This is a genomic window from Novipirellula aureliae, assembly GCF_007860185.1.
GTDB lineage: Bacteria > Planctomycetota > Planctomycetia > Pirellulales > Pirellulaceae > Novipirellula_A > Novipirellula_A aureliae.
Window position 1 is genome coordinate 1 of the sequence record NZ_SJPY01000003.1, and the last position, 230,686, is coordinate 230,686.

Here is a 230,686-nt window from a genome sequence, read left to right on the forward strand (position 1 = left end):
CATGACGCCACCCACTCGGTCGAATCCCAATGGAAGGCGTTGGTTTCCATCGGATCGACGATCGAATCATCCGCTTCATAGTCGAAGATGCGGCGTGGCGAGAATGGATCGTGAACAACAACGTTAGGGGCTGCTGCGTTAGTCGATCACGCCAAGTTCAAATACGGGGTAACGATTACGCAGAGCGAGGCCGAGACATTTATCGACCTGCTAACGAAAAAAGTGTATCCCGAACTGAAACTGTATTTGTCCGAAGATACCGCAGCGATCCTAGCCGCAGCATTAAACGCCGATGCCGTGCAACTGCGAGCAACGTGGCCCGAGCCGTATCACATTGGGATGCTTCGCAAGATCCTTTCCGGCAATCCAGCCAGAGCCGACGGCACCCCCTACCAGCAGCGTACAACCGATCGGGCATGGATGCAGCTTCAGGGGCTGTGCCGCAATCAGCACCTGCTGTCGCACATCCAACAGCGGAACACAGCCGAGGATTCACCGCTACGGAAACTGTTGCACAGTGCGGTCAGTACCACAACTGGTCGGATGCGAGGCAAGGTGTCGTTTACCGCAGCCAAAAATGCACCGTTTCAAGGTTTGGCAGCCGATGGTTGTAAGCAGGCATTGTGGAGCCTGACCAAAGCAGGCTACCGAGTGGTGGCGTTTATTCACGATGAATTTATTATCGAACTAAACCGGCTCGATGACATGGACCGAGCAGCCGAAGACATCAGCCGCATCTGCAGCGAATCAATGCAACCCTTTGTACCTGGCATCCCTGTGCCCTGCGAATACGCACTGACGGAACGTTGGTACAAGGGTGCCGAGGCGGTCTATGATGAGGCTGGCAGGCTGCAAGTATGGAAACCAAATTGACTAAGAAACCCAACCCTTATACCATGGTGCTATATGCCTAAGCGTCAAAAGAAACCGCCGACAATTCAACAGCAGCTAATTGAAGCCGTGCAGGCATCCCCATACAGCCAGAACCAGCTAGCCAAGCTGTCAGCCATTCCCCAGCCGACCATCAACGCTTTTGTACACGGCAAACGGGGGCTGAGTTTGGAAAGCATCAACCGGCTGTGCAGTGTGATGCAGCTGGAACTGAAACCAAGCAAATAGGAAACCCACCGATGGCAAGCATTCGCAAACGACCGAACGGTAGCACCGAGCTACGGTACATCGACGCTAATAGTATTCGACGCAGTATCTATCTAGGCAAGATTGCAAAACGAGATGCCGAAACCATTGGCGCCAAAGTAGACCACATCGTTACCAGGCAGATTGCCGGAAGTACCCCAGATCCTAACGTAGCTCAGTGGCTCGCAGACCTGCCCCAAAGGCTGCACCAAAAACTGGTAAAAGCAGGTTTAACAACTGCACGTATCAAACCAGAGCCGGAACCAGAGCCGGAGCTGCTGCCGACAATTAAAGAATGGACTGACAAGTACATTGCCGAACATCCTGGCAAGGACAGCACTATTCTGCTGCTGACCGTTACAGCTCGCAGCCTGTGCAAAAAGTTTGGACCTGACCGGAGAATAGACACATTCACCGCAGGGGATGCAGAGGACTTTCGCAAGTGGCTACAGACCAAAGGCAACGAACGCAAGGATTACAAAACTGGGCTGGCACCTAACACGGTACGCCGCAGGCTGGGCAGAACCAAGCAGTTCTTTAACAAAGCGGTAAAACACAAACTGATAGTCGATAACCCCTTTGCAGATGAAAAAGCAACCGTCACCGGCAACGATGAACGCATGATGATGGTACCTGCTGAGTGGATAGATGCCTGCATTCGCAAAGCACCCTGTGAGGATTGGCGAATCATCCTAGCCTTTGCTCGATACGCTGGAATGCGAAAACACGAATGCCTGATACAGCGATGGGATGACATCGACCTGCCTAATAACAGGATGATAGTACGCAGTCACAAGACACCACCCGTCAGAGTGTGTCCGATCTTTCCCGAGCTGCGGCAGCACCTGCTGCGAGCAAAGGAAATGGCACCTGAGGGTGCTGAGTACGTGCAGACCCGTTACCGACACGATGCCAACATCGGCACCACACTGGAAAAGATAATCACACGAGCAGGATTAGTGCCCTGGCCGAAACTGCTGCAGAACCTGCGAGCTACCAGGGAAACTGAGCTGATGGCAAAGTACCCTGCCAAGGATGTGACCAGCTGGCTAGGAAATTCCCCCCAAGTGGCGAACAAGCACTACGCCATGACGATGCAGGCATCATTCGACCGAGCAATAGCAGAGGGTGCCAGGATTGCAGGTGTAACTGCAGCCGTCGGGGGTAACTTGGAAAAAGTACCCCTGAAAGTACCCCAGACCTTGCAGGACAAGGGCAGAAATCCCGAGACACGAAAAAAGCCGAAGAGAGAAAACCCTGTAAATAACTGGGTATGTCTCGCATCGGCTTTGGGTGGCATAGCCACTAAGCTCCCCCGACAGGACTCTCACAATCGCCTGAAACACTGGGAAATACGCAAGCCTGTAGTTTGGCGGTCTTACAGGCGGTCTTATCAGGACACATCCAGGCCGATCACGAGACGACCGAACTGCTACGACTATGGGCGGCAATGGATGAACGAACGCGGCGGCAATTGCTCGCGACAATCAAGCAGGGGGCAAGCAACAGTCGATAAAGAAGCATCTCGGTGCCCAGAATGCGTGTTCGGTACAAATGTGGCAAGCGAGGCAGCCAAACCCGATGATGCGTTAAATCGCGAATCTGGGCGTTTGTGGAAGTGTCCAACGTGGAACATTTTTTTTCTAAAAGAAATCGGGCGGGCCAACGAGTCATTCGCCAAGGGCCGTTTCACCCGCCCATGATGGCCCGCGCTCAGCAGCATGAAGCGGATGGTGGCGGTAGGATTCTGTAAAAGGGAAAACGCTATCGCCACCATCCAAGACCGCTCGATACTGCACTCGCGATAGCGTACCGGCTTTGCTTGCGTCGTCATCGCGCGAAGGTCTACCGAAACCGAACCGAGTGTAGAAGCGAATGACGACGCACGCGAGCATGGAGGCGAGCCAATGACCGGGAAACCGGCATGGATGTCGCCGCCGCCGTGGTGGCATGGACGCCAGCACGGTGGCGGTCGAGCGAAGCGAGAGTTTCCCGCCGTCGTCGTCCCCGCCGTAGCGAGCGAGGATGAGCGAGCGTCGGCAGCCGTAGGTTCTTGCGAGCGGGCCGTAGCCGTGCGAGCGAAGCGAACCGGCGGAGGGTCGCGAAGCGGGACCGAAGGCGGGACGACGACGTAGGCAGGGATGCCGTAAGAGCGGATGAGCGATGGATCGCGAATTCCGCTCCTTAAGACCGTAGCGGAGTCGACGTGCGACGTAGGAGCCGTCGTCGTAGCGGTGTATCACGTTTGATGTCTACCCGCGAATGACGGCCAATCGACGGAAACCAAGACGCCTATCGCTATTCGGTGGATCTCGTAACGCTAACGACGTCATCCGAAGCGTCGCCCTCCTCGTCGATTAGAGGGCCGTCATTTGTCGGGCGATCGATGTCTGAAACTCGCTTGCGATCCGAGGCGACCACGAGGGATTTGCGTAGTGGATGGTGATTATCGCGCAGTCTTTACGTAGCGATAATGTCCATCCACGGAGCAAGTGCGGTATGCCTACGTAGCGGAGTCGATACCGTCGTAGCCGCCTGTGAGCGAAGCGAGCGAGGGGCGGAGACGGTGTCGGCGTAGCGGTGGGGAAGCACTCGAGTAGTCTCGGCAGCCAACGGAACCACACAACTGACCAGCAGGAATGCACTCGACGGAACATACAACTGACCAGAGGGTGTCGTTAAGGGGTGGCCCGACCCCAAGACCGCTGCATGTCCCTATGTATGTCCGGGAGAAAGTATTTCGGTCCGATGGGGGCCAGATGGCAGGAGCTTACCTCCATGCGACGAAGCACCGCATGTGTGAACGGAAGGTATCAAAAATGTTGACCTGAGTTAATGCGATCGATCGCCGTCATCATTTGCCAATAGTCTTTCGCGAATGTCCGCCAACGTTGAGCCGTTATCGAGTCTCCACGCCGTCCACCCATTGACGGTTGAGCGAGGACTGCCAGCGTCTTGAATACAAAATAACGCTGCATAGCTTGGTGCAGAGAACGTTCTGCCTAACACCTCTAATGACCCATCCTCAAGCACGATAGCTTCGTAACTCTTTTGATCTCCGTTTCGAGGCTTGTATTTCATTACGAGTCGTTGTCCAACCGAGATTAGATTCGATTCAATCAAGTCTGAAACCGAAACGTCGTATCTCGCAACCCTCGCCGTTCTTTCTGGTTCATCAGGAGACGCGTAAAAAACGGGGCGAAATTCCTCAGGGATTTCGTAAACGACGTTATTTGGATTATTGAATTCGACGTATTTTTGGACGATCCATAACCGAACATCGACCTTGAGAGTGGCTGCCCACTCGCGAAGATCGTTCTTAACTGCATCGATGGGCATGCCGATGATCGGATCGCTCGCCACTATCTCTGCAAGGGCTTGGCGATAGTCGATCGGTTCAATACCTTGTTCTGCAAATTTGTCCTGTAACGTTTCGTCGTCCCGAACGCGGTCGATAACAGTTTCTATGATTTTCTGTTTTGTGACGGGGTTGTTGGCAGCAATGATTTGCTTTGCGACTTGCGGGGCAATGTGACTCCAGACGCTGTGTTGACTGACCTCCGCCTCAACGATGTACCACTGCTTGCCATCAAGATCAACTACGTATCCGTCGGGGATTGTCCCAGTTCCGTCACTGGTGCGAATGAGAGATTTCGGCAGGTAAATCGATGATGGCCCAAAGATGTACTCAGCATTGGCAACGACCACGCTCTCGAGTTCGTCTTCGGTTTCAAATTTCGTCAGTACAAATTTGCGATTGTCGATAATCAGCATGATTTCTTACAGATAATAGAATGCATCACGGGGTGGCAACAACGACGTGCAGTTTAGATTTTGCCCGGTTGGCAACTTGGGTGCAGTCGTACGCCCGACATAAGCATGAACTTGTGGGGTGTCGCTTTCTTTGGGAAGCCAGTTTTCTACACGAAAACAAAACTTGAACGAAGGGCAGTATACCAAGTTCTGTCATTCGGGATTACGTACTAGGCAAAGGCAACTGCGGAAAGCACAAACAGTGGAGGTGGAAGCCTGCAAGGGGGCTTAAGCGAAGGTGCTCAATGTAAGGGAAGTAGAACGGTTTTTCCTCGCGTCGTCGGGGCTCGCTCGAAAAAACCGCGGCAGCCAATTTATACGGGTTCGTGACGCTTCAGCTATCGTGCCATTAGACGAAGGGGTGTCAACGGTTGACAGTTTTTCCCTGCCGTTGGCCATCTGGCCTACATTAGCCAGCGAGAAATTAGTAGAATTTCGTAAGGCTTATGCAATCGTGAATCGCTCGGTCGCCCTATTTGTGGAGGATGCAGTGGATCAACGTACTTTTGAATTACTCAGTTCGGTACTGTCGGGACGTGAAAGGTGGATCGCGCTGATACACTGTAAGGTATCAAGGTCGGGGTACAAGTGGACTCTGTGTGCCGGATGCAAATGCCTCGTTGCGTATCCGCTTCGCGGAATTGATACCGGATCGGACTTCAACCGCCAGTACTTTCTTTGCAAAGGATGTGAAGCATGGATTCATGGCGACGATCCTCCAGACTGGTGGAGGGAAGCAAAGCGATTGGGGCACGTTGGTGGTTTTTCGATGCGGAAGTTCAAAAGTGCGGTGGTTGAGACTTACGCGCGGCCACACGTGCCTTCCTACGATGAGAGCTATGTAGCGAGCATGGGACGAGAGACAGTTGACCGAAATAACCGCGAGAGCAAGGCGAGCGTATCCATTAGCAGAGCGATTGAAATGGTGGCACAAAAAATTGGTCCCAAATACAGCGATGATGTTGTTGAGTGTCGCATTTGCAAAGTTGACTTGACCAGCGAACAAAAACTGGCGTCTTACAAGCGATCGCAAAAACTGAAGCACCATGATGCTGAAAGCTATGAAGTCTTCTTGGAGAGCGGTTTGTACGCTCCGCCTGGATACAACGGCAGGGTTGATTGGCTTTGCGACAGATGCTTTCGCATAGATTCTGATAAAAAGGCTGCGAGGACAATTGGGCAGAAGATCGCCGATTGGCTTGGAATTTGACGTTGATGATGATAGCTATCGTGGTAACGTTTGTGACGTGGGCTTGATCACCCGCGTTTCGCCATCGTGGTGCGACCCATCCCCGTGGGTTGCACGCGATGGCTTTCTTGAAACGGGGAAATCTCAATGAACCGCGAAACGGTAACTTATTGGTGTAATGCTCTGGAAGAATCCACATGGGGCGAAAAGCCACTGCGAAGCGATGACGAACGAATTGTCAGGCTTTACGAATCTTTGGAGGCGTGGCTATCTCCCGAGAAAATTGCTGAGTGGTATCAGCGTCGTCTGACCGGAAAGGGCGACCGAAGCACGGAGGCGGAAGGAATTGCTTTTTTGGTCGATGCGTATCAGGACCGTGAATACGACCCGAAACTACGGCAAATTCTGAGAGCACGCAGGAGAGGCGAAACTGTCTCTGCAGATGCAAAAGAGTACGAACTAGAACGGCAAATGGGATTTCCGGTTTGGCGAAAATGCGAAGTGCGCAAAAAGATCGTCGATGCGGTGAAGCTGCTGCTAACTGCGGATGCGGATGCGAAGCAAACACGAATGACCGCTGAGGAAATCGCGATTCAAGCAAACGGAATTTTGGCAACCGAAACGAAAGCCAAGCGAAGCGTACCGAGCAAGAACGAACTAGCCCGCCGTGTAGGATGTTCGCCAAACGCACCTGCCCTAATCAAGGCGTGGAAGGACTACCGGAAAGCAGGCGGCGGTTCGTTTGCGAAACCCAAATCGCAAGCGATCGATGAGGGGATCGGCTGCGAAGACAAAGAATTAGAAAGGCTGATACGCGAGCAAGAAGCGGAAGCGAAAGCAGACCTGCGAATGCACAGAGGAAAGCAGAGAGCGCGCACGCCAGTGGACGATTGACGGAATTTTGGTGCGGCGATTTACGATGTTTCGCGTTTTTTGCGCGCACGCTCTGACGACTACTGAGACCCCACATCAGTACTCGTATCGGAGCAATCGCAGTGTTAGACCCGCCTACCCTACTCACATCGGGCCGCATGGCCCATCTACTGGGCGTCACGCCCGATAGGGTGCGTCACGTACTAGCGTCACGTCACGACATCCATCCATCGGCATACGCTGGGCACGTCCGTCTATACGACCGTCAGGCATTGGCCCGTGTACGTCACGAGCTAGCCGCCATAGCCGCCCGACGTGGGCGTCAGGAGGTGGATCGTGGCTAATGTAGACATCACTGCGACCGTTTCCGATGACGACCGAGCATTGATTGTAGCCGACGTGGTAGCGGCTATCCGCCCGATGATCGAGAGCCGTCATACGCTCCTGGTCGATGGCGATCGGCTTGCAGAGCTGCTGGGCGTGTCACGTCCTACTATCGATCGGCTACGGGCCGATAGCGTCATTCCTTCCGTGCTCATCGGTCGGCGACGGCTGTACAATCCTGATGCCGTGCTTGCAGCGTTGGAGGAGCGAAAATGATTGACTCCCATGATGAAAACGGCAAACGTAAGCCGCGAAGACAACGCAAGGCACCGGAGACGATGCCGTTGTTCGATCACGTTGAAACACCCAAGCAGACAAAAAAGAAGGCGTTCATAGCGAGTCGAAAGACGTTGCCAAAGAATAGCGAGATTGTCTTGGCGTTCATTCGCAAACAGGGCGACTACGGTGCGATGATGTACGAGGCGTCTGTAGGAACCAGCGTTCTGTATCAAAGCATGAGTTCCGTTTATGCAAATTTGAAAGAGAAAGGTCTGATCCGTCACAACGGTGTGGAACGTCCAACGCCTTCCGGCATAATGGCGGCGGTTGCTGTCGCTGTAGAGGTGTCGGCATGAATGGATGGTTTCCAATTCAACACGACATCGTTGATTCCCCAGTGTTCCACGATGCCGAGTCATTAAGGCTGTTTGTCTGGTTGTCCAAACGAGCTGCAATTTCTACGCAGCGTGTTTCGATGCAAACCGGGCGAGGTGCAAGCGTTGTCACTTTACAGCGTGGGCAATGCATTGTTGGTCGAAAAAAGGGCGGCGAATTACTTGGATGGTCCGAAGATCGCTTTCGGTATCGTCTCGAAAAACTGGAAGAGTGGGAGTTGATTCGTCGGATCCCCGCCACCCATTGGACCGTAATTGAAGTAGTAAATTACGGTGTTTCTGGTAAGACGAACGAAAATAGTCCCCAACCAAACGCCAACCAAACCCCCAACCAAACGCCACATAGTAAGAGGACCAAGAAGACTAAGAACCAAAATAAAAATACTTCTTTGTCCAAACTTCGTTTCGACGAAAAAGATTTGAATTTTGCAGAAAAGATGCTTAGCAAAATCCGCGACGTTCTTCCTAAAACGAAAGATCCAAATCTAAAAAATTGGGCAAGCACAATTAGGTTGATGCGTGAACAAGATTCTTTGACGTATGAGGAAATCCGACAGGTTTTTCTTTGGGCAAACGCAGACGACTTTTGGTCAACGAACATTGCATCACCAAAGTCGTTACGAAATCATTTCGCGACCCTTCACGCCAAGAGTCTCGCGGCAAGTCAACATCAGACGTCCAGAGTGGCGACGGCTGAACAACTTGCGAATTGGACTCCCAACAATCCAGCGTACGGAAGACCGGCCAATGTTCGTCGGATGAAACGGTATGGACCGAAAGCAACGGATGAATCAGGGCAACCAGATAATGGGAACGAAAAGCAATGACGCTATCAAAAGGGATCGGAAACCTTTTGATTAACAAGTGCTAAGCAAGAGGAAAGCAATTGCTTTTGAAAATGGAAAAACAATGGGTAAACGAAGAGTCAGACCGATTTGCCTGATGGCACCGATGACCAATGGTGTTGGCGATGCGATTTTAATTGGTCGATCCGATGTTGCTTTTGAGGTTGGTTCGTTACTTGCGATTGGACGCGCTAGCGATGGTCGGCAATGGTTGGTTCGCGTTGGTGGTGATGATGTGACGAACGCATTGCGTGATTTGGTGATTGACGTTGATCCTCCTGGGGTACCAAAGCCTGTGCATGTCTATGACGGGCCAGTGGGGTCGATGCTGTGTATTGATAGTGTGGAGGGTTATCGAGTTGATTAGGTTTTTGAGACGTTGGGCTTGGGTGCTTTTGTTGGGTCTGCGATTGTAGTTTGCCTGGTGGTTGGCGGACTATCGTTTTAAGGTACTGGTTGATGCACGCGGTTGGTGTTTGGCGGTCAGGAGGCGTTAGGAACTGTCCCCTTGGAGTGCAATGTAACCAAAGGGGGGGAAAAAGGTTGCGGCTGATTGCTTGTGATTGGCCGTGACGATTGAAGATGGGTATAGTTTTACTGCTGCGGCTAGGTTCGCTACCGAAAACCGGATTACACCACCGGCCCGCCGCAGCGTTTTCCTTTTGGTGTTTTGTGAGGTGTGACAATGGCGAGTTTAAGAAAAGAATCTGACCGTGGGCGTACGGGTTGGCGGTTACGGTTCTATGTTGATAAGAAACAACGGTCACTCTATTTGAGCGATAGGAGTAAACGACGTGCTGAAAACGTCATGCGACACGTTGAAGAGCTTGTTAGGGCGAAGGCATCGGGCGGGGGTGTCGATCCTGTGACAACCAAGTGGGCAGGTGGTATTGATGAACGGTTGTTTGAATCGTTGCTGCGGTATGGCTTGGTTGATCCGAAGCCGAAGCAAGCCAATAGCGACGAAGCGAAGTTACTTGGCCCGTTTTGCGATGCGTACATCAAGGGGCGAACGGATGTAAAGGAAGCTACCCGCGAAAAATACGGGCATACCAAGCGGTTTCTAGTCGGCATGTTCGGGGCGGATCGTCTATTGAAGTCGATCACCAAGGCGGACGCTAAGAAGTGGCAACGATGGCTTTTACAGCAACCCGCCCACGTCGATAAGAGCGGTAAAGTCACTCGTTTAATGGCAGAGTCAACGGCGTCCAAGCATGTCAAAAGAGCCAAGACGATGTTTGATGAAGCGGTTGACGCCCGATTGATCGACGATAGCCCGATGGATGCAATCAAGGGGGGCGACGAAGTGAACCGCAACCGAGACTTCTTTGTTGATCGGCAAACGGCAACCAAGGTGCTCGAACATTGCCCCGACCACGATTACCGGTTGGCGTTTGCTCTTGCCAGGTACGGCGGGTTCAGGGTTTGCGAGATTCTTTCGCTCACCTGGGCGGACGTACTCTGGGACGAAAACAAGATCCGCAACAATTCACCCAAGACGGGTTTGCGGCTAGTGCCCGCCTTTCCCGAGCTGATGCCGTACCTAGAAGCCTCGTTCGATGCCGCCCCCGCTGGGCAGGTTCGATGCTTAGCGCGTTTCGTGCTTGATGCGAACTTGGGCACCCACATGAACCGCATTATCGAGCGAGCCGGTTTAGTGCCCTGGGAAAAGACTTTCCAGAACTTGCGTGCATCCCGACGAACCGAGTTGGAAGAGCGTTTCCAAAATCACGTCGTCAACGCATGGATGGGGCATTCCGCCAAAGTGGCCGAGAAAAGCTATCTGCAAGTGACACCCGATCACTGGGCGTTGGGTGCTTCAATGAACACCGGAAAAGGGACCGAAACAAACGGTGGTCTTGCTGGCGGTCTTGTAGGCGGTCTTATCAGTGCCGATCTGGACGCCTCTAAGGAAATCACCGCCAACGAAAAAACCCGTAAAACACTGGGTTTTACGGGTTCAGAATGCTTGGGGATTACCCCATTAGCTCCCCCGACAGGACTCGAACCTGTGACAGGCGGATTAACAGTCCGCTGCTCTACCGACTGAGCTACAGGGGATCTCGGTAGAACGATCGCCAACTTGGCTGGCTGATCGCTTCAGTGAGCGTAAATTTACTAGAGCGATCCGTTCCTCGCAAGGGGAACTTGCCAATACTTGATTCGCCTCTCGTTTTTTTATCGTCTTGTCGCCGGATAAAACAAATCCAACGGTTTTTTGGGATAATCTAGCCTCCATTTTGGCTATTTGTTTAGTTCATATTTCGCTCGGTAAGGGTAACGGTCGAAGGCGGATGCCTGTTTCTGATTGCCGACCACCAACGGATCGTTGGTTTCGCGAAGCTTTTCGTAGAGCTGATTTCTCAAAATCTTAGCCACTTCGGCTAAACTTGGGTCGTCGATTCGATTGTCGACCTGCGCGGGGTCGTCGGCGAGGACATACAATTCTTCCGCTGGCCTCCGAGCGAAGCATCGATCGTAGTATTGTTGGTTTTCGGCGTCCTGATTGCACTCCATGATTCGGCTTTTCGTTGGTCCATTGTCACAATCAGCGAATGAGTTGATCGGATGGGTACTCCCGCTCGGCACTCCCGCTGGCCAACGGTCAGGCTCGAAATTGACGATCAATAGATACTCATCCGTTCGGATGCCACGCGATGGGTAGCCATTGATCGAGGGCGACTCTTGCGCCGGCGTATGTCGCTGGCGTCCCACGATCACTGCGTTCCGTGATGAGTCGATGCGACCTTCCGCTTTTGACGACAAGATGGGCAGTAGCGAACGACCGGTCATCTGAGCGGGAACTCGCACTCCAGCGGCCTCCAGAAACGTTGGTGCCAGATCGGTCAGACTGACAAGATCGCTGACTCGTCGGCCTATCGGCACTTTACTCGGCCAACGGATCGCTAGCGGCACCCGCGTTCCCCCGTCATACAAGTTTCCTTTGCAACGCGGGAAGGGCATCCCATGATCGCCGCTGATGACGACGATCGTATTGTCCGAAAGTCCCATCTGTTCGAGCTTATCTAAGACCAAGTCAACTTCGTTGTTAAACCTTTCCACTTCGAAATAGTAGTCCGCGATGTCGCTTCGTATGATTTCTTCATCGGGGTAGAAGGGAGGCACATCGATCTTGTCGATTGCCAAACCGCTTTCCCGTCCGCTACCGAGTTTGTAGGGTCGGTGAGGGTCGGACGTTCCAAACCAAAAACAGAATGGCTTCGACGTATCAAGTTTTGCGATGAAGGCATCGAAGGTTGAATTGGGGCCGCACGGATGCGTTTGGTATCCGCCAGCCGTAAAATCGCCTGGTCCCCAGGCCTTCCGGTAATGGCCTACTTGGTAACCTGCATCCTCTAGCAACGAAACAAAATTAGGATGTGCTCTATCAAGTGTCGAATGCAAGTTCGCTCCTTCCCCAAGACGGTAAAACGCTTGTCCCGTAATGACTGCATTGCGACTAGGCGTACACGACGGAGAAGAAACGAAAGCGTGTTCGAATAACACGCCATTGCGAGCGATCCGGTCAAGTGCAGGTGAGCGAACGACCTCGTCGCCATAGACATGGCCATGCGGCCAACCCCAGTCGTCGGCAAAACAAAACAAGATGTTCGGACGTTTGTCGTTTGGCGAAGCATCCGCTGCTAGGCCATCGATCGGTGCTGCGAAGGACAGCAATGTGAATAGCAATGTAGCGATACGAGGCGAAGTTAGCGTGTCGAGATTCAGGCTATTCATCTTGGCTTTCGCTGTTTTCTTTGTGCTTGATCATGGTGATTTGGTTTCCAGCTTTATTGTAGGAAATTTCGCTCATGATTTCACTCATCAGAAGCACCCCTCTTCCGCCTGGAACCTCCAACAGTTCTTCACTGCGTGGGTCAGGGATACTGTCGGGGTCAAATCCGCACCCCTGATCGGTGATCTGTATTTCCACCCGTTCGTCGTCACACGACATTTTGACTTCGACCGTTTTTTTACAGTCATGGCGATTGCCATGGCGAATCGCGTTGACGATCGCTTCTTCGTAGGCCAATTGAACGCGAAACAGATCCTGTGGCGACCAATTCCGCTTTGTCATCGCATCCATTATCTCATGCACCAGGGCGCTGCCGGTCGCAGTGTCGCTGGGGATACGACGATGAAGCGTCCACTTGGAATCCTTGTCGGTAGCCATGAAAAACGGTCCTTGGGCGGAAGAAAAGACTCGCGATCTTGCAAGATGAACGGACGAATTGTAAGCAGAATTCGTTTTCGATTGCAGCCAAGTAGCAGGCTTCCCCGTTTTTTTACCGAGAATATTCTTTCGAGCCGAATGGCTACGCTTTACAGATCAACGCGTCTTCCCAGTCGATGTTGAACATTCGCTCAAGTCGAGTCAACACAAGAACTTCCCGGACGGCCGTCTGAACATTCGTAAGCACCAGTCGCACTCCATTTTTTCGTGCTGAACGGTTCATTTCAATCAGTTCATTCAAGCCAACGCTACTGACCCAAGCGACCTCGGCTAAATCAACCGCTACCAGGTCCGTTGCATCCGCGGAAGGCCGTGATTCAATCCACTGGGTCACGTGATCGGACAACTCACTCGCTGTCTCTGCATCATTGAGATGATCCGCTGATAGTGAAATCCAAGGCTGATCTCCCTTTATATTCACCAAAGTTGAGGCAAGCTGCGCTGATGTTGCATTCGTGGCTGATTTACTTAGATCGCTCATGTTTCTCCAACGTGCTGTGTACTGCTTGGTTGGCCATCATGTCCAACTCGCTCGCAAGGATCCAAGGCTGATCCCCAAGCGTCTAGTACGAAGAAGGAACGTCGAACACACCCTAGGGCACCCCAGATCATGCAAGGATAAGGAAGCATAACAGATCAGAGCTTTGCTATCAAGTAAAAGGTGTGGTCCTTGATGATCGCCCAAATGTCGCACTTCTGGTTCGCGAGGTCGTCTGGTTCGCGAGTTGGGAGCCTCCTTGTTGGCAGCGTGTATCGAGTCGGGAACTTGGGGGCTTGCAAGGGGGGACCCAATCCACTCGGAGAGCCGAGCGACGTTTACTCGCGTTTCTCTTTCTGATCGGGCTTCAGGGTATCGGGCTTCGGGGTATCGGGCTTCGGCTTATCGGGCTTCGGCTTATCGAGCTTTGGCTCGATGATGTCTTGCCCGATTGTATACGCCAAACGGCCGATCATTGCAAAATAGAGGAATGCACATCCGATGGTGACAAAGACGGTCATGACGGCTGCGGCTTGCGGCGCAATCGTCGTACACATTCCATAGAAAACAAGCAATAGAAAGAACATAATCCCTGCGGTGAAGTACAGACCACCCCAAGCTTCGTGGCTGTTGGTTATGCTGCGGGACACCTCGGCTGAAAATGGAGTAAACGGGTTTCCCATATCCAGCATCGATAGCAAGACAAAGGGGAACAAGATGTAGAGCGATAACATCGTGATCGCAACCGCCATCAATCCGGGGCCGAACAACCATTGGCACAGAAACCAAACTGGAACGGCTGAAAAGCCAAACGCTGAAAACGCGACGAAGAGCGGTTCCATCCAGGCGTAAAAGTCAAAGATGGGCCAATCGGTGACACGTTCTTCTCCGTTTGCGACCGATTGTAAAATGGCAAACCCACAACTAATCACGATCGCACATAAGAAGAACCCACCGATATAGGAAGCCGGGATAATGATCTTCGATTCTTGGAAGTTCACGTACAAGACAGCCAAGGCCGAGGCGAAGACCGATAGAATGATCCAATGGGCGATCACGCCGATGTCGAAGAAGATACCAAAAATCCCTTTCAGCCAGACACCGATACTTGGAACATCGTATGTCGGCGGAGGCGTCTCGATTTCGGCTCGCGATGCTTCGTCGAGATACTGTTCGGCCGACTTGCGAAAGGCCTCGATCGGTTTGGGTGTCGTCGGTGACTCTCCCAATCCAAACGTTTCGACCTTCTGGAGATCGAGTGATTGTTTCTTTTTTATCTTTGGTGGTGGTGGGACCGTGAGTTGCGTGTAGCAGTCACTGCACTTAACCGTTTTGCCCGCTTGCGTTGCTTGGACGTACAATAGCGAACCGCACACCTTGCACTTCAGCCGATACTCGTTCGCGTATTCGTCCTGATCCGCCGTCGATGCTGTTTTGGGCGAATTGGGTGTGGAAGCCGGCGTTTGGCTTGTGGTGGCTAGAGGTTTTGGGGCTGGATTTTGATGTGGCGATGGAGTCGAAGGCGTTTCAAAATCAGGCAAACTCCCAAAATCGAATGCGTCAAAGTCGTCGGAAGAGGAAGATCCGTCGGTACCAAAGTTGGAGCTTGGCTTCCTCTCTTTGGCCGGCAGTAAAGCTGGAATCTCATCACCCCAATCATCGAAATCCGCAACCGATGAACTACCAGCCGTCGGCGGGTCGGGGATGGGGGCTTGATCGGGTGCTGATTTGGGAAAGGGATCCGATGCTGGGGCTTGATTTGGAGATGGGACCGTGTCGCTGTCGAGAGACAACCAATCGTCGTCATCGTTGGGAGCTGAACCGATCACACCGGGAGTCAGAAAAGTCTTGCCGCAATGCGGGCATTTCACTCGTTCGCTGGCGGACGACGATGGTTCAATGGAAACCGAGCGATCGCATTGAGGACACTTTAGCATAGGAGAATTTTAAAGGGATTTTGAGCGAGCTTAGGAGCGAGAACCGTGTAATATTTCATCGAAATTCAATTCCATCTGCTCGTCACGATTGTCGCCACCAAGTTCACGAAAGATCAAGCTTGGCTGAATATCGCGACTGTTTTGGTACTTTTTGCTGCAATACGTCGCACCTGGATTGAGGAGATCCAAATAGTAGATCTGGCAAACCTTCATGTTGGGATAAATTCGAATCGGTTGAACACAGTGCAGATCCAACGTCCAAGTACCACAGTAGCCGATATCGCCTAAACTACCGCCTGGGTTGACCATCAATCCGAGTCGCGCAAAAGAGCTACGGCCTTGAATCATCGGGACCAACGAATGGGTCTCGGTGAATTCGACCGTCCGGCCTAGGTACAGCAGGCCTGGCTGCAGAGTCAATCCTTCTGGGGGGATCTCAATTCGCCGATAACGGTTTGGCGAAGCGGCATCGAGTACAATTTCCTCGTACACCAACAATTCGTGATGCAGCGACAGATCGTAGCTGTTAGGGTTCACTCGCAGAGGATCGAACGGATCGATATTAAGATCGAGTCCCATTCGGCGTTGAATTTCTTCACCCGAAATCAGCATTGTCTTGAGTCTGTATAATTTGGTTGGGGACAGCAGCAACAGCGTCTATTGTTGGTGAAGATGGCGTCGGAGTCAATGATTTCATTGAGCACAAGCGTGACTCGGTACGATATATTATCGATAAGGCCCGATTTGTTGGATAAACTCGCCAGGTAACTTTTGCGGGTGGGGGAACTTGGTCGAATGGCAATCTTTCGCTCGAAATAGATAGGTGAACGCGGTGATGGACGATTTGGATGATGCATTGCGACTGCCAGACGATTTTGATGGTCGTGTGCGGTTGTTTCCGTTGCCTCAACTCGTTCTATTCCCGCATGCGATGCAGCCTCTGCATATTTTCGAGCCACGGTACTGCGAAATGTTGAACGAATCCTTAGCGTCGGATCGCTTGATTGCCATGGCGACGCTGACGGGCGGTTTTCCAACGCCAGGATTAAAAATTCCGCCCGTCGCCTCGACGATTTGCATCGGTCGTATTCTGTCGCACGCCGAACTCGATAATGATCGGCATAATGTCTTGCTCGTCGGTGCAAAACGGGCGACAATCGTTCGCGAACTCGATACCAATCGGCCTTTTCGGATTGCTGAAGTTGAGGTTCATCCCGACATCTACCCACCCTTGGGTGCGGAATCGCGGGGAGATTTGAAACGAGAGTTGCTTGAAGCTTTCGCATCGGTGATCCCGACAGGCCAGACCGCAGCGCAAAACTTGACCGAGTTGATGGCAGGGCAAATGGGGCTTGGTCCCATCACCGATATTATCGCCTACACGCTGCCGTTCGAAGTACGTACAAAATTGAAACTGTTGAAATTGGCGGATGTCGACACTCGCGCTGCGGAGCTAATCGTCAAGCTTCAAAGTGGAACCATCGAACTCCATTCGACCTCGAGCGAAGAACAATTCGGCGAGTTGGGTGAAGCAGACGATGGCGAACTTGATCTGCCGGAAGCAAACGGAAACACGCCCTTTCCACCTCCGTTCAGTCAGAATTAGAACGATTCAACGGAGAACGGAATTGCTTCCGTTCTCAATCCGATTTCGCCTCGACGAGTGCTTTGTCACCGCTCGATTTTGGGCTTGGCAACCGAACTGCGGGTGGAAGCCACAGCCACGAAAGATGCTTTCCCTGATGCTTCCTTGTGACAAAGAGGTCGCGCCGCTCCCCCGGCTGCGCCGGGGCAGGTACACCTAAAACAAGCACTGAAAAGCGGCACGACCTCCCAAACGCAGGGACCGATCCTCGGCGATTGTCGCTCGGCTCTGCGAACGCAAAAACGCCTTCGAAGTGCAGATCGAAAGTTGGACCGAGCGAATGGGTGGATGCAATCTGCGCGGAGAGCAGTGAGTTGTTGGCCTGCGGTCTATTGTCGCACGCCGTTCCTTGAGCGGGAAATCCGTCGGAAGCGAGGCTTGCTTTTGCGAATCCGATTGAAAGAATGACGCTGGGTCTGCGAATCGTTTTATGCGTCCAATCTCATGGAGGACACGCTCAATGCTTTCGAACCAAACACGCTCAAGCCCGCTGGGTGCCGACTCGGCTTCTTGTGCTCAGGCTACAAGTTCCCTACACGTCGACGGTCAAACGGGATGCTGCCAAACGTCAAGAATTGGCTCTGCTACAGGGTCTAGGCAGCGGAGTACCTCGTATCAGCCTGAATGGTTGAGTCAGCTTTATGCCTCGCTTTGTTTCGAAACCAACGGGCGATTGCTGGGCCTCATGATTTATGTCGAGGACGGGGTGACGGTTGTGCGATGTGGTGTCCGCACCTTTCATCTGGTTCAGCTCGTTATTCATGCCATGAAGGTTTGCTCAAGAGCCGTCCCAGGCGAGCATCCGATTCGCTTATCGATTCTGGTCAACGGCAAGCCCTTCGAACTCAACTTCGGTTGCGATCAAGCAGCATCGGTCGCGAAATCCGAAATCAAACGGCTCAAGCTGCCACTTCAACAAAGTGGAGTTTTGCCAAAAGGTGAGCCTAAACGCACACCTAGTCAAATTATGTTTAGCGAACCGATCTTCCAAACGGATGCCTTTGTTTCGTCACCCTAACCCGGCTAATTCGCAGAGTGTTTTTCAAAGAGTTCACGCAAACTCTTTGTCTTTAATGAGTTGCCCAAATGACGACCAATCACAGGAATCATTTGGGCTAACCCGGATGATTCATGGGCTTGCAAATTGTTTTGCTAACGTCTACGCCTTCAAGCGTTTACGTTCATTGCTCGAAAAACAGTCTGCGTATTAGCCGTTTTGGCGTTAGCGGGCTGTCGATTTAATCGTTTAACGCTTAGCCGAAGGCGTCAGCTTTTCCGTAAGCGGTCGCCTATGGCTTGGCGTTAAACAATAAGTCGAGTCAAACCGATTAAATCAGCAGGCCGCTATCGCCAAAACGGCTAATGAATAATCCGGGCTAAGGCTATTTCTAAGTGTCGAGTTCAGATTAGAAATATTTGTGCGATAAAGCAAAAAACGGCGGAGAGCGATTCGAGAAAACAGAGGCGGCTGTCGCAGATTGACTCCCCATTTGGGTCGTCCTTATCGGCTGCTTGCCTTGCTGGCATTTTCGGCCATTGGATCCGCGCTGGGGAGCTGGCCGATTTGCTTTGTTCCAAGCTTGGGGACGAGTGGCGATAAAATGTATTGTCGCAGCAAAAACCACAATAAGTTCTTTTCGTTCAACTTAGGTTCGATCGAGTCGGCAATCAGGGCGTGGGCAGCTGGCAGTTCACTCCAATGCATCGCTGGGTGATCGTGGTGGATGGTGTGATAGCCATTGTTGAAAAACAGAAAATTAAACCACGACCCCACGAAATTTCTGGAGTGGTCATGGTCGCTCCAAGCGTCCGTGTGAACATGCTGAATAAAGTTGAAAAACATGATCACGGTACTCGACAAAATCGCTGGCAAGATGACCGAGAAAAACCAAACGTAGAACCCTAAGCCGGTTTGTTGGTTGTGGTACAACACGGCTGCCAAGATGCCGAGCAAGATATACGAACCGATCCAGATCGCATATTGGAAGCGAATCCGAGCGTACAGTTTTGGTTTCTTTTTCTTCACACGGTCGATGTAGTTTCGGATGGGAATACTTTGAAAGTATCCTGACACGAAGGGATAAGTCACCGCGACCCACAAATTGTGTTTGTTGGTGTATCGCCAAGTCGCGGTGGCGTCGCCAGGGCGATTGACAAATTTGTGATGGTTTAGATTGTGCGTTGGCACCCACATCAACGTCGGATAGCCATAAAAGATGGTTAGCGCGTGTCCGAACAAATTGTTTAACCGTTTGCTTTTGAACGTCGCTTTGTGATTGTGGTTATGCGAAACGGTACCGAGAGAAATCGCCAAGTAGCAGCTGATTGGGGACAAGTACTTGACCCATGTGGGATCGCTGTATTGGATCGCAACCAAGCTGATTGCAAGCAGCAACCAAAAGACGGATCGATAATCGGCAGCATTTTGAACCAGAAAGGTCGCTGGTGTGGTTGGCTCGCTACTGCCTGCGCCAACCGGTTCGACGCTTGATGAAGGAGGCGTCATAGAATCGAGCTCAGATTTTCGAATGATCGTCGCTTCATGCTCGTTGTCGGTTGTTTGGTCTGGCACGGCATGCGTTTAAGCCTCCAAGTCAATTGCATGGAGGGTGACGACGAAGTGGGCAAAAGCTAATCTTTTGAACGGCAATTTGCAAGACAACAAAGCGATTTTGTTGGAAGAAACCATCCGTTAGGCATGTCATGGAGAAGGAATGAGCAGCGAAACTTGCTAAGCGTTTCGGTCCTGGAGCGGCGGTCGTCGAACGTCTTGGCGACGTTCGCTACGGTGAGACGTGGGTCCTTGGCTCAGGAGATCGTCTTCACGGAGCCCCCCCATCCCAGTTTTTCTCGGAGCGTTCGATAATCATCTTGCCCGGGCACTGACAACATTTTGAACGTTGGCACCGCGCGTTCGACGCGAACTCGATCACCGGGCAGCAGCGGACTCAAGATTCGCCCATCGACGACGACGCTGGTGGTATCGTACGGTTCGGTTACCGACAGTTCAAACACGGTATCGGCGGAATCGACGACGGGGCGATAGGTCAGCGTGTGGGGGCTGATGGGCGAAATCACAATCGCTTGCATGTTGCGTCGGATGATCGGTCCGCCCGCCGACAAGTTGTGTGCAGTGGAACCAACGGGCGTCGCCAATATCAATCCGTCGCAGCGATACCGGGTCGCCAGATGGCCATCCGCGTAAAGGTCGATATCCAAAATCGAGTAGGGAGCACCGCGCATGATCGCGATTTCGTTGAGCGCCAATTGATCTGCGATTTTTTCTCCAGCTCGCAGAACGGAAATGTGAATCATCAGATGTTCAACAATATCGAACTCGCCGCGAATCACATCGGGCCACGCGTGCAGGAAATCATCGGGTGAAATAGCCGCTAAAAATCCGAGTCGTCCGCAATTGACGCCAAGCACGGGGAATTGATGCGTTCCCATTTCCCGAGCCGCTTGCAAGATCGAACCATCGCCTCCGAGGACGATAACGAGATCCAAAGCAGCGTTGCCATCACTTTGGTCGTGACTTGCGAAGTCATAATGGTAGGCTAAATCCTCGCCAGCAATGTCGGCTTTCTCGGCAATCAATGGCCGTAATCGCCTGTATTGAGCCTGCACGCGTTGACGTCCGGGGGCGCCAAGAATAACAACGCTTGGGCGATCGCCGTTATGGCACCATTTAACCGTATTGCGTGAGGGCATGAGCAAGACTTATTTTGAATTTCGTTCGATATCAGTTAACGCCGCGGTTGATACTGTTTCGTGCTAATTTGGGGTAGTGGATCTCGTAAAAAATCCATGCCGTCTCGTGCGTTGTCACAACCAAGAAGGAGGGTAAGCAACTTACGTGGCAGTGGCTTCGAGCCGCAGTTTACGTGGCTGTGGCTTCGAGCCACAGTTTACGTGGCTGTGGCTTCGAGCCGCAGTTTTCGTGGCTGTGGCTTCGAGCCGCAGTTTACAGGGGTATGATCTACTAGAGCATGATTTCCGGGAGGCAAGATGTCCCAGCCACTTTTTTTGCAAGCCTAAAATCAAGCGGTGACAAAGCACGAGGATCTTTAACAAGATCCGCTACATGTTGCGGCGAAGCGGAGTTACGTTGAGTAGCTTGCAACCAAACCGGCGGCTTCTCGGCATCTTGCCACGATCTGTTTTGCACCTAAGCCCTGTTCGGCTAAAAGCTCATCACGATCTCCATGGTCAATATAACGGTCATCGATTGCCAAGCAGTGTACTTGTCGAGTATCGAGTCGTCGTTCGACCGCGGATTCGACGAATGCCGAACCGAAACCTCCCATCTTTGTATGCTCTTCGACCGTGATGACAAATTTACCCGCTTCGATACTCGAGTGGACCATGTCGAGATCGATTGGTTTGGCGAACCTCGCGTTTACGACTCCCACATCCAAATCACCATCGAGTATTTCCGCAGCCGCCAACGCTTGGTCCAACATCGACCCAAAGGCGATGATGGTACCATCAATGCCCTCACGAATCCGCTCGCTCTTTCCAATCTCCACCGGCTCGATGTTTCGGTCGAGCTCTAACGCGGATGCCTTGGGATAGCGAATCGCTACGGGATGATCATAAGCGAGTGCCGCATCGAGCATTCGCTCTACTTCGGAAGCGTATCCCGGAGCCATGATGACGATGTTGGGAAACACTCGCAGATAGCCGATGTCAAAGAGTCCATGGTGGGTTGGCCCGTCGGGGCCCGTCAACCCGGCCCGATCGAGCATGAAGACGACCGGTAAATCTTGCAGCGTTACCTCTTGAAAAATCTGATCATAACTGCGTTGCAAAAACGTGCTATAGATATCGACAATTGGCCGCAGTCCCATCTTGCATTGACCGGCAGCGAAGGCGACGGCGTGTGATTCACAAATGCCGACGTCAAAAAAGCGATCAGGAAATTGCTCACGAATTGGCTCAAGCTTGTTCCCTTGGCACATCGCAGCGGTGATGATTGTCACGCGATCGTCTTCTGCCATCTTCTTGGCGATTGCATTGCGAGCGTGCAGTGTAAATGGAGGGCAACCGGAACTAGGCGTGGCCGCGTCCTCGGCTTGCTCGACTCGAAAGGCGGGCGGGGTATGAAAGAAAACGGGATCTTCGGCGGCCGGTTTGTAGCCGTGTCCCTTTTCGGTCACAACATGTAGTAGCACGGGGCCCTTCATCTCGCGAACCATTGCCATGTATTTTCGCAACAGCGGAATATCATGACCGTCGATCGGACCGACGTATCGGATATTTAACTCCTCAAACAACATACCGCCTAACAATCCCGCTTTGACCCCTTCTTTCATCTGTGCCAATAATCGTTCCGTTGGATCGCCGAACATTGGCACATGTTCGAGCAACCGCACGACCTCGGTCTTCAAGCCAGTGTAATAAGGATTGGAACGCAAACGGTCCAAATAAGTCGCGACCGCCCCGACGCGGGGACAAATGGACATTTTGTTATCGTTGAGGATGATGGTCAAATCGTCCTCGAGTTCGCCTGCGTTGTTGAGTGCCTCGAAAACCATCCCGCTAGGGAAGGCTCCATCACCGATCACGGCAACGGTACGTCGATCGGAGTGCCCGGTTAGCAGATCGCCACTGCGAAGCCCCACCGCCGTTGAAATACTCGCGCCGGCATGTCCGGTCATGAACAGATCGTAGACGCTCTCTGACGGATTGGGATATCCCATCAACCCGCCGCGGGTTCGGATCGATGGAAACTCATGGTAGCGGCCTGTCACCAATTTGTGTGGATAAACCTGATGGCCGGTATCCCAAATCAAATGATCCTTCTGAAAGTCGAATTCACAGTGCAACGCGATGCAAAGTTCGATGACCCCTAAATTCGAAGCAAAGTGGGCGGTCCGGGTTGCCAACAGGTTGCACAGAACATCTCGTATTTCGGCAGCCAGGGCGGTTAGATCCGACCGAGACATCGTCCTCAGGGCTTGAGCGTCCACGAGACCTTCGAGGAGGGGATGCTTTTTTTCCTTGGAATCCTCCTTGGAATTCCCGGAAACCGCGTCTTCATCGTTGTTCATCTTCTATCCGATTCTATGCTTGTGTTCTTGCAACGCACGTTAGACAGACCGTTTGAGAACGTAGTCCGCTAACATCGTTAACCGCCATCCCGAGCTTCCGAAAACACCGACGTGCTGGCGAGCGGATTGGATCAGCCGACTCGCTTTATCGCGTGCTGCGGGCAAACCGAGCAGGCCAGGGTACGTTAGTTTACCTCGTTGGACGTCTTTACCAACCCGTTTTCCCATCGTTTTTTCGTCGGCGGTAAAGTCTAGCAAGTCATCAACAATCTGAAATGCCAAACCGAGATCACGAGCATAACGGCCGAGGGCGCTGCGTTGTTCGGCTTTGGCACCGGCAAAAATCGCTCCTAGGTCGAGAGCAGCGGAAAACAACGCCCCGGTTTTTCGCCGATGGATGCTTTTCAATTTTTCCAACTTTGACGATTCGGACGGGCTGCTTTCTAAGGGGCTGCTTTCTAAAGGGGCAGCGCTCGCGACGGAGTCGATCGATCCATCGGCGACCAAGTCGTCGTATTGGCCTCCCACCAGGTGACCTGGCCCAGCAGCCACCGAGAGAACGCGGATCGCTTCAAAGACGCGGGGGATGCGATCGACGCTGGTATTGCACCGCACCAAATGCGAAAACGCTTCGGCTTGAAGTGCATCGCCAACCAAGATGGCTGTTGGTTCATCAAAGGCAACATGGACGGTCGGTCGCCCACGGCGAAGATCATCATCATCCATTGCCGGTAAATCGTCATGGACTAGCGAATACGCATGGATCATTTCGATCGCTACAGCTGCGGGCATCGCATCGTCTCGACGACCACCGCAGGCTTCCGTGGCCATAAGAACCAAGCCGGGGCGAAGTCGTTTGCCGGGCGCCAGCAGCGCGTAGCGGATTGCCTCTGCCAATCGAGAGGGGCATCCTTGCTCGAAACAACAAGCTTCCTTTAGTGCCTCTTCAATCGAGGGTAGGAAGTCTTCGATTCCAATCTGTTCGGTCATGCGATGATCAGCAAGGTTGATGGGTGTGTTCAGAACGTGGACAAGGCGTCAAGCCTGGGGCTGGATAGCCAATAATGTTATCGAGGCAGGCATGAGGCCGACCGTTCAAGATTGCAACGTGCAAATGATTCTGCCTTGAAATCTCTGATCCCTTTGCAATTTGCAACACGTTCAATATGCCAACGCTGAGCGAAAAACGCTCCGATTTCCCCCGCGATCCCCCCGCTTCCTTCATGTAACTGTTTTATCTAATCCAATCGAATTCAATCCAGGCCCATTTCGGACCCAGGCTAGAAGGCAGGGCTATGGCAAATTGGGCTGTGCAAATTGGGCTATGGCAAATTGGGCTGTGCAAATTGGGCTGTGCAAATTGGGCTGTGCAAATTGGGCTGTGCAAATTGGGCTGTGCAAATTGGGCTGTGCAAATTGGGCTATGCAAATTGGGCTATGCAAATTGGGCTATGGGCAAACTCGCTATCTACGGAAGCCGGTAGCTTGGCAAGCCACATTTTAGCATATTGGCAACCTGAATTCGCTCAAAACAATCCCAATGAATCATCGTCGTCAGACTCATCCTCTTTTTCGGTGCTAATTTGTCGCCGTTTCGCTTTGCTTGTCTTGGCTGCATCGCGGCTTTGGCGGCCAGCCTTTTGGGGTTCTTCCGCAGATGATGAGTCATCAAAATCGTTGGCGATGGGGTTGCCGTCTGCATCCACACCTGACAAGACCATCACCTTCTGCTGAGCCGCCGTCAGTAAGGATTGGCATTGATTCAGTCGTTTAATCCCCACTTCGTATTGGGTCAACGAATCGCTCAGGCCAAGTTCACCTCGTTCGAGATCGCGGACGATTTGCTCGACCTCTCCGAGAGCGGTTTCAAAATCGATCGGTACTTCTGAATCGGTGGGTTCTTTGCTCTCTGGATGCAGGCCGCTGTCGCGATTACCAGAACCATCATTACTCGTCGTAGACTTCTTCTTTTTTGCCATGAGCTTTTTTTGACAGGGTTTTAGTTTCAACCTAGATATTAGAGCAGGGATGCTACAAAAGCGACGCAGAACCTAGTTTAACGCTTCAGGCGGTCAAGCGGTATGAGGTTCGAGTGGTTACCCAATCAATAAATTGATCGAAATGTCCCGGAAGTCACAAAAAAACCGAATTCGCAACATCGATGCAACTGCCGATGCGACGGAATTGCTCTTTGAAGCGGTGACGGGAAATTCGGAATTATTGTTGCAATTGGTCGCCGAGTTTTCGGATCTTCGACAAGTCCTCGATTCGGCTGTCCAAGCCGACACGCCCCCAAACCTCGCCGATTCTGTCCTCGCCGATTCAAACCCCGCCGATTCAGAGCCCGCCGATTCAGAGCCCGCCGATTCCGATCCCGCCGATTTGGCAACAACGCTTGACCTTGAAACAAGTGGCCAGGTAGAAACAAGTGGCCAGCTAGAGTTGATCGAGTGCGAATTTGAATCCCTTCGGCAAAGAATCGAAGAGCTCGAATCTCAGAACGAAGAGCTTGAATGTGACAATTCCGAGCTTCGTCGCCAAAATGAGGAATTGGCGAGCAAGGTTGCGGACGCAAATGTTCAGCGGTCGATCAAGAGTGCAAACTCGCTCCGTAGTGAATCGCTTTCCTGGGAAGAGCGAAAACAATTGATATTTCGCCAAATGGAAGAGGATTCGTTCGATGCCGAGGCCTTCATTACCAATACAATTCAAAAACATTTAACGGAAGAGGAATCAGCGGAGCCATTGGACGAATCGGCCGCTACGCTCGATCCAATCTCTTATGTTGACGAGCTGAACCAAGAACTCGATCGTCTCAACCGAGACCTTGCTCGCCGCGAAAGAGAGATTCGCGAGCTCAACCATTTACTTGAACAACGACCCGAGCAGAGCCAAGAGGGGATGGCGATTGGCGCTGCGGCAATCGCCAGTATGGTCGATAGCGATGAGCTGATTCAAGAAGAACGCTATCGTTTGCAGGAACTCCAAGTCGAGTGGGAAGAAAAATTCCGTCAAACGGAGATTGAAGCATCCCTGGAAAGAGCCAAACTGTCACGCGAGCGTCAAGAGTTGATCAAGCGGACTGCCGAACTTGAAGAACAACTCGAACACATGCGTCATGACATTCGGCAAGCCGAGCAAGCGGACGGCCATTCACGAAAATGGTTGGCAAAGCTAGGGCTGGCTGGGAACGACAATTAGAGGCGAGTTTACGCGAATTAGAGGCGAGCTTACGCGGAGTGGAATCCAGCGTTGGTAATAGGCGGCTAGTGAGAAACGTGGGACGCTTAGCTTAGACAGATACGGGTGTTCACTGTCTAGGTTTGTTTTTCTTGCGGTTTTGTCGCAAATCGGACGCCAAATTCGTGGTGGTGATGGAACTTTTTATGTTATCAAGGCATCCGACCGTAAACGGAACGCATTGCTTGCGTTCCCAATGGATACTAAAACTTAAAAAGCTTCCCTGGCGGGGATAACGTCAAAACGGCCAGTCAATCATGTCAGTGCCCAAAGAACTTCTCGAATCGATGCTGAGTGCGTACATGGATGACGTGCTTAGCCCCGACGAACGCACTCGCGTCGAACAGATGCTTGCGGGCGATTCTTCAATGCGTGCCCAGCTCGAAGAGATGCGAACCAATCGAGCAGCGCTGCGGCAAATTCACGGCATGGATTCTGAATACAAATTGCCAGATCATTTTGCTTCGTCGGTGATCGAAGCGACGGTAGAACGGGCTCGACGTGAAGGGCTTGCCGATGAGCATCCGGTCATGCGGTTGGCCGAACAGCCGATCACTCACCCCTCTCGCTCGCGGTCCTATGCGAAAGTCGCTACCGCGGTTGCGGCCCTTGCGGCATCGATTGCGATCGCTGTCGTTGCGGTCCGTGGTACTGCAGACCCGGAGACGGTTGCCCAGCGACCACCATCGATACCGTCGCAGCCAAATGGTGACTTATCCAATACGCTATTGGACCCCGCCAGCCTAGCGACATCGGTTGACGTTGCCGCCGATCGAGATATGGAAGCGTCCAGCGAGTCGGCTGATCCAACGGCGCTCGCTTCTTCGAGCGACTCTACCCAACCGCTGCAAACCGATCGGTCGATGGAATCAGGCCCGGCAATTCCTGATGGAAACGCAATTGCGTCAGCCTCGGTAGCGGCTTCGCAATCAGAGGCGACGCGGCAATCAGAGGCGATTCGGCAATCCACCCCGTTGGCAGCGAGGGCGAAGTCGGTCGTTCCGGTGTCGGCAATTTTAGTGCTTGAAGTTCGTCTAACGATGTCTGGAGTCGATAGCGACGCTGTTTCGCAGGCTATGGAGTTAGGAGGAATCGAGGCGGTAAGCCGTAAGGCGATTGACGAGGACGTTGTTCGCTTTGCGAAACAAAGCACTCAATTGCCAGCAGACGAATTGCCGTCAGCGTCCGTCTTGTATCTACAAGCTCCGATGAAGAAGCTTGATCGCTTCATCAATCACTTGGTTGCTGACGACAAAGGGGTTGATTCGGTACGGATGAGTCTAGCGACCGAGACGCCGTTGGTCCGGTTGGTGAACTCGATACGAGCGGTCGATCCAACGACGATTCAATCGGAAAGTAGCTCGTGGCAATTGGATGCAGGGCAGCGAGGCAATCGGACATTGGCGAGTCACTTGAGCAATCGAGCGTTCGCGGGACTTGATCGTAACACCGCGCGAATGGGCGTGGTCAGTAGCGTCGGTTCCGCGTCAACCTCTCCATCCGACGATGTACCCGCTTCGATTTTGATCGTCGTCCGCTAGACGATTCGAAGGCCTTCGAAAGTCTTCTTCGACATTCTTTAGGCGTTTTCGGCGAAACATTGCTCAGCTTTCCGAGCGGGTAGCGTCCATTGATTGGCCCGGCCCGACTTTCGATCAGCAGGCCGACGGCGCATTCCGCGCGGAGCGCAGAGCGACAAACGCCGGGAAACCATACGTTTCGAGATAACGACGGATAAAGCAACGGAGAGTCGAAACGCGGGCTATGAGCACGCGATTGCTGGTGTGTCGTTCGTACTGGATTTTCAGGCGGACTCCCTCTACCGATTGGATTCTTCTTCCCATCGTCCTCCCTCGTTCGTTTAAGTGTTCCTTCGCACCTACTCGCAAGCGCGTTTTGAGCGTATAACGTGTTTTCACTGGATCCGATTTCACTTAGACATCCTCGCGTCGTTTACGTAGGGGATGCGCGATGGAGTAAAACGTAGATGAGCAAGACACAAATATTGGCGGCCCGGGCGGGCGAAATCACTCCTGAAATGGAGTTTTGTGCCAAACGAGAAAATCTTTCCGCCGAATTGATTCGTGATGAAGTTGCTGCAGGACGGATGGTGATTCCGGCAAACAAAGTCCATGCGGCAGGGGCTCTTGAGCCCATGTGTATCGGCATCGCTTCGAAGTGCAAAATCAATGCCAATATCGGCAACAGTGCGGTTACCAGTAATCCAGGGGAAGAGCTTCAGAAACTGCACGCTGCGGTGCACTTTGGTGCCGATACCGTCATGGATTTGTCGACAGGCAAAAACATTGACGAAATCCGTCGTCAGATAATTGAGAAGAGCCCCGTGCCGATCGGGACGGTACCGATCTACCAGATGCTCGAAGAGCTCGGCGGGAATATCGAAGATATGACCGCCCAGCACTTCTTGGACATGTGCGAACATCAAGCCAAGCAGGGAGTGGATTATATGACGGTCCACTGTGGCGTTTTGCTCGAGCATTTGCATTTGACGGTCAATCGTGTCACCGGGATCGTCAGCCGTGGTGGATCGTTGATCGCAAAATGGATGATGGCACACAATAAGCAAAATCCCCTATACGATGCCTTCGATGATCTTTGCGATATTATGAAGGCGTACGACGTGACATGGTCACTCGGCGATGGGCTACGTCCAGGTTCGATCGCCGATGCCTCCGACGCGGCACAGTTTGCTGAGCTTGACGTACTCGGTGAATTGACGCGGCGTGGTCAAGAAAACGGAACTCAGGTCATGGTGGAAGGTCCCGGTCACATCCCGATGGACCAGATTCAAATGAACGTTGAAAAGCAGATCGAAATTTGCAACGGTGCTCCGTTTTATGTGCTTGGACCTTTGGTAACCGACATTGCGCCAGGTTACGACCATATCACCAGTGCAATTGGTGCGGCGATGGCGGGCATGTACGGTGCAGCCATGTTGTGTTACGTGACCCCGAAAGAGCATCTTGGATTACCCAATGAAGAAGATGTGAAGCAGGGTGTGATCGCTTACAAGATTTCGGCGCATTCCGCCGATGTTGCGCGTGGACGATCCGGGTCTCAAGACCGCGACAATGCGTTATCCAAAGCCCGTTTCGAATTTGATTGGAACGAGCAGTTCCGACTATCGCTCGACCCGGAAACGGCAAAGCGATACCATGATGAAACGCTGCCACAGGACACGTTCAAGAGTGCTCATTTTTGCAGTATGTGTGGACCGAAGTATTGCTCGATGAAGATTACCGAGGACATTCGTGAATTGGCAAATGCGAAGCAATTGGTCGGCATGCCGATCGCCGAGTAAGGCAGATGACTCGAGACGCATTTCAAACCTCCCGTCGCCTACGTGAAAACATCGAAACGGTCCTCTTTGGTAAAAACGAAGTGGTCGAGATGTTGGTCGTTGCGATGTTAGCGGGGGAGCATATTTTGCTCGAAGACGTGCCTGGCGTTGGTAAAACGTTGGCGGCCAAGGCGCTTGCCCATTCGCTCGATGGGAAATTTTCGCGGCTGCAATTCACTCCCGATTTGTTGCCGTCGGACATTACCGGCAGCATGATTTATCGGAGTGATCGGCAGGAGTTCGAGTTCTGCCCTGGCCCGATTTTTGCCAACGTGGTTTTGGCGGATGAAATCAATCGAGCACCGCCGCGTACGCAGTCTGCGCTGCTTGAGGCGATGAGCGAAGGCAGCGTTTCGGTGGATGGAACGACTCATCCGTTGCCCAAACCCTTTATCGTTGTCGCGACGCAAAACCCATTTGAATTCGAGGGCACCTACGCGTTGCCGGAAAGTCAACTGGATCGATTTTTGCTGCGAACTTCGTTGGGCTATCCCGATCGCAGATGGGAACAGCAAGTATTGTCAACTCACCGCAGTGGTGAACCGGTCGATCGACTCGAGGCGGTCGCCACCATCGACTCGATTATCCACGCACAATCGGTCGTCCGCGATACCCGATTCGATGCGAGCTTAGTTGATTACCTACTCGATGTTGTCGATGCCACGCGAAACCATCCTGGATTTGAATTTGGCGTCAGCACTCGTGGAGCGCTGAGTTTCTATCGAGGTTGCCAGGCGCGGGCGGTTTCGCAATCGCGTGATTTTGTCACCCCCGATGATATCAAAGCGTTGGCGGTCGCAACGTTGTCACACCGAGTGGTCCACGACGGGGTGTTTCAAGGTGCGAGTCGGCAAGCTGTTGAAAAACAGATTGCCGAGATATTGGAAAAGGTCATTGTTCCAACGTGAAAAGGTCCGCAAGTGAAATCGTCAACCTCGCGTGTTTGCGAGCGGAAGATCCGGCTGACTCGCCTTGGAGCACACTTTCTATTTGTCGCCTGTTTTGCAATGTTTGGTGGTGCGCTGCGAGGATTTAATCTGCTGTTGGTGATCGCCGGGATTTTGGTTGGTGCGGTACTGATGCAATGGCGATGGTCACGAGCGGCATCGATCCGTTTGTCAATCACTCGAAAATTGCCAAGTGAATTGTTTGCAGGCGAACCCTTCCGGGTCGAGTACACGGTTGGCAACCATGATCGATGGTTGACGTTTTCGATGCTGCGTCTTGAGGACCGCGCCGTCGCGGTCGGCAAAGGGCAAACCAATGCGACGGTGACCGAGCATTCGGACCAGCGATTGACGTTATTGCATTCCCATCTCAGTATCGGAAAACTGCGACGAATGGAAACGCAGACGCATTCTTATCCATTTAGCCCGCTAGGTCGTGGTGAATGGGCCTTTGGGCCGATGGCGGTCACAACGACATTCCCGCTTGATTTGATGGTGTGTCATGTCGGCAACCGAGAACGGGAAACGATTCTCGTCTATCCGAGATTGGTACCGCTACGGCGTGGGTGGCAGCACGTATTGGCCCGTCAGCGCGGCGGTTCCCATTCAGCGACGCACCGAGGTGGTCGTGGTGAGGGCGTCTTTTTTGGGCTCCGAGAATGGCGAAACGGCGACAAATTACGCTGGATTCATTGGCGTACGACCGCTCGCATGAATGAACCGGTGGTTTGTCAGTATGATCGACCAAGGCGGTATGACCTATGCTTGCTTTTGGATGCCTATTGGGAGTCCGAGGCAGAGGATGATTCAAACGTGGAGACGGCGATTAGCGTCGTTGCAACCATGATCATGCAACTCACCTCGGAAAACTCGAATCGGGTCGTTCTAGCAGCCAGCGGAAAAACATTCGTTTCGGCTCTTTCGAATGGAGCGATAAAAAATCAGAAACACTTGCTCCAAATATTGGCTAAGATACAACCATCGGATTCGCCTCGTTTAATCGACGCGATGGAGGATGCAGCAAAAAGGGGAAAGATTAGAAACATTGTTGTCGTCAGTCCCCGCGCACAAGAGGCGGCATTTGAGTCCATCGGTCCAGCGTCCCGCGAACAGCTCCATCGCTGGATAAGCCATGGAATGCTACGTTGGATTAATGTATCGGATCAAGAAACACGAATTGTGGAAGCCGAACGCCATGTCTAACCGCTTTCCAACCGACCGATCGAAGCCAAAAGTCCAGTCGTCGATGGGTCAGCAAATCGAATCGTTTCGGCACGGATTGCAGACACGTCTCGCGAAGCTTGTCGATCGAAAACCACAGATGGCGCGAGAGCCGAAATCGATCGAGGCGAAGCCGAAGCTTGATGAGTCCAAACGCTCCGAAGAGTTACTGGTTGATAAGCGAGTGCGGCTGATTTTTGCGCTTCTGTCGTTGTTGGGCGGACTGGTTTTAGCGGGTGATGGTGAAACGCACTCGTTCGCCCTGATTGCGATCTTCTTTGCGGTCTTCGGCTACCTTTTCGTCGATTGGTTGGAGTTTTTTTCGCTGCCACCCATGTTGGCCTATCTCGCCATGATCGGATCGGCCTTCTACTGCGTCAGCGATTTTCTCTACTTCAATCCAGATAGTCGATTTGGTATCTCGCTGAGTCTTCAGCATACCGCAAGCAGTCACTTGGTCGCTGTATCGCAGTTGCTTGTGCTTGTTCAAGCGATCTTGATGTTGCAATCCAAGACGCGGCGGGTCTGCGAGCAACTGTGCGTGTTTTGTTTGTTGGAGCTCGTCGTCGCAGCCGTTTTTAACAATACAATAAGCTTTGGTATTCTTTTGATCCCGATCGGAATCTTTTCCGCCTGGGGGCTAACGATCTTGTCGGCTGCGAAGGCGATCGAAACCGAAGAGGCGCCGATCACGATCCAAATGGCTCGAATGTCGGTACTGCTAATGCTGATCCCGGCAACACTTTTGATTGGTGGAACCTTTTTTTATGCTATTCCAAGGACAACCGATGCGGCGCAGATGGATAGTCGCGGAAATGCGATCGTCGGTTTTAGCGACGTCGTTCGGCTCGAGCAGTTTGGACAGATGTTGCAATCCAACGATGCCGCATTGCATATTTGGTTGACGAATCGAATCACGGGAGAACCTTATACGGCCAATGGTGGCATCTATCTTCGCGGGCGTGTGCTCGAAACGTATCGGTCGCGGGTCGATATTGAGCGTCCCAAATCGGAATGGTCTTCGATCTTGGCTGGTCCTGTGAATGGGTCGCATCGGTTTCCTGCCGAGTTCAATTCGGCTCGGCAGAGCGACTATCTTTTTTACGATGTCGTGGACGCGAAAGTGGATTGCGAAGCGAGTCAGAGTGCGGCTTTGTTCGCAATCGCGCCCTATTTCGAAGTGGAACAGGGTCAGCCTATTTTTCACCAACTCGATCGCTGGACCCTGCTACGTTGGCATGATGACCAAAATGGTTTTCCCCCCTTAAAGTATGTGTTTGGCACCAATGCATTTCATCAGGGGTATCAAACTCGGTTCGTTGCTCGCTTTGCTGAGGACGAAAGGTTGAAATTGGTCTACCACCCGCTCGATTTGGAGGCCTACGCGGAGGATTTCCCTCTGAGTGAAGAGGAATATTTCCAACTCGAGCAGCTGCACAAGCGAAAACAAGATGAAATCATTGAAAATTACGTTCAAGATCTTTTGGTGTTCGATGCCAAATCAATGCCAACGATCAAGCGGATAGCGGACTCGATCGTGGCAAACATTCCCGAAGCGGATCGAAATCCTTACTCGATTGCACAACAGCTTGAAAGTTTTTTTTCGAGTGCGAACCGATTTCAATACTCTTTGAACCTGAATTCGACACCTCAATCGGGTGTCGATCCGATTGAGCAGTTTGTGGCAACGGATCGTACAGGTCATTGTCAATACTACGCTTCGGCACTTGCGATGATGTTGCGAAGCCAAGGCATCCCTGCACGATTGGTGGTCGGCTACTACACCAATGACTATAACGAAATGGGGTCCTACTATCTGGCTCGTCAATCGCACGCCCACGCATGGGTCGAGGCACTCATTGACAAGCAAGACATCGAGTCGGTTGTTTATGGGCAACCGATATCCGATCAATACTGGTACCGGTTGGACCCGACACCGGGTTCAAGTGATATCAGCGTGGCCAAGACCTCGGCTGGGGATGTTTTCGAATTCGCGAAAACGTTATGGAAGGGCTACGTTGTCGACGTTAGCCCGGAAAAGAAAGCTAGCCAAGGGATGGAGTCGGGCGAGGCGTCGATTAGTCAAATCGCCGAATCGAGAAATAATTTGGCTTGGTGGTTCGAAACAACGATGGCCAATATTCGAGCTGGCGATCTTGGTGGTGGGGCGTTTGCGAACAAGCAACGCTTTTCATGGCCTGCGGCGATCCTTGGCGTTGGGATGACGTTAGCCGTGGCTGTCATCGGCCGATTCGCAATCACACCAAGAGCGAGAAGAAAAAAACAGAACGCTGCTCTGGCAAGTCGATCAAGGGTCAAGTTCTATGCCGACGCAACCGATTGTCTTGCCAAAGTCGGGATTGAACGCGGACCGGCACAAACGCCAGGCGAGTTTGCCGAAATGGCCGCAGCTCGCCTCAGGTCCTTTCATCCATCGGCTCATCGAAGAGACGGTTCCGATGATATGCAGCCGATCGAAGGGTCGCTGGAGTTGCTGACCGATGCATTCCAACAAATACGTTACGGAGGTGGGGCGAGAGATGGGTTGTGCGACGATTCCAACCAGATTTCGCTGGCACTAAAAACGTTGAGGAACCATGTCAGAAAGATCGGTCGTCGGCGGACGATGGAGTAGCTTGCTCGTCATCTTGCTAAATTTTCTAACATTGAAAGAACCCTACTTCCTTCATGGCTCACAATCACTTGGGTGCGCTGTTGAATCTTGGTGTGATCGCCGCGAATCAGCAACAATCGCGCAAAGCGATCGACCATTTCGAGCAAGTTTTGGAGCTCGAGCCAAAGCATTTGGCAGCGACATTCAACTTGTCCGCGATGCATGAATCAATCGGCGAGTCCGAGCAGGCCCAACGCTACTTTCAACGCGCTGAGCAGAGCCGAAAGGACGCTGGGTTCGAGCTAGTGCATTTTGATTTTTGACGTGGCTGGGGCTTCCAGCCCCAGTTGAGAAGAACGCTGTGGCTAGAAGCCACAGCCACGAAACACGCAGCCTACGGCTTTTTGCAAAATGGTCTAGAGAATGAGTCAGGCGAAAGAGCCATTTACCCCATTTTTTGACTCATTCAACGGTAGTGAATCAAGCATGCGGTAGGAGTAGGCCGTGAAAGGCGGCCGGAGTCTCACTCTCGAGTCTTCTTTCGCATGCGCGCGAAGACTCATGCCAAAGCGTGTAGAATGCTGTTAGCTGGTCGATTTTGTTTTCTTTGTTTGGAAAGGATATTCTGGGATGGTGAATTTGAAACATTTAGGAGTTTTTGCAATGGGAGCAATCGTTTGCTGCACCTGCTCGGTCAGTGCTCGTGCGGCTTCGTTGGGCTACCAATGGAAGAACGGACAGAGGTTCTCCTACCAATTTGAAGTCACCGTAGAGATGGATGACGAAACCATCACCTACAAAGGGATCACGCACTATACGGTCAATACCGTGAACGCCGAGCAGGCGATTGTTACCTATCGTGGTGGGCTGAATGAATCAAAAAAGATGAAACAAAGCAATCGCGGCGGACCGTTCGGTCGGCGCGGCTTCCCTGGGCCACCCTCAATCCCCAGTCCCTTTTCACGTCCAACCTTCGCGGGGAAGACACAAACCACTAACAAGATTACGATCACGCCCTCTGGCGAAACTTTGGCCATGCAAGGTGATTCTCAGCTTCCCTACCTGTTGGGAAATGTGTCGCTAATGCCCTTTGAACGCTTGCCGAGGGATGAGCGGCGAGAGTGGACGATCGATAACGGCGTGTCAATTTCAGAAACGAACGAGGATCGCCGCAACCGGTTCGGACCATTTGGCCCCGGCGGACCGTTCGGCGGAAACCAGGATCGTAACGTCCAAGCGGCGGGCGAGGTCGCCAACTATACGATCCAAAGCGAAAACGGGGATCTGGTCGTGATCAAGAAGTCCTATCGACTGACAACCCCACAAACAGGCGACAATCCCGCATTCGATATGACCGGCAACGGTACTTGGACGTTCGACCGGAAGGAAAATGTGCCTCATGCCTTTGACATGAATATCGAACTGACGATCAAATCAGGCAATTCTTCCGTCGTCTTACCGATCTCGATCAAATACGACCGTATCTCTGCCGAGAAGATTGCCGAGATGGAAGCCGCTGCGAAAGCGAAGGCGGATGCAATGGCAAAAGCGGCTGCCGAAAAGCTGGCGTTGGCCAAAGCACCACTGACACCACAGGAAAAACGCGATGCGCTAGCCTCACTTTCTGGTCGCGATGCCAAGAACATTCAGACAACGCTTGGCCAACTGGCCGCCAAGTCACCCGAAGATCCCGATCCCGAAATGGCAGCAGCGATCGAGCAACATATCGATAACCCAGACAAAGCGGTGTCCGCGGCGGCACAAAAAGCCTTGGTCAAATGGTCACCAAGCTATGCCCTAAAAAAGAAACTCGCCAAAGCCTATCAAGGTCCCGGAGTGCTGAGTTCCACCGGTCTGGTCGTCGAATCGATCACGCCCCTCTTTGTGGGCCAACTGGTGCAAGCGCAAAAACCACGCTACGGCTCGTTCTGGCGTGCCGCAAAGGTGAAAAAGCTGCTTCCCGATGGCCAAGTCGAACTCGCCTTTCTGACCTGGGGCAAAGAAGACGGTGCCGTCGCAGTTGCCCGGCGGAATATTCAACTGGCGCCACCCGAGTTGGATCAGCCCGACAAGCCAGCGAACATCGATACACTCAAATCGGAGTCGCGTACCTGGTCCGATGCGACTGGTCGGTTTAAGACCGATGCGGTGTTCCTTAGCGCCGCGGATGGAACCGTCAACTTGCGCCGCTCCGATGGACGGACTTTGTCGGTACCACTCGAAAAACTTAGCGAGGCCGACCAAGCATTCGTCAAGCAACTCGAGGATTCAGAGAATCCGTTCAAACTTGATTAGTGTCGGATATCAAAGGCATCCACCAAAGTCGCCGTCGACGTAGCAATCGCTGCTGAAACGAGAGAAGCCTGGGGGGGCTCAAAATCAGGGCTCGTCAGCAATCGGTATAGAGCAAGTTTTAGTCCCGATAGGGACGTCAGGCACCAGCCTTGGACGCAAGCCCCAGGTTCCAAAATTCGGTTAGGTCGGGAGTCGCAAAGTGACGGCAGATGTCCATGACTCCGTATTTCGTCTGACTTTCAAAACCTGTCGTCGCTTCGCGACTTCAAGACTTGTGGCTTCATCCAGTCCCCGGACTCGCGTCCGGAGCTACTATCTGTCGTCGCTATCGCGACTAAGCAAGAATGAAATATGCATTGCTGATTTGCACCGAAAAAAACAAATTTTGAGTACCCCACTCCCAGCCTTACGATTGCGGCCTGCTGATTTAATCGTTTAACGCTTAGCCGAAGGCGTCAGCTTTTCCATAAGCGGTCGCCTATGGCTTGGCGTTAAACAATAAGTCGAGTCAAACCGATTAAATCAGCAGGCCGATTGTGACGATATCGACGCAAACGGGAAATAAACCATGGCCACGTTTACAATCACGTTAAGCTGCAATCGTAACTCCTAACGGCAATATTGCCTTAGAAGCCGGTTTGCACGTCAACCTAACGATTACGAAACCCGCCCCCCACTTGACACCTTTAATGGCCGGTGTACTATGTTACTAGGTAACTAAGTTTCTGTGCCGAGTAGTGCATCAGGAGGTAGTGGGTATGTTCTTATCGATCGACGTTCACTCGGATGTAGCGATCTATTCCCAGATCGTTCGTCAAGTGAAATTCGCCGTGGCTGCGGGGACGCTCAGCCCTGGCCAGCTCTTGCCCAGTGCTCGAACATTGGCACGCAAGTTGGCGATCAACCCCAACACCGTCGCTCGCGCCTTTACCGATCTACAGAACGACGGCGTGGTCGAAACGCTCCGCGGCCGCGGGATGGTGATTCGCGATGATGCCGTCGCGATTTGTCGCCGCGAACGTGAAGAGGTTCTTGGCGAACGGCTTGGCGAAGCGCTCGCGGAATCTTGGCACGCTGGCTTGAATGCGAAAAAGATCCAATCGATCGTAGACAAGCACTTGAAACAATTGACCAAAACCAATCCTACGGTGATGGTTCGGATCGATGATGACACAGACGACAAGACAAGGGCGAAGGAGAAAGCATGAACCCCGTAATCACTGCCCAATCGTTGACGATGCACTTCCGCCGCTGTGACGCCCTTCGCGGTGTCGATCTGTCGATCGAACCGGGAACCGTTTTCGCCCTTCTGGGCGAAAACGGTGCGGGAAAAACGACACTGATCCGCATTCTGACCGGCTACCAGAAACCCACCCGTGGTTCCTGCCGGGTTTGTGACCTCGATCCGACTCGGGATCCTCGCGGAGTGCGTCGGCAAATTGGCTACGTGTCTGACTCGCCCGCCCTCTATGACTGGATGACCGTTGCTCAAATCGGCGGTTTTACGGCATCGTTCTATGATGATGCGTATCGAAGAAACTTCATCGATTCGATTGCAAAGTACGACATCCGGCCTGACCAGAAGATCCGCAGCCTGAGTAAGGGGCAACGAGCGAAGGTGGCGTTGTCATTGGCAGTCGCACACGATCCAACGCTGTTGATCATGGACGAGCCAACATCGGGCTTGGATCCGAAGGTACGGCGTAGTTTCTTGGAAAGCATGATCGACCGTGCGGCTACCGGACGGACTGTCTTTCTAGCTTCGCACCAAATCAGCGAAGTCGAACGTGTGGCCGATACAGTGGGGATCATGCACCAAGGGCGGGTCTGCTTGGTGGCACCGCTGAGCGAACTACGCGAATCGTTTAGCGAAGTGGTGATCGATGTGGAAGACCCTCTGCGGACGATGCCGCCATTGCCATCGCCAGCGGTCGTGTTGAGCGAAGAAACCGAAGGTCGCCAACGCGAATGGATCGTGCGAAACCTGACGCCTGAAATGATTCAAGCGATTCGTGAATTACCAGGCGTCATCGATGTTCGTCACCGCGTGGCAACACTCGAAGAAGTCTTTATTGCCTGCACGTCCGGGAGCTTGTCGGCGGAGACAGCGGAGGTGGCAACATGAGTACAACCACCGCTGCTTCAAGACCGAGTCGATTCAACACATGGCTAATCTGGAAAGACGTTTGCCAAGTCATTCCATTGGTCGTCGCACTACTGCTTGTCGTCGGAATCATCGTTGCATTTCAGTACTGGAACAGTGAACTGCGAACGTCCCAATTCTACGTATCGATCGAGTTGACGTTGCTCGTTCTTCCCGGCATTTTTGCCACGGGCGTGGGTGCGGTGATGGTCGGTCAAGAACGCGAGAACCGGACGATCGATTGGTTATCGTCGCTGCCGATCACGCCGCGACAATTGTTTCTGTCCAAAGTCGCGGTCGGTGTGGTGGGATTAGCAATCATGTGGTTGATTGCGGTCCTATCGGTCACGTTGTTGGTCGGTAGCGACGCGAACGTCTCACGGTGGCGTTTGACCAACACGACTCAAATCACGCAAAACCTAACGCCAATCAGTTTTCCATTGTGGATCATTCATTCGTTGTTCGTCATGTTGGCTGGCTTCTATACGTCTTGGCGAGTCAAGAATCAATTCTTTTCGCTCGTTGCCCTGATGGCTTTGGCGACCGTTCCCTTTTTGGCATCGATAGCCATCTCTGAATTCGGCACGCTCCGCGGTCGGGTCTATCCCGGAACCGAGTTCTTTGTGTGGTTGGGCGTTTCGCTACTGCTGATACCGGTATCTTTTCTCGCTGGCTATCGTCGAGCCGAAAAGGTGTTATCGCCTGCGGAGGCGACGACGCTTAGCCCGCTAAAGCGATTCCAAGCCCACTGGGTTGCTGCCGAGCCACCGACGTTTCACAGCGGTACCGCAGCGATCGTGTGGCAATCGATTCACTCGTCTTGGTTTCTGTTCCCGATTATCTTGGCATTAATGATTGGCGTCTTTTTTGACGGCAATAACGCCTGGAATCGAGGCCTCTGGTTTTCATTTGCAGGACACATCGGCATGCCCTTAGCGGTTTGTTGGTTAGCCGTTTCCGTTTTTAAGTTCGCAGGCACTCCCGAGCAACTGCGTTTTTTGGCCGACCGCGGCATTTCACCGACCAAGGTTTACATCGCTCGTCATGCTGTCCCGATCGCCGTGGTGGCAACGGGAATCGTTATCTATACCTTTTATGCAACCTATGTCCTCAGCAGCAGCGATGAACAACCGAGGCCCTCTGATTGGCCTAGCCTGTTGCAAGTCACACTGTCGTGTGCAGGAATCTATGCCGTGTCGCAGTGGATATCGCAACTGATCCGCACAACGACGATCGCGTTCATGATTGCTCCGCTCGTTGCGATCTCAGCCACCTACAGTCGCCTCTATCATTTCGTGCCGGATGTTAGGTGGCAAGTCTTTTTTAGCTTGCTGTTTGCATTGGTTCCGATGTTGGGCACATGGGCGATGATGCAGCGATACATGGATCGCCGCGATTCGCCTGGGAAGTATTTGATTGTCCCATTGTTTTTAATGCTCTTCGGGGTGATCTCAATCGCCACGATCTATATTGACCAATGGCACCTGATCGGCAGGGGCAATGAGGATGTCGGTGCGTTCACCATCTCGCAACGCGAGGCTCGGGACGGGGAAGGCAAGTCGGTCGCAGAATCAACGCCGACGTATGTATTGATCGAGTCCGAACAATTTAATGATGTTCCGCTAGAGTACACGAGTGAGTTTAAAAAGAAGACGGTGACTCAGCTCATGCAAGCCGATTTGATCGAGCCAGAAGATTTACTGACAAACCTTGAGCAACTTCGCGATGACCGGTCGTTGGCTGCGAAGATTGACTCCAATGCGTGGCAGGGATTTTTGATTTGGGCGACGCTTGAGCAAGTTAAATTTGAAAACGCGTCTGGTACTGAAGCCTTCGACGAGTTCGCTCCATGGATCGATACCGCATCGCTGCTTGTGGCGTCACTGCGCAGGAGTCACCGTTGGTTTGACCAAGAAGTAGCCGATCGCACCGAGATTTGGCTGGCGAGTTTGCTGTCGAGTGAAGCGATGAAGCCGTATCGCAGCGAGGCCGTCATCCAAACAACACTTGACCGCTTGCCCAGTCGTAGCGAGCGGAACCGGGTTCGCCGAACTGCGATCTTGGCCAGTTGGGCGACTTGGCCCTATACCGCGGAAGATAACTTCAAACGGGTGTATCGAGATGGCAATGAGTTGCTGAGCATCAATGGGTTGAATTTGGGTGGGATGGAGTTGATCGATGCGAAGTTAACCGAGAAATATGTTTGGATGTCCGATGCAGAGGCTTACCGCGTGGAACAAATTGCGACGGCGGCGTTGGCGGCGACGAGGCAAAGCGAGTTGGGGCCAATACCCCGCGACCCAAATCGACTTATGACTTGGTGGGAAGAAGTCCTTCATGACGCGACAGTCGCCAGTCTTGTTCCGGCCGAGATTGGGCCCTATTCCGCTCGCATGCGTCGTTTGCCAGCGATGATGACGATGGTGCTGATTCAAGGCTATCCAGGCGAGAAAATCTATCCAGCCCAGTACATCGCGATGCCTTGGGAAACGACGGTGGAATCCTTGAAGGAGAGCAAAGAATGAAAAGGACCAGCCGGTTTGACAAACGCTATTTGCTGTTGGTCAGCGTTCCAATTGCGATCCTAGCAAGCCTATTCGCAATCTCGCTCTTGACGGCTTGGAGCAGCCAACGGAAATTGGATCGCGGTCTACGTTTGGTGACCGGACTCGATGATGCGACCGCAGCGGATGCGCTCGCGGTTTGGTATGATTCCCACTCGTCAAAAGCGGAGACGTTGGAGTGGCGGAAAATGGAAACCGCTTCGATGGCTGTTAGCTATCTGTCGAACCACGTCTTTGGGGAGTACCGCTATCAATTAAATACGTTGGTGCCGCCCGGTCAACCATGGCCCGACGAAGCGAGGAACGAGCGACTGGTCGCCTTGGCTAAGCCGGTTGTCGATCGGCTGAAGGCCACACCGATGCCCGACGAACCGGTCTGGCATCCACTCTTCTATGAATCGTTTGCCAATCCGTTTCCCATTGCTGAAATGCCTGCCCCGTTGATGGCGGTACTTTGGCCCGAGATCCGCGACGCTTACTACAAAGGAGACACGTCGCGTGCGATTTCCGCGATTCGCTTGTATCTCGATCTGTTGGGCCCAAAATCGAATCGCTCCATTGAGCAACCCCTTTTCACGAGTTACGAACTCCACATGGCCATTCGCAATTCGCTCTCCGATGGCATTTGGTCCGAGGCAGAGTTGGTGGAGCTGCAACAATTGTTGACACCCGAGCATGATTGGCAGCGGATATGGGAAAGGCGCGTCGCACTTGACGCTTTGATCGTTTCTCCTTGGTTGCAAAATCCTTGGCGTCACGAACGGTTCGCACAAATTTCTCGGGTCGGCAACGGGACCAACGGCGGTTTGCAAGATGTCAATCGCTCGACTTGGGTACCCTCCGATTCGCTTGATGTGGTCATGAAGTACGTAGACGTGAAAGAGCTTGATGCGGAACCAGGAACCGCAGCGTTTCGTGATGCTGCCAACGCGCTATTCGTTTCTCGGTTAACGAACCCTTACAACATCCCCCCAGGCGGCCCAGCTTTCTGGCTAGATCAATGGCTAAAGTTGCCGTGTATGCCCAGCAGTCATTTAGACTCGAATATCGGTAGCAACCTATCGACCGAAGCACAGATGCTATTCTCTACTGCAGTCGATTGCCGATTTACACGCACCGCGATCGCCGTGAAACAGTACCAGATGAAGTCTGACAAATGGCCTGAATCGCTCGTGCAGTTAAAAAAAGTCGGTCTGCCGCTGCCGCAAACGATCGGCAGTTATGAGACACCGTTCTACTATGAAGTCGGCAAAGATTCGCAAAAAGTGAAACTCGGAAAAGTCCCAGTAACGTCGCACGATCAAGGCAAATCGCTGCAATATGATTTAAACTCGACCGTGATCGAGATTTCACTCCCGTGAGGCCGCAGAGTCAATCATGGCTTCGCTTCTGGTAGCGTCCATCGATTGGCTCGGTCCGACGTTAGATCCCGTTTTCCTGAGTCTCGTCAGTCCCTACAGTCCGAGCGCTGAAGTCAACAGGCCGTCCATCAACACAATTGGCTTTTTCGCGACAAAGATGCGGTCGCCGGGGTGCAGGGCGTAATCGGATTCAGGGAGGACCGTCTTTCCACCTTCGGACATCTTCACATCCAATTTCACCCCGCCGATTGTTTGCGGTGAACTGCGGTATAGTACCACTTTCACGCCGCCGATTTCTTCGACCACACCTGATTGCGTCAAAAGGCTGCTAACAAACACGCTGCGACCGTCCGCTGGTAGCGGCAGGACGCGTGATTCTTCGCGATTTCCGTCTACTTGCAAAACGATGGCATTATTCGCTGCTGCTTCGCGAACGCGTTGATAGACCGTTTCGGTCATCGTTTCATCGAAACCCTTGTAATCCGCGCCCGTGCTATTGGAGACATATTTTGTTCCGTCAGGCGACGTTCCGGCCCCTGGCAAATGGATGCCAGGCAGATTGAAGGAGGTGCATCCAGTGGCGAAGATCGTCAAAATGGCCATTGACATGACCGTCGTCAGGCCGCTGAGACGTTCCAAATTCGTGGGTCGTTGCATCACAAAAGTCACCGCTTCGAGTGGATGTGTAATTGTGCCGATTAGGCAGGATGTAAGGGGCATCGGCTTTTTCGACGCAAAAACATCAGCAAATCCTAAAAAAGTCGACAATTTCGTTGAAGAACCTGTGCTCAGACCCCCTTTTCGTCCTTCACGCCGAGCCATTCGATCGCTATATTGCCGCTTCGAATGAAAGCAACCCCAGAGATTGACTCGGAGATTACCTCTGGATTGAATGCCCGGGAATCGAACGTGAATCGATCTGGGCGTACCGATTAAGCAGCTATACCCACATCAGTGGCGGAGAATCAAAATGGCACGGCAATGCGAAACCTGCGGTAAAGGTGTCCAAATGGGCAACCGAATCGAAACACGTGGTAAGGCCAAATACCTCGGTGGTGTCGGTACGAAAATTACTGGCTGCACCCGCCGGAAATTCGTTCCCAACCTTCAAAAAGTGCATGTAACGATGCCAAACGGAACCAACAAGACAATGCGAGTATGCGTGCAATGCATCCGCAGTGGTGCGGTTCGCAAAACGGTCAAGGTCAAGCCATTTGATGTCAGTGGTTCGAAGAAATAACGTCATTCGGATCCGCTCATGGCACTTTCACCTGATGAAGTCCGCCGACTCGGCCTCCTCGCCCGCTTAGAACTGAGCGAGGAGGAAGTCACTGCGCTCGGACCACAAGTCGCGTCGATTCTTGATTTCGTCGAACAGTTAGCTGATCTCGATACCGAGAACGTCGAACCGATGACGACAGCTCTCGACGTCGACAACCGTTGGCGTGCCGATGAGCGTGTGGCTGGTTTGACGAACGAGCAAGCCCTGCAAAACGCTCCGCAACGGGACGATGACTGCTTTTTAGTGCCACCTGTTTTAGGGACGGCGTCCGTCAAGGGCGATAGCTGAGGCCGGATCGGCGTCATAAGGACTCCTTTGATCTCGTCTACCTTCCTTCCGAGTCCTTTCTCTATGCAGTACGGTTTCGAGAGCATCCTGCCGCCATTGATCGCGATTGTCTTAGCGATTCTAACACGTAGGGTTTTGCTGCCGTTGGCGACTGGCATCTTTGTCGGCGCGATTCTGCTATCACTCGGCAAGCCTGATTCACGTTGGTTTGACAGTTTCATTCTGTTTCTCACGTCGCTTGTCGATTCGGTTCGTGATGCGGACCATCTAAAGACGCTTGCTTTTACGTTGCTGCTCGGAGCGATGGTTGGCGTCATGGAAATCGGTGGCGGCATTCGTTCGTTAATTTATCATTTGTCCAAACGCATCCGCTCGCGCAGTGGTGCAAAGGTGATGATCTCGCTCAGCGGTTTGATTATCTTCTTCGACGATTATGCCAACACACTACTGATTGGCGGGACGATGCGATCGACCGCCGATCGCTACAAGATTTCGCGTGCCAAGCTAGCCTATCTCGTCGACTCAACCGCGGCACCGGTTGCCGGTTTGTCGGTGATCAGTACGTGGACGGCGATCGAAATCAGCTACATCGCCGAAGGGCTCAAGGCGGCGGGTATCGACGATTCCTCTGCCGCATTTTCATTGTTCTTGGAGTCGATCCCCTATCGCTTTTATCCGGTGCTAGCGATTGTGATGGTGTTTTACGTGTCAATCAGTGGCCGTGATTTTTCGGCGATGCGAAAAGCTGAAAACGATGCGATCGATTCGAAAGAGGACGTCTTGCCTGAAACTTCCCTTAGCGATCCCGGTAGCGATTTACCGAGCCGACTTTGGTTGGCTGCCATCGTGCCGATTGCTTGCTGCGTCGCCGCAATTGTGTCGGTGCTGGTTTTCACCGGTAAACGCGAAGCTGAAGTCGCGCCCGAGATGAGTTCTTTTCGAGCAGCGATTGAAATTATCGGCAGCGGCGATTCCTACTTGGCGTTGATCCTCGGTGGCGTTGTGGGTTTGGTGATGGCGGTGTGGATGCACCGCCTACTCTCCAACTCTAGCAACTTTAGAATGTTGGAGGGAACGGTGCGGGGCGCGTTGCAGATGATGCCCGCGATGTTAATCCTCTGGCTGGCGTGGGCGTTGGGGGCGATGACTCAAAGTGATGCTCTCGATACGGGAGGTTATCTGTCACGCATTTTGTCCGATCGACTCGCGCCGGAGTGGTTACCGGCAACCGTTTTCCTACTGTCTGGCTTTGTCGCGTTTTCAACCGGGACGAGCTGGGGAACGATGGCCATTCTGACCCCTTTGGCCGTTACCCTGTCGATTGAAATGGACTCGGTCGCTGGACCTGCCGGCGTGATCTGCTTGGCGACCTCGGGTGCGGTTTTAGCCGGAGCGATTTTGGGAGATCATTGTTCGCCGATCTCCGATACCACTGTGCTCTCGAGTCGTGCCAGCGGGTGCAATCATGTCGAGCATGTTCGCACTCAAATGCCATACGCACTGATCGTCGGCAGTGTCGCAATCGTAGCGGGCTGCATCCCCGCGGCTTATGGAGTATCACCCTGGATTTGTCTGATCGTAGGCGCGGTGCTGCTGTGGTTCATTCTACGGCTAGTCGGTCGCCCCCCCTGTGCCCCAGGCTTCTAGCCTGGGGGTATCCTGATCCCAGGCTAGAAGCCTGGGCCACGTGTGTTGGTCCCGTGTGGCCCAGGCTTCTAGCCTGGGGGCATCCTGCTCCCAGGCTGGAAGCCTGGGCCACGTGTGTTGCTCCCGTGTAGCCCAGGCTTCTAGCCTGGGGGGGATCCTGATCCCAGGCTGGAAGCCTGGGCCACGAGTGTTGGTCCCGTGTGGCCCAGGCTTCTAGCCTGGGGGTATCCTGATCCCAGGCTGGAAGCCTGGGCCACGAGTGTTGCTCCCGTGTGGCCCAGGCTTCTAGCCTGGGGGCATCCTGATCCCAGGCTGGAAGCCTGGGCCACGTGTGTTGCTCCCGTGTGGCCCAGGCTTCTAGCCTGGGGGCATCCTGATCCCAGGCTGGAAGCCTGGGCCACGTGTGTTGCTCCCGTGTGGCCCAGGCTTCTAGCCTGGGGGCATCCTGATCCCAGGCTGGAAGCCTGGGCCACGTGTGTTGCTCCCGTGTGGCCCAGGCTTCTAGCCTGGGGGTATCCTGATCCCAGGCTGGAAGCCTGGGCCACGTGTGTTGCTCCCGTGTGGCCCAGGCTTCTAGCCTGGGGGCATCCTGATCCCAGGCTGGAAGCCTGGGCCACGTGTGTTGCTCCCGTGTGGCCCAGGCTTCTAGCCTGGGGGCATCCTGATCCCAGGCTGGAAGCCTGGGCCACGTGTGTTGCTCCCAGGCTAGAAGCCTGGGCCACGTGTGTTGATCTCAGGCTAGAAGCCTGGGCTACGTGTGTTGATCCCAGGCTGGAAGCCTGGGCTACGTTTTATGGCAAGGTCCGAACGAGAGTCATTAAAGCGAACCCGGTTCCGTAGGGTTGATGGTAGTCATACAAGGGATAGTCCCACCAGGAACCGTTTTTTTCTTGTTTCTCCAGGATCAATTTCGCCAGGTTAGCCTGATACAAATCTCGTTCGGCTGCAGGCAACAGGTCAATGCATAACGCAGCATAGAAGTGACCAAAATAATAGAAGTACCCTGCGACCTGCATCCACGATTCATGAGGAACCGGCCGTTTTCGCCCGATATCGAGCCAACCATTGCGGGCATAAAGATGAGCCAGCCAATGTTTGATGACCTGGTTGCTAACTCGTTCGTCGCCCCACATCCGCAGGGCGGCGTTGCAACATTGCGAGCGTCCCAAACTGCCACCCGGGCGGTTGATTTCTCGCATTGGTTGGTATTGAAGGTACTCGCCGTACAAGTAGGTGAAGTCGGGTTTCTGTTGCCGCTTGGTCGCAGCAATCGCTCGTCTTACCAATCGGCTTGGCGGCTCGATCGATGCTGCCTTCGCTTCGGCAAGTGCCACCAGGCAAGCTCCATTGACAAAACTGATCGAACTGGCAGTCGGCTGATTGGCCTTGTAACGGAAATCGTAATATCCCCAGCCACCATCGACCGACTCATATCGCTCGAGCATGTCGAATTGAGACTTTATCAACTCAACGATTTTCTCGGTTTTCTCGTTGTCGTCTTTATACCGAGGAAGCATGCGTACGAGGGCCGAAATCGAGTAAGCGTGTCCCCAAACGTTGTAGATTGCGTCGCCCGTTGCACGGCGAAGATCGGGCAAATAATCGATCAACCACTGCTCACCGCGGCGGAGCGCCGCAATTGCCGCAGGATCGTCGGTCTTCGTTTCGATCAATGCAGAGATGCAAAGAGAAGTCGTAGCGGTACGAAACGCATCATGAGCACCAGGAACCGGTGCAAAGATATTCAAACCTTTTGTTCGGGTTGGTGATCCCCACGAACCGTTCTTATTTTGGTCTTCCACCAAGAACTGAATTCCACGCTCGATCGCCGCCCTGATTGCGACCTCGCTCGGCAGGTCTTGTGTCGGCAAGATAGGTTCCAAAGAGAAATCAAAGTCTCCGATACGCTCGGCGACTTTGCTAGATTGACCTGAGCCAATGTTGTCATCTGCTACTAAGTCGACCCATGGACCTGCCAGGAGGAAACCCGTCAGGAATAGAATGGCCGATGGAGGCAATCGTTTCACAGTCAATCAACCTTATTGTTCAGTTTCGAATGCCAACACACAATTCATCGTCGGCATGATTTTGGGCATCTCCGAATCCGTTTCGTCTTCGGATTGTTTGAACGTGATCACGCAATCAAACTTGCCGCTGGCGTATGGAATGTTGGCGACGGATTTGACTTTTCCCACGGCTTTAAAATTGGGAAAGCCAGTTGCGGTGATCTGACAAGCCTTCCCTTTTTGGACCAAGTGCAAATGCTTTTGTTCCAAATCGACTCGAACGCGAAGTTTGTCAGGATCAACGATGGTCGCGACCACTTGATCTTGGGATACCTTAGCACCTGCTTCCAAATTACTTGGTTTGCTGCCCAACTGACCTCGCGTTAATTCACCGTACAGTACGATACCATCGATGGGTGCTTTTAGAACCGAGGCACGACGTTCCGCTTGCAGTTTCTCGAGATTCTCTTTTTCTTTTTCGAATTGATCTCGCTGTTTTTGTCGTTCGATCGTACGTTTCTTTTTGTCTGAATCGTAAGCTTGCATTGCCTTTTTATAATTGATTTGAGCCAAGCTCAAGCTCGTTTTTTGGTTGGCTTCCGATCTTGGAATCGATTGTTTGATTGCCCGTTGGGTTTGGATTTTTGCTCCGTCGTACCGAAACTGGGCCGATTCGACAGCTTGCTTCGCTCGTTTGAGAACGATCTCTTCGGACTCTTCGGTCAGATCGTCTTCCTCGTACATTTGAGTCAACTGTTCAAGTTCTTCTTCTGCATTTTCAAGATAGGCTTGGGCCGATTTTAAGCTAAACTCGGCTGACAAGACCTGGCGATCCCGGTCAACTCGCACAAAGTTGTCATAGTCCTGCTCAGCCTGGGCCAAGGTTCGCTTCGTTCGAGCTCGCTCAATCTTTTGAGTCTCGAGAAATTGCTCGTAGTCGAATTCAGCCTTCTCGAATGCGATTCTCGACAACGACAAAGCAACCTTGGCATCACTCAATCTCTTGTCGATATCCTCGGTTTCAAACCAAACGATGTTTTGCCCTTCACGAACGCGAGTCCCATGTGGCACGATTCGCTCAATGGTCCATGAGGTGATCTGCTCCGATGCCGGAGAAACGGTTTGCGAACGAACCGCTTCAAAGACTCCATTGAGTTCCGTTTTCTCCGCTTCCTTCTCTTTTTTATCAACCGGGGTTTCTGATTTCGAATCCTTCTTCGTCGACTCGTTTATGTTCGTCTCAGCGGCGTAAAGGGTTGTTGAAGGGGCTGCAAACAGGGCTGCAAGCAGGGAGAGCGTAGGGAGGCAATACAGATGGTTTCGCATGGTCAATGGTTCTCAAAAGAAATTCACGTGAGACACGGGATAGGACTATCCATGAATCTAAGTATACTCGGATTGAAACGAAAATTTCGTCGTCTACCGAATCAAACAGAAAGACAGGACAATTTGTCGCGAGCGGTTTTGTCCACTACGTAAGAAAACGCCGTCGCCCGTCCCACTTTGCGGTAACGTCCCCTTCCTTCCTTGATGAATAAGTGCGATCACTCATGAATCACTTTATCTACCAACATCGTACCAGCTCACGGACGTGCCTTTTCGCGACGATTTTATTCGCGACGATTTTTCTCGCGACGTCGGTCTCCTCGACGGCCAAGGCGGAGCCAAACGATTGGGAAAATGAGCAAGTCGTTGGGATGAATAAGCTCGACCCTCGAGCGACGTCGCTACCCTACCCGGACCGCGCGAGTGCCTTGGAAAGTACGTTTGGATCGAGTCCTTATGCTAAAAGTTTGAATGGTGATTGGAAATTCCATTGGGTAAAGCAGCCTAGCGATCGGCCGACCGATTTTTTCCGGGACGATTTCGATGTTTCGAATTGGGACAACCTGTCCGTGCCAAGCAATTGGCAGCTCAAGGGCTACGGGGTTCCTGTATACACCAATATGGAGTACCCGTTCAAAAAAGATCCACCTCGCGTGATGGGCGAACCGCCCAAGCATTACACGACCTATGACCATCGAAATCCCGTCGGATCGTACCGCCGTGATTTCACCGTCCCCGATGATTGGGACGGCCGCCAAATCTTTCTGCAATTCGATGGCGTCGACTCCGCTTTCTACGTTTGGGTTAACGGCGAAAAAGTAGGCTATAGTCAAGATAGTCGCACGGTAGCCCTCTTCGATATCACCAATCACCTGCGGTCTGGGAACAACACCGTCGCGGTCGAAGTTTATCGGTACAGTGACGGCAGCTATCTGGAGGACCAGGACTTTTGGCGGCTTAGCGGTATCTACCGCGACGTGACCCTTTGGTCCGCCGGCTCGCTTCACGTACGCGACTTCTTCGTGCACACCGACTTGGATGAAGCGTACGAAGATGCACTGCTAAGCATTGATGTTGAAATTGCGAATGACTCGGACGATGAGAACCGCTTTACAATTGAAGCCGAGCTTATTGATGATACTGGAAAAACGGTTTTCAATGACCTTAACGCTGTCGACAAGGTGTCTGCAAAACAATCGTCCATCGTTCAGCTCCGTCGAAAAGTCGAATCGCCCGAACAATGGTCAGCGGAACAACCGAATCTCTATCGACTGCTACTGACGGTGAAAGACGACTCCGGCGACATCGTCGAGGTGGCAACCACAAAGGTTGGGTTTCGTGAAGTGGAAATCAAGGACGGGCTCTTACACGTCAATGGAAAAACGGTCTACCTAAAAGGTGTCAATCGCCATGAACATGATCCGGATACCGGGCATACGATCTCTGTTGAATCGATGATTCGCGATATTGAATTGATGAAACGGTTTAACATCAATGCGGTTCGGACGTGTCACTATCCCAACATTCCTTTGTGGTATGCGCTGTGCGATGAATACGGTTTGTATGTCGTCGACGAAACGAACATCGAATCGCATGGCATGGGATACGGCCCCGAATCATTGGCGAAATTCCCAAGTTGGGGAAAAGCTCATCTTGATCGAGCCAAGCGAATGCTAGAACGTGACAAAAACCATCCGTCCGTGATCATTTGGTCGCTCGGCAACGAGGCGGGCAATGGAGTCAACTTCTTTGCAAACTACGATTGGTTTAAGGCACGCGATCCTTCACGTCCTGTCCAGTACGAGCAGGCCGGTTTTGGGCAGCGGAATACGGACATTCGTTGTCCGATGTATGCTCCCATCAGCCGGATTGTTAAATATGCGAAAAACGATGCGGACCGACCGCTGATTCTATGCGAGTATTCCCATGCGATGGGCAACAGCGTTGGGAATTTCAAAGACTACTGGGATGCGATTGAGTCGAACCCAGCCTTGCAGGGCGGTTTTATCTGGGACTGGGTCGACCAAGGCCTTCGGAAAGCGAAACCCAAAATGACTCGGATGATCGATCTCGCCGAACCAACCGTTACCGCTCAACTCGCTGGTGAACTCGATCCGCAAAAGGGGGTGTCGGTTCCCGTCGCCCTCGATCAAAGTGACAAACAACAAATCACGAACGCAATTACGCTTGAAGCGGTCATTCGTGGTCAGAAAGCAAGTGATTTCTCACCTCTGATCTCCAAGGGAGATCATCAATACCTGCTTCGACTCGGTAATGGCGGCGTCAATTTCACGCTGCACATTGGGTCTTGGAAAAGCTTGAATGTACCCTATGCCGATGCAAAACTCACTGAAGGAGAGAACCGAATCACGGCAACCTATGACGGATCGAAAATGGTGCTGTATGTCAACGGCTCGCCAATCGCCGACGTGAAAGCATCGGGAAAGATTGATCCGAGCGGCTACCCAGTCAACATCGGTCGTAACTCGGAGATTCTCAAACGGGAAACCTTGGTGCCGATTCTTGAGACGAGAATTTATGACCGTGCCCTAAGTGCCGATGAAATCGCAAATGTCGAACGTCGTAGTAGCGAAGGTTTGGTTTCCCACCTCGATTTCTCAAAACCAGTCGACGGGACGGGTGAGTCCGCGGTCGAAACTTGGGCGGACGCCGACGAGCCAACTTTCTTTGCCTTTGGTGGCGATTTTGGTGACCAACCCAATACCAACAACTTTTGCATGAATGGCCTGGTGCAACCTGACCGAGTACCCAATCCCCATTTGTGGGAAGTCAAGAAGGTTCATCAAAACGTCAAAATGGAAGCGGTTGATTTGGAAAACGGAAAGGTCAAGATTACCAACAAATTCGTTTTCACAAATCTCAACGAATACGCTGGGAAATGGGTTGTGCGATTCAATGGCAAACCGATCCAATCGGGTGAGCTAGAACCAATCGATATCGAACCCGGACAAAGTCAAGTCGTCTCGATTCCGTATAGAAACCTGCGTTTGTCTGGTGAGTATTTGTTGACCGTTTCGTTTGAGCTCAAAGAAGACACGAAATGGGCCGATGCGGGGCATCGAATTGCTTGGGAACAATTCGAAGTCAAACCGTGGGACGCATCCCCCTTCCTCGGTCAAACCGGGGTACAAAAGATAGGCACGAGTAAGACGGACGACGAATTACGTGTTACCGCCGGAAACGCTGTTTTCACCTTTGATGTGACGAACGGTTCGTTGACTTCGATACAAAACGGCGGCACCGAGTTGTTAGCCGCTCCGCTAGAAGCAAATTTCTGGAAGGCTCCCAATGATAACCAAATGAAAAATGGTTACGGCAATCGTTTAGGTGCGTGGCGTACTGCGGCAGCAAATCGCGAATTGATTGACTTTGACGTTGAAAAGGCGGACGATCACTTGGATGTCGTCTTCGCATCGAGGTTGCCTGTTGGCAATGGGGATAGCATTTATTCGCTGAAGTACACCATTTTGTCGAATGGCGCGATCACGGTGACAGCGTCCTACAAGCCTGGAAGCGGAGAGATTCCGCTGTTGCCTCGGTTCGGTGTCGAGTTCGCGGTTCCTAAGAAGTTGGACGATGTGTCTTGGTATGGCCGCGGGCCCCATGAAACGTACTGGGATCGCAAAACGGGTGGCGAAATCGCTGTATATCAGTCGACTGCCACGGGGATGCCTTTCCCCTATTGTCGGACTCAAGACACCGGCAATCGGACCGACGTGCGATGGATGAGAATAGGCAACCACTCGGGGCGCGGGTTGACGCTTGTCGGAGACCAACCATTGAGTATGAGTGTATTGCCGTTTACGATCCATGATATCGAAGCGGCAACCCATCCGTTCGACCTGCCGCGTCGACCGTTCAATCGTGTCTTTGTCGATTATAAACTCCATGGCGTTGGAGGCGACAATAGCTGGGGAGCTAAAACGCATCCCCCGTACACGCTCCCTGGGAACGAGCCCTATGAGTTTTCGTTTACGATCGTCGGCTTCGCCGCAAACCCATAGGCGAACAGGCCAAATGACAAGTTGCAAACAGGATCAGCTCGCGAATTTGTGACGGGTTGGTGACTTGCCAGCAAATTTGTGGCAAAATGGTAATCTTCGCAAGAGGCTTGGGGGGTATTTCGGCACCCCAGGCATTTTGATGATCGATTCCTATCTTATCACCGACCAAAATACATATGGCAAAAAAGCAACCAGCTAAGCTTCCGGCAACGGTAACCAGACGATTGGGAAAAGTTTCCGACGTCGATTTAGCGAAGGAGTCCGGTATCGATTTAGAAACGATTCGTACCGCCCGGCAAATCCGAGGGATTCAACCTCGATTATGGACTGCATGGAAAGCGAAAGACATCAAATTGCTCGGCACGATGTCGGATGTTGAGGTTGCAAAACGGGTCGGTGTCACGAAAACGGCTGTTTGTCGAAAACGCCAAAGTCTTGGTATCGAACCGTATGGCGAATCGCGGAAACAGGCTCGGCACCGTTGGACAAAGAAGCAGCTTGCTTGGCTGGGGAAAATCAGCGATGCGGAGGTTGGCCGACGGGTCGGACTCGATGCAACCACGGTGGCAACGAAGCGAGAATCGCTCGGCATCGAAGCGACGCGAAAAGGACGGGCGGCGCGAAAATGGTCCAAGAAGGAACTCTCTTGGCTCGGCAAATTGCCGGACGCCGAGATTGCTCGTCGGATGAAGATCGGACGCCGAAAAGTGATCGTGAAACGACGACTACTCGGTATCGAAAATCCGACGGTTGCCGCGGCCAAGGCGCGATGGACGCCAGAGGTCATCAAGATGCTCGGGAAAATGCCTGACGCGGTCGTCAGCGAAAAAACGGGGATTCCCAAATCGGCGATTAGCGCTTACCGAAGTCGTCATAATATCCGGATCAAACGCAAGCAACATGTTTGGACTCGCGAAGATATCGAGATACTCGGTAAAAAGTCGGATGCCGCGATTGCTAAAAAATTGGGACTGAAACCATCAACGGTCGCTGCCAAACGACGACGATTTAAGTTGCCAACGGCGAAAGGCAAGTAGGCGGTTTGATCTCAGTGCACGGTCACAGCCCCTGTTTTAGTGTAGTGGATCTTGTTAAAGATCCTGCGTGGGGGATCTTTGACAAGATCCACTACCGGGCTGTGGGGGATCTTTGACAAGATCCACTACCGGGCTGATTCTCTTAATGGGCGGCTAGCTCCAAGCCATCGAGAAGTTTTTCAGCGGCTTCGCTTTTGTTAAGCACGTAGTAGTGGATGCCAGGGACCTGGTTCGAAATCAGGTCAATCGTTTGTAAGCGAGCATGTTCGACGCCGACGTTGAACTGATAATCAGCGTCGTCATTTTGGTTCATCGATTCTGCTAAACTTTTGGGGATTGCAGCCTTGCACATCGCAGCAATCCGTTCGGCTTGCTTGAAATTTGTCACCGGCAAGACGCCTGGTATGATTGGGACGGTAATCCCCGCAGCGACACAATCGTCACGGAATCGGTAAAAGTCAGCATTGTCATAAAACAGTTGAGTGATGATGACATCGGCGCCCGCGTCGACTTTGCGTTTCAAATTATCCAAATCGGTTTTCGCATCGACAGCTTCTTGGTGGACCTCGGGATAGCCAGCGACCGCGATTCCAAAATGATTGAAGTTTTCTCGAATCATCGCCACCAGTTCATTCGCATACCGAAGCCCTCCTTCAACCGCTTCGAATTGTGCCGATCCTTTGGGTGGGTCACCGCGAAGAGCCACCAAATAGTCGACTCCACGTCGGTGAGCTTCCTGTAGGAACGCAGCCAATTGGTCAACCGTGCTACCGACGCAAGTCAAATGGGATGCAACTGGCAACCCGGTTAATTTTTTGACTTTCTCGACGACATCGAGTGTCGAGTCTTGGGTCGAGCCACCCGCACCGTAAGTGCAAGTAAAAAATGCGGGATCGAACGATCGCAATCGCTCAACATTATTAAGCATCGCCTCGATTCCCGATTCGGTCTTGGGCGGAAACAATTCGAAGGAAATCGCACATCGAGACGATTGGTAATGAGAAGCTAAAGTCATAAGTATCTAAGTTTGAGGATTATTCAGGTTGGGGGATTGTTCAGTGCGGGCAGTGTCTTTTGTTCATCGGGCGTCCTAACATAGCGTACTGATAAATTTGGTTCAAATGACCCGTTTTTTCCTTGGACGCCGTCTTTACAATGAATGAGGACAAAAAGAATGCTCGGCACAGGTCGACTCTGCCGACCGACCGCGATGATTTGCGGATCCAAGTGACCGATGACACTAGCTATACTTTAATTCGGATTGGCAGCGACGTCACCTACCATAGCAGCAGTGGGGCGATGGCTGAAACGAAGCATGTGTATTTAGGAAACAGCGGAATCGCGGCCCGTTTACGGGCTGGAAAAGCCAGCAACGTACTCGAAGTAGGTCTCGGTACAGGGATGTCGATGCTGATGACTGTCGATTTAGCAGTTCAAACGGATGCTCCACTCGATTACGTAGCGATTGAGTGGGATTTACTTTCGGAATCGATCCTCCGTGGTTTGAAACCCGAAACGTGGCTTCAGGATGGCTCTCTAGCCAACGAATATTTATCTTGGCGATCGCGTTTAGGGGCCGCCGAATTGCCGTCGACACATACATGGCACGCGGGTGAGAAACAACGTGTCACAATTCACTGCATCGATGCTGAGCAATTCAATGGTACGCCGGAGCAGTTTGATGGGATCTATTTTGATCCGTTCGCACCGGAAGTCAGTCCGGGTCTTTGGGAACTTCCGGTTTTGGAGCGAATGTTTGACGTCCTCAAAAGTGGCGGAACATTAGTGACATACTGTGTCAAAAGGCAAGTTCGCGACCGCTTGGCGGCGGTAGGATTTAGCGTTCAAAAGTCGCCTGGCCCGCCGGCTGGCAAACGAGAAGTTCTCATTGCCAAGAAAATACGGTAAGCTCTTGCTGTGAGGAATCTTAATGCGGCCACTAAGTTTCTGGCAATAAGATTCTGGCAATAAGTTTCTGGCAATAAGTTTCCTACGCCAGCGGCGTTAGATACCGTAGCCCAGGGTTAAAGATGTCAATTGCCTTTGCGATTGACGCTGCAACCCTGGGTAAACTGGAACAATACCGCGTCAATCGTTTTTCGTACAACACTCGATTTTGAGCACTCTAGGGTGGTCCACTCGCAAAGTAGAAATATGCAAACGGACGGAGAATCCATTCGGATAGGGTCACCATTTAAAGTGGATCCTCCGCAACTCAATGAGTTGGCCGGCCAAGCCGTCAACGCCTCGTTCGAAATCGATTCGGACGCAACGCCGATTCGATATGTTGCGATGGGAAGTGTTGCTGCGTCGGCAATGGTATTAACATTCGCGATAGCCGCGGTATACTGGTTTCCACTTGGCGGTGCGATGATTGCAGGGCTGGGGTGTTTGTTGTCGGTATTCGGACTCTCTTCACCCCATCGAATCAAATCCGCGGCTCTGCTAGTGATCCATGCTGCAATTTTTCTGTTTTGCTACAGCCAAACGATGTGATGGTCGCTTGGTTCACCGGGCGAAAAACGCCTTTGCCCGGGGGGGCAAAAGTTGATCGGAGCCAATCGGTGGACGGTGTCAGGATCGGAGGGCTGAGCGACACTGCTGGCATATGAAAAGACCCGCGGCGAGTTCTTGTCACTCGTCGCGGGTCCAAATTCATTCACGATCTATCTACTGGAAAGATCTCCAGAGCTCATACCTTCAAGCCGCCTTCTTTATCGATCTTACTTGTCGGGCTTACTTGTCGGCCTTACTTGTCGGTGAAGTCGAGGAACCACCAACCGTCGTCCCATTCCAAGCTGACTTTTCGCCAACCGAGTGGAACTTGAGGATAGGGATAGAACGGGCCGATGTATGGCCATGCCGATGGGCTATACTGCTGAGGATAGGTCAATGCAGCGTAGTTGGGGTGAGCGGAGTAACCGGGCCAAGCATAGTTTGGCAAGTTCGGTGTATCGTAGCGAGGTGCTCCGCCGCCACTGTAAGGGGCCATTGGAACGGGTTGTCCCATTGTAGGAGCGCCCATACCGTAACCGGCTGGTTGTGCTTGCATCGGATGTTGTTGGTTCATTCGATAGGGCACTGGCTGTGCTTGAGCGTTTTGACGGTGCGCGACCGTTTGGGCTGGAACGGACGCCGTTGCCACGCGGTTGGGTGCGGGAGCCAGATCGGCTTGTACCGACTGAGACGCTGGAATGCGAATCAAATCTTCCACCCCGTAGCCCGCAGCAGCCCGGTTGGCAATTTCAATGATCGTATTTCGTTGAGCTTCCGAAGCCGCTCGCCCTTTCAAGGTAACGACACCGTTGTTACTGGTCACGTCGACGCCGAAACCGCGTAGTTGGCCCGAACGTTGTGCGTTTCCAAGAGCTTCGATGACCGATGAGACAGCTTTCTGGTCATTGTTTGCGAGCGGTGCCGTGTCAAGCTCAACCGCTGCGGTTGGACGAACCTCGCCTGGCACCACTTGTTGTGTGGCAATCTTTTGCATGTCAGCCTGTTTGACTGGCGACTTCGAAACCGGGTTGCTCTCAACCAAATTCTGGTCTTCGCTGGAGCCCATTGCAGCCACGGCTTGGCTAAACGAAAATCCTGAATCGGATGTTTCGGCTTCCATTGCGGGGGGCTTGATTGGCTTGGCGACCTTGGCGATCGTCTTAGCTGGGCGAACCAATTTTGCTTCGTCTACAGGTGCTTGAGCAACTTTTGCTTCAGCGGTGACGGTCACTTCATCAATGACCCGTTCGATACCTTCGAGTCCATCGGCGGTCTTCAGAACAAGATCTTTTTGTCCTGCTTGACTAACATTGCCGCGGAAAACTACCACGCCATTGTCGACTTTCATGTCGAGCGTGAAATCCTTCAACGCTCCTTGGTCTCGATTAACTTTTAACCGTTTGATAATTTGTTCGGCGATTTCTCGGTCGCCGCCCCAGACCTGCATCGGCCCGAGAGCAGCGATCGCGGCAATCGCTAGTCCGAAATATGTGCTTCGCATGGAAATGCCTCCCTACAGTCGTGAATCGTTCCGATGCTTACGTGGGTCGAAGGCCCAGCCGCACGATGCGACATGGATGTCACCGCTAAAGGCGACTGATCCTACGACCGATCACAACAGACCGGTGTTACAGGTTGTTTCGGTTATTCCGCCACCGTTTGGGTAGGTTTTTTCGGATTTTGTCGCTAAATTCGGATATTCAGTCCTTCGCCTCGCTTGCGGCCAGCCGTCTGGTTTCGTTTTTGTGCCATCGGAGGCTCCGCCACGACAATTGTCAGAGATGCAACGGAAACGAGCTCTCGAGCGGTATCCCTCGATCCGTCCCTCGATCCCTAAACGCCCCAGGTTGTGCGATTTCACGACGATGCGGCGCCGCTGGGTTACGGCATTGGCATCGCTTCGTATTCATCGAGTGTGATGCCGGTCTCGGGATCGGTTTCTAGCATGCGGACCCGGTAGCCCCACAGATTCGCAACATGCCGCAGCGTCCGCTTGCACTGTTCTTTGTTAAGCTGTCGTCCGCTGTGAACGCGATGCGTCAACACCAAGCGGCGACTGCCTTTCAAATCCGCATCGGTGACTTCAATATCAGGGTCCTGCTTTGAAAGGTCATACTCGGACGCCAATTGTTGGCGAATGTTTCGATAGCCGCGTTCGTCATGGATATCGCTAATGGAGACGAATGGTCGCTCCGAATGGTTGTTGACCGCAAACATTCTTAGCTCTCGGATCAAACGGGGGCTCAGAAACTGCATCACAAAACTCTCGTCACGATACTCTTCCCAAGCCTGGCGAATGGTCTGCATCGCTTCTCCGTTACCCGCGATCTCAGGAAACCACTCGCGATCCTCCTCATCCGGCTCGTTACAAATGCGTTGAATATCCCGCATCATCGCAAACCCGAGCGCGTAGGGATTGATGCCTCGATAGAACTTTGAATCGAAGGAGGGCTGGGTAACAACCGCCGTGTGCATATGCAGAAATTCTAGCATCGCACCTTGGTCAATTTGGCCGCGATCATGCAATCGGTTCATGATCTCGTAATGCGTGAACGTTGCACAGCCTTCATTCATCAACTTGGTCTGTCGCTGAGGATAGAAGTACTGAGCCAAACGGCGAACGATCTCCAGGACCTCCCGTTGCCAATCCTTCAATTTTGGCGCATGACGAGCCAAGAAGCGGAGAAGGTTTTCTTGCGGCAATTCCAAAGTATTTCGTTCCTGCTTCGCTTCCTCCTCCGTCGCCGTTAGCGGTTTCGCGAGGCGATCGGTCGACGTCGGCAGTGTTCGGTAAAGATCATTAAACGTTGACTCTAAATAGTTGGCTCGCGATTCAGCTTTCTGTTTCTTGTCGGACGTCGATTGACGCTTCGGGGCGTAGCGGTCGACACTCTGTTGCATCAGAGCGTGGGCCGAATCGAGCAGGTCCTCAACCGCATCGAGACCGTATCGTTGCTCACAATCGGCCAAAAACTTTTTCGCATAGGACAATTCATCGAGTACTCGGTCGGCACGCGTCCATTGCCGGAACAATTGATTGTTCTTGAAAAAGTGGTTGTGTCCAAACGCGGCGTGAGCGATCACCAACGTTTGCATGGTTGCCGTGTTTTCTTCCATGATGTAGTTGACACATGGATTTGAATTGATCACCAACTCGTAGGCCAAGGACTGTGCACCTTTGCGATAGAGCATCTCCTCGCGAGCAAACTTTTTGCCGAATGACCAATGGCGATACATCGTCGGCATTCCAATCGCAGCGTAGGCATCGAGCATTTGCTCGGATGTAATGACTTCCAATTGGTTTGGATAGGTGTTCAAACCAAGTTCACCAACGGCGATTTCTTCACATGCATCGTAGATGTGCCGTAGCAGATCAAAATCCCATTCCGAACCATGGTAAAGAAGGCGTTTGTTGGTCATGCTCGATTCCTTAGCGGCCTTTTCGGGCAGGCTCTAACGCGAATGTTCGTTGGCAAAAAGATCATGAAAGACATGAAAAATCTCCGCTGCCTCGTTCACTTCCGCACGTGCAAAGTTCTGATGCTGTTCCTGGAGCGAGGTATACCCATTCCACAACACGCTCGTTCCAGGAAAGATGTCATCGCCGACTTCGATATAGGCATAATATTGGCAAATCGGCAAAATTCGCTGGCTCAATAGAGACAACGTGTTTTGCATATCGTAGTCGAAGTTGTGACCATCGGAGACTTGAGCGGCGTAGATGTTCCAATCATCGATAGGGTAGCGAGCGTCGACAATCTCAATCATTTTATCGAGCGCCGACGACACCACCGTGCCTCCCGATTCGCGTCCATGAAAAAATGTATCCTCGTCGACCTCGCTCGCTAAATAGGTATGCCGAATGAAGACGAGTTCCACGGATCGATAATGCCGTTTGAGAAACAAATGCAGCAGCATATAGAATCGCTTTGCTAAATCTTTTAACTGCTCGGTCATGGATGCGGACGTGTCCATCAAACAAAACATGACCGCTTGCGTGGTCGGTCGTGGCAATCGTTCGAAACGGGTGTAACGCAAATCGACCGTGTCGAGAAACGGAACCTGCTGCATTCGGATCCGGTTGGACGATAGGAGTTTGCGAATCCGATCGGCTTCGACGTCGTCATTTTTTTCGAGAGCTTTGCTTAGCAATGCCTCGAGCTCTTGCATTTCTGACTTCGAGGGTCTTCCCAGTGCGATCCGCCGCGATAGACTGCGCCGCATCGTTTGCCGTAGATTCATCCGCTGAGGTGCACCGTCTTTCGCAAACCCCGCACGAACTCGCTCGGACGACGTGAGAGACTTCAACTTCTTTTTGGCCAAATTCGGAAGCTCTAAATCCTCAAAGAAAATGTTCAGGAACTCGTCGCTGCTAATCACAAACGAAAAGCTATCCTCCCCCTCGCCATCGGGGCTACCCTGCATTCCGCTACCGCCTTCACCCGATGACGGTTTCGAAATGACGTCACCTCGTTTGTAATCCTTGTTGCCTGGCAAAACAAATTGGCGGTTCCCATGCTTTGGATCGTGATGAAAGCTAGGTTCCTGTAAATCCTTGCTATCGATCGAAATCTCTTGGCCGTTTTCTAAGTCAGAGATTTTGCGATGGCGTATCGACTGATTGACCGCCTCGCGAATGTGAGACTTCATACGGCGGAGAAACCGTTGCCGGTTTCCCAGACTTTTGGATTTTGGATTTCGGCGACGATCGATCACGTGCATAGCATTCAACCTTTCTGATGCGAGGCGGACAAAACCTACCGTAGTGGATCTTGTCAAAGATCCGTCGGCATGGGGATCTTTAACAAGATCCACTACCTGTTCAACACGCTTGCATGGGGATCTTTAACAAGATCCACTACCTGTTCAACACGCTTGTACCTGACAAAGCCTAGCTTGATTTACTGACTCGCATGTACCAATCCACCAAACGGCGAACCTGACGCTGAGTGTAACCACGTTTTGACATTCTCTGGACAAACTCATTGTGTTTCTGTTCCGCTTCGTTGTCCTTCTTCGCGCCGAAACTGATCACTGGCAACAACTCCTCGATCTGGCTAAACATTCTCTTTTCGATGACATCACGGATTTTCTCATATGAATTCCAACTTGGGTTTTGGCCTTCATTTTTGGCGCGGGCGCGGAGCGCAAACTTGACGACCTCGTACCGGAAATCCTTGGTGTTTGCGATGCCCGCGGGATGTTCAATCTTTTCAAGTTCCTCGTTCAAAATATCGCGGTCCATTAATTGACCAGTGTCGGGATCTTTGAAGTCTTGATCGTCAATCCACGCATCGGCATAGGAGATGTATCGATCGAAAAGGTTTTGTCCATAGCTGTGGTACGATTCGAGGTAAGCTTTACGAATCTCGTTGCCGATGAACTCGGCGTACCGAGGCGCCAATTCCTCTTTAACAAACTCAATATACTCTTGCTCGACATCTTCGGGTAACTGTTCGCGGCGGATCGATTGCTCGAGGACATACATCAAGTGAACGGGATCGGCAGCCACCTCTTCGGTGTCAAAGTTGAAGGTTTCGGAAAGGATTTTGTATGCGAAGCGCGTCGAAACTCCCTCCATCCCTTCGCTAACGCCAGCAGCATCGTGGTATTCTTGGACCGTGCGAGCTTGCGGGTCGGTATCCTTCAACGACTCACCATCGTAGACTCTCATTTTGGCATAGAGGCTCGAATTGTCATGCTCTTTGAGACGGGTTAGCACGGAAAACCGAGCCATCATTTCAAGTGTATCGGGAGCACAAGGAGCGTTGCCGAGTTCGCTGTTTTGAACCAGCTTTTCGTAGATCATCTTCTCTTCGGTCACGCGTAAACAATAGGGGACCTTCACGACACAAATACGGTCGAGGAAGGCTTCGTTGTTTCGGTTGGCACGAAAACTCTCCCACTCCGACTCATTCGAATGAGCCAAGACCGCTCCTTGATACGGCATCGCGCCCACGTTCTCGGTACCCACGTAGCTGCCGTCTTGGGTCGCTGTTAGCAACGGATGCAGCATCTTGAGGGGCGCCTTGAACATTTCGACAAACTCCAACAAGCCTTGTGTGGTCCGATTCAATCCTCCGGTGTAGGAGTAGGCATCCGCGTCATCTTGCCCAAAGTGCTCTAATTTGCGGATGTCAACTTTGCCGACGAGCGACGAGATGTCCTGGTTGTTCTCGTCGCCAGGTTCCGTTTTCGTTACACAGCACCTTCGCTGTTCCGATGGCACGACACGAACGACTGAGAATTTTGAGATGTCGCCGCCATACTCGTCGAGCCGTTTGACGGCCCATGGCGACATATACCCAGGCAATCTTCGCCGCGGAATACCGTAGTCATCCTCTAACAGCATTCCCATCGTGTTGGGATCGAACAGCCCGAGCGGACTCTCGTAAATCGGGCTAACTTCGTCGTCGGCGCACAAAACGTAAACGGGCCGCTTTTCCATCATCCGTTTAAGTTGTTCGCTGATCGAACTTTTACCACCGCCAACCGGGCCGAGTAGATAAAGAATCTGTTTCCGTTCCTCAAGTCCTTGGGCTGCATGACGAAAATAGCTGACGATCCGTTCGATCGTTTCCTCAAGCCCAAAAAAATTACTGAATGACCTGTAACGTTTGATTGTCCGGTTCATAAAAATCCGCCCTAGACGCGAATCTTGGGACGTATCAAACAGTTCCGGCTCTCCGATCGCATCGACCATTCGCTCGGCCGCAGAAGCGTAGAGCGAAGCATCTTTGGAGGCACTTTCGAGAAACTCTTTGAGTGTCATTTTGACTTGTTTATGCTTCTCGTAATTCTCGCTGTAGAGACGCAAAATATCCGTTGGGTTCGTCATGGCTCACTCGCACGGCAAGAGAAAAAGACTGCGAAGAACAATCGTGACACTATTATAAGATCGCATGGCGATTGCCCCCAAATCATTTGGCTCAAGAAACGGCCAAAGAACAAGCCCTAACTCATTGCTTGATAGAGGTTTGCGAAAAGAAAAGAAAACTGGATTTCACATCAAGCGACGGGGGGATGCGTCATCAGGTTCGGCATCCAACGGCCGATCGATCCGAAAGAGTAGCTGAGTCAACCATGCCGAGCGGCAACATAGAAACAGTCCAAAGACCAACGCGACCGTGCCGGAAAACCAGCCGAAGACTTCGGGTGGCTCCGTTAAGAAATAGCTAGCATATCGGCTTGCGAGAAACGCCCAAACGAATGCGGAGACGGCCCGAAACAGCAGCCACAGCCCGAGCAACTTGCAGGCAACGTTAAACAGGGAACGCTCCGTCATTCGCCTGACCGAAGTGAAAGGATGAGTGGTTCATCGCCAGCGGCGGCAATTTCGAGATCGCCCCAAACCCGTGTTTTGGAAACTCCGTCGGCGGTCCCTTTGAATGTCAAAGAGTATTCGCCTTTGGGTAATTTTGAAAAGGCAAACGCCGGCCTTGGTCCGCCCACTTCGATGTTCGCACCAGGCTCGATGTTGTCAGGAGCGGGCGATAGGGTGAATGTGCCTCGTAGGGTACTACCCGTATCGACGCGTCCCTTGATGACTCCAGTTTCGGAACCGTTTTCCGCATCATCCGATTCCTCGTCTACGGAAGCCAATTTGTCGTCCGAGCTTACATCCGCAGTCGTGGATGAATTGCCGCTTTTCGCATAGCCCGCCGAAATCACTCGGTTCAATTTCTGCGAACCGTCGCTGGCGATCTTGATCGCATCGACATTCATTTTTCCATCAAGCACCGTCAATGCGAAATGCATCGTTGCGTCGTCGGCTGAAAGCGTCGTAAAAGCAAGTATGGTATCCTTTGGCACACTCTCGTCCCCGTCAAACGGGGACAATAAATGCAGCGTTTCAGCAGACCCAAATTTACCTTGGCCCGATTGGGTTTGCAAAAAGAATTGGATCCCAAGTTGATCGCCCTGCAATGCGATTTCTAATTTGGGGACCGCATAATTTGACTCTTCAGAAATCTCCCAAACGCCTGCGAGCGACTTCTGTTGGGCAGCCAAACTCGGTCGCTTCTCATCCTGGGCTCGCAAGACGCCTGGCGAAGACAAGCCAATTGCTAGGAAACAAACGACGCCAATACAAAGCCTCGACCTGGTTTTCATTGCGATTCTCAACTCAAAATGGGATGACTGGTGAAATAGGGGGAAGGGATATCACCTAGCCCCCTCTTCCGAGACTGCCCCATGATAGCTTGAAACGAGAAGGAGACGTTGGACGCATTTGTAAGCCGGGTCAGATTTTCCGAAGAAATTCTAATACTTCTCAGAAAACGCCGCCGGCGATTGCTGCCGTACTCCTTCTCGTGCTCCTTCTCGTACTCGTGCTCGTGCTCCTACTCGTGCTCGTACTCGTGCTTGAAGTGTCGTGGGCGTCCGAACGCGAGCACGAGTGCTATTCTATTGAGCACGAGTACGAGTACCATTTCATTGAGCACGAGCACGAGTACCATTTCATTGAGCACGAGCACGAGTACCATTTCATTGAGTACGAGTACGAGTACGAGCACCATTTCATTGAGTACGAGTACGAGTACGAGCACCATTTCATTGAGTACGAGTACGAGTACCATTTCATTGAGCACGAGCACGAGCACGAGCACGAGTACGAGGACCGTTTCATTGAGCACGAGTACCAGCACGAGTTACTTGCTAATCTTGGATCCGATTAGCGAGAAGTGTCGAAAATCTGAGTTTTTGGCGGGGGGGGGAGAGCTGCGAATGCGGTTTAACGACTAGATCATTGAGCACCCAAGAAAACTCTGGATATGAATTGCACTGCCCGAAGCCGCCCATTTGCATTAAAATCGAAATTGAACGATCTGTCTCGCTTCCCATTGACTATTCTCATTGACTCGATCTATGTCTTCGCCATTGCCTTTATTTAACCAACGTCAAGCCAAGAGGTGGCTGCCGATGTCAGTGTTGCGTCTTGCCGCAATGCAGGTTGTCCTTTTGGTTGGATTATCTCCCACGATCGTGGCTGCCGAGCAGACTGGCGGCGGCGATGATATTGCGTCGACCGCTATCGCTGAGAAAGAGGAAAGTCAAACAAGTCAAAGCCGGATCGATTTTCTCATTGAGCAACTCGGTAGCGAGAGCTATGCGACGCGAGTTCGTGCCCGCGAATCGTTACAGCGAATTGGGCTCGAAGCATTCGATGATCTATACTCGGCCCAGAATCATACTGATTCTGAAATTGCAATGACTGCACGGCACTTGGTTAGTAGTTTGCTAGTAAGTTGGTCGAAGGAAACCGATCCCGAAGCCGTGCGTCAGACGCTGCACGAGTATGGCGCGCAAAGCGAAGACGAGCGTCGCAGCCGAATTGCACGCTTGGCAGAATTGCCAAACCGAGCGGGCGTCCCTGCTTTGGTTCGACTCACTCGCTTCGAAACCTCATTGTCGTTGAGCCGCGTTGCCGCCCTTTCTCTGATGCAACAACCTGTAAGTGAAGTGAAGGCCTCTCGCCTAGAAACGGTAGAGAAAATTCGTAGCGATTTGGGTGAACGCAAACCAGATGCTCGGGCTCCACTCAAGTGGCTTGCTGCTTATGCAAACGATTTGGAAAAGGAAAAGTTTGACACTCAACGGTGGCGTGATTTAATCGCTGACCAGCGAAGGCAGCTCGACACCGTCAGCGCTGACCAAACGACTCGCTCCTCCGTTTTGGAATTGATTCGCTTGGCTGCGAACTTAGCTTGGCTGAATCAACAATCCGACGATGCGTTGACACTCGTTTCCGAGAATTTGGATCTGATTCCACCTACCACTCGTGACTTGAGTGAGGCCTGCGCGTGGGCAATCAAAACGGGTTTGTATTCGATCGTGTTGGAGTTAAAAGCTCGACACCAAAAGAACTTTGATAGCCAACCGATGCTGCTTTATTCGGCGGCCGAAGCGACCAAGGCGAGCGGTGAACGAGAGGAAGCCGAGCGACTCGCACGATTGGCGTTCGAAATCAACGCGTTGCCCGATAGTGAAGCAGAGCGGACGAAGATCTCGCCCAACGATCTTTCGGAAGCCGCCGAATCGCATCGAGACAAAGCACAACAACTGCAGAGCCGTGGCCTATTCGATTGGGCCGAGAGAGAGTACCGAACCATTATCGATCACCTTGATGTCGTGTCCTTGACATCTGTACGATCTCGATTGTTGTTGTCTCAAATGCTGAGCGAACTCCAACGACATCAAGACGTGGTCGATCTGCTGACACCGCTCGCGGAGCGCGCCGAAAAAGACGAGGAGTTTCGTAAACGACTCAATTCGGTGCTAGCGAACTTTGATTTTGATAACATTCGCAGCGATATCCTTTGGCACCAAGGCTTGATCCACGTCGAGGCGTCAGAAATTGAAAAAGCGAAGTTGCTGTTAAAGGAGGCGTATCAAACAAGCCCGCGACAAGAGAATATCGATATTCTGATCTCAATGTACCGATTGGATCGCGATGACCCCCAATGGGTTGGCACCGTCAAGACGCTGCTCGAATCAAAAATTCATGAAACTCAACAATTGATTGACAGCATCGAGCGGATATTGCAGCGTCCCGGACGAAGTCTGCGTAGTAACGATGCACTCGCTGGCGCGTTAAATCAGTACGCTTGGCTGGTCGGAAACACCGATGGCGATAAGCAGAAAGCGGTGCACTACAGTGAACGATCGTTGACGTTGAGCCCGAATGATCCTGAAATCCTGGACACTTTGGCTCGCTGCTATTACTCCGTCGGCCAATTCGACAAAGCACTCGAAACCCAAAGGAAAGCGGTACAGCTAATGCCGAATTCCCCACAACTGCTCCGCCAACTCGAGCTTTTCAAAGCGAAGGTCGAAGAAACCTCCAACGCAAGTGTCAATCCAACGAAGAGTTAGTGCAGGCAATCTACACAATTCGCATGTGATGTTTCTGGGCCAATGACCCTTTTGGCTGCCTAGCGATTTGTCCAGATCAAAAATCAGGGTTGGTCGTAGTGGACGAGGTTACGAGTCCTTTACTGCACAGCGGTCCAAAAAAACTCGTTACCTCGTCCACTACCCTGAAAATGGGGCTCTACAGAAGAATTTGTGGGTAAAAAGGAAGTCGCGGAAGTTTTTTTGGGGTCATGGTAGTCGCGATACCCATTGCCACACTTGCTCGACTCCCTCGATGCCTCGGAACAAGAAGCGACGCCGATCGAACATCACCTTGATGACCGCGAACGGTGTTTCGCCGAAATGACGGCGGCGACGGTACGCGATCTTGGACTCCTCCTTCGGCCTCTTGGCTCGGTGCCGACGATGGGCCGATTCGTGAACATCATCGATCACTTCTCGACCGACGTCGCATGGTTTCCAGGCTGGAGGCCGACATATCCTTGCCGGTGGTGTAAGCCACCGAATCCAAGGCGTTTAGGACGCCGCAAGGCCGGAGGCCGATACATCGATCGCGGGTGTGTCGCCCTCCGGGCGAGTGGTTCGGTTTCATCCATTTCGGTGGCTCACGCCACCGGCAAGGATGTTTCGGCCTCCGGCCTGTGGATCGTTTTGGCCTCCGGCCTGTGGGGCGTTTCGGCCTCCGGCCTGTGGGGCGATGGTGCAACTATCCACGGATCGAAGGGGCACGCCACCGGCAGCGGATGTTTCGGCCTCGGGGCTAGCTCTGCTGAGGAGCAACTTGCTTAGGGACAACGGGGTCAGGGAGGGAAGGATGTTTTGCTTGGCCTTGATAAAACCACTTGTTTTGCCGAGGTTTGTTTTTGAACGTTCGATTGCCGATACACCGAAAACATCCTTTTTGCCCAGCCGTGCCTGAAAGACCTACCCTTCGGTACTTGGGATGGATGAATCAACCCACGGATTCTTCGCTGGAGCCAAACATTGAAGATTGACAAAGCGTTCGTCCCGATCTTAGTCCGAAAGGTATCGCCGTTGCGAGCGAATTGGATGAGCATGATCGGTGCGAAGTTTGGGGAAGTGGTGATGCTTGACTTCGATCGGGTCTCGAACAGGCTGGGTCTCTTGGTCGACTGCGTTGCTTTCTATCTGCCGGAGCCGAAGCGATTTGGCAACACCAAAGCTGTCAAACAACTCGACTGGAAACATCCCCATCACGCTGTCAGCTACTCGCCGATTGGCTCTTGGCAATGCTGGAGTCGGTGAAGTGCGACGAGTCAGCATATCATGCATGGCCAAATTGAAGAGCCAATAGGTGGTCTTCTGGGCCGCTGTTGTCTGGAGAACGCTCCAGCCGAAGTCGTCCGATTCTTCGGCGAAAGCAATCGCTCGATCCGCATCGATGGCATAGCGCACCGCACTACGACATTGCGGCATCATCCGTCCGAGAATCGCGTCGGTCCAATGCTCTACCCCTTGCCTCAAGCGGTTCAAACGCACCGCATCTCGTACCGAACTACCGCGTCCGAACAGCATCAGATGGTGGACGCGTGAACGGACTTCCATATGACAATCGAAAACGCTTTCGGTAATCGGTGACAAATTCTGTTGCCCGCGTGACGCGTCGATATGATGTCCCACTGCAGCAACAATTCGGCATAACAATTCGCTGACGAGAATCTCCTCTAAAACACTGACATGGCGATTCCACCATTGTCCCATCGTATGGCGGTCGCCCTGTGATTCCGCACGGCGATAGCGAGCAATCACTTGGTGCCACAATTCTAAGCGACTTCGGGTACTAACCCAGTAGGGTGTTACACTTGATGCAACCGCTTGTTCTTCGGCGTCTGTTTTTGAAGCACCACTCAATTGGCCAGCAAAATGGGTGACAGCGGGCACATGTTGTGACACAATGGCGGCAAGATCAGCGAGGTGGACAACATGCATGAGATGAAAAATCCAAAGGGGCGTAAAGCGAAAGCGTTTCCTGGTTCTCTGTCAATTGAACCGGAAACATCGATGCTGTTACGAGATCGCAGATCCCGTACCCTCTAGGAAATTTCACAATTAGCTCTTCTTCCGTATCGGCGCAAGTCCTTACACAGAAGAGGTTTGCTGAAATAGCGTCCTTGTTGAATTGCCGGCACTCATGGGAGGCATGTTGCAAAAAGGCAACCCCATGTTTCCATGCAGCGACGCAGTGGATGCGCAAAAAAACGGCCCAGGATTTTGCCCCCCGATGCAGAAAACGTCAAACGATTGCTGCTGAGAAAAAACCTAGACCGCTTTTAGGGAAGAGAAACGAATGAGTCACTTTGCCCCACACGTCGTTCGTCACTCGAATCAATACCCTTCTATGCATTAATTCGGCAATCGAAGTGTGTGACATTATTCGGATTGATTAAAAGGCTAATTTCAACGGACGAAGCGATAATCAGGAATATACCGGTAAACCGATAGAGAAGTGGACGGACGTATCGGCAAGAGCATGTGTAACGATTTGGAACAAAACAACAAAGAACCATTCCGAAAGGCCGGGTATAGGGCGCGGCATTCATTGAAAGATAAATGCGCTGTCAGCGATAGGATTATTCAACGCGTCGTCCATTTACCTGAATTCCAACGGGCTCAGTGGGTCATGTGGTATGTAAGCACTCGATCGGAAGTCCAGACGCATCGGGCGATAGCGGAACAACTCTCAGACGCTAAAAAGATTGCGGTGCCCTTTTGTGAAGGGGGAACACTAAGACTGTTCCATTTGGAATCCTTGGCAGAACTCGAATCGGGGGCCTATAAGATTTTGGAGCCGAAAGTCGAACTTCGTCAGCGAAGTGGAAAAGTCGTCCGGCCCGAACAGCTTGACTTTCTATGTGTGCCTGGGGTCGCTTTCGATCGCCGCGGTGGTCGCGTCGGAAATGGAAAAGGCTATTACGATCGGTTTTTGCAGACCGTGCCCCAAACAGCGAATCGAATAGGGCTGGCGTACGAATGCCAAATATTTGATCGAATCGTCGTGGAAGAGCACGACATCCTCATGCACCACGTCGTGACAGAAAATAGAGTGTACACTTGCGATTGATTTTGATGCGGAAACCAATCGCTTAGCATCACTTCTGGGTAAGGCGATATTTCACTGAACACGAGGGAACGACCGAATGCTAATCAACCGCTTTGCTGACTTGGATCCCGAAACTTCTGATTTTGCGGTGAAGGTGGTAGAGCGGCTGGTGCCGTATGCAATCGAAGCGCAGGCGTCTGACATTCATTTGCAACCTCGCGGCGATGTGGGCTGGGAAGTCCTGTTCCGGATCGATGGCGTTTTGGCGGTCGTTGATACGATCAAAGCTAGCCGTTTGAGTGACCCGGTGGCTCGCTTAATGGTTCTGGCAAGTTTGCCCACGTATCGCAGCAGCCAACCGATGGAAGGACGATTAAACTGGCCTACCGCTGCGTCATCGCAAGGTGCGTCATCGAAAGGTGCGTTGGATCCATCCATCTCGATGCGGTTAGGCGTTTTTCCCACCGTCCATGGACCACGTGCAGTGATCCGGCTACTTCGCCAGAACGATCGGTATGATCGGGTCGAATCGCTTGGCATGTCGGATTTCATTACGGCCGAGTTGGTTCGGTTGTCCCAGCAAACCGATGGAGCAATTTTGATATCGGGACCAACGGGTAGTGGCAAGACGACGACGTTGTACGCGATGCTTCGCGAAATCGCAGCTTCGAACGTTCGCCGTAGCGTCTTGACGATCGAGGATCCGATTGAGTCCATCATCGATTCGATCAGTCAAAGCGAGCTTGACCCGAGCGGTGGAATGACGTTGGCTTCGGCGCTTCGCAGTGCGGTACGACAAGATAGTGAGGTATTGCTAGTCAGTGAAATACGTGATCCGGAGACCGCCGAGGCGGTGATTCAAGCATCGATGACGGGCCATTTGGTCTTTTCGACCTTGCATGCTTCCGATGTCGCCTCGACGCTTCGGCGTTTCGTTCAATTCGGAACACCAACCTTTGCACTGCGAAGCGGACTTACCGCGGTCCTCTCACAGCGATTGCTACGGCGCCGATGCACCCATTGCCGCGGGGTTGACGGCGGTCTCCATTCAGAGCAAACAAAGTGCGGCGAATGTTTGGGTTCACGCTATCAAGGGCGAATTGCGATTGCATGCTGTCATCGCTTTGATGGGAGTGATCCCGCAGGTGAAGCGATGGCGGACGCCTTAGAAGCGGGTGGTTCGGTCGCAAAGATGCAGGCAGCTTCTAAAGAAGCCGGAGCGACCAGTTTACGAGAGGTTGCCGATGAGCTTGTCCAGAAAGGGATTACCGACCAAGCGGAGGTTTACCGAGTTTTAGGTCGTTGCGATTTTCAACCGTCGCAATCCGACAGCAGGTGACTATTTGCTCAGCGCGCAGCGATAGACGAACGCGGGGGGCAAGTTCTGCCATACGGTCCGACTTTTTTCGACCGTGGCAAATGTTTGCTGCAATCGCCGCGAAAAACGTCGGCCAGCCGGTAAGGCTAAGCCCTGCCAATACGCAAAGGTGGCGAAACGAGCCTCGGAACTCAAGACTCCCATCATGGCGTCGAATATCTCGGATTGAAGACTTGTTGAGAAGGAGGCCCATGGCAATCCGCAAATCACGCTATCGATTTGCTCGATGCCCTCCCGTTCGCATATCTCGGCAATCTGCGTAACGCTGTCGTGATAGACGGTGGCCGATGGACAACGTTCGCGGGTCGCGCGAACGAGCTCACTCGAACGCTCGATTGCAAAGAATTTAGCCTCCGGATGCAATCGTTTGATAATCGCTTCCGTGAAGACTCCGGTGCCGGGGCCGAATTCAACAACGTTTCTGGCGGTTTGCCAATCGAACGAATCGACCATCGCTGTAACCAAACCTGGACTACTCGGAGCGATCGCGCCAACTTGCGTCGGATGGAGAACAAAGTTTTTTAAAAAAGTAAGTGAGTTTTTCATAGTGGAATCGTAGCAAAAAACGACGGGGTTTGCTGCCGTTTTACGTGTTCGATCGGAACGGCTTGGTACGGTCGTGGCGGAAGTGTCAAGTCTTTCGATTTTGTCTGGAAGAAACACGGAATGGATGAACGTCTTGGCGACTTTCGCTACGATTTGATGTCCGGCGGGCTAGTGATCTAGCTCTTCGCTTTCTTCGATGATCGTCCGCTCCTCTTCGTTGGCGGTCCAGTAGAACACGGTTCCGACAATCGCCATCGTGATTTTAACCAATTCAAAAACCAACGCGACGAGGGTTCCTGATGCCATCGTTGGTTTGGCAGGTATGACTTCGTAGAGCCATTGAATGACCACTTCGAAAACCCCCAAACCGGCTGGAGCAACCGGTAGTGCGGCCGCCAGCATCCCGATAGGAACGATGACCAAATGATCGGCAAATGTGGGTGGATCGGCGTACAGGCTGCGAGCGATCAAGTACATGCTGACAACGATCAATAGATGAACGCCCAAGCTCATCACGATGGCTAGTAGCAGCCCCATGCGGCGTTCTTGAAACATTCTTAATGGTGCGGCTACTTTCGCAAGGATGGCACCCACACCAGGAATCGTCCGTGATCGGGCGATGATTTTGTCAATCTGTTTGCCTCCGAAAACCAGACACAGCAAACCAAAGGTCCCGGCGAATACTAGAACGGCCGTCGCAAACTTGATCTGATCGAGTCGTATTTGCGTGACATCGCTTGAGCCGGTTGGATTGGTAACGATGATCGCCGCTGCGACAAGAAGCACCAGTCCAAACAACCCGACGGCCCGGTCAACCAGCACCGAGGCAACCGCTTCCACTCGTTTTCCCGGACGTCGTTTGGCCAGAAAAAGAGCTTTGAAGAGATCCCCCCCCACGCTGCCGACTGAAACGAAATTGAACAAAAAACAGATTGCGCTAATCCGGAATGCCTGGATCACTGATAGCGAAATCCCTTGACATCGGACCAGTAAACACCAACGAGCGAATGACAAGCTGACACCGGAAAGCGCGATCACAAAGGCAACCGCCAGCAGTCCGTAGTTCTTGGGCTGTTCCTGAAGCTGAACCCAATCGATATGAAAGGACAGCCAAACGACGATTCCAATGGGCAGCGCGAACTTCGCCGCGATTTTTAGGGCGGTCCACGGTATCGGGATACGAGATGTTCTTTTTCGGGGGGCGTGCATGCCTAGCAAGATAGTTTTCTAGCTCTGGCTACGTAAGGGCATCGATTCCTATTTACTTGCAGGCGATATTATGCGTAACCTTCGCTTTCAATCAGAATGATCTGCTTGCTGTTGCGGAAGTATTGGGCGATTTCCTAATCTTCCACGTAAACCATTTCTCAACGTGTAAACGCCCAAGGCGAGACATGGCTGGACAAGGACGTCTTTGCCGGATGGACTCAATACGACCGCTTTTTTCGAAAGCGTACTTGATCTGCTGCGCTCTCGTTTCGCTTGTTTCTGGCTCGGTTTTCGCGGAAGGGCCCGGGGAAATCGCAGCTTTGGATTTTCGTCTCGAATTGAATTGGTCGCCCAATGCCGACGATTCTGCCTGCCCCCCGCAGCCATTTCGAATCGAAGTTGAAGTGGTCGATCCGAACTCGAATCGCGTCAATGGCTCAACCTCGCCAGCGACCATTTCTGAATTAGAGAACCGCTGCGACGATGTGTCAACTTGCAACGCCTTTTCGATCACGCCCCCGCAAGCTGCCTCCCTCCAGCAAACCGGCTGGAGTTTCGAATCGCCGCTTGTCTTTGGGAATCGACGCGCGAGGGTGAATCGAACAGCAACGAGCAAGGGTGGGGCACGATTTCGTGTCCAAGCTTCCGCTGAGGCGGAGCTAGTCGTGCGGGTCAAAAAAGTCGCTGCCTCCGGTCCATTGGCATCGGTATCGTCCGATGATGGTGATGTGACTCGAATAGCGATCGCTGATTTAGCCGCCCAACCGATCGACAATCACGGTGTGATTCATTGGACATTGAAGCGTATCGACGGAGACATGCTTCGTATTTCGATGGCAGATGAAAGACTCGTTCGGGAACCCAACACGCCGCTCGAGATCGTCGTTCGAGCGAACTCGCTCGTTGTACCGCAACGAGGTTTGCCTAACAACGAACCGTTGCAATTGATTTCGTCCATGATTCGATTGAGCGACCGTGAAACCGTTTGGACTCAGACATCCACTTTCTCGCTGGATTCACTTGGGAATTCCCAGCCGATCCAAATCACCGATTCGACGTCGTCTCAGCCAGGCGTGTATGAGCTTCGCTATGAAGTGGCAACCGAGAGTCGACTTTGGTCAAGGCTACGCCGTCGGGGAGAGATCGTGACTCGCATCGGTCGTCCTGTCGTTGTTTTACCGGAAAAAGAAAGCGTGGGCGGAGCAATCGATTTTGCGACCTGGCCAACGATCCAAAAGATTAAGTTCACCGAAATTTCGGACTGGGCAATTTCAAATTGGCCTGTCTCAAATTGGCCTGTCCGTCAGATGTTTTCATCACGAGGACCTGCCTTCTTTTCGGCTTCGTCAGCGAGCGTAAAAACACGACCTAGCGTCGAATCCACGCAACTGATCGAGGAAATCTATGAAGGCGAAAAGGTTGCTCGCGTCCCGATCGGCCAATCGTTTGAAACCTCGTTGCCCAAACTACGCATTGGCTATCCCCACCATATCTCGCTTCGCTACCCAGCCAATCGAACTCTGAAGTTACGTATCCAAATCACAAGTGATTTGTCCGGCGAGGAGCAATCCGGCGGCGCGGACTACGTGGTTCACGATTTCCCGCGTGCTTCGGATCGATATGACGATGAAAATCAAAAATGGCGCACACAATCGTTTTTGTACTATGCAAATGGGAACGAGCGTATTCACATCACAAATCTCGATCGGCTAGGCGATGCATTGATCGAGTCGATTGAAATCAAAAGTGGTCCCGCTAAATTGGCCACCGCCTTTGAGCCGCCCATTGACCGTTCGTCTGATGATATGGACGCGAGCAAACAGTCGTTTCGTATGACCGCTCTACGACTCACCAGCTCCGATTGGATCGAGGCATACGGAAAGATTCCAAGATGTCATTCTCTCAAGTCCGATTTTTCGGTCGAATCGATCGCCATCGACAAACTGGTTACCGCGACGACACGTGTTTGTAATTACGCAAGTCTTCTTGGCGCCGATACGTTGCTCGTTGATGCAAACGAGGGTGGAAAAACGTGGTTCAAAACGAATCAGTATGCACCCACTCGATGTTCGCACCGCCATGAACGCGATCAGTTAGAAATTCTACTTAGCCTAGCCGATCGATTGGAGAAGCGGGTTGTCGTTGGTTTGGATACCGTCATGCCAATCGACGCCAATCCCAATGAGAAACAACGATCGTTAGTCGCGTTGACGAAGGAGGTCGTTAAGCGTTCTCTGTCGCACCGTTGTTTCGCAGGCATATGGCTATCGTGCGGCCAAAACGATCAACCGAAATCGTTAGATCAAGCCCGATTGTCCGAAGATGAACAAAGGCAAGACAGAGACCGTCAGCGGGCCATTTATGATGCCATTGCCGAGCAATGCCAAGGAAAAAGCCTCTTGCTAGTGGATTTACCTGATTCCGCCTTTGTCAATCGGAGTGGTCCATGTCTCGTCGACAAGTCATGGCCCAACCATTCGCGCCGTTCCTGCATCGTGCCTGTTGCGACACAATTTCGAGGTGCTTATGAGTGTATCTCGGCCGAGATGGAAGCGGAAAAGCGAATCGCTCGGAAGGTTGCCGATTTGCAAGGCGTTGCTGGGCAAATCGGATTGTCCGTTCGCTCGGATTTGGATTCTGGGTTGATTGACCGAGGTTTTGCGGAGGAATTGAACGTGTGGGTCGATCGACTCGATCCGCTAGTCGTCTTGCATGATGACACAACCATGCAAATGGGTTTGCAGGATGGCCTACGGAAAACCATGAATCGCGTCGCAGCACTCACGATGCAAAAGATGAACGAATTCGCATCGCCGGATCCTGTGGCTCAAACGGTTCACCTAAAGTGGGGAGTCGAGAATCAGCATCTCGTTCTACTCGTCACCAATCAATCCCCTTGGCCAAGCAGCGTACAACTAAGATGCCGAAAAGCGATCGAGTGGGAATCGATCGGGGATTCATCAAAAACAGTCGATCAAGTCGAAAATGGGCGAGTGACTGAAATTCGTCTTGATGCTGGCGAAATGAAGTTGTTGAGAAGTGCCACACGTGAAGAGCCTCAGGCACTTGGAATGTGGACCTCCAGTGTTCAAGGGGGGGCCATCCGAATTGAAAAAATCAAGACGGATGTTGCAACCATTGTCGAAAAACTCGGTACACTTTCCGATAGCACACCTTATCAAGGATTATCAAACGGCAGTTTCGAAGCAACGGGAAATGTTGGCATCAAAGGATGGTTGCATGCCCAGTATCCAGCCGGTAGCGTCATTGTCGACGATAGCGAGGCGACCGATGGAAAGCGATCTCTATGCATGAAGACGGACGGTGCGGGGTCACAGCAGACTTGGCTTGTGACCGAAACAATCACGCCGCCTAAGTCGGGTCGCTTAGCTGTGTCGATGTCGCTGCGTGCTGAAGCAACGCATATCGGATCTTCTCATCAAGTCCGTGTCTCGATCGAAGGCACGCAATTTGGTCAATCGTTCCGATTCAGCGAAACGGTGGCGCTGCCGAGAAACGGGCAGTGGCAGCCTCGCAAAATAGTCACCGAGGCTGCGACATTGGTTCCAGAGGAAGTTGAGACGCTCCGTGTGACGATCGATAGTTTGTCACCAGGAAAAATTTGGATTGACGATGTGCGGTTACATGATTTTTTTCCCACCAATCAAGAGCGGACTGAATTGCAAACGCAATCCTTCTTGGCAGTACAAGGTATTCAGCGAGGCAACTTGGAACCCTCTTCAAAGTTGCTGCAAAACCGCTGGGCTCAACGCTTGATCGAAGCCAGTTCCACGGACGAAGCGGTCACCGTGGAAACGCAAAATTCGCCCGCACACGTCGATACGCCTGGAGTAGCCGAACGATTTCGTAGTTGGCTACCAAACCCCATCAGGTTCTAACGCGATCCCTCTCGTTGAAATACTTCATTCGATTGGAGGAGCCGAGTCAATTTCCTTGATGGCTAAGATGTCAGAAAAGTCGCAAGATTCCTGGCCGAATTTCAAGTCGATTCTTATTTGCCGCTAGCCCACGAGGCGGCCGTTTGTCGTGCCAGGTAAGTTCGGCGACGAAGACGTTTTCATCGTGATCAAGGTTATCGTGATCAAGGTCATTGTGATCAAGGTTATCGTGATCAAGCAATCGATAGCTGCCTTCACAGCGACGCGAAACCGCTCCACGACCTCGGCCGATGTCACCTTCGAAATCGAGATACTCGATGCGGTGATCTGGCAATTTCTCTGCGACGATACAAATCGACTGATCGAATCGTACGATCGGTTCGGTCGCCCATGTCCGTAGCACTCCGTCACTCTCGAACATCCAATCGAAGTGTACGTCGCCCGACCGACCCAATTGGTCGCCTGGCGTATGTTCGAGGACAACAAACCGATTTTGCAAAACGTCTTTCTCCAAACGTCGGACCTAAAGGTTTCCCAAATACTCGATGCCCTGTTGCAATTCTTCGAGTACGGTGTCGCTTGGCATTTGTTGTCGGCCAACCACGAAGTAGCCACGAAACGGAAAATCCTCTAGCATCCCCAGGAGTTCGGGAAAGTCGGCGGTTCCTTGCCCCAGCGGCACACTGATTCCACGACCAGCGGACAGATCGATCACACCATCCACTGCGCTAACGACTTGAATTCGATCTCCGAGAGCTCGAATCGCCTCGCGGGGACTGTGCCGATTGATAATCAACTGCCCCGGATTCAATGCGGCAGCGATGTACGCATTGTCGTTCGACTTGATCAAATCAGCCAGTTTCTCTGGGGACTCACTACCCGTTTCGGCTGCCAAAAATGCGCCCACTTTCGCACCGTAGCGGCCCAGGTCGTCGACGACGCCTTGCAGCGATGTGTACCGCGGATCGTCGGTCGTGTCAGGAATCCCACCGATTTGGTTGATCACGACGGATGCCCCGAGGCGGTAGGCCAGCTGCATCGCTGCCTTGGTCGCATCGACACGGCGATCCAAATCGGTGGGGTTGTCGTAGCCCCGACGGGTTGGAAATCGAACGGCGGCAACCCGCAAATTCAGATCATTCAGCATTTTCCGCAATTGTCTAAGCCCAGTGTCCGATAATTCCGAAGGGCGAATGCCATTTCTTGCATTTATTTCCACCGCCGTCGCACCAAGTTGCGATGCTAGCTGCAATGCTTTGGAAAGCTGGACCGGCAAGCTATCAATTCGGACTGCTATTTTTATTTCCGCCACGTTGATTTCTCATTTTGCGATTTTTTTTCAGATGATTCGCTCGTTTCGAACCATTCGACTAAGCGGTAGTTTACGCAACCGTGACTCGAGCGATAGAGCGCCCATCGATCGAAAATACCTTCCAGATCGATGGAGCGTTATTGCAATTTTGGCAATAGCGCTAGCTGCCTTCACGGGCACCGGACTCACCGATATCGGACAAGCAGGATTGTTGCAAGCAGAAAACATTCAGCAAACCGACACGGGGCCGGCCATGGGAAGTCCGATCCAGGAAAAATTGGAGGAACTACAACAACGGTTTGATGAATCGCTAAAATCGTTCGTCTGGGATTTTTCCCGTTCAGCCGATACCAACTATGATGGTTGGCCCGATGATTGGCAACGTCGAACGGGCAATCGCTACCCACAATACGTCAAAATAGCGATCGAAGCCCATGATCTTAAGGTAATGCGTGAAACTCGCGACGTCGATGCGACCGTCATGCGGTTTTGGCCGAGCATCCGAAAATGGTTTCCCTCCTTGCCTGTTTTGCCTCCGTCGCTTGCCGATCTATTGTGTGACCGTTATTTGCGGATTGAACTCGACGGTGGTTTGGCCATGGTTCAATCGCAAAAGGTGCCGACGAGTCGAATGTATCAATACAGGTTTTCGGCCGACATCATGACAAGCGGACTGCGTCACGATACCGCGCGTGCCGAGTTGGTATTTGTCGACGAACAAGGGATGGAATTGGAGTCGCATTCGACACCGATCGTCCGCGGGTCAAGCGGTTGGAAAGAGTACGCCGTAAACAACCTCCGCGCTCCGAGGCTGGCAAAGTACATGTTCGTGCGGGTCTCCGTCGAGGGCGGTGAAGACGGCTTGGAAGACATTCGTGGTTTCATTGGTTTTGACAATTTGCGAGTGGAGCCGTTTCCCCAGCTTCAGCTCGTGACCGATCGTCCGCTTGGTATCTACGACTATGGCAGCGGGGTGACAGCAACGGCGGTAGTGCTTGGGCTACCCAAGGGTGCGTCCCGGGTTCGGTTTCACCTATTTGATGCCGACAAGAACGAAATGGCGTCGGAAGCGTCGAGCATCCGAAGCTTGGTGCAATCCACCCCGATCCCCTCGAACATCTCCGTTTCAAGTGAACCCAGCGAATCTCGCTCGGCGACGACGGACATGCGTTTCGATTGGAAAATGCCTCGTCTTTCGCCTGGGTTCTACACCGTGAAGGCGGTGATTGAAGGAACGGGCGTTGACGAATTGGAATCTCAAACCACGTTGGCGGTCATTGAACCACTCGTTGAAAAACGGGGATTTGGATGCTTTGGATGGACGCTTCCCTACCAGAATCAGAGGGATACGGCTCGAACAGCTTTGGATCCATCTGCGATCCAAACGCAGGGTCAACATAGCACCATCGGGATTCCTCAGGACGACGGCACGATTCCGCCCCGCGATTTCGTGAATTGGTTGTTGCAAATCGGGGTCGACTGGGTCAAGTACCCTGCTTGGATCGCTCCTGATGATGAAGTTCGAGCCAGTCAGATTGCGGATCTGTTCACACGACTGCAAGACAGCAAAATTCAGACGGTCGGGTTGCTTGATCGACCACCGGAGGATCAGTTTGCGAATTACGATTTGCGTAGCCAACGTGAAATCGTTGCATCGGAGCTGTTTCGGGATTTCGAAGTTTGGCAACCGCTACTCGAACCGGTGATGAGTCGATTGACTCTAAAGGTCCGTAAATGGCAACTCGGTGCGGATGATGATTTTAGTTTCCTCGGGCGAACCCGCTTGCAAGAATCGGTCAAGTCGATTGCCACGGGGCTGCAAGGCTACGGACAACCGCTCGATATAACGATCAATTGGCCTTGGAATGAACCAACCCTCTCATCGCAGCAACGATCTTGGAAAGCGGTTTGTCGATCGATCCAGCCCGCTTTGACCGCGGAAGAACTCGATGCCTATTTGTCATTGGATCCAGAATCCCGTCGGCATGTTGACGCAAAGACTTGGATTCTATTGAACCCATTGCCAAAGGGTCGCTATGACCGCGATACACGCATCTTGGATCTCATCCAAAGAATGGCAACCGTCCGAAAGCACCGGGTCGAAGCGGCCTTCGTTTCGAATCCTCATGATTCGGAAACAGGCTTGCTGACAAGTGACAGCCGACCTGATGAAATGCTGCTGCCTTGGCGGACGACGGCACAATTGATTGGGGATCTGCGACAAATGGGATCCCTCAAAATGCGTAGCCGAGCCAACAGCATCATTTTTGCTGGTGAGACGCGAGCGGTGCTGATGGTTTGGGCGGATAATCCGACCGAAGAATTGATCTACCTAGGTGAAGATGTCTACGCAATCGACGTCTGGGGAAAGACCAGTGAATTGCCGCTCGAAAACTACGAGAACCGCCAGGTCCAGCGGGTTAAGATTGGTAAGTTGCCGACCTTCCTTGTCGATGTCGATCCCGACCTCTTGGCCTTTCGAATGTCGGTCGAACTGAAGCAAACGCAACTCGATAGCATTCTCGGGCAAACCCAGCCGCTTGAGCTGAAATTTAAGAACCCCGTTCGCGATGGATTGGCTGGGAACGTTAGGATCCGCAGTCCAATGTCATGGAAATTTGAGCAGCCATCATTGAATTGGGAACTAATCGGCGGGCGGGATACGACCGAACCGTTTAATGTGGTTTTAGACAATAGTGCAAAAGTCGGCCGCTACGAATTGGCTCTCGATTTCGAGTTGCAAACCATACCTCCTAAGCGGTTTACCGTCTACCGAGAAATCAATGTCGGTCCCCATGGTTTGGAATTGAAAGCGACGACCGACATCTTAGAGGGTGGACAACTCAAAGTGGAAGTCGAAATGCAAAACCATTCCGAGAAACCACTTCTCTATGACTGCATGGTTTTTCCGCAATCGGGGCGGCAATACCAAAGACGCTTCATCAGTGTAGAGCCTGGCGAGACCGTTCGCCGCGATTTTTATTGGTCCGATGGGGCCGAATTGATTGGAACAACATTGCTTCTGCGAGCAGGCGAACAGGACGGCCACAGGATTTTGAACTACGAGATCCCGGTCCGTCGACAATAGACTGCCACTCATTGCGTTTCCCAGGCAGAAGCCTGGGAACGCAGCCGTCAAATTACGAAAAAACCAGTTCGCCGCTGGAAAAGAAGATCCAAACAACGAACCGGTTGAGGGGGATGATGAAGAGTGGGCCCCACGGGCTCAACTCAATCTTGTGCTCAATCTTGTAACGCCTCACTTAAACGGGCCAATGCCTCTTGCTTTTCGGCACAGATCCGTTTGAACGACAGATAACTTGTCGACGCTTCGGCAACACGGTTTGCATGCTCAATCAGCGTTTCGCTTAAAATCGCCCAAACGGTCCCCGAGGATTGTTCTCGCAATGCTTCAATATAGGCTTGCCAAGCATCCCAAAGCTTTTCACTCGGTTTACGATCTAGCCAATTATCAATCAACTTCAAGACCTCGGGGGATTCGTCTTTGAGGTATCGTGAAACGATTGACATAACCGTTCCTCTCTCTGCATCCGTGATTCGGCCGTCGGACCAAGCAACAAAAACCAGCGGAACAAGTAGCAGCACCGGAACCGTTTGATCATTGATTCCGTGAAGAAGCAGTTCATCTAAAACATCGGTGTCATCAATGTTGACTAAACGAGCCAACCTGCTGCGAGCTTCGTCTCGTAAAACCTTTTCGCGAAGCTGTTCACATAGCTTCAGGTCTACCTGGCGGAAGAACTCATCCTCAAGAGCCCTCAAGCGACCGTCTAGTGCGTTGGTAATCATCTTGATCTTTCCTTGTGTGTGACAAGTAGGGATATTTTTGTATTGGGATGGTAGCAAGAATCCCAATACGAACTTCGCACCCCTTATTCTACAGTCATATGCTTTCGATTCCAATCAAAATGCCGAACTTTTCTCTACATTGCAAACGAAATCCTCCCAGGATGATTGGGGGGCGAGCGTAACCGAAGCATCGTAAATGCTGGCAAATTCATTTCCTTCCTTTCGTCGCTCGATTCCCTAATCGTCGACGCGTTAGCCAGTTGCGACAACGTTATCGCTTGTAGACACTTGGTCTTGAAAAACGCTTAGCGGATTTCGCTTTGAGTGTTACCTTTCCCCTATTTCTCCCCTGTTCTCTGGTCCGCATAAGTTGACACCCAACGTATGTTGCTAGCGGCTCCGCCCGGGCGACCCGGACGGAGCAGGATAGCGAATACAGGGAACCCGAAGGTTTTTTTAAAAGATCCCGAGGGCAACCAAGCTGTAGCGAACGATCAAACCCGCAACAACGACGCTGACCATGCTCATCAACTTGATCAGGATATTGAGACTCGGGCCACTCGTGTCCTTAAACGGATCGCCAACGGTATCACCGACAACCGCTGCTTTGTGAGCATCGGTTCCCTTGCCACCATGCGCACCGGCTTCAATGTACTTTTTGGCATTATCCCAAGATCCGCCCGCATTCGCCATGAAAATCGCGATACAAAAACCTCCCGTCAATGTTCCCACGAGTAGTCCCATGACTCCTCCAACGCCGAGCAAGAGCCCCGTCACAACGGGTAGCAACAGGCCAAGTAGTGATGGCACGATCATTTCACGCTGAGCTGCCTTGGTACTAATTGCGACCGGCGCCGCGTAGTCGGGCATGTCGGTCCCTTCCATAATGCCTGGCTTTTCACGGAACTGGCGTCGGACTTCCTCGACCATCCCCTGAGCGGCACGCCCGACCGCTTTCATCGTCATTGCACAGAAGACCAAAGTAGCCATCACGCCCAAAAAGGTGCCAACCAATACTTTCGGGTTCATCACCGAAAAGTTGTAGTAGTCACTGAAGTCTTGAATGTGGGCAGTGGGTAGGAAGATCAGCTTATCGCCGGTCGCGGTGAACCTGGCTCCCGCTGGACGGCCGAATTCGTCGACCTTCATCGCTCCACTCTCGTCCAGGTCGTAGGCGATCATGTCCGCGACTTCGACCGGACCTGCCTTGAAGGTTTTCGCTTTCCACGCGGCTTCAAGCTCTTCATCGGCTGCCAACGAGGTGGGCGAGACCAACCAGGTAGCCGAATGCATTTTGCCATTCGCATCACTGTACTTGCTGACGACAAAGCCGTCCGATGCCTTGATGAAATCGGCATCGACCACTTCCACGACCTCGTCACCCCAACGTTCAAAACCAATGCGAACTTCTTCGATGTAAGCAGCCATTAGCGCAAGTGCCGTCAGCGCCGCCGATCCGATTGCAAAGCCTTTACCCGTTGCTGCTGTGGTGTTACCGAGGCTATCGAGTGCATCGGTACGTTGCCGGACAATCGGATCGAGTCCCGACATTTCGGCGTTGCCACCCGCATTGTCCGCGATCGGTCCATAAGCGTCGGTTGCTAGGGTGATGCCGAGAGTGCTAAGCATACCAACCGCAGCGATCCCGACGCCGTAGAGTCCAAGTGCAAAGAAGTTAACATCCGAGAAGTTCCAACCGTTTGCAAATCCAAAGGAAGCGAGTGTTGCAATACAGATGACGACCACGGGCGCCCAAACACTCATCATGCCATCGGCAATCCCGCCAATGATGATCGTCGCAGGGCCCGTCAACGATTGATCCGCCAAATTTCTTGTCGGCTTGAACTCATCACTGGTGGAATACTCGGTCCATTTGCCAATGATCCATCCGGCAACCAATCCGGTAATCACGCTAAATGCAACGCCGGGCAAGGCGATACCGCCAACCGTTATGGTCGTCCCCAGGGTTTTGGGCATCAACCAAGTACCGAGGAAAATCGCGGCAACGGCGACCAGGAAGGTGGAAAGATTGATCCCACGTCCAAGGGCTGAGAGCAAATTCTTTTGCGTCGCATCATCCTTTGTACGGACCACATAGATGCCGGCAATCGATAAGAAGATGCCAATACCCGCGATCGCCATCGGCAGCATCATCGCTTGCAGTTGAGCTTGCGTCCCGTTCATCCCGCTTGGAACCAACTCGCTTGTTGAAAACGCGGCGACGCCTAGAGCAGCGGTCGCCAAAATCGATCCGCAATAAGACTCATAGAGGTCAGCTCCCATGCCTGCGACATCGCCGACGTTATCACCAACGTTGTCGGCAATCGTTGCTGGGTTACGCGGATCGTCCTCGGGAATCCCTTGTTCGACCTTGCCAACCAAGTCCGCTCCGACGTCCGCGGCCTTGGTAAAGATACCACCGCCGACGCGAGCAAATAACGCTTGACTACTGGCCCCCATTCCAAAGCACAGCATCGTCACGGTGATATCAACCAGCTTCATCGTGTAATCGGGATTCACGAGCGGGAGTACCCAGTACAGCACGGCGAACCAAAGGGTAATATCAAGTAGACCGAGGCCGACGACCGTCAAACCCATGACCGCACCGGATCGGAATGCGACCTGCAACCCTTGGTTGAGCGACTTTTGCGCGCCAGCCGCCGTCCGATTGCTCGCCAGCGTTGCGGTCTTCATGCCGAACCAACCCGCTAAGCCTGAGAAGAAACCGCCTGTCAGGAACGCGAATGGAACCCAGCGACTTTGCACGTTGAGGCCAAACGCAGCATAGGCAAGAAGTGCCACAATGACGAGAAAGAATACGCCAACCACCTTGTATTGCTGGGTCAGGTAAGCGTTGGCGCCCTCACGTACATAGCCAGCGATTTCTTGCATCCGATCGTTGCCAGGATCGGAGGTCTGCATCGTTTTGTAGAACAGGTAAGCTTGGATCAACGCGCAAATCGAACCGATAAAAGCGATCGACCAAACGAAAACCGTCATCGTGTCGTCGACTGGTGGAATCGAGACGACGGGTGCGACCACGCTATCGGCTGTCGACGTAACATCAACGTCCGGTGCGCTATCATTGATCGCGGGCGCGCCATCTTGGGCAGCAACCGCGATCGGCAAACTCAGAATCAGTGTGATGGCGGTCATTGCGGCGACCATCCTGAAACGTTGCCATTCAAAGATTTGTGTAAGCATTCTTAAAGCCCTATCCAATCATTTTAAGGGGGGGGAACGAAGTCATTGCCATGTTGGCTCAAGCCCAGGGGATGCCGAAGGATCTCGCTGCCTATCCATCGAATACGATTCTTAGCCGACGCTCACGTTGCCCTCGGCATCCAATGCATTCATCACACTAGTCCTTTGATTCGTCCCCACCAAGACACGGTTGAGAGGTCTACGAATGAGTAAACGTTTGCGGACGGGGAAGCACCGGAAATCGACGCTTTGCGAAGTGTTGTCCGCCATAAGTTCTGTGGGACATATTGTCACACGATTTGATTCGTCGTTCAATTCTTAGCATGACTTCGCCCGATTGCGCTCGGCTCTCCGAGTAGAAAGCATCCACTGGCGGGACCGGTCGATCGTTCGATCTGCGAACCCTTCTGACCCTTTAGCCCGAAAGCATTTTCCGCTCGGAGAGCCGAGCGGCGATCAGCGGGGGTGCAGTCGATTGCCACTTGCGAAAAGACGCGAGACGGGATATCGTTAGAAGGGACTTAGCCAAGCACACGCGGATGTGGCGGAATTGGCAGACGCGCTAGATTCAGGTTCTAGTGGCCGCAAGGTCGTGGAGGTTCAAGTCCTCTCATCCGCACTGCATAAAACGGGGTTTTCAGCAAATCGCTGAAAACCCTTTTTTTTTGTAGGCGTCGAAACAATCAACTCGGCTTCGCTACATGGAAGCTGATTGAAAGATACTCTCGAAGAGGAAGGGGGAAGCCCTGTCGTCGGAGGAAGTCGGCAAGCGATTGAGCGCTGTAGCTGGGATCGTCCTAAAAGAAAAAGCGAGATCGCTTTGACAGCGGAGAGGTTCAAACCGAAGCGTTCCCTAGCCCGGCTAATACGCAGACTGTTTTTCGAGCAATGAACGTAAACGCTTGAAGGCGTAGACGTTAGCAAAACAATTTGCAAGTCCATGAATCATCCGGGCTAGGCGACCTTGCTTGCGGCGACGAATCATTCCAATCGCTCCCATCGCCCAGCCGAGCCGAGGAACTCGGCGAGGAACTTGGCTTGGGGTCGGATGTCACGGCAGTAATGGTGGTGTTGTCGAAGACATGGAACGATGACATGGAACGATGACATGGAACGATGACATGGAACGATGGCATGGAACGATGACATGGAACGATGACATGGAACGATGACATGGAACGATGACATGGAACGATCAGTTGCGGCCAACGGTCGCATGACGGGTCATGAAGTAGGCAACGTCTGTGAAAAACGACACCAACAACGCCGTTGGCGGCGATCAGCGATTCGCCCGAAAATCATTCTCCGTTCCCCGTCCTATCGGACGTGTAGGTGGCCCCTTTTATCCAAAGGGGGTCGTACAACAACGAAATTGCAATTCTTGTCTGGTGATAGTCAATGGGACCTTACAGTAGTAGAATCAGCCTCTATCATTTGGCGATCGTCGCCTTGTGCTCCCGAATACGTCAGTAAAACAATTGACGTCTGGAGCAAAAGGCGACGATGAGTCACTGCATCGAGCATTCATTATTCACGAGTTCATAATCATGCAATTCCTTGACTGGGTAGTCGTTGGCGTTTATTTCATGGGCCTCGTTGGCATCGTCCATTGGTCATCCAAGCACATTACATCGACGTCGGACTATTTTTTGGCTGGCAGGCACGCTAGTTGGTTTGTCATTGGTGCGTCGCTTTTTGCTTCGAACATTGGCTCCGAACACATTGTCGGACTGGCGGGAAACGGTGCTTCATCTGGGATGGCGATGGCTCACTGGGAATTGCACGCTTGGGTGATGCTCCTGCTGGCTTGGGTGTTTGTTCCCTTCTACTACCGCAGCGGCGTGTTCACGATGCCCGAGTTTCTTGAGCGGCGGTTTGATTCGCGATGTCGATGGGTGCTATCGATCGTCAGTTTGTTGGCATACGTGTTCACCAAGGTGTCGGTTACCGTTTATGCGGGCGCGCTTGTGTTCATGAGTTTGTTGCCGGACACGTTCGGATCGCCAGAAAACGCATTCTGGGTTGGTGCGATCGTGACGGTGATAATGACAGGTATCTACACGGTCTTCGGCGGTTTGCGTGCGGTTTTGTATACCGAGGTGGCCCAAACGGTTGTCCTGTTGCTTGGTTCGTTTTTCATCACTTGGTTCGGTTTGAAAGAGCTGGGCGGATGGGGAGAGTTACAAGCGGCTGCATCTGCATCGAAAGCCGATTTTGCACTTTGGCGTCCACTGGTCCAGGAGGGTGTACCGTGGTGGAAGAACGGAGATTTTCCATGGCTTGGTATTCTGATCGCGTCGCCGGTGATTGGCATTTGGTATTGGTGTACTGACCAATACATCGTGCAACGGACGTTGGCATCGAAAAATCTAACGGACGCACGCCGCGGGGCAATTTTCGGAGGCTTCCTAAAGGTGTGGCCGGTGATGATTTTCCTGATTCCTGGCATGATCGGTTGGGCACTGCATCAAAAGGGGATTATTTCTATTCCATTGCGTTCAGAGGGCACGATCGATGGAGACCAGGTTTTCGCCACGATGGTAACAGGGCTGCTTCCATTAGGTCTGCGAGGATTGGTCGTCGCGGGTCTGATGTCGGCTCTGATGAGTTCGCTGGCATCTCTGTTCAATTCATGTGCAACGCTATTCACGATCGATATTTACGAAAAGCTCAAGCCGGGTAAAACGGACAAGCACTACGTCTATGTTGGGCGATTGGCGACGGTGGCTGTCGTTGTCGCCGGTCTGGTCTGGATTCCGATCATGAAAGCGATGGCTGGCGGCGGCATCTACAAATACTTGCAAGGCGTCCAGGGCTATCTTGCCCCGCCGATTACGGCGGTGTTTTTGCTTGGACTATTTTGGCGCCGCGTAAACGCGACCGGAGCTTTTTGGGGAATGATTATCGGTTTCGTGCTCGGAATGGGCAAACTGACAATCGAGGCGGTGGTAACAGCCCGTGGAATCGAGGAGGGAACTTTGGCGAATATTGCGGACTTCAATTTCCTTTACTATTCCGGCGTGTTGATGTTGATCAGTGTGTTCGTTGTCGTCGCACTTTCGCTTTTAACAGCAGCACCAAGCAAGGAGCAAACCAACGGTATCACCTGGGGTGGACTCTCTTCGGAGGACCGTAAGGCAATTCGCAACAGTTGGGATGCAAGGGATTTTATCGGCTCGGTTGTTGTTCTGGGAATGGTCCTTGGCGTGTATCTCTATTTTAGTTTTTGGTTGGATTGATAGATGGATCGTCTGGATGACGTTCCGCTACCCAAAAACGGAAATAGATAATCTTTAAGGGCGTCAAAAAAAGCTCTTCCGAAGAATTAGTGGGTGAAAAGAAAGTTGCGGAAGTTTTTTTGGGGGCATGGCAGTCGCGATACCCATTGCCACTCTTGCTCGACTTCCTCGGTTTCCTCGGTGCCTCTCCCTCGATGACTCGGAGCAAGAAGCGACGCAGATCGAACGTCACTTCTCGACCAACGTCGCATTGTTTCGGCCTCCGGCCTGCGGTGCCTGGAAAATCTACCCTTCGGTACTTGGGATGGATGAATCAAGCCACGGATTCTTTTGGCGAGGCATTTATATTGATGCCCTAAATCGAATCGACCTTGCTTTCTACGATTTCGAAATCAGGCTCAAATGCATTTTCAAAATCGTACACGTCGTCAAAATCCTCTCGGCGATCCGATTCGCTTTTCCGCATCTGTTCGATGCGAATCAAGTTGTAAACCAATTCACCAAAATCACTGGTTGAGTGAATTCCCCAATTCGACAAAACCATTTTTGCCAAATAGCCATACTGATCGATGGCATAAAGTCGGCAAGCTTCACAAAGTTGTTGACCTGTGACGTGCGTCGGTTCTGGCAGTGGTTCAATCGATGTTTCGGCTGACGTATCACTTTTCACCGCTGCTTTCGCCAGCAAATCAAAATTCTCCTGAGCGAAATGCAACGATTCGCGGATAAATTGATAGGCTTCGATTCGGAAACGAGGGTCTTCTACTAAAAGATCTCGAATTGCTTGAAGTGGCGTTATCATATCTCGCTCGTGGCCGGGGAATGAAAACCGGGGACGCCTGAAAGGGCCGCCAAAATGGGACCATGAAACGGGCTAAATTTTTGTCGCGTTGCTAGGTAAACGCTACCCGCTCAGCCGACGAGCCTATTGTGACCATAGACGAGCAGAAATTCAATTCGTGTTCGTCGATAAAATGAGCACGCACGAACCTTTTTTGGGTTAGACGGGCAACTTCTAACCGGCATTCGGCGTCGCGAGAAATGAGATTGCCGACCGGAGGGACCCATTTGTCCAAATCAGGGTAAGACCGCACTTGTATGCGACGGCAATCGTAGCGGTGATACTCCCAAGGGGTCGGTCAATGACTCGATCGGAACGCAGAGCGTCTCACCTGCCCTGGGTTTTTCAACCAATTCAGCACGGCGAATGGGCGTTTCACGCGGTGCATCGATCCCAATCTTGACTCGCCCCCGTCCAATGCGGGTGACGATGACAACGATGTCGTTGCCGATACGAATCGACTCAGTTTCTTTGCGGCTAAGAATTAGCATGACAACTTTCCTGCCCCTAAGGAGTGAAGTGTAACATTATTAGACACTAAGGGCGGGCTGGTTTCAATAGGTGTTTTTTAGAGGGGCGTCCGGGCGTCAGGAAATCGCTCGCCCGACAAAGCCGACCTTGCCTGGCAAAGCGACGTCGCATCGAGGGCGGTTCCGCGCTGCTGCACCTGGTTAGGGCAGCCATTTGGTAGCGAGGATAAATCGACTTGCCTTTTATCTTTGAGCCCATCAGTGAGCGGCTATCAGAGAGCGGCTATCAGCCCAGTGAGACCGCTGAGCCCGTTTTGATGCTTTCGGCCTCCGCTTCGACAATTCGAATCGTGTCAGCTGCGTTTTCGAGCGTCACTGTTTCCGGTTTGCGTTGTTTCTCGATACAGTCGATAAAGTAGGCGAGTTGCAGATCGTATCCCATCTTTGCATCGACCTCCGGATACTCGATCGGTTTGCCAACTTCGCAGATTCGAAGCGATTGTTCGCGATTGATATCGAAATCGACGGTTGCGTTTTCGAAGTTCAGGTTGTAGGACATGCTAAACGGGAAGCCATCGCTCATCGCCCAACCGCCTTCGGCAACGACGAGAGGAACGTGATCGTAGAGGTAGCGAGTCACGACATGGTCGGGCTCGTTCGTGTTTTTTGAATAGCCAAAACTGTTCACACTTTTTGGCATACCAAATAGATAATGGACGAAATCCGTATCGTGGATATGCAAATCCAATAGAGCGCCGCCGCATAGATCGCCATTCTCGTAGAAAGCGCCTTTGGGATGGTCGACGACTCGCCGAAACGTTGCCGCTAAAACCTTGCCATAGCGTCCATCATTGACTGCGTCTTTTAGCCACGCCCAGCCTGGCCAAAACCGCATACACTGACCGACAAAGGCTAGGCCTTTGGCCGAGCGAGCGGCTTGGGCCAACTCGTCGGCGTCCGTGCTGTTACGTGCGAGTGGTTTCTCGACAATCAAATGCTGGCCAGCCAAAAGCACTTGTTTCCCAAAACGGACATGCAAATGGGTGGGCAAGCAAATGTCAACGACATCGACGTCGGCCGCTCCGATGACTTCATTCAAATCGCTGCAGCGACGTACTTCGGCAGGCAATGATTTGACGGAGGCGTCGGCAGTTCCTTCGACGTTTCCAGTCGCCGTGGTCTCGCCAGACAATCGGTCGGCATCCGCATCGCAGATTGCTGCAATCGTGACATTCGATAAGGATCGATAAACATTTAAATGGGTTAGCCCCATCATTCCCAAACCGACCACAGCAACACGAGTCATCGAAAAAACCTATCTATTTTTGTTTGAGCGGAAGCAAAGAATATCGAACGGACGTTCTTAGGGAGCTAAATAGCCTACGACGACAAGAGTCTGGGTCAAGGAGCCTTCAGCAGGCCCCCCCCCAGCCCAGGCAATCTCGAAATTTCCCTTGTGATGGGGATCGGTCTTGTTGTAGGCTCCGAGCTTCTACCTACTACCTTAATCGTTTCGCTGCGAAGAACCACGGAAGGTCTCGACGTGACTGCTGCTGAAAAATTGCCAATTCCTAGCGAATTGCCGTCTACATCAATGGTTGCCGCTCCAGGGAAGACGCTCATTGAGCGGCTTCGCATGCTGCGAAAAATGGTTGCTACCGAGGGCTACGCGATCCTGCATGCGGCGGGCGAACTCAGCAGTAACGCGGTGGAGGCTGCCGAGATGACTGCAAAATGTGAAGGCTGCGTCGTCGTCACGGGGGTTGGAAAAGCTGGCATTATTGGGCAAAAGCTTGTCGCGACGTTGGCTAGCACGGGCACGCCTGCTCATTTCTTGCACCCTTCGGAAGCCGTTCATGGCGATTTGGGGCGAGTCCGCGAGAAGGACTTGGTTTGGGCAATTTCCAACTCGGGGTGCAGTGAGGAAGTTGTTCGCATCGCTCCTCACTTGCGGGAGAATTCTGCGGGCTTGATCGCAATTACGGCGACCACGGACAACCCATTGGCGGCGGTCTCGGATTGCGTCGTCGCGTTTGGGAAGCACCTCGAAGCATGCCCAAACGGTTTGGCTCCAACATCGAGCACGGCAGTGATGATGGCCGTCGGCGACGGGATCGCGATGCTTTCGAGTCAACTGCGTCGTTTTACTCCACAGGACTTTGCCAGATTTCATCCGGGGGGTGCCCTCGGCCAAAAATTGGCGGACGTCGACCAGATGATGCGGCGGCTTGATGCTTGTCGTATGGCGCAGAGCGACATTAGCGTACGCGAGGCTATGGTGCGGACGAGTAAGAATGGCCGCCGCACCGGCGCCGTGATGTTGGTCACGCCCGAAGGTCAGTTAGACGGCATCTTTACCGACAGCGATTTGGCGCGATTGTTGGAAACTCGTAACGACATCGCCTTGGACCAGCCCATTTCGGATCGTATGACTCGCCAACCGGTCACCGCGATTAGCGGTACGCTACTGCAAGATGCGATTGCGACCATGTCACGCCGCCATCTTAGCGAGTTGCCGGTCGTCGATCGAAACAATCGGCCGCTCGGGCTATTGGACATTACCGATGTGGCTGCAATGCTAGGTGAACACGAAGAACCGTCCATCTTGAAATTCAAAACTTAAGTACCACGACATGCCCGAACGACTGAAAAGCGACACCGCCGTCGCGGAGGAGATTACTTGCATTCTATCCGATGTGGATGGAGTGTTGACGGATGGGCGGATCATTTATAGCGGCGAAGGAATCGAAACGAAGCAATTCCATGCTCGCGATGGGTTGGGAATCAAGGTTTGGATGCGATGCGGTTTTGCGTTCGGTTTGGTGACGGCGCGATCGAGTGTCGTTGTCGAGCGACGGGCTTCCGAGTTAGGGATTGCTCATGTGTCGCAGGGTGCCGAAGACAAACTTCCGGCCGTCAAGGAAATGATTGCGGCCATCGGCTGCAAACCGCACCAGGTTTGCTATCTCGGCGACGATTTGCCTGACCTTCCCGTCATGCGGTACGTTGGTTTGGCCGTGGCGCCATGCGATGCATCGACCGATGCACGCGAGACCGCGCAATGGGTCCTGCGTTCCGCTGGCGGCGCAGGAGCCGTTCGGGAAACGGTCGAGCGGCTGCTACGTGCAACCAATAAGTGGAAACAAGTCCTGAAATAGCTATGCTTCGAAAGCTGACGCACTACACGACCGCTCTTGTTTTTCTCTGCGCGATAGCGGCTGTCTATCAGGTGGTGGTTGTTGCATGGTTAACGCCACCCGAAATCGAGCGAGTTGCCTTTGCACCGAGGACTCAACTTCAACTTGGTGACACGCTTGGCGATCTCTTCGCGGAAGGATCGTGGCAGCGTGGGAAGTGCAAACGGTTGCAAACGGCTGACGGCATGCTGTTGTTCGAAAACTGGGAGCAAACGACGACCGACCAGTGGAAGTTGTGGCCAATTACGGTTGTCATCGGTCGCGGTTCCGACGACCAAGGTTCAAACGCGCCGATCGTGATGGAGGCTCACCAAGGGGCTGAGCTCAAGTTCACGGGGTCACTCGACGTAATGAGCGGTGGGGCACCACCGATTCAAAGAGGCCGAATGATCGGTGAGGTGACGATTACTCGTCGTGATCCGACGACACCAGACGATGAGTTGTCGATTCGTACATCCAACGTCGGAATTGATAACCAGAAGATCTGGACGACTGAAAAAATCGAAATGGAGCTTGGCCAAGCTCGGATGATCGGTCGTGACTTGACCGTCCACCTAACGACTGCCGCATCACGACCGATGATGCAGCCTGGTGACGGTGGCTTGCTCGATCGGATGGAGCTGATCTATTTGGACCAATTGACGATACCGCTGGAAAACGGACCGCTGTGGGCTGCAGCGGATGCGACAGCGAACGATAGTCGCTACCAGATGCAGAAGGCGAGCGATGCGTTGGCGGTGGTGCGCATTCAATGTGGTGGGCGACTCGAGTACGACTTTGCGATCAACCAATTGATGCTGCGCGACTCGGTCGCTCTGATTCACGAAATCGAGAATGCAAAAGCGGATCGTTTCGATTGCGACACACTCGAATTGACTCTTCGCGATCCCAGCAATGAATCGTTGGTGCGAGATGGGCCGCTCGATTGGATCACGCGAATCAAGGCAACCGGAGCACCTTTGGTTGCCGACCTTCCGAATTTGGACTTGCGATTCGCTGCCGGACAAATCGATTTACAAGCGGCACGCGGTTTGATTCATGCTGATGGTAACCAAGGGATCGAAGTGCATCGTGCTGGAATCCATGCACGGCTCGAGGCGATCGTTTACCAGTTCGACCCTAAGATGCCCGCGGCCATTGGGACGATTGACGCTCGCGGGATCGGGATCGTTCAATTCGATGGTTCTGATTTACCGATCCATCGGGCCCAGTGGAGTGATGGGTTCAAACTTCAATCATTGTCGACCAAGGCACCAGGCGAATCGTCGGACCCGTTGGATGGAGACTTCGGTTTTTGGATCGACGGGGAAGTTCAAACTTGGTTGGCCGACGGGGGGCGATTCAATGCGGGGTCGATCGAAGGAGTGTTGAAACCGGCGGTCATGACGCCCGCTTTCGCGACCACAGACGCAGCCGGTGATGCCGAGACGGTTCGTCCGCGTCTGGTTCCCGATTGGATTTCAGCGAATGATTCGGTGCACTTGGATACCGCATCGATCGCTGCCGATACGGAGCAGTTGCAATTGTTTTTTGTCAATGCTGAGTCGGCGAATGGCAACAGGATGGAACCATCAGCGAATTCGACGAAAGGGAACGAGAATTCGATTCGGCAACTGGTCGTCCAGCCAACATCCGGTTCGCCCACCACGGTGCCCGTCGCTCGCCGTCGTCCGACGATCCGAGGCAATCTGATTACGGCGAAGTTATCGATGAATGAGTCCGGAATCCATGCTGGGGATTTGAGTGTCGTGGGCGATGTGCTATTGACCCACACCGTTGACGTCGCTGGTGAGCCGATGTTAGCAAAGTTGACGGGCGAGCAATTGCGACTGATCGATGGCGGCGGCGAAGATGTCTTGCATTTGGGAAGCGGAACGACGTCCCCGGCGCGGTTCGAGCTTGGCGATGGCTACTTCGTGGGTCCCGTCATCCAGATTCGTCCAAGCGACAACGTCGTCTGGATCAACGAAGCGGGTGAGTTTCGGATCCCTACCGCAGCTCTACCAAACGGATTGTCGAGCAATCGAAACAATCGTGGTGACGTCGACAACGGAGGATCCGAGCTGACTTGGGTGCAACCGCCACTGTGTCGCTGGGAGGGCGAGATGGTATTCGATGGAAAGACTGCCGTTTTGACCGAGGGGATTGAGATTGTTGCATCGGTGATCAACGGTCGCGATCCCTGGGACGTCAAAATCAATGGTGATCGAATGGAGATCGTTCTTAATGATGGTGTCCAAGTCCGCGATTTAAAGACGATGCGATCGGCGACGATCCAACGTATCGATTTAACCGAATCGGCTTCTAAACCGCTGATCGTCGAAGCGGTCCAGCATGCCGCAGATGGCTTGACCGAAGCGAAGCATTTACTACACGCGAAACAGCTAACCTTGGTTCCTGCTAGCGATGACGCTCCGGTTGGTATCGAGGCGGCTGCAAAGATTGCCGCCGGCGGAAAGCTATTCGGCACCGGGCCCGGTTGGTATCGAAGCTGGAATCGAGGGGATGCGGATTCGATGACAGGAATCCATCTGGCGTATAACGATAGGATGCAGGGTGACTTCGTCAGCCGAAGTTTGCAATTTTTGAAAGGCGTTCGGGTGGGTGTTCGTGAAGTATCGAATTGGGACGATATCTTTGACGCCCGAAACATGGATGCGCTCCGCAACGGCCAATCGACGCTCGATTGCGACCAATTGAGATTTTCGATTGCGCCCGATCAACGGAACGGTCCGAGAATCCCTGGCCTATCGACGCCTTGGGAAACCCAAGCCACCGGCGGAGTTGTTTTTCGGACTCAGAGCGAGCGAGGGTTGCTCGAATGCACGGCCACTCGAGCGGCTTACGCATCGGGCAAGGACTTGTTTACCTTGCAAGGAGCACCAAACCGACCCGCTATCTTTCGTCAAACCCGACCCGATGGGCAACCCGGCCCCGAAGGTGCTGTTTCGACCATGTCTTTGCGTCTAAAGACAATGGAAGTCGAAAACATGCAACTCGAACGACTTAATATTGGTCATTAGTCACTGACTAACCAGCATCGATCTAATCAACATCGATAAATTCGAGAGGTTGGGTTTCGGTGACATCGGCGACTCGGATCGCTAGTTCTCCGGCAAGGAGTCGGCGGAATGGTTTTCCGACAATATCGCCTCGCCATCCGACTAGCAACGAAGGCAACGAGTCCGATTTGCGTTGATCGAGTTCGTAGCCGAGTAATTCTCGGACATCGTCCGCATTGCCGACGATTGGTGGTGCGAGTTTGTGCTGACGACTGATACACGCGATCGAGGTAGACAAGAATTGACTAAGCATCGGCGACACCGATTTGCGGTTCCCGCGCGCCCGTTGGGGAAGTTGGTCATCGGGGGTATCAAGAGCAACGGAGATCGCTTTGGCAATCGCCTCGTATTGTCCATTGTATCCACGTCGTTCGAGACCGCGAATGCCGCTGATTTTCTTAACATCGTCGCTGCCACGCTTGGCTAGTTCGACAATCAGATCGTCTCGCATCACGCGCCGCGGTATCCGGTCGGCCTGTTTCGCCCGATCTTCTCGCCAAAGCCAAAGTTGGCGTACCGTTTCGAGTTGACGCGCATTCAAACCTGCAGAACCGCTCACGCGTCGCCAATTTTCGCGAGTCTCGGCTTCGATGACTTTGCGTTGCAGATTGTCCGCTTCCTCCTGCACCCATTCCAACCGCTCCAGCGCACTGATTTGGGACAATAAGGTCTTGTACATCGCATCGAGATCGGTCACATCTTGGAGGGCGTAGTTGATTTGGTCTTTCGTTAACGGTCGCTTACGCCAATTCGTCCGAGTTTCTCCTTTTTGCAGCGATTTGCCGACCAATTTCTGAACCAAAGTGGCAAGCGATGCGGGATATTCCATCCCCACAAATCCGGCGGCCAATTGGGTATCGAACAGTCCCGCGATCGGTTTTCCCGTGAATCGGTAGCAAAAACGAATCTCTTCGCGAGCGGCATGAGCGATCACCGTCCGCCCAGGTTCGGCTAACTTTTGCCAAAACGGTTCCGTCGTCTCCAAAAGGTACGGATCGATAATCACTAATCGAATCCCGCCCGATGGATCGTTGGGGCGGTTTGGCAAGGCAACTTGGATTAGACAAAGCTCGGGCCGATAGCTATCTTCGGAAACGAATTCGGTGTCAAAACCGATCCAATCACTTTCTGAAATCTGGTCGCAAAGTTGTTGTAGTTCATCGCTGTTGTTAATCAAATCGTATTGCACAACCGGCGCTTTTATTGTGGGGAATGAATGCTATTTGATCGCGACTTTAATCCTTTTCGTGCAAAACGGCTATCCGTTTCTCCTGTTTTTCTTCCCATCTTAACGCTGAAAGTATGCAATCGTGCCGGATTTGCTTGTTAGTGTACGCAGCTTTTCGGAATACCAAACCGTTGCTGCAGAGGATGTTGGGATCATCGATTTTAAAGAGCCTCGCAAGGGAGCGTTGTCACCCGTCGATCCGACGCTTTGGTATCAAGTCGCTTCGTTCACCCAAAAGGGAGCAAGCAGGCAGTTTGAATCCGCGAAGCTATCAGCAGCTTTGGGAGAATCGGACGATTATAAATCGATTGTTGATCAACTGCCGAGTGAATTCCAGTATGCCAAAGTCGGCCCCTGTGGCATCGATTCAAAGGAAGAACTGTTGCCGCTATGGGAAGCGGTCCGGGCCCGACTGCCGAAAACGACTGAATTGGTCGCGGTGGCTTATGCAGACCACGCGGCAGCTCTTTGTTTACCACCGATCGAGATTTTTGTGCTGGCACACAAGCTGGGTTTTCGACGGTGTCTGCTCGATACGTTTACGAAGCATGGCCAAACAACGTTCGATCATTTGACGATCGATGAGCTGTTGGAGTTGCAACAGTGCGCTCGTGAATCGGGGATGAAATGGGCACTTGCAGGTTCGCTGACCCGGCAACTTGCACAGGAAGCAAATCGCAAGGGAATCGCCCCCGATTGTTATGCTGTACGAGGCGATGTGTGCCGCGACGGCCGAACCAGCGAATTGTCGGTCGAGCGTTTAAGAAATTGGGTGTTGAATCATCCGGGATAGGCCAATTCAAGGGGCTCGATGAATGACGCCGACGCGGCAAGAAACCGGGAAAATGTGGAGTGCTTTGTCGATCTTTCATTTTAGGGTCGTCCACTACGACCAACCCTTATTTTTAATCTGGACAAAGCACTAGCGATGGGGGAAGCCGCAGATGCCGGGTCTTTCGCCCGTCGCCGCGGCCAGCTTACAAAAAGGCTCATCCGGCCCAGTTGAGATTGGTCATGGCGATCAGACGTTCTTCGAAATTCCCGATAAGTCCGCCGACCATGCTCCAGCCATCGCGGTCACGAAGTTCGATCTCGCCAAATTTATTGATTCGTAAAATGGAATCGCCCGTAACGCCCGACTCGTGTAACTCTTTCAGATCAATTTCGCCTTCATTGACCACTTCGAGCAGGGTTTTTCCGGTAAGTTCAATGAATTGCATGATGAAAACCTTCGAATGCTTGTGATTAGAACGCCTATGAATGGCTTTCCGGTGTGTCGTAGGCTGTCGACCAAGACGTCCGTTGCCTGATTCTAATCAAATCCAATTCAATTTCACGCTCCAAATCAGTCCATCACAGAGAAGTAGTTCTCGCAAGCGAAATCGAAATACTCATTTTTCAATTCGACTTCCAAATTGTTGTACAAGCAAAAGTTTTTGACTTGCAGCAGCAAGTCACGCGGTTGGCAATTTCGAAAGGGGCGGTTGATTGGTTTGTAGTGCGTTTGAATGAGGTACTCGATCGCGTCCGCCTTGTAGGGGATCTTGGTGACTCGGCACATGATCTCAAACAGCTTTCGGAAATCGGACTCCGGTGGATTCGGCACTTCAATCTTGTAGGGAATCCGTCGCAAAAACGCATCATCGACCAAATCTTTTGGTTCCAAGTTGGTGCTGAAAATCACCAATTGGTCAAATGGGACTTGAATCTTCTTCCCGTTTGCCATGTTCAAAAAGTCATAACGTTTTTCAAGCGGGATGATCCAACGGTTTAGCAGTTGGTCGATACTCATCTTTTGACGACCAAAGTCATCGATTACCAAGGTCCCACAATTGCTTTTTAGTTGTAGCGGTGCTTCGCTGATGTTACTTTCGGAGTTTGATTGGACCTCCAGCATATCCAGGGTTAACTCGCCCCCCGCGACGATCGTGGGTCGTTTGATTCGAACCCAGCGTTTGTCGAAGCATACCGTGTCGATCAACCCTTTACCCGCTTTGGGCATTGCCAATTCATGATTCATTGGATCGAAAACACGTAGCACCGCTCCGTCGATCTCGATTGCTCGCGGGATCCACACGTATTTCCCGAATGCACCGGTCACACGTTCGGCGATGGATGTTTTGCCGTTACCTGGAAAACCGAACAAAAACATCCCCCGACCACTGGCGACCGCAGGGCCGAGTCGAATCAGCATTTGCGGATTGATCAGTAGATCTTCAAAGGCTCTCTCCAGGTCAGGCTTCTTGGGGTATTGCCCTTCGATCGTTTGTTTGTGAACGCTGGAGACATAATCTTGTAGCCTGACCGGACACGCACCGAAGTAGGTGCAATCCGAATTGAGATTTCGAGCCACTTCGCGGCCTGATTCTGTTAGCACATAGACGTAATCGTTGGTACTCGTTTTGTCTTTGTAGCCCACCCGTTGCTCCATCTTTAGGCGGTTTAGCAGCGGTTCCACCAGGTTGAAAGGCAGTTGCACTTGATCCGCGATTCGGCGGCCTTCGCATTCGCCAATATTTCTCAGAAAACGATAGACGATCGCCTCAAGGAGTGATTCACTGATTTGCGACTCGGCTAAGTTTGTCGGCTCCGTTGGCCGCCAAGGTTCATCGCGGCTGGGCGAAAAGCCGCCACTCATCGGATGGCTTTTCGTCTCCGAACTCCGGATTCCGGTCGATGGTTGCGATTGAGACAACGAGGGTTGTTGTGGGCGTCGGGCGGGACGTTCGGACGTTGGGGCTGGCGATTGAGCGGGTCGAGGCGTTTGTTTCGCCGATACCGGTTCGGCGGGTCGTGGCGTTTGCTTCGGTTGTATCTCTCGGTTTGCTGATCGTTGTCCTGATGAGCCGGTTTCGGCTCGCTCGCCGCCCAACGCATGAATTCGCGATAGCAACGCGTCGAGTTGATCACCGACCGGCGTTCGTTTGGCACTGTCTGAATTTGGTGGTGCTGTATTGGTAGAGGGTGTCGTCGAACGGTTCATCGAGAGTTCTGCTCAAAAGTAGGAACGCGGACGAGTGTGAATGATCGACCGATTATTCAAGATTGTCGGCATCCGCTCTCGATCCCTATTGCCGATCCCCAATCAAGCGGACGATGGTCCCGTTTGCCACAAAACGAACGAAACGATTCATTCTTGCAATCGATACAACTCGATTGCACTTGCCGTCAATCAGACAAAGCGGCTATAGGGAACCGCACAAAAGAATCTGTCCCTTTCGCTTCGATCATTTTCGGCAATGCAAATGACTTATCAATCTGCTCTTTTGGAGCGTTTCAGCCAACGAAAAAGCTGTCGCGTTTGCCTTCGCGTGCTTGTTTTCAGTGGTTTAACACTGGGAGTGATCTCGCTAGCGGATGCCCAGAACCCGTCTTCAGGGATGGGATTACCGCCTGGACTTGCTGCTGGGGCGACTCCGCCAAGTTTGCAACAACCGCCGAGCGGACAATCTGCGACCGCTATGGCCCAAACTCCGCAAAGCCGAGGGCAAGGTGAAGTGACCGCTGGCGGCCAATTGCCTCGTGCTGCTGGCCAGGAGCATCGGGTGTACGACTTGACCCCCTATACTCGCTATTTAACCAAGCAAGATCATCCGGAACAGGCGATTGTCGATTGGATTTTGCGAGAAACCGGCACCGATATTTGGTTTTCCGAACCGTTCGGGTTTATGAACGCAACGCGAGATAGTTTGTCGGTCTATCACACGCCCGAAGTCCACCAAGTGATCGCTGGCATCGTCGACCGTTTTGTCGCGGGCGAGGTCGAGCCTCAGATCATGCACCTGCGTCTAATGACCGTTGGCAATCCAAACTGGCGGGCCAGAGCCCATATGTTGATGACCCACGTGCCCGTCGATTCGCCTGGCGTCCAAGCTTGGTTGTTGAGCAAAGAAAACGCGGCAATGGTTTTAAACATGCTTCGCCAACGCACCGACGCACGCGAGGTCCAGGGGGTCGATATGCCGGTGTTTAACGGGCAAACCGAACGAATCGCTCAAACCCGTGGACGCAACTATGTGCGAAATGTTCGCGAATCACCTAACGGATGGCCGCCATACGAACCGGAAACTGGCGAAGTCCAGGAAGGGTACCAATTGGCGTTAAGCCCCCTTTTGAGCACCGATGGCCGTATCATCGACTGTATGATCAAGGCGGATATCGACCAAGTGGACAAGTTGAATCATGTCGATTTGGAGTTGCCGCTTCGTAACCAGCAAGTTCATCGCACCCGAATCGATGTGCCGCAGGTCGTTAGTTGGCGATTGCACGAGCGTTTTCGCTGGGAATCGGACAAAGTCTTGTTGCTTTCGTGCGGTGTTGTTGCCAGCCCCGAGCGGACAGGTGGATCGTCGCTGTTGAACTTGGACATGTTGACCGGTACGACCACAGGCCGTGCGGATGCACTCCTGTTTATCGCATTCCGAGGCCGAGCTTCGGAAAACTTGCAAGCCCCAGCCGCTAGCAGTGCACCGATACGATCGGCAGCCAACCCGTATGGCGGATCGAATCGCGGGCGTTACTAGCCCGGATGATTCGCAGACTGTCTTTCGAGCAATGAACGTAAACGCTTTAAGGCGTAGACGTTAGCAAAACAATTTGCAAGCCCATGAATCATCCGGGCTAGGCGATCGATCGGGTAGGCGGCGGAGTCGTAATGTCACTCGTAACGGATTGGATTGCGTTGTGCGTAGGCATCGTCTCATTGTTTCGTCGCGACGACGCAATTCACCCTCACACGAAGCCAGGGCTCGAGAGGAGAGCCGTAAAGCGAGCCTTTAGCGAGCTCTTCTGGCAGGGTTCTCTGGGCAGGGTTCTCTGGGCAGGGTTCTCTGGGCAGGGTTCTCTGGGCAGGGTTCTCTGGGCAGGGTTCTCTGGGCAGGTCGAACCCCGTGACGCCCAAACCCAAACGCAAGTTCGAACATCGCTTCGCTGGTTCGACTTTGCCTAACAAGTTTGGGGTGATTGGCATTGTCGCGGTAAGTTGCCTTGGGACTCGAAAGCACTGGCAAAATTAGCGAATTCGCCCCCCTCAAAGAATTCTCACAATTCGTTTAGAATCGGGTCTTGTCAGAATCGACCCACTTAATTCACCTTAGCGAAACAACCGGCCGTGGCCGTGACCTCTTTTATGGACAGATCCGAAATTTGCCGCGTCGTGATTACCGGCCGCGGCGTAGTCAGCCCTCTTGGAAACGACCCTGCGACGGTGCTTTCGCGGTTGCGCAGCGGTGCAAGTGGCGTGCGTCCTTTCACGCAGGTTCCGCAAGGCGTCTTGTGCGTCGACCATGGTGCCGAGGCCGTCGACTTTACCGGCCATATCTCCAACTACGGTCCTCTTGAAAAGCCGCTCCAGCGAACGATCAAGAAGGGCAGCAAAGTGATGTGCCGGGAAATCGAAATGGGGGTAGCAGTCGCACAACTCGCCCTCCACGATGCAGCCCTTAGCGAAGATAAGCGTGATCCCAAACGCGTCGGTGTGGTTTATGGGTGTGATTACATCATGTCGCTGCCGGAGGAGTTCATTGCTGGGATCCGCAAGTGCATGGATGCCGATGGCAATTTTGATTTCGACCGCTGGGGGCAGGAAGGGCGCGTCGAAGTCAATCCTCTGTGGCTGCTGAAGTACCTTCCGAATATGCCCGCCAGTCACATTGCGATTTATAACAATCTAAGAGCAGCCAACAACTCGATCACGGTTCGCGAAGCGTCCGCTGGTGCTGCGATCGGTGAAGCGGTCTCGACGATCCAGCGAGGTCATGCCGACGCCTTGATCGTCGGTTCGACCGGTTCACGAGTGCATCCGCTGCGAACCTTACATGCCTCCCTTCAAGAAAAATTGGCAGCCGACACGGAAGACCCCTCCAAGATGAGCCGTCCATTCGATTCGTCACGCGACGGAAGCGTCGTCGGCGAAGGGGCCGCAGCGTTCGTTTGTGAATCACTCCAACATGCGACCGATCGCGGCGCGAATATCTTGGGGGAAGTGGTCGGCTATTGCAGTAGTGCCGTCGGCCCAGCCGCAGGTGCTGACTTCCTCAAAAAAGCGGTCGTAAATGTTCTCAAAGGAGCACTCGGTACCGCGGATCCGAAATCGATTGGTCATATCCATGCACATGGTCTGGGGACGATCGAATCGGACCGTAACGAAGCGATCGGCATCGCCGAAGTCTTCGGCCCCCCCGCCGACCAACCGCCGGTGACGACTGCAAAGGGGCACATCGGGAACCTCGGTGCCGGAGGCGGGATGGTGGAAGTGATTGCCAGTCTCGACTCGCTCGGTGGCGAATTGTTTCCGATTCTTAATTGCAATCGTTTGGATCCCGAATGCCCGATCAATGCCTGCACCAATGCGGGCACCCCAGCAGGCGACGAATTTATTAGCCTTAATGTGACGCCGCAAGGACAAGCTTCGGCCGTCCGCATCCGGCGTTTTGCGTGATCTGTTTTGACGGATATTGATAACTTGCCCAGCCGTTCCGACGGCGAACGAACGTGCCACGTTTCGGTCATGCCCGATGAGGTGACTCAGTGGTTGATCGAAGCATCGCCCGAAACGATTATCGACGGCACCTATGGCGGCGGCGGCCACAGTCGCTTGCTACTTGATCAGTTGCCGGTTGGACGAGGCCGAGTGATTGGACTTGATCGCGATCCGAGTGTGGCGTTGCGAGTCGAGTCCGAAACCCATGATCCTCGGTTGACCGTTTTTGTCGCCAGTTACGAGCAGACACCCAAGGCGCTTGCCCAATTCGACTTGGCACATGCCGACGCAATGGTTTTAGATTTGGGGTTGTCAAGCGACCAATTGGCCGATCGTGAGCGGGGATTTAGTTTTACGCAAAACGGGCCTTTGGATCTACGTTTTGATCCTGAGAACGGCGTTCCGGCCAGTCGCTGGTTGGCCTCCCATGACGAGAAACAGATTGCTGATGCGATCTATCAGTATGGAGAAGAACGCTTCAGTCGGCGAATTGCCCGTGCAATCGTCGCTCGGCAACGAGAACGAAATCCGGTGGACACCGTTGATGACCTGGTCGAGATTTGTCGGCGCTGCGTACCGCGAAGTCGCAATCACGATATTCATCCTGCGACCCGAACGTTTCAAGCGCTTCGCATCGCAGTAAACGATGAACTCGGCATCTTAGAGCGAACGCTCGCAGCAGCACCTGGTTGGTTATCACCAGGCGGACGGATTGCCATCATCAGTTTCCATTCGCTCGAAGATCGCATCGTCAAACACGCATTTCGAGACGACGATCGCTGGGAAATCTTGACAAAGAAACCGCTCCGCCCGAGCGAGTCGGAAGTTGCAAACAACTCAAGAAGTCGAAGTGCAAAAATGCGAGTCGCCGCCCGAAGAGCGTAGATGGGGACGGGGTACTCAAATGCTTCGCTTTTGAGCAGCTTGAGATTATCTCCTTTTCGTTCCTGCCTTCGTCAAATACGCCGTTGGCGTATTGAAGGAAGAAGCGAACAAAAACAACGCATCACAATTGTCATCGAGTCGATCTTTTTGAGCACGTTAGCCCGGATGATTCATTAGCCGTTTTGCCGATAGCGGCCTGCTGATTTAATCGTTTAACGCTTAGCCGAAGGCGTCAGCTTTTCCGTAAGCGATCGCCTACGGCTTGTCGTTAAACAATCAGTCGAGTCAAACCGACTAAATCAGCAGGCCGATAGCCACGGCTGCGTGATTTGTCGTGTGAACCGTGGCTAACGGGCTGTCGATTTAATCGTTTAACGCTTAGCCGAAGGCGTCAGCTTTTCTATAAGCGATCGCCTACGGCTTGTCGTTAAACAATCAGTCGAGTCAAACCGATTAAATCGACAGCCCACTAACGCCAAAACGGGTAATACGCAGACTGTTTTTCGAGCAATGAACGTAAACGCTTGAAGGCGCAGACGTTAGCAAAACAATTTGCAAGCCCATGAATCATCCGGGCTAGGCTGTGTCGACGGGCAGGAGATCCGGCATCCACAGCTTACCGATCTGCAAACCATCCCTCGGTTGCTTGCCAGGTCTGCACCGCTATCGCAGCCAGGATCAGCTTGCGGTACTCGATTAGGCCAAACCCCAGCGGCGGCGGAGGGTCCATTCGATGATCAATGCAGTGGCGAAGAGAGCGAACATCAGCCATCCGCTTAGCGGATCGTCGCCGACCGTGTACTTCTCCACCACCGGTGCTTCGGCCTGCTTTCGTCGCTCCGATATCCGCTCGATCAATGCGTCCATTTGCTCATACGAGAACGCGTCGCCACCATGTTCGGAGGTGATCTTGGCTAACTGTCTCAGGTAAACAGGGTCCGCCATCGGTGTCGCCATTTCTCGACTCTGATCAATCACTTGGAACGCCAACTGTTCCGCTTGCACCGACGAATTGGGTTCACTCGGACTTACCTTGAGCCGGTAATAGCCAGGTTCCAGTGTTGGGATCGAGCCACTGATCGAGCGAAAATTCGGCTCGCTTCGTTCAGACAAATCGGAAATCGCAATCACACGATCCGTCTCGTCAACAATTTCGGCGGACAATCGAACGGGGGTTTCTGTCGCTGATAGAGTGGCAAGGGAAGCTTGGAATTTGGTTTGGGCATTGGTTGCAAAACGCCTGGATTCGAGTTCAATCACGATCTGCTCGCTGGTGTTTTCCTCGCGTGAAAGTAGCCATAGCATGGCTTGTCTCCAGAAACGCCGATGGGCTTCACTGTGTCCTTCACGCCACCATCGCCATGTGGAGTCGAATGCGATCGCAGCGGTGCGACCTCGTCCAAATTCACCAACCACCAATAGGGGCTGCTTTTGTGGTGTTTCCAAAAGGACTTGGACGCCAGGGGCCACTTTCGGACCGACAAATCGATTGGCCCCGAGCAGCGGTGGCAACGAGTCCCATACTTGCTCGGGATCCGAGCTACCCAGATTTGTGATCGGATGCGAGCGTGCCAACTCAATCTTCAAAGGCCCCGGAATTTGATCCGCTGCATCGGCTTGAATCTCTTCACTGATATCGCGGCGACGCGATGCATCCATGCGAATGGGTAATACGTCCGCAAGCGGTGACGAGGCATAGCCTCCCGCGTCATAAGTGTGATAGCCACCGAGCATCATCAGTCCGGCACCTGCAGAGACGGCTTCGCGAAGTTTCTCGAGCTGTTCACGCCCGATTGCATCGGCATCGACATCGCCAATGATGTAAATATCATACTTTCCAACGCCGAAGGAGTTATCCAACGGTATTGGCCATCGCGATGCCGTATCGCTTGGAATCCATTGATACGTCAGATCCAAATCAGGAAATCGTCGAAGCGCCATCCTCAAGAAACGTTGCTCGTAAAGCGATTCACCTTCGATGTAAAGAATGCGTCCGCCCCCTTCACGAACATTCACGAACGCAGTTTGGCGATTATTGGTTGTCACCCATTCACCCGATTGCGTCTCCGCGGCGACTTGCAGTCGGTAGATTCCAGGACGAGGAGCCGTGATTGGGATCGAAACCGCTTGTACGTCGCTAGCCGTCTCGACCAGGACATGACGTTTGGCAGCCGTCGTCACGTTTCCGCTGCCATCGATCCAACTCACTTCAACGGGAACCGAGATCCCGGCCAAGCCGCGGAGACTAACTTGAAAATTGACTTGGAAGTCGTTCCCTGAAAACAGGGAATAGCTTTCGGGCAACGCATCGACGGAGACATCGCGATTACCAGCCGATCCTCCTGTTTGGCCGATCGGAACGGTCCATAGTGGTACGCCCCAATTCTTCAGCGTTTGCGCCACGCGTTGGGCACCGGTGCCTTGAACCTCAGACGTTTGCGTTCCATCGCCCATCAAAACCACACCTGCCAACGGCTGGCCTTGCGCAATCGAGATCGCGGATGTCGCGGCGGCATTCAAATCCGTTAACTCGCCCGTCGATTCTAAATCATCGAGTGAACTTGGCCCTGGATTGCTTAGTTCGGTTGCGGTTTCGTTGTAGCCAAGCAAGCGAATGTTCATTGAATCCGCCAACGGGGCTAAACCGCTCGACAATGCCTGCCAAGCTTGTTTTTGATGCGTCCAGCGGTCGGCTTGGTCACCATCGGGCAACGTCATGCTACGAGATGTATCGACGGCCACGACCAACGTTGCTTCGGCAGCCGCGGTATCGGTCTTCACCATTCCAGGACGGAACATCGCGACCACCAAAATCAGTGCGGCGAAGGCACGAAAAGCCAACAACCAACGTCGTTGAATCGGGTTCTCGGCCGGCGGCGTGACCAGAAACAACACGGTAAAGGCGACCACCGAAGCAACCAAAGCAATGATTGCGGAGTCATAGATTGGCTCGATCAGGAAAGAGCTCATCGCTTTGCCCCCTCCGTTGCTGAGGTCAATGTGGACGAGGCTGAAACCGAGTTTTGCCGACGGCGGTAAAAACGATTAGCCAAGATCTGCTCGAGTAAAAAGACGATCAAGGCCAGCAACATTGCGGGCGAATGCAGTGAAACCCGTTGCGAAGCCGAATCGCCACTCCAATCGATCTGCTCCATGTTCGTCACGATCTTGAAATGGTCCGCAGAGAAAGCGGAACGTAGCTCTTCGGGGTCCACTCGGTCGAGACGCGTGGCTTGTTCCGTAATGTTCGCCGAAAATCCGGTTTTGAATCCGTCACCTCGTAGCCAATAGGTGCCTGGATTTCGGATATTGGTCAACGTTACCTCGGTAGCATCCGAGTCAACGTCAATCGGAACCGCCGAGGATTCCTCGGGTGGAAATAGTTGTAACCGGTTTCGACGCGACTCATCAACGGTGTTGATCGAGACGGTAGGAGCGTTGCCAACTTGCATTGTTAGCGCTTCGCTGTTTCGATCCGTCAAATAGTCGACGACTTGACGTACCAATAGAAATGCGGGCCACGCTTCGGTCCCACTAAACAGTTCGTTCCAATCACGGGTTGTATCCGACAATGCAGGCAATGGCGTCGTCAAAAGCATCAAACGTCCGGGAGTAATCGGACTGCTTTCGTTGGCGTCCTGGGAGGTTGCAAATCGATTTCGCTCGACCATCGCAGGATGTTCGGTACCGGCATAAACAGCCAATTCGCGATCAAACGTTTGAGGTCGAATCTGCCAATATTGATAGACACGAAACTCGTTCCATGGCACGCCGCCCGGTACACTTGTTAGAGGCGATATGGCTGGATGCATGCTGTCGCTAAGCTGTAGGAATGAGCCTGGACTTGGGACGCGCCAACGACGGACGATCGGCGGCAAAACGTCCGTCGGGTTCGTCATCGCTGATGCCGATGGGCCAAGCGCCGCCAACACGCCACCACCACCCTTTAGGAAGTCGCCCAATCGCTCGCTTTGCATCATCGGATTAGCAGGGTCAAGTAGCAACACAGCGTCATAGTCACCTAAGTCGACAACGTCAAAGTCACGATAGCCAATCATTTCCACTCGGTACTCGGCATTTGGGTCGTCGATCGTGAACGGAGTGGTAATCGTTTGCCCGATCACTCTTGCCTCATCTTGGTTGTCGCAAACGATCAAAATGGGTGAAGCGGGTAAGACGTTGAGCGTAAAGTAGCGTATGTCATCCATCGAGAGCGGGTCATTGCCGACCAATCGGATCCGACCATGATGCGTACCGACGCTGAGTGGTGGTACGTTTAAAACCAATTCGCTCGATGCATTTCCGCTAATGCGGGCACTGGCTCGATCGACGACTCGGAAGGTTGGCCGCTCGATCGTTTCGTCTCGAACAACCGGTAGCGCCGGATTGGGAACGGCCATTTCCAGTTCCGCCGTAACCGGCAACCCCTGATCCGACGCCGGTTCACCGTCGAGTTCAACCGTCGCGGTTACGGCAACGGGTGAGGACGCAGGTGGCGTCGAATCCGACACATTGACAGCGGACAACCGGCGATTGGTGGCAGCAAAGGAACCCAGGTCAAAAACAGTCAGCGCCACCGTTGGATCGACGGCGAGTTGCTCGCTTAACGTGGGATCGTCGACAATCCCTTTCCATGTCAGTTCGCTAAGATCGCTAATCACGACGACCGTGCGGCTTGGCAAATCACTCGTTCGTACGAGTCGAATCGCTGCATCGATTCTCGCCTCGAGCGGCTGGGTAACAGCAAGCGGGTGCGTTCCTTCCACCTGTGCGATGGCACTGGCGGCATCGAGCGCAAAAGATGGTGGGGCCGCCGATCGATCAAGGATGGCGATTCGGCTTGTCCTCGGTACTCGCGACACCAACCAATCAGCCAAGTCGTGCATGCGGACGGTTCGGTCGTCATTGCGAGTCTTCCACCCTGATGTGGGTGAGTTGTCGATGACAATTGCCATCGCTACCGGCGATTGAGAATCGGAGGGAGGCGGGGTACCCGTTGCGTACATCACGATGGCCCAAAGGAGGGATACCACAAGAGTGACGATGGCAGCGACGAGTAACGAAAAACGAAGGGCTTTGGGTTTGCATTGCGAAAACGCAATTCCCGCGAAAACCAACAACCCAATACCTAGAAGGGCTATCAGTCCAATCGTTAGCCAAGTCAACGATAGAGCTTGGTGGATCACCGGGCGAGCAAACGCTAAGGCGACAGCTGCGATGGCTGCGACGCGAAGCGCCAACAACCACCATCGTCGAATTTTCAAGCGGCTACGGTTCGTCTCATAACGCTGAGTCAAAAAACGGATGGAAGAAAATACCACCTTCTGTGGCTCGCGACGCGACAGCAAGTGCAGTGCCACGGGCGCTGCAGCGGCAAGCAATCCAAATAGCAAGGTTGCGTTGAGAAAAGTCACCTAACCTCTTCCTTGACGTTGTAGCAAATACTCCGTTAATGCCTTGTCGAACGGCATGCTTGTGTCGAGCGGAACATAGTCAATTCGTAAACGGCTGCAACGTTCCTTGTATTGTTCACGAAACGCTTCCAATCCGGCCAGGTAGTCTTCGCGAAATCCCGTCGCATCGACCGTAATCGTCTCGCCGCTTTCGCTATCTTCGAATTGGACCGGGCCATCGTAAGGAAAATGGACTTCCGCTTCATCGAGGATATGAAAAAGTATCACATCGTGTCCGCCATGGCGAAGTTGAGCGAGCGAGCGATAAACCTCCTCCGGTTCATCGAGTAGATCGGTGAAAAGCATGACGAGCGAGTGATGCCGCAGCATTGCCGCAATTTGTGTAATACAAGCGGCTAGATCGGTTTCGCCTGTGGGTTGAATGTTCGTCAATCGCGCCATCACATCGCTGAGGTGCCCCCGGCGACTTCGTGCAGGCAACTCCGCATTGACTTTGGCACCTAGGGTCAGTAACCCGACCGGGTCTTGCTGCATTGTCATCAAGTAGGTCAACGATGCGGCCAAACAAGTCGCGTACTCAAACTTGTTCATGCTTTGCGAACGAGTGAAGCCCATTGATTTTGACAAGTCAATGGCTAAGTAGCCTGTCAAGTTTGTTTCGGCTTCGAAACGTTTGATATAGTATTTGTCCGTTTTGGCGTAGACTAACCAATCGATCAATTTCGGATCGTCGCCACGGTTATAGCGGCGATGCTCGCTAAATTGTACAGAGAATCCATGAAAGGGACTTGAGTGCAAACCTTGCAAAAAACCACGAATCACCATCCGAGCTCGAAGATCGAGCCGTTTGATTTGCTGGAGTGATTCGGGGGATAACAGGGATGCCATGTCTTACTTTTTCTGCATCTTTTCTGGTTCCGGAGCCGCGACATCCTTCATCAAGCGATCGATGATCGCGTCGGTATCCATCCCTTCGGCTTGCGCTTGGAAGTTGGTTGCAATGCGGTGCCGTAGGATCGGTTTAGCGATTCGCCGAATGTCGCTTGGATCGACGCTAAACCGACCATCCATCGCAGCAACCGCTTTGGCTCCGTTGATCAGGTTCTGGCCCGCTCGCGGCCCGGCTCCCCAATCGACCAACTCGCGAACGTAATCGGGGGCCGTTTCATCTTTAGGCCGAGTCGCGCGAACGAGCTGCGATGCGTAACGGATGACCAAGGGATTGACCGCGATACTTGAAACCAATTTTTGGACATTCAAAATCGCTCGCGACGACAAGACCTTATTCACCGACGTCGCTTCACCTCGCGTCGTGGAGGTCAAAATTTGTTCCTCTTCGCTTGCCGACGGGTAGCCGACTTTAATGTTGAACATGAAGCGGTCAAGTTGAGCCTCGGGTAGCGGATAAGTTCCCTCTTGTTCAATCGGGTTCTGCGTGGCGATGGTAAAGAACGGTGGCGGAAGCGTGTACGTCAAGTTGCCGATCGTCACCTGCCGTTCCTGCATCGCTTCGAGCAGTGCGGCTTGCGTCTTAGGGGGCGTACGGTTGATCTCGTCCGCGAGCAGAATATTTGTAAAGATGGGGCCTTCCACAAAACGGAAACTTCGCTTTCCCGCATCGTCTTCCTCTAAAACTTGGGTCCCAGTGATATCCGAAGGCATCAAATCCGGTGTAAACTGGATCCGCTTGAACGAAACGTCAAGAATTTCCGCCAAGGTGCTGACCATCAACGTTTTTGCCAAACCGGGTACGCCCTCAAGCAAGCAATGGCCACGCGTGAAAATCGCAACCAATAATTGCTCGATCGTTTCGGTTTGTCCAACAATAACCTTTGCCAATTCGGCTCGCATTGTCTGTTGATGCCCCGCGAATTCGCGAAGGACGTCACCAAGATTGCGTGCCGGCTGATTCGGTGTTGGTGGTGGGGGAGGATTGTTCATGGATAATAGTTTATTAATAGTGTCCGCGCTGGTGCCGAAGCAAAACAGGTGCCGAAGCAAACGGGTGCCGAAGCATAACGGGTGCCGAAGCAAACAGGTGCCGGAGCAAACAGGTGCCGGAGCAAAATACGATGAGTCAAATAACGATGCAACGTAAAGATCTTAAACGTCTGGCCAGAGTTGCGGGAGGACGCAGATGGCGGATAGCCCATTTTGTATGCGGTTTGCTCGTCCTTGTTTTACCTAATCTGTTTAATCCGCCTGTTTGTGCTCAAGGACGTGCGGTAACGGTCGATCCGGCTAGCGTGCAACGGGCGATTGATCGCGGAGTCGCCTACCTTCGCAAGTCGCAAACCGACCGTGGTGGATGGAACGAGTACGGCGGCCAATCGTGTGGATTATCGGCGTTGTGTACGTTATCGCTGCTCAATGCAGGTGTTTCTCGTGACGATCCAGCGATCTCCAAGGCGATGAAGTACCTGCGTTCCTTTGAGCCGAACGAGACCTATTCGGTGTCGCTGCAAACGCTGGTCTATTGCCAATTGGGGGCGACGGCTGATTTGCCGCGAATTCGGCGAAATGTATTGTGGCTGGTGCAAAAACAAAATAAAGAGGGGGATGGTCGCCGTCGCGTTGGTGGTTGGAGCTATGGTCAGCGGATCGGTAGCGGAGATCCTTCCAATTCCCAATTTGCATTGTTGGCACTCGGGGCCGCAAAGGATCGTGGGATCGAAGTCGATGCCGAAGTCTTTGAGCGCGCACTGGAATACTGGATCGTCCACCAACGCGATGATGGTGGATGGGCATACGGCAGCAGTCAACCGACGACGGGAAGCATGACGAGTGCTGGAATCGCATCGATCATCATTTCTCGCGGTGGCGTTTCGGGGACCAGTTCACGAATCCAAGGTGGGCGTATCGAGTGTTGTGGCAATCGTGGCGAAGGTGACGATCCGGTCGAATCGGCATTGACATGGATGGGCGACCATTTTTCGGTTGAAGTCAATCCGGGCGGCGATTCGATGACATTCTATTACTACCTTTACGCGCTCGAGAGAGTCGGTCGTTTGTCGGGGAGACGGTTTATTGGCGGCCACGATTGGTATCGTGAAGGAGCCGAACAGTTACTCGAACTGCACGATCCCTTCCAAGGATTTTGGTCGGGTGCGGCACCGATGGAAAACAATCGCGACATCGCCACATCATTCGCTCTGCTCTTTCTAAGCAAGGGAAAACGCCAAGTCGTCGCAGGACAATTGCAATACAAGAGCGACCGAGCCGACGCTTGGAACTCACACCCCGCAGGACTGAAGCAATTGGTTCGCCAAGTCGAGCGAGATTGGGGGCGTGATTTGACATGGCAAACGATTCGCGCGGAAGACGCAGACGGGCAAATCGTCAGCCTCGAGTCCCTGCTGCAAACACCTGTTCTGATCATCCGCGGCCGCGAAACATTGCGTTTCCCCAATTCGTTGATCGAGGTGTTGGGCACCTACATCGAACAAGGTGGCACCATTTTTTTTGAAGCCGATGGCGGCGACGGATGCGGAGATGCGTCCGCGTTCGAAGCGAGTGTGAACGAACTGTGTGCGAAATGGTTCGAGGGTTCGCGTTTGGACCGGTTACCACCAACGCACCCCGTATGGTTCGCTGAACGTGAGGTGCCACCATCGGCGATAACGAATATCGACAAAGATTTTTGGGTTTATGGAGTGCAGGCTTGCTGTCGCACGGCTGTGTTCTATGTTCCCAATAGTTTGTCATGCCGTTGGGAATTGAGCGATTCGATCCATGGTTCGAAAACCGTAAACGATAACGTACGAAGCCAGATCGATCTTGCTTTACGGATTGGTGAAAACGTGATCGCTTATGCAACGGGCCGTGAGTTAACCGACAAATTGGAAGAGCGGATGGTGATCGACGGAGGCGACCCCCCCGAGCCGAACCGTACGACGATCGAAATCGCGATGTTGTCGCTCGGGGCGGGGGGTGAAGAAGCGCGTCGAGCGATTCCCAACGCAACGGAGCTGATTCGGCAAAAACTGAAAATCGATCTCTCGGCTGCGAAGGAGCCGGTGGGTCTCGATGCGAACACGTTAAGCAATGTGCCAATTCTTTGGCTGCATGGACGGACCGCTTTTCAATTGACCGATTCCGAACGGAATGCGCTACGGGAATACATCGAAAACCAAGGCATGGTCTTCGCGACCTCGATTTGCGGCAGCGACGCGTTCAGTGAATCGTTTCGCCGCGAGATGAGCCTTGTTCTACCTGATTCGCCACTCCAGCGAATGGATCCGTCGCACCCCGCATTCACACCGGCGGCCTATGGTGGTTTCGACATTCAATCCGTTATGATTCGAACCCCCAATGATCGTGGACGCAGCCAAGTCATCCAGACCCGCAGCAGTGTCCCGGAGATCGAGTACGCCGTCGTCGATAATATGGCAGCCGTCTTCTTTTCGCCGCTCGACGTTAGCTGTGCGTTGGAAAGTCCAAATTCGGTGCAATGCCCAGGCTATTCGACGGAAGATGCGGCGAAGATTGTTGCCAACATGGTTTTGTACGGACTAAACCAATAGTTGGCATTTTTGATCAAAACACTTTTGGAGGTTGGCGTGGTTTGTTATGATCTCTGGGTAGGCGGGCGTGGATCTTGTAAACGGCTTGTCGATCAAAGAAGAAACAACCACTGAGAAATCTTGATGTTAAAGAAGCAGAAGAAATTAATCCTGACCGAAGGGCAGCAGGATTCGATGCGACGTGCAGGACGGGTGAACGCGCGGTTGATGGATTTTTTGCGGCCTCACATTGTTGCCGGTATCAAGACTCAACAGATCGATGACCTCGTCGTTCAATGGACCAACGATCATGGGCACAAAGCGGCTACATTGGGCTACCAGAATTACACGAAGAGTTGTTGCACGAGCGTCAATGACGTGATCTGTCACGGCATTCCAGATGGCTACGAGCTTCAGGATGGCGACATCATCAATGTCGACATTACCACGATCGTCGATGGCTGGCATGGCGATCAAAGTGAAACCTTCCTGATTGGCGACGTTTCAGACGAAAGGCGGGCCGTGACACAGGCCGCATTCGATTGTCTCTATATGGCGATCGACGCACTCCAGCCGGGGTGCCCCGTGTCGACCATCGGAGAGGTGATTGTGCCTGAAGCGGATCGACGCGGGTTCACGGTGGTTCGTGAATATGTCGGTCACGGCCTGGGACGCCAATTCCATCTTGACCCATCGATCCCCCATTTTCCGAACCGGGAATCTCGCAAAGATCGGTTGTATCCCGGCATGTGTTTTACCGTTGAACCGATGATCAATGCCGGATCGCGTTACACACGTTGCGATAAGAAAGATGGATGGACGGTCCGCACCAAGGATGGGAAACCATCTGCCCAGTTCGAGCACACCATTTTGATGACCGACAAAGGGCCCGAAATCCTAACGCTGACCGAGCACGGCCCCCGACGAGGCCATCAGTTTATAAAGTAGCCGCGTCTCTCCGAGACGCGTGAGTTTTTGTCTCTTGGTCTCTAAAAGATGCTGGGATTTTGTGTCTCGGAGAGACACAGCTACTTTAAAACTGGCTTAGAAACCGCATGTCGCAGCTGTACAGATCACGGATGTCGGTGATCCCGTGGCGTCTCATGCAAAGCCGTTCGACGCCCAGTCCGAATGCAAAACCGCTGACCTTTTCGGGGTCGTAGCCGACCGATTCAAAGACCGCGGGGTCAACCATTCCGGCGCCACCAAATTCAATCCAAGTCCCGTTCCAAAGGAAGTCGACTTCGACGCTTGGCTCGGTAAACGGAAAGAATGAAGGGCGGAAGCGAATTTGGACATCACCACCGAGATAGTTCGTCGCGAAAACTCGCAAAACGGTTTTTAGATTGGCCATCGTCACATGCTCATCAACGTACAACCCCTCCATTTGGTGGAACATGGGGAAATGCGTTGCGTCGGGATCGTCGGGCCGATAGACGCGACCGAGTGAGATGACGCGGATCGGTGGCGATTGATGCTCCATCACACGGATTTGCACCGTGCTGGTTTGGCTTCGCAGCAATTGTTCGCCTTCGACGTTGCGATCCGAAGTTGTCTTCTCAGACGTCGTTTTGGCGGTCGCCAGGTAAAAATTGTCAAGCGGATCGCGTGCGGGATGGTCTTCTGGGATGTTCAACGCAACGAAGTTGTGCCACGGGTCCTCGACTTCAGGGCCTTCGGCAGCCTCGAATCCCATCCGCCCCATGATCTCCATCAAATGGTTGATCGTTTGGGTGATTGGATGGACGTGACCGAGTTGCGGCCGGATACCAGGCAAGGTTGGGTCGAACGTCGGGGCAAGCGAAGATTGGTCGCCGCCACCTAAACGTGCCTTCGATTCATCAAACGATGCTTGGACCTTTGTCTTGAACTCGTTCAATCGCATCCCAGCGGTTTTTCGATCGCTCGGATCGATTGCGCCCATTTGCTTTTGAACATCCTTGAGCGCACCTTTTTTCGCCCCCAAGTAGCGAACGCGAGCCTCCTCGAGTGAGTCTGCATCGTTCGCTGTCTCGAACGCGTCTAAAGCTTGTTGCTGAAGATCGTCAAGTGTCGATAGAAAATTCGATAGCGACATGGAATCGATTAGGCCGCAAGAACTTCTTTAACTTTTTCACACACTTGCTTAAAGCCGTCTTTGTCATGGATCGCCATTTCGGATAGCGTTTTTCGGTCCATTTCGATGTTGGCTTTCTTGAGTCCGAAGATGAACTCGCTGTAGCGAATGCCGTGTTCGCGAGCAGCCGCGTTGAGGCGCACGATCCAAAGTCGGCGGAAATCGCGTTTGCGAACGCGACGGTCGCGAAACGCATACACGCCACTACGCAGCAACGTTTCCTTGACGGTCCGCGTCAGCTTACTGCGGCCTCCTCGAAAACCTTTGGCTCGCTTAAATAGACGCTTTTTGGACTGCCGACGTGCAGATCCTTTGGTGGTACGCATAGCTGAATACTTTCTTTTTCTAAAAGAGGCGGACCAACAGAATCATCTGTGTGGTCCCTCGGTTCAGGCCCCAGCGATCGTTTCGCTGATGTTTCTGCCCAGCCGATTGGTTTCGTTCAATCTCGTGTTGTCGCAGAAGTCTTGACGACCTCCGTTACGTTTTTTGTTAGCGCTTAGTTACTGTAGCCGTTCAGAGCTGCTTGGATGGTGGATTCCATGGACTCGTGCAGAGCGGTCGTGCCACGCAAATTACGGCGGCGTTTCTTGCTCAATCCTTTTGCCAAGTGGCTCGTGCCGCTTTGACGGTGCATTGCTTTACCTGTAGCCGACAAGCGGAAGCGTTTTTTCGTTCCCTTGTGTGTTTTTACCTTCGTGCCCATTGAATTATCCGATTGGCTCGTTGTATTGAAAAGTAAATCTTAACGTGTTGTGTTGCTTTGAAATCAACTGTCTGCTGCCCTTGCCGTACTTATCGGGCCTGCGGAAGGGGAGAATCTTAACGAATCTGTCAAGTTTGGGAAAGTCCTACCGAGAAAAACGTTGGCGGAGCACTTCGTTCATTTCGTCGGTCGCCTCGGAAACGGCGTCTTGCCAGCGACGATCACCGTATTTTTCGGCATATGGTGCTCGTCGGTGGGCGAAAATGAGGTTCCTGGAGTTGTTCACGATCGCACCGCTGCCGTCGCTATCGAACCCCGCCAGCACATCTTTGGCACTTCCCCCTTGGGCTCCAAAGCCAGGAATCAGGATCCAACTATGCGGCATCGCCTTCCGCATTGCTGCTAATTGTTCGGGGTAAGTGGCCCCGACAACCGCTCCAACTGGCCCATAGCCGCTCTGCCCAATTCGATCCTGGTTCAATTCGGTAACCAATTGGGCGACTCGTTCGTAAACGGTTTGCCCATCGGTAGCACGGTCTTGCAACAACCCACCGCCAGGGTTGGATGTCTTGACCAGCACAAAAATGCCGGCTGCACGGCGGTCGCAAACCTCGACAAACGGTTCCAAGCTATCCCGTCCTAGATAAGGACTCACCGTCAATGAATCGCAACCCCATGGACTGGTCTCTCCCGCTCCTAGATAGGCCTGAGCGTAAGCGGTCGCGGTGCTGCCGATATCGTTTCGTTTTGCGTCGCCAATCACCAACAGTCCCGCAGCCGACGCGTAACGAAAAACTTCGCCAAGGGCCACCATCCCAGCAGGCCCGAGCTGCTCGAAGAAAGCCGCTTGAGGCTTGACACAGGCAACACGATCCTTGACGACGTCAATGATCTCGCAGCAAAACTGGCTATAGGCCGCCGCTTGAGCGTCAGCAGCTCCACTATCGGCAAGTTTCTGTAGCGACTCAGGCAACTGGTCGAGCCTCGGGTCAAGTCCAACGCAAGTGACCGAATGGGTGCGGCGAACGGCGTCGGCAAGACGATCGGCAAAGGGAATCGATTCGGATGAGTTCATAACGGTCGAGTGATAGTTGTAGGATTGGCTTCGAGCCGGTCATGCTCTGCGGCAAAGGCAAAGCCAGAACGATGACACGCCTTTTGTCTACACTTTCGATCTTTTCGTCAAGCACTCAGCACCCTGTTTGCCTTGCAGCTTGCAGGATTTGGGACGTGCCACTTCTCCGATATCGATGGAGTTTGCAAGTTCAAGGCTGATTGCTTGACCCGTTATAAAATTGTGGCTCTTCAGAAGAATTTGTGGGTGAAAAGGAAGTTGCGGAAGATTTTTTCTTGATGTTTCCTACCCTTTCCCAATCGCATGTTTTTTGACAGTTTCTTTGCTAGAGCTTTGTCAAAATATAGCTTTCGAGTTACGTTTTTTTGTGGCTGTGGCTTCCCAGCCGCAGAACTGGGGCTGGAGGCCACCGTCACGTTATTCCGCATACCGCACCCTCAATGAAAATGGTTGAAGCATGAATCATTTTGCTCGAAGGATAGGGCCGAACAGAGTTTTCCATGATCGTCGATCGTTTTTTGTGGTAGAAATTTTGATGCGTGCGAAACGAATCATTCATGACCAATCTTTTTCTAGCTAATTTGTTGTGCCCCGGCTCTCGCGGAAGATCACTGGACCGATTTTGGACACCCTCGCGATTTTGGTCGACCGTCTTCCTCTTCGATTCCTTCATACCGAACAAAAATCAATGAACTTGGTGAACACGATCCCGCTGTCATCGCTATTCGTTCTGTCGTTGGCGTCGATCCTTCACGCCGCTGGTGGGAAATTAACCGTAACCGTTTCTGACGAGGTGACGGGCCAGCCTACGATCGCCAGGCTGGAGATCTTTCGTGGCCAGCCAGGTGAAAAATTAATGCCGATGAGGAAAGTTGTCGCCTCGAGCGTATCGCCGTCGGCCACCAGTCCCAATAGTGTGGGCGTCGTTATCGACCGTTCGCTTGAATTGTCTTTTCCCGACGGTATCTACTCGTTTCGATTGACTCGCGGCCCGGAGTACCGAGTTATTCGAGGAAATTTTGAATTGGAACGCGAGAGTTTTGACGACCACCATGTCGTACTACCTCGAATGATTGAAATGATCGAGGATGGATGGGTAAGTGGGGATGCCTGTGTATTGCCATCGCCCAACAGTTTGCCTCTGAGGATGGCATCGGAAGATTTGCATGTTGCGGCCGTGATTGGGAGACAAGAGGCCAAGCCGATTCCTGGACGCGATCGAAGGGAGGAGATCGAGCATTCGCCAACATGGATTCGAGACGATGTTGTTTACGATCAAGGTCTGTTGTACTACGGGCTCTCGGAAACCAACGAGCTTGTGAAAACGGAGGAGCTTGTGAAAACGGAGGGGCCCGCGGAAACGGAGGGGCTTGTGAAAATGGAGGGGCTCGCGTCCTCGCGACTAGCCAATTTGCCTCGTCAGAGCGAACGCGTTCGCGTTGCCATCGAGAACCCTTTTGCTTGGCCGTTGCCGGTTTGGATCGCCAGTGAACGGATTGATGGGATTTTTTTACTGGGTGATTGGCTGCAGCCGGATCGAAAGCGGATCTCGGTAGAAGAGGGACGCAATCCGGAGGAACCGCGGACGAAGGATCCAGCGGAATTGGGACGTTTTGCAACGCAGATCTATTTCAAATTGCTGGAAGCTGGAATTCGCTTGGTGCCCTTAGCCGGCAGCGGCAATCAGGGAAAAGCGACCTGCGTCGGCTACAACCGGCTCTACGTCAACAACGAAGACACTACCTACACCTACCAAGCATCCGAAGAAAATGGCCTGGCAACGAGAATGGAAACCGCGGAGAGTTGGTGGGATGCGGCTTGGAAAGGAAAGAGTGTTGTGACGAACGGCCCCATGTTGAAGCCTCGCTTAGAAGGCCAAGTTCCTGGTCATGTTTTCTCAGCACGTTCAGGCGATGCGGTCCGTTTACAACCAGAGCTTCAGTTGTCGACGCGTGACCCTGTCGATTATCTCGATGTCGTTTGCAATAACCAAATTCATTACAGCGCTCGGCTCGATGAATTTGCTAAAGCGGGCGGCATTATCCCGCCCTTGGAACTGACCGAAAGTAGTTGGGTGGTGTACCGCGTTGTCACGCTTTACGAAGATCATTACCGCGCGGCATTGAGTGCACCTTGGTTTATCGAATTTGATGGAAAGCCGAGGAAAACAAGCCAAGCCGCAAAGTATTTTCGTGATTGGTTGTCCGAGTACGAGGCCATTTTGATGAAATTACCGCCTCAGGAGCTGGCCAAACACGTGCCTTACATTCGCTCCGCCCGAGCGTTTTGGGATGCTCGGATTTCTGATAGTGACGGCAATGAATAGCTAAACCACGCGGCCCTGCGGACTGGCGGTTTATTGGACAACCGAATGCTGTGCGACAAGCATGCATTCGATTCCGATGCCTCCGCCAGCAAGGATTTCTTGCCAAATCGCTTGAATGGAATCGCAGAGTCCGTTATCTTGGCTTTAAGTGTCGCGAAACTTCCCTTGTGGCCAGGGGACGCGATTGTGGCTGGATCACGCTACAATGAACGCTGACTGGCAATTGCCAACACGCCGCAATCAAAACGGGTTATACTAACGTTGGGCTGTTTTCTCAGGACGCTTACGATATGATTCGCAAGACCCGTAAAACGAGGTAAGCCATGGGCGCTTCATGGTACTACATGACAACGAGCTGGATTCGGAAGACCCGAAAGGTCGGTCCGATTTCAGAGAGTGATCTATTGATGCGGATCGATCAGGGTAAGATATCACCCGAGACATTGTTGCAAAGCTCGAAGACTCGCGGCAAGTGGGTTCCAATGAACGCCATCGGGCCGGCGATCAAGCATTGGAAAAAATCGCATCCAGAACAAGTTGAAGAGTAACCGCCGATTACAGCAACGACTGCACGCAAGACGGTTTCGGATTATGCGGCGATCGCGGTATCGCCACTGTTGATCTTTTTAATGATTAGCAGTTTGGCAAACTTCTTAATGCTAATCCTCTATCATGGCAGCTATCCCGAGCGCACCGCTTGGACTCTTTTGATGTTCACCATGGGCGCGGTCGCTACCGCTCGCATTGCAATCGAGAATAACCGCAGCTACGCACTTGGGTATCTGTTCGTTCTCGGTGCGGTCAGCTTCTTCGCCATGTGGCGTTTGGTTCAATCGCCTGTCTTTAGCTTGTTTATCCTCTCCTTGATCGGCTATCTAGCCGATCGCATCGTTCACGATTGCACGCTGATTGATGAATCGGTTGACGCCAGCGGTCAAGGGTTGGTCGACAGTGGCCGCTTGTTTGCACGAGCCAAAATACAAGAACATCGACAATCGATCGCTAGCGGCGACAAAAAAGGGTCACCCTTGGCAACACCGAACACCGCCAAACGGAATATGGCGCAAAAGAAGACACATCAGCCGGGCAGAACGGTGATGTTCTTAGCGCTCGCCGCCGTTCCGCTATTCGGCTTTGGGCAGTTCTTGATACCGAGTGATCCAGCCACTCATGCCCGTTCGTTGTGGTTGTTGGCGGTCTACTTGTTTGCCAGTCTATCGTTGTTGGTGGCGACCAGCTTTCTCGGGCTGCGTCGGTACTTGAGACAACGAGACGCCGAGATGCCCAATAACGTCTCGGTCGCATGGTTGGTGGGTGGTTTGATATTGATCGCATTGATTCTTGGGCTTTCCTACTTCGCACCTCTTCCAGGACAAGCCCTCCTCTCGATGAAAATGCCTGAGTTCTTGAAACCAGATACCGATTTTGAATCGAACCCATTTGGCTGGGGCGACGAGGCAGCAGAAAGGAGCAAGAAGGGGAGTCGGGGAGAAGGGGAGTCGGGGAGAGAGGGAGAAGGGGAGTCGGGGAGAGAGGGAGAGGAGCAGGAGGGAGTCGGTAGTGGTGGAAAAGCAAAGCCAATACCCGATTCTTCTGGGAAGTCCAACGCGTCTGAAAAAAAACAATCATCGGACTCCCGCGAACCAGCTGGTAACGGAAAAACAGAAGCTTCCGATCAAAGCCAATCTGGCAAACCGAGTGAGGGTGGCAAACCCAAATCGGATTCGTCCAATCCGTCCGATCAAAAACAAGCGGGGAAACCAAGCGACGGTGGAAAGCCACAATCGTCCGAGCAGGAGCAGGCCGGTAAAGCGGGCGAGGGAGAAAAGTCAAAATCAAATCAGTCAAATCCATCCGATCAGTCAAATCCGTCTGATACGAATAAGCCATCGGATACGAAAAAGCCGTCGGATCAACAGCAAGCCAGCGACACGAAAGACGAAGGAAATCAACCGTCTGGGCAAGCGGGGCAGCCTGAGCCGAGGTTTGGGGAAGAGCAGCCGCCTGATAAAGAGTCATCGTCGAATTGGATGAAGTCGATTGGGACAGCGATCGCGCTACTCGGGTCACTTTTACGTTTTCTGTTAATACTGGGGCTTGCTACCATCGTCGCTGCTTTTCTTTGGCTCAATCGGGATGCGATCATGCAATGGTGGTATTCGCTGTGGAACCGTTCGACCGCAGAGGATGATAATTTGGGGGAGGCCGCAAAACCATTGGATTGCGTCGTGCCGCCGCGACCATTTTCTTCGTTTCGAAATCCGATTGGAAGGGAGAACGATCCACGGAAAGTGATTGTCATCACCTTTCAAGCTCTGGAAGCTTGGGCTCGTGAGCAAAACGTCGATCGCAGAAAAGATGAAACACCGAACGAGTTTTTGAAGCGGATGGCGGCCCAGAACCCGCGCATCGCTACGGCTGCACTTCAGGTGGTCGATGGTTACAATCGTGTCGTTTATGGTAATAGCGTCGCAAGCAAAAAAGACATTGCGGCTGCAAAAGACGTTTGGCAAACGATGAGCCAACCCAATGTTTAATCTCGCCCTTGAAACGATTGGTGATTGGTCGCCGAAGCGATCGCGATCTCGGCAACTGGTGGTGCTGTGGACTTTCTGCTTAGCCGCGACGATTGTGCTATTAGGGTTGTACTTTGCCGTTCAGCGATCGATGCAGCAAATGGCTCGCTCCACCCTTGAGACCATTCTTGACGCAAACATTCGAGCCCACCAAGCCTACCTTTACGAGCGAGAAAGCAAGGGTGGGGAACTTCTGCGCGATCCGCAACTTCGCTCTCTCGCCGTAACGCTGCTTTCCCGCTATGGCCGATCGACGGCATTGTCGGACTCCGCTCTAAAGGATGACACGGACTTTCATCTGCTCCGCGATCGAATCGCCAACGCCGTCAAACAAAACGAAACGCATTTTTCGATCGTTCGATGGGGACTTTTTGATATGGGAGGTCGATTGGTCGTTTGTAGTGATCAAAGTTTACAAGGTCTTCCATTCCAACTCCCCGATGAGTCCCTGAGGCGAGTGATCGAACGAAAAGTCACGTTCACTCGGCCATTCCAGCCAAAGACCGATTCAAATTCGAATGAAGAGCTGGGGATGTTTTACACCCCAATCGTGGCTTTGCTCGTTCCGATTTATGAGTCGTCACGTGTCTACGGCAGTTTGGCTTTGATGGAATGGCCCGCTGGGGAATTCGCCGATGAATTCGCCGAGGGATTGGGGTGCATGGAAATGGCTAATGAAGCGCACGATTCAACAAGCCATTTGTGTCAGAGCGAAACCTACTCGTTTGATCGTAGGGGGTTCATGCTAAGCCGAAGCCGATATGAGCCCCAACTTCGCGAGCTGGGATTGATGGGATCGGATCCTTCGTCAACACCGATCTTGCAGGTTCGCATCGTCGATCCTGGTAGGGAACTTCGCAAGTCCGAAGCTCCGTTGCCGCCGCTGACATCGTGTCCACTCACCAAAATGGCTGATCATGCGACTCGCGGTGCGACGGGGAATAACGTAGCGGGCTATCGTGATTTTCGAGGCGTTTGGGTCGTTGGAGCATGGAAGTGGATGAGAGAGTGGGGCTTTGGAGTCGCGACCGAGATCGAATATGTCGATGTCTACAAGCCACTCATTTGGATGCGGCGGATCGTTGGCACAATCGTAGGCCTACTAGCGGTTACCGCTGCGACATTGTCAACCATTGTCGTGTTTCCGCAATTGATGTCATCACCCCAGGGAGAAAAGGATTCGGTTCGTCAATTGGGACGCTACCGGCTAAAGCGTTTGATCGGAAGTGGAGCGATGGGATCGGTTTACACCGGTAGCCATGAGCTAATCAAGCGAGACGTTGCCATCAAGGTATTAGAAGCCGACCAATTGACCTCGATTGGTGCGGCTCGATTCGAGCGTGAAGTTCAATTGACAGCGAAACTTCGGCATCCCAACACGATTGCCATTTATGATTATGGACGAACCGAGGAAGGCACATTCTTTTATGTCATGGAGTATCTGAAAGGGATCACATTGCAAGAATTGGTCGACCACTACGGTCGCCAAAGTGCTGATCGAGTCGTCTATCTAATGTTGCAAGTGTGTGGATCGCTTCGTGAAGCCCACGCGTGTGGTATCGTCCATCGTGATATCAAGCCCGCCAACATTTTTTTGACCGCGCAGGCGGGGGTTTACGACTTCGTGAAAATGCTCGATTTTGGATTGGTCAAAGAGACGTCAAGAGACAACGTGGAATTGACACAAATCGATTCGATCACTGGCACGCCAATGTACATGTCCCCCGAATCGGTGCGTGATGCATCGACAGCCGATGCTCGTAGCGACCTGTACTCGGTGGCCGCGGTGGGCTATCTATTGCTTACGGGGGTTCCCATTTTTGACAGCGGTCCGAGTGTGGACATCTGTTTGAAACAACTCAACGAATTGCCGCTGCGTCCCTCCGAACGGATTCAATTGGAAATCCCCGACGATTTGCAAGATATCTTGATGCAATGTTTAGCCAAAGATGCCCAGAAACGCCCCGCTTCGATCGATGAATTGGCGACCGCACTTAGCCACTGCCGCGACCACGGCGGCTGGTCATCCGAGGACGCTCGCCGATGGTGGTCCGATATCGCCGTCACGGCTGATCAAAGCTAAAACGCCATCACTCCTTATCGATGGGCCATCCGCCGCCGCTTGATGCGTGATAATTGTCGTCCTGGGTTGCTCAGGGCGTACAATGATCAAACCAATATCGCAAATTCCTCCTCCACTCACTTGACGCCTAGAACCTTTCAACCGATTGCTTTTTGAAGAATGATTGTAAAACACGAGGATAAATTGAGGAACGAGATTTCGTTTCTCGGTACGATGTTAGGTGAAACGATTCGCCAAATTGCGGGCGATAAGGCGCTCGAGGAACTTGAAAAGCTACGACGCTTATCGTGGAATCGACGCAGCGGTGGATCAGACGCCGAACAATGGATGGCCGATGCGATCGCTTCGCTCGATAATGACATGCTTCGGGTCATCATTCGCGGGTTTAGCGTGTTTCTCGATCTGTTAAATCTTTGTGAAGATCGGCAGCGAGTCCGAGTGCTCCGCCAACGCGTTCGAGACACGTACCCGGATCCTCAGAGCGAGACGATCCGCCAGGCGGTGCTACAGCTAAAAGCGGCTGGGACGACACCAGACCGAATGCAATCGCTGGTCGACCATTTGAAAGTGGAATTGGTTTTTACCGCTCACCCGACGGAAGCGAAACGCAGAAGCATTCGCGACAAATTGCGGCGGATGCGTGAATTGTTGGGCGAGTACGATAACGCTCAACTGCCGCCTGAGAAATTGCAAACCGAGAGACAATTGCGAGGCGAGATCGCAAAGCTTTGGCAGACCGATTTTATTCGTCCATGGCGTCCGTCGGTAATGCAAGAAGTTGGGCGAGGCTTATCATTCAAACCGGTTCTATGGCAACAGGTGCCAAAGATCTTTCACGAGTTTCGCAAAGCGCTTGCCTTTAGTTTCGCGGACAACGTCAAGCTCGATCAACCCTGTTTGACGTTTGGGTCTTGGATCGGTGGCGACCGCGACGGGCATCCGGGTGTGACCGCAAAAGTGACCCAAGAAACGTTTTCGTGGCTACGTCATGCTGCGATCGAGTTTCATCTGCAAACGTGTCGCCAATTGTTCGATTCGCTAAGCCTGTCCCAGCGACAAGTTCAGTTTTCGTCATCGTTATTTGCAGCCATTGCCAGTGCGACTCAGCGATGGCCGTTTCTAACGAAGCGAATTTCAGAACTGCCGCCCAATGAACTATGCCGTCGCTGGCTATTGATCATCCGCTATCGCCTCGAGCAAACGCAAGCGATTTCGCTGGTCGAAGAGAGCGTGTTACCAGCGGATGAGCGAGAGAACTTGTCGGGTGGTGGGGCCTATGAATCGCCTGCCGAACTGCAACTCGATTTGGATATTTTGCTCGACGCGATTCGACATTGCCCGAGTGGCGTTTTTGTCTCCGAAGAGGTTCAAGTTTGGCACGACCGTATCGAAGCATTCGGCTTTCATCTTGCCAAACTGGATGTGCGTCAAGATTCGCGTCCTTACAGTGAAGTGCTCAACGAGCTGCTCAGATCGGCAAAGTTGTGCGACTCACCCGAAACGCTCGATGAGGCGGGGCGTCAAAAATTGTTAGTCGATACGCTCGATCAGAAATGCGTGTTTGATCGAAAGAGCCTTTCGGAGCTTGCTTGCGATACCTTGGATTTGTTTGATTTGCTACACCGAGTTAGCAAGGTACATGGGCACGATGCGCTCGGAGGTCATGTCGTGAGTATGACTCGCGTGCCGAGTGACATTTTGACCGTGCTGTGGTTGTGGAAACAAACGTCTTCGGCGTCGGACCGAGAAACCGGTGCGTATGTATTGCCGATCGTACCTCTGTTCGAAACGATCGATGACTTGGAACATGGGCCAGACATTTTGACGGGATTGTTTCGTGTGCCGGCCTACCGTGAAGTCGTCAAGCAGCAGGGAAATCGCCAAACGGTGATGCTGGGTTATTCGGATAGCACCAAGGATGGCGGATACTTGTCCGCGTGTTGGTCTCTGCAGAAGGCTCAGCAAAAATTGACATCGGTCGCCAAAACCGAGAACGTCGAGTTGACTTTCTTCCATGGTCGCGGCGGATCCCTCGGACGCGGCGGTGGACCGACGGCACGCAGTATCTTGTCGCTGCCGGGCGGCACGTTCCACGGGGCCCTTCGCTTGACCGAACAGGGCGAGGTATTGGCGGATCGGTACGATGATCCAGCGATTGCGCACCGTCACTTGGAACAAGTGTTATGGTCTGCCTTGATGGCCAGCGGACGTCCGGTTTCCGAAGAACGCTCGGCGTACAACGAAACGATGGAAGCGTTAACCAAGGCATCATTTGAGAAGTATCGTGAATTGGTGGAACAGCCGGAGTTTGTCGACTTTTTCCGGCGAGCAACGCCTGTGTCGGGGATTGAACAATTGCCGATCGGTTCGCGTCCTTCGCGGCGACGTGGCGGCAATCGTTTGAGTGATCTGCGGGCGATTCCTTGGGTCTTTTCATGGACCCAATGCCGATTGTTGATTCCCGCTTGGTACGGTTTAGGTTCCGCGATGTTAGCGTTGCTTGAAGACCCGACCATGAAAGCGACACTTCAGGAAATGTATAGCGAGTGGCCCTTTTTTCGAGCAACGATTGACAATGCGGAACTAGCGCTTGCCAAGACCGATTTGGAAATCGCCAAACAATATGCCAGTTTGGCGAATGATACCGAGGGGCTTCAAAATATCTCGTCGATGATTTTTGATGAGTACGTTCGTTCACGGGATGCCGTGTTGGCGTTGACGCAGAGTAAGGATTTGCTCGATGGAACACCGTGGTTGAAGGAGTCGATTCGAGTTCGCAATCGCTACATCGATCCATTGAACATGATACAAGTTGAGCTGATCCGCCGTGCGAAGCAATTTGATGTAGACGATACGAGTGACGAAGCGGAAGAGGTGCGCCACCTGACTCGTTTGACGATCAATGGACTCGCATCCGGAATGCGAACGAGCGGATGATGCTAGTAGACGAGTCTCAACGGTTCTGGTTTGCTTCGTTGGCAGAATTGCAGATCGCCCTCGGCCTCGATCCGCTCGATCAAGCGATGGGAGTATCGAGTTTGCCCGAATCGAGACGACCAGGACCAGAGAGTTCGTCGGCTCCAATCGAAGTCGAAGTGAAAATCGTAACGAGGTGTTGGAGTCCAGGCTTTGGCCGAATCACGCGTCCCTCGGAAATCGCCTAACGGCTACACTCCAACCATTGCGGCGATGCAAATGGGCGTCCGGTCCAAGGCACCATAGGCAATCGTTTGACAATGGCTTATCTTTTTGTGTTTGCCATTGCTGCCGATTTTTCCCGAGCCTGCGTTCATGTTTTCAGCCGCCAGTCTTATTTTTGTCTACTGTGTTCTGATTATCTTAGCTTCCATCGGCGGCGGACATCTGCAGAATGTCATGCGGATGACACACCTACGGACTCAGCTTTTGATGAGTAGCGTTGGTGGGTTGATGTTGGGAATCTCGCTATTGCATTTGCTGCCGCACGCCAGTACGACGCTGGCGTCGAGCGCAAAAATGGGTTACGGAGCCTTGACCGGTTTGATCGTGATGTTCCTGCTCATCCGGCTCTTTCATACGTGTGATCATAGCGTGCCCGTGTCAGTCGATGATGCCGATACGGTTTGTTCGCACGGTCATGTTCATTCCGATCATTCCCACCACGAACATGAACACGATCACGACCATTCTCATGAACACGATGCCGAGTCTTACGCATGCGAAGAAACCGAAAAGCAAAATCAGGTGGTGAAGGGAATCAGTTGGGCGGGGCTATTCTTTGGACTCGCACTACATACCCTGGTCGACGGAGTTGCCTTGGCGAGTAGCGTGATTGCCGACAATGTGCATAGTCCGTGGTTGGGATTAGCCGGTGTCGGAACCTTTTTGGCCGTCGGGCTCCATAAGCCGCTCGATGCATTTGCGATCACATCGGTGATGAACAAGCAAAATTGGTCGCTTCGCGCCCAAAGCATCGTCAATATTTTGTTTTCGCTGGCCTGTCCGATTGGTGCTGCGTTGTTTTACTTCGGTGCGGCTCGTTTCACCGATCAATCAGCCGTCCTGGGATGGGGACTAGCGGTTTCGGGTGGCTTTTTCATCGGGATCGCCTTGGCCGACTTGTTGCCTGAAGTTGCCTTTCACGATCACGATCGTGGTAAACTGACCTTGGCGTTGTTGTTGGGAGTGGGGATTGCCGTTGCGATCGAGAACCTACCGGGCCACGACCACTGCGACGATTCGCACGATCACTATTCAAGCGAACCGGCGTCAAACGATACCCAAGCACTGCCAACCTCCGATTCGTAATCATTGGCCGGGTATCATTGGCCGGGTATCATTGGGCCGGGTATCATTGGGCCGGTTCACCCGCGATGATTCATATGAGCAGGCGAAATTTCAGTAGTTCGTTGGATTCAAAGAGTTTGTGTGAACCGTTTGGGAAATACCCTGTGAATCGGCCGTTTTCGCGATAGCGGCCTGTCGATTTAATCGTTTAACGCTTAGCCGAAGGCGTCAGCTTTTCCATAATCGGTCGCCTATGGCTTGGCGTTAAACAATCAGTCGAGTCAAACCGATTAAATCGACAGCCCGATAGCCATGGTTCGTACGACAACTTACGGAATCGTGGCAAACGCTGGGCTGTTAAAAAGTGGGGATTGACACGCCATCTGGGTCAATGGTTTTCGTTCCGCTTGAATGATTCTGAAAGGATTGCGACACGTACCAGAAGATGGGTAAAGACCAGATCAAGGGCATTGACCTTGTGCGAGAAATGGTCTGGATCGTACAACGTCGAACATGTCCGTTTTCGCACGATTTTTTGATAGATTTTCTTGGTGGCCAGTGGCATTGTTGCTGCTGGCGGTGGTTGGATGCGCGAACCGCGAGGTTGTGGGGAAGTTTCGAACGGACGATCCCGCTCCCTTTTCAGCTAGTGGCGACTTCCCGCCTCCCGACCGTTGGTGGCAGGAATTCGATGATCCACAGCTCAGTTATTGCGTCAATGAAGCTCTCGGCGGCAGTTTCACATTGGCGGCTGCCCGGCAACGCCTTGGTGCCGCAAGCGCGATCGCTCGCCGAGAGGCATCCGATTTCTTTCCCGACATCAATGGTGTTGCCAATGCGACGACGCTATTTGGTCCTGGAGAAACCCGGCTGACTTCACGATTGGGACTTGATGCAGCTTACCAAGTCGACGTATGGGGCGAGATCGAGTCGCGAGTCGACGCCCAGCGGCTAAGAGCTGCGGCGACTCGCGAGGACTATCATGCATTGGCACTAACGCTTTCGGCCGAAATCGTAGGTACTTGGTTTTCGCTGATTGAAGCTCACGCCCAGGTTTCACTCATCGAGGAACAAGTCGACACGAACAAGACCGGACTTATTTTCCAAGAATCTCGTTTTGGGAAGGGGCTGATTCGCAGTGCCGACGTGCTTCGCCAACGTCAACTGGTCGAATCGACTTTGGAGCAAGCTGTTGTTGCGAAATCGCGAATCGAAGTGCTTGAACACCAGATGGCGGTGTTGCTGGGCGAACTTCCACAGACGGCTCGCTACAGCCCAGGCGAGACGCTACCCGAATTGCCCCCTCTGCCAGCGACGGGGTTGCCATCGGAATTGCTTCGCCGCCGCCCCGATGTTCGCCGTGACTATTTGGCGTTCAAAGCGGCCGATCGGGACTTGGCCGCTGCGATTAGCGCCCAGTATCCTCGTATCAGTTTGACCGGCTCGGTCTTAAACATCGCCGAACGTCCCGAGACCGTGTTCCGCGATTGGTTCCTTTCGATTGGCAGCCAATTGGTCGCACCGTTGATCGACGGCGGTCAACGCCGAGCGGAGGTCGACCGCACGGCGGCGGTGACTTGCGAGCTGTTTAACGAATACGGTCAGACGATGTTGATTGCGTTTCAGGAGGTCGAGGACAGTTTGGCTCGGGAGCACTACCAGATCGAGCGACTCGAGCACCTCGAAGCCCAGGTTGAACTCGCCCGTCAGGCGTCAGAGCAACTTCGCGAGCAATACTTGATCGGAGATACCGACTATTTATCGGTTTTGACGGCAATCACGGCCCAGCAACGTTTACAGCGCGAGATGCTTTCCGCCCAACTAGAATTACGATTGATCCGGATTACCCTATACTTGGCCTTAGCTGGCGGTTTTGATGTCAGCCCGCAAGACGATTTCGTTTTGAGTGTTACCGAACTGGATGAATTGGAAGAACCTGTGCAAAATTCCACCGAAAACGAGATTTCTGCTGTCGACGATTCGATCATCGCAGCGGAGGAGATGATCTTTGATGAGTGATGATTCTCGCTCGCGGGCGAAATCGTCAAGGACACGACGTTGGCTAAGCTTTTTGGGGACTGCGATCTGTTGCCTCGCGATTTTAGCAGGCGCTGCGGGTGCCATTGTCGTGATCAACCACACCGAACCGACTGCAAAGCAAGTCAATGCGACCCGCAAGTCCGCAGCTTTGGTCGAAACCTTGGTGGTGGAACGCGGCACCTACCGTCCTAAAATCGTCGTCCTGGGAACGGTCGAGCCCGCTCGCGAGATCGTATTGGGATCTCGGGTCGGGGGTCAAGTGATCGAGATGTCGCCAAATTTTGTACCGGGAGGGATGGTCGAAAAGGGAGAATTGTTATTGCGAATCGATCCCGCCGATTTTGAAAACGAATTGTCGATCCGCAAAAGCGAACTCGAACAGAAAGAAGCTTCACTGAAAATTGAAGAAGGCCGTCAAAGCCTTGCCAAAAAGGAGCTCGAACTGTTGGAAGCAACCATCGATGACACAAATCGTGCGTTGGTGCTGCGTGCTCCGCAGATTGCGTCGATCCTGGCGGAAGTCAACGCAGCCGAAGCCGCCGTCGAGCGCGCAAAGCTAACGCTCGACCGATCGAACATCGTGGCACCGTTCGATGCTCTCATCATGAGCCGGAGCGTCAATGTTGGCTCTCAGGTCTCGCCCGGCGACGACTTGGCTCAATTGGTTGGCGATCGTGAATACTGGATCATGGCGGCCGTTCCGGTTCGCAGTCTGCGGTGGGTTCAGTTCCCCGATTCGGATACGGAAGGATCGAACGTGATCCTGCGTAACCCCGATGCCTGGCCTCCGGGGGCTGAACGTCATGCAGTCGTTTCACGGATGATCGGCATGGTCGACGAAAGAACTCGTTTGGCTCGCGTGCTGATCACGGTCGCCGACCCGCTAGGAAAAACGACCCATTCGCCACCATTGATTCTGGGATCGCTGATTGAAGCCGAAATGGAAGGACGTGCTATCGAGGATGTGGTTCGATTGAACCGCGATTATGTCCGCAATCAAGATACCGTTTGGGTCATGCAAGATGGCAAATTGCAAATCCGTGAGGTCACGGTCGATTTTCGCGACGCCGATCATGCCTACATCAGCAAAGGACTCGCAAGTGGTGAGGAGGTCGTGATCACGACGCTTGCTACGGTGGCGGACGGAGTGGGGCTTCGCCGCATCGAAGGGGACGATCTCGGCGACGAAGACGCTGCCGAGGAGGTTGCCGAGTGAGCGAAAAACAGACGAATCCACCGAGCGATGGGCCGAACAGCGATGGGCCGAATAAGGCTCGTTCACTCGGAGGGCCCATTGCTTGGATGGCTCGTAACTCGATCGCGGCTAATCTGTTGATGTTGCTGTTACTTGGCGGAGGCGCCTGGACAGCCGTTGTGATGCAGAAAGAGGTTTTTCCGCAATATCAACTCGATGTGGTCGAGGTCTACGTTGGCTATCCTGGTGCAGCACCGGAGGAGGTGGAGCAGGGGATACTGCGACCGATCGAAGAAGCGATCCGCAGCGTCGAAGGTGTACGCGAAATCACCAGTCAAGCGCGCGAAGGGCGTGGTCAGGTTTTCATTGAAATCGTCGCTGGCGAGCAGCGCATGAAAGCGTTTCAAGACATCGACCAAGCGATCGGTCGCATCCGTACCTTCCCGCAACAGATTGAGCAACCCGAAGTGCGATTGCAATCGCGTCAACAAGAAGTGATGCAAATTGCGTTGTACGGGTCGATTGACATTTGGGCTCTACGGAAGTTAGCGGAACAGCTTCGTGATCAATTGCAGTCGAGCGACGAAATCACGCAAGTCGAATTGCGGCGTGTACCGGCCTACGTCACTCACGTCGAGATTCCTCGCAGCCGACTACGTGAATATGGCTTGACGTTGTCCGACGTCGCCGACGTCATCCGGACGGCCAGTCGTGACGTCGCCGCAGGTTCGGTACAAACGAATTCGGGTGAAGTTCTCCTCCGTGTGAAGGCGCGAAAGCAATGGGCGGATGAATTTGCAGCGATCGAGGTTGTATCCGGGCGTACAGGTATGTCGGTCGCACTCGGTGACATTGCCACGCTTCGCGATGGGTTTGATGATGTCGGGTTTCATTCTCAATTCAGTGCCACGCCGTCGGTTGAGTTGGATGTGTTTCGCGTGGGCTCTCAATCGCCGATCGAGGTGGCCCAAGCGGTCGAGAAGACCATGCATGAGTTTGAAGCGTTGCTACCACCCGGCGTCAAATGGCGAATTGATAGTAATGATGCGGAGGAGTTTCGGCGACGACTGTTCCTTGTGCTCAACAATGCGGCGTTGGCCGTGGTCATTGTGATGGTGATTCTGGCATTATTTCTCGAATTCCGATTGGCGTTTTGGGTGATGACGGGGATGGCGATATCGTTCGTTGGCGGGATTCTGCTCTTGCCCGTTGTCGGCGTCAGCATCAACATGATTTCACTTTTCGGCTTTTTGGTGGTGCTCGGGATTGTCGTTGATGATGCAGTGGTGGTGGGCGAGAATGTCTATGAGAAAAGGCAAACCGAGGAAGACAGCGAGGTTGCTGCGATTGAAGGGACGCGTGATGTATCGGGACCAGTCGTCTTTAGTATTCTGACAAACATCGTTGCGTTTGTCCCATTATTGTTCATTCCCGGCGAAACCGGAAAGTTCTGGGCGCCTCTCCCGATCGTCGTGATCATCGTCTTATCGCTTTCCTTGCTTGAATCGCTCTTTATTCTGCCTGCCCACTTGGCTCACGCCCGTAAGGGGAGACGAAGTCGAACCAGTGTCGGCGGGCGTCTGCATCACGTTCAACAGGGGTTCAGTGCATTGTTCAACCGGTTCGTTGAATGGAGTTTTGGACCGATATTGAAATTGTGTTTGCGATTCCGCTACGTTGTCGCGTCGATTGCGTTAGCTCTTTTCATCATCATTGCTGGCTATGCAACGAGTGCACACATGGGAATGATTTTGATGCCCGCAGTCTCGGCAGATGAGATTGAAGCGGGGGTGCGAATGCCGGTTGGGACCACACCGGAACAAGCAGCCGAGATCGCCGAGGCGGTCACCGCCGCAAGCATGAGGATGTTCGAAGAGCATAACCTCTACGAGGTTGCCGAGGGAATAAAAACAAACGTGCGAGGCGACAGCTTCATTGACGTGGAAATTGTTTTACGACCTCCCGACGAACGAGACATGACGGCGGACCAAGTGATCGATTTGTGGAGGGAATCGATTGGTGATCTGCCGGGAGTGAACCAAGTAACGTTTGAAGCAGAACGGGGCCCCGGTGGCAGTCGTCGAGACATCACGATCGATTTTAGCCATCGAGATATCGATACGTTGGAAAAAGCCTCCACCGCCTTCGTCTCGAGGGTAAAGAAGTATTCGTATACCCGTGATGCCAGCGATAGTTACAACCGTGGCAAGACGCAATATGACTTTAAGCTTCGGCCCGAGGGACGAGCGTTGGGGTTGACCGATGAAGAGCTCGGCGAGCAATTGCGGGGCGCCTTTTTTGGATCCATGGCACTTCGATTGATTCGTGGCACCAATGAAATTGAAGTTCGCGTCAAGTTGCCCGAAAACGAACGTCAAGACATCTACAACTTAGAGGATTTAATTATCCGAACTCCATCGGGAACCGAAGTACCACTGTTGGACGTTGCCGAATTCGACCGCAATGTAGCGTTTTCGTCGATCAACCGCCGCGATGGCCGTCGGGTCATCAGCGTTTCAATGGACGTCGAACCGAAACGAGCGGCTGGACAATTGCTCGATGCATTAAACAACAAAGAACTGCCGCAATTACGCGAAGATTTTCCTGGGATCACATGGAGTTTCGAAGGTAGCGGCGCAGAAATGCGGGCGGCGACCGCTTCCTTGTGGGGATCGTTCTCGCTGGCACTCGCGGTGATCTATTCGCTGCTAGCGATTGCGTTTCGCGGTTATATTCAACCCTTGATCGTTTTGGTCGCGATCCCGTTTGGCATTGTTGGTGCCGTGATCGGGCATGTGTTGCTCGGGTACGATTTGTCGCTGGTCAGCTTTATGGGGGTCATTGCCCTTTCGGGGGTCGTCATCAACGATTCACTCATCATGATCGACTATGCCAACCGGCGTCGCCGCGAGTTTTCAGCCCATGAAGCGATCACGCAAGCGGGATTGCGTCGTTTCCGCCCCATCATGCTGACCACGTTGACCACCTTTGGCGGTCTGGTGCCCCTGATTTTTGAAAAGTCGCTGCAAGCGCAGTACATCATTCCGATGGCAATTTCCCTAGGTTTTGGGATCATGTTTTCAACCTGCATTATTCTGTTGCTCGTCCCTTGCCTATACCTCATCCTTGAAGACATCTACTCGCTCGTGAAACCGCAGGCGTCCTGATGCTTTATCATGCTTTTTCGTGGCGTAGGCTTTTAGCCTGCGTTTTCTAAGAGTTACGAGTTGGCAGGCAGGATGCCTACCCCATGTTCAAATGTTGGCAAAGCACCCGTGCTCTCTCATTGTGGCGAACCAGGGTATCCAAGGAACGCAGCGCTGAAGATTGATATGGATTTGCCGATCGATGGGATGCTAGTCTGAAGGCTGAATCCTCTTCGTATTCCACTGAGATTGAAACCCAATGACACTCGTTTCTCACCTCCTGCTCAAGTATTCATGAAGATCGCACTTGCATTTTCCGGTGGAGGGGTACGCGCAACGGTGTTTCATCTGGGCGTCCTCGCACGATTAGCTCGTCAGGATTTGTTGGGCGATGTTAAGATCCTATCAAGCGTATCCGGGGGCAGTTTGGCAGCTGGGCTTGTCTTTACGTCGGCCGGATTGCGTTGGCCCGCGAGCGACGAATATTTGCATGAGGTTGTGCCACGATGTCTTGCGCTGTTGACGACGCAAAATCTGCAGCGAACCTACATTCTAAAGTCCCTTTTGTTGCCATGGCGACTCGCATTGGGGCGAGCATCGGTACTCGGTGACGCCTTGAAGAGCAAATGGGGGATCGCCGGTTCGTTGTCGGATTTGCCAATCACGCCACGCTGGATCATTAACGCAACCTGTTACCAAACGGGCAAAAATTGGCGTTTCGAGCGGGAGTTGATGGGAGACTATCAAACCAAATATGTCTCGGATCCTGACTTTCGTCTATCGCACGCCTTGGCGGCCTCGGCAGCGGTTCCCGGCCTAATCGGGCCACTCGTGGTGCGGTCGCGACATCACGCTTGGTGTGAGTACGCTGATCAACAGTGGCAAAGTATCTCGCCGAGATACAAGCGACTCCATCTTTGGGATGGTGGTGTCTATGACAACTTAGGAGTCGAGTCCCTCTTCAAGCCTGGCGAAGGGCTACGTGAGGGCACCGATTTTTTGATTGTTTGCGATGCATCGCGTCCCTTGTCTGCCGAAACGCGACAATCGCGATGGAGGCCTGGTTACTTGAAAGCTTCGATGCGGTTGGTGGACATCGCAACGGATCAAGTCCGAAGTCTTCGGGCTCGAATGTTGATTGACTATTTCAAACAGAACCCTGGTACGGGAGCCTATTTGCGGTTGGGGTTGGCGACCAAAAAGATCTATTCTCGAGGTCCGCGCAAAGGGAAGCCTGCCCTGTCCGACGATGAAGTCCATGCTGCGGCGCAGATGGAAACGACTCTCCGCCGGCTGACGCATCATGAGTTCAGTCTCTTGTTCCGTCATGGCTTTGAAGTCGCCGACGCCATGCTGACAACCTATGGCCATGAAGCACTGACCAGCGTCCCTCGCAATCAAGTATTATTTCGAGCGGCGTAATCTCCTTTGGTACACGAATTTTGTCGAGATGGCACGAAAGAAGCCCCGGAAAACACGTTGCTTTCCGGGGCTACTCCTGTTTCTCACGTCAACGCGACGCTCGAAGGGTTAACCAAAATTCGCGAGAGCGAGCAAATTAGTTGCCGCAGTTGACGCAACCAGCACCGGTTGCCATCGGAGCGGACTGCATGACGGGAGCCGATTGCATGACCGCACCACCACAGCTGCTACAACCAGACGAAACGGCTGGTTGAGTGTTGTAGACAGGAACTTGGATCGTCGTTGGAACCTGCTGGCAAGTTTGAACTTGAACTTCTTTCATCGTTTGCACTGGAACACAAACGGTGTAAGTTTCTGGCACTTCCTCTTGAACGGTATCGTAAACCGTGACGTTGTAGGTACGGGTACGAGTTTCAGGAGTGCAGACCGTGTAGCTTACTTCGCGAGTTTTCTCTTGCGATTCCATACGAGTCTTGTTGACCGTACGAGTACGGGTTTCAGTCTTCATGGTCGTTTGAGGAACCTTGCGAGTGCGAGTCTCCATCTTCGTACGAGTCACAGGAACGCTACGGGTTTTGGTTTCCGTGCGATACTTTGTGACTTGGTATTCGCGAGTACGCTCTTCTTGACGGCACTTGTTGACGGTAACCATGCGGCTACGTGTTTCGGTCGTCATTTCGCAGTAAGGAACTTCGCGGGTGCGAGTTTCCATACGTGTGCGAGTGACAGGAACTTCGCGGGTGCGAGTTTCTTGACGGCACAATTGAACTTGGTACTCACGAGTACGCGTTTCTTGACGGCACTTTTGGACTTGGACTGAACGCGTACGTTGCTCCGTTCGGTACTTCGTAACGTTCACCATACGAGTACGAGTTTCGCATCGCATCTTGGTGACAGGAACCATGCGAGTTTGCGTTTGGCAAGTGTAGCTGGTCGTCGTGTAGGTGTAAGGAACTCGTTGAGTTTGGCGTTGGTAAGTCGTTGTGGGGACTTGCACGCAAACAGGGTTCGGAACGTAAACGCGACGGTACGAAACTTGTGGAGCACAAGCGGACGAACCGCAAGCGGAGCCACAGGAAGATCCGCAAGCTGAACCACATGCGGATCCGCAACCACAGCCGCCTCGTTTGCCGAGAAGACCACAACCGCCAAGGATTCCGCTACGACTTCCGCAAACGCTACTGCTAGAAGCAACGGCTTGGCATTGGTAGCTGCCCATGTCCTTGGTAACCGTCTTCATCGTGGTCACAGGCACACAAGTTGTCACGGTTCGGTATGCAGTCCGGGTCTGCTGCACAGGAACGCGAACTTGATAAGTCTTGGCGACTTGTTCGGTATAAGGAACGGCGACCTGGTAAGTCTGAGCGACTTGCTCCGTGTAAGGAACCGATACCGTGTAAGTTTGCTCAACCGTTTCGGTGTAAGGAACGTTGACGGTGTAGTCTTGAGTACGCGTTTCGGTATAAGGAACGTTAACCGTGTATTCCTGAGTTACTGTGTCGGTGTAAGGAACACAGACTTGGTAGGTTTCTTCGCGAGTCTTTTGAACAGGAACCGAAACGGTGTACTGTTGCTCGACTTGCTCGGTGTAAGGAACGTTGACCATGTAAGTTTGGGTCTTCGTTTCCGTGTAGGGAACCTGTACCGTGTAGGTTTGCTCAACGTTTTCGGTGTAAGGAACGCAGACCTGGTAGGACTGTTCAACTTCGGTCGTGACAGGCACCTGAACGGTGTAAGACACTTCTTCGGTGTAAGGAACAGGAACCTGGACGGTATACGTTTCAGTCTTTGTCTGAGTCGAAGGAACCATCACAGTGTACTCTTGCGAACGAGTTTCCACTCGTGCGACTTGCTTGCTAACCGTACGCATACGGGTTTGCGTTTGACGTTGGTAAGTCGTCGTGGGGACCATTCGGGTCTCCGTAACCATTTGCGACCGCATAACGGTCTGCGTTTGATAGGTTGGGCCGCAAGCACCCGAACCTGAGCCCATCACAACGCCAGAAGCGTCGGACGAAACACAACCGGAGCCGCTTTCACAGCCTCCGCACGAACCACATTGCGCCTGAACGTTGACTGCGAACACCAATGTCGCGAAAACGCTTAGCACTGTCTTAAGCAATGATGCTTTCATCTAGGGTAACCCTCCAAAATACGTCTCACAGCCAGTGAGGCAACAGAAGAAAATCGAGTAAGCTTTAACGGCTGCGTAATTTGGGCGAACCTCTCGCCCTGAGCCCGTTAATCTATCCACTTATCCACCTATGTCAATAATTAGTTCTGGGATAATCGGGGCAATTGAGAAATTAATGCCGGATTGCTCTTGCATGCCGTCGAATGTGTGACAGCCCCGCGCAGTCCGCGTGTTATCGGCGACAAATTTCGTCTTATCCGATGGGCGAAAGAGTTCCGATTGTTCCAGCGTGGAGAAACCGCTCCTTGCTATCTCCGCTACCCTCATCGCGCCATCGACATCTCCCCAACTGCCAGCCTTCATCGATTGACACGGAACGAATTGGGCCTTTGATCGAATTGGACCTTTCCAGCGGAGCGACAATCGCCATCGGCGCGTGGCTCTGATAGGAAACGAGCGGCCTGATGGGCTGGCGGTTTAACAGAAATAGCAGACCGTTAGCGGTATGCTGCAAAGAAGGAATCGATGATTCGTGATAGAAGTGGGCGATTATCGGCCAGTGTCATTTTCCCGAGTTGTCCCGCTCGAACTTCCGCACTGGTGATCGGGTCGAGCTTGCTGATGCTCTCGAGATGAGCGTTGACCAACCGAAGATCGTTCCCTTCGTCTGGCGATGGTTCGACCGCCAATGGCCCACCCGAAGTGGCTGCAAATGCAGGATGGGCTAGCGTTTGAAACGCTCGCGGACGTAGGGGACCGGGGCGGGCAACGATTGATTTTCCACCACGAAGCCGAACATTGGCTTCCCAATTCCCTTCGCTCGCCTGCTGATAGGCAACGATATCGCGTTCAGGGATTAACGCCAACAGTTCCTTCTCACGAGGATCCGAGACACGCAGTATTTCTTGTCCTCGTTTCACAAACGCGCCAGTCAAATATTCCATTCGGCTGGATAAGATGTATCCGTCGCGCGAGGCGTAGATGGTTAGCTGGGAGACTTGGTTATCGAGTTCGGCTAGTTGGCGAGCAAGTGATTGCGCGTGTTCAGCGAAGGCGGCCGCTCGCGACAATTCGCCCTTCTGTCGGGACTGAATCGCTCTCATCCGAGCCAGCTCGAAGTCGTCTGCTTTTTTGTCTCTCCGCAAAATCAAGTCGGGATCGGAAAGATGTACCAATAACTTGCCTACTTCGACAAACTCGCCGTGCTGTACCAGAACATTTTCGACAAAGGCGTCGCTTGGCGAGCGAGCGATTTGTTCATCTTGAAAGCGGACGATGACCGCAACGCGGCGGTCGAGTGGCGATGGACAGATCGCGATGTAGGGGAACGCAGCCACGAGCAAGGTGACGTAGAACAACAATCGATGCCGATATCGATTCATGAAAAAACGATCACCAGGCTCGAGCATCCAAATTTTGCTTAGCCAACGGACAGTGGGTAGGACGAACCAGACCAGTAGAGCGGCAGTGGCCAACAGGATTCCGACTCCCCGGTCCCACATCGCAACCCCAATAACCAGTCCGCCCATCCAAAAAAACTGAAAGATGACACTGGCGAGAGCGTGCGAGATGCCAAACCAATACTGCCATCCGATCAACAGTGAACGCCGGCGTGGGACTGCAAAGAACAACCATTCTAAGTATGCCCCAAGGTCACGCCGCCCATGCATTCTTAGATTGGGGATACCGACCAAGTCGGAGACGACGTAGTAGCCATCCAGCCGAAGCAATGGATTGGCATTGACGATGAGCGTGGCGGGACCAACGATCAAAAAGACTTGTGCCGCTAGATGCTTTGCATAGCCATCGGGTAAGAGCCACCAGGTCCAAGCGACGATGGCGGCGACCGCTAGTTCCAAGTAAACGCCCCCAAGGCCTATTTGGATTCTCGAAAAACGATTTTTTAGTCGCCACGCATCCGTGACGTCGACATAAGCAAGCGGGGCAAGGAAAAAGAACGTGATGCCAATATCACCCACCTTGATGCCATGATGTTTAGCCGTTGCCGCATGTCCCGACTCGTGGAGGATCTTCGCTAGAATCAGAATGGTCACCGTCACAGGCCATAGCTGGGGATCAAACAGATGCCGCATTTCGGCTGCGAATGCTCGCCAATGACCGTAGACAACGAACAAACCGCTCGAAACAAGCATACTCCAGATGGCGATTCCCAGCGGATCGAACAACCGTCCGATGCGACGGTCAAGCCAGGCGGCATAGGCATCACCATGAAACAGCGGGATGCGTTGGGAGATCAATAACGGCAAGTAGGCCAGCGAACGCCGAAAAAGTCCCTCATGCGGAGGGCCCACAGCAGGCGGAGGGCCCACGGCAGACGGAGGAGGCTCGGCGGCGGGAGGGCTTGCGAACGGTGCGTTTGCTTTTGGGGCCGACTCGATGCAGGGGTTGTTTGCGGTGGCCAATGCGAACTCAGTCGGCGTCGCGGATGCGGACTGCGAATTGGCTCCGCCGACAACGGCCAGGTTTGATTTCACCAATTCAGCAATAAGCTTGGCGACATCTTCTCGGTCCCAATCGATGCCTTCTTCCAGTAATAGCGAGTGAATTTCCGTGATGTCACGCACGCCATCAAGCAACATTGCGATACGGTATTCCTCACTTCCGAATTGAAAGAACTTTCCGGTCGCTTGGTGATGAGCGATGTAAGCGGTCCGTCCGCTCGATTCCGAAGTCGAGAACTCGACCTCCGCATCCAGAATAACATTCGGTGTTGTCATTGTTTCACGTCATCCATCCAACTCACCCTATCCAACTCACGCACCATCCAAATGCCACATCACTAATACCCACTCCACCAAACAATTCGTTCAAACTTACTTCGTATCCAAGACCAAACCCAAGGGCGAATGGGCCCGTAGGTGGTAGCGTTTCCCTTTAAGCCGGGCCTCAGTTTTCCGTCTCGGTTTTCGACTTCCACTTTTCCGATGAAGATGTTTTGGTCATCGCGGATTTCCGCAGCGGGGTAGAGTTCGGACAATGGTGCTTCGATCGAGCGACCCCCGACCGCCGGGAAGCGGATGCGAGTATCGGCGTTCGCTTTGACATAGCCAATTTCGTAAGCGGGGATTTCAACTTCGATCGTCATGCTTTCAAGCGGAGCGATTTCGAATAGCGATTGGCCCAATTCCAAAGGCGCTCCGACAAATTGGCTTAGCTCACCGCTGATCACGATTCCATCAATGGGGCTGACGATTTGGAGTCGATTCAAGCGATCTGACAATAACTCGAAGGACCGCATCAATTGCCGTTGTCGCAGCTTGGCTTGTTGTGCCTCGGCAACTTTTCCGGTCGCCAATGCGGTATCGTGTTCCTTCGCTGCTTGTTGAATCTCTGCCGCAATCGCTTCTCGTTCCATGCGTAACGGACGTCCATCGAGCGAAGCGAGCACGTCGCCTGCCCTCACCGATGTCCCCGGTTTTATCCGCGAGGACAACAACACCGCTTCGAAAGGAGCGGCGACCATCCGTTGGCTCATCGGTTTGACTCGCGCCGTACATGCGATGCGGTAACGGACCGGCCACAATGAGACGAGTCCCAGGAAGAAGATCGTGACGGCGATAAACAACAGGGAGCGGCGTGTCAGATTTCGAATCGCCTTGGGGAGGGTATGCTGGGGCCGACTCCAAAACACGGTCGCCAAGGTTTGATCGATTGCACGTAACCATTCGGTAAAGACTTGCGACTTTCGGAGGGGATGAATCCATACAACGCAGGTCATTGAGCGGTCGATGCGAGGCAAGCATATCACCAGTGACTCATTCGTCTCGGTGACCCCGGTGCGGTCAAGTTCGGCGTCGTTCCAGTATTTCGCTGCCATTTGATGCGGCGAACTACCAGGGCCGAGCCAGCCGAGTCGGTGATCATAAAGTCGTCGAAGCCGATCACCACCAATTCCACAGCGGACGGTGGTTCCGGGAAATTGACGTGCCAATTCGGTGGTCAACGAGCGAATCGCGTCCGAGCGGGTTTCCGAGGAAGCCATTGCACCAAGTATTTCGAACAATTGACCAAGCTGTGCCGGAGGCGATGAGTCCGTTCGAAGACTCGAGTCCGTTCGTTGGGAATCGTCATTTTCGATTGCGTGCTCGATTGGCTCTCGCTGAGCTTCAGGCTGTTGTTCGATTGACGCGACTGGCATTTCAAGAGGTGTTTGCGCATCACTACCGATCGACACGCTCAGGGTCGATTGGGTAGCGAACGTCAGTAGAGGATCAACAGGGCTCAACGTGAAAGAACCTCCCTTGGACGCTCTTTCGCCTGAAAAGATTGCTCGAAATTGCTTTTGCGGTGAATTGCGTTTCCGCTCGGTGCACGATTCAGTGTCAGCGTGCATCGATCGCCTGCTAAGATCATTTGATTGGCGTTGTCGAGTTCTACCCGTACCATTACGGTACCACTTTCGCCATCGATATTGGGCGCGATGCTGTGGATGGTTGTCGCCAACGTAGCGCCTGTGCTTCGAAAATAGACTCGTGCGGGAGAACCGACCGATAGAAAACGGATCTCTTCTGCTGGGACATTGAAGATCCCGACGATTCGGTCGACGACCAACAAGCGGGCGACGACGGGCTCGTTCGGTGAAACGAACTCACCACGGTCGAGAAACAAGTGTGAGATAATGCCCTTGCTAGGAGCACGGATTTGTCGCCGCTCAAGTTGCAATTGGTAGCGTTCGAGTTCTAGTTTTCTCAGCTCCATTTGTTCTTCTGCGGAGGTCAACTTGGCTTTGGCAATGCTGAAGTCGGCTTCGGCTCGGCGAACCTCATCCGGACGTGACATGTTTTTGGCTTCAAGTTCACGGAGCATACGAAGGCGTTGTTCTTGCAGCAATCGTTCTGCAACGGCTGCATCGACGGCCCCCTTCATCGATGCCTGACGCGCCGCGATTTCTACCGCCGACCGCTGCATTTCATCGTCTAATCGAGCGATGACTTGGTCCTTTTCGACCGAGTCACCCTCTTCGACGAGGACCGAGCGTAGGATCCCTGCTTCGGATGCCGCGACCATCACATCGTAAAGCGGCCGTGTGAAGCCATCATAAACAAGCGTTTGTGCCGGTGCATGAAGACCGCTTTGTGCATACGATCTTTTGGCCAAGCCGATGCCCAAGAGCAACAGCGTCAACGCAAGAGGCAAACGAATCCTAAAGTTGAGGTAGCTCATTGAGGGCCGCCCCTTTCGACGATCGTTTCAATAAGCCCCGTTTCGTGCAGAGCGCCCCCCACACTTGGAGATTGAACTGTCGAGCTTTGTGTTTGTGGTTGAGTGTTTTTGGATGAATCAAACCGATCAACCGGTTTTGCCGATTCCACATCGATCATCTCAGAGGTTTCAATCAACTCGCGGCTATTGTCGTAATCATTGGGCTGGGTAGGCAAGGGGTGTTCTGACTCGGATATGCGAAATAGGTTCACTTGGTTGTCGCAGGTATCACGAACGGTTTCAATCGATTCATGCACTAATAGATTGCCCATTGCACGTTGTAGCTCAATGAGTGAGACGAGGTACTGCACCTGAGTCGAGACCCATGCTCGTTCGGCATCGGCACGGCGTTGTTGGGCATCAAGTAAGTTCTCCAGAACCAATCCGACTCGCGATCCGTCACCGCCGAGTAGCAGGTATCGCTGTGTCAAGATTTCTTCTTCGGCGGTTGCAGTCAACACCATTTCACGTTTGCTTTGCTGCTGATCGATCGCGGTTTGGACGTTGATGACGGCCGATTCAATTTCCGCTCGTGTGAGTTGAATCGCTTCACGCAATTCCTCGGCCCTTTGACGATACAAAAACATTGCTTCGCGGTTGCGCGACCGCGCAAACCGATTGCCTCTTGGCAGCTCGTATTGAAGTCCAGCGCTGATGCCAGGCTGCAGATTACTGAATTGATCCGAAAAGGATCGGAAGATCGCGTAGTTTCCGTTGAGTCCTGCCAAATAGCCGTCGATCACCGCGTCGAGTTGAGGCAATAGTTGGTTGCGGCTGATGCGAAGCGCCAATGCAGCCGACTCGAGTTGACCAGCTGCCGCACGGACTTCGGGACGTTTTTTGAGTCCGACCAAAACGGCACTCCGCAGGTCGTAGACGAATGGTTCGGCCAGCGGAAGATCGGTTGGAATCATTTCGACACGGCTCTCCGCCTCGGCCAATGCTTCGCTGCCGACCAGCATTGCCAAACGCGCTTGTTGGCGACGCACTTGAGCCTCCGCTTCAATCACTTGATCGACTCGGCGGGCGATGCGTCCTCGAGTCTTGGTGCGTTCAATTCGACTCGAATCAAAGTCACAGCGGCCTTGGATCACGCGTTCGATTTCCACACCACGCTCGATCAGTTTTTGTTGCTGCAGGAAATGACAACGTGATTGATAGAGTTCCCAATAGGCAATCATGACTTCGGCGATACGTTTCTCGACATCACGCCGCATCTCTTGCCACGAGATTCCCGATTCAATTTGGGCGTTCGTCAACAGCCGCTCGGTGTAAACTTGACCTCCGCGTGCGAGCAGCGGACGCGAGAGGCTTAAACTCAGACGCGAATTTCCTTGATCGGTCGGAGAGAAAAACAGGCTATTGCTGTTGAGCGTGCCAAGCTCTTGCGAAAGGTCAACCGTTGTGCCGTCGCGACTTGTTCGGCGAATTCCGGCACTGGCTGAAAAGCTGTCTTGGATCGATCGAGGCGGACCACCCGTGGTCAGGGTGTTGCCGACGGGATCATTGGTATGACCTGCGTTCGTTTCAAAGAGCATCATCGCATCGAAGGCGGCGTCTTGCTGCACCACTTGCTCCAACGCCATACTCGCCCGGTTCGAAACACCTAGAATCCGCGGGCTGTGATTGAGCGTATCGATCAAGATTGTATTCAAATCGAAGGAGACGAAGTGAGGCTGAGGTAATATTGATCCTTTGATCAACGCGTTCCACCACTGAAATGCGTCATCGCCTTGCGTCTTTTGGAAACCTTCCAGAACAGAATCGTCGGACGGCTGTGCATCAAGTCCACGCGCACCGGTAGCAAACATTGCCGAAGCAAGCGTTGCTAGCGTAATCGCAGTGAAGAGTTTGGGGCGTTTCAAACGCATTGCTGATAGACAGTTCGCGTTGAGAAAAAGGGCGGTCTGTGCGCACAGTCCACACCGTTCTCTGATCGGTCAGATTGGGTGTGATGGATATGATGGTCCTGCAGAAAATCCGGCATTATTCAAACAAACGGCTTAACAACTAGTTTGTTTGACAAAGAGCGCCTAACCGGAAAGGTCCTGCTATCCCGTCAACAATGTCTTACCCTTTGGCAAGTAACGGCATTGGCTAAATGATCGCAATTGAAAAACGAAGTGACGCTTGTCGTTAAAGATGTAATCATTCGTTTCACCTCGCGACCAAGGGGGGGCGCACGACTCTCCCTGGGGGCCGATGCCGGGGGCTAGAAAGGCACGGGAATCCCTGCGTGACCAGCACGGTCACTGTAACCTGACTTCTTTCACCAATCGTCTGTCTCAAGTGCCCATCTTGGCGATTAAATAAATGGATCTTTCTGCGCAGACATTGCGTGCAACGGAAAGAACCAATGTTAAGGGCCCCCTGTGCCCTGTTGAATGTGCCCTGTTGAATGATTGGCAAGAAGAACATGAGTCGCGAATTTGACTTTTACCCGCTTGAAGACCGAATCCTGCTTAGCGGCGATGCGATCGACGGGGATCATGTTTCCGCGGACATGGATGCAGACCTCGCTGGGTCGTTGATAAACCATTTTGCCGATGCCGATGGCGAAGTCGTCGATACGCACGTTTTTGAACCGCCTGCTGCGGACGATGCTGCGCATTCGCTCGTCGCTTCGTCCGATCTTATGGATCCGGCCGATCGGATTGACGCCCCGGCGTTCGATCCGGCACAACCGATCGAAGTGGTCTTCATCGACGGAAATGTTGATGATGCGGACACCCTACTTGATGGCCTACGGGCGGATTCGGACGTTCACACCCAGTGGGTCGTGTTTCATCTTGATGGTGAATTGAACGGGATAGACCAGATCACGCGTGCGCTCGAAACGCTCACGGGCGTCGATGCGATTCATATCGTCAGCCATGGTGACGGCGAAGGGATCGAATTAGGAAATGCACGGCTCGATACCGATTCGGCACTTGGCAGTGCAGGTGACATTGCCTCCTGGGGACATGCCCTCGATTCCGATGGGGATATTCTGATCTATGGTTGTGATCTGGCTTCGACCGAAGCGGGCCAAGATCTGATCGACATGATCGCGTTGGTCACACAGGCCGATGTGGCCGCAAGTGATGATGCAACAGGCCACGCCGATCTGGGGGGGGACTGGGTCTTGGAATACGCGGTCGGTGATATCGATCATGATGTGGCTTTCGGCGATGCGACACAGACCTCTTGGCATTCGACACTCGACATTGCGTCCAACCTCGTTCTGCATAACAGCTTCGATACAAATGCGGATGACAGTAGCGGCCACAATTATGACGGAACCTTGGCCAGCGGCGCATCGATCAATACCGCTAGTGAAACGAATCTAATCGGCGATGGAAAGCTGAGCCTCGACGGAACGGATGACTACGTTGACCTGAGTGCGCACGTTGCGAATTTTGACAATCTTACTCAAGGCACGATTTCGGCATGGGTCTACACGGATACCGTGTCAGGGGCGACGGTGATTTTGGAGGCGTCCGACAGTGGTGACGGAGATTCGCGAATTGCTCTGGGTTTGGATGGAGATGAATTCTTTTTCATCGTCAAAGACGGCAACACCAATTATCTGGACTTTATGACCACTGACGCCAATCTGACCACGGGGACATGGAACCACGTCGCCGTCACGGTGGGTACCGGTGGAAACAAAATTTACGTCAACGGTGTTCAGCAGAGCGTGAGCTATTCCTCAGGTTCGTCTAGTACCGATCGTTTTTTCGACGACGTCTCGCAACTTGATTATTTGGCGTGGGGCATCGATAAATACAGCGGTTCAACGTTTAGCGGCGAGTTTGATGGTTTCATTGATGACGGACGGGTTTACGATCGCGTACTCAGCGGCGGTGACATCCAAGAGTTGCTAGAGGTTGTTGACACGATCACGGTCAATAACACGCTTGATAGCCTCAACGGGAATACGACTAGTTTCGCGACACTGATGGCCAACGACGGCGGCGACGGTATCTCGCTTCGTGAAGCGATCATTGCTGCAAACAACACAGCGGGTGCGGACACCATTTTCTTGGGTGACAACAACTACGCGTTGATTCAATCCGGCGCTGACGAGAACCTCGCTGCCACGGGTGACCTGGATATCACCAGCGCTATCTCGATCGTTGGAGTCAACGCAGCTGAAACAACGATTAGTGGCATTGGACTCGGTGACCGTATCTTCGATATCAAGAGCGGAGGTTCGCTGACCTTGAACCAGCTTGCCGTGGCAGATGGAGCAATCACGAGCGTAAACGGTGCCGGCGTCTACAACGCGGGAATCCTGAATGCCTCGGACGTCGTTTTCCGTGATAACTCCACCGATAGCGGATACGGTGGAGCCATTTTCAACACCGGGACTGCCTTCCTGAATCAGGTTTCGATCTTTGACAATCATGCCGCCGCCGGCGGTGGTATCTTCCAGGGTGGTGTGTCACTCACCATGTCCAATGTGGACATGAGTGGAAACTCAGCCTCCTCGCATGGAGGTGCGATTAACACCGGATCGGGAACGACGAATATCCAGCACTCCACGATCGTCGATAACAGCGCCGGTTCGGTTGCTGGAGGCATCTACGCTGGGGCATCCACGACGATCCAAAGCTCGATCCTTGCGGACAACACAGGCACCAGCGCTGATGCCTACAACAACGTGGTCAGCAATGGATACAACATTATCGAGGAGTACCAATACTTCAGTGCTGATGGAACCGACATCACGGGGGCCTACGATGCCAGCGATCGCACGATCGACGCGACCACGGGGCTTGCTTACCACACATTGAGTGCAGGAGATGTGGCAATCGACGGAGGTGGCGGGGCCGCCCCGGTCACGGATGTTCTGGGAAACCAACGGGATGAGAACGCCGACATCGGTGCATACGAATACACATCCGTCCTAGAGTTGTTAGCACACTACCAATTCGACTCCGGTTTAGACGCAACGGACAGCAGCGGGAATGGTTATGACGGCACTCTCGTTGGCGATGCGGCGATTGACACGACGGATGGAACCAATCAAGTCGGCGATGGAAAACTGACGCTCGACGGAACGGGGGACTATGTGGACCTGTCGGCGAATGTTGATCGTTTTTCTGGATTGACCGAGGGCACCATCGCCGCATGGGTCAAACTTTCGTCGACAAGTCTCTCAACCATCTTCGATTTAAGTGACGGTGCGACCAGCAACTTCGCCTCGCTTTGGATTGAAGACGGCAATCTGATTTGGGCGGTCAACGCGAGTGGTTCGGCTCTTATGCGTGCGACCTCGACCGCGACCATCAATGACGACGCCTGGCATCACGTGGCGGTTACTACCGATGGTAGTGGTACGACACTGTACATCGATGGGGTCGAGCTGACCGGCGGCGCCGTGACCTATTCGCAGGGCGACGCAACCACGACGGCGTTCTTCGACGACTTAGAAGACGCGACATCAGTGAAGCTTGGTGCGTATGATATCGGTTCCGTTGGCGGCGAATTCACCGGTTTGATCGATGACGTGCGAGTGTATAACGACGCGGTCAACGACCCGGACATGACCGAACTCTATGAGTATCGATCCGAGACTCCTACCGATCTGTCTGCCACGATCACGAACGGTGGAGGGCTGAGCATCAATGACGATGGTGGTGACGACGTCTATCTGTTGGCCGACAATGGAATCGGCTCGGTTGATCTGACTCAGATCAGTTTTGAAGCCCAGTTCAGCACCAACACGACCGACGATGACACCACGCTGATCTCATACGCGGGGGGGGCCTCCACCAATGAGTTCTTGGTCTACATCAACACAAACGGTGGAGCGGGGCGAGCGATTGTGCAGGTGGGAGGCAACAGTTTCGTCTCCACCGCGATCGACTACAACACTCTCCGCGACGGAGAAATTCACACATGGTCGGTGACATGGGACAGTTCCGGAGGCGCGGTGAAAATCTACGCCGATGGGGTTCTGGTTGACTCGGGCACCGGGATCAATGCGACTTCGTCCATCAATAGCGGCGGAACGTTGCTATTGGGGCAGGAACAGGATGCGGTCGAAGGCGGCTTCAACAATGAGCAGACCTTCAAGGGCAAACTGTACGATGTTCGACTGTTCAATGATGTTCGCACCGAACAGGAAATTGCGGCCAGCCGTCGAAGTGGACTGCCGTATGACGAAGCTAACATGATAGCGAACTGGAAGTTCGACCAACTTTCTTCTGACGGCATCGTAGTGGATTCGGTCAGCGGCAATAACCTCACCGTAAAACACACCGCCGAAAGCGGATTCACCAACAGCGAAGCGGCACTCACATTCGCGATCGACGAAAACACGCTCAACGGAAGTGTGGTGGGCAGTGTTTCGGGTGTGGATGCGGAACGCGCAGCAAAGATTTCATCGTTACTGGCTGCTGAATCAGACTTGCGATACTCCGAAGAGACGGGCAAGTTCTACAAAATCGTCCGCTCGACCTCTAGCTGGACCGACGCGCAGTCCTCTGCCATTGCAACAACGCTTGGTGGCGTCTCAGGACAATTGTTGACGATCGGTTCCGCGGCTGAAAATGAGCTGGCCACGTTGTTTGCCATCCAAGGTGGCGGAGACGTCTGGTTAGGTTACTCGGACCAAAACGTTGAAGGCGATTTCCAAGAGTACACAGGCAATTCGGCTGGCAAAATCATCTGGCGTGGGACCGCATCTGGCTACCGTGTCGACGACGCCTATTCCAATTGGACACCGGGAGAACCAAATGACGATGGCGGGCAAGATTTCGCGAAACTTTACGCGAACGGGCTATGGGATGACTCGGGCAGTGGAGCGTTGGCACAGTCCATTGTCGAATGGAATGCCGACGACGTCCTGGACGTGACCGATGCGCTAACCTATTCGATCCAATCACAAACCGTCGCCGGTGCCTTTGCGATCGATGCCAGCACCGGCGCGATCACAGTTGCCGATGGGACGCTGTTGAATTATGAAACCAATCCGACACACTCCATGACCGTCCGCGTTACCGATGGTGACTCGAACACCTATGACGAAGTCTTTACGGTTTCGCTTGGCGACATTGCCGAATCGAATAACGCACCGAACGATCTGTCAAGCGGCATCGAGCTCAATACCGATGGCGGGAACGACGCGTATTTGCAACTCGCTGATGGAAGTCCGATCTTAGGTGGATTGGGGGAAGTGACTTTTGAAGCAACCTTCCAGCTCGATACCGTACCCAGCGGGTACATTGCCTTGATCGACTATTGGGAGGGCGGGATTGCCAACGAGTTCACTGCGGGGATCAATGCAGACGGGACGCTATTTTTCTCCATCGCTGATTCCAACCCTGAATCGACCACGCTGTCGTTCGCGGAACTTCTTGATGGTGACCAGCACCATTTTGCCGTTACGTGGGATCAAACCAATGGTGACGTGAGGTTCTATGTCGATGGACAGTTTGTCGAAGCAATGACAGACCAGGGGACTGGCCATACCCTCTACGACAGCCCAACGGTTGGTTTGGTTATCGGGCAAGACTCCGACGATGCGGGTGACTTGTACTCCGCCAATGCATTTCAGGGCACGTTGTACGACGTTCGCATTTGGGACGAAGTTCGCAGCGAGGCAGAAATTTCGCTGAACTATCAAAACAAGTTTGACAGCGGTAGTCTGCCAAGCGGTCTCGTCGCCAATTGGCAGATGGATGGGTTTAACGGATCCAGTGAAGTTGTCGATGTCGTCAACGGAAATAACCTGATTGTTGGTCATGCCATTGGAGCTGGTTTTGTCGCGAGCACACCTGTCGAAGATTTGCATGTCGTTGAGAACGAGAGCAACGGAACCACCGTCGGCTTCGTCGTACCGAGCGATCCAGACGTTAGCAACGATGTGGCGGCCGATGGTTTGTTCCTCGAAGCCCCTGATCCGGGCAGTTTTACTGGCTACGACGCTGGCCAATCCTTCGGAAACTGGACAGTGGATTCAGGCAATGCCACGCTGATTGGAACCACTTGGGAAGCTTCACCGCTTGGGGGACGAAGCGTCCACTTGAATGGCGGCGGTTCGCAAGGCTCAATCGTCCAAACACTGGACGTAGAAGCCGGGCGACAATATCAAGTCGTTTTCGCGGTTTCGGGTAACTTTGCCGGAGGCAATGAGACCAAGGATTACCGGGTTTCGGCAGCAGGTGAAAGCGTTGATTTTACGATCACGAAGACGGCGGGCTGGTCCAATAGCAATATGCTCTGGCAAAACCAGTCATTCACATTCACCGCGGACGGTCCGACCGCCGATCTGCGATTTGCTTCGACCGAAACGGGCCAAAACGCTGCGGCCATCGCCGATGTCCAAGTGATCGAAATTCCCGCCGCGGTCTCGGCGATCCTGAACGACGATCCGACGCTGTCTTACGATGCCGCGACGGGCAAGTTTTATCGCTATGTCGATGCGGATACCGACTGGAATTCCGCACTCTCGATTGCCACGGGTTCCTTGCTCAATGGAGTGAGTGGCCAATTGGTGACGATCCGATCCGACTACGAACAACAGCTCGTGTATCAGTTTGCTACCGATGTGAATGACCACATCTGGCTCGGTGCTTCGGATACCGTTGTCGAGGGCGATTATCGGTGGTACGAAGGCACTCAGCCCGGCGATCTGTTCTGGCAAGGCGACGCCACCGGCTCTTCGGTCAACGGTCTCTACAACAACTGGAATGTCGACGAGCCCAATAACGTTTTCATACACGACCACGCGTTTTTGTCGAATACCGATGGAACCTGGTGGGATACCAATTCAAAGCCGGGTTCTCCTGATGTGGTGATAGAGTGGGACGCTTCGGAAGTTCTCAGCAGTTTCACTTTCAGCCTGACCGATGACGCAGGCGGACGTTTTGCGATCAATCGCAGCACCGGCGAGATCACGGTCGCGGATGGGGCGTTGATTGACTACGAAGCGAATACGTCGCACAGTGTCACCGTTAGCGTCACTGATTCAGCCGGCAATTCGTATAGCGAAGTGATGGCTATCGCCGTCGATGATGTCGATGACAATGTGGCTCCCGTGATCAGCTCACCCAGCGGGACACTACCGTACAACGAAAACAGCGGACCCTACCTGATCGGCGCCGCGAGCTCGATCACCGACGCCGACAACACGGACTTTGACGGTGGGCAACTTCACCTGCAACTGACGTCCAATGCGTTGGCCGAGGATGTGCTTGACATTCGCAACCAGGGAACCGGTGCGGGCCAAGTCGGAATCAGTGGCACCGATGTGACTTATGGCGGAGTCGTTGTGGGAACTTACACGGGTCCCGTCACCGGCAGCACCGCGTTGGTTGTGACGTTCAATAGCAACGCTACGCAAACGATCGTCAACGCGGTCCAAGACAACCTGACGTACGAAAATACGTCCGAAAACCCGTCGACGTCGGTACGAACGATCGAGGAATACATCACCGATGGCGATGGCGGAACGAGCAACACCATTTCCGGCGGCATCCAACCGACCCAGATCAATGATGCGCCGGTGATGGCACCCTGGGCACCAGTCTACAACACGGCCGAAGGCAATGGCTCCTTTACCGCAATGGTCTCAGCGGTCTTGCAATCCAGCGTCTCGGACGTTGACACAGGCGCGGTGGAAGGTTTGGCGATCTATGCGGACGCCGGCAGCGGTGGAGTGCTGGAGTATAGCATCGACAGCGGAAGCTGGACGGCGATCCCGTCCGTGGACATGAACAACGCCCTCCTTCTAAAAGCGAGCGACCGAATTCGATTCACGCCCGACACCGAAAATGGCGGCTCGATGTCACTGAGCTACTACGCTTGGGACCAAACCAGCGGTACGGCAGGGGCCACGGCAGATGTCTCGTCACGCGGCGGGACGACAGCATTCAGCACGGCGGCGGATACCGTCACAATCAACGTGTCAGATGTCAATGACGAACAGGTCGTTTCGACCAACGACGGCGCTACGTTCTTTGAAGGATCATCTTTCAATATTATCACATCCGCGATGTTGGAAACCACGGATGTCGACAACACGATCGGCGAACTCACCTACTCGGTGACGGGATCACCCAATCATGGCCAGCTGTCCATGGACGGCATGGTTGCCACCTCGTTCACACAAGCCGACATCAACGCGGGCCGGGTCACCTACGACCATTACGGCAGCGAAGACTTTTCGGACAGTTTTTCGTTCAGCGTGGACGATGGCGTCGGCACGGCATCGACAGGAACGTTCAACATCACGCTGACCCCGATCAACGACAACGTTGTCGTGATCACCAGCGATGGTGGTGGAGCAACCGCCAGCATCAACGTGAACGAAACGGTGTCCTTCGTGACCCAGGTCACCGTCAGCGACGCCGACTTACCCGGCGACACGATGACGTATTCAATCATCGGCGGAACGGACCAAAATGATTTCGCGATCGATGCCTCAGGCAATTTGACGTTTGTCAGCCCACCTGACTACGAAAATGCGGACGACAGCGATCTGGATAACGTGTACGAAGTCACGGTCCGGGTCAGCGACGGAGTCTACACCGACGACCAGACAATCACGGTCACCGTGTTGGACGTGCAAAGTACCTCGCTCAACGTCACCACCACATCCGATGTCGACGATACCGGGTTGGGTACAAGCTACACGATCGAGGAGCTGTACCTAGCCGGCGGCGGAACCGACGGAGAAGTATCACTACGAGAAGCAATCACAGCCGCCAACAACACGCTCGGCCAAGACACGATTAACTTTGCGATTCTCGACACCGATTCTGGGTATAGCGGAACGGCGGGAACCGATGCCTATTGGCAAATCTCGCTCACCGCCGCTCTGCCCACGATCACCGAGTCCGTCATCCTCGATGGAACCTCTCAAACCGTTTTCGGGGGTAACGTCAGCCCAGGCACGCTGGGTGAGGTGACCGAGGCAGGCACGAACGGGCAAGCGATCAGCGACGTCGAGCGCCCTGAGATCGTGATCGTGGGCGCAGTCGGTTTCAGTGGGCTGGTCGTGGGTGCCGATGCTGTGACGGTGCAAGGATTCTCGATGTACGGTTTTTCCTCCGATGCCGCCATCCACATCCAAGATGCTGTCCAAAACACAGTGATCAACTCGAACGTCTTTGGGGTGGCTCCCACCGGAATCGACGATCCCGGTGCCGCAATCAACAGCTTCAACCATGTGGAATCGGTGGGCGCGGACAACGGTACGCTGTCCAACAATATCTTTGCGTATTCCAAAGCAACGGGATTTCACGCCAGCAATGGGTCCGACAATTGGACTGTCTCTAGCAACCAGTTCCTCAACAGCGGGTACAACTACAGCAACGGTGACGCGATCGCAATGACCGGCTCGACCGGCGGCATCATCGATGGGAACTACTTCACCGGCAGCTCCACGCAAGCAATCATCCTGTCGGGATCCACCAGCGGAATCACCATTCGTGACAACACGATCGTCGGCAACGCCGTCGGCCCTGTCAGCGGATCGCACGTGCAGTACGATGCCATCGCACTGCGAAGCGGCACGAACAACATTTCACTGATTCACAACATCATCGCTGACAATTACGGCGCTGGGGTTTTGATCAACGATGGTGCCTTTGGCATTGAGATCAGCGAAAACTCAATCTACGGAAACGGCACCATCCTGTCTCGGCAAGGTGACGCTGCCAGTGGAATGGTTGGCATCGATTTGCAGGACTCTGGCGATGACGTCAGCGTTGGCACAGCTCCTTATTACACCGTCAATGATGCTGGCGACGCCGACACCGGAGGAAACTCGCTGCAAAACTTCCCGGTCATTTCGTCAGCGGTCAGCGACGGTTCGCAAATCACGATCGAGGGAACCTTCAACAGCACAGCCAATACGACGTTTACGTTAGAATTCTTTGATTCGGCGGAATACGCCAATGGCTACGGCCAAGGACGCACGTTCCTAGGTTCCATCGAAGTCACCACCGATGGTTCAGGAAACGCATCCTTTAGCACAACCCAAACGGCATTTGTTTCAGCAGGCGACTTCGTCACAGCAACAGCGACCAACCAAAACAACGACGAGACGTCTGAGTTCTCGGCTCAATTTGCGATCGACGGTCCAGTATACGCTGCCGACAATAACGGACACTTCGTGTTCGACGGCGATGATATGATCACCATCGAAAACACGGGCAGCTTGACCATGTCCACGACGCTGACCATGGAAGCCTGGGTCAAACCAAACGATTCTCTTCTTTCTCGGGTGATTCTGAACAAAGAGGGCGAGTACGAAATCGGCATTGGTGACAACGGGAATCTGTGGTGGGCCTTCACCAACACCGATCCGGGATGGGCGTGGCACGACACCGGCGTCGCCGTATCGACGACCGAGTGGTCTCACGTCGCCGTTTCCTACGACAACGGCACCGTCAACAGCTACATCAATGGTGAGCTGGTCGAAAGCTATGCCGGCAGCGGTTCGATCGGGGATGCACACCCGACGAAGAACGATTTACTAATCGGCGGGCGTTTGAACAACCCGGATGGCCAGTATTTCCTGGGCGGAATCGACGACGTAAGAGTTTGGAACGTTGCTCGAACTCAGGCGGAGATCCAATCCAATTTAGCGGCCGACTTGGCCGGTACCGAAGCCGGGCTGGTTGGATACTACAAGTTCGACAGTCCAGATGAAGTGGTGGTGGACTATTCATCCGCCGGAAACAACAGCGTCATCGGTGTTGATGGGCAGAAGCCGACCTGGAACGGCATCTCACTGACCGAAGACGCGACCTACACGGTTGCCGCAGCCACCGGGCTGCTGGACAACGATGTCGATTTGGATGGTGATGCTTTGACAATCACCGAAATCAACGGTAGCAGCGGCGACGTTGGTAGCAACATCACGCTGCCATCGGGCGCGAAGATCCAATTGGAAGCGGACGGCAGCTTTAGCTACGACCCAGGATCGACCTATCAATACTTGAACGACGGCGAAACAGCCACGGAAACGTTCACCTACACCGTCAGCGATGGAAACGGCAATACCGACACCGCAACGGTTTCCATCACTATCATCGGAGGGAATGATACTCCGGTTGTTTCATCGATCGAAGACACGCCGCTCGATTACTCCGAGGGCGATGGTTACCTAGACATTACCAGCGGACTGACGTTGAGCGATGTCGACAATACGACACTGCAATCAGCCTACGTTGCCATGACAGCGGGATGGAACACAGGTCAAGACGAGCTGCTTTTCGTCAATCAAAATGGAATCACCGGATCCTATGACTCGGGGACCGGAGTCCTGACATTGACGGGCACTGCTTCGGTCACGGATTACCAAACCGCGCTACGATCCGTTCAATACCGCAATGAGGATCCGAACCCCGACACGACGACACGTACGGTCGAATTCACCATCAACGACGGCAACGCAGATTCAAACATTGGATCCCGGGACGTCACGATCGAATCGATCAACGATGATCCCTACAATAACGGCACATTGCCAGCCAACGTCACCACTTTCGAAGACACCGAATCGGATATCGTGTTCACTGGTATTGATTTGCGTGATGTCGATGGAAGTGATGGTCATACCCTGACCATCAAATTGTCAACGGCAACCGGCGGACTGCTCTTCGCATCCGACGGCGGCGGTGTCACGGTGACGGGCAACCAATCAGCCAACATGACGCTGACCGGGACGCTCGCAAACCTGAACACCTACCTCGACACCACCAACAACATTCAATACCTGCACGCGACCGCGAACCTTAGCGGCGACAACGCGGATACGATCACCGTCAAGGTCAACGACAACGGCAATACCGGGTCGGGCGGTGGCAGCGACATCAACCTGGGCACCGTCAACGTCGATATCACGAACGTCAATGACGCTCCTGTGATTACCGGTGGACCGGATACGCTTGATCGGATCGAAACCGATGCCGGCTTGACGGGTAGCAGTACGTTCACTGTGACGGATCCGGATCCTTCCGACTGGGTGACTGCCACCGTGGACTCCGTTGGGATCAGCGGGACGGGAAGTGGCAGCGTTCCGGTAAGTTTGACCAATACGATATTGAAGGGTTTCTTGTCGGTCAGCCCGACTGCGATCCTCGATGATACTGAATCCACCAATACGTTGAACTGGGACTTCAACAGCGGCAGTGAAGCATTCGACTTCCTGGCCAGTAGCGAAACATTGGTCCTGACCTACACGGTCAGCGCCAGCGATGATAGTGGCTCCGGCAACGACACGGTAACACAAGACGTCATCGTCACGATTACAGGAACCAACGACGGACCCGTAGCTCAGGCTGCAACGGTCGACGCATCGGCGGATGGCACGACGATCAACGGCCAGTTGACGGAAACCGATTTCGATACATCCGATACGCACACTTACACGTTGGTCACGCCGACCAGTGAAGGATCGGTTGCAGTCAACACCGACGGTACCTATAGTTTTTCAGCAGGAAGCGACTTCGATGATCTGGCTGACGGTGAAAGCCGCGATGTCACGTTCGTCTATGAAGTCGAAGACAATGTCGGTGCCAGTAGTCAAGCAACGGTAACGATTACAGTCAGCGGAGCCAATTCGGCGCCGGTCGCCCAAGCGGGCGTCAACACCGCGGTGGAAGATGGCACGAGCGTCAGCGGCCAATTGATCGTCGCCGATGCAAATGAATCCGACACACACACGTTCGCGTTGATCGCGAACACCAGCGAAGGATCAGCGGCAGTCAATTCGGACGGGTCGTATACGTTCGATCCTGGTGCCGACTTCCAAGACTTGTCGCTCGGTGAAACCCGCGAGGTCACCTTTACCTACGAGGTGGAGGACAACAACGGCGCAACCAGTCAAGCCAACGTCGTGATCACCGTTACTGGATCTAACGACGGACCTGTTGCTCAAGCGGGAACCAACACGGCGACGGAAGACGGCGCGGTCGTCAACGGGACACTTTCGGAAACGGACGTCGACGCCAACGACACGCACACCTATTCGTTAGTCACCAACACAGCCGAAGGCAGTGTCACGGTTCAATCGAACGGTGACTACACCTTCGATCCGGGCGCGGACTTCCAAGATCTCTCTCTCGGTGAAACCCGCGAGGTCACCTTCACTTACGAGGTGGAAGACAACAACGGAGCAACCAGCCAAGCCAACGTCGTGATCACGGTCACCGGAACGAACGACGGACCTGTGGCTCAAGCGGGAACGAACACGGCGACGGAAGACGGTGCAGTCGTCAACGGAACGCTGAGTGAAAACGATGTAGACACCAGCGATACGCATACGTACTCGCTAGTCACAAATACCAGCGAGGGTAGCGTTACGGTTCAATCGAACGGAGACTACACCTTCGAACCCGGAGCCGACTTCCAGGATCTGGCACTCGGCGAAACACGCGATGTGACCTTTACCTATGAGGTGGAGGACAACAACGGCGCAACCAGTCAAGCCAACGTCATGATCACCGTTACTGGGACGAACGATGGGCCGGTTGCTCAAGCGGGAACGAATACGGCGATCGAAGACGGCGCAGTCGTCAACGGAACGCTTTCGGAAACGGATGTCGACGCCAACGACACGCACACCTATTCGTTGGTCTCCAACACCAGCGAAGGAAACGTCACGGTTCAATCCAACGGAGACTATGCATTTGATCCCGGAGCCGACTTCCAGGATCTGGCACTCGGCGAAACACGCGATGTGACCTTTGCCTACGAAGTTGACGACGGCAACGGCGGAACTAGCCAAGCCAACGTCGTGATCACCGTTACTGGAACGAACGACGGACCCGTGGCACAGTCGGGAGTGAATACCGCGACCGAAGATGGCGCAGTCGTCAACGGAACACTTTCGGAAACGGACGTCGACGCTAACGACACGCACACCTATTCGTTAATCACCAACACAGCCGAAGGCAGTGTCACGGTTCAATCCAACGGAGACTACACCTTCGAACCCGGAGCCGACTTCCAGGATCTGGCACTCGGCGAAACACGCGATGTGACCTTTGCCTACGAAGTTGACGACGGCAACGGCGGAACTAGCCAAGCCAACGTCGTGATCACGGTCACCGGAACGAACGACGGACCTGTGGCGCAAACGGGAGTGAATACCGCAACGGAAGATGGCGCAGTTGTCAACGGAACGCTGAGTGAAAACGATGTAGACACCAGCGATACGCATACGTACTCGCTAGTCACAAATTCCAGCGAGGGTAGCGTTACGGTACAATCGAACGGTGACTACACCTTCGATCCGGGCGCGGACTTCCAAGATCTCTCTCTCGGTGAAACCCGCGAGGTGACCTTCACCTACGAGGTGGAAGACAACAACGGAGCAACCAGTCAAGCCAACGTCGTGATCACGGTTACCGGAACGAACGATGGGCCGGTTGCTCAAGCGGGAACGAATACGGCGATCGAAGACGGCGCGGTCATCAACGGAACGCTTTCGGAAACGGATGTCGACGCCAACGACACGCACACCTATTCGTTAGTCACCAACACAGCCGAAGGCAGTGCCACGGTTCAATCGAACGGTGACTACACCTTCGATCCGGGCGCGGACTTCCAAGATCTCTCTCTCGGTGAAACCCGCGAGGTTACCTTCACCTACGAGGTGGAAGACAACAACGGCGCAACCAGTCAAGCCAACGTCGTGATCACCGTTACTGGAACGAACGACGGACCCGTGGCGCAAACGGGAGTGAATACCGCAACGGAAGACGGCGCAGTTGTCAACGGAACGCTGAGTGAAACCGATGCAGACACCAGCGACACGCACACGTACTCGCTAGTCACAAATACCAGCGAGGGTAGCGTTACGGTTCAATCCAACGGAGACTACACTTTCGATCCGGGCGCGGACTTCCAAGATCTCTCTCTCGGTGAAACCCGCGATGTGACCTTCACTTACGAGGTGGAAGACAACAACGGAGCAACCAGTCAAGCCAACGTCGTGATCACGGTTACCGGAACGAACGATGGGCCGGTTGCTCAAGCGGGAACCAACACGGCGATCGAAGACGGCGCAGTCGTCAACGGGACACTTTCGGAAACGGACGTCGACGCCAACGACACGCACACCTATTCGTTAGTCACCAACACAGCCGAAGGCAGTGTCACGGTTCAATCGAACGGTGACTACACCTTCGATCCGGGCGCGGACTTCCAAGATCTCTCTCTCGGTGAAACCCGCGAGGTCACCTTCACTTACGAGGTGGAAGACAACAACGGTGCAACCAGTCAAGCCAACGTCGTGATCACGGTCACCGGAACGAACGACGGACCTGTGGCTCAAGCGGGAACGAACACGGCGATCGAAGACGGCGCGGTCGTCAACGGAACGCTTTCGGAAACGGACGCCGACGCTAACGACGCACACACCTATTCGTTGGTCTCCAACACCAGCGAAGGAAACGTCACGGTTCAATCCAACGGAGACTATGCATTTGATCCCGGAGCCGACTTCCAGGATCTGGCACTCGGCGAAACACGCGATGTGACCTTTACCTACGAAGTGGACGACGGCAACGGCGGAACTAGCCAAGCCAACGTCGTGATCACCGTTACTGGAACGAACGACGGACCCGTGGCGCAAACGGGAGTGAATACCGCAACGGAAGACGGCGCAGTCGTCAACGGAACGCTGAGTGAAACCGATGCAGACACCAGCGACACGCACACGTACTCGCTAGTCGCGAATACCAGCGAGGGTAGCGTTACGGTTCAATCCAACGGAGACTACACTTTCGATCCGGGCGCGGACTTCCAAGATCTCTCTCTCGGTGAAAGCCGCGAGGTCACCTTCACTTACGAGGTGGAAGACAACAACGGAGCAACCAGTCAGGCCAACGTCGTGATCACGGTCACCGGAACGAACGATGGGCCGGTTGCTCAAGCGGGAACGAATACGGCGATCGAAGACGGCGCAGTCGTCAACGGAACGCTTTCGGAAACGGACGTCGATGCCAACGACACGCACACCTATTCGTTAGTCACCAACACAGCCGAAGGCAGTGTCACGGTTCAATCCAACGGAGACTACACCTTCGAACCCGGAGCCGACTTCCAGGATCTGGCACTCGGCGAAACACGCGATGTGACCTTTACCTACGAAGTGGACGACGGCAACGGCGGAACTAGCCAAGCCAACGTCGTGATCACCGTTACTGGAACGAACGACGGACCTGTGGCGCAAACGGGAGTGAATACCGCAACGGAAGACGGCGCAGTCGTCAACGGAACGCTGAGTGAAACCGATGCAGACACTAGCGATACGCATACGTACTCGCTAGTCGCGAATACCAGCGAGGGTAGCGTTACGGTTCAATCGAACGGTGACTACACTTTCGAACCCGGAGCCGACTTCCAAGATCTCTCTCTCGGTGAAACCCGCGAGGTCACCTTCACGTACGAGGTGGAAGACAACAACGGTGCAACCAGTCAAGCCAACGTCGTGATCACGGTCACCGGAACGAACGACGGACCTGTAGCTCAAGCGGGAACCAACACGGCGATCGAAGACGGCGCAGTCGTCATCGGGACACTTTCGGAAACGGATGTCGACGCCAACGACACGCACACCTATTCGTTGGTCTCCAATACGACCGAAGGCAGTGTCACGGTTCAATCCAACGGAGACTACACCTTCGAACCCGGAGCCGACTTCCAGGATCTGGCACTCGGCGAAACACGCGATGTGACCTTTGCCTACGAAGTGGACGACGGCAACGGCGGAACTAGCCAAGCCAACGTCGTGATCACGGTCACCGGAACGAACGCCGTGGCACAGGCTTCCAGCCTGTGATGTCAAAAACACAGGCTAGAAGCCTGTGCCACCAACGAACCGATCTCAATGTATCCGAGCGACCAGCCCGTCAAAGACAGACAAAAGCTCGCACCTGACAAATTAAATCCGTGGCACAGGCTTCCAGCCTGTGATGTCAAAAACACAGGCTAGAAGCCTGTGCCACCAACGAACCGATCTCAATGTATCCGAGCGACCAGCCCGTCAAAGACAGACAAAAGCTCGCACCTGACAAATTAAATCCGTGGCACAGGCTTCCAGCCTGTGATGTCAAAAACACAGGCTGGAAGCCTGTGCCACCAACGAACCGACCTCAATGTATCCGAGCGACCAGCCCGTCAAAGACAGACAAATACTCGCACCTAACAAGGAAAATCCGTAGCACAGGCTTCCAGCCTGTGATATCAAAAACACAGGCTAGAAGCCTGTGCCACCAACGAACCGACCTCAATGTATCCGAGCGACCAGCCCGTCAAAGACAGACAAAAGCTCACACCTGACAAATTAAATCCGTAGCACAGGCTTCCAGCCTGTGATGTCAAAAACACAGGCTAGAAGCCTGTGCCACCAACGAACCGATCTCAATGTATCCGAGCGACCAGCCCGTCAAAGACAGACAAATACTCACACCTGACAAATTAAATCCGTGGCACAGGCTTCCAGCCTGTGATATCAAAAACACAGGCTGGAAGCCTGTGCCACCAACGAACCGACCTCAATGTATCCGAATGCAGCTCTACCAAGACCGAAGCAAAAGAAACGATGACACGAACCGCTAATTCCATAATCGCCGTCTTTGCGACCTTGTGCTGCATCAGTCAAGCGATTGCAGGGAAACCGCTCAAAATCTACATCATGACTGGGCAGTCAAATATGGTCGGCACGGGTGGTATCTCGACCTTCGACCATATTGGAGACGATCCCGAAACCGCACCCTTGCTCAAGAAAATGCTTGGCCCCGACGGCGAACCGAAAGTCTGTGAAAGAGTTTGGATCTCGTCGCTGAACGGAAAAATGAACCAATACGGCGGTGAGGGATTCGGCAAGTTGACAGCCGGTTACGGTGTCCGCAGGGCAGATCCCACGAAACCCGACGATTTCATCGGGCCTGAGTACATGTTCGGCATCACAATGGAAGAGTCATACGATGGGCCGATCTTGATTATCAAGACGGCTTGGGGTGGTCAAAATCTTAGTGTCGACTTCCGATCGCCAGGCTCCGGTCCTTACGAAATGAATGACCGGCAGGTGGAACTCTACACCGAACGGGGCTCACTCGAGAAGCTTAGGGCGCAGAAAAAGGAGGCGACGGGACGAAACTATCGCTACATGGTGGATCATGTCAAAAAGGTCCTGGGCGATATCAAGCGGATCTATCCAGACTACGATCCGGACGATGGCTATGAACTATCTGGCTTCGTTTGGTTTCAAGGATGGAACGACTTCTCTGACACGGCTACGTATCCAGATAGTTATGGTGCGAAGCAGTATGATCAATACGGCAAATTATTGGCGCAGTTCATACGCGATGTCCGTAAGGACTTGGAGGCTCCAAAGCTTCCGTTTGTTGTGGGCGTGATCGGTATCTACGGGAATTACACACCCAACACCTTCAAGGTTGTAAACAAATCAGACCAGCGCATGAAGCTTTTCCGTCAAGCGATGGCCGCACCAGCAGAAATGGAAGAGTTTAAAGGAAGCGTCGTTGCCGTTCAGACAGCACCATTCAGAGAAGACACACTTGGATTCATCGAGCAGAAACAACTCAAGGTACAAGCCATGGGGAGAAAATTGGCGAACAAGCAAGCTGACGGAGCAAACGCAAGTGGAACAATGACTCCCGAGCAGAGGAGAGCTTATCTTAACGATTACAGAGCTGAAATACTCACCCCTGAAGAGATTGCCCTGTGGGACCGCGCTACCTCGATCGGCGGCTTCGTTCACTATTACGGCTCGGCTAAATTTCATGCTCAGGCTGGCAAGGCGTTTGCCGAGGCATTACTGGAGATGGAAGAGAAGTCATTTTACTTGCCAAAGCCATAAACGAATTTGCCACGGCAACGTTGATTGTCTTACGCCAATTTCAGTTCTTTGGCGCAACAGAAACCGTCGTGCAAATCGATGATTTGTTCGGCGATTGGATGGATAGATCGCGAACCGATTGACTCTAGAAACTCGCAAACGGACCAGTTTTTTGTGCGTTGACAATAGGTTTCATACCATTTGTCGAACGCTTGCTCACTCTGTTTTGATGCAAATGGGAACTTCTCTCGAGGTGATCTACATCCAATTCGCCATGGCTTGGGGGTCAGCCGAGCGCGAAAGCATTTCTGCGATTTGCATAGATTGCGGTATAGAGGATCCGAATCAAGTTCGGCCATGATTTGTAACGTCGATGCATCGATCGACTCGAAAACCCGGTTGGTGACGATTGCCCGCAAGCCCGCTGCCGTACGATAGACACGAAACGAATAGTCAACGTGATCATTCTGCCATTGCCGGATCTGCTCTAGTTTCCTTGCCTTCACAGAATCAACCGAAGTGGCTTTCGCCCCAAAAAGTCTTGCGATCATTCCGGGACGTTTGATCGTGGATTCGACATCGATATCGACAATCATCACACAGGTAATATTGAGGATGAGGGAACCATAGGCGTTCCGCGAGACCACCGCGATTTCATTGCCGTCTCTACTTTCGATTCGGTCGATGACCTGCTCGCAAATCATATCGTCTACGACGTACTGATAGCGATCAAGATCCCGCTGGGGATTATGGAGCCAATTGAGAATTCGTTGCAGCCGATCGGAAGCTTTCTTGGCTGCGTCGTCTTGACTGGCATCCGACCATCCTTTCGCCGTGACAGTACCCGACGAGTTTTTAGCGACGGTCCAGTATTTAGCAAAACGCATTTGAGTATCAATCCAATTTTACGAGGGGTTGATCGGATACCGCTCGATCAAAGGGGGGCATCCTTCGCCGTTCCTTGAGACTGTTTCTTGGCGGAATTCGGCGTGTTTTTGCGCGTCCACCTCACAGGCAACTCGTCAGTATCGCTATAGACAGTCCATTCACGATTCGATTTTGGGTCTTCCGCTGGCAGTATTTTTGGATTGGCCAAACGCGGCGACTTCAAGACGTCGAGACTCATCTGTTTCCATTTTTCGATCATGCGATTGAGTCGCTCTGGTTCGGCTGCGGCCAAGTTGTTTGTCTCCGCGCGATCCTCAACCATGTTGTACAGTTCCCATGCTTGGCCTTTGAAATTGACTAGCTTCCAATCGCCATCACGAAGTCCATAATCGGTTGCGAACTGTAAGTGAATCGGCTCGGGTCGATCGAGCTCGTCCCCGGCCAGAATTGGCTTAAGCGAAACGCCGGATACAGGTCGCAGGTCTCGTTCGGGATGCTCGCTGGGAATGGTTGCTCCAGCGACATCGGCAAGCGTTGGCAACACATCGATCAAATGAACCGGCGTGTCGACAATCGTTCCGGCTTGCCTTTTCAAACCGCTTGGCCAATGCAGGATGCCGGGCGTGCTAATACCACCTTCAAACTGGTTTTGTTTGTAGAACCGAAACGGGGCATTGCGTGCCCAAGACCAACCCGTCGAATCAGCCAACGATACGTTTGCGTTCGTTGGTTCAACATTTAATCGCGGAACTTTGCGATCGTAGGGGCACGCACCATTGTCAGAAACGAACAGTATCATGGTATTGTCGAGTTCATCGTGACGCCGCAGATCATCAACCAAACGCCCGACTTCCTGATCAACTCGATCGATCATGGCAGCCAAAGTCACCATCCGATTAATTTCATAATCGCGTTGCCAAGGAACTAGCTTGTCCCAAGCGCGAACATGCTCGGGACGAGGACTCGGCACCAAGTCTTGCGGCAACAAGCCGGTTGCTTTCTGTTTCGCGATTCTCGCATCGCGAATAATGTCCCAACCCGCATCGTAGCGGCCTTTGTACTTAGCATAATCTTCCGGTAATGCATGCAGCGGAGCATGCGGTGCATTGAATGCCACATACAAGTAGAAAGGTTTCGATGTTTGTCGTGCTTGCCCTAGAAAATCTAACGCGTAATCGATGTTGGCTACCGTTGTGTAAAAGTCGGACTTGGGGACGGTCCAAGGTTCTCCGTTGAGGCGAAAAGAATTGTCGCCCGCGAAGTAATTACAGGCTCCACTTAAATGACCAAAGTATCGATCAAAGCCAAAATCGGTTGGCTGTTCTTTCAAATGCCATTTGCCCGCCATCGCTGTAAAATAGCCCGAGTCGCGGAGCACTTCGGCGGACGTCACCGCATGGCTGAGTGCCGTATCGCCAGCCGCAATGCAGTACTGTCCCGTTAACAGCGAGACACGCGACGAATGGCACTTGGCGGTATTGTAAAACTGCGAAAACCGCACGCCCCCTGATGCGAGTGCGTCAAGGTTGGGCGTCTCGATTTCGCCTCCATAACAACCAATATCGGAATAGCCTAAATCGTCGACCAAGATCACGACGATATTCGGCGGTTGCTGAGCCGACAAAACGGTCGAAAACAATCCGCCGCTCAGAACTGCGCCCAGCACTGCACCAACCAGAGTCCGCACATCAAAACGCATAACAATACCTCTACGAACAATCGAGGAGTCACATGAAGTCAGCCGACTAGTTTACACAAACCAAGCAGCCGACAAAGCGTATCCTAACGCAAATGGATCTTTTCGGTGACTCGTCGAAAGTCTTGACGACTTCCGCTACCATGGAAGGCTGGAACACGACCAAATCGCATAAAGCTACAGTCTCTAAATAATCAGAACACGAGGTGAAGACAGAATGATGCTTCTACGAGTTTTAGCGGCATTCATCGTGTGTACCGCTGCTTACGGGGAACGGCCGAACATCATCTACATTAACGCGGATGATTTAGGCGTGATGGATGTTGGCTTCAATTCCGATCGCTACAACACGCCCAATCTCGACAAGCTGAGAGCGGAAGGCATGCTTTTTACCGACGCCTATGCACCCGCAGCCAATTGTGCACCGAGCCGAGCCTGTGTCCTGAGTGGCCAATATGGCCCGAGGCACGGCGTCTATACGGTCGGAAATTCGGAAAGAGGCCAGTCAAAGCACCGTAAGATTATTCCCATTGAAAATACAGAGTTCCTGAAATCCAACAACTTAACGATCGCGGGAGCACTTAAAGACGCTGGCTATCGAACCATTCACCTTGGAAAGTGGCATGTTAGTCCCGATCCGTTACAGAATGGTTTCGATGTCAACATCGGCGGTGGCAAAGCGGGCGGCCCGTCAGGAGGCGGTTATTTTTCGCCGTTCAGTAGTGGCCCGATGCAACCGTTCAGCGATCAATACCCGATGGGCACCCACCGCGTCGATATTTTCGCGGATCAAGCGATTAAGTTTATACAGGAACATAAAAATGATCCGCTCTTTGTTCATATGGCGTACTACTCGGTCCACACAAAACTCCAACCCGTTCCCGAGTTCATTGAGAAGTACGAGAACAAAAATGTGAATGCGGTGTATGCATCGATGATCGAAAAAATGGATCAAGGTATCGGAAAAATCCTTGATGAACTCGAAAGGCTAGGGCTAAAAGAAAACACACTGGTGCTTTTCTGTTCCGACAATGGCGGGATCTGCAAAACATCGAGCCAGGCTCCCTTTCGCGCTGGCAAGGGATCCTATTTCGAAGGAGGCGTGCGTGAGCCAATGATCGTTCGCTGGCCAAAAAGAATAAAACCGAATTCGACCTGCGGCGTTCCGGTGATCGGAATCGATTTCTTTCCGACATTCCTTGAAGCTGCTGGCGCCTCGATCCCAGAGGGTAAGAATCTTGACGGAGTCAGTCTGATGCCTTTGTTGACCCTCAGCGGATCGATTCCCGAGCGAACGCTATTTTGGCATTTCCCGATCTACCTGGAAAAGTACGCTGGCGTTGCCGATGAGTCCCACGATCCGCTCTTCCGAACCCGTCCCGGCTCCGCTCTACGCCAAGGAAAATGGAAGCTGCACGAGTATTTTGAAGACGGACGCATTGAACTCTATGATCTGCAAGCCGATATCGGAGAACGCAACAACGTCGCTGCCGACTACCCGGAAATCACCGCCAAATTACACCAAGCACTGAAGAAATGGCGAAAAGAAACGAACGCACCGGTGCCCCGAGAACCTAACCCAAAATATGACCCGCGATGACCTAGCGATTCAACCACATTTGATTTGGGGTTCGTTTTATTCGTGGCGTAGGCTTCCAGCCAGCGATTTGCGACAATGATGGATTGGCAGGCAGGATGCCTACCCCACGTCTTAATGCGGTGAAACCACTAGCGATTCTTGAGCAATGCTTCGAGCGGTGACATGTCACCGAGGTGGTGGCCGCATAATGCGATCGCCAGAGCATCGGCAACGTCGGCCGGTTCCGGAAACGTTGCCAGCGATAATTGAACTTTTACCGCTTGTTGCATCTGATGTTTGGGTGCATGGCCGTTACCCGTTAAAACCTTCTTGACTCGCGTGGGCTCAAAGTGGCAAACAGGAATGCCCGCTTGGCTGGCGGCCAAACAGATCACACCCCGGGCGTGGCCCATCAAAATCGCCGTACGCGGGCGGGTGTAATGTGAAAACAGTTGCTCAAGAGCCATTTTCTTTGGCCCGAAAGCCTCAATCACCTCCGAAACACCGTTGTGAATTTCCAACAAACGCTTTTCGATCGAATCTTTCGGGCGACTGCGGATAATCCCCGCTTCACATAACGAGATTGTTGAACCGTTAATCTCAATGACCCCATAGCCAGTTGTGTTGAGCCCGGGATCGATTCCTAAAATACGTAAGCCGGATTTTTCGACGACCAACGGTTTGGAGTTGTCACTCACGAACTCCGTTCCCAAGTTGTGCCTTCTTTTTTATCCAACAGCGAGATACCGATACTCGCGAGCCGGTCGCGAATCGCATCGCCCATCGCATAGTCCTTTCGTTCACGTGCTTCACGTCGTAAATCAATTAAAAGTTTCACAACGTTATCAAGCGTTTCGGCCCCACCATCATCGTTGCCACTCTTGGGCGGTTCTTTGATAAAGAGGCCGAGTACGGACGTGAGTTCGCGGACAATGGTAAAGGCTTGAACAAGTGATGCCATTTCAGCGAGATTTTTGTCGCTATTCGCAGTCAACTGTTTCTTATCAATAAATCGATTGAGCAGACGCACGGTATCGAACAGCACACTAATGGCGGAACCCGTATTGAAATCGTCATCCATCGCAGCCAAAAACTTGTCGCGAATCGATTTCATTTCCGCCAACAAAGAATCCTTGCTCGCAGCGACGTCACCTTCGCTTCTCGTTTTGGCAGGTTCGAGATCGTAAAACGATTGACCCGTGATTTCGGCAAATCGATTGAACAAACGATAAAATGAATCGAGCGACGTGCCAGCCTCGAGGAGCCCTTCTTCGCCATAAACAATCGTCGATCGATAGTGGGTCCGAAGCAAAAAGAAGCGGATTCGTTCGCCCGTATGAAAACGGATCAAATCAGATAATCCGCCAGCACCCTTGCTGCGGCTGATTTTACCCGATGCTGCTTCTTCGGGCGTTGCTTCGCGATCGCTCTTGCCGCCAACCTTACCCTTTTCGCCAGCCCGCATTAGCCCGTTGTGCATCCAATACTTGACCATCGGCGCACCATGGCAGCAACTACTTTGTGCTCGTTCGTTTTCGTGATGAGGGAACATCAAGTCGAGTCCACCGCCGTGGATATCGAATGTGTCTCCGAGGATTTGGTGGCTCATCGCCGAACACTCGATATGCCAACCCGGTCGTCCTTTTCCCCAAGGGCTTTCCCAAGCAATCTCACCTGCACGAGCGTTCTTCCAAAGAGCGAAATCGCCTGCCGACTTCTTCTTGGCTGCCGCTTCACCACCTTCACCCTGCTGCGCCTCAATACTACGATTGGACAATTGCCCGTAATTGGGGTCTTTGGTGACATCGAAAAAGACATCCCCATCGACTTCATAGGCATGCCCTTTTTCGATGAGCGTTTCGATGAAGCGAATGATTTGGTCCATGTGATCGGTCGCACGCGGCAAATGATCAATTTGGTTGACCCCCAATTCTTTTAAGTTTGACAAATAGTCTGCGGTCATCTCGCAGGCAATCTGACTCATCGGAATCCCCCGCTCGCGACTCTTGGCGATCAGCTTGTCGTCAACATCCGTGATGTTGACGACCAAGGTCACCTGGTAACCACAGTAGGTCAAATACCGCTTGACCGTATCAAAGATCACGGGGCCGACCATGTGGCCAATATGTGATTCCGCATAGACCGTCGGGCCACACAAGTAGATGCCAACGTGGGGCGAATGCAAAGGCTGAAATACTTCCTTGGTTTTGCTTAGAGTATTGTAAATCCGAATGGGAGCTTGGATGCTAGCATTCTTGGAAGCCGAATTGGTTGCCGTAACAGTGCTCATAGGAATATTTTATTTGGAATCGAATAAGGTTATTGTTTCGTAGCGGAAGTCGCCAAGACTTTCGGTTTTCCTGGTGAACGCTTCCGGCGGCCGAAAGTCTTGGCGACTTCCGCTACGATTCAGACTGAGCCTAATAGTGAGGTGGTTTTTCGTCGAGCGGATCGCTGGATGTTTCCTTCTCGACTTTCATTTCTTTGATCTTGTTCTGCAACTGGTTGATCGTGTTTTGCATCCGATCTTGCCGTTTTGCTTGTTCCGTTACAACCTCGTTCAATTGGTCAACGACTCGCTGCAAATGGGCAATATGCATTTCAAAATTGATCAAGCGATCATCGACGTTAGAGTCGTGCGGTGGATTGGTTGGCATCAGACTACAGATTATTCGTGTTGAACGTGTCGCCTTGGCTCAGGTCGCCTGTCTCTAAACCTTTTCGGAACCAACGTAAACGTTGCTCACTGGTACCATGCGTAAACGATTCGGGCACGACGTAGCCTTGACTTTGTTGTTGCAATCGGTCGTCGCCAATCGCGGTCGCTGCTCGCAGTCCTTCTTCGATGTCACCGGGTTCGAGGACGTTCTTGTCGCGTTGGGTGTGATTCATCGTGACACCGGCGAAGAAATCGGCTTGCAATTCGAGCCGCACGGATGCTTCGTTCGCATCTACCTTGCTGCCGGTCCGCCGCACTTGTTCCACTTTGTCGGTGTACCCTAGCAAATTCTGAACGTGATGACCAACTTCGTGGGCGATCACGTAAGCCTGGGCAAAGTCGCCCGGTGCCCCAAGCTGGTTTGCGAGTTGATCAAAGAATGACGTGTCCAAATAGACTTTCTTATCGGCCGGGCAATAGAAAGGACCTGACGCAGCGCTCGCCATCCCACATGCCGATTCGACTCGGCCGCTAAACAATACCAAAATTGGCGGTTCGTAGCGTCGACCGGCCTCATTAAAAAGCTTGGTCCAAACATCTTCGGTATCCGCCAAAATGGTCTTGGCAAATTCACCCGCTTCGATTTCACCCTCTGAAAGTTCGTTACCAGCACCTTGTTGCATGGGAGCAACGTTTTGTTGGCCTTGCTGAAGGACAGCCATTGGGTTGCCGCCGAGCAAACCAACCAAAAGCGCCATGATTAGCACCCCGATGCCGCCGCCGACGACGGCCGTGCCGCCAACTCCTCGACGGTCCTCTACATTTTCACTCTGACGACGACCACGCCAACGCATTTTCACGCTCCCAAAAAGGCTTATTACCGCAGGACTCAAACTAGGCTTTGTCGGAAAAGATAAACAAATTTATTCAGATAGCTCCCACGAGGAATACACAAGTTTTAAGCGGGACGGCCCATAATTTCTATAGGGCGTCAACCAGGTTTGCTCATGGTGCCAGGCTCTTCAATCCACCCGATTTCGCCGAGCGTTTCGACCTCCACCCTGTCCTGCTGGTCAGTCGAATGCGTCATGATAGCAAACGGAAAAGGGTTGGCTGCATGATACTCGGCCGCCTTGGCCGCTCCCTCGACAAAGAGCGCAGTCGCGATGGCATCAGCATCCGTTGCACTGGGCATCGCGATGGTTAGAGATGACAAATCACCGTTGGGATAGCCTGTTCTTGGGTCGATGACATGCCCATAACGGCGTCCGTGGTGGTGAAAAAACTGTTTTCCTGATCCGCTGGTGGCAAGCGCCAGATCCTTCAGCCAAAGTCCAGCCAACCGTCGCTGCGGTTTTGTAGGATGGGCCAGACCGACCGACCAGCCAAGAGTGCTTTCGGGATGCTGGTTGCCGGATGCGATCACGCTGCTATTGCCGCCATGAATCAGAAAATCAGCGACCCCCTTTTCTTTGAGGAGTGCGGCCATCCGGTCCAAGGCGTCTCCCTTGCCGATCGCTCCCATATTGATTGACATTCCTTCGCGTTTGAAAGCAACCGAGCCATCGGAATCATTGAGAATCAAGCTCTGGTAGCCGACTTTTGACAAGGCCTCTTGAACCTGCTCTGGCGAGGGTTTCCGCCCACTGCGGCGAGTAAATCCCCAGGTTTCGACCAATGGAGCGGCCGTGATGTCAAAGGCGCCCGAGGTGATTTGACTAAGTTCAACCGCCCGTTTAAGCAGTCGGTAGGTTGGCACGGAAGGGCGGACCGGCTCTTGAAACGCCGACGCGTTGATTTTTGAAATTTCGCTTTCTGGGGAATAGACGGTCAGTTCACGCTCTATTTGCTCAACCAAATCCGCAGCTTCGACAGCGGCGTCGGTCGCATACGAATCGGCCACCGAATCAGCATGAAGCATGATGACAAATTCGGTCCCCATCGCCTTTCGTGTAATTTCACATAACATAACGCAATAAATCTTAATAAAGTTGCGAACCAACCCTGAACTTCTAACCGTCCCACTAGCCTATCGTGACTTCGCCATCGTGTCGCTAATATCACTCAGCCCGGAGCACAGAGCGATAAACGCCGCCAAACCACTTCAATTGATGCTATCATTCCGATCAAAAGAGTGGCTGAAGCACCTTGTCCCAGTAAGCTGGGCCGGTAAGCTGCGGCCAGTAAGCTGCGGCTGGAAGCCACAGCCACGAATGATTCTTCGTTTTGACAAAGCACGAGTGCTTCAACACAATTTAACGATAGGGTTCGAAGCAGACCGGAGGGTTTGCCCCAATACCGCTAACTTTTGTTAGCGGAACGGCGTGAGCGGGCTGTCGATTCAATCGGTTTGACTCGACTGATTGTTTAACGCCAAGCCATAGGCGACCGCTTATGGAAAAGCTGACGCCTTCGGCTAAGCGTTAAACGATTAAATCGACAGCCCGCGAGCCGTCCGGCCCCACCTGAATGTTGAGTCTGGACGAACCACTAGCAGGGGATTGTTGTTCAAAATCTACGACGAAGTGGGTGTTTTTGGGCCGTAATCCAGGAAATCGAAAGCTCACCAAAAAAAGTCAAACCGTGGGTTGCGTATTTCTTAGAAATCCAACACAATCTGCACTGCTGAAGTCAAATTTAGCCGATCGATAAGCGATAGGGAGCGGTGGCTGAGTGGTCGAAAGCGCCGGTTTGCTAAATCGGTGAACCGAGAAATTGGTTCCGCAGGTTCGAATCCTGTCCGCTCCGCTTTGTTTGGGATGCCTGTTCATTCCCCAACAAAGAAAAAGCTTAACAACGATCGGTTACCTCTGTTTTTCCTTTTCGGTCTGACTTGGGTGAAGCAAAAAACGAGAGTGTAGCTCAGTCGGTAGAGCAACGGACTTTTAATCCGTTGGTCCAGGGTTCGAGTCCCTGCACTCTCACTTGATTTTCTGGGCTGAGCCGATTTTCGGGGTTGGGCTCCGGGAAACTTTCTATGAATCGATTTTATCTGGCATCTCCGGAATCTGGGACGATGGTAGTGGATCTTGTTAAAGATCCTACGGCATAAGGATCTTTGACAAGATCCACGACGGATAACTCAAGTCGTGATAAGGCCTGTGCTTTGAACTTCGGGCCGTAAGTTGGCTCCTGATGCAACCCGCTTCCACATTTAATTTACCTTCATTTTTGATCTGCTTTCCTCGATCACGCATCGATACGATTCGATTTTAACCCTTGCCGATTGATGCTGTTCAACCTTTGCCCTCTCGATATCCTGCTTTTGCTGATTGGTTCGTTTGGAATTGGGTTCAGCAAAGCCGGGTTTCCTGGCGTTAGCATGCTGCACGTGGTGTTGTTTGCGAGTGTTTTCGAAGCCAAACTATCGACGGGCGTGCTCTTGCCCATGCTCGTGATCGGCGATATCTGTGCGATCAAGTTTTTTGGTCGCAAGGCGGATTGGAAACATGTTCGGCGTCTACTACCACCAACGCTCGTTGGCATCGTCACAGGATGGGCGATGATGGGGTTGCTCGATGATGGCAAGTTTCGTGCGCTAGTTGGCGGCATTATTTTGACGCTGACAATGGTCCAAATCATTCGGAGTTGGCGGCCCTCGGCTTTTGAACACGTGCCCCACCAAGCATGGTTCGCAATCGTCTTGGGACTGCTCGCTGGGATGACAACGATGTTGGCGAATGCGGCTGGGCCAGTGGTGGCGCTCTATCTGCTGGCTGTCAATCTGCCGAAATGGGAATTAATCGGCAGCAGTGCATGGCTGTTCTTTGTGCTCAACGTTATCAAATTGCCGCTTAGTTTTAGCTTGGGACTGATTACGCCTAGCACCCTTTTGATCGGTGCCGTTTTCTCGGCCGCCATCCCCATCGGCATGATGTCGGGACGTTGGCTGGTCAGCCGCGTGCCACAAGTCTGGTTCAACAGTATCTTGCTGGCCTTTACTGCCATCGCCGCTTGCCGACTGCTTGGCCTGTTTTAATGAGGACGTAGCCGAGAGTCGTAAGAAATTTGGCGTCTCGGAGAGACGCCTCTACTGGATACTTGGCGTCTCGGAGAGACGCCGCTACTGGATACTTGCCGTCTCGGAGAGACGCCGCTACTGGATACTTGCCGTCTCGGAGAGACGCCGCTACTGGATACTTGGCGTCTCGGAGAGACGTTGTTACTTACGAAAGCAAATCGGAGGCAACGGTGTCGGCGAACAAGATTCCTTTCTCCGTCAAACGCAGCCGATCCCCGATCCGCTCGATCAAATCCATTTCCAACGACCGCGTGATCGCTGAATCACACCGAGCCCAAAGATCGATTTCGGTTTCAATGCTTAACTGAGTCAAGTCGATGCCGCGGAGCATGCGGATACCGAATGCCGCCCGTTCGCGTGCGTACTGGATCGGCGTAATCAACTCGGATTCTGCGTTGGGCGATCGACCACTTTCGATACGGCTTAAATAGGTGGTCGGACTGCGGTGGTTCACCTCGCGGCGGCCCGCTACAAACCGTGCAGCTCCCGGGCCCGCAGCGAACCATCCACGACCTTCCCAATAGCGAATATTGTGCTGGCTCTCGTATCCGTCAAAGGCGAAGTTCGATATCTCGTAATGCTTGAAGTGGTGATCACGTGTTATTTGGCGGGTCAACTCGTACATCTCCAATTCCGAATTCTCATCAAGAGAGTTTAGCTTCCCGTGCATTCGCCGGCTCCAAAACGACGTCCCTTTTTCAAAGGTCAGAGCGTACGCCGACAGATGCTTGATCGGCAGCCCGAGAGCCGTCCGCAGATCATCGCGCCAACCTTCGACCGTTTCACCAGGCGCCGCAAAGATCAAGTCAATCGAGACATTTTCGATCCTTGCGGCTGACGACGCGATCGCCTGCATCGCCTCGCTACGACGATGGCCCCGCTGGAGTAATTTGAGTTTCTCACTTTGAAATGACTGGACCCCAAGACTGATTCGGTTGACTCCAAATTCAACAAGCAGATCCAACTTCTCGGAATCGATGTCTTCGGGATTCGCTTCGACACTCCACTCGATGCCCTCGACAAACCGAAAACGTCGTTGCAATAAACTCAACAGCTTGCTCAGTTCAGCAGTGGGTAGATGCGTCGGTGTTCCTCCGCCAATAAACAGCGTATCGATTTCGGGACATTCCAACAGCGACAATTCGCGGTCGACGGCCGCGATAAAACGACCGATCAAGTCATCACGGCCTGCGATCACGCTAAAGTTGCAATAGCCACATCGATGGCGGCAAAAGGGGACGTGGACGTAGGCGGCGCGGGGCGTCGGCCAAAAACTTGAATCGATCGTCATATCCAAAGTTTCATTCGTCCACCCAACATTTCTGGCATCACTTTATGGACGAGTCGCTTGACTTGCACGTCGCTGTACCGAGTGCTTAGATGCGAGGCAATGATTAACTCGTTTTTGAACAAATCGGCACGCTTCCTATAATCGTCAATGTGCATGTGCCCGTGCTTATGAATTTTCTCTTTGCGGTGCTCCGGTGCAACAAATGTCATTTCACTGACCAGAATTTTTGCATCGAAAAAAACGGGATTGTTGTCCAGACCGGGGGGGGAGGTATCGCCCGTATAAGCGAACATCGGGACTCGCGTTTCATCGGTGATCGCAGTCCCAGACAGCTTCAATTCACGGATTTGATTGCCATCAAACCCCTGAAATTCAGGTTTCAGCTTATGACGTTTTTGGTGAATGACAAAACCGAGCGAATCGATGGTGTGACGAGTCGGCAAAGCGGTGACGACATACTCGCGGCTGATCGGCGTCTCATCGCCAGGCAATAGCCCGATCAGTTCGCATGGCATTGCGCCACGGTCGAGTCGTTTGAACATTTGCAGCATATCCCAAGCCGTATCGACAGCAGAATCAGGCAAATAGATCACTGGTGGATCCATTTTCATCATCCGCCGCCGCGATACGTAGGCAGGCAGGGCTGCGATGTGATCGAGATGGGTGTGCGAGATAAACATGGTGGAAGTGCCCATGAAATCCCAAGGTTGGATGCCACAATCGAACAAGACCTTTAATTCATTGACTCGCCAACAGGTTTGCACCGCGGCACGCGAGTACCCTTCGACGGTCAAGCCATCGTGATGATGAGACAGGAGGGGAACGTTTTCAACCATGAAAAGAAAGAGAGTGAAATCTGAAGTTTGAAATTTGAAATTTAAAATCTGACGTTATCGCATCCGGATCGGCATGTTGCTTGATTCGATCTTTTCGGCTCCGTAATTATCGACTTCGTTGACATCGAGCTTGTCGCGGTAGTCTGCGGTGCGAACGACAACGATATCGCCAAACTCGTCCTGCTCGACCGCTGCACCGTGGTGCCGCGTCAGTTCAAGAGTGGCCAAGAACCATCCAATCAGTGAAGATTTGTGGATGCCCCCCTTGACCAAATCCATGAGTGTGATCTGAGGACTTTCACGCAGTCGGCTGTGGATTTCTTGCATATAAACATGAATCGGCGTATCGTCATAGATGACTTGCGTGACAGGCGGTCCAGCGGATTCTCTCATAATTCGGCCAAACGCACTGACCAGATCCCAGATTTCCAAATCCACAATCGGTTGGTCGCCTGGATCGATTCGCCGGGTTGGCAAATCGTCGCTCATCCGCTCGAAGCGTTGTTGCCAACGCTGGCCCATTTCATCCAAAATGGCTGCAGCGTCTCGGATTTCTTTGTACTGAAGCAATCGTTCGATGATTTCCGATTGTTCGTCTAGAATCTCCTCTTCTTCGTTTTCTTCAACAATCTTTGGCAAGACCGCCAAACTTTTCATCTCCACCAAGGTGCTGGCCAAGTCAATGAAATCGCTGACGTCACCGAGTATTTCACTCAGATCGAGTTGTTGAAGAATTTCGAGATATTCCAGGTATTGCTCGATAATCTTCGCCAACGACATTTCTGACAAAGAGACTTCTTGCCGCCTTACCAAATACAGAAGCAAGTCCAACGGCCCACGGTATGCGGGCAATTCGATTCGAAAGCTCATTGGAATTGATTTTGGGGGAAATGGGTAGTGAGGCGGATTCGGCTTAGGCTTGCAGATACCGGGTCTCTCGTCGGTCGACCCAGCCTATGAGTATACCAACAACTTGCCGAATTCGACGACATGCCTACCGTTTGCTGCCCCACTTTTATTACAACTACGAAGTTTTACCCGTGCAGATGACGCCCCCCAGGGTTACTGTGTCGCTCGCGCACGGACCGACACGCCGCTGAGCGAACGCTTGCTTTCGAACGTTCCTAAACGTGGAGCAATGACCAAGAGTCAGCCGACCAGGTATGGATAGGCGGAGGAAAACGCGAAAACCACATGACTTCCCAACGCATGGTTTTTACGGGTATAACGGGAAAAAACGCTATCCATTTCTTCGACAAAAAGCTTATCGATGTCTTTTACGATCGGATATTGCACGAACATTCACGCCGGTGTTGATCGGGCGGCGATTCGTGAAAATCTTCAGAAATACTCGACGGCGGTTTATCAAAATTTGACAGGCGATCAACCGCTTCCGATCGGGTTGTGGTTGCCCGCCAAAGCTGCTGGCGAATTAGCCGGAAACGGGCCCGAGACAAGCAATCCCGAAACGACAGAACTGAAACAGTTCATGGCATCTCGGCATCTCGAAGCATACACGATCAACGGATTCCCTTACGACAACTTCCATCAGCCGGTGGTCAAGCACGGCGTTTACGAGCCCGCGTGGTGGGACGATCGCCGGTTGACCTACACGAAACAACTCGCCTGCATATTGATCGATCTACTTCCCGATTCACAGACGACCGGGACACAACGGCTTGGGACGATTAGCACGCTGCCCATTGGATGGCGATCATCGGCGGTGACCGCAAAACAACTTGAAGACGCTGGCAAGAACCTTCGCTCGCTTGCCGATTTCCTGCAGTCACTCGAATCTCGCACTGGATCTCGGATCGTCGTGGCGCTGGAACCGGAACCGGGTTGCCTGCTCGAAACAACAAAAGATGTAAAGGACTGGTTTGAGACGCAATTGCCCGACGCTGTTCATCGTCGACACTTATCCGTTTGTCACGACATTTGTCACTCCGCGGTGATGATGGAATCGCAAACAAGTGTGCTCAACGGGTATGGTGAGGCAGGCATCGAGATTGGAAAAGTACAGGTCAGCAACGCGGTGGTTGCCGATTGGGATTCGATGGCGATGGGTCGACGGCGTGAAGCGATCGAGCAATTAGCGGAATTCGCCGAAGACCGTTACTTGCATCAAACCGGATGCGAAAAGGCGGACGGATCGTTCGAGCTAGTCGAGGATCTGCCGGCGCTGCTTCGCCGCGTTCGATCGAAGGGCGATCCGGTCGATGGCGATTTGCGTTGGGTCGTGCATTTCCACGTACCGATTTTCCTAGAACGCTTTGGACACCTGTCGACCAGCCAAGCGGATGTTTACGAATGCATCGAGTTGTTACAGAAAAACGAATCCGCAAGTTCGAAAACGTTTCATTTTTCGGGGCATATCGAAATCGAGACTTATGCGTGGTCGGTCCTGCCGCCTGCGATGCGGAAACGCGAACTGGCCCAAGACATCGCTGCGGAAATCGGTTGGCTCCGCAAAGAGATGGCGGCCCAGTTGTGAGTTGCAAGCACAGGTCTATCGGGATGGGGAAGGAGCATTGCGGTAAAAATTCACGGGGCTTTCACACGACCACTCGGGGCGGTAACATTCTTTTATGACTGAAGAAATACTAAACAAACGACGTCGATTACTCCGTAATTTGGTCGTCATGGCCGTTGCCGATGGGTCACTTGGGGAACGGGAAGTCAATTTGGTCGCCGATCGCTGTTTAGCGCTTGGTTTGAACGAGGACGATTTGCGGCAAGCGATCGAATTCGGACTCGGTGATGACGCTGCTTTGGAGTTGCCCGCTGAGCAAACCGAGCGAGAAGCCCTCCTCGAGGAGTTGGTCCGCGTGATGGCTGCCGACGCTCAAATGGAAGAATCGGAAAAACGACTCTTCGCTCTTGCCGCAGTGATGATGGATTTGACTCGAGAAGACGTCGACCGAATCATCGACAAAACAATCAATACTCCATAGAAACATCTCACCGATAGGGCTGTTCGTGTCCCGCATCTTGATCACTTCCGGTCCGACCCGCCAATACCTCGACCCGGTTCGCTACCTCACGAACGCATCGAGTGGAAGAATGGGCTCTGCCTTGGCGGCCGCCGCCATCGCCGAAGGGCACCAAGTCGTCATCGTTTCGGGCCCCGTCAGTGTCGCGTATCCAGCCGCGGCCGAGATCATCAACGTCGAAACGACCGATGAAATGTTGACAGCCTCCATGTCTGCATTTGAGTCGTGCGACGGAGCGATCGGTGCCGCTGCCCCGTGCGATTACATGCCGCGCTTCATCCAAACGCAAAAGATTGCCAAAACAGGCGATGCATTGCAACTTGAGTTGATTGAAACGGCCGACGTCGTTGCCATGCTTGGCCAACGAAAAAAACAAGGCCAATGGGTCGTCGGCTTTGCCCTGGAAACCGAAGACCGTCGATTTCGAGCCACCGTGAAACTACAAAAAAAATGCTGCGATTGGATCGTCAGCAATGGTCCTCAAGCGATCGATTCGGATCAAAACGACATTGAACTTCTAAATCGTCACGGCGACGTCATTTTAACCGTGCAAGGAACGAAGGAGCAGGTCGCCACCGAGTTGATGAAGAAAATTAGCGAGCAATTACCGGATGAGAAATTAGATGTCAAGCGATGAAATGCTGTCAACCAAGCTGGGCCGGCTGACCTTAAAAAACCCGATCATGGTCGCATCCGGTACGTTTGGGTACGCCCGCGAAATGGAAAAAGTCGTCGACGTGCCACGACTTGGGGCAGTGTTGCCAAAAACGATCACAGCAGAACCGCGTATCGGAAATGCTCCATGGCGAACGGTTGAAACCACCGCAGGACTGCTCAACGCGATCGGCTTAGACAATGACGGCGTCGATGCGTTTTTGAAGCACCACTTGCCCTATTTACGGTCGCTGCAGACAGCGGTCGTGGTTAGCGTGGCGGGACGAACCAAAGATGAATTTGTTGCATTGGCCGAGCGTGTCGGAAATGAACCAGGCGTTTCGGCGATTGAGCTGAACCTGTCCTGTCCCAACGTTAGCGGTGGTGTGGACTTTGGCACCAATGCGGTTTCATGCCGCGACGTTGTTCAATCGACTCGCGAAGCTTGCAAAGTACCAATCCTTGCCAAACTAACCCCCAATGTCACCCGCATCGCTGATGTCGCAAAGGCTGCTGCCGATGGTGGGGCCGATGCGGTTTGTTTGATCAATACCGTGTTAGGAATGGCGGTCGATTGGCGAAACAAGAAACCCATGCTGGGCAATGGGATGGGAGGTTTGAGTGGGCCTGCGATAAAGCCCATCGCAATTCGCTGTGTTTATCAGGTCGCTTCGTCGGTCGACATCGCAATCGTAGGGATCGGAGGCATTGCGACGATCGATGACGTCATGGAATTCTTGGTAGCTGGAGCAAGCGCGATTCAAATAGGGACTGCGAACTATTACGACCCCACGGTATCGACCCGAATGATTGACGCCTTGCCAGCGGCGCTTCGCGAGTGCCATGCCGATCGTGTTTCTGACGTTATCGGTTCGCTTAGGGTGTAGGGTGTAGGGCGGACCGTCCCGGGGGGATCGAAACGAGCGTTTCGGGTGTCTTCAGGCCAGCGAGGATGTGATTTTTAGATGCCGGGCTACATCACGGCATCCACCGAAGTGAAAGTCGCCAAGACATTCGGCTTTGGGACCTGTTTTTCCGCGTTGCCGATAACTCTTGGCAATTTTCCGCCACAATGCTTCCGGTCGTTTCGCATTTGACCGCGTGGGGGGCAGCAGCATCCGACGTGTTTTGCCGTCGCGAACGCGCGGCCCGACTGGCACACGGTTTACCGTTTCACGGTTTGAGGCGGGCAAGCGATCGCGGAAAAATTTCCAGTTTGGCTCAAGTCTTTGGAAAAACGCCCTTGCGATTTGGATAGGGGCTTTGCTAACCTTCGCCGGAACCTTGTTTTAGGAAAATGTGACTCATTGAGCGATGATTCGACTGGAGTTTCGGCGGTATGTGGGACGATGTAATCAATGTTTCCGCCCGCTACGCGCTGAAAAAGTCTCTTTTTTCGCTATATGGATTGCATCCTGGGACAAGGATTGCGGCGCTGACGACCGAAGCGGAAATGGTCACGATCGAAAGTTTTCAAGGATGAGAGCAATCGATTCGGCCCGGTCAATTACCGCGCTTTCGCATCTATCAAACCGTGCCACGGCGACTCGATCGTTTTCGAGTTACGGTGGTTTGATAGAAGTCACTCGTCCCGATTGGGAGCAATCAAACTATGCAAATTTATGGCCCTTTTCGTCTTTCTGCTTCTCAAAACGCTGGCGGAGCTCAACGATCATCGGCTCAAGCCCCACAGCAACTAACGGCGCAAAAAGCTTCCGCACCAGTCGATCAGCTTGATCTCAGCAGCGCGGCTTCGGGCGTCAATCGTCTCGAAGGCACGTCCCCCGGTAGTGGTGAGATTCGAATCGACAAGGTTGCCGATTTGAGAAGGCAAATTGCCAGTGGCAGCTATGACACACCTGAGAAAATGGAAGCTGCCTTTGATCGCATGTTGGACCAATTCGCTTAAGCCGGCTTTGCCGTGGATGGCGATCCGTTCTCCGAGCCGATAGCGTCCACCGCTGGGCTCAGGTCCACTTGCGTTCTCCTCCCCCAGGCGAGGTTGCTTTCCACTCGGAGAGCAGCGTGGTAGTCGCTGAAAGCTTATCTAAAACGCTAGGATAACGAATGTGGCATCGTTGGCTTTTTCGCGTCGTTGGTGTATCTTTGAGGGTCGTCTAGCTGTTCGCCCTAACGATCACTTGGAGAGTGGATTTTGTTAAAGATCCAGGTCGCTCAGGATTTTTAGCAGGATCCACCACCACCTTCCCGAGGACTTAACAACGGCGTGGGGCGAGCCTAGACGAATGATTGGGCGTCGGCCCGAAGCCAAGGTCGCATTGGGGGCCTACTCCGTGATTTGTCAAATGGTTGATAATTGTGTCTGGTTCATCTTCAACGCCCTTACCACCCACCAATGTTTCGTTATCGCCGCGTGAACGCTTCGAAGAGTACTTGCAAACCCGTGGCCTTCGGCAGACAAACCAGAGGAAGTTTCTGCTTGATAAAATTTTTAGCGAGCACGAGCACTTTGATGCCGACGAACTGATCGACAGACTTCCGAGCAAGGGCTCGAAGAACTACGTCAGCAATGCAACGGTTTATCGGACGCTGCGAGAATTTGTCGACGCAGGATTGTTAAAGAGTTTTCAGCTCGAAGGACGAATGGTCTACGAGCATGATTACGGGTATCCCCAACACGACCATCTATACTGTACCGTTTGCCGCGAATTGTTTGAGTTTCAAAGCGAAGCTTTGACGGCGATCCGCGACCAAGTGGCATCCGAACAGGGTTTTCGGATATCGGGACACCGCATGATTATTCACGGGGTTTGTCGAGAGTGCAGCAAGAATCGCCGCAAGAAGCGTCGTCAAGATCTCGTTTGATTGGGCTCCGTTTCGCGAAGCTGTTTAATGATTGCTGAAAAGACCGCTTCATTCGCATCAAAATCACGGCATTCGGCCTGAAATTGAATCACAAACCGTTGGCCATCGAGCGGAGCGATGATGAGGCGAGAAACAATCATTAGATCGAGGTAGTAAAACCTCAAATCGGCAGCAACCCCCTCGTCTAGGAAAGCATCGATTGGAAGCAGCTCCTTTTCGACTTCACCGTAGTCTGCCCCTATCGCGGCAGCGATCTGGTCTAAAATGACGGCTTCCGAATTGGTGGTCTCTTCGCGCAGAATGGAACAAAAGCCGCCGTTTGGCATTTGCAGGGTGACGCCGCCTTCAGGATCGACAACGGACACCCAATTGTCGGGATACAGAAAGCGAAGACCGAAATGTTCAAAAGTGGCTGGCATGACTCGTTTAGACCTTCAGGATGAATATTGAATGCCGGAAAGGCGTTGCGATTTAGGGGCAGAATTTGCTAATAGTCGAAAATGAGATCTACTTTTCTACCGATTGTAATGTGCGCAGTGCTGCTGGTTCCAGCCGGTTGCCGCTCAATTCGTCGAATCGGGGAAAGTAGGCAATCGATCGCGGCGCGCCGATTGTCAGGGCAAGGCTTCAACGCAATGCACAGCGACCGTTGGGATGTTGCCGAAACGTTGTTTGCCGACGCGCTTGAGGTATCTGCCACGGACGACCGAGCTCATTGGGGGTTATCGGAATCGCTTTGGCAGCGGGGCGAATACGATTTAGCGATCGAGCACATGGAACAGGCGGTGCGTCTGAGCGCAAGTGATCCCAAGCGAGTCCAGCGACTGGGGCGAATGTACTTGAACGTGGGGCGGCTCGAAGAGGCTCAAAAACAAAGCCAAATTGCCTTGGCGACCTCACGCTCGTCGGCGGACGTGTGGGCACTTCGCGGCGATTGCCTGCTCGCAGCTGGCCAGCTTACCGATGCTCTCGCCGCCTACCACCGGGCCTTGGCCATTCAACCCGATTATCCGGAAGTTCAATTACAAACCGCCGAGATCTATCATCGCGAAAATCGTTACGGTCGGCTGCTGGCGACGCTCGACCGATTGCAAGACAGCGTCGGTGCCGAGGCCACTCCAGTGCGAGCGGATGTTTTGCAAGGTATTGCCATGCGGCATGCTGGACGTTTCGCCGAAGCCCAAAAAAGCTTTGCTCGGGCAATCGGGAAAGATCCTACGGATGCATCCCTGCATCTCGAGGTCGCATCGCTGATGCTTGAGAGCGGTCATCTCGAGGAAGCAAAACTCGCGTTGACGACCGCATTATCGATCGATCCTAACTCGCTCCAGCAGGACAATTGGGTGGAACGGTTCAAAGAGCAGCAAGAGCGTTTGGCGCTGCAACAACAAGTCGCCGAAAACCAAACGAATTTGCGATAAAATCGCAGCAAACTTTTCAATTTCCATTCGACTTTCACTGTTTTGTGACGTACGGTTAGATTGGAAGCGACTTCTTATCTAGCCATCGATATGTCTATCCGCATGAGTTAATCAATGTCAGCACCTAATCTATCGTCTCACGATCTCGTCAATGCTGGTGATGCATTCGCCATTTCAAACGCAATCCCAGTGAAGAAAAAATCTGCAGAGAATTCGGAAAGAGCGTTCGTTGAGCGACGAAAATCGGCGTTCAAATCACGCGGCGAAAGAAGACAATTCGGATCCTCTCACGCCGGACTGACCGAACCAGGACGAGAATTGGCACTCGCAATTGACCAGTATAAAGTCGAGCATCACCGCCGCTACATCACCTGCGATGAAATGCTAACCGTCATGCTCTCGCTGGGCTATTCTCGATAGCGTTGAGTCGGCTAAGTGTACGCAGGCCGGATATCAGCCAAAATGGCAATGCCTGCGACAAACGCTGCGATGGCGACGATCATCCAAACGAGCCTCGCAGTGGTTCGACCAAAACGCTCGTTGACCAAAGAGATCGTCCGCAATTGATAGGGCCGCGTCCAAGGGCCCAGCGAAATAAAGGCCGAGATGATCGAGAATAAAATCGCGATCGAGCCGACCAAAGTGTCACCGTAGTTCATACATCCGATTGTCGTAAGCGGCGCTGAAGAACACGAATTTGAACCCGAGCATTTTCGACGTCGGGGCAGATGTCTAAGCAGCGGCGAAGCGCGGCAATCGCACCGCCATAGTCTCGATCCATCATCCGACAGCGAGCAAATCCCTGCCATGCCAAATAATGATAGCGGCAATGCCACAAACAAGCTCGGTAGGAAACCTCGGCTTGGCGATAGTTCTCTAAACCTTGCCAACAAATCGCTAATTGATGATGGGCTTCACTGTATCGTCGAGCATGATCGACCAGGATCATCGCCGGTGCTAAAGCTGCCGCGCATTCACCTCCGTCGTTCAAGTGCATCACTTGCAAGAGTTGTTGATGGTGACGGGGGGCTGCGTCGCGAACAAGCAGGGCACGGAACGAATCGTCACTGGCGAGCCGTACACCACGGTCGGGGTCAGAAAGAGCGTGTCCAAGAGCATCAATCGAAAATCGATCGCCAAGCATTCCCAGCGATAATGCAGCCGCTCGCCGCATTTCAACATCACCTCGATGCAGCAAACTTGCCAACGTCGCCGGTGAGTAGTATTGGTCCACTTCGGCTGCAAACTCAGGCGAATTGGCGCTCGTCAGGTAACGCCGGTAGGCGATCGTCAAACGAGTTGTCCGTACGAGGGGAGTGGTCACAAGGTAGTCCGTCAAAGTAAAAGGGAATCATTAGCATCGCTGCGTGCATCCGGCGCACTGGCCGTCCCATGCATGGCCATCCTACGCGTTAGCCATCAATCGGCAAGCAGCGAATGTTTGTCCGCGATCACCATTCTCAATCCAAATCGCCGAGTGCGAGTTTAATTAGCGAAATTGCCGTCGGCAACCAACCATTTAATGACTTTCGCGATCAATTTCTTTCCAGACCGCCCGTTTTCTAGTAATCTGGCCTTATTCATGGGCATTCATGGGCGATGATGCCAGCGGATCGGCAAGGGACCTTTTCTCAAAACGTCCGCTGAATCGGTCGATAACGACATCGATGCTTCAAAAACACAACCGAATGGGGGAAATCCGGTTTAGAATGATCACACGGATGAATGCACACGATTCCATTCAATCGGAAATACCCAGTGGATACCATGATGCCCCAGAAACGACCGCTAAGGGAAACGCATCCTGCTTTGTTCGGTCCCGGTCCGCAACCATGGTTCCGACCTAGCTCCTCTCCCGAAAAGTTCATTTTTTTTCGCTGTTTTTTTGTTTTGCTTTTGTCAGTTGGTTTTCATGTCAAACTGTCCGCACAAGTGTCTCCTCCCGAAACGACTTTGGACTCAGCACCGATCTTTGCAAAACTCAGCCAGCGGTCGGTGAACGTGTTTGATGGAAATCCGTTTGGAGAGGCTCTCGACGAGCTTGCAGAACAGGCAAACGTGGCAATTTGGATAGACAGGAAAATTGACCATTCGGCAACCATTTCAGCTGGACAAGTAGGTCCAACCGTCTACCTGTCGATGCAGCAAATTGCCGAGATTCGCGACTGCGTGATCATGCCCGTCCGCGACATCCTATTGGTCGGACGCCCCGAGTGGGTGGAGGAGACAGCGGTCTCGTTAGCCCGCCTGCCGAATGACTCGCTCGATCCAATCAACGTCAGTTGGTCAAACGCAACGACTCCTTCAGAAATTGTCGAATCGATTCTCGACGAAGCCAAACTGAGAGCGGAAGCAATCGATTTGCCTCACGATTTGTGGGCCGCAAATGAGTGGGCATCGGTTGATCCTGCTGTTGCACTCACTCTCGTACTAGCCCAATTCGATTTGCGATTGGTCGCCGCTACGTTCCCAAAACGGATGAAAGTTGAATCGGCAACGGCAAGGGAACGCTATGCGGTAAAATATGAGGTCACCCCCGAACGAACGAAGTTTCTCGCCGCCGTCCGGCAACGGGATCGAGCCAGTCAAGTGCAAACTCAGGGACAAACGATGGTTGTCTCAGCCTCGGCCGCAGCGCATCGAGCAGGGACCAATCAATTCTTCATCGAGCAATCCAAGATGGCCTCCAGCCCTACGGATCTCGATACAGAGAATCTGGCCTTGAATTTGCTCAATACACCTGCAAACCAGGTATTTGAAAAGCTAGCGGGGGCGGCGGAGCGAACTTGTGTGATCCAAGATTCGGCAGAGGAAGCCTGTAAAACACTCGTATCCTTTGAGGCAAAGAAAAGCTCGTTCCGGAAATTGGTCGCCGAGGTTGCACGCTTGGCAGAGGTGACGGCAGAATGGACGGATCAATCACTGATCATCTCAGGCCGCTAGTGCTTTGGGACGACGAAAACAGCTCATCACTCGACATGCCGCAAACCGGCAGCTATCGTTTTACAAAATCGATTCCTTTCCGAACTCCCATAGATTTGAAGTTTTTCAAAATGGACCTACGACAATTCGTTCGCGACATTCCCGATTATCCGAAGCCAGGCATTCTGTTTCGTGACATCACACCGCTGCTAGCCGATCCCGCTGCTCTTTCGGCAGCTGTCGAAGCGATGGCCGAGCCCTTTTTGGATTCAGGTATCGAACTCATTGCTTCTGCTGAAGCACGTGGGTTTATCTTTGCCGCTCCTTTAGCCGTGCGTCTTGGCGCAGGTTTTGTCCCCATTCGCAAACCGGGAAAACTGCCCTTTGATTTGCATTCGTTTGCTTACGAATTGGAGTATGGCACCGACGAGTTGCAAATTCATGTTGACGGTATCAAGCCCGGTCAAAAGGTACTGATCGTCGACGATTTATTGGCAACAGGCGGAACCATGGAAGCATGTTGTCGGTTGCTCGAACGCTGTGAAGCGGAAATCGTCGGTTGCTCATTCTTGATCCATCTGGTCAAACTTGGTGGCGAATCTCGATTAAGCCCATACAAAGTCCATTCGGTACTACGCTATGACCAAGACGATGAAGAGGTTGAGCTGAGTGCACAAAATGAATTTCCGGGCCCATCGGTATAGCGAAAAGGATCAACGTTGAAAAACACAGTATTGATCCTGGTAGCGGTCTCCCTGACGGAAGCGTGCAGCCCCAACATGCCTCGCCCCCGACTCGGACCCCTCCACTCAATATCGTCGTCCTCCTGGCCAGTCCCTCAAACATCGAGTCTGCTGATGCATTTTGAATCCAGCAAATGCATTTAGAGAGACTAACCAAGTCATCAATGGTCTTGACCGATTGCGGAAATCAAAAAGAAGAAATGAGAATCATTAAAACTAACAGCATCTACCTCGTATTGACTCTAAGTTTGGTGGTTATCACTGGACACGCTTCGAATGCCTCCGAGAGCAACGACCCAACTCCAGAAAAGCAAACCAAGCCATCTTCTGCATCGGATAGCCCACCCAATATCGTAGTGATTCTTGCTGACGATCTGGGGTGTAGCGACATGAGTCTTTACAATGGCTGGATTGAGACCCCCAGGATCGACCAGCTGGCCAGCGAAGGTGTCACGTTCACCGATTTCCACTCCAATAGTTCCGTGTGCAGCCCAACACGTGCTGCATTGCTTACCGGCCGTTACCAACAGCGGGTAGGGATTATCGATGTGATAGCGGGTCATCTCGATACACCTGGACTTGATCCGACCGAATTGACGATGTCCCGTCTGATGCAACAGAATGGATACAGGACCGCGTTGTTCGGAAAGTGGCACCTTGGAACGAAGCCCGAGCAGAATCCGATACACCATGGCTTTGATGAGTTTATCGGTTTCTTACCGGGTGGCTGTCACTATCTTCAGCATAAGGACTGGCTGGACGGTACAGAATACAAAGAACAAGAGGGATACTCGACTCACATCATTACCGACAAGTCGATTGATTTCCTTCGACGCCACAAGGACAAGCCGTTCTTTATGTACGTCGCGCATCAGGCCGTGCATAATTACTACCTGATCCCTTCGGATCCTCCCGAGACCAAAAGCAAGGACATCCCTTTAAGTGGTGACATTGCGCGGGCACGATACAAGATTATGCTCGAAGACTTGGACGTGCAGGTGGGTAGAATTCTGGATGCGCTCAAGGAGCTTGAGCTGGAAGAAAATACCATCGTTATCTTCTTTTCGGACAACGGCGATGTCTGGTTGGGTACGAATGAAAGACCATACCGGGGGCACAAATTCAGCAATTACGAGGGCGGACACCGTGTTCCGGCGGCAATCCGATGGCCTGGTCACATTCAGGCTGGCTGGAAAAGTGATGAATTGATCGTAGGCATGGATATCCTTCCCACGGTCATGGATATTGTTGGAATCGATGTTCCAAAGGAGAGACACTTGGATGGAATTAGCGTCAAGGAACATCTGCTGAATCAGGTCGACCTACCTGATCGGCCAGTGTTTTTCGGATATGAACCCAAGTTGGGGACTGCGATGCGGTATGGACACTGGAAGATGCAGACCAAAGGAAATACCACGGAGTTGTATGATTTGAGCAAGGATATCAAGGAAACCCGCAATGTCGCTGACAAGTATCCCGAAAGAACCGAAAGAATGAAGAACGCCATCGAAAAATGGAAGTTAGATGTAAAAGCGTCCGTGTCACAGGCAAACGAATAATGATGCGTGAGCAAACCTAGCTTTAAGTTTGTGAGCTTAAGGTAAGTGAGGAGTTGTTTCTTGTGGACCGGATGAGTTTTTTCAACGGACTTCAGTTCCAGGATTACCAATCGGATTCTCATTCATCTTTTTTCCTCTGTGCCTTCGTGCCTCTGTGAGAACCCATCACGCAGCCTCGTAATACAAGGGGGAACGCTTCGCGGGGGTTCTTGGACGGATTTGACGATTCCGGAAATGTTGGAATGGGGATTGGGAGGGCTCTCACAGAGGCACGAAGGCACGGAGATTAGAAAGGGAGGGTTAGAGCTGACCGTTGATGATTCGGATGATTCCGTCTTTCATCCGTTCGTCCGCGAAGTTTTTAGTAGGTAACTTAGTTTTAAGTTTGTGAGCACAGACGCAGAGGGACAGAGCATGAGATTGGTGGATTTGTCTTCTCCCTAGCCCGGATTATTCATTAGCCGTTTTGGCGATAGCGGGCTGTTTTTCGAGCAAGGAACGTAAACGCTTGAAGGCGTAGACGTTAGCAAAACAATTTGCAAGCCCATGAATCATCCGGGCTAGTGGAGGTATCGAATCTTCATCTGGGGTTTCCTGACGCTCTTCTTATGGAGGTGCGTGGTGGTTCGAATGGCCGTGGTGAAGTGTTTGATCCACAACAAGCAGACTCTACCTATCGATCACCAGTCGCGTCTTTTGGGGGCGATGGCTTTTTCGGCACGGTCTGCGGCGGCTGAGCTGGTTGACTGCTCGCTGGGGGCCGACTGCGGGCGGTTGGGCGGCGTTTGATCGGCATCAGTGCATGCTGGGCTTGATAGGCAACTTGAGCGATCAAGGTGTCGACGCGGTTGCGACAGATCGCGTAGGCTGCCAAAGACGGGATGGCAACGACCAAGCCACCAACCGTGGTCACGAGTGCCTGGTAAATCCCCTCAGCCAAATCACCCGCGCCCGCTGCTCCTCGCGTGGTCGCCACTTGCTGGAACGCAAAGATCATTCCGGTGACCGTTCCAAGTAGTCCCACCATTGGTGCGATGTTGCCAATCATCGACAAGTATTCGATTCGCCGCATCAGGCGAGCCGATTGGTCAGCCAATGAATCTTCGACCGCTTTTTCCACTTCTCGCCAACCAAACTCTAGCTCTGATAATCCCGACAACATGACCACACTGAGAACGCTTGGTTCACGTCGACAGGCGGCATCGGCTTCGGCAACTCGCCCGGTCAACAAAGCTTGCCGAACGATATCGCTGACGCCTTCGGGTAACACTTCGGATCTGCGCAGCGTCATAACCTGATCGAAAACCAAATAGGTTGCCGCGACACTGAGAGCTGCCAACGTCAACAGAATGAGCAACCCAACGATACCGCCGCTGAGCACGATATCGAGCAGCCCGGCTTGTTCAACCACGTCAACTGCATCAGCTGTCTGGGCTACTTCACCCTGCGCGAAAACCGATTGGATGATTATCCAGAAACGTCCTGTCAACATATTGTCAATCATTACGAGTGATCTATTCGAATTAAAAAAAGGTTGGCGGCAGTGGATTTTGCCAGAGATCTCCACACGGAAGGATCTTTAACAAGATCCACCACCCTACGAGATCATGCTGACTAACCACTAGGATTGGTCCATGGAGGGCTCGGTCGTATCGCTCGAATCCGCTGCACCGACCGACAACAAAAACTCGGCGTCCGCCAACAAAGGGTCGTCCCAACGTAGTCGCAAAACGCCTTGGTCTCGCAGGTGTTTGATCGTTGATTCATGGCGATCCCGAATATTGTTGACGGCCCGTTCGACGCGTCGACGACCTTGCGCGAATGTCAAGACGAACATACAAAAAATCGCGGTTGGCAAGATCGACAACAGCAAACTGGTTAGCATCATGGCGAAATCGGGCCGAGGAAAGCTATTTAAATCGCCTTGTAAATTGCGAAACGTCAGAAAACTGGCGTCAATATACTCGCGGTACAGAGCAAAAACGGGAGCGGCCATCAAACCCCAGAACAATCCTGTACCGATGAATGAACATGCGATCGTAGCCAATCGTGACGTGGCGACCCGTTCGACCTCCTCTTCGAAAATTTGCTGTGACGCTTCTTGCAGTGAGTCAATGCCAGCGAGATAAGCAACCTGACTTCGCGAATCCTCGGCTTCACCTACCAACGTCAACGGATTTTTCTTTTGTTTTCTAAGCTCCGACAATTCGCTGCGAAACCGGGACGCCAACGGGCCAAGACGATCGGAGACCGCTGCGGCACTTCGCTTGCGAAGCCCCTCTCGCACATCTTGTTCCGCGCCTCGCTGGTCAGCCAAATTCTTGGTGCTTGTCCAAACCGCTCCGATCAATGATGGAAGCGATCCGGAGAGCGAAATCATGACGCGGTCCCAGGCACCATTGGTCAAATTGAGCACTCCCAATAGCGATCGGTAGGGGAACCATATCGCGCTGGTATCGGTCAACAGCGCCAACCGCAAACGTGCTCGAACGGCAGCTCGAAGTGGTCCTCCGCTGCCAATCAACGATTCGGCGACCTCGGCAGGGATGACTAACGCTTCGCGGTTGATCCGCCGAACAGCGGACGTGAGGCCTGGCAACTGATCGCTCATGACCGAATGCAATGCGCTGCGAAATCGGGCATCGAGCGCAGCCATTCGCGTGCTTCGCCTTCGGTCGCCTTCCCACAATTGGCCGATCTCTTGTTCTAACCTGGAGCCAATTTCCAGGGCTGCTGCATGCGCGACTTCCGTTTCACTGCGGCCTTCCATTTCAAAGTCATCGATCACGATCGGTGACGCGATCAAGCTCGTAGGTGCAAGCTCTCGCATTCGAGCCGCAAAGGCCTGGATGTCGGCATCGAGCCAGTCATCTTGTTCGCGAACGGCATTGACAACCGGAATCACGACGCTGCCTTCACTTGCTTGGGCTAACAATCCAACCGCCTCGCTGCGCAATTGATCTCGGCGCACGACCAGCAGTATAGCGGACGCCAGCGACAAGGCGCGTGAGGCGACACTTGCAATCATACGGCGTTCATCCGTCGACCCCGGCGCATCGACAATCATATAAGGCATCCCGATCGATTGCATGTCGGCGGCACTGCAGTGAAGGTATTCTTCAAAGCGGGCATCCAAATCAACGGGTGGACGCGAGCCGACCCAAACCAATTTCTCGGTCGCTTCGTCACGGTTATTTCCGCTACGAATCGAAGCCGAGACGGGAGACGCCTTGACCAATTGGCGAATCACCCACGACTTGCCTTGCCCAGTAGCGCCGACGACAGCGACGACGGTGATTCCACCACTGCGGTCTTCTAGAATCATACGTCGGGCGGAAGCATGCTCGTCACAAAGTTCCAGCACATCGCGTCCCACCGGGCTGTCGGCCAACACGTTGATCGCAGATTGCCTCACACGAGAAAGAAATGCGTCCCCAGGTTGGCTTGAAGAAGATTCGTGAGTCACCGAGTTACCTGAAAATGATGAGAAACTTTAGGGCGTCGTTCGCGGCAATCGTTTTTGCAATTCTTGCTGAAATTCATCCCGAACACGATACAGCGATATCGTCGGACCGACGGCATCACGGGGCGAGATACTCGACAATGGCAATGCGACTTTGGATGCGCCGACCCGAATGGTCGTTGGTTTCTCGGGTCGGTTGACTCCGAACGCATCACACAATACCGCGTGAAAATCGACCAATTGCTGCTTGGCTGCTTGTTGTCCCACATTTCGTGTGTTTGCTCCACCCGCCCACAAAGTCGACAACGTCGTCAAACCCAAAGCGGCAAACAGTTCGGGGATCGAGGCATATGCGAGGAACGACGCTCCAAAATCGAGCGGCACCATCAAAACGCCCCCGAATGCAGCCAACATGGTTGCGAGTGGAGTTAGTCCAGTGGACAACTTTTTATGCATCGGTACCTCGGCCCACATTTGCCGAACGGCTTCATCGAGTCGGCGCGGATCGAGGCTCGTGAAGTCGTCGCGTTCAAATCGAGAGATCGCGGCTTCGGAACACTCCGTCCACTGACCGATATCGGGATCGGATTCATCCTGAAACCAATGTGAAAGTGCGCGGACTCCCCCCGATCGTTCAAGCGAATGGTTCAAGCTTTTCGGAGTCATCAAGCCTCCATAGTCGCCGCGGCGGAATTTGTCTTTGACCTCCATTGCCGTTCGCTCAGCGAGTGCCGATGGGGTTAATTGGCGGAGAAGATCGCCCGCACCACCGCCAACTCGTCGCACCCAAGTGTTCATTCGCACGCCCCATCGCGCGTACCAGGGAGCGGTAAGTGCGAACGATTCCGACAACTGGCGAATAATCCGTTCGGATTGATGCAAACGAAGCTCGACAACGTCTCCGGCAACATCACGATTTGCAAAGAACTCCAGTGCAGCTTCAAGTAAACAGCGTTGAGCTCTCTCGGTCGCTTCGATCGAACGATGGGCATCACGGGAAATCCCCACCAAACCTTTGTCCCAAATCGCCGAGCGTAAACTGACCTGGAGAGCGACGCGGAACTTTTCGAACAATTCGGTTCGATCCAAACGAGACGGCAGGGCACGGAGCAATCGGTCCTCTCCGATCGCGGCGGGTGGATTGTCGTCAGGATTTTCGGAGACGGAAAAAAATGTCGGCAACAAATCGTCTTCTAGATCGACCGAAGCGATCACTTTTCCATCACCGGTTGACGGGATGAACGGGCGACTCGCAGGAACATCAAAGTCGTAGGCCGCATAAATCGTCTCGATCCCATTCGCCTTGACCAATGGTTCGAAGGTTTCGTGAATATGGTCTGGCGTTTGCCGAGGACGGACTTTGTTGACCGCCAACATTCGCGGTACACCTGGCATCAAATCCGAAGCGATCCGCAGGAGATCACCGAGCGTCGCATCGCGAGACGATTCGGCGGAGGTAACGATCAAAAATGCCGAGCAAAGCGTTGCAGCGCGAGCAAGCAGCTTACGGCGGATTTCGGGCGAACCTAAACCAAACGCTTCGTCGGATACAATATCGGGACAGTCAAGTAATCCAATCTCAGCGGCGTCAAGTCCGGGATCGGTTGCAACCAATGGGATTGCCAATTCGGCTTCACTGCCCCCTTGGTTGTTGTACTGCGAATGGGCCTCGACCGGATCCTCAGCCAGCATTTCCGGGGCTTGGCCAAGCGCGTCGCCAATACGGGTGAGCAGCAAACTCCATAGCTCGGCGTCGCTTTGCCATTGACTCGGCAACCAAAGGACAAAGCGATGGGTTCCTTCTGCGTTGCTTGGTCCCCGCAGCGTGCGTGCACGGCCCAACTCGCTAAGGTAGGTGGCGACCAAACTCGTTTTCCCGCTATTGAGCATTCCAGCGATCGCCACAACAGGCCAATTGACCAATTGACCGGCCGAGTGAACTTGACGCCCCGACGACAAAATCTCATCGACGAGCTTTGCATTGATACGGCGTACGGCGGCTAAAAAACTCTCTCGAGACTCCGCCGGGTACAGACGCTCGACGACGGCGCGGCGATCATCGTCCTCCAAAAGCGACAATAACCCCATCCAATCGATCGGTTGTTCGTCCTTTTTTCGGCGTTTGCCAAACATCGTAAACCAAATTGCTGGGAAGTGCCTATGAATCCGTCTACCAAATCATAAGATATCAAAACCATGTAGCATAGGCTTCTAGCCTGTGCCTGCCGGGTCGACGTCGTTTGTAAACAAAACGACTTGAAACGAGCCAACCTCTAATTCGCTAGGTCATTCTTGGGTATCGGTTTCGCCGGTTTTCGTCGTGAATGCGACTGGTTCATCGAGATGGAAAGCTGGGCGGTGCGAATCGCCTGCAAAACCAAAATTGATAGGCCCCACCACTAGCATGTGATCCGTACCGTGTAGAATAGTAGTCGTATTCGCTCGTTAATCCCAAATTGACAGGCTAGAAGCCTGTCCCACATCCCTTCCCAATCCGTCAGTGAATCCTATGGTGATCTCTCCTTGAACCGTCGAACTGCTTCGCCGTGGCCTGCAGATCGTTAATCCCAAATTGACAGGCTAGAAGCCTGTCCCACATCCCTTCCCAATCCGTCAGTGAATCCTATGGTGATCTCTCCTTGAACCGTTGAACTGCTTCGCCGTGGCCTGCAGATCGTTAATCCCAAATTGACAGGCTAGAAGCCTGTCCCACATCCCTTCCCAATCCGTGAAAGAATCCTATGGCTATCCCTCCTTGGACCGTCGAACTGCTTCGCCGTGGCCTGCAAGATGTCGCTCGCCGGGCTAGCGAACCCGAAACCATCGAACGTTTGAAGACGCAAGCGACCGAGTTTATGAATGATCTGCCTCAAACCGCAGCTCGCGGACTTGACGCGGTCGTTCGTGCGACCGAGACAGGCCGCAAAAGTGTTCAACGTTGGTCGAAAAAGCAAACCGCGGTCACCATTCCACTCATCAACGCTTCGGGTACGCTCCTCACCCCCTACGGAACGGGTGTCAGCGTCGCTACCGACGCCGTCGAGGCCGCCTATGCATGTCTACATGGCGACATTCGAAGTGATGGCCGAGCGATCACACGGCTCGAAAACCATCTACAGCGGCAATTGCCGTTCGGTGACGAAATGCGAATCGCGGTGACCAATCATTTTCAAGCTGCACTCCTGGCGTTCGTCATCGGCATGAGCCAAGAAGATATCGTCGTCCATCGCAGCCAATCGATCCGCCTAGCCAACGGCGTATCACTTGTCGATGCCATGAACGCGCTGGTCCCAATGGTGCAAGAGGTTGGAGCAAACGACGAAATCGAAATGTCGGACTTCAACGATTTTGATTCCTTCTGTTTTGTGATGGCTGAAAATGAAAGCAGCGACGCAGCGGCACCACCACTCGATTTTGGCAACCGCGACGTTACGCAAGTGGCCGTGTTGCCGGTCGCCACGCTCAAACCTTCCACACTGCCTAGCTTGCCCTCGGTCGAGCAGGTACTCAAGCAGGGTGCGGACTTGGTAATCGTTCAAGGAGGCGGTACGTTCGGTGGCCCTGACTGCGGGATCTTGATTGGAAAACGCGAACTTGTCGACGCGATCACCCACACATCGATTTGGCCATCGCTAGCAGCCAATAACGCCACGATGGCGATGTTGTCAACAACCATCGCAGAGATGGCCTCCGCGATTGCGTTAAAGCTACCGATCGAAGAACTGATGCGTACGAGCGAAGAGAATTTGCGGACGCGAGGCGAACGGTTGGCGATGCGGATGAGTGGGTCCGATTCGATCAAGAGTTGTCAATTGACGGCCGACGAAGCTCGAATCACCAAAAAAGGACGCTGGAAATTGCCATCGCGGCAAGTCCGAATCGAGCACGAATCGATGACAGGCGAGCAATGGGCGAATCGATTACGCGAAGAGATGCCGTCGCTACTGGTCGATTTTGACGAGCAAGCGATACGAATCGATTTGCGTTGGGTCGACCCCGCCCAAGACAAACAGATCGGAGAGTTGCTAGGGGCAGAGCAGGAAACGGCGGTCGTGCCGAATGATGGCGGTGATTCCACGTCTGAATAAAACGTGGGTAGGCGGGAGCCTGCCATCATTGGGCCCCCAGGCAGAAGCCTGGGGACCAGTGAGCCAAGCCCAATTATTTAGGCTGTTTGCGAAGATCCAACCACTCGCTGTGGAACCAACCGTCTTTATCGACTCGTTGATAGGTGTGGGCCCCGAAGTAATCGCGTTGAGCTTGCAACAGGTTGGCTGGCAAACGTTCCAGTCGATATCCGTCGTAGTAGTTCAGCGCGGTACTGAAGGCGGGAACAGGAATTCCCAAAATCGCTGCGGATGCGACAACGGTCCGCCATGCCGCTTGGGCATCTTCGATCGCCTTTTTGAAAAACGGGTGCAACAGCAAGTTCTCAAGATTCGAATCGGCTTCGAACGCATCTTTGATGCGGTCGAGGAATTGAGCCCGGATGATACATCCACCACGCCACAAGAGGGCCGCGTTGCCGTAGTCGAGTCCCCAATCATGCTCGGCCGACGCCGCCTGCAATTGGACAAACCCTTGTGCGTAACTAACGATCTTTGATGCGTAAAGAGCATGGCGTACCGACTCGACAAAGTCAGCTCGGTCACCCACCAACTTCATCGCTGCGGCACGCATTTCGGGGTTCATCGATTCCGATGGCCCATTGAGTGTTTTGCTCGCACGCACGCGTGCTTCTTTTTGAGCCGACAGGCCGCGTGCAAACACGGCGGTTGTCACCAAAGTGCTCGGAACGCCCAGATCGAGCGCCAATTGACTCATCCATTTCCCGGTTCCTTTGGCACCCGCAACATCGAGAATTTTATCGACCAGGAACGCATCGCCGCCTTGATCATCTTTGGCACTGAAAATATCGCGAGTGATTTCGATCAAGTAGCTTTGTAATTCGCCTTCGTTCCACTCCGCAAAAACATCATACAATTCCTCATTGTTCAGTCCACCGACTTCGCGAAGCAATTGGTAGGCTTCGCAAATCAGTTGCATGTCGCCATATTCGATCCCATTGTGAACCATTTTGACGTAGTGGCCGGCACCGCGTGGACCGACCCATTCGCAGCACGGGATATCGTTGTTGGGGCCAACTTTCGCCGAAACCGCTTGAAACATTTCTTTGATGTGCGGCCAAGCTTCTTTGCTGCCACCCGGCATCATACTAGGACCTTTAAGAGCCCCCTCTTCGCCACCGGAAACGCCGCAGCCAACGTACAGAAGGCCTGCCTCTTCGACCAGCTTGGTTCGCCGTTCGGTATCGCTATAAAGCGTATTCCCACCGTCGATAATGATGTCACCTGGGTCGCAGAGCGGGATCAGTTGATCGATGATCGCATCAACGGCGGGACCCGCCTTGACCAACATCATCAATTTGCGGGGTCGCTTGACCGATTTCACAAATTCTTCGACCGTGTGCGTTCCGACAAAGTTTTTACCCTTTGCGCGGCCCTCGATAAGGTCGTCCACCTTACTCGTCGTCCGGTTGTAGACTGCAACCTTATAGCCGCGACTCTCCACATTGAGGGCCAAGTTTTCGCCCATCACAGCCAATCCCATCAAGCCAAAGTCACAATCACCGCTCATCATTATTCTCAGAGTTTCGAGGTATGGAAAGGAAAACGAGAGTTTACTAAATGGAGCGAAGTTTAGGTAGGTTGGAGTCCAGGCTTTAGCCGATTTCGATGTGATGCAGATCGACGAAAGCCTGGACTCCAACGAAATCGGCTACAGCCTGGATTCGGGTGCTAGCTCGTTGCGCCTTCGCGGATCAGTTTGATCAACTCATTCGTGTCCATCTTGGCGGCTCGGTCGGTTCCGTCCAAGACCCCGGCGACCAATTCTCTTTTGTCCGCATGAAGTTGCAAAATCTGTTCCTCGATCGTGCCTTCGGCAACCAATCGGTACACGGTGACCGGTTTTTGTTGGCCGATCCGGTGGGCACGGTCGGTCGCCTGGTCTTCCACCGCCGGGTTCCACCAGGGATCGAGATGGATGACGTAGTCGGCAGCGGTCAAATTCAATCCTGTACCACCGGCTTTGAGCGAAATTAGAAACAATTCACCTTCGCCCTTTTGGAACGCATCGACACGACGCTGCCGCTCAGCGGCGGGGGTCGAACCATCGAGATACTGATACGCGACGCCGATCTTATCGAGCGCTTCGCGGACCACTTCGAGATGCTTGACAAATTGGCTAAACACCAACGCGCGGTGTTCGCCTTCACGCAACTCTTCGACCAGCGACATCAGCAGATCGAGTTTGGCGGACCCCTTTGCCCAACTCGGATCGACCAAGCGTGGATGGCACGCCAATTGTCGCAACCGCGTCAGCCAGGCCAAGGTCCGAATCCGTTGCTGGCCCGCCTGCTTGGCTTCGCCGTTTTCGTTATCCGAGTCCGAACCCGCTTCGCCGCTTAGCTCGGCCAATGCGGCCAAGCGAACGTCCTCGTACCGTTTCCGCTCCGCACTGCTGAGCTCGGCATGCAACGTTATCTCGGTTCGATCAGGCAATTCCTTCAACACTTTGTTCTTGGTTCGACGCAGCACGAACGGACGGACCAAACGGGCCAACGATTCACGTTGATCGCCGTCCTTGTGCCGTTCGATCGGATCGGCAAAGCGATTTCGGAAACGGTCCCACGACCCCAAAAGGCCAGGGCTAAGGGTGCGAAACAGGCTCCACAGTTCCCCCAAATGGTTTTCCAGCGGGGTGCCTGACAAACCGATTCGCCAATCGGCATTGATTTGACGAATCGCTCGCGACGTTTTCGTTTGCGAGTTCTTGATAAATTGAGCTTCGTCAAGCACCAGAGTGTTCCAATCTCGCGTGGCAAATTTCTTCGCATCACGCTGGACCAATTGGTAGCTGACGATGACCAAGTCACCGGGGCCGACCGAATCGATCAGTTTCTGACGATCGCTGTCGCGGTACAAAAACGCCTTGAGCGAGGGGGTGAACCGCTCGGTTTCCCGCACCCAGTTGTCTCCGACGCTCGTTGGCGCAACGACCAGTGCAGGCCCATCCTTGGCACGGTCCAGTAACACCCCGAGTGTTTGCACGGTCTTTCCCAGCCCCATGTCGTCGGCCAAAACGGCTCCGACACCCCATTTACTCAGCCGAGCCAGCCAGCGGTAGCCGTCGAGTTGGTAATCACGAAGCGACGCGTCGAGACCATCGGGTTTATCGGGCGACCAATCCGAGAGCGACTCGAGTCGTTGGATCGATTCATGCCAGCGCGCGGTTGCTTCGATCGGAACATCGTCACTCAACAACTCCTGCAATGCTGGAATCGCTGCGTCGGCAACCTTCATCGTGTCACGGTCGGCGACGACGGTGTCGCCAAGTTGTTGTAGTCGTTTACGAAACGCGTCACTGATTTTGGCAAACTCGCGATCACCGACACGGACAAGCGACCGATTTTCGCGAACCGCCGACAATAAATCAGCCAATTTCATCTCGGTACCATCGATCGTGATCGAGCCACTGATCCCAAACCAATCTCGCTTGTCATCGATTTGTACGCGAAGGGAAGCGGGGGTCAATTCCCCACGAACTCGGATCGTTTGCCCCTCGGGCCAAGTCATTCGCGGTGTTTCAGGGCCACCCTCGTAAAACTTCGATAACAAATCGAGAGCCGATTCGTCCGATTCGGCAACCCATCGATATGCCCCTTCACTTTCGAAATTCCCTAGACCAAACCGTTCGACGATTGCCTCGGCAGCCTGTTTCTCGTATGCCAAATCACGTTCGAGTCGCACCGGACCCAATGGCGTTAAGCAAGGCACGATCGCGGGAGAGCAGCCAGGGGTATGGACTTCGCGAAAACGATCGTCGTGGGCCGCTAATGCAACAAACATCCCAGCACCGGGGCGTGGGCGGAGCTCAAAAATCAACTCGACCTCAATGGGCTCGATCGGTCCAGCCAGTTGGGGTGGCAATTCGACTCGAACCAAAGAATCGAGTGCTGCACAACCGACCGCCAAACGGCCTGCTGACTCCGCGTCTAACACGATCTCATTCATCTCGCTGCGAATCAGATACTGAACGATTCGCGTCGCACGAGGATCTCGCAACGAACAAACAATCAATAGACCTCGTTTCTTATCCGCCAATACCACCAACGGCTCGACGGGACTGCTATGCCCCAGCACGACTTCACATTTACGCACATCGACATCGAAACCCGAAACATGAACGACGGGCCGAAAAAGGGTCTTCGACGCTACCTCTTCGCCTGGTTCGGACGCCTCTTCATCATCGAGTTCGCGTTCGACCGGGTGCAGCGAAAAGCTCAGTTCAGCGGAAAAGACGTTGACATCAAACGGTTCGCCGTCATCCCAGGAAACGTTTGGATGCCCGACAAGTTGTTGCAGCGCCTGGAATTCCGAATAGTGATCCTCATCAAAGCTATACGTCCGCGATGCGACGAGAGAGGCAATTTTGCCATCAATCGGAAAGGTGGAGAAGTCACGTTTAAGCAGTTCGAAGCCCCGAACCTCGCGACCTTTGGTCCACCCCTTTTTGTTCTTGCGAGGTTTTTGTTCGTACGGCGTGATTGAAATCGGAGCGTAATAACGTGATCGCGAAAACCCGACACGCCACTGCAACCGAGTCCCGCTGACATCCGACTCGACCGGAGCTCGCAATTCGTCAGCAATTTTCAGTAGATTATCGACCAACTCACGACCCGCTCCAACCTGATCGACTTCCAGATCACCAAAGAACGCCAAGACATCCGCGATGCTGCGGCGTCCGAGCTGCTCTTGCAGCCACCATGCGATCGATAAGGTGTGTGCACATTGGTAGTGGGTTTTAAACTGAGCACATTGGCAAACCGGGGTTGCCTTTAGTGACGTGGTATCGGGTGAAAAGTCAAAATCCTCGTCATCGTCATCCGTTTCAGCGGCGATATCGATGCCAGCGATAACGGTGGCTTGACGATTGCCCTTCAGTTTGAATTGAAATTGAAGCCGATCTTCCTCTTTGTTCAGCGTCGGCGATTCGACGCTTAACATCGCGGCTCGCTTATCGAACGATTCATCGTGCTCGTCTACCAAGCGTTCGACCGCTTCGGAAACGAGCAAGCCGAACGCTGCGATGGCGTCGTCGGACATCAAATCCATATCTTGTCTTTCACTCTGGCGCTAATTCGTTTTGGCGTTCGTTCGGGAGGACTGAACATTCTAACCATCTGTCGACTTACCGCTATGGTGTCTTTGCCTATTTCTTTTACCCGCTACAGTGTGAGGATGTCAAAAAAAACAACTTTCGTATCGGACCTACTGGATCGATGCAGGTTGTTATTTGCTTTGACGCCCTTAGCGAAACGTTTATTGTCCAACCGCACCCCTTGAGCAAAGCGAAAGCAAACCATGCCAAAACTAACGATTCGAAACGTCGGCGAATTCGAAATTCCAGCTGGGAAACGACTCGTCCAAGCCTTGGTGCAAGACGCCGGAACCGACCAATTACACGCTTGTGGCGGAAAATCACGCTGTACGACGTGCCGAGTGAAGTTTATTGAGGGCGAACCGGAAAATATCACCGAAGCCGAGATGGCAACATTGAACGCCCGAGAAATCAATGAACCCGGGGTGCGTTTGAGCTGCCAAATTCTCTGTGACAACGACATGACGATCGAACTAACCAGTCGTTTGGAGGGCAGTGGACGGAAAGATCAAGGTTCCCCGGTCGCCGACGAAATCGAGCCACCACCAGTGTGGACCACGCGATAACACTGGCCTCCTCCGAGGAATCGGTGGGCAATCGCCATGCTCGCAGATCGCCACCCGCTTTGGCCGTCGGGCGTTTGACAGATCGCGTTGAACCGTTAGCCCAGATGATTCGCAGACTGTTTTTCGAGCAATGAACGTAAACGCTTTAAGGCGTAGACGTTAGCAAAACAATTTGCAAGCCCATGAATTATCCGGGCTAGCCGTAGGCGTACGAACGTCACCTGAGCAAACGCAATCGCATTTCTACAGCCGCTGCAAATGACCGCCCGTTCCGGTCGCGTAGCTGTGGTTGTCGCCGCTGGGTTTGCAAGACCGAGATTGCAAGGTCGAGATTGCAAGGTCGAGGCGTTCCAACGCCAACAGACATCGTACTTGAGCTTGTCGGCTACGCCCCCGAATGAAGTCGTTGGCTGACTCGACGGCTGATTCAAGCTGAGTTTGATAGGCATCCATCAATCGTTGGTCCGAAGCCAAACGTTCATTCTGGACCACCTCTCGCATCATCCACACGACTCCTACCGACGGCACAAGCACCGTCAGAAGAAGTCGTCGTATGGGCCACGTAAGGCGGTCGTTGTTCATGTGACAGAAACTCCTATTGAACGGATGCCCTTTTCCAGCAGTTCGGACGGCGTTGCGGCACACACCGTCACCATTGGCGGGGCGATCACTAGCAAAGCGGACATCACCAGCCATAAAGAAGTCTTTGATCTAAAATTGGTTTTTCCCATCGTACGGTCCCTTAAGAGACAAAGTGGATTGCAGACGCCAGTATTCAACGAATACCGCCAACGCCATTCTCATAGATTGGTCGTCCTATGTTACCGTCGTGTTACCTCGTCGATTGGTTACGAAATAATTGTTAAAATCCAATAAACGGTCCAGGCATAGCGAACCTGAACGATTAATAACTAATAACCTTTTTTCCTAATATCTTCGGCATTCATTCGTTAACTCTTTGAATGCCGTCGTCTCTAACCCGTTGGTCGCGATTCAATATGCCACAGAGCTCTCATTCATCGTGGACGCCCGAAGCGATCACCGAGATCGTCGATCGTTACGAGCGTCCATTATTGGCATATGCGTCAAAAATGCTCGCTGCCGACTGGGCGGGAGCACAGGACGCGGTGCAGGAAACGTTCCTGAGGTTGTGCCGAGAAGATCGCCAGCGGATCGAATCTCGCGTCGCAGCTTGGCTATTTTCAGTTCTTCGCAGCCGAGTGATTGATATGCAACGAACACGCCATGCCGTTCCAACCGATCCGTCGACCGTCGCGGTCCCCGATCCTGCACCGGGTGCCGCGGAGATCGCCAGCGATGCGGAGGAGAAGGACAAACTTGCTGCAATGGTCGAAACCTTGTCGCCGCGGCAACAAGAGGTACTGAGGCTACGGATGCAAGCCGGATTGAGCTACCGCGAAATCTCGGAAGTTACCGGAATTACCGTTAGCAACGTCGGCTTTCACCTGCACGAAGCGGTTCGCAATCTTCGCAATTCGTTTGCTGGGATTGCTTAGGCTTTGTCCGAAAAGGGGGTCTGACCCTCTACAACCATCCAAAATAAGAAGTTTGCCATGACTGATTCCCTCTGGAATGATCCCCGCATCACCGCTTATGTGCTTGACGAATTGCCACCCGCCGAGCGAGCCGTGTTCGAAGGTGAAATGCAATCCAATCAAGAGCTGGCCACCGCCGTCGCCGAAGCCCGCGCCGTGACCACAAAACTCGATTCGTTCTACGCCGCCGAAATTGAATCCACACCAACCGTCGTGGATCTTGCCAAAGATCCTGCCCCAACCGCATGGCGCACTTCCAGCAAACTAAAATTAGCGACGGCTGCTTGCATCGCCATGATCATCGTCGGCATTAGCATTCCGATCGTGCAAAACCAAATGACAAAGCGAGAAGTCGCGATGTCGCTCGATACGGAATCAGATCGCAGTCAACCAACGGCTGCACCGGAAGCAGCAGCCTACGCGATGCAGGACGAAGACGCAGAGCAGCTTGATGCGATGATGCTCGAAGAATCGATGATCGAAATGGAGCCTGCGAGTGAACCGATGAGCCCTCTGATTGCTTCCGATCAGCTAGAACGGGCTAAGGGAACGGTCCAAACGAATCGTGATTTTTTGATGCCACCGTCATCGAGCTCGTCTAATCAGAATGCAGGTCACGCTGAGGACAGTCTGGGTACGGGAGGAGAGAGAGGCGATTCCCTCGACGAAAGCTCAGCCCGTCTTTTTAGCGCCGCCCCGGCCCCTCAAGAACGCCAAAGGCTAAGCAGATCGGCTACCGAGATAAAAGTGAACGAAAGTGATTTTTCTACCAACTCGTTTGGACCCGCGTCTCGGTCTTCCCCATCAACTTCCGCAGCCCCCAGGCTCGAAATGCAATTCGGTTTTTCTGCGATGGCGGAATCGCCCAGCGACGAAGGAATTGGCCCTGGAATGGCAGGCGATCGTTTTGATCCGATCGATGACAACACGTTTCGCCGAGTGAGCGAACATCCACTGAGTACGTTCTCGATCGATGTCGATACGGCAAGCTACAGTAAAGTTCGCGACTTTTTGATGCGAGCAGGTTCGTTACCGCGGCCCGATGCGGTACGACTCGAGGAAATGGTCAACTACTTTGACTACGCTGCCGATCCGCCTGCGGACGATTCCGCCGACCCGTTTGCGGTGCGAACGATCCTCACCGAGTGTCCTTGGAACCGCGAGCACCGTTTGGCCCGAGTGACGCTGAAGGGCAAAGAGTTACTGCAAGCTGACCGGCCAAAATGCAATCTCGTGTTCCTGATTGACACCAGTGGCTCGATGAACGCAGCGAACAAATTGCCGTTGGTCCAGTCAGGCTTGAAAATGTTGATCGAGCAATTGAACGATGACGACCAAGTCGCGATCGTTGTCTATGCTGGTTCCGCAGGTTTGGTCCTCGATTCCACTCCAATTAGCGAGAGCCAAGAGATCCGTCGAGCGTTGACGCAGCTTTCCGCTGGCGGGAGCACGAACGGTGGTCAAGGCATCACATTGGCTTATCAAACCGCTCGCGACCACTTTATCAAAGACGGCGTCAACCGCGTGATCCTTTGCAGTGATGGTGATTTCAATGTCGGCACCACCGGAACCGACCAGCTAGTGCGGATGGTCGAAACCGAAGCGAAGGGCGGTGTCTTTCTATCGGTGCTTGGATTCGGGATGGGCAATCACAATGATGCGATGCTCGAACAAATCAGCGGTCGTGGAAATGGCAATTACGCTTTTATTGATACCGAGAACGAAGCCAAGAAGGTGTTGGTCGATCAAACCAGCGGCACATTGGTCACGATTGCCAAGGATGTCAAATTGCAAGTCGAATTCAATCCGGCCAAGGTCGACTCGTACCGTTTGCTAGGCTACGAGAACCGGGTGTTGGCAAAAGAGGATTTTAATGACGACAAGAAAGATGCGGGTGAGATCGGTGCCGGACACACCGTGACGGCTCTTTACGAAATCGTGCCGGCGGGGGTCGAAGCCGACGCGTCTCGCCCCAGGGTCGACGACTTGAAGTATCAAGCAAAGCCGCAACCCAGCGAAGCGGCCCAAAGTGACGAGATGATGACGTTGAAACTGCGTTACAAGAAACCCGATGGTGACGAAAGCACGCTTATCGAGTTTCCGGTTGTCGACGAGGGTGGATCCTTCTCGGACGCGGACAATGACACCCGGTTCGCAGCCGCCGTCGCCGGATTTGCGATGCAGCTTCGCAAGAGTGACTATCGAGGCACCTGGACCATCGACGATGTCATTCGCGTCGCCAAGAACGCCAAGGACCATGACGCTTACGATTTGAAAGCCGAGTTCGTCCAAATAGCCGAAAAAGCGAAATCGTTGATCGGAGAATGACGCGTGATTCGATAGTTGGTCCACACGCAAGTCGCGAAGCGATGACAGGCAATCGCCCCGGACGACAGTCCGTGGTTCGCTCACGCAAATACGATTGGTAGCCGCGAAGCGACGGCAGGTGTTCTCAGGCGACGATCTCCTGTTCGAAAACATATTTGGGATCGAAATCGATTCCGTGCTTTTGCAGCATCGCAAGATACTCATCATGAAAGGTCATTTTCCGATGGTGCTCGCGTTGGTTGGCGATGTACTGTTTCACTGCGTCGGCCTTCGATTGACTCACTGAAAACGCGCCGTAACCTGATTGCCATAGAAACTTTTGTTTTGTCTTGCGGTTGTCGTTGACCCATTTTGAGGAATTCGCCTTCAACAACTGAATCGCCGATGCGATCGCGAACGTTGGGTGAAATCTGATAAATAGATGTACGTGGTCTTCGATGCCACCGGATTTGAGAAGTACCGCCTTGTGATCCTTGATCGTCCCGCCGATGTAACCGCACAAATCGTCTCGCCAATCATTGTGAAGCAGTGACTTTCGGTATTTCGTCGAGAAGACACCATGCACGAGGATACCGTGGTGAGATGACATGCGGTTTACTCCTGTCGTCGCTTCGCGACTTTGTCGTGGTTTGCGCACCCCTTCCCCGGACTTGCGTCCGGGGCTATTGCCTGTCGTCGCATGCGCGACTTTGGATCTAGAACTGCGAAGCAATGACATGTGATAGACCCGGATGAAATCCGGGGGTCAATTGTACCACGTCCCACTAAGTCGCAAAGCGACGGCAGGCCTGGGAAGTGGTAACCTGCCTCGTTTCGCGAAAGATCGAAAAACGCAGGGCAATCCTGATACCCGAATGGTGAACAGAAAGTACAATTCGGCAGTCGGCTAAGGCGATCGTTGCCAAGGCGAATCGAACTTAGGCGTTTCTACCCCTTGGCGTCTCTCAATATGCGTAAAGCTTTCTTGTGCTTTTCGGTCGGGTTTGTCGTAGCATGGACCGCAACGAGCGATGGTACTTAGCGTCAGTGACTGGCAGCCGCACCACGCCGCGATTCTACAGCAGGTGGATAAAAAAACCGTTGGCACACCAACTTGCTCATTCTCTGCAACGACTCCGACCAATTGGTGATGCCGCCCGTTTGGCCCGCGTTCCCGTCGAGGGAAAGCCGATGAATGGCCACCGAATCGACATTCCAGCTCGCGACGGCACTTGGTGGAGCTCCTATACAGATGTGATCGTCGCGAATGATCTGGTGTTAATGCCAATCTTCGATTCCGACCCACCGATGATGGTTGAGGCCGCCCGGCGAGCGTATAAAAAACGGCTGCCCAATCATTCGGTTAAGACGGTCGACATGACATCGCTCAAGGCCTTGCAAGGAGAACGGAATTGTTAGTCGCTGAATTTGCCTGCCTTTGCTCCGATCCCTGATCGGGTTGTCAACTTCGAGAAAGCGGCCGAGTATCATGCGGAAGTGAAACCGTCGCTTGACGCATTAACCGGCATAAAACATGCTGTAACATTGATTTACAACGCCAAGTGAGCCAGAATGGCACATTTGCGTATTGTTGGCCGATCGTGGTGAATGAGAGCGGTGGACTTGAGAGGTTCTTGATTGTCAGCTGGCACCATTCACCGCCGAAACGATTGAAGCTTTTCCGCTACCGGGCGGGGCCAATCGAGTGCCGTACCCTAGATTTTGTGCTCCAAGGTTGTTCTAATCTTGGCCTCACATACTCATGAACAGGTTGAAAACTTGGGAAAAAAAGAAGAAGCCTTTGAAGTGGAAGGCACCGTCACACAAGCACTTGCGAACACTCGGTTTCGTGTCCAATTGGAAACGGGCAGCGAGGTGATGGCGCATGTCGCTGGACGAATGCGTAAACACTTCATCCGAATTGTTCCGGGCGACAAGGTTCGCGTCGAGCTATCACCCTATGACTTGACCAAAGGTCGGATCGTATTCCGAGAGCGTTAATACCGCGTCTTGGGTTACAAATTTTTGATGGGCAGATTGCTGACGATTTTCACGAGCTCCGTTGGCTGTTGCGCGGTGCCCATTTTTCCTCCGAAGTTTTATCGGTTTCTCTCGACTTCATGAAACCTGGCGAAGGCTTGATGGGTATCTATATCGTAGAGCGGGTGTCGATATCCTGCGGCTGCATTTCCATTCGCCAATTCCCACTCCACCGCTTTCCCGTTTCCCGTCTCACGTTTTAAAAACACCTAAGGATGGTTTCCCAATGCTTTTGAAAAAAAATGGCACGCGCACGCTCAATCGTCTCGTGCTTTCTGTTGCGGCCTTGTCGGTTCTGTCGCTAACGACGATGCCCAGTGGTATCGCACAAGACACGATGCAGACGCCAAACTCGCAAGCCCAAGGTGGCACCTCCGTCGCTGATTCAAGCGATCCGGTTGTAGTCGTTACGCTTGGATCGATTAACAAATTGATGCAGGACACCAATTACATCTCGGGTGTTGTTGGACAGCCCCAATTTGGTGGCATGTTTCAGATGATGGCGGGCACGTTCACGCAGGGCATGAACATGAACGAGCCGATTGCGGTCGTTGTTCCCCTCGTCGATGGGTCGCCTGAGCCAATCGTGTTACTGCCTACTTCGGATGTAAAAACGGTACTGAAGCGACTGGAAGCTCAAACGGGCCCCGCCGATGAGCTCGATGATGGCACCATGGTCATTGCCGTGGGAGCCAACACGGTTTACATCCGCCAAGTCGGTGATTGGGCGGCACTCGCTCGGAACCGAGACCTGTTGGATCTCGCTCCCCAAGACCCAAAGTCGGTGATGACGGGCATGGGCAACAAGTATGACATGGCGGTACGGGTTCGGGTACAGCAGATTCCTACAGAAACTCGTACCATGTTGATCGAATCGATGCGACAAGGCTTTGAGCAAGCGATTTCGAAGCAGGACCAAGCGGATGCCGAAGGCACCAAAGCTGTCGCGGAAAGCTCCATTGAGCAGATTGAACAACTGATTCAAAACACCGATGAAATCATGTTCGGATGGAACATCGATCAATCGGACAAAGCCGTGCATTTCGACGGGTCGATGACGGCAGTCGAGGGCAGCAAATTGGCTGGCATGTACGGTGGCCAAACATCGATTCCGTCAATGTTCGCCTCGGTCATTCGCGATGATGCCGCAGCCTACTACCACACCGCCGCGTCGATTAGCCCTGAGGCCATCGAGCAAACGGTTAAGAGCCTGCAAACCGCGATGATTCAACTGGACAAAGCGATTGTCGAATCGGACAATTTGGATGATGAGAAACGGATTGAAATCCAAGCGCTCGCTGGTCGATTGGTCGACTTGGCATCCGATTCAGTGAAGGAAGGCAAAGCGGACCTCGGTGCATTACTACTGGCGAACGAAAATGATTTCCAGTTTGTGTTTGGTAGCTTTGTTGCGGACGGCAACGAAGCCGCTAACATCGTGAAAGATCTGGCAGCGAAACTGGAAAATGAACCAAAAGCACCAACCTTCTTGTTCGACCAAGAGACTTACAAAGACGTGGTTATGCACGTCGTCGAAGCCGACGTTCCTGCTAACGAAGACGAAGCTCGAAAAGTTTTTGGGGACAAACTTCGCGTTCACCTCGGGACGGGACCCAAGTCCCTTTACGTTGCCTTCGGTAACAATAGCCAGTCGCTGATGAAGCAGCTTATCGATGCAGGTGCGAGCGACAATGGCGGCGATCGACCGCTCGGTCAATTCAAGCTGAAATTGTTGCCAATTTTGAAGTATGCCCAATCCGTTGAAAACAACGATACCGTCGGTGCAATGGTCAACTCATTGGCAAATGCCGCCGACGAAGGTGAAATTCGGGCAATGGGCAATGGAATCAAAAACGGCCAATCGAGTCGCTTCACGATCACCGAAGGTTTACTTCAAGCGATTGGCGCTGCTGTCCAGCAGACTCAGCAAGCGAAGATGCAGCAGAACGGCGAGTTCTAAACCGCGTCACGTTTTTGGGTAGTGGATCTTGTTTAAGATCCTCAGCAATATGGATCTTTAACAAGATCCACCACGCAAAAGCATAATGATCCCGTGAACCTTTTGGTTCGCGGGATTTCTTTTGACCCGCTGTCACTGAAGGCCATTGTTTTGAATAAGCGATTTCTTGTTCTTGTCGTTGCACTGCTGATTGGCGGAGCTGCATTTTCTTTGACGGGATCGCACGCACCCGATCGAGCCGAGCGAAAACCCCTTGCTGAAAGGAATACCGATGAGGATGCTCTGCAAATCAAGAGCGAAACTCGCGAATCATCGATCGCTGAGGTTCTGGAGCTGGCGACCAAAGCGAGAGCATCCATGGTTGGGAACCTGAAAGACTACACCGCTCGGCTTGTAAAAAATGAAGTGGATTCCTCGGGCGTTTTGGGCGAGCCCACGGAAATCAACTTGAAGGTCCAAACGCGAGTTCGCGACGGTACCGAGACCGCACCGATGCGGGTCTACCTGGACTTTACCAAGCCAGAAGCGGTCAACGGGCGCGAAGTGATCTGGGCAAAGGATCTTCATGAAGGAAAACTCGTCGTTCACGAAGCAGGGTTACTGGGGATGATGACGCTGCATCTCGACCCGACAGGCATGTTGGCGATGCGGGGCCAGAAATACCCGATCTACGATATTGGCCTGGTTAGCCTGATAGAGAAATTGATCGAACGCGGACAGAATGATCTCGATAATCCCGAGATCAAGGTTTTGATAACCGACGAGTATCCCTTTGACGGATTGGTGGCGAGCCGGATTGAGGTAATGCGGAGCCGGCCTTCGGGGAAAAAAGATGATTTCTCGAGGGCCGAAGTGATCATCGACTTAGAGCGACAACTGATTCTACGCTACCAAAGCTACGGTTGGCCGGAACAAGTCGGCCAACAGGCTCCGCTGCAAGAATCGTACACCTACTATGACATCGAAACGAACGTTGGCCTATCCGAACTCGACTTCGATCCCACCAATCCAGCGTACCGTTTTCCGTAGCACAGACCGTAGCACAGGCTTCCAGCCTGTGTGCATTCTTTCCGTAGCACACGCCGTAGCACAGGCTTCCAGCCTGTGTGCATTCTTTCCGTAGCACACGCCGTAGCACAGGCTTCCAGCCTGTGTGTATTCTTTCCGTAGCACAAACCGTAGCACAGGCTTCCAGCCTGTGTGCATTCTTTCCGTAGCACACGCCGTAGCACAGGCTTCCAGCCTGTGTGCATTCTTTCCGTAGCACACGCCGTAGCACAGGCTTCCAGCCTGTGTGCATTCTTTCCGTAGCACACGCCGTAGCACAGGCTTCCAGCCTGTGTGTATTCTTTCCGTAGCACAAACCGTAGCACAGGCTTCCAGCCTGTGTGCATTCTTTCCGTAGCACACGCCGTAGCACAGGCTTCCAGCCTGTGTGTATTCTTTCCGTAGCACAAACCGTAGCACAGGCTTCCAGCCTGTGTGCATTCTTTCCGTAGCACACGCCGTAGCACAGGCTTCCAGCCTGTGTGTATTCTTTCCGTAGCACACGCCGTAGCACAGGCTTCCAGCCTGTGTGCATTCTTTCCGTAGCACAGACCGTAGCACAGGCTTCCAGCCTGTGTGCATTCTTTCCGTAGCACAGACCGTAGCACAGGCTTCCAGCCTGTGTGCATTCTTTCCGTAGCACAAACCGTAGCACAGGCTTCCAGCCTGTGTGTATTCAGCTACCGTCGCTACCGCGACTATCATGAGATCCGGGCATCCAAGCTGGGACAGGCTAGAAGCCTATCCTACGACGCTCCTTGCAATCCACGGTAAACCTCGACCGTTTGTCCCATCGTTTTTTCCCAGGTCAATTCGGCAGCACGTTGACGACCGACAAACAAGACGTAACGTCGATCGATAAGCTGCGGCACGATCGGTGCTGCTTCGATCTTGACAAACGAATTGCCAAAGATGTTGCCGTCGCCGCTAACCCGGATTATTCATGGGCTTGCAAATTGTTTTGCTAACGTCTACGCCTTAAAGCGTTGACGTTCATTGCTCGAACAACAGTCTGCGTATTAGACGTTTTAGCGTTAGCGGGCTGTCGATTTAATCGGTTTGACTCGACTTATCGTTTAACGCCAAGCCATAGGCGACCGATTATGGAAAAGCTGACGCCTTCGACTAGGCGTTAAACGATTAAATCAGCAGGCCGCTAACGCCAAAACGGCTAATGAATCATCCGGGCTAAGGAGCAAAAAAACACAACTGGTAAACCTCTGCCACACCCAAAAGCCCAAGCCAAGCAGGGACGTAGAGAGCTGGAATCGCGAAGCGGTTTGGAGCTCGCAAACGGTTGGCGATTAAGTGCAACGCCGTAAGAACTGCAAAGCCGAATATCAACAGCGAGAATGGATTCATCCGGAATGACGTGGCCAAATCACCACGACCAAATGCAATCAAGCTTCGCGTACACCCAGTCGTAGGACACGGCAAGCCAGTCGCCGCATAAAACATCGATTGGGGGAGTTGGTTTTGCACCAATAGCCACCAAGCGTTCCAAGCGATGTAAGCGGCAGCCGACCAATACGCCAGCCACCGCAAGATTATCTTCCACAACGGATTCATCGCTCCGATTAAACCTTCGGGACGCCTTTCATCGAGTCAACGACGAATGGAATCCAACACAGCGGAAGGCATACGAAAATTAGAATAATGAAAACAATCAATCCCGTTTGATTGAGTCCGAGTGCAACCGTTTCACCTTGAGGCATGTCTTGTATTCCTGTGTAAATATTGGAGAGGAGATTAACGTCAGTGGAGTAGGCTATCCTTTGTACCAGAAAGGGCGCGAAAATGTAGGATTTTCTAAAAAAAGTCAGGTCTGGAAAAACGCCATAGCACAAACGACACACACCCGAACGAGTCCTTCCACCCCTTTGGCCTCTCCCATTTTTCGCTTCTTGGGGGTAGCATGGCATCCAACAAAGAGTTCATTCAACAAACCAATACCGCAAAACAAACATGATCGACAAAAAGATCCTACTGCTCACCGGCGAAATCTACGAGGATTTAGAGCTTTGGTATCCGAAGCTTCGTTTCGAAGAGGCAGGCGCAACAACGACAATCGCAGGCCCGGAAGCGAACACTCACTATAACGGCAAACACGGATACCCCTGTATTTCGGACGCTGCATTCTCGGATGTACGAGAATCCGATTTCGATGCGTTGATTGTTCCAGGCGGATTCATGCCCGACAAACTACGACGCGATCGCTTGGTATTGAAGCTGGTGCAAGACTTTGATTCCGCCAGAAAGCCGATTGCGGCAATCTGCCACGGCGGATGGATACCTATCTCGGCTGGGGTCTACCGAGGCGTTCGCGTTACAGGATCGCCAGGCATCAAAGATGATTTGATCAATGCAGGCGGCATTTATGAAGACGCCGCCGTGGTCGTCGACGGGCATCACGTCAGTAGCCGACGACCAGATGATTTGCCCGATTTTTGCAAAGCGGTTATTAAGCTGCTGGCTTAACGTTTTCGGGCCAATGGCCCGATCGTTTGCCTTGGCTTTGCCGCCCCAACACTCTGAATTGCATCTTCATGATCGCTGGCAAAACAGCAAACAACCACCCACTAACCGCCGACGTTGATATCGCCAGTGATCTTGTCTTTAAAGGTTGCCAAGCGTCCTAAAGCTTGATCGATGTCATGATCGGAAACGCCATTTTCGCGTGCTGCATCCGCAAAGTGATTGCAAAACAACGCAAAGTGCTGCGCTCGAATCCCGCGGTTTCGATGCGCGGCGGTAAGTTCGACTCCTGCGTAGTGGAGCGGACCATCGAAGGCACCGGCTAAGAATTCGAACTGCATTTTGCGAACGCGTTCCATGTTTGCGTGCTCAAAGATTGGCTTCAATTTCGGGTCAGCCATGACCCGGTCGTACATCGAATTGACGATTCGAGTTAGGCCGTCACTGCCTCCAATCCGCTCAAACAATGCACGCGATTCGTCACTCATATTATTCACGCCTTCTTAGGTTGCTCTTCGGATTCATCCGCCGTGCTGAAAAGCACCGGCCTAACATTATTGTTTCCAAACAGTTTACCTAATTACGAGTGCTTTGTGGGTGCACCACCAAAAGTTTCTGGGGCATCCACATCGAATCGCCGGTTCCAGCCTCCGTTGACCTGGACCAGCTGTCCGGTAAAAAACGTGTTGTGAGGATTGGTAGCGAACAGGACCCCACGGGCGACGTCGTCCGGAGTCCCCCAGCGTCTCATCAAGGATTGCGACTTCGCCCGGGCATCCCAGTACTCGTCGGCCGATTCGCCCCATGCGGTTCGGATCCATCCTGGAGCGATCGTGTTGACGCGAAGGCGTGGCCCGCACGATTGAGCCAAGCTTTTGGCAAACGCCGTGATCGCGGCTTTCACCGGAGCAAACATTTGCCCCGCATCGCCCTCCATCCCGCCACACGATTGATCCCACCCCAGAAAGCACATTGACGGTGGTAAATCAGACGGGTTCGCCATCATCTGCTCCGCCGCAATTCGGGCCAGTCGGATCGTGCCAAGCAAATCAACGGACGTCAAAAGGGCCAGCTTTTCAGCGAAGCTTTTCCCGGCCATTTCCGTGGTCAAAACGTCCGCCCCCGCGTTGTTGATCCAGGTAGAAATATCGGCAAGCTGTGAGAAGCATTGGTTTGCGAAGCGATCGACCGAATGGGGATCCGCTAAATCGCAAGCCGCTAGAATCGGTTCAGCGCCATGCCGCCGACATTGATCGGCCGTCTCGTTTGCACCGCGCTGATTGCGGCAATAGTGAATGACAATTCGACTCACTCCGCTGCGACAAAGTGCAACGGCAATAGCTCGTCCAATGCCGCTTGACGCCCCTGTCACCACGGCATTGGTTTGAGCAAATGGCCGGCTTGTCACACTACGCTTCCAACTCGCCGAGATAACGCTCGGCGTCCAACGCAGCCATGCAACCGGTCCCTGCAGACGTGATCGCCTGGCGGTAGTAATCGTCGGCCACATCGCCCGCCGCGAAGATGCCGGGGATGTTCGTGTTCGTGCGGAATGCCTTTGTCCATTGGATATAGCCTTCCGAATTCATATCGATGACACCCTTCAAGAAGCTGGTATTCGGCGTATGACCAATCGCGACAAACATGCCACCAACATCCAAATGACGCGTCGAACCATCAACGGTGCTCTTGAGGGCCAAGCCGTTCATCATTTTCCCATCGCCTAGGACCTCGTCAACGACGCTGTTCCAGAGGATCTCGATCTTCGGATGGTTGATCGCACGAGACTGCATCACCTGCGACGCTCGCATTTCATCGCGACGAATAATCATATAGATTGTCGCAGCATTTTTCAGGTTTGCTAAGTACGTTGCCTCTTCCACCGCCGAGTCACCGCCACCGACAACGGCCAGCGGCTTCCCTCGATAGATGGGTAATGCTCCGTCACAAACCGCACACGCGCTGACCCCCTTGTTCTTGTACATCTCTTCACTATCGAGTCCCAAGTAGTTGGCACGTGCACCGGTGGCGATGATCACCGTATTGGCCTTGACCGTATCGCCCGATCGGGTGTGAAGCGTATGGATCTCTTTGCCCGGTTCGAGCCCGACAATATCGTCACCGATCACTCGAGTGCCGAAATTGAGCGCCTGCTGCTTCATCAACTCCATCAATTCGACCCCTTGAACCGCATAGTGCGGTTGGCCGTCTTTTTCTTCCCCCTCGGGAACCATGGGCAAATTCCATTGCCGATCTTTGTCAACCGCCGATTCGACAAAGGCACGGATATTGCCAGCTGGAAACCCGGCAAAATTCTCGACTTCGGTCGTGTATGCCAATTGTCCCAGCGGAATCATTTCAGCTTGGACGGTCCCCTCGTACACCAACGGATTCAAGTTCGCTCGCGCCGCATAGATCGCAGCGGACCAGCCTGCGGGGCCACTTCCAATGATGATTGTTTTCTCTACTGTATCGCCCACGATAATTCCAATTCCTAGTTTCTAGAGCCTATCCGAAAAGGGGTCTGACCCTTTGGAGGCGAGTCGCAATCAGTTTTTTCGGCCGCCGGAGAGGGTCAGACCCCTTTTCCGATAGGCTCCAAAGTGACGTTGCCGAAGCAACAGACGTGTACCGGTTTCGTTGTCTTAGTTCAGGTCTCCATCACCCATTTCGCCATGCAAATGCCTTTGCAGATAACTGGCACGCTGCACGTTGCGGTCGGATGAGCCAAGCACTCGGCCATGAAGTTTTTGCAAGTGTGCGGGCTGGGTGTGGATGAACAGCTTGTTAATTGTTGGGACGAGAACATCGCTAATCAGTCCTAAATTTACGCCCATTCGCACCTTTGACAAATAGTGCATCGTTTCCTCGCTACTGATTTTTTTAGCCGTGTTCAAAATCCCTAACGCTCGGCTAACGTCATCATGCAAATCCTGCTCATTTTGCTCGACCAAGAACGCTCGTGCCTTTCGTTCGTATTGAATGATTTGTGGAACGACCTCTTCTCCCACCAGTGCCAACAACGCTTGCTCGCTATGGCCGAGGGTGACTTGGTTACTGACCTGGTAGAAATCGCCACTGTACTGCGATCCTTCGCCGTACAAGCCTCGCACGGTCACATTGATCCGCTGCATACTGCGGAACACTTTTTCGATTTGGCGAGTGATTACCAATGCAGGCAGGTGCAGCATCACGCTACATCGGAGCCCGGTTCCGACGTTGGTCGGACACGCGGTCAAGTAGCCGTACTTTTCGTGAAAGGCGTAAAGGATCGCCCCTTCGAGTTGATCGTCGAGTGCATCGATTCGAGCCCAAGCGGTTTTCAAATCCAAACCGCTTTGCATCACTTGGATCCGCAAGTGATCCTCTTCGTTGATCATCACGCTGTACTGTTCCCCTGGATCGATGGCCACAGCCCGCGACCCTTCGGCATCGGCAATCTCTCGGCTTATGAGCTGCCGTTCGACCAAGAATTGGCGATCGACCTCGGATAATTCTTCGATGTCGATGTAGCGAATGTCTTTCCAATCGGCCATTGCATCCATGCGTGCACGGACATTTCGCTCGATATTATCTCGATCGTCTTGGCTGCAACGGCGGATGAAGGGGAAATCGGCCAAGTTGCGGGCCAAGCGAATCCGGCTACTGATGACAATATCCGATTCCGGCCCCGTCCCACGCAGCCATTCACCCGAATTCTTCGCTAGGGATTCAAAATCTGTTATCGGATTCACGATTGCTCTTCCCCTTCGGAGGAGTCTGCATTGGAAGCGTTTTCATCATCCTGATCTGTATCCTGGGTTGCTGGCTTTTGGGTTGCTGGCTTGTTCAGTTCTTCTTCCATGCGTTTGAGTTCGTCGCGAATTTCAGACGCTCGTTCATAATCTTCTAGGTCGACAGCCTCTTCCATTTCGCGGCGAAGTTGGATCATCCGAGCTTGCGAGTCTGCCGAAGCGGCGAGCCGGCGAGGGCGTTTACCAACATGTTCGGTCGAATCATGGATATTGTTGAGCAAGGGTATCAAGTCGTTCTCAAAGAAAGTGTAATCGTAGGGGCAGCCAAGACGGCCAGAACTGCGGAACTCGAAAAAACTAATTCCACATACCGGGCATTCTTTCTGGTCGAGTTCCTCGATCTCTTTCTTGGTTTGGCCCAATTGAAGTTGCTTGGCCAAAGCGCCCGCGACCGACGCAACCGGGCTCGAAGCTTCTTTTTGCAAGAAGCTACGGGCGTGCTCTTCGCATAAGTGCATGACCTTTGGACCGGATGGTTCCGTTAGTTCCGTAATATGGAAGGTCGCGGGTTTCTCACAATACTGGCATTTCATCGTGTCATTCCTAGCCGCCGCGACTGCCGCTAAAGTGTGTGTTTGCAAGACTTCGCAATCCAAACAACGATCTGATTGTGCTAGATTGCAACGCAGTGGATTCTATCGACACTCGCAGCGGTGTCAACGTAACGCGTCCAACGTCTTTCCCCTTCATCCTAACGATTCGAGCAGATGTTTACACCCAACGAGAGCGAATTTTCAGACCTGGCCGTTGACCACGATTTTGTGCCCGTGTTTCGACGCCTGCTGAGCGATTCATTGACTCCCGTGACAGCTTTTCGGCTACTCGATGACGGAGGTCCCGCGTGTTTGTTCGAAAGCGTGATCGGTGGCGAAAAAGTAGGACGCTACAGTTTTTTAGCTGCCAGCCCCATCAAACGCTTCGCCGCGCGTGGCGAGGAAATCACGATTAGCGATTCGCCTACCTACACCGCAAAAGACCCGCTCGAAGAATTCCGACATCATGTCCACTACAAAGTCGCTCACCTGGAGGGCCTGCCGCCCTTCGTCGGCGGGGCAATCGGCTATGCTGGCTACGACGTCGTCCGCTATGTCGAGCATCTTCCCAATGCCCCCGAAGATGATCGCCAATTACCCGACCTTGACTTCTCGTTTTACCATACCCTTTGCGTCTTCGATCACGTCGGGAAGACCATCACGGTCGTCTCTTTGGCCGATTGCCGACTCGTCAAAAACGCCGATCAGGCCCAACAGGCGTACGCTCAAGCGACCGAAAACGTCAATCAAGCGATCGAACGGTTGACGCGTCCTGTTTCCCACAACACCGACGGGTTTATCGAGGTCACCACCGAGACAAAAGAGGCTCTCCATGTCGATTCCAACTTCACTCGCGAATCGTTCAAGAAGGCTGTCCTCGACTGCGTCGAATACATCCGCGCGGGCGATATTTTCCAGGTCGTCCCAAGCCAACGATTGAGCGTCAAAACGGATGTCGATCCCTTTGAAATCTATCGATCCCTCCGTGTTGTGAATCCCAGTCCATTCATGTTTTATGTCCGCACACCCGATTGTGTTCTGGTCGGCTGCTCACCGGAAATCATGTGCCGAGTAGCCGATCGAGTGGTCACCGTCCGCCCCCTCGCGGGGACACGCCGACGTGGCAAGACGGACAAAGAGGACAAGGCTCTCGAGAAAGAATTGTTGGCGGATCCGAAAGAACGAGCCGAACATGTGATGCTCGTCGACCTGGGCCGAAACGATGTTGGCCGAGTCGCCGAGTTCGGCTCGATTGAGTTGACCGAGATCATGGTCGTCGAACGCTACAGCCATGTGATGCACATCAGTAGCGAAGTGCAGGGAACGCTGCGGGAAGGACTTGATGCGTTTGACGCATTAAAAGCCTGTTTGCCAGCAGGCACCGTTTCGGGGGCTCCGAAGGTCCGAGCGATGGAAGTGATCGACTCGATTGAACCACATCGCCGAGGTCCCTATGGGGGAGCCGTCGGCTATGTCGACTACCGAGGCAACATGGACACTTGCATTGCCTTGCGAACAATGGTCGCCAAAGACGGCGTTGTCTACGTCCAAGCTGGCTGCGGAGTCGTCGCTGACTCGGATCCCGACGCCGAATACGACGAGACGATCAACAAGGCCCGAGCATTAGTCACTGCGATCGAGATGACAGTGGAACGAGTCAAGTCTTCTTCATAAGCTGTGTTTTGACGATCCGTTAAACCGCGTTACTTGGTTGCGTGCCTACCTGAATCAAAAACGGGGCTGTGAAGAGAACTGCGTTAGGAAACGAGCCCTTTGGTGACGGTCATAAAGACGTCTTCCAATGTTGGATCACGATCGTTGAAAGACCGCATTCGAACACCTTCGCGAATCAATTGCTCCATCAAACTGGCGACAATCTCGTCATCCGCTTCCAATTCGACAATCACTTTGTCGGGCTCTTGTTCGAGCGATCGCAGGGCCGCACATGAGCGCAAAATGGACAACCCCGCATCCGCATTTTCGAGGAACCGGATTTCAACGATTCGATTGCGACGGATTTGCCGATAAACGCTTCCAATGGGGCCACTCATCAACAGTTTCCCTCGCTCGACAATACCGATCGAGGTACAACAATCGGCCAGCTCCGTCAAAATATGGCTGCTGATTAAGATCGTTTTGCCCATTTTGCGAAGCTCTTTCAGAAGCGCCTTCACTTCGACTCTGGCACGCGGATCGAGACCACTAGCAGGTTCATCCAAAATCAACACAGGGGGGTCATGAACGAGTGTTTTTGCCAAACAGAGGCGCTGTTTCATTCCACGCGACAATCCATTTACGAAATCATCGCGTTTATGGGTGAGATCCAATAGCTCCAACACATTGCTGATGATTTTCTTTCGTTCGATACGTCCGATCCGATAGGCAACCGCAAAGAAATCCAAGAACTCCCAAACCCGCATCCCATCGTAGACACCAAAGTTATCAGGCATGTACCCGATCGCTTGGCGAACGCCGACAGGGTCACCCATCACGTCACAGCCGGCAACTTCGCCACGCCCACGAGAAGCTCTCAGCAGCGTCGCGAGAAAACGGATCGTTGTACTTTTCCCGGCACCGTTTGGCCCGATAAAGCCGAACGTTTCACCTTGATCGATTTGCAAATCGATCGAATCAACGGCCATGAAATCGCCGTAGTCCTTGCCGAATCCCTCAAGGGTAATCATTCGTTTTCCTGTCCAAACAATGAGCTGCGAAAATCGGTTTCGAGGTTGTCGTCCGGTTGTCGATCGACAAACGGAGGATAACGCAGGTGAGCGACGACCACTGTCTGTGCCACCAATTGGCTTGCAGCAGGGACGACATTGAGGTCAGGCAGCGATGCAGCGATCCGGGCAACCATGCGACTCGACCCCGGCTCGATAAGCTCAGGGTTTAACAGGCAACCGATAAAGCTTGACGCTTGCAGAGGCAGATCTTTGGGGACACGAACCTCATCGAAATCGCGATAGCGAAGCGACGTGGTCGTTCCCGGTGCGACCGTTCCGAGGATCGCGACTCGGCACGTCGAGTCGGCCAGTTTTTCAACGACAAATGCGTCGAGAAACTCGTGCTCCGATTCGTTGACCAGCGATGGTCCGCTAAGACGAATGCTGCCACCGAGGTCGATGATTTGTTCACTGCGGACCAATTGCGTTTGGTTACTGCCAACCGATATGTCAGCCAAGGTTGGCCCTTCTTCATAATCGGTTCGAAACGTCACTGGCTCCGTCTCTGGGCCTCGTTCGTTCGCGCGAACCGAATCGGCGACAGCATCGATCGTCTTGAAATGAAAGTCATAGTCACTCGATAGCGAGTTGTAGATTGCCATCAACCTCGACAGATGAGCACGTTGATAATTTGGCTGAATTTCGAGCAGGGCGATCTCGGTTTGACTACGAGCAAAACCGATATCCAAACGGGCTGCACGGGCGACCCAAATCGCACCGACGATGGCGATCACGGGAACCGCCAACCAAGCGTATTCCATACGTCCCAACAGTCGAAACAGTAGATAGTTGAGTGGTATCAGAGCCAACAAATAGAACCCTAGCGAGCGAATGACCAAGTCAGAACTCGGTATCTCGATTCCCGATTCTTGCCGTAAGATTTTTTTCGACAAAGCCAATGCATCGCTTTCAGTTCCCCAAGCACTTGTTCCCATCACCGGGTCCGATCGCGTGAACGGCTCGATTTGATTTGCTGACGAAGTCAGCTCGCATGTAACCTTTTGCCCCCGTTCACTATCGGATGGCATTCCCAGGACAGCGTCTCGTGACAGCAGTCGAAACTTCGAATTCATAGTGGCGGTCGCTTCGAAACGCCCCGTTTGGGGATAACGATGGCGAAGTGAGTTGTCTTTGGTATCCGCAACAAATTCGCGACGAGGCCGATCAAGAATTGCGGCGTTCACGAAACTGTCAAACGAATTCCAATTGGTCAGCCAATCACTCGTTAAATCAAAACGCGACTGGACCACGCGTCCGCGTCCGACTCGACGAGCAATGAGAAGATCCTCACAACCGAAAACCGGCTCAGCGTCCTTTGCCTTGGGCCCTTCAACGGCAATTCGCCCTGATTGGCTTTTCAAAAGAGCGATCTGCCCTGCGGTTGATCGATCGGTTTTGATCGACCACTGAGAGAGCAGCTTATCGCCAGCCTCGGAATCGAGCTCGACGTTACCACTCGGCCTGATCGGTAGGACATCGGCAGCGGACGAATTCGAAATCGCTTCGGAGGCATTCGCGCCATTGACGATCAGTTGGCCACCAAAGTGAACCCAATCGGTCAACGCTCGCACTTGCCCAGGCGTTAACGCGTCCGATGCCACGTCGTCCCAGAGCACGACGGCGGTGCTGGTCCAATCAAGCATCGTTTCCGAAATCGGCAACAGTTCGCCCGCCTTGGGAATGACGACACGGTAGTTGGCCGCTTTGGTCCTAAATGCCATTTCCGGTCGATAGGGCCTTCGCCAATCCGCCGTTTGCAGTTTGACAAAACGCTCGGGTCGCGTGGTCAAAATGACGAAAAAGAACTCCTCTTGAGACAACGCTTCGAAGTCGGGCGATAGGATCTCAAACGTGGACCTGCGGTTGGACGAAACGAACGTGCTCAACAAAGAAACATTCTGGTTCGTAGAAGGGACCGAGGGCGTCAAAATGCGAAAGTCAAAGCGACGAGATTGCCCTTTGGGTAGCACCGTGGGCCGGACATTTTTGAGGCTCGCGAGTTCTCGATCGCGAGACCGTGCTGCACCCGAAGCATCGGGACGCGGATTCGACGAGAGCGCCGAATCGTCGCCCGGAAACTCGGGTGCTGCGGTGGTAGAGGGAGCATTGACAAAGATCCGGCTCTCTAGATCGCCACGAAGGTCTTCTTTGTTGCTCTTGATGGCCTGAGATGCGGTCATCCAGTGCCCTGGCTTGACCGCTCCCCGGATGAGACTGTTTTCGGCCGGGAAGACTTGAGCCGGACGAAAGGAGAAGTCTGCGACGGGGATCGGTTTGGTTTTATCAGCGTCTTCCTCGGTATCCCTGCGGCAACCTTCACAGCCAACGATCAGGGGCGTGGAAAGAATGAACAGCAGCAAATAGAAACGCGTCATCATGTAATGGTAACAAAGATACCGCGAAGGCCGAAATCGGGCAGAAAAAAAAAGACGCACGCCCAGCGGTGCGTCTTCAGGATAGGTGGGCATAGGCTCCAAGTGCCTTGTCACCGCTTGATTTTAGGCCTGGCAAATTAGGCCTGGCAAATCAGGCCTGGCAAAAGAGTGGCTGGGGGCATCTTATCCCCGTAAACTGCGACTGGAGGCCACAGCCACGAACAAGACTTACCCAAATCCTTCGTAGTGGCAAAGCACTCGCCTGTGGACACAACAGGCAATTGCCTCTACCAGCCCATCACCATATTCGACTCAATCGCTTTGCGAGCGTGTTCGAGATCCGAGCCGGTTTCCATACGATAGAGACGAATCGCGTTGACTTTGTCGCCCGATGATCGGCTCAGGCATTCACGAGCGATGGCACACGGATCGTTTGCGGTACTGGTTAAACCGAGCGCGCCTTTGCTAATAACCCAAGTATCACGCGGGCGTTTGGTCAGCCGAGCGATCTCGTCGTTCGGATATGCCTCGGCGACGACCGCGCGGGCAGCGTCCTCGTCTTCGGCCCACGTGATTAGGATGTGTGAATCGGTTTCAACCTCGAACAGTGGCATCGGAAAGCTCCTTAAGCAGGTTCGGCAAGACAGAGTTGGGCGGCAGAGAATCCACCGCGCCTGACACTCAATGATACTGCTATCGTTGCCAAAATGCAAAGTTGGAGAAGCTCGGATTAAGAAATCTTGGCAATATATTTTAGGATTCAGATCGGTAGGACCGCTTTGGTCGGCTTTGCCGTTCTGTTTCGATCATCGTGCCCTCCATCCCCCCGTTTAACCACTTCGAGGCACTTCGCTCAACAAAGGCCTTTTGTGTGTCGTGTTTATTTGCCACGAACCAGCCACGAACCAAACGAATGGGCACGAACCAAACGAATGGGCACGAATCGAAGAATTCCATTCGTGCCGACCCGTGAAATGCGTGGCGCGATCCACCCAACAATCCTCTCACGGGCAATCCTCTCACGGGTAAAGGAGAAAATTGGCGGTAGATGTCGTTCATGAAGAACGACGCTTGCTGGGAACCCGCTTGGAAAGCTTCAACGTCTATTTTCTCGGGTGGTTTTACCAAAAAACAGCGAGCCGGCTTCCCTAATCTGAGGATTGTGGCTATAGTTTGGCCTTTAGACAGGAATCTTGCCTTTAGACCTCCGCTTGAAGTCGTTTATTCGCTATCTTATTGATTGATGGGTTACCGTTGATGTTGGCATTCTGCCGATCTCGACTCCGCCTACCCCCCAATTGTAACATACCACTTCGACAAAATTCCCCGCCACGGTTCCACTGCGGCGATGTGAGGAAGTCATTTATGTAACTTTAATCTCTAACGAACGAGCCAACATGTCATTCAATCCGGTGTGATTCGCCAACTTGACCACACAGATTCCTCCCTTCCGACGCAGTTTATAGCGGCAGGAAGTTGGTAACGATTGTGACATTTCTATTGTGCCGAGAATTCTGCCCCGAAAAGCTAATAGGGGAGACCAGATAGGCGATTTTAGGCTCGAAAAAACGAAACTGACAGGACTGTACTCCGTGCCCGCACGCATTTACGCGCTCGCAAAAGAACTTAATTTAGACAGCAAAGATCTCGTCGATCTCGTGAAGAAGGTCGGCATCACCGGTAAAGGCTCCGCGCTAGCCAGTTTAACGGATGAGGAGGCTGACAAAGTCCGCGAACACATCGCGGGCGCATCGAAGTCGGCCCCCCCCAAAGCCGCTGCTGCTAAACCGATGGCTGCTGTTCGAGAACCGGTCGCCCCAACCGAACGAAAACCGGTCGCGATCAAGATCGGCAGGCCTTCAGGCTCGAAATCCGCAGGTGGATCGTCGAAGCCAGGCGTTGCAGGCGGTTCAAAAGCAGCGCCCGCCTCTCCGATTCGGTCGCCTCTCTTCGGACCCGGCAGCGCCGAACGCGATTTGTCGGGCGGGAAAACGAAGACGCCAGAGCCAGCTTCCGCGGAGCCGGTTGCGGAATCACCTAGCACCGAGAAGGCTAGCACCGAGAAGGCTGGCACCGGAAAGCCCAAGGTCACGACGACGCCAACGGGTCAACCCGTGGTTGCGAAAACACCGACGCCCGGGCCGCTGGCGAGTGGCTCGTTTGGTACAGCAGCTTCGGCAAAGTCTGGCGATGCGAAAGCCTCGGATGGGAAAGCTTCCGATTCCGCCAGACCTGGCGATCAACCGAAGCCTGGTACGGGAGACAAATCATCCGACGAATCCCCCCGCAAGAGCATTGCAGCACGTGTCGCTAGCAAGATTGGATTCGGAACCAAGTCGTTGCCGAAACGTCCTGCTGATTCGGGTCCAGTCGCTCCGATTCGCAGTGACGCTAGCGTCGGTCGCAGCGGTGGTGGCCCCGTCCGTTCGCTTGACCGGCCTTCTGGCGGTGGCGACAAGAAGACGGGATCAGGCCAAGGCTCCAAGCCGAAGCCTCGTACACCAAGAATCAATGTCAAAATGGCCTCCTTGCCTGACGCCCCGGTCACCAGCCGGCCCAAATCGGCTCCGGGTGAGCCCAAAGCTCAAAAGCCAGACATCAAACTGAGCAAGGATGTCATCGCGGGACACAAGCAAGGCATGAAAGCTCCGCTTGAGCAATTGGCAGCCGAGGATTCCGAAAGCAAGCGTGGCGGAACCCGAAAACCGGGTAGCGGTGGGTTGAGCGGTTTCACGGGCGAGAAAGGTCGCAAGGGCCCCCCCGGTGCACGCGTTGCCGAAGTCGAAGAAGAGAAGCCACGCGGCAAGAAGAGCTTGTCGGGGATGGCCAGTGCTCGAGCCGAACGTTCACGTGGTGGCGGTGGACGCCGACGGCACGACGTCATGGATCGGACCGGCGGTACAGGTCGCGAAATGCGATACCAACGCCGTACCTTCAAACGAAAGGGCACCAACACAGCCGCTCCGCGGAAAGACAAAATCCAGCTCGAGTTGCCTTGCACGGTACGTAGCTTCTCAGAAGCTGCCGGAGTCCCCGTCGCTCAGGTGCTGCGTGTGCTGATGGGCATGCAGATGATGATCAACATCAATTCGGAACTCGATCTAGAAACCGCCGAATTGATCGCGACGGAAATGGATATCGATATCGAGTTGAAAGCTTCGGAGACACTCGAAGACGAAGTGATCTCGGGCTTAGAGAATATCGAGGATGCACCGGAATCGCTCGTTTCTCGACCTCCGATTGTCACCTTCCTCGGCCACGTCGATCACGGCAAAACCAGTTTGCTCGACTATTTGATTGGAATCAATGTTGTCAGCGGCGAAGCAGGCGGGATCACACAACATATTCGCGCTTATGAAGTCGACAAGGACGGACGCAGCGTCACGTTTGTTGATACACCGGGTCACGAGGCTTTCACCGAAATGCGAGCCCGTGGGGCCAACGTTACCGACATTGCCGTCTTGGTCATCGCTGCGGACGACGGCATCATGCCGCAAACCGAAGAGGCGATTAGCCATGCCAAAGCAGCCGAAGTGCCGATCGTTGTCGCGCTCAACAAGTGTGACCTCGAAGGGGTCGACCCCACCCGTGTGCTAACTCAGCTTACCGAACACCAACTGACTCCGTCGGAGTGGGGTGGTGATGTCGAGGTGGTCCGCACCAGCGCCATCACGGGCGAAGGGATGGACGAGCTACTCGAAACCCTGCTGACAATTGCCGAAATGAACGAGTACACTGCCAACCCC

165 protein-coding genes, 4 tRNA genes and 1 pseudogene (1 of these 170 cut by a window edge) are annotated in these 230,686 nt (G+C 53.0%); 89 read left to right on the forward strand and 81 right to left on the reverse strand.

Annotated features, from left to right (window positions below; genetic code table 11):
• Positions 1 to 222: 222 nt before the first annotated feature.
• From Q31b_RS09345 to Q31b_RS09360, 4 genes are all read left to right on the forward strand, one after another.
• Entirely contained in the window at positions 223 to 873 is a 651-nt protein-coding gene (locus Q31b_RS09345; RefSeq protein ID WP_146599446.1) for a hypothetical protein, read from the forward strand.
• 33 nt (positions 874 to 906) lie between these two features.
• Complete coding sequence (locus Q31b_RS09350; protein ID WP_146599447.1) at positions 907 to 1,119, forward strand: helix-turn-helix domain-containing protein; 213 nt, start codon at positions 907 to 909, stop codon at positions 1,117 to 1,119.
• 11 nt (positions 1,120 to 1,130) lie between these two features.
• Positions 1,131 to 2,840 (forward strand): tyrosine-type recombinase/integrase, encoded by a 1,710-nt coding sequence (locus tag Q31b_RS09355; protein ID WP_197171275.1) that lies wholly within the window; start codon positions 1,131 to 1,133, stop codon positions 2,838 to 2,840.
• Positions 2,841 to 3,044: 204 nt separating this feature from the next.
• Positions 3,045 to 3,272, forward strand: a complete 228-nt coding sequence (locus tag Q31b_RS09360; protein WP_146599448.1) for a hypothetical protein — start codon at positions 3,045 to 3,047, stop codon at positions 3,270 to 3,272.
• 697 nt (positions 3,273 to 3,969) lie between these two features.
• Here the strand turns inward: Q31b_RS09360 and Q31b_RS09365 are convergent.
• The gene (locus tag Q31b_RS09365; protein ID WP_146599449.1) at positions 3,970 to 4,911 is read right to left on the reverse strand and encodes a restriction system modified-DNA reader domain-containing protein; all 942 of its coding nucleotides are present in this window, start codon (positions 4,909 to 4,911) and stop codon (positions 3,970 to 3,972) included.
• A 529-nt stretch (positions 4,912 to 5,440) separates the two neighbouring features.
• On the opposite strand from Q31b_RS09365, the gene Q31b_RS09370 reads away from it, so the two are divergent.
• From Q31b_RS09370 to Q31b_RS09390, 5 genes are all read left to right on the forward strand, one after another.
• Complete coding sequence (locus Q31b_RS09370; protein WP_146599450.1) at positions 5,441 to 6,160, forward strand: hypothetical protein; 720 nt, start codon at positions 5,441 to 5,443, stop codon at positions 6,158 to 6,160.
• Between the two features lie 126 nt (positions 6,161 to 6,286).
• Positions 6,287 to 7,033, forward strand: a complete 747-nt coding sequence (locus Q31b_RS09375; protein WP_146599451.1) for a hypothetical protein — start codon at positions 6,287 to 6,289, stop codon at positions 7,031 to 7,033.
• Between the two features lie 315 nt (positions 7,034 to 7,348).
• Entirely contained in the window at positions 7,349 to 7,612 is a 264-nt protein-coding gene (locus Q31b_RS09380) for a helix-turn-helix domain-containing protein (RefSeq protein WP_231617433.1), read from the forward strand.
• Positions 7,609 to 7,971, forward strand: a complete 363-nt coding sequence (locus Q31b_RS09385; RefSeq protein WP_146599452.1) for a hypothetical protein — start codon at positions 7,609 to 7,611, stop codon at positions 7,969 to 7,971. The genes Q31b_RS09380 and Q31b_RS09385 overlap by 4 nt, the downstream gene beginning before the upstream one ends.
• A 948-nt stretch (positions 7,972 to 8,919) precedes the next feature.
• Complete coding sequence (locus Q31b_RS09390; RefSeq protein ID WP_146599453.1) at positions 8,920 to 9,222, forward strand: hypothetical protein; 303 nt, start codon at positions 8,920 to 8,922, stop codon at positions 9,220 to 9,222.
• Between the two features lie 1,621 nt (positions 9,223 to 10,843).
• On the opposite strand, the gene Q31b_RS09395 is transcribed toward Q31b_RS09390, so the two are convergent.
• The 6 genes from Q31b_RS09395 to Q31b_RS09420 all read right to left on the reverse strand — a co-directional run bounded on the left by Q31b_RS09395 (position 10,844) and on the right by Q31b_RS09420 (position 16,116).
• A tRNA-Asn gene (locus Q31b_RS09395) sits at positions 10,844 to 10,916 on the reverse strand.
• A gap of 183 nt (positions 10,917 to 11,099) precedes the next feature.
• Positions 11,100 to 12,593, reverse strand: a complete 1,494-nt coding sequence (locus Q31b_RS09400; protein ID WP_146599454.1) for a sulfatase family protein — start codon at positions 12,591 to 12,593, stop codon at positions 11,100 to 11,102.
• Positions 12,586 to 13,029, reverse strand: a complete 444-nt coding sequence (locus tag Q31b_RS09405; RefSeq protein WP_146599455.1) for an ATP-binding protein — start codon at positions 13,027 to 13,029, stop codon at positions 12,586 to 12,588. Before Q31b_RS09405 ends, Q31b_RS09400 begins: the two co-directional genes overlap by 8 nt.
• 142 nt (positions 13,030 to 13,171) lie before the next feature.
• Positions 13,172 to 13,570 (reverse strand): STAS domain-containing protein, encoded by a 399-nt coding sequence (locus tag Q31b_RS09410; protein WP_146599456.1) that lies wholly within the window; start codon positions 13,568 to 13,570, stop codon positions 13,172 to 13,174.
• A gap of 335 nt (positions 13,571 to 13,905) precedes the next feature.
• Entirely contained in the window at positions 13,906 to 15,504 is a 1,599-nt protein-coding gene (locus Q31b_RS09415) for a hypothetical protein (RefSeq protein ID WP_146599457.1), read from the reverse strand.
• Positions 15,505 to 15,534: 30 nt separating this feature from the next.
• Complete coding sequence (locus Q31b_RS09420) at positions 15,535 to 16,116, reverse strand: dCTP deaminase (protein WP_146599458.1); 582 nt, start codon at positions 16,114 to 16,116, stop codon at positions 15,535 to 15,537.
• 223 nt (positions 16,117 to 16,339) lie between these two features.
• Between Q31b_RS09420 and Q31b_RS09425 the strand changes: the two genes are divergently transcribed.
• Both Q31b_RS09425 and Q31b_RS09430 read left to right on the forward strand, forming a co-directional pair.
• Positions 16,340 to 17,110: an LON peptidase substrate-binding domain-containing protein gene (locus Q31b_RS09425; protein WP_146599956.1), complete on the forward strand. Its 771-nt coding sequence runs from the start codon at positions 16,340 to 16,342 to the stop codon at positions 17,108 to 17,110.
• A gap of 667 nt (positions 17,111 to 17,777) precedes the next feature.
• Positions 17,778 to 18,167 (forward strand): hypothetical protein, encoded by a 390-nt coding sequence (locus Q31b_RS09430; protein WP_146599459.1) that lies wholly within the window; start codon positions 17,778 to 17,780, stop codon positions 18,165 to 18,167.
• Between the two features lie 483 nt (positions 18,168 to 18,650).
• Here Q31b_RS09430 and Q31b_RS09435 read toward each other — a convergent pair whose 3' ends face one another.
• From Q31b_RS09435 to xseB, 5 genes are all read right to left on the reverse strand, one after another.
• On the reverse strand, positions 18,651 to 19,721 hold the full coding sequence (locus Q31b_RS09435; RefSeq protein WP_231617434.1) for a fatty acid desaturase family protein: 1,071 nt from the start codon (positions 19,719 to 19,721) through the stop codon (positions 18,651 to 18,653).
• Positions 19,722 to 19,957: 236 nt separating this feature from the next.
• The gene (locus Q31b_RS09440; RefSeq protein ID WP_146599460.1) at positions 19,958 to 20,860 is read right to left on the reverse strand and encodes an NAD(+)/NADH kinase; all 903 of its coding nucleotides are present in this window, start codon (positions 20,858 to 20,860) and stop codon (positions 19,958 to 19,960) included.
• 392 nt (positions 20,861 to 21,252) lie between these two features.
• Positions 21,253 to 23,202 (reverse strand): 1-deoxy-D-xylulose-5-phosphate synthase, encoded by a 1,950-nt coding sequence (gene dxs / locus Q31b_RS09445; RefSeq protein ID WP_146599461.1) that lies wholly within the window; start codon positions 23,200 to 23,202, stop codon positions 21,253 to 21,255.
• Between the two features lie 39 nt (positions 23,203 to 23,241).
• Positions 23,242 to 24,192, reverse strand: coding sequence for a polyprenyl synthetase family protein (locus Q31b_RS09450; RefSeq protein WP_146599462.1), 951 nt, complete (start codon positions 24,190 to 24,192; stop codon positions 23,242 to 23,244).
• A 536-nt stretch (positions 24,193 to 24,728) separates the two neighbouring features.
• Positions 24,729 to 25,181, reverse strand: coding sequence for an exodeoxyribonuclease VII small subunit (xseB, locus tag Q31b_RS09455; RefSeq protein ID WP_146599463.1), 453 nt, complete (start codon positions 25,179 to 25,181; stop codon positions 24,729 to 24,731).
• A 142-nt stretch (positions 25,182 to 25,323) separates the two neighbouring features.
• On the opposite strand from xseB, the gene Q31b_RS09460 reads away from it, so the two are divergent.
• From Q31b_RS09460 to Q31b_RS09515, 12 genes are all read left to right on the forward strand, one after another.
• Positions 25,324 to 26,403 carry a hypothetical protein gene (locus tag Q31b_RS09460; RefSeq protein ID WP_146599464.1) on the forward strand — a complete coding sequence of 360 codons (1,080 nt, stop codon included), beginning with the start codon at positions 25,324 to 25,326 and terminating at the stop codon, positions 26,401 to 26,403.
• Between the two features lie 296 nt (positions 26,404 to 26,699).
• Positions 26,700 to 27,983, forward strand: coding sequence for an anti-sigma factor family protein (locus Q31b_RS09465; protein ID WP_146599465.1), 1,284 nt, complete (start codon positions 26,700 to 26,702; stop codon positions 27,981 to 27,983).
• A 446-nt stretch (positions 27,984 to 28,429) separates the two neighbouring features.
• Positions 28,430 to 29,764, forward strand: a complete 1,335-nt coding sequence (gene thiC, locus Q31b_RS09470) for a phosphomethylpyrimidine synthase ThiC (protein ID WP_146599466.1) — start codon at positions 28,430 to 28,432, stop codon at positions 29,762 to 29,764.
• Positions 29,765 to 29,814: 50 nt separating this feature from the next.
• Entirely contained in the window at positions 29,815 to 30,711 is an 897-nt protein-coding gene (locus Q31b_RS09475) for an AAA family ATPase (protein WP_146599958.1), read from the forward strand.
• Positions 30,712 to 30,723: 12 nt separating this feature from the next.
• Positions 30,724 to 31,953, forward strand: coding sequence for a DUF58 domain-containing protein (locus tag Q31b_RS09480; protein ID WP_146599467.1), 1,230 nt, complete (start codon positions 30,724 to 30,726; stop codon positions 31,951 to 31,953).
• Complete coding sequence (locus Q31b_RS09485; RefSeq protein ID WP_197171279.1) at positions 31,946 to 34,606, forward strand: transglutaminase TgpA family protein; 2,661 nt, start codon at positions 31,946 to 31,948, stop codon at positions 34,604 to 34,606. Before Q31b_RS09480 ends, Q31b_RS09485 begins: the two co-directional genes overlap by 8 nt.
• A 53-nt stretch (positions 34,607 to 34,659) precedes the next feature.
• Positions 34,660 to 34,908: a tetratricopeptide repeat protein gene (locus Q31b_RS09490; protein ID WP_146599469.1), complete on the forward strand. Its 249-nt coding sequence runs from the start codon at positions 34,660 to 34,662 to the stop codon at positions 34,906 to 34,908.
• A 307-nt stretch (positions 34,909 to 35,215) separates the two neighbouring features.
• The gene (locus Q31b_RS09495; RefSeq protein WP_146599470.1) at positions 35,216 to 36,880 is read left to right on the forward strand and encodes an SHD1 domain-containing protein; all 1,665 of its coding nucleotides are present in this window, start codon (positions 35,216 to 35,218) and stop codon (positions 36,878 to 36,880) included.
• Between the two features lie 758 nt (positions 36,881 to 37,638).
• A complete protein-coding gene (locus Q31b_RS09500; RefSeq protein ID WP_146599471.1) occupies positions 37,639 to 38,088 on the forward strand; it encodes a GntR family transcriptional regulator in 450 nt (149 codons plus the stop codon).
• The gene (locus tag Q31b_RS09505) at positions 38,085 to 39,005 is read left to right on the forward strand and encodes an ABC transporter ATP-binding protein (RefSeq protein WP_146599472.1); all 921 of its coding nucleotides are present in this window, start codon (positions 38,085 to 38,087) and stop codon (positions 39,003 to 39,005) included. Before Q31b_RS09500 ends, Q31b_RS09505 begins: the two co-directional genes overlap by 4 nt.
• Positions 39,002 to 41,548 (forward strand): ABC transporter permease, encoded by a 2,547-nt coding sequence (locus Q31b_RS09510; protein WP_146599473.1) that lies wholly within the window; start codon positions 39,002 to 39,004, stop codon positions 41,546 to 41,548. Before Q31b_RS09505 ends, Q31b_RS09510 begins: the two co-directional genes overlap by 4 nt.
• Positions 41,545 to 42,948 (forward strand): hypothetical protein, encoded by a 1,404-nt coding sequence (locus Q31b_RS09515; RefSeq protein WP_146599474.1) that lies wholly within the window; start codon positions 41,545 to 41,547, stop codon positions 42,946 to 42,948. The genes Q31b_RS09510 and Q31b_RS09515 overlap by 4 nt, the downstream gene beginning before the upstream one ends.
• 93 nt (positions 42,949 to 43,041) lie before the next feature.
• On the opposite strand, the gene Q31b_RS09520 is transcribed toward Q31b_RS09515, so the two are convergent.
• A complete protein-coding gene (locus tag Q31b_RS09520; RefSeq protein WP_146599475.1) occupies positions 43,042 to 43,605 on the reverse strand; it encodes a hypothetical protein in 564 nt (187 codons plus the stop codon).
• 313 nt (positions 43,606 to 43,918) lie between these two features.
• Here Q31b_RS09520 and rpmB point away from each other — a divergent pair, with 313 nt between their 5' ends.
• The 3 genes from rpmB to Q31b_RS09535 all read left to right on the forward strand — a co-directional run bounded on the left by rpmB (position 43,919) and on the right by Q31b_RS09535 (position 46,165).
• The gene (rpmB, locus tag Q31b_RS09525; RefSeq protein ID WP_146599476.1) at positions 43,919 to 44,188 is read left to right on the forward strand and encodes a 50S ribosomal protein L28; all 270 of its coding nucleotides are present in this window, start codon (positions 43,919 to 43,921) and stop codon (positions 44,186 to 44,188) included.
• A gap of 18 nt (positions 44,189 to 44,206) precedes the next feature.
• Entirely contained in the window at positions 44,207 to 44,518 is a 312-nt protein-coding gene (gene gatC / locus Q31b_RS09530; RefSeq protein WP_146599477.1) for an Asp-tRNA(Asn)/Glu-tRNA(Gln) amidotransferase subunit GatC, read from the forward strand.
• 63 nt (positions 44,519 to 44,581) lie between these two features.
• The gene (locus Q31b_RS09535; protein ID WP_146599478.1) at positions 44,582 to 46,165 is read left to right on the forward strand and encodes a Na+/H+ antiporter NhaC family protein; all 1,584 of its coding nucleotides are present in this window, start codon (positions 44,582 to 44,584) and stop codon (positions 46,163 to 46,165) included.
• Between the two features lie 791 nt (positions 46,166 to 46,956).
• On the opposite strand, the gene Q31b_RS09540 is transcribed toward Q31b_RS09535, so the two are convergent.
• Both Q31b_RS09540 and Q31b_RS09545 read right to left on the reverse strand, forming a co-directional pair.
• The gene (locus Q31b_RS09540) at positions 46,957 to 48,192 is read right to left on the reverse strand and encodes a hypothetical protein (RefSeq protein WP_315860390.1); all 1,236 of its coding nucleotides are present in this window, start codon (positions 48,190 to 48,192) and stop codon (positions 46,957 to 46,959) included.
• A gap of 12 nt (positions 48,193 to 48,204) precedes the next feature.
• Positions 48,205 to 49,497, reverse strand: a complete 1,293-nt coding sequence (locus Q31b_RS09545; RefSeq protein WP_146599480.1) for an HlyD family efflux transporter periplasmic adaptor subunit — start codon at positions 49,495 to 49,497, stop codon at positions 48,205 to 48,207.
• Positions 49,498 to 49,721: 224 nt separating this feature from the next.
• Here Q31b_RS09545 and Q31b_RS09550 point away from each other — a divergent pair, with 224 nt between their 5' ends.
• The gene (locus Q31b_RS09550) at positions 49,722 to 53,522 is read left to right on the forward strand and encodes a glycoside hydrolase family 2 TIM barrel-domain containing protein (protein WP_146599481.1); all 3,801 of its coding nucleotides are present in this window, start codon (positions 49,722 to 49,724) and stop codon (positions 53,520 to 53,522) included.
• A gap of 176 nt (positions 53,523 to 53,698) precedes the next feature.
• Positions 53,699 to 54,559 carry a DNA-binding protein gene (locus tag Q31b_RS09555; protein WP_231617436.1) on the forward strand — a complete coding sequence of 287 codons (861 nt, stop codon included), beginning with the start codon at positions 53,699 to 53,701 and terminating at the stop codon, positions 54,557 to 54,559.
• Between the two features lie 142 nt (positions 54,560 to 54,701).
• Here the strand turns inward: Q31b_RS09555 and metF are convergent, their stop codons facing one another.
• Positions 54,702 to 55,574, reverse strand: a complete 873-nt coding sequence (metF, locus tag Q31b_RS09560; RefSeq protein ID WP_146599482.1) for a methylenetetrahydrofolate reductase [NAD(P)H] — start codon at positions 55,572 to 55,574, stop codon at positions 54,702 to 54,704.
• Positions 55,575 to 55,714: 140 nt separating this feature from the next.
• Between metF and mnmD the strand changes: the two genes are divergently transcribed.
• A complete protein-coding gene (gene mnmD / locus Q31b_RS09565; protein ID WP_146599483.1) occupies positions 55,715 to 56,467 on the forward strand; it encodes a tRNA (5-methylaminomethyl-2-thiouridine)(34)-methyltransferase MnmD in 753 nt (250 codons plus the stop codon).
• Between the two features lie 291 nt (positions 56,468 to 56,758).
• Positions 56,759 to 57,055 carry a hypothetical protein gene (locus Q31b_RS09570; RefSeq protein WP_231617437.1) on the forward strand — a complete coding sequence of 99 codons (297 nt, stop codon included), beginning with the start codon at positions 56,759 to 56,761 and terminating at the stop codon, positions 57,053 to 57,055.
• Between the two features lie 253 nt (positions 57,056 to 57,308).
• Here Q31b_RS09570 and Q31b_RS09575 read toward each other — a convergent pair whose 3' ends face one another.
• From Q31b_RS09575 to Q31b_RS28095, 7 genes are all read right to left on the reverse strand, one after another.
• On the reverse strand, positions 57,309 to 58,556 hold the full coding sequence (locus Q31b_RS09575) for a BON domain-containing protein (protein ID WP_146599485.1): 1,248 nt from the start codon (positions 58,554 to 58,556) through the stop codon (positions 57,309 to 57,311).
• A 380-nt stretch (positions 58,557 to 58,936) separates the two neighbouring features.
• Complete coding sequence (locus tag Q31b_RS09580; protein ID WP_146599486.1) at positions 58,937 to 60,475, reverse strand: SpoVR family protein; 1,539 nt, start codon at positions 60,473 to 60,475, stop codon at positions 58,937 to 58,939.
• Positions 60,476 to 60,508: 33 nt separating this feature from the next.
• A complete protein-coding gene (locus Q31b_RS09585) occupies positions 60,509 to 61,777 on the reverse strand; it encodes a YeaH/YhbH family protein (protein WP_146599487.1) in 1,269 nt (422 codons plus the stop codon).
• A gap of 169 nt (positions 61,778 to 61,946) precedes the next feature.
• Positions 61,947 to 63,893, reverse strand: coding sequence for a PrkA family serine protein kinase (locus Q31b_RS09590; protein ID WP_146599488.1), 1,947 nt, complete (start codon positions 63,891 to 63,893; stop codon positions 61,947 to 61,949).
• A gap of 165 nt (positions 63,894 to 64,058) precedes the next feature.
• Positions 64,059 to 64,340, reverse strand: coding sequence for a hypothetical protein (locus Q31b_RS09595; RefSeq protein WP_146599489.1), 282 nt, complete (start codon positions 64,338 to 64,340; stop codon positions 64,059 to 64,061).
• The gene (locus Q31b_RS09600; protein ID WP_146599490.1) at positions 64,337 to 65,167 is read right to left on the reverse strand and encodes a hypothetical protein; all 831 of its coding nucleotides are present in this window, start codon (positions 65,165 to 65,167) and stop codon (positions 64,337 to 64,339) included. The genes Q31b_RS09595 and Q31b_RS09600 overlap by 4 nt, the downstream gene beginning before the upstream one ends.
• A gap of 230 nt (positions 65,168 to 65,397) precedes the next feature.
• Positions 65,398 to 65,703, reverse strand: a complete 306-nt coding sequence (locus Q31b_RS28095; protein WP_197171281.1) for a hypothetical protein — start codon at positions 65,701 to 65,703, stop codon at positions 65,398 to 65,400.
• Between the two features lie 274 nt (positions 65,704 to 65,977).
• On the opposite strand from Q31b_RS28095, the gene Q31b_RS09610 reads away from it, so the two are divergent.
• Positions 65,978 to 67,930: a tetratricopeptide repeat protein gene (locus Q31b_RS09610; RefSeq protein WP_197171283.1), complete on the forward strand. Its 1,953-nt coding sequence runs from the start codon at positions 65,978 to 65,980 to the stop codon at positions 67,928 to 67,930.
• Between the two features lie 249 nt (positions 67,931 to 68,179).
• The gene (locus Q31b_RS09615) at positions 68,180 to 68,719 is read left to right on the forward strand and encodes a hypothetical protein (RefSeq protein ID WP_146599492.1); all 540 of its coding nucleotides are present in this window, start codon (positions 68,180 to 68,182) and stop codon (positions 68,717 to 68,719) included.
• Positions 68,720 to 68,944: 225 nt separating this feature from the next.
• Here Q31b_RS09615 and Q31b_RS09620 read toward each other — a convergent pair whose 3' ends face one another.
• Positions 68,945 to 69,880 (reverse strand): hypothetical protein, encoded by a 936-nt coding sequence (locus tag Q31b_RS09620; RefSeq protein WP_146599493.1) that lies wholly within the window; start codon positions 69,878 to 69,880, stop codon positions 68,945 to 68,947.
• A 541-nt stretch (positions 69,881 to 70,421) separates the two neighbouring features.
• Here Q31b_RS09620 and Q31b_RS09625 point away from each other — a divergent pair.
• Together Q31b_RS09625 and Q31b_RS09630 are read left to right on the forward strand one after the other, a co-directional pair.
• On the forward strand, positions 70,422 to 71,012 hold the full coding sequence (locus Q31b_RS09625) for a 5-formyltetrahydrofolate cyclo-ligase (protein ID WP_261343854.1): 591 nt from the start codon (positions 70,422 to 70,424) through the stop codon (positions 71,010 to 71,012).
• Between the two features lie 76 nt (positions 71,013 to 71,088).
• Positions 71,089 to 72,330, forward strand: a complete 1,242-nt coding sequence (locus Q31b_RS09630) for a GspE/PulE family protein (protein WP_146599495.1) — start codon at positions 71,089 to 71,091, stop codon at positions 72,328 to 72,330.
• Here Q31b_RS09630 and Q31b_RS09635 read toward each other — a convergent pair whose 3' ends face one another.
• Together Q31b_RS09635 and Q31b_RS09640 are read right to left on the reverse strand one after the other, a co-directional pair.
• Complete coding sequence (locus Q31b_RS09635) at positions 72,331 to 72,915, reverse strand: class I SAM-dependent methyltransferase (RefSeq protein ID WP_146599496.1); 585 nt, start codon at positions 72,913 to 72,915, stop codon at positions 72,331 to 72,333.
• Between the two features lie 168 nt (positions 72,916 to 73,083).
• Complete coding sequence (locus Q31b_RS09640) at positions 73,084 to 74,124, reverse strand: lysylphosphatidylglycerol synthase transmembrane domain-containing protein (protein WP_146599497.1); 1,041 nt, start codon at positions 74,122 to 74,124, stop codon at positions 73,084 to 73,086.
• Between the two features lie 320 nt (positions 74,125 to 74,444).
• Between Q31b_RS09640 and Q31b_RS09645 the strand changes: the two genes are divergently transcribed.
• The gene (locus Q31b_RS09645) at positions 74,445 to 78,023 is read left to right on the forward strand and encodes a hypothetical protein (RefSeq protein WP_146599498.1); all 3,579 of its coding nucleotides are present in this window, start codon (positions 74,445 to 74,447) and stop codon (positions 78,021 to 78,023) included.
• 70 nt (positions 78,024 to 78,093) lie between these two features.
• Here the strand turns inward: Q31b_RS09645 and Q31b_RS09650 are convergent, their stop codons facing one another.
• Both Q31b_RS09650 and Q31b_RS09655 read right to left on the reverse strand, forming a co-directional pair.
• A complete protein-coding gene (locus tag Q31b_RS09650; protein ID WP_146599499.1) occupies positions 78,094 to 78,522 on the reverse strand; it encodes a DNA polymerase ligase N-terminal domain-containing protein in 429 nt (142 codons plus the stop codon).
• Between the two features lie 24 nt (positions 78,523 to 78,546).
• A complete protein-coding gene (locus Q31b_RS09655; protein WP_146599500.1) occupies positions 78,547 to 79,335 on the reverse strand; it encodes a sugar phosphate isomerase/epimerase family protein in 789 nt (262 codons plus the stop codon).
• A 148-nt stretch (positions 79,336 to 79,483) separates the two neighbouring features.
• On the opposite strand from Q31b_RS09655, the gene Q31b_RS09660 reads away from it, so the two are divergent.
• Positions 79,484 to 82,423 (forward strand): hypothetical protein, encoded by a 2,940-nt coding sequence (locus tag Q31b_RS09660; protein ID WP_146599501.1) that lies wholly within the window; start codon positions 79,484 to 79,486, stop codon positions 82,421 to 82,423.
• 155 nt (positions 82,424 to 82,578) lie between these two features.
• On the opposite strand, the gene Q31b_RS09665 is transcribed toward Q31b_RS09660, so the two are convergent.
• Both Q31b_RS09665 and Q31b_RS09670 read right to left on the reverse strand, forming a co-directional pair.
• The gene (locus tag Q31b_RS09665) at positions 82,579 to 83,145 is read right to left on the reverse strand and encodes a hypothetical protein (protein WP_146599502.1); all 567 of its coding nucleotides are present in this window, start codon (positions 83,143 to 83,145) and stop codon (positions 82,579 to 82,581) included.
• A 456-nt stretch (positions 83,146 to 83,601) separates the two neighbouring features.
• Entirely contained in the window at positions 83,602 to 86,145 is a 2,544-nt protein-coding gene (locus tag Q31b_RS09670; protein ID WP_146599960.1) for a sodium-translocating pyrophosphatase, read from the reverse strand.
• Positions 86,146 to 86,884: 739 nt separating this feature from the next.
• Between Q31b_RS09670 and Q31b_RS09675 the strand changes: the two genes are divergently transcribed.
• Positions 86,885 to 86,968: transfer RNA gene (locus Q31b_RS09675), tRNA-Leu, on the forward strand.
• 928 nt (positions 86,969 to 87,896) lie between these two features.
• On the forward strand, positions 87,897 to 89,588 hold the full coding sequence (locus Q31b_RS09680; RefSeq protein ID WP_146599503.1) for a sodium:solute symporter: 1,692 nt from the start codon (positions 87,897 to 87,899) through the stop codon (positions 89,586 to 89,588).
• A gap of 355 nt (positions 89,589 to 89,943) precedes the next feature.
• Here the strand turns inward: Q31b_RS09680 and Q31b_RS09685 are convergent, their stop codons facing one another.
• The 3 genes from Q31b_RS09685 to Q31b_RS09695 all read right to left on the reverse strand — a co-directional run bounded on the left by Q31b_RS09685 (position 89,944) and on the right by Q31b_RS09695 (position 92,205).
• Entirely contained in the window at positions 89,944 to 90,390 is a 447-nt protein-coding gene (locus tag Q31b_RS09685; protein WP_146599504.1) for a Minf_1886 family protein, read from the reverse strand.
• A 275-nt stretch (positions 90,391 to 90,665) separates the two neighbouring features.
• A complete protein-coding gene (locus tag Q31b_RS09690) occupies positions 90,666 to 90,920 on the reverse strand; it encodes a carbon storage regulator (RefSeq protein WP_146599505.1) in 255 nt (84 codons plus the stop codon).
• A gap of 265 nt (positions 90,921 to 91,185) precedes the next feature.
• Positions 91,186 to 92,205: a Gfo/Idh/MocA family protein gene (locus tag Q31b_RS09695; protein ID WP_146599506.1), complete on the reverse strand. Its 1,020-nt coding sequence runs from the start codon at positions 92,203 to 92,205 to the stop codon at positions 91,186 to 91,188.
• A 237-nt stretch (positions 92,206 to 92,442) separates the two neighbouring features.
• On the opposite strand from Q31b_RS09695, the gene Q31b_RS09700 reads away from it, so the two are divergent.
• Genes Q31b_RS09700 through Q31b_RS09710 form a run of 3 tightly spaced genes read left to right on the forward strand, consistent with a single transcriptional unit; the run spans position 92,443 to position 97,119 of the window.
• A complete protein-coding gene (locus Q31b_RS09700; protein WP_146599507.1) occupies positions 92,443 to 93,522 on the forward strand; it encodes a KpsF/GutQ family sugar-phosphate isomerase in 1,080 nt (359 codons plus the stop codon).
• A 10-nt stretch (positions 93,523 to 93,532) separates the two neighbouring features.
• Positions 93,533 to 94,057 carry a KdsC family phosphatase gene (locus Q31b_RS09705; protein ID WP_146599508.1) on the forward strand — a complete coding sequence of 175 codons (525 nt, stop codon included), beginning with the start codon at positions 93,533 to 93,535 and terminating at the stop codon, positions 94,055 to 94,057.
• Positions 94,058 to 94,059: 2 nt separating this feature from the next.
• Positions 94,060 to 97,119: a hypothetical protein gene (locus Q31b_RS09710; protein WP_146599509.1), complete on the forward strand. Its 3,060-nt coding sequence runs from the start codon at positions 94,060 to 94,062 to the stop codon at positions 97,117 to 97,119.
• Positions 97,120 to 97,141: 22 nt separating this feature from the next.
• Here Q31b_RS09710 and Q31b_RS09715 read toward each other — a convergent pair whose 3' ends face one another.
• On the reverse strand, positions 97,142 to 98,347 hold the full coding sequence (locus Q31b_RS09715; protein ID WP_146599510.1) for a ribonuclease D: 1,206 nt from the start codon (positions 98,345 to 98,347) through the stop codon (positions 97,142 to 97,144).
• Positions 98,348 to 98,468: 121 nt separating this feature from the next.
• Between Q31b_RS09715 and Q31b_RS09720 the strand changes: the two genes are divergently transcribed.
• Positions 98,469 to 99,179, forward strand: a complete 711-nt coding sequence (locus tag Q31b_RS09720; protein ID WP_197171290.1) for a (5-formylfuran-3-yl)methyl phosphate synthase — start codon at positions 98,469 to 98,471, stop codon at positions 99,177 to 99,179.
• Between the two features lie 196 nt (positions 99,180 to 99,375).
• Here Q31b_RS09720 and Q31b_RS09725 read toward each other — a convergent pair whose 3' ends face one another.
• Both Q31b_RS09725 and Q31b_RS09730 read right to left on the reverse strand, forming a co-directional pair.
• Positions 99,376 to 99,606: a hypothetical protein gene (locus Q31b_RS09725; RefSeq protein ID WP_146599512.1), complete on the reverse strand. Its 231-nt coding sequence runs from the start codon at positions 99,604 to 99,606 to the stop codon at positions 99,376 to 99,378.
• 125 nt (positions 99,607 to 99,731) lie between these two features.
• Complete coding sequence (locus Q31b_RS09730) at positions 99,732 to 101,369, reverse strand: AAA family ATPase (RefSeq protein WP_231617439.1); 1,638 nt, start codon at positions 101,367 to 101,369, stop codon at positions 99,732 to 99,734.
• 40 nt (positions 101,370 to 101,409) lie between these two features.
• On the opposite strand from Q31b_RS09730, the gene Q31b_RS28100 reads away from it, so the two are divergent.
• The 4 genes from Q31b_RS28100 (at position 101,410) to rsmH (ending at position 105,752) form a co-directional block, all read left to right on the forward strand.
• Positions 101,410 to 101,577, forward strand: a complete 168-nt coding sequence (locus Q31b_RS28100) for a hypothetical protein (RefSeq protein ID WP_197171292.1) — start codon at positions 101,410 to 101,412, stop codon at positions 101,575 to 101,577.
• Positions 101,578 to 101,631: 54 nt separating this feature from the next.
• Entirely contained in the window at positions 101,632 to 102,909 is a 1,278-nt protein-coding gene (locus Q31b_RS09735) for a hypothetical protein (RefSeq protein ID WP_231617440.1), read from the forward strand.
• Between the two features lie 605 nt (positions 102,910 to 103,514).
• Entirely contained in the window at positions 103,515 to 104,825 is a 1,311-nt protein-coding gene (locus Q31b_RS09740) for a beta-ketoacyl-[acyl-carrier-protein] synthase family protein (protein WP_146599513.1), read from the forward strand.
• A gap of 6 nt (positions 104,826 to 104,831) precedes the next feature.
• Entirely contained in the window at positions 104,832 to 105,752 is a 921-nt protein-coding gene (rsmH, locus tag Q31b_RS09745) for a 16S rRNA (cytosine(1402)-N(4))-methyltransferase RsmH (protein WP_390622315.1), read from the forward strand.
• Positions 105,753 to 106,448: 696 nt separating this feature from the next.
• Here the strand turns inward: rsmH and Q31b_RS09750 are convergent.
• From Q31b_RS09750 to Q31b_RS09765, 4 genes are read right to left on the reverse strand one after another with little or no spacing between them, the layout of a single operon-like run.
• Complete coding sequence (locus Q31b_RS09750) at positions 106,449 to 108,722, reverse strand: glutamine amidotransferase (RefSeq protein WP_146599514.1); 2,274 nt, start codon at positions 108,720 to 108,722, stop codon at positions 106,449 to 106,451.
• Positions 108,719 to 111,166: a BatA domain-containing protein gene (locus tag Q31b_RS09755; RefSeq protein ID WP_146599515.1), complete on the reverse strand. Its 2,448-nt coding sequence runs from the start codon at positions 111,164 to 111,166 to the stop codon at positions 108,719 to 108,721. The genes Q31b_RS09750 and Q31b_RS09755 overlap by 4 nt, the downstream gene beginning before the upstream one ends.
• On the reverse strand, positions 111,167 to 112,054 hold the full coding sequence (locus tag Q31b_RS09760; protein WP_146599516.1) for a DUF58 domain-containing protein: 888 nt from the start codon (positions 112,052 to 112,054) through the stop codon (positions 111,167 to 111,169).
• A 3-nt stretch (positions 112,055 to 112,057) separates the two neighbouring features.
• Positions 112,058 to 113,107, reverse strand: coding sequence for an AAA family ATPase (locus tag Q31b_RS09765; protein WP_146599517.1), 1,050 nt, complete (start codon positions 113,105 to 113,107; stop codon positions 112,058 to 112,060).
• A gap of 146 nt (positions 113,108 to 113,253) precedes the next feature.
• Here Q31b_RS09765 and Q31b_RS09770 point away from each other — a divergent pair, with 146 nt between their 5' ends.
• Both Q31b_RS09770 and map read left to right on the forward strand, forming a co-directional pair.
• Positions 113,254 to 115,689 (forward strand): DUF4159 domain-containing protein, encoded by a 2,436-nt coding sequence (locus Q31b_RS09770; protein WP_146599518.1) that lies wholly within the window; start codon positions 113,254 to 113,256, stop codon positions 115,687 to 115,689.
• A 123-nt stretch (positions 115,690 to 115,812) separates the two neighbouring features.
• Positions 115,813 to 116,616 (forward strand): type I methionyl aminopeptidase, encoded by an 804-nt coding sequence (gene map, locus Q31b_RS09775; protein ID WP_146599519.1) that lies wholly within the window; start codon positions 115,813 to 115,815, stop codon positions 116,614 to 116,616.
• Positions 116,617 to 116,701: 85 nt separating this feature from the next.
• Here map and pheS read toward each other — a convergent pair whose 3' ends face one another.
• From pheS to pyrF, 4 genes are all read right to left on the reverse strand, one after another.
• Entirely contained in the window at positions 116,702 to 117,745 is a 1,044-nt protein-coding gene (gene pheS, locus Q31b_RS09780) for a phenylalanine--tRNA ligase subunit alpha (protein ID WP_146599520.1), read from the reverse strand.
• An 8-nt stretch (positions 117,746 to 117,753) separates the two neighbouring features.
• On the reverse strand, positions 117,754 to 118,110 hold the full coding sequence (rplT, locus tag Q31b_RS09785) for a 50S ribosomal protein L20 (RefSeq protein WP_146599521.1): 357 nt from the start codon (positions 118,108 to 118,110) through the stop codon (positions 117,754 to 117,756).
• A gap of 173 nt (positions 118,111 to 118,283) precedes the next feature.
• Positions 118,284 to 118,490 (reverse strand): 50S ribosomal protein L35, encoded by a 207-nt coding sequence (rpmI, locus tag Q31b_RS09790; protein ID WP_146599522.1) that lies wholly within the window; start codon positions 118,488 to 118,490, stop codon positions 118,284 to 118,286.
• Positions 118,491 to 118,635: 145 nt separating this feature from the next.
• Complete coding sequence (gene pyrF, locus Q31b_RS09795; protein WP_146599963.1) at positions 118,636 to 119,547, reverse strand: orotidine-5'-phosphate decarboxylase; 912 nt, start codon at positions 119,545 to 119,547, stop codon at positions 118,636 to 118,638.
• Between the two features lie 706 nt (positions 119,548 to 120,253).
• Here pyrF and Q31b_RS09800 point away from each other — a divergent pair.
• From Q31b_RS09800 to Q31b_RS09850, 12 genes are all read left to right on the forward strand, one after another.
• Positions 120,254 to 121,891 carry a hypothetical protein gene (locus tag Q31b_RS09800; protein ID WP_146599523.1) on the forward strand — a complete coding sequence of 546 codons (1,638 nt, stop codon included), beginning with the start codon at positions 120,254 to 120,256 and terminating at the stop codon, positions 121,889 to 121,891.
• Positions 121,892 to 121,936: 45 nt separating this feature from the next.
• Positions 121,937 to 122,107 carry a hypothetical protein gene (locus Q31b_RS28105; protein ID WP_197171294.1) on the forward strand — a complete coding sequence of 57 codons (171 nt, stop codon included), beginning with the start codon at positions 121,937 to 121,939 and terminating at the stop codon, positions 122,105 to 122,107.
• 107 nt (positions 122,108 to 122,214) lie between these two features.
• Positions 122,215 to 122,439: a DUF4339 domain-containing protein gene (locus Q31b_RS09805; RefSeq protein WP_197171296.1), complete on the forward strand. Its 225-nt coding sequence runs from the start codon at positions 122,215 to 122,217 to the stop codon at positions 122,437 to 122,439.
• Positions 122,440 to 122,520: 81 nt separating this feature from the next.
• On the forward strand, positions 122,521 to 124,428 hold the full coding sequence (locus tag Q31b_RS09810; RefSeq protein WP_146599524.1) for a DUF4129 domain-containing protein: 1,908 nt from the start codon (positions 122,521 to 122,523) through the stop codon (positions 124,426 to 124,428).
• Entirely contained in the window at positions 124,421 to 126,550 is a 2,130-nt protein-coding gene (locus tag Q31b_RS09815; RefSeq protein WP_146599525.1) for a serine/threonine-protein kinase, read from the forward strand. Before Q31b_RS09810 ends, Q31b_RS09815 begins: the two co-directional genes overlap by 8 nt.
• A gap of 159 nt (positions 126,551 to 126,709) precedes the next feature.
• On the forward strand, positions 126,710 to 129,487 hold the full coding sequence (gene ppc / locus Q31b_RS09820) for a phosphoenolpyruvate carboxylase (RefSeq protein WP_146599526.1): 2,778 nt from the start codon (positions 126,710 to 126,712) through the stop codon (positions 129,485 to 129,487).
• Positions 129,484 to 129,714, forward strand: coding sequence for a hypothetical protein (locus tag Q31b_RS09825; RefSeq protein WP_146599527.1), 231 nt, complete (start codon positions 129,484 to 129,486; stop codon positions 129,712 to 129,714). The genes ppc and Q31b_RS09825 overlap by 4 nt, the downstream gene beginning before the upstream one ends.
• Positions 129,715 to 129,841: 127 nt before the next feature.
• On the forward strand, positions 129,842 to 130,837 hold the full coding sequence (locus Q31b_RS09830; RefSeq protein ID WP_146599528.1) for a ZIP family metal transporter: 996 nt from the start codon (positions 129,842 to 129,844) through the stop codon (positions 130,835 to 130,837).
• Between the two features lie 492 nt (positions 130,838 to 131,329).
• Positions 131,330 to 132,835: a TolC family protein gene (locus tag Q31b_RS09835; protein ID WP_146599529.1), complete on the forward strand. Its 1,506-nt coding sequence runs from the start codon at positions 131,330 to 131,332 to the stop codon at positions 132,833 to 132,835.
• Positions 132,828 to 134,072 carry an efflux RND transporter periplasmic adaptor subunit gene (locus Q31b_RS09840; protein WP_146599530.1) on the forward strand — a complete coding sequence of 415 codons (1,245 nt, stop codon included), beginning with the start codon at positions 132,828 to 132,830 and terminating at the stop codon, positions 134,070 to 134,072. The genes Q31b_RS09835 and Q31b_RS09840 overlap by 8 nt, the downstream gene beginning before the upstream one ends.
• A gap of 86 nt (positions 134,073 to 134,158) precedes the next feature.
• Positions 134,159 to 137,218, forward strand: a complete 3,060-nt coding sequence (locus Q31b_RS09845) for an efflux RND transporter permease subunit (RefSeq protein ID WP_146599965.1) — start codon at positions 134,159 to 134,161, stop codon at positions 137,216 to 137,218.
• 273 nt (positions 137,219 to 137,491) lie between these two features.
• A complete protein-coding gene (locus tag Q31b_RS09850) occupies positions 137,492 to 138,619 on the forward strand; it encodes a patatin-like phospholipase family protein (protein WP_146599531.1) in 1,128 nt (375 codons plus the stop codon).
• Positions 138,620 to 138,755: 136 nt separating this feature from the next.
• On the opposite strand, the gene Q31b_RS09855 is transcribed toward Q31b_RS09850, so the two are convergent.
• From Q31b_RS09855 to Q31b_RS09875, 5 genes are all read right to left on the reverse strand, one after another.
• Positions 138,756 to 140,753: a hypothetical protein gene (locus Q31b_RS09855; RefSeq protein ID WP_146599532.1), complete on the reverse strand. Its 1,998-nt coding sequence runs from the start codon at positions 140,751 to 140,753 to the stop codon at positions 138,756 to 138,758.
• A 497-nt stretch (positions 140,754 to 141,250) separates the two neighbouring features.
• Positions 141,251 to 143,491 (reverse strand): peptidase M50, encoded by a 2,241-nt coding sequence (locus Q31b_RS09860; RefSeq protein WP_146599533.1) that lies wholly within the window; start codon positions 143,489 to 143,491, stop codon positions 141,251 to 141,253.
• A gap of 62 nt (positions 143,492 to 143,553) precedes the next feature.
• Positions 143,554 to 144,999 (reverse strand): efflux RND transporter periplasmic adaptor subunit, encoded by a 1,446-nt coding sequence (locus Q31b_RS09865; RefSeq protein WP_197171299.1) that lies wholly within the window; start codon positions 144,997 to 144,999, stop codon positions 143,554 to 143,556.
• Positions 144,996 to 145,937: an efflux RND transporter periplasmic adaptor subunit gene (locus Q31b_RS09870; protein ID WP_146599535.1), complete on the reverse strand. Its 942-nt coding sequence runs from the start codon at positions 145,935 to 145,937 to the stop codon at positions 144,996 to 144,998. Before Q31b_RS09870 ends, Q31b_RS09865 begins: the two co-directional genes overlap by 4 nt.
• The gene (locus Q31b_RS09875) at positions 145,934 to 147,847 is read right to left on the reverse strand and encodes a TolC family protein (protein ID WP_146599536.1); all 1,914 of its coding nucleotides are present in this window, start codon (positions 147,845 to 147,847) and stop codon (positions 145,934 to 145,936) included. Before Q31b_RS09875 ends, Q31b_RS09870 begins: the two co-directional genes overlap by 4 nt.
• Positions 147,848 to 148,392: 545 nt before the next feature.
• Here Q31b_RS09875 and Q31b_RS09880 point away from each other — a divergent pair.
• Positions 148,393 to 164,766 carry a VCBS domain-containing protein gene (locus Q31b_RS09880; RefSeq protein WP_197171301.1) on the forward strand — a complete coding sequence of 5,458 codons (16,374 nt, stop codon included), beginning with the start codon at positions 148,393 to 148,395 and terminating at the stop codon, positions 164,764 to 164,766.
• Between the two features lie 762 nt (positions 164,767 to 165,528).
• The gene (locus tag Q31b_RS09885) at positions 165,529 to 166,809 is read left to right on the forward strand and encodes a sialate O-acetylesterase (protein ID WP_146599538.1); all 1,281 of its coding nucleotides are present in this window, start codon (positions 165,529 to 165,531) and stop codon (positions 166,807 to 166,809) included.
• Between the two features lie 29 nt (positions 166,810 to 166,838).
• Here the strand turns inward: Q31b_RS09885 and Q31b_RS09890 are convergent, their stop codons facing one another.
• Positions 166,839 to 167,675 carry a hypothetical protein gene (locus tag Q31b_RS09890; RefSeq protein ID WP_146599539.1) on the reverse strand — a complete coding sequence of 279 codons (837 nt, stop codon included), beginning with the start codon at positions 167,673 to 167,675 and terminating at the stop codon, positions 166,839 to 166,841.
• 47 nt (positions 167,676 to 167,722) lie between these two features.
• Entirely contained in the window at positions 167,723 to 169,375 is a 1,653-nt protein-coding gene (locus Q31b_RS09895; RefSeq protein WP_146599540.1) for an arylsulfatase, read from the reverse strand.
• A 214-nt stretch (positions 169,376 to 169,589) separates the two neighbouring features.
• On the opposite strand from Q31b_RS09895, the gene Q31b_RS09900 reads away from it, so the two are divergent.
• The gene (locus Q31b_RS09900) at positions 169,590 to 170,972 is read left to right on the forward strand and encodes a sulfatase (RefSeq protein ID WP_146599541.1); all 1,383 of its coding nucleotides are present in this window, start codon (positions 169,590 to 169,592) and stop codon (positions 170,970 to 170,972) included.
• Between the two features lie 128 nt (positions 170,973 to 171,100).
• Here the strand turns inward: Q31b_RS09900 and ruvC are convergent, their stop codons facing one another.
• The 5 genes from ruvC to Q31b_RS09925 all read right to left on the reverse strand — a co-directional run bounded on the left by ruvC (position 171,101) and on the right by Q31b_RS09925 (position 175,579).
• Positions 171,101 to 171,649, reverse strand: a complete 549-nt coding sequence (ruvC, locus tag Q31b_RS09905) for a crossover junction endodeoxyribonuclease RuvC (RefSeq protein ID WP_231617442.1) — start codon at positions 171,647 to 171,649, stop codon at positions 171,101 to 171,103.
• Positions 171,646 to 173,241, reverse strand: a complete 1,596-nt coding sequence (cysS, locus tag Q31b_RS09910) for a cysteine--tRNA ligase (protein WP_146599542.1) — start codon at positions 173,239 to 173,241, stop codon at positions 171,646 to 171,648. The genes ruvC and cysS overlap by 4 nt, the downstream gene beginning before the upstream one ends.
• 130 nt (positions 173,242 to 173,371) lie before the next feature.
• Entirely contained in the window at positions 173,372 to 173,608 is a 237-nt protein-coding gene (locus Q31b_RS09915; protein ID WP_146599543.1) for a SlyX family protein, read from the reverse strand.
• Between the two features lie 4 nt (positions 173,609 to 173,612).
• A complete protein-coding gene (gene ypfJ, locus Q31b_RS09920) occupies positions 173,613 to 174,464 on the reverse strand; it encodes a KPN_02809 family neutral zinc metallopeptidase (protein WP_146599544.1) in 852 nt (283 codons plus the stop codon).
• A 137-nt stretch (positions 174,465 to 174,601) separates the two neighbouring features.
• Entirely contained in the window at positions 174,602 to 175,579 is a 978-nt protein-coding gene (locus tag Q31b_RS09925) for an FAD:protein FMN transferase (protein ID WP_146599545.1), read from the reverse strand.
• Between the two features lie 690 nt (positions 175,580 to 176,269).
• Between Q31b_RS09925 and Q31b_RS09930 the strand changes: the two genes are divergently transcribed.
• The 3 genes from Q31b_RS09930 to Q31b_RS09940 all read left to right on the forward strand — a co-directional run bounded on the left by Q31b_RS09930 (position 176,270) and on the right by Q31b_RS09940 (position 177,589).
• Positions 176,270 to 176,358 (forward strand) — tRNA-Ser (locus tag Q31b_RS09930).
• A gap of 103 nt (positions 176,359 to 176,461) precedes the next feature.
• Positions 176,462 to 176,534 (forward strand) — tRNA-Lys (locus Q31b_RS09935).
• Between the two features lie 305 nt (positions 176,535 to 176,839).
• Positions 176,840 to 177,589, forward strand: a complete 750-nt coding sequence (locus Q31b_RS09940) for a sulfite exporter TauE/SafE family protein (protein ID WP_146599546.1) — start codon at positions 176,840 to 176,842, stop codon at positions 177,587 to 177,589.
• A gap of 187 nt (positions 177,590 to 177,776) precedes the next feature.
• Here the strand turns inward: Q31b_RS09940 and hemW are convergent, their stop codons facing one another.
• The 3 genes from hemW to Q31b_RS09955 are packed head-to-tail and all read right to left on the reverse strand — an operon-like array spanning position 177,777 to position 180,628.
• On the reverse strand, positions 177,777 to 178,922 hold the full coding sequence (gene hemW, locus Q31b_RS09945; RefSeq protein WP_146599547.1) for a radical SAM family heme chaperone HemW: 1,146 nt from the start codon (positions 178,920 to 178,922) through the stop codon (positions 177,777 to 177,779).
• On the reverse strand, positions 178,919 to 179,758 hold the full coding sequence (locus Q31b_RS09950) for an MBL fold metallo-hydrolase (RefSeq protein WP_146599548.1): 840 nt from the start codon (positions 179,756 to 179,758) through the stop codon (positions 178,919 to 178,921). The genes hemW and Q31b_RS09950 overlap by 4 nt, the downstream gene beginning before the upstream one ends.
• Positions 179,759 to 179,812: 54 nt before the next feature.
• Positions 179,813 to 180,628 (reverse strand): segregation and condensation protein A, encoded by an 816-nt coding sequence (locus Q31b_RS09955; protein WP_146599549.1) that lies wholly within the window; start codon positions 180,626 to 180,628, stop codon positions 179,813 to 179,815.
• A 400-nt stretch (positions 180,629 to 181,028) separates the two neighbouring features.
• Here Q31b_RS09955 and eboE point away from each other — a divergent pair, with 400 nt between their 5' ends.
• The 7 genes from eboE (at position 181,029) to Q31b_RS09985 (ending at position 186,231) form a co-directional block, all read left to right on the forward strand.
• Positions 181,029 to 182,252, forward strand: coding sequence for a metabolite traffic protein EboE (gene eboE, locus Q31b_RS09960; RefSeq protein WP_146599550.1), 1,224 nt, complete (start codon positions 181,029 to 181,031; stop codon positions 182,250 to 182,252).
• Between the two features lie 94 nt (positions 182,253 to 182,346).
• The gene (locus tag Q31b_RS09965) at positions 182,347 to 182,712 is read left to right on the forward strand and encodes a TerB family tellurite resistance protein (RefSeq protein ID WP_146599551.1); all 366 of its coding nucleotides are present in this window, start codon (positions 182,347 to 182,349) and stop codon (positions 182,710 to 182,712) included.
• A gap of 25 nt (positions 182,713 to 182,737) precedes the next feature.
• Positions 182,738 to 183,388 (forward strand): phosphopantothenoylcysteine decarboxylase domain-containing protein, encoded by a 651-nt coding sequence (locus tag Q31b_RS09970; RefSeq protein WP_231617443.1) that lies wholly within the window; start codon positions 182,738 to 182,740, stop codon positions 183,386 to 183,388.
• Positions 183,375 to 184,292: a dihydroorotate dehydrogenase gene (locus tag Q31b_RS09975; protein ID WP_146599552.1), complete on the forward strand. Its 918-nt coding sequence runs from the start codon at positions 183,375 to 183,377 to the stop codon at positions 184,290 to 184,292. Before Q31b_RS09970 ends, Q31b_RS09975 begins: the two co-directional genes overlap by 14 nt.
• A 452-nt stretch (positions 184,293 to 184,744) precedes the next feature.
• Complete coding sequence (locus Q31b_RS28110; RefSeq protein WP_197171303.1) at positions 184,745 to 184,888, forward strand: hypothetical protein; 144 nt, start codon at positions 184,745 to 184,747, stop codon at positions 184,886 to 184,888.
• Between the two features lie 129 nt (positions 184,889 to 185,017).
• Positions 185,018 to 185,314 (forward strand): flagellar biosynthesis anti-sigma factor FlgM, encoded by a 297-nt coding sequence (locus Q31b_RS09980; RefSeq protein WP_146599553.1) that lies wholly within the window; start codon positions 185,018 to 185,020, stop codon positions 185,312 to 185,314.
• A 410-nt stretch (positions 185,315 to 185,724) separates the two neighbouring features.
• Positions 185,725 to 186,231 (forward strand): Fur family transcriptional regulator, encoded by a 507-nt coding sequence (locus tag Q31b_RS09985; RefSeq protein ID WP_231617444.1) that lies wholly within the window; start codon positions 185,725 to 185,727, stop codon positions 186,229 to 186,231.
• Here Q31b_RS09985 and Q31b_RS09990 read toward each other — a convergent pair.
• Positions 186,216 to 186,650, reverse strand: a complete 435-nt coding sequence (locus Q31b_RS09990) for a hypothetical protein (RefSeq protein WP_146599555.1) — start codon at positions 186,648 to 186,650, stop codon at positions 186,216 to 186,218. The two genes, Q31b_RS09985 and Q31b_RS09990, sit on opposite strands and share 16 nt — an antisense overlap.
• A gap of 81 nt (positions 186,651 to 186,731) precedes the next feature.
• Here Q31b_RS09990 and Q31b_RS09995 point away from each other — a divergent pair, with 81 nt between their 5' ends.
• Together Q31b_RS09995 and Q31b_RS10000 are read left to right on the forward strand one after the other, a co-directional pair.
• Positions 186,732 to 187,652 (forward strand): tetratricopeptide repeat protein, encoded by a 921-nt coding sequence (locus tag Q31b_RS09995; RefSeq protein ID WP_146599556.1) that lies wholly within the window; start codon positions 186,732 to 186,734, stop codon positions 187,650 to 187,652.
• Positions 187,653 to 187,766: 114 nt separating this feature from the next.
• A complete protein-coding gene (locus Q31b_RS10000) occupies positions 187,767 to 188,072 on the forward strand; it encodes a hypothetical protein (RefSeq protein ID WP_231617445.1) in 306 nt (101 codons plus the stop codon).
• A gap of 11 nt (positions 188,073 to 188,083) precedes the next feature.
• Here Q31b_RS10000 and Q31b_RS10005 read toward each other — a convergent pair whose 3' ends face one another.
• Both Q31b_RS10005 and Q31b_RS10010 read right to left on the reverse strand, forming a co-directional pair.
• A complete protein-coding gene (locus tag Q31b_RS10005) occupies positions 188,084 to 188,311 on the reverse strand; it encodes a hypothetical protein (protein ID WP_146599557.1) in 228 nt (75 codons plus the stop codon).
• Complete coding sequence (locus Q31b_RS10010; RefSeq protein WP_146599969.1) at positions 188,308 to 188,976, reverse strand: HEAT repeat domain-containing protein; 669 nt, start codon at positions 188,974 to 188,976, stop codon at positions 188,308 to 188,310. The genes Q31b_RS10005 and Q31b_RS10010 overlap by 4 nt, the downstream gene beginning before the upstream one ends.
• A 443-nt stretch (positions 188,977 to 189,419) precedes the next feature.
• Here Q31b_RS10010 and Q31b_RS10015 point away from each other — a divergent pair, with 443 nt between their 5' ends.
• The 3 genes from Q31b_RS10015 (at position 189,420) to Q31b_RS28930 (ending at position 192,876) form a co-directional block, all read left to right on the forward strand.
• Positions 189,420 to 190,595, forward strand: coding sequence for a hypothetical protein (locus Q31b_RS10015; protein WP_231617446.1), 1,176 nt, complete (start codon positions 189,420 to 189,422; stop codon positions 190,593 to 190,595).
• Between the two features lie 110 nt (positions 190,596 to 190,705).
• Entirely contained in the window at positions 190,706 to 191,278 is a 573-nt protein-coding gene (locus Q31b_RS10020) for an adenine phosphoribosyltransferase (RefSeq protein WP_146599559.1), read from the forward strand.
• Positions 191,279 to 191,481: 203 nt separating this feature from the next.
• On the forward strand, positions 191,482 to 192,876 hold the full coding sequence (locus Q31b_RS28930) for a sulfatase-like hydrolase/transferase (protein WP_231617447.1): 1,395 nt from the start codon (positions 191,482 to 191,484) through the stop codon (positions 192,874 to 192,876).
• Between the two features lie 17 nt (positions 192,877 to 192,893).
• Here Q31b_RS28930 and Q31b_RS28935 read toward each other — a convergent pair.
• From Q31b_RS28935 to Q31b_RS10045, 4 genes and pseudogenes are all read right to left on the reverse strand, one after another.
• Positions 192,894 to 192,998, reverse strand: a pseudogene (locus Q31b_RS28935) (GxxExxY protein); the annotation flags it as partial.
• 551 nt (positions 192,999 to 193,549) lie between these two features.
• Positions 193,550 to 194,380, reverse strand: a complete 831-nt coding sequence (locus tag Q31b_RS10035; RefSeq protein WP_231617448.1) for a MotA/TolQ/ExbB proton channel family protein — start codon at positions 194,378 to 194,380, stop codon at positions 193,550 to 193,552.
• Between the two features lie 117 nt (positions 194,381 to 194,497).
• A complete protein-coding gene (locus Q31b_RS10040) occupies positions 194,498 to 196,342 on the reverse strand; it encodes a GTPase (protein WP_146599561.1) in 1,845 nt (614 codons plus the stop codon).
• A 27-nt stretch (positions 196,343 to 196,369) separates the two neighbouring features.
• On the reverse strand, positions 196,370 to 198,472 hold the full coding sequence (locus tag Q31b_RS10045; RefSeq protein WP_146599562.1) for a hypothetical protein: 2,103 nt from the start codon (positions 198,470 to 198,472) through the stop codon (positions 196,370 to 196,372).
• 608 nt (positions 198,473 to 199,080) lie between these two features.
• On the opposite strand from Q31b_RS10045, the gene Q31b_RS10050 reads away from it, so the two are divergent.
• A complete protein-coding gene (locus tag Q31b_RS10050; RefSeq protein ID WP_146599563.1) occupies positions 199,081 to 200,427 on the forward strand; it encodes a hypothetical protein in 1,347 nt (448 codons plus the stop codon).
• Between the two features lie 73 nt (positions 200,428 to 200,500).
• Here Q31b_RS10050 and gnd read toward each other — a convergent pair whose 3' ends face one another.
• Both gnd and Q31b_RS10060 read right to left on the reverse strand, forming a co-directional pair.
• The gene (gene gnd / locus Q31b_RS10055; RefSeq protein ID WP_146599971.1) at positions 200,501 to 201,976 is read right to left on the reverse strand and encodes a decarboxylating NADP(+)-dependent phosphogluconate dehydrogenase; all 1,476 of its coding nucleotides are present in this window, start codon (positions 201,974 to 201,976) and stop codon (positions 200,501 to 200,503) included.
• Between the two features lie 161 nt (positions 201,977 to 202,137).
• Positions 202,138 to 205,506: a DEAD/DEAH box helicase gene (locus Q31b_RS10060; protein ID WP_231617449.1), complete on the reverse strand. Its 3,369-nt coding sequence runs from the start codon at positions 205,504 to 205,506 to the stop codon at positions 202,138 to 202,140.
• A gap of 258 nt (positions 205,507 to 205,764) precedes the next feature.
• Between Q31b_RS10060 and Q31b_RS10065 the strand changes: the two genes are divergently transcribed.
• A complete protein-coding gene (locus Q31b_RS10065; protein ID WP_146599565.1) occupies positions 205,765 to 206,127 on the forward strand; it encodes a 2Fe-2S iron-sulfur cluster-binding protein in 363 nt (120 codons plus the stop codon).
• 243 nt (positions 206,128 to 206,370) lie between these two features.
• On the opposite strand, the gene Q31b_RS10070 is transcribed toward Q31b_RS10065, so the two are convergent.
• The gene (locus tag Q31b_RS10070) at positions 206,371 to 206,709 is read right to left on the reverse strand and encodes a hypothetical protein (RefSeq protein ID WP_146599566.1); all 339 of its coding nucleotides are present in this window, start codon (positions 206,707 to 206,709) and stop codon (positions 206,371 to 206,373) included.
• Positions 206,710 to 207,125: 416 nt separating this feature from the next.
• On the opposite strand from Q31b_RS10070, the gene Q31b_RS10075 reads away from it, so the two are divergent.
• Positions 207,126 to 207,644: an RNA polymerase sigma factor gene (locus Q31b_RS10075; RefSeq protein WP_231617450.1), complete on the forward strand. Its 519-nt coding sequence runs from the start codon at positions 207,126 to 207,128 to the stop codon at positions 207,642 to 207,644.
• Positions 207,645 to 207,701: 57 nt separating this feature from the next.
• Positions 207,702 to 210,011 (forward strand): YfbK domain-containing protein, encoded by a 2,310-nt coding sequence (locus Q31b_RS10080; RefSeq protein WP_146599568.1) that lies wholly within the window; start codon positions 207,702 to 207,704, stop codon positions 210,009 to 210,011.
• A 124-nt stretch (positions 210,012 to 210,135) separates the two neighbouring features.
• Here the strand turns inward: Q31b_RS10080 and tnpA are convergent, their stop codons facing one another.
• Positions 210,136 to 210,600, reverse strand: coding sequence for an IS200/IS605 family transposase (gene tnpA / locus Q31b_RS10085; RefSeq protein ID WP_146599569.1), 465 nt, complete (start codon positions 210,598 to 210,600; stop codon positions 210,136 to 210,138).
• A 491-nt stretch (positions 210,601 to 211,091) separates the two neighbouring features.
• Here tnpA and Q31b_RS10090 point away from each other — a divergent pair, with 491 nt between their 5' ends.
• From Q31b_RS10090 to Q31b_RS10105, 4 genes are all read left to right on the forward strand, one after another.
• A complete protein-coding gene (locus tag Q31b_RS10090) occupies positions 211,092 to 211,409 on the forward strand; it encodes an agmatine deiminase family protein (RefSeq protein WP_197171309.1) in 318 nt (105 codons plus the stop codon).
• Positions 211,410 to 211,769: 360 nt separating this feature from the next.
• Complete coding sequence (gene infA, locus Q31b_RS10095) at positions 211,770 to 211,991, forward strand: translation initiation factor IF-1 (RefSeq protein ID WP_146396334.1); 222 nt, start codon at positions 211,770 to 211,772, stop codon at positions 211,989 to 211,991.
• A gap of 265 nt (positions 211,992 to 212,256) precedes the next feature.
• Positions 212,257 to 213,990, forward strand: a complete 1,734-nt coding sequence (locus Q31b_RS10100; RefSeq protein ID WP_146599571.1) for a hypothetical protein — start codon at positions 212,257 to 212,259, stop codon at positions 213,988 to 213,990.
• 93 nt (positions 213,991 to 214,083) lie between these two features.
• Positions 214,084 to 215,019, forward strand: coding sequence for a DUF1571 domain-containing protein (locus Q31b_RS10105; RefSeq protein ID WP_231617451.1), 936 nt, complete (start codon positions 214,084 to 214,086; stop codon positions 215,017 to 215,019).
• Positions 215,020 to 215,783: 764 nt separating this feature from the next.
• On the opposite strand, the gene Q31b_RS29345 is transcribed toward Q31b_RS10105, so the two are convergent.
• From Q31b_RS29345 to Q31b_RS10115, 3 genes are all read right to left on the reverse strand, one after another.
• Positions 215,784 to 215,909 (reverse strand): hypothetical protein, encoded by a 126-nt coding sequence (locus tag Q31b_RS29345; protein ID WP_261343849.1) that lies wholly within the window; start codon positions 215,907 to 215,909, stop codon positions 215,784 to 215,786.
• A 316-nt stretch (positions 215,910 to 216,225) separates the two neighbouring features.
• Positions 216,226 to 216,606, reverse strand: coding sequence for a DUF2752 domain-containing protein (locus Q31b_RS10110; protein WP_146599573.1), 381 nt, complete (start codon positions 216,604 to 216,606; stop codon positions 216,226 to 216,228).
• A gap of 8 nt (positions 216,607 to 216,614) precedes the next feature.
• Positions 216,615 to 216,752: an LITAF-like zinc ribbon domain-containing protein gene (locus Q31b_RS10115; RefSeq protein ID WP_146599574.1), complete on the reverse strand. Its 138-nt coding sequence runs from the start codon at positions 216,750 to 216,752 to the stop codon at positions 216,615 to 216,617.
• A gap of 250 nt (positions 216,753 to 217,002) precedes the next feature.
• Between Q31b_RS10115 and Q31b_RS10120 the strand changes: the two genes are divergently transcribed.
• Positions 217,003 to 217,515, forward strand: coding sequence for a type 1 glutamine amidotransferase domain-containing protein (locus Q31b_RS10120; protein ID WP_146599575.1), 513 nt, complete (start codon positions 217,003 to 217,005; stop codon positions 217,513 to 217,515).
• 101 nt (positions 217,516 to 217,616) lie between these two features.
• Here Q31b_RS10120 and Q31b_RS10125 read toward each other — a convergent pair whose 3' ends face one another.
• The 5 genes from Q31b_RS10125 to Q31b_RS10145 form a co-directional block, all read right to left on the reverse strand.
• A complete protein-coding gene (locus Q31b_RS10125) occupies positions 217,617 to 218,000 on the reverse strand; it encodes a group I truncated hemoglobin (RefSeq protein WP_146599576.1) in 384 nt (127 codons plus the stop codon).
• A 92-nt stretch (positions 218,001 to 218,092) separates the two neighbouring features.
• Positions 218,093 to 218,920: an SDR family NAD(P)-dependent oxidoreductase gene (locus Q31b_RS10130; protein WP_231617452.1), complete on the reverse strand. Its 828-nt coding sequence runs from the start codon at positions 218,918 to 218,920 to the stop codon at positions 218,093 to 218,095.
• A 1-nt stretch (position 218,921) separates the two neighbouring features.
• A complete protein-coding gene (locus tag Q31b_RS10135; protein ID WP_197171312.1) occupies positions 218,922 to 219,992 on the reverse strand; it encodes an NAD(P)/FAD-dependent oxidoreductase in 1,071 nt (356 codons plus the stop codon).
• A gap of 165 nt (positions 219,993 to 220,157) precedes the next feature.
• Positions 220,158 to 221,246, reverse strand: coding sequence for a protein arginine kinase (locus Q31b_RS10140; RefSeq protein WP_146599579.1), 1,089 nt, complete (start codon positions 221,244 to 221,246; stop codon positions 220,158 to 220,160).
• The gene (locus Q31b_RS10145; RefSeq protein ID WP_146599580.1) at positions 221,243 to 221,839 is read right to left on the reverse strand and encodes a UvrB/UvrC motif-containing protein; all 597 of its coding nucleotides are present in this window, start codon (positions 221,837 to 221,839) and stop codon (positions 221,243 to 221,245) included. The genes Q31b_RS10140 and Q31b_RS10145 overlap by 4 nt, the downstream gene beginning before the upstream one ends.
• Before the next feature lie 174 nt (positions 221,840 to 222,013).
• Here Q31b_RS10145 and trpE point away from each other — a divergent pair, with 174 nt between their 5' ends.
• A complete protein-coding gene (gene trpE / locus Q31b_RS10150) occupies positions 222,014 to 223,513 on the forward strand; it encodes an anthranilate synthase component I (protein ID WP_146599581.1) in 1,500 nt (499 codons plus the stop codon).
• Positions 223,514 to 223,596: 83 nt separating this feature from the next.
• On the opposite strand, the gene Q31b_RS10155 is transcribed toward trpE, so the two are convergent.
• The 3 genes from Q31b_RS10155 to Q31b_RS10165 all read right to left on the reverse strand — a co-directional run bounded on the left by Q31b_RS10155 (position 223,597) and on the right by Q31b_RS10165 (position 227,554).
• On the reverse strand, positions 223,597 to 224,523 hold the full coding sequence (locus Q31b_RS10155) for an ABC transporter ATP-binding protein (protein WP_146599582.1): 927 nt from the start codon (positions 224,521 to 224,523) through the stop codon (positions 223,597 to 223,599).
• The gene (locus Q31b_RS10160) at positions 224,520 to 227,033 is read right to left on the reverse strand and encodes a hypothetical protein (RefSeq protein ID WP_146599583.1); all 2,514 of its coding nucleotides are present in this window, start codon (positions 227,031 to 227,033) and stop codon (positions 224,520 to 224,522) included. The genes Q31b_RS10155 and Q31b_RS10160 overlap by 4 nt, the downstream gene beginning before the upstream one ends.
• A gap of 194 nt (positions 227,034 to 227,227) precedes the next feature.
• A complete protein-coding gene (locus Q31b_RS10165) occupies positions 227,228 to 227,554 on the reverse strand; it encodes a DUF6793 family protein (protein ID WP_146599584.1) in 327 nt (108 codons plus the stop codon).
• Positions 227,555 to 228,532: 978 nt separating this feature from the next.
• Between Q31b_RS10165 and infB the strand changes: the two genes are divergently transcribed.
• Positions 228,533 to 230,686, forward strand: partial view of a translation initiation factor IF-2 gene (infB, locus tag Q31b_RS10170; protein ID WP_146599585.1) — the 5' portion only. The gene runs 1,014 nt beyond the window's last position; the window shows 2,154 of its 3,168 coding nt (coding positions 1–2,154); its start codon is at positions 228,533 to 228,535; its stop codon lies beyond the right edge, outside the window.

Bases quoted from the DNA above. Each gene is read 5' to 3' on its own strand.
- Q31b_RS09600 (WP_146599490.1), bottom strand. From the start codon at position 65,167: ATGAAAACCAGGTCGAGGCTTTGTATTGGCGTCGTTTGTTTCCTAGCA.
- Q31b_RS10110 (WP_146599573.1), bottom strand. From the start codon at position 216,606: ATGAATCCGTTGTGGAAGATAATCTTGCGGTGGCTGGCGTATTGGTCG.
- Q31b_RS09870 (WP_146599535.1), bottom strand. From the start codon at position 145,937: ATGAGCTACCTCAACTTTAGGATTCGTTTGCCTCTTGCGTTGACGCTG.
- ppc (WP_146599526.1), top strand. From the start codon at position 126,710: ATGATTGTAAAACACGAGGATAAATTGAGGAACGAGATTTCGTTTCTC.
- Q31b_RS10120 (WP_146599575.1), top strand. From the start codon at position 217,003: ATGATCGACAAAAAGATCCTACTGCTCACCGGCGAAATCTACGAGGAT.
- hemW (WP_146599547.1), bottom strand. From the start codon at position 178,922: ATGACGATCGATTCAAGTTTTTGGCCGACGCCCCGCGCCGCCTACGTC.
- trpE (WP_146599581.1), top strand. From the start codon at position 222,014: ATGTTTACACCCAACGAGAGCGAATTTTCAGACCTGGCCGTTGACCAC.
- ypfJ (WP_146599544.1), bottom strand. From the start codon at position 174,464: ATGCGTTGGCGTGGTCGTCGTCAGAGTGAAAATGTAGAGGACCGTCGA.
- Q31b_RS09940 (WP_146599546.1), top strand. From the start codon at position 176,840: ATGCTGTTCAACCTTTGCCCTCTCGATATCCTGCTTTTGCTGATTGGT.
- thiC (WP_146599466.1), top strand. From the start codon at position 28,430: ATGAGCAAGACACAAATATTGGCGGCCCGGGCGGGCGAAATCACTCCT.
- Q31b_RS09625 (WP_261343854.1), top strand. From the start codon at position 70,422: ATGTGTAACGATTTGGAACAAAACAACAAAGAACCATTCCGAAAGGCC.
- Q31b_RS10075 (WP_231617450.1), top strand. From the start codon at position 207,126: ATGCCACAGAGCTCTCATTCATCGTGGACGCCCGAAGCGATCACCGAG.
- Q31b_RS09955 (WP_146599549.1), bottom strand. From the start codon at position 180,628: ATGAGCTTTCGAATCGAATTGCCCGCATACCGTGGGCCGTTGGACTTG.
- Q31b_RS09355 (WP_197171275.1), top strand. From the start codon at position 1,131: ATGGCAAGCATTCGCAAACGACCGAACGGTAGCACCGAGCTACGGTAC.
- Q31b_RS09610 (WP_197171283.1), top strand. From the start codon at position 65,978: ATGTCAGTGTTGCGTCTTGCCGCAATGCAGGTTGTCCTTTTGGTTGGA.
- Q31b_RS09730 (WP_231617439.1), bottom strand. From the start codon at position 101,369: ATGAACCGTTCGACGACACCCTCTACCAATACAGCACCACCAAATTCA.
- Q31b_RS09900 (WP_146599541.1), top strand. From the start codon at position 169,590: ATGATGCTTCTACGAGTTTTAGCGGCATTCATCGTGTGTACCGCTGCT.
- Q31b_RS09810 (WP_146599524.1), top strand. From the start codon at position 122,521: ATGATTAGCAGTTTGGCAAACTTCTTAATGCTAATCCTCTATCATGGC.
- Q31b_RS10045 (WP_146599562.1), bottom strand. From the start codon at position 198,472: ATGTTTGGCAAACGCCGAAAAAAGGACGAACAACCGATCGATTGGATG.
- Q31b_RS09805 (WP_197171296.1), top strand. From the start codon at position 122,215: ATGGGCGCTTCATGGTACTACATGACAACGAGCTGGATTCGGAAGACC.
- Q31b_RS09405 (WP_146599455.1), bottom strand. From the start codon at position 13,029: ATGGCTACCGACAAGGATTCCAAGTGGACGCTTCATCGTCGTATCCCC.
- Q31b_RS10020 (WP_146599559.1), top strand. From the start codon at position 190,706: ATGGACCTACGACAATTCGTTCGCGACATTCCCGATTATCCGAAGCCA.
- Q31b_RS09630 (WP_146599495.1), top strand. From the start codon at position 71,089: ATGCTAATCAACCGCTTTGCTGACTTGGATCCCGAAACTTCTGATTTT.
- Q31b_RS09740 (WP_146599513.1), top strand. From the start codon at position 103,515: ATGGACAGATCCGAAATTTGCCGCGTCGTGATTACCGGCCGCGGCGTA.
- pheS (WP_146599520.1), bottom strand. From the start codon at position 117,745: ATGTCGCTATCGAATTTTCTATCGACACTTGACGATCTTCAGCAACAA.
- Q31b_RS09460 (WP_146599464.1), top strand. From the start codon at position 25,324: ATGTCCCGGAAGTCACAAAAAAACCGAATTCGCAACATCGATGCAACT.
- Q31b_RS09495 (WP_146599470.1), top strand. From the start codon at position 35,216: ATGGTGAATTTGAAACATTTAGGAGTTTTTGCAATGGGAGCAATCGTT.
- Q31b_RS09995 (WP_146599556.1), top strand. From the start codon at position 186,732: ATGAGATCTACTTTTCTACCGATTGTAATGTGCGCAGTGCTGCTGGTT.
- Q31b_RS09545 (WP_146599480.1), bottom strand. From the start codon at position 49,497: ATGCGAAACCATCTGTATTGCCTCCCTACGCTCTCCCTGCTTGCAGCC.
- Q31b_RS09750 (WP_146599514.1), bottom strand. From the start codon at position 108,722: ATGAGCTCTTTCCTGATCGAGCCAATCTATGACTCCGCAATCATTGCT.
- Q31b_RS10070 (WP_146599566.1), bottom strand. From the start codon at position 206,709: ATGAACAACGACCGCCTTACGTGGCCCATACGACGACTTCTTCTGACG.
- Q31b_RS09965 (WP_146599551.1), top strand. From the start codon at position 182,347: ATGACTGAAGAAATACTAAACAAACGACGTCGATTACTCCGTAATTTG.
- Q31b_RS09815 (WP_146599525.1), top strand. From the start codon at position 124,421: ATGTTTAATCTCGCCCTTGAAACGATTGGTGATTGGTCGCCGAAGCGA.
- Q31b_RS10000 (WP_231617445.1), top strand. From the start codon at position 187,767: ATGTCAGCACCTAATCTATCGTCTCACGATCTCGTCAATGCTGGTGAT.
- Q31b_RS09575 (WP_146599485.1), bottom strand. From the start codon at position 58,556: ATGCGAAGCACATATTTCGGACTAGCGATTGCCGCGATCGCTGCTCTC.
- Q31b_RS09685 (WP_146599504.1), bottom strand. From the start codon at position 90,390: ATGATAACGCCACTTCAAGCAATTCGAGATCTTTTAGTAGAAGACCCT.
- Q31b_RS10100 (WP_146599571.1), top strand. From the start codon at position 212,257: ATGCTTTTGAAAAAAAATGGCACGCGCACGCTCAATCGTCTCGTGCTT.
- rpmI (WP_146599522.1), bottom strand. From the start codon at position 118,490: ATGGGCACGAAGGTAAAAACACACAAGGGAACGAAAAAACGCTTCCGC.
- Q31b_RS09500 (WP_146599471.1), top strand. From the start codon at position 37,639: ATGTTCTTATCGATCGACGTTCACTCGGATGTAGCGATCTATTCCCAG.
- Q31b_RS09825 (WP_146599527.1), top strand. From the start codon at position 129,484: ATGATGCTAGTAGACGAGTCTCAACGGTTCTGGTTTGCTTCGTTGGCA.
- Q31b_RS09420 (WP_146599458.1), bottom strand. From the start codon at position 16,116: ATGCTGATTTCGGGTGAAGAAATTCAACGCCGAATGGGACTCGATCTT.
- Q31b_RS09830 (WP_146599528.1), top strand. From the start codon at position 129,842: ATGTTTTCAGCCGCCAGTCTTATTTTTGTCTACTGTGTTCTGATTATC.
- Q31b_RS09860 (WP_146599533.1), bottom strand. From the start codon at position 143,491: ATGACAACACCGAATGTTATTCTGGATGCGGAGGTCGAGTTCTCGACT.
- Q31b_RS09555 (WP_231617436.1), top strand. From the start codon at position 53,699: ATGGCAAAAAAGCAACCAGCTAAGCTTCCGGCAACGGTAACCAGACGA.
- rplT (WP_146599521.1), bottom strand. From the start codon at position 118,110: ATGCGTACCACCAAAGGATCTGCACGTCGGCAGTCCAAAAAGCGTCTA.
- Q31b_RS09770 (WP_146599518.1), top strand. From the start codon at position 113,254: ATGCAACGTAAAGATCTTAAACGTCTGGCCAGAGTTGCGGGAGGACGC.
- Q31b_RS09735 (WP_231617440.1), top strand. From the start codon at position 101,632: ATGACTTATCAATCTGCTCTTTTGGAGCGTTTCAGCCAACGAAAAAGC.
- Q31b_RS09535 (WP_146599478.1), top strand. From the start codon at position 44,582: ATGCAGTACGGTTTCGAGAGCATCCTGCCGCCATTGATCGCGATTGTC.
- Q31b_RS09665 (WP_146599502.1), bottom strand. From the start codon at position 83,145: ATGATTACCAACGCACTAGACGGTCGCTTGAGGGCTCTTGAGGATGAG.
- metF (WP_146599482.1), bottom strand. From the start codon at position 55,574: ATGACTTTAGCTTCTCATTACCAATCGTCTCGATGTGCGATTTCCTTC.
- map (WP_146599519.1), top strand. From the start codon at position 115,813: ATGTTAAAGAAGCAGAAGAAATTAATCCTGACCGAAGGGCAGCAGGAT.
- Q31b_RS09465 (WP_146599465.1), top strand. From the start codon at position 26,700: ATGTCAGTGCCCAAAGAACTTCTCGAATCGATGCTGAGTGCGTACATG.
- Q31b_RS09595 (WP_146599489.1), bottom strand. From the start codon at position 64,340: ATGACGGAGCGTTCCCTGTTTAACGTTGCCTGCAAGTTGCTCGGGCTG.
- Q31b_RS09425 (WP_146599956.1), top strand. From the start codon at position 16,340: ATGGACGATTTGGATGATGCATTGCGACTGCCAGACGATTTTGATGGT.
- mnmD (WP_146599483.1), top strand. From the start codon at position 55,715: ATGAATGAGGACAAAAAGAATGCTCGGCACAGGTCGACTCTGCCGACC.
- Q31b_RS09705 (WP_146599508.1), top strand. From the start codon at position 93,533: ATGCCCGAACGACTGAAAAGCGACACCGCCGTCGCGGAGGAGATTACT.
- Q31b_RS09365 (WP_146599449.1), bottom strand. From the start codon at position 4,911: ATGCTGATTATCGACAATCGCAAATTTGTACTGACGAAATTTGAAACC.
- Q31b_RS28105 (WP_197171294.1), top strand. From the start codon at position 121,937: ATGCTGTGCGACAAGCATGCATTCGATTCCGATGCCTCCGCCAGCAAG.
- Q31b_RS09975 (WP_146599552.1), top strand. From the start codon at position 183,375: ATGTCAAGCGATGAAATGCTGTCAACCAAGCTGGGCCGGCTGACCTTA.
- Q31b_RS28100 (WP_197171292.1), top strand. From the start codon at position 101,410: ATGATCGACCGATTATTCAAGATTGTCGGCATCCGCTCTCGATCCCTA.
- Q31b_RS10060 (WP_231617449.1), bottom strand. From the start codon at position 205,506: ATGTCCGACGACGCCATCGCAGCGTTCGGCTTGCTCGTTTCCGAAGCG.
- gatC (WP_146599477.1), top strand. From the start codon at position 44,207: ATGGCACTTTCACCTGATGAAGTCCGCCGACTCGGCCTCCTCGCCCGC.
- Q31b_RS09590 (WP_146599488.1), bottom strand. From the start codon at position 63,893: ATGACGAACCCAACGGATATTTTGCGTCTCTACAGCGAGAATTACGAG.
- Q31b_RS10035 (WP_231617448.1), bottom strand. From the start codon at position 194,380: ATGATTGACAATATGTTGACAGGACGTTTCTGGATAATCATCCAATCG.
- Q31b_RS09490 (WP_146599469.1), top strand. From the start codon at position 34,660: ATGGCTCACAATCACTTGGGTGCGCTGTTGAATCTTGGTGTGATCGCC.
- Q31b_RS09690 (WP_146599505.1), bottom strand. From the start codon at position 90,920: ATGCTAATTCTTAGCCGCAAAGAAACTGAGTCGATTCGTATCGGCAAC.
- Q31b_RS09765 (WP_146599517.1), bottom strand. From the start codon at position 113,107: ATGAACAATCCTCCCCCACCACCAACACCGAATCAGCCGGCACGCAAT.
- Q31b_RS09710 (WP_146599509.1), top strand. From the start codon at position 94,060: ATGCTTCGAAAGCTGACGCACTACACGACCGCTCTTGTTTTTCTCTGC.
- Q31b_RS10165 (WP_146599584.1), bottom strand. From the start codon at position 227,554: ATGCCACTGTTCGAGGTTGAAACCGATTCACACATCCTAATCACGTGG.
- Q31b_RS09620 (WP_146599493.1), bottom strand. From the start codon at position 69,880: ATGCATGTTGTCCACCTCGCTGATCTTGCCGCCATTGTGTCACAACAT.
- Q31b_RS10160 (WP_146599583.1), bottom strand. From the start codon at position 227,033: ATGCCCACCTATCCTGAAGACGCACCGCTGGGCGTGCGTCTTTTTTTT.
- Q31b_RS09990 (WP_146599555.1), bottom strand. From the start codon at position 186,650: ATGCCAGCCACTTTTGAACATTTCGGTCTTCGCTTTCTGTATCCCGAC.
- Q31b_RS09840 (WP_146599530.1), top strand. From the start codon at position 132,828: ATGAGTGATGATTCTCGCTCGCGGGCGAAATCGTCAAGGACACGACGT.
- Q31b_RS09635 (WP_146599496.1), bottom strand. From the start codon at position 72,915: ATGAAAAACTCACTTACTTTTTTAAAAAACTTTGTTCTCCATCCGACG.
- Q31b_RS10125 (WP_146599576.1), bottom strand. From the start codon at position 218,000: ATGAGTGACGAATCGCGTGCATTGTTTGAGCGGATTGGAGGCAGTGAC.
- Q31b_RS09385 (WP_146599452.1), top strand. From the start codon at position 7,609: ATGATTGACTCCCATGATGAAAACGGCAAACGTAAGCCGCGAAGACAA.
- Q31b_RS09510 (WP_146599473.1), top strand. From the start codon at position 39,002: ATGAGTACAACCACCGCTGCTTCAAGACCGAGTCGATTCAACACATGG.
- Q31b_RS10015 (WP_231617446.1), top strand. From the start codon at position 189,420: ATGATGCCCCAGAAACGACCGCTAAGGGAAACGCATCCTGCTTTGTTC.
- Q31b_RS09725 (WP_146599512.1), bottom strand. From the start codon at position 99,606: ATGCAATTCATTGAACTTACCGGAAAAACCCTGCTCGAAGTGGTCAAT.
- Q31b_RS10050 (WP_146599563.1), top strand. From the start codon at position 199,081: ATGGCTATCCCTCCTTGGACCGTCGAACTGCTTCGCCGTGGCCTGCAA.
- Q31b_RS09760 (WP_146599516.1), bottom strand. From the start codon at position 112,054: ATGGCATCCCTGTTATCCCCCGAATCACTCCAGCAAATCAAACGGCTC.
- Q31b_RS10080 (WP_146599568.1), top strand. From the start codon at position 207,702: ATGACTGATTCCCTCTGGAATGATCCCCGCATCACCGCTTATGTGCTT.
- Q31b_RS09485 (WP_197171279.1), top strand. From the start codon at position 31,946: ATGTCTAACCGCTTTCCAACCGACCGATCGAAGCCAAAAGTCCAGTCG.
- Q31b_RS09360 (WP_146599448.1), top strand. From the start codon at position 3,045: ATGACCGGGAAACCGGCATGGATGTCGCCGCCGCCGTGGTGGCATGGA.
- Q31b_RS09450 (WP_146599462.1), bottom strand. From the start codon at position 24,192: ATGACCGAACAGATTGGAATCGAAGACTTCCTACCCTCGATTGAAGAG.
- Q31b_RS09925 (WP_146599545.1), bottom strand. From the start codon at position 175,579: ATGTTATGTGAAATTACACGAAAGGCGATGGGGACCGAATTTGTCATC.
- Q31b_RS28930 (WP_231617447.1), top strand. From the start codon at position 191,482: ATGGTCTTGACCGATTGCGGAAATCAAAAAGAAGAAATGAGAATCATT.
- eboE (WP_146599550.1), top strand. From the start codon at position 181,029: ATGTCTTTTACGATCGGATATTGCACGAACATTCACGCCGGTGTTGAT.
- Q31b_RS09390 (WP_146599453.1), top strand. From the start codon at position 8,920: ATGGGTAAACGAAGAGTCAGACCGATTTGCCTGATGGCACCGATGACC.
- Q31b_RS09880 (WP_197171301.1), top strand. From the start codon at position 148,393: ATGAGTCGCGAATTTGACTTTTACCCGCTTGAAGACCGAATCCTGCTT.
- Q31b_RS09695 (WP_146599506.1), bottom strand. From the start codon at position 92,205: ATGACTCGTGTTGCTGTGGTCGGTTTGGGAATGATGGGGCTAACCCAT.
- Q31b_RS09875 (WP_146599536.1), bottom strand. From the start codon at position 147,847: ATGCGTTTGAAACGCCCCAAACTCTTCACTGCGATTACGCTAGCAACG.
- Q31b_RS09845 (WP_146599965.1), top strand. From the start codon at position 134,159: ATGGCTCGTAACTCGATCGCGGCTAATCTGTTGATGTTGCTGTTACTT.
- Q31b_RS09885 (WP_146599538.1), top strand. From the start codon at position 165,529: ATGACACGAACCGCTAATTCCATAATCGCCGTCTTTGCGACCTTGTGC.
- Q31b_RS09515 (WP_146599474.1), top strand. From the start codon at position 41,545: ATGAAAAGGACCAGCCGGTTTGACAAACGCTATTTGCTGTTGGTCAGC.
- Q31b_RS09505 (WP_146599472.1), top strand. From the start codon at position 38,085: ATGAACCCCGTAATCACTGCCCAATCGTTGACGATGCACTTCCGCCGC.
- Q31b_RS10115 (WP_146599574.1), bottom strand. From the start codon at position 216,752: ATGCCTCAAGGTGAAACGGTTGCACTCGGACTCAATCAAACGGGATTG.
- Q31b_RS09375 (WP_146599451.1), top strand. From the start codon at position 6,287: ATGAACCGCGAAACGGTAACTTATTGGTGTAATGCTCTGGAAGAATCC.
- Q31b_RS09670 (WP_146599960.1), bottom strand. From the start codon at position 86,145: ATGACGGTTTTCGTTTGGTCGATCGCTTTTATCGGTTCGATTTGCGCG.
- gnd (WP_146599971.1), bottom strand. From the start codon at position 201,976: ATGAGCGGTGATTGTGACTTTGGCTTGATGGGATTGGCTGTGATGGGC.
- Q31b_RS09400 (WP_146599454.1), bottom strand. From the start codon at position 12,593: ATGAATAGCCTGAATCTCGACACGCTAACTTCGCCTCGTATCGCTACA.
- Q31b_RS09680 (WP_146599503.1), top strand. From the start codon at position 87,897: ATGCAATTCCTTGACTGGGTAGTCGTTGGCGTTTATTTCATGGGCCTC.
- Q31b_RS09585 (WP_146599487.1), bottom strand. From the start codon at position 61,777: ATGCACGTGATCGATCGTCGCCGAAATCCAAAATCCAAAAGTCTGGGA.
- Q31b_RS09520 (WP_146599475.1), bottom strand. From the start codon at position 43,605: ATGCAACGACCCACGAATTTGGAACGTCTCAGCGGCCTGACGACGGTC.
- cysS (WP_146599542.1), bottom strand. From the start codon at position 173,241: ATGAGCACTGTTACGGCAACCAATTCGGCTTCCAAGAATGCTAGCATC.
- Q31b_RS09410 (WP_146599456.1), bottom strand. From the start codon at position 13,570: ATGAGCGATCTAAGTAAATCAGCCACGAATGCAACATCAGCGCAGCTT.
- tnpA (WP_146599569.1), bottom strand. From the start codon at position 210,600: ATGTCATCTCACCACGGTATCCTCGTGCATGGTGTCTTCTCGACGAAA.
- Q31b_RS09580 (WP_146599486.1), bottom strand. From the start codon at position 60,475: ATGACCAACAAACGCCTTCTTTACCATGGTTCGGAATGGGATTTTGAT.
- Q31b_RS10065 (WP_146599565.1), top strand. From the start codon at position 205,765: ATGCCAAAACTAACGATTCGAAACGTCGGCGAATTCGAAATTCCAGCT.
- Q31b_RS28110 (WP_197171303.1), top strand. From the start codon at position 184,745: ATGTGGGACGATGTAATCAATGTTTCCGCCCGCTACGCGCTGAAAAAG.
- Q31b_RS09855 (WP_146599532.1), bottom strand. From the start codon at position 140,753: ATGAAAGCATCATTGCTTAAGACAGTGCTAAGCGTTTTCGCGACATTG.
- Q31b_RS09550 (WP_146599481.1), top strand. From the start codon at position 49,722: ATGAATCACTTTATCTACCAACATCGTACCAGCTCACGGACGTGCCTT.
- rpmB (WP_146599476.1), top strand. From the start codon at position 43,919: ATGGCACGGCAATGCGAAACCTGCGGTAAAGGTGTCCAAATGGGCAAC.
- Q31b_RS09415 (WP_146599457.1), bottom strand. From the start codon at position 15,504: ATGCTAAAGTGTCCTCAATGCGATCGCTCGGTTTCCATTGAACCATCG.
- Q31b_RS09800 (WP_146599523.1), top strand. From the start codon at position 120,254: ATGAACTTGGTGAACACGATCCCGCTGTCATCGCTATTCGTTCTGTCG.
- Q31b_RS09640 (WP_146599497.1), bottom strand. From the start codon at position 74,124: ATGCACGCCCCCCGAAAAAGAACATCTCGTATCCCGATACCGTGGACC.
- Q31b_RS09835 (WP_146599529.1), top strand. From the start codon at position 131,330: ATGTCCGTTTTCGCACGATTTTTTGATAGATTTTCTTGGTGGCCAGTG.
- Q31b_RS10005 (WP_146599557.1), bottom strand. From the start codon at position 188,311: ATGAACTACGGTGACACTTTGGTCGGCTCGATCGCGATTTTATTCTCG.
- Q31b_RS10155 (WP_146599582.1), bottom strand. From the start codon at position 224,523: ATGATTACCCTTGAGGGATTCGGCAAGGACTACGGCGATTTCATGGCC.
- xseB (WP_146599463.1), bottom strand. From the start codon at position 25,181: ATGGCAAAAAAGAAGAAGTCTACGACGAGTAATGATGGTTCTGGTAAT.
- Q31b_RS09980 (WP_146599553.1), top strand. From the start codon at position 185,018: ATGCAAATTTATGGCCCTTTTCGTCTTTCTGCTTCTCAAAACGCTGGC.
- Q31b_RS09950 (WP_146599548.1), bottom strand. From the start codon at position 179,758: ATGGTTGAAAACGTTCCCCTCCTGTCTCATCATCACGATGGCTTGACC.
- Q31b_RS09440 (WP_146599460.1), bottom strand. From the start codon at position 20,860: ATGCCCTCACGCAATACGGTTAAATGGTGCCATAACGGCGATCGCCCA.
- Q31b_RS09850 (WP_146599531.1), top strand. From the start codon at position 137,492: ATGAAGATCGCACTTGCATTTTCCGGTGGAGGGGTACGCGCAACGGTG.
- dxs (WP_146599461.1), bottom strand. From the start codon at position 23,202: ATGAACAACGATGAAGACGCGGTTTCCGGGAATTCCAAGGAGGATTCC.
- Q31b_RS09890 (WP_146599539.1), bottom strand. From the start codon at position 167,675: ATGCGTTTTGCTAAATACTGGACCGTCGCTAAAAACTCGTCGGGTACT.
- Q31b_RS09350 (WP_146599447.1), top strand. From the start codon at position 907: ATGCCTAAGCGTCAAAAGAAACCGCCGACAATTCAACAGCAGCTAATT.
- Q31b_RS09915 (WP_146599543.1), bottom strand. From the start codon at position 173,608: ATGCCAACCAATCCACCGCACGACTCTAACGTCGATGATCGCTTGATC.
- Q31b_RS10145 (WP_146599580.1), bottom strand. From the start codon at position 221,839: ATGAAATGCCAGTATTGTGAGAAACCCGCGACCTTCCATATTACGGAA.
- Q31b_RS09895 (WP_146599540.1), bottom strand. From the start codon at position 169,375: ATGCGTTTTGATGTGCGGACTCTGGTTGGTGCAGTGCTGGGCGCAGTT.